Source organism: Streptomyces sp. NPDC097129, from assembly GCF_055668065.1.
This window is the reverse complement of the sequence record NZ_JBVOQE010000011.1, coordinates 1-230081: the sequence shown is the minus strand read 5'-3', so window position 1 is coordinate 230081 and position 230081 is coordinate 1. Positions and strand designations below refer to the sequence as shown.

189 protein-coding genes, 4 tRNA genes, 3 pseudogenes and 1 riboswitch (1 of these 197 running past the window's edge) are annotated in these 230081 nt (G+C 72.3%); of the genes and pseudogenes, 97 read left to right on the top strand and 99 right to left on the bottom strand.

Annotated features, from left to right (window positions below; all coding sequences use genetic code 11):
- The 7 genes from AC0B9F_RS29130 to rpmH form a co-directional block, all read right to left on the bottom strand.
- On the bottom strand, positions 1-180 hold the 5' portion of the coding sequence (locus tag AC0B9F_RS29130) for a ParA family protein (protein ID WP_472007744.1). It extends 894 nt beyond the left edge of the window; 180 of the gene's 1074 nt are visible here — the first part of the coding sequence; the start codon lies at positions 178-180; its stop codon lies off the left edge, out of view.
- Positions 181-478: 298 nt separating this feature from the next.
- Positions 479-1195 carry a 16S rRNA (guanine(527)-N(7))-methyltransferase RsmG gene (rsmG, locus tag AC0B9F_RS29125; RefSeq protein ID WP_472007575.1) on the bottom strand — a complete coding sequence of 239 codons (717 nt, stop codon included), beginning with the start codon at positions 1193-1195 and terminating at the stop codon, positions 479-481.
- A 118-nt stretch (positions 1196-1313) separates the two neighbouring features.
- Positions 1314-1826, bottom strand: coding sequence for a Jag family protein (locus AC0B9F_RS29120; RefSeq protein ID WP_472007573.1), 513 nt, complete (start codon positions 1824-1826; stop codon positions 1314-1316).
- 15 nt (positions 1827-1841) lie between these two features.
- Complete coding sequence (gene yidC / locus AC0B9F_RS29115) at positions 1842-3122, bottom strand: membrane protein insertase YidC (RefSeq protein WP_472007571.1); 1281 nt, start codon at positions 3120-3122, stop codon at positions 1842-1844.
- 3 nt (positions 3123-3125) lie between these two features.
- Positions 3126-3479 (bottom strand): membrane protein insertion efficiency factor YidD, encoded by a 354-nt coding sequence (gene yidD, locus AC0B9F_RS29110; protein WP_469815215.1) that lies wholly within the window; start codon positions 3477-3479, stop codon positions 3126-3128.
- A complete protein-coding gene (rnpA, locus tag AC0B9F_RS29105; RefSeq protein ID WP_472007570.1) occupies positions 3476-3847 on the bottom strand; it encodes a ribonuclease P protein component in 372 nt (123 codons plus the stop codon). The genes yidD and rnpA overlap by 4 nt, the downstream gene beginning before the upstream one ends.
- 21 nt (positions 3848-3868) lie before the next feature.
- Positions 3869-4006 carry a 50S ribosomal protein L34 gene (gene rpmH / locus AC0B9F_RS29100; RefSeq protein ID WP_005482975.1) on the bottom strand — a complete coding sequence of 46 codons (138 nt, stop codon included), beginning with the start codon at positions 4004-4006 and terminating at the stop codon, positions 3869-3871.
- A 378-nt stretch (positions 4007-4384) separates the two neighbouring features.
- Here rpmH and dnaA point away from each other — a divergent pair, with 378 nt between their 5' ends.
- The 10 genes from dnaA (at position 4385) to AC0B9F_RS29050 (ending at position 17877) form a co-directional block, all read left to right on the top strand.
- Positions 4385-6439 carry a chromosomal replication initiator protein DnaA gene (gene dnaA / locus AC0B9F_RS29095; RefSeq protein ID WP_472007568.1) on the top strand — a complete coding sequence of 685 codons (2055 nt, stop codon included), beginning with the start codon at positions 4385-4387 and terminating at the stop codon, positions 6437-6439.
- A gap of 1001 nt (positions 6440-7440) precedes the next feature.
- Positions 7441-8571 (top strand): DNA polymerase III subunit beta, encoded by a 1131-nt coding sequence (gene dnaN, locus AC0B9F_RS29090; protein WP_361630206.1) that lies wholly within the window; start codon positions 7441-7443, stop codon positions 8569-8571.
- A 293-nt stretch (positions 8572-8864) separates the two neighbouring features.
- Positions 8865-9740 carry a phosphogluconate dehydrogenase (NAD(+)-dependent, decarboxylating) gene (gene gnd / locus AC0B9F_RS29085; protein ID WP_472007566.1) on the top strand — a complete coding sequence of 292 codons (876 nt, stop codon included), beginning with the start codon at positions 8865-8867 and terminating at the stop codon, positions 9738-9740.
- A gap of 101 nt (positions 9741-9841) precedes the next feature.
- Positions 9842-10963, top strand: a complete 1122-nt coding sequence (gene recF, locus AC0B9F_RS29080) for a DNA replication/repair protein RecF (protein ID WP_472007565.1) — start codon at positions 9842-9844, stop codon at positions 10961-10963.
- Positions 10960-11502 (top strand): DciA family protein, encoded by a 543-nt coding sequence (locus AC0B9F_RS29075; RefSeq protein ID WP_472007563.1) that lies wholly within the window; start codon positions 10960-10962, stop codon positions 11500-11502. The genes recF and AC0B9F_RS29075 overlap by 4 nt, the downstream gene beginning before the upstream one ends.
- Before the next feature lie 500 nt (positions 11503-12002).
- Complete coding sequence (gene gyrB, locus AC0B9F_RS29070) at positions 12003-14063, top strand: DNA topoisomerase (ATP-hydrolyzing) subunit B (RefSeq protein WP_472007561.1); 2061 nt, start codon at positions 12003-12005, stop codon at positions 14061-14063.
- 42 nt (positions 14064-14105) lie between these two features.
- Positions 14106-16700: a DNA gyrase subunit A gene (gyrA, locus tag AC0B9F_RS29065; RefSeq protein WP_472007559.1), complete on the top strand. Its 2595-nt coding sequence runs from the start codon at positions 14106-14108 to the stop codon at positions 16698-16700.
- A 17-nt stretch (positions 16701-16717) separates the two neighbouring features.
- Complete coding sequence (locus AC0B9F_RS29060) at positions 16718-17413, top strand: DUF3566 domain-containing protein (RefSeq protein WP_472007558.1); 696 nt, start codon at positions 16718-16720, stop codon at positions 17411-17413.
- Between the two features lie 90 nt (positions 17414-17503).
- A tRNA-Ile gene (locus AC0B9F_RS29055) sits at positions 17504-17580 on the top strand.
- A gap of 105 nt (positions 17581-17685) precedes the next feature.
- Entirely contained in the window at positions 17686-17877 is a 192-nt protein-coding gene (locus AC0B9F_RS29050) for a hypothetical protein (RefSeq protein ID WP_472007557.1), read from the top strand.
- A 220-nt stretch (positions 17878-18097) separates the two neighbouring features.
- Here the strand turns inward: AC0B9F_RS29050 and AC0B9F_RS29045 are convergent, their stop codons facing one another.
- A complete protein-coding gene (locus tag AC0B9F_RS29045) occupies positions 18098-18481 on the bottom strand; it encodes a DUF6344 domain-containing protein (protein WP_472007555.1) in 384 nt (127 codons plus the stop codon).
- Between the two features lie 390 nt (positions 18482-18871).
- On the opposite strand from AC0B9F_RS29045, the gene AC0B9F_RS29040 reads away from it, so the two are divergent.
- A complete protein-coding gene (locus AC0B9F_RS29040; RefSeq protein ID WP_003999697.1) occupies positions 18872-19000 on the top strand; it encodes a DLW-39 family protein in 129 nt (42 codons plus the stop codon).
- A gap of 156 nt (positions 19001-19156) precedes the next feature.
- The gene (locus AC0B9F_RS29035; protein WP_472007554.1) at positions 19157-20455 is read left to right on the top strand and encodes a hypothetical protein; all 1299 of its coding nucleotides are present in this window, start codon (positions 19157-19159) and stop codon (positions 20453-20455) included.
- Here AC0B9F_RS29035 and AC0B9F_RS29030 read toward each other — a convergent pair.
- Together AC0B9F_RS29030 and AC0B9F_RS29025 are read right to left on the bottom strand one after the other, a co-directional pair.
- Entirely contained in the window at positions 20419-21651 is a 1233-nt protein-coding gene (locus AC0B9F_RS29030) for a serine/threonine-protein kinase (protein WP_472007553.1), read from the bottom strand. The two genes, AC0B9F_RS29035 and AC0B9F_RS29030, sit on opposite strands and share 37 nt — an antisense overlap.
- A 91-nt stretch (positions 21652-21742) precedes the next feature.
- The gene (locus tag AC0B9F_RS29025; protein ID WP_472007551.1) at positions 21743-22291 is read right to left on the bottom strand and encodes a helix-turn-helix domain-containing protein; all 549 of its coding nucleotides are present in this window, start codon (positions 22289-22291) and stop codon (positions 21743-21745) included.
- A 181-nt stretch (positions 22292-22472) separates the two neighbouring features.
- Between AC0B9F_RS29025 and AC0B9F_RS29020 the strand changes: the two genes are divergently transcribed.
- Positions 22473-22545 (top strand) — tRNA-Ala (locus AC0B9F_RS29020).
- Between the two features lie 66 nt (positions 22546-22611).
- On the opposite strand, the gene AC0B9F_RS29015 is transcribed toward AC0B9F_RS29020, so the two are convergent.
- On the bottom strand, positions 22612-23325 hold the full coding sequence (locus AC0B9F_RS29015) for a DUF5324 family protein (RefSeq protein WP_472007549.1): 714 nt from the start codon (positions 23323-23325) through the stop codon (positions 22612-22614).
- 326 nt (positions 23326-23651) lie between these two features.
- Between AC0B9F_RS29015 and AC0B9F_RS29010 the strand changes: the two genes are divergently transcribed.
- Positions 23652-24185 carry a peptidylprolyl isomerase gene (locus tag AC0B9F_RS29010; RefSeq protein ID WP_472007547.1) on the top strand — a complete coding sequence of 178 codons (534 nt, stop codon included), beginning with the start codon at positions 23652-23654 and terminating at the stop codon, positions 24183-24185.
- Between the two features lie 153 nt (positions 24186-24338).
- Entirely contained in the window at positions 24339-25238 is a 900-nt protein-coding gene (locus AC0B9F_RS29005; protein WP_472007546.1) for a rhomboid family intramembrane serine protease, read from the top strand.
- 269 nt (positions 25239-25507) lie between these two features.
- Here AC0B9F_RS29005 and crgA read toward each other — a convergent pair whose 3' ends face one another.
- Positions 25508-25762 (bottom strand): cell division protein CrgA, encoded by a 255-nt coding sequence (gene crgA / locus AC0B9F_RS29000; protein ID WP_472007544.1) that lies wholly within the window; start codon positions 25760-25762, stop codon positions 25508-25510.
- A 140-nt stretch (positions 25763-25902) separates the two neighbouring features.
- On the opposite strand from crgA, the gene AC0B9F_RS28995 reads away from it, so the two are divergent.
- From AC0B9F_RS28995 to AC0B9F_RS28975, 5 genes are all read left to right on the top strand, one after another.
- Positions 25903-26685 carry a DUF881 domain-containing protein gene (locus AC0B9F_RS28995; RefSeq protein WP_472007542.1) on the top strand — a complete coding sequence of 261 codons (783 nt, stop codon included), beginning with the start codon at positions 25903-25905 and terminating at the stop codon, positions 26683-26685.
- 155 nt (positions 26686-26840) lie between these two features.
- Positions 26841-27002, top strand: a complete 162-nt coding sequence (locus AC0B9F_RS28990; protein WP_361630155.1) for a hypothetical protein — start codon at positions 26841-26843, stop codon at positions 27000-27002.
- Positions 26999-27637 (top strand): aminodeoxychorismate/anthranilate synthase component II, encoded by a 639-nt coding sequence (locus AC0B9F_RS28985; protein ID WP_472007540.1) that lies wholly within the window; start codon positions 26999-27001, stop codon positions 27635-27637. The genes AC0B9F_RS28990 and AC0B9F_RS28985 overlap by 4 nt, the downstream gene beginning before the upstream one ends.
- A complete protein-coding gene (locus tag AC0B9F_RS28980; RefSeq protein WP_472007538.1) occupies positions 27634-28791 on the top strand; it encodes a class E sortase in 1158 nt (385 codons plus the stop codon). The genes AC0B9F_RS28985 and AC0B9F_RS28980 overlap by 4 nt, the downstream gene beginning before the upstream one ends.
- Before the next feature lie 11 nt (positions 28792-28802).
- A complete protein-coding gene (locus AC0B9F_RS28975; protein WP_472007536.1) occupies positions 28803-29543 on the top strand; it encodes a class E sortase in 741 nt (246 codons plus the stop codon).
- An 83-nt stretch (positions 29544-29626) separates the two neighbouring features.
- Here AC0B9F_RS28975 and pknB read toward each other — a convergent pair whose 3' ends face one another.
- The 6 genes from pknB to AC0B9F_RS28945 all read right to left on the bottom strand — a co-directional run bounded on the left by pknB (position 29627) and on the right by AC0B9F_RS28945 (position 37828).
- Positions 29627-31627 (bottom strand): Stk1 family PASTA domain-containing Ser/Thr kinase, encoded by a 2001-nt coding sequence (gene pknB, locus AC0B9F_RS28970; protein WP_472007534.1) that lies wholly within the window; start codon positions 31625-31627, stop codon positions 29627-29629.
- 169 nt (positions 31628-31796) lie between these two features.
- Positions 31797-33281 (bottom strand): peptidoglycan D,D-transpeptidase FtsI family protein, encoded by a 1485-nt coding sequence (locus tag AC0B9F_RS28965; RefSeq protein ID WP_472007532.1) that lies wholly within the window; start codon positions 33279-33281, stop codon positions 31797-31799.
- Positions 33278-34714, bottom strand: coding sequence for an FtsW/RodA/SpoVE family cell cycle protein (locus tag AC0B9F_RS28960; RefSeq protein WP_472007530.1), 1437 nt, complete (start codon positions 34712-34714; stop codon positions 33278-33280). The genes AC0B9F_RS28965 and AC0B9F_RS28960 overlap by 4 nt, the downstream gene beginning before the upstream one ends.
- Before the next feature lie 27 nt (positions 34715-34741).
- Complete coding sequence (locus AC0B9F_RS28955) at positions 34742-36286, bottom strand: Stp1/IreP family PP2C-type Ser/Thr phosphatase (RefSeq protein ID WP_472007528.1); 1545 nt, start codon at positions 36284-36286, stop codon at positions 34742-34744.
- Positions 36287-36426: 140 nt separating this feature from the next.
- Complete coding sequence (locus AC0B9F_RS28950) at positions 36427-36936, bottom strand: FHA domain-containing protein FhaB/FipA (RefSeq protein ID WP_472007527.1); 510 nt, start codon at positions 36934-36936, stop codon at positions 36427-36429.
- Between the two features lie 10 nt (positions 36937-36946).
- Positions 36947-37828 (bottom strand): FhaA domain-containing protein, encoded by an 882-nt coding sequence (locus AC0B9F_RS28945; RefSeq protein WP_472007526.1) that lies wholly within the window; start codon positions 37826-37828, stop codon positions 36947-36949.
- Positions 37829-38337: 509 nt separating this feature from the next.
- Between AC0B9F_RS28945 and AC0B9F_RS28940 the strand changes: the two genes are divergently transcribed.
- Positions 38338-38421, top strand: a tRNA-Leu gene (locus tag AC0B9F_RS28940).
- Between the two features lie 163 nt (positions 38422-38584).
- Here AC0B9F_RS28940 and AC0B9F_RS28935 read toward each other — a convergent pair.
- On the bottom strand, positions 38585-39484 hold the full coding sequence (locus AC0B9F_RS28935) for an aminoglycoside phosphotransferase family protein (protein WP_472007525.1): 900 nt from the start codon (positions 39482-39484) through the stop codon (positions 38585-38587).
- Between the two features lie 259 nt (positions 39485-39743).
- On the opposite strand from AC0B9F_RS28935, the gene AC0B9F_RS28930 reads away from it, so the two are divergent.
- On the top strand, positions 39744-40529 hold the full coding sequence (locus tag AC0B9F_RS28930) for a 2OG-Fe dioxygenase family protein (protein ID WP_472007524.1): 786 nt from the start codon (positions 39744-39746) through the stop codon (positions 40527-40529).
- Positions 40530-40630: 101 nt separating this feature from the next.
- The gene (locus AC0B9F_RS28925) at positions 40631-41248 is read left to right on the top strand and encodes a LysE family translocator (protein WP_472007523.1); all 618 of its coding nucleotides are present in this window, start codon (positions 40631-40633) and stop codon (positions 41246-41248) included.
- A gap of 85 nt (positions 41249-41333) precedes the next feature.
- Here AC0B9F_RS28925 and AC0B9F_RS28920 read toward each other — a convergent pair whose 3' ends face one another.
- Positions 41334-41822, bottom strand: coding sequence for a YbaK/EbsC family protein (locus AC0B9F_RS28920; RefSeq protein WP_472007522.1), 489 nt, complete (start codon positions 41820-41822; stop codon positions 41334-41336).
- Positions 41823-42178: 356 nt separating this feature from the next.
- Between AC0B9F_RS28920 and AC0B9F_RS28915 the strand changes: the two genes are divergently transcribed.
- The 3 genes from AC0B9F_RS28915 to AC0B9F_RS28905 all read left to right on the top strand — a co-directional run bounded on the left by AC0B9F_RS28915 (position 42179) and on the right by AC0B9F_RS28905 (position 44990).
- On the top strand, positions 42179-43621 hold the full coding sequence (locus AC0B9F_RS28915; protein WP_472007521.1) for a DUF2252 domain-containing protein: 1443 nt from the start codon (positions 42179-42181) through the stop codon (positions 43619-43621).
- A gap of 165 nt (positions 43622-43786) precedes the next feature.
- Entirely contained in the window at positions 43787-44593 is an 807-nt protein-coding gene (locus AC0B9F_RS28910; RefSeq protein WP_472007520.1) for a hypothetical protein, read from the top strand.
- A gap of 49 nt (positions 44594-44642) precedes the next feature.
- A complete protein-coding gene (locus AC0B9F_RS28905; protein ID WP_472007518.1) occupies positions 44643-44990 on the top strand; it encodes a rhodanese-like domain-containing protein in 348 nt (115 codons plus the stop codon).
- A 15-nt stretch (positions 44991-45005) separates the two neighbouring features.
- On the opposite strand, the gene AC0B9F_RS28900 is transcribed toward AC0B9F_RS28905, so the two are convergent.
- Genes AC0B9F_RS28900 through paaA form a run of 5 tightly spaced genes read right to left on the bottom strand, consistent with a single transcriptional unit; the run spans position 45006 to position 48634 of the window.
- Positions 45006-46067, bottom strand: a complete 1062-nt coding sequence (locus tag AC0B9F_RS28900) for a 2Fe-2S iron-sulfur cluster-binding protein (RefSeq protein WP_472007516.1) — start codon at positions 46065-46067, stop codon at positions 45006-45008.
- A complete protein-coding gene (gene paaD / locus AC0B9F_RS28895) occupies positions 46067-46600 on the bottom strand; it encodes a 1,2-phenylacetyl-CoA epoxidase subunit PaaD (RefSeq protein ID WP_472007515.1) in 534 nt (177 codons plus the stop codon). Before paaD ends, AC0B9F_RS28900 begins: the two co-directional genes overlap by 1 nt.
- A complete protein-coding gene (paaC, locus tag AC0B9F_RS28890) occupies positions 46594-47316 on the bottom strand; it encodes a 1,2-phenylacetyl-CoA epoxidase subunit PaaC (RefSeq protein ID WP_472007514.1) in 723 nt (240 codons plus the stop codon). The genes paaD and paaC overlap by 7 nt, the downstream gene beginning before the upstream one ends.
- Entirely contained in the window at positions 47313-47600 is a 288-nt protein-coding gene (gene paaB, locus AC0B9F_RS28885) for a 1,2-phenylacetyl-CoA epoxidase subunit PaaB (RefSeq protein ID WP_472007513.1), read from the bottom strand. Before paaB ends, paaC begins: the two co-directional genes overlap by 4 nt.
- Positions 47597-48634, bottom strand: coding sequence for a 1,2-phenylacetyl-CoA epoxidase subunit PaaA (gene paaA, locus AC0B9F_RS28880; RefSeq protein WP_472007512.1), 1038 nt, complete (start codon positions 48632-48634; stop codon positions 47597-47599). The genes paaB and paaA overlap by 4 nt, the downstream gene beginning before the upstream one ends.
- 391 nt (positions 48635-49025) lie before the next feature.
- On the opposite strand from paaA, the gene AC0B9F_RS28875 reads away from it, so the two are divergent.
- Genes AC0B9F_RS28875 through AC0B9F_RS28865 form a run of 3 tightly spaced genes read left to right on the top strand, consistent with a single transcriptional unit; the run spans position 49026 to position 51813 of the window.
- On the top strand, positions 49026-49856 hold the full coding sequence (locus AC0B9F_RS28875; protein ID WP_472007511.1) for a DUF5819 family protein: 831 nt from the start codon (positions 49026-49028) through the stop codon (positions 49854-49856).
- Positions 49853-51067 carry an HTTM domain-containing protein gene (locus AC0B9F_RS28870; RefSeq protein ID WP_472007510.1) on the top strand — a complete coding sequence of 405 codons (1215 nt, stop codon included), beginning with the start codon at positions 49853-49855 and terminating at the stop codon, positions 51065-51067. The genes AC0B9F_RS28875 and AC0B9F_RS28870 overlap by 4 nt, the downstream gene beginning before the upstream one ends.
- On the top strand, positions 51064-51813 hold the full coding sequence (locus AC0B9F_RS28865) for a TrmH family RNA methyltransferase (protein WP_472007509.1): 750 nt from the start codon (positions 51064-51066) through the stop codon (positions 51811-51813). The genes AC0B9F_RS28870 and AC0B9F_RS28865 overlap by 4 nt, the downstream gene beginning before the upstream one ends.
- A 227-nt stretch (positions 51814-52040) precedes the next feature.
- On the opposite strand, the gene paaN is transcribed toward AC0B9F_RS28865, so the two are convergent.
- Positions 52041-53735, bottom strand: a complete 1695-nt coding sequence (gene paaN, locus AC0B9F_RS28860) for a phenylacetic acid degradation protein PaaN (protein WP_472007508.1) — start codon at positions 53733-53735, stop codon at positions 52041-52043.
- A 159-nt stretch (positions 53736-53894) separates the two neighbouring features.
- Between paaN and AC0B9F_RS28855 the strand changes: the two genes are divergently transcribed.
- Positions 53895-55409, top strand: coding sequence for a 3-hydroxyacyl-CoA dehydrogenase (locus AC0B9F_RS28855; protein ID WP_472007507.1), 1515 nt, complete (start codon positions 53895-53897; stop codon positions 55407-55409).
- Complete coding sequence (locus AC0B9F_RS28850; protein ID WP_472007505.1) at positions 55406-55996, top strand: TetR/AcrR family transcriptional regulator; 591 nt, start codon at positions 55406-55408, stop codon at positions 55994-55996. Before AC0B9F_RS28855 ends, AC0B9F_RS28850 begins: the two co-directional genes overlap by 4 nt.
- 110 nt (positions 55997-56106) lie before the next feature.
- Here AC0B9F_RS28850 and AC0B9F_RS28845 read toward each other — a convergent pair whose 3' ends face one another.
- On the bottom strand, positions 56107-56643 hold the full coding sequence (locus tag AC0B9F_RS28845; RefSeq protein ID WP_472007504.1) for an Lrp/AsnC family transcriptional regulator: 537 nt from the start codon (positions 56641-56643) through the stop codon (positions 56107-56109).
- 170 nt (positions 56644-56813) lie between these two features.
- Between AC0B9F_RS28845 and pdhA (AC0B9F_RS28840) the strand changes: the two genes are divergently transcribed.
- The 5 genes from pdhA (AC0B9F_RS28840) (at position 56814) to AC0B9F_RS28820 (ending at position 62978) form a co-directional block, all read left to right on the top strand.
- Positions 56814-57962, top strand: coding sequence for a pyruvate dehydrogenase (acetyl-transferring) E1 component subunit alpha (gene pdhA, locus AC0B9F_RS28840; RefSeq protein WP_472007502.1), 1149 nt, complete (start codon positions 56814-56816; stop codon positions 57960-57962).
- Positions 57959-58963 (top strand): alpha-ketoacid dehydrogenase subunit beta, encoded by a 1005-nt coding sequence (locus AC0B9F_RS28835; protein ID WP_472007501.1) that lies wholly within the window; start codon positions 57959-57961, stop codon positions 58961-58963. Before pdhA (AC0B9F_RS28840) ends, AC0B9F_RS28835 begins: the two co-directional genes overlap by 4 nt.
- Positions 58963-60492, top strand: coding sequence for a dihydrolipoamide acetyltransferase family protein (locus AC0B9F_RS28830; protein ID WP_472007500.1), 1530 nt, complete (start codon positions 58963-58965; stop codon positions 60490-60492). Before AC0B9F_RS28835 ends, AC0B9F_RS28830 begins: the two co-directional genes overlap by 1 nt.
- A 132-nt stretch (positions 60493-60624) precedes the next feature.
- Positions 60625-61569, top strand: coding sequence for an NTP transferase domain-containing protein (locus AC0B9F_RS28825; RefSeq protein WP_472007499.1), 945 nt, complete (start codon positions 60625-60627; stop codon positions 61567-61569).
- Positions 61566-62978: a molybdopterin molybdotransferase MoeA gene (locus AC0B9F_RS28820; protein ID WP_472007498.1), complete on the top strand. Its 1413-nt coding sequence runs from the start codon at positions 61566-61568 to the stop codon at positions 62976-62978. Before AC0B9F_RS28825 ends, AC0B9F_RS28820 begins: the two co-directional genes overlap by 4 nt.
- A gap of 156 nt (positions 62979-63134) precedes the next feature.
- Here the strand turns inward: AC0B9F_RS28820 and AC0B9F_RS28815 are convergent, their stop codons facing one another.
- Positions 63135-64253, bottom strand: coding sequence for a potassium channel family protein (locus tag AC0B9F_RS28815; protein ID WP_472007497.1), 1119 nt, complete (start codon positions 64251-64253; stop codon positions 63135-63137).
- 121 nt (positions 64254-64374) lie between these two features.
- Here AC0B9F_RS28815 and AC0B9F_RS28810 point away from each other — a divergent pair.
- Both AC0B9F_RS28810 and AC0B9F_RS28805 read left to right on the top strand, forming a co-directional pair.
- Positions 64375-65049, top strand: a pseudogene (locus AC0B9F_RS28810) (potassium channel family protein); the annotation flags it as partial.
- 125 nt (positions 65050-65174) lie between these two features.
- Entirely contained in the window at positions 65175-66155 is a 981-nt protein-coding gene (locus AC0B9F_RS28805; protein ID WP_472007496.1) for an NAD(P)H-quinone oxidoreductase, read from the top strand.
- A gap of 8 nt (positions 66156-66163) precedes the next feature.
- Here the strand turns inward: AC0B9F_RS28805 and AC0B9F_RS28800 are convergent, their stop codons facing one another.
- Together AC0B9F_RS28800 and AC0B9F_RS28795 are read right to left on the bottom strand one after the other, a co-directional pair.
- Positions 66164-66721, bottom strand: a complete 558-nt coding sequence (locus tag AC0B9F_RS28800; protein WP_472007495.1) for a hypothetical protein — start codon at positions 66719-66721, stop codon at positions 66164-66166.
- Positions 66722-66809: 88 nt separating this feature from the next.
- Positions 66810-67670, bottom strand: coding sequence for a hypothetical protein (locus AC0B9F_RS28795; protein ID WP_472007493.1), 861 nt, complete (start codon positions 67668-67670; stop codon positions 66810-66812).
- 210 nt (positions 67671-67880) lie between these two features.
- Here AC0B9F_RS28795 and AC0B9F_RS28790 point away from each other — a divergent pair, with 210 nt between their 5' ends.
- A complete protein-coding gene (locus AC0B9F_RS28790) occupies positions 67881-68426 on the top strand; it encodes a bacterial proteasome activator family protein (protein ID WP_472007492.1) in 546 nt (181 codons plus the stop codon).
- 151 nt (positions 68427-68577) lie between these two features.
- Here AC0B9F_RS28790 and AC0B9F_RS28785 read toward each other — a convergent pair whose 3' ends face one another.
- Positions 68578-70233 carry a protein kinase domain-containing protein gene (locus AC0B9F_RS28785; protein ID WP_472007491.1) on the bottom strand — a complete coding sequence of 552 codons (1656 nt, stop codon included), beginning with the start codon at positions 70231-70233 and terminating at the stop codon, positions 68578-68580.
- 339 nt (positions 70234-70572) lie between these two features.
- Here AC0B9F_RS28785 and AC0B9F_RS28780 point away from each other — a divergent pair, with 339 nt between their 5' ends.
- Entirely contained in the window at positions 70573-72249 is a 1677-nt protein-coding gene (locus AC0B9F_RS28780; protein WP_472007490.1) for a protein kinase domain-containing protein, read from the top strand.
- 136 nt (positions 72250-72385) lie between these two features.
- Here AC0B9F_RS28780 and AC0B9F_RS28775 read toward each other — a convergent pair whose 3' ends face one another.
- The gene (locus AC0B9F_RS28775; RefSeq protein ID WP_472007489.1) at positions 72386-73429 is read right to left on the bottom strand and encodes a phosphotransferase; all 1044 of its coding nucleotides are present in this window, start codon (positions 73427-73429) and stop codon (positions 72386-72388) included.
- A 623-nt stretch (positions 73430-74052) separates the two neighbouring features.
- Between AC0B9F_RS28775 and pdhA (AC0B9F_RS28770) the strand changes: the two genes are divergently transcribed.
- The 3 genes from pdhA (AC0B9F_RS28770) to AC0B9F_RS28760 are packed head-to-tail and all read left to right on the top strand — an operon-like array spanning position 74053 to position 77726.
- A complete protein-coding gene (pdhA, locus tag AC0B9F_RS28770; RefSeq protein WP_472007488.1) occupies positions 74053-75291 on the top strand; it encodes a pyruvate dehydrogenase (acetyl-transferring) E1 component subunit alpha in 1239 nt (412 codons plus the stop codon).
- 1 nt (position 75292) lies between these two features.
- Positions 75293-76273, top strand: coding sequence for an alpha-ketoacid dehydrogenase subunit beta (locus AC0B9F_RS28765; RefSeq protein ID WP_472007486.1), 981 nt, complete (start codon positions 75293-75295; stop codon positions 76271-76273).
- Positions 76274-76283: 10 nt separating this feature from the next.
- On the top strand, positions 76284-77726 hold the full coding sequence (locus AC0B9F_RS28760; protein ID WP_472007484.1) for a dihydrolipoamide acetyltransferase family protein: 1443 nt from the start codon (positions 76284-76286) through the stop codon (positions 77724-77726).
- Positions 77727-77817: 91 nt separating this feature from the next.
- Here the strand turns inward: AC0B9F_RS28760 and AC0B9F_RS28755 are convergent, their stop codons facing one another.
- The 10 genes from AC0B9F_RS28755 to AC0B9F_RS28710 all read right to left on the bottom strand — a co-directional run bounded on the left by AC0B9F_RS28755 (position 77818) and on the right by AC0B9F_RS28710 (position 86074).
- Positions 77818-78468, bottom strand: coding sequence for a contact-dependent growth inhibition system immunity protein (locus AC0B9F_RS28755; protein ID WP_472007482.1), 651 nt, complete (start codon positions 78466-78468; stop codon positions 77818-77820).
- A gap of 22 nt (positions 78469-78490) precedes the next feature.
- On the bottom strand, positions 78491-78790 hold the full coding sequence (locus AC0B9F_RS28750; RefSeq protein ID WP_472007480.1) for an RNase A-like domain-containing protein: 300 nt from the start codon (positions 78788-78790) through the stop codon (positions 78491-78493).
- A 58-nt stretch (positions 78791-78848) separates the two neighbouring features.
- Positions 78849-79337, bottom strand: a complete 489-nt coding sequence (locus AC0B9F_RS28745) for a hypothetical protein (protein ID WP_472007478.1) — start codon at positions 79335-79337, stop codon at positions 78849-78851.
- 19 nt (positions 79338-79356) lie between these two features.
- Positions 79357-81054 (bottom strand): RNase A-like domain-containing protein, encoded by a 1698-nt coding sequence (locus AC0B9F_RS28740; protein WP_472007476.1) that lies wholly within the window; start codon positions 81052-81054, stop codon positions 79357-79359.
- Positions 81054-81371: a WXG100 family type VII secretion target gene (locus tag AC0B9F_RS28735; protein ID WP_472007473.1), complete on the bottom strand. Its 318-nt coding sequence runs from the start codon at positions 81369-81371 to the stop codon at positions 81054-81056. The genes AC0B9F_RS28740 and AC0B9F_RS28735 overlap by 1 nt, the downstream gene beginning before the upstream one ends.
- 44 nt (positions 81372-81415) lie before the next feature.
- On the bottom strand, positions 81416-81847 hold the full coding sequence (locus AC0B9F_RS28730) for a WXG100 family type VII secretion target (RefSeq protein WP_472007471.1): 432 nt from the start codon (positions 81845-81847) through the stop codon (positions 81416-81418).
- A 144-nt stretch (positions 81848-81991) separates the two neighbouring features.
- Positions 81992-82951, bottom strand: a complete 960-nt coding sequence (locus tag AC0B9F_RS28725) for a BRO-N domain-containing protein (RefSeq protein ID WP_472007469.1) — start codon at positions 82949-82951, stop codon at positions 81992-81994.
- A gap of 200 nt (positions 82952-83151) precedes the next feature.
- The gene (locus tag AC0B9F_RS28720) at positions 83152-85482 is read right to left on the bottom strand and encodes a hypothetical protein (protein ID WP_472007467.1); all 2331 of its coding nucleotides are present in this window, start codon (positions 85480-85482) and stop codon (positions 83152-83154) included.
- Positions 85483-85484: 2 nt separating this feature from the next.
- Positions 85485-85556, bottom strand: a tRNA-Arg gene (locus tag AC0B9F_RS28715).
- Positions 85557-85612: 56 nt separating this feature from the next.
- Complete coding sequence (locus tag AC0B9F_RS28710; RefSeq protein WP_472007465.1) at positions 85613-86074, bottom strand: ATP-binding protein; 462 nt, start codon at positions 86072-86074, stop codon at positions 85613-85615.
- A 190-nt stretch (positions 86075-86264) separates the two neighbouring features.
- On the opposite strand from AC0B9F_RS28710, the gene AC0B9F_RS28705 reads away from it, so the two are divergent.
- Positions 86265-87146 carry a helix-turn-helix domain-containing protein gene (locus tag AC0B9F_RS28705; protein WP_472007463.1) on the top strand — a complete coding sequence of 294 codons (882 nt, stop codon included), beginning with the start codon at positions 86265-86267 and terminating at the stop codon, positions 87144-87146.
- A gap of 3 nt (positions 87147-87149) precedes the next feature.
- A complete protein-coding gene (locus AC0B9F_RS28700; protein WP_472007461.1) occupies positions 87150-87368 on the top strand; it encodes a DUF397 domain-containing protein in 219 nt (72 codons plus the stop codon).
- Between the two features lie 9 nt (positions 87369-87377).
- On the opposite strand, the gene AC0B9F_RS28695 is transcribed toward AC0B9F_RS28700, so the two are convergent.
- The gene (locus AC0B9F_RS28695; RefSeq protein ID WP_472007458.1) at positions 87378-88286 is read right to left on the bottom strand and encodes a D-alanyl-D-alanine carboxypeptidase family protein; all 909 of its coding nucleotides are present in this window, start codon (positions 88284-88286) and stop codon (positions 87378-87380) included.
- Between the two features lie 217 nt (positions 88287-88503).
- On the opposite strand from AC0B9F_RS28695, the gene AC0B9F_RS28690 reads away from it, so the two are divergent.
- Together AC0B9F_RS28690 and AC0B9F_RS28685 are read left to right on the top strand one after the other, a co-directional pair.
- Entirely contained in the window at positions 88504-89166 is a 663-nt protein-coding gene (locus AC0B9F_RS28690) for a GntR family transcriptional regulator (RefSeq protein ID WP_472007456.1), read from the top strand.
- Positions 89163-90470, top strand: a complete 1308-nt coding sequence (locus tag AC0B9F_RS28685; protein ID WP_472007454.1) for an MFS transporter — start codon at positions 89163-89165, stop codon at positions 90468-90470. The genes AC0B9F_RS28690 and AC0B9F_RS28685 overlap by 4 nt, the downstream gene beginning before the upstream one ends.
- Positions 90471-90641: 171 nt before the next feature.
- Here the strand turns inward: AC0B9F_RS28685 and AC0B9F_RS28680 are convergent, their stop codons facing one another.
- Positions 90642-91466 carry a maleylpyruvate isomerase family mycothiol-dependent enzyme gene (locus AC0B9F_RS28680; protein WP_472007453.1) on the bottom strand — a complete coding sequence of 275 codons (825 nt, stop codon included), beginning with the start codon at positions 91464-91466 and terminating at the stop codon, positions 90642-90644.
- 194 nt (positions 91467-91660) lie between these two features.
- On the opposite strand from AC0B9F_RS28680, the gene AC0B9F_RS28675 reads away from it, so the two are divergent.
- Positions 91661-92458, top strand: coding sequence for a carbon-nitrogen family hydrolase (locus tag AC0B9F_RS28675; RefSeq protein ID WP_472007452.1), 798 nt, complete (start codon positions 91661-91663; stop codon positions 92456-92458).
- 13 nt (positions 92459-92471) lie between these two features.
- On the opposite strand, the gene AC0B9F_RS28670 is transcribed toward AC0B9F_RS28675, so the two are convergent.
- Together AC0B9F_RS28670 and AC0B9F_RS28665 are read right to left on the bottom strand one after the other, a co-directional pair.
- On the bottom strand, positions 92472-92966 hold the full coding sequence (locus AC0B9F_RS28670; RefSeq protein ID WP_471182121.1) for an LURP-one-related/scramblase family protein: 495 nt from the start codon (positions 92964-92966) through the stop codon (positions 92472-92474).
- Entirely contained in the window at positions 92963-93946 is a 984-nt protein-coding gene (locus AC0B9F_RS28665; protein WP_472007450.1) for a GlxA family transcriptional regulator, read from the bottom strand. The genes AC0B9F_RS28670 and AC0B9F_RS28665 overlap by 4 nt, the downstream gene beginning before the upstream one ends.
- Before the next feature lie 52 nt (positions 93947-93998).
- On the opposite strand from AC0B9F_RS28665, the gene AC0B9F_RS28660 reads away from it, so the two are divergent.
- Positions 93999-94409, top strand: coding sequence for a cupin domain-containing protein (locus AC0B9F_RS28660; protein ID WP_472007448.1), 411 nt, complete (start codon positions 93999-94001; stop codon positions 94407-94409).
- Between the two features lie 65 nt (positions 94410-94474).
- Here the strand turns inward: AC0B9F_RS28660 and AC0B9F_RS28655 are convergent, their stop codons facing one another.
- The 3 genes from AC0B9F_RS28655 to AC0B9F_RS28645 form a co-directional block, all read right to left on the bottom strand.
- On the bottom strand, positions 94475-94729 hold the full coding sequence (locus AC0B9F_RS28655; RefSeq protein ID WP_472007446.1) for a DUF6458 family protein: 255 nt from the start codon (positions 94727-94729) through the stop codon (positions 94475-94477).
- A gap of 100 nt (positions 94730-94829) precedes the next feature.
- On the bottom strand, positions 94830-96143 hold the full coding sequence (locus AC0B9F_RS28650; protein WP_472007444.1) for a M18 family aminopeptidase: 1314 nt from the start codon (positions 96141-96143) through the stop codon (positions 94830-94832).
- A 119-nt stretch (positions 96144-96262) separates the two neighbouring features.
- Entirely contained in the window at positions 96263-98089 is a 1827-nt protein-coding gene (locus AC0B9F_RS28645; RefSeq protein ID WP_472007742.1) for an acyl-CoA dehydrogenase, read from the bottom strand.
- 161 nt (positions 98090-98250) lie between these two features.
- On the opposite strand from AC0B9F_RS28645, the gene AC0B9F_RS28640 reads away from it, so the two are divergent.
- The 4 genes and pseudogenes from AC0B9F_RS28640 to AC0B9F_RS28625 all read left to right on the top strand — a co-directional run bounded on the left by AC0B9F_RS28640 (position 98251) and on the right by AC0B9F_RS28625 (position 102899).
- Entirely contained in the window at positions 98251-98712 is a 462-nt protein-coding gene (locus AC0B9F_RS28640) for an SseB family protein (RefSeq protein ID WP_363265242.1), read from the top strand.
- A gap of 332 nt (positions 98713-99044) precedes the next feature.
- Positions 99045-100022 carry a pirin family protein gene (locus AC0B9F_RS28635; RefSeq protein ID WP_472007442.1) on the top strand — a complete coding sequence of 326 codons (978 nt, stop codon included), beginning with the start codon at positions 99045-99047 and terminating at the stop codon, positions 100020-100022.
- Between the two features lie 96 nt (positions 100023-100118).
- Positions 100119-101162 (top strand): AI-2E family transporter, encoded by a 1044-nt coding sequence (locus AC0B9F_RS28630; RefSeq protein ID WP_472007440.1) that lies wholly within the window; start codon positions 100119-100121, stop codon positions 101160-101162.
- A 168-nt stretch (positions 101163-101330) separates the two neighbouring features.
- A pseudogene (locus AC0B9F_RS28625) lies at positions 101331-102899 on the top strand (MFS transporter).
- Positions 102900-102956: 57 nt separating this feature from the next.
- Here AC0B9F_RS28625 and AC0B9F_RS28620 read toward each other — a convergent pair.
- Entirely contained in the window at positions 102957-105167 is a 2211-nt protein-coding gene (locus AC0B9F_RS28620) for a SpoIIE family protein phosphatase (protein ID WP_472007439.1), read from the bottom strand.
- A gap of 186 nt (positions 105168-105353) precedes the next feature.
- On the opposite strand from AC0B9F_RS28620, the gene aspS reads away from it, so the two are divergent.
- Complete coding sequence (gene aspS, locus AC0B9F_RS28615; protein ID WP_472007438.1) at positions 105354-107117, top strand: aspartate--tRNA ligase; 1764 nt, start codon at positions 105354-105356, stop codon at positions 107115-107117.
- 58 nt (positions 107118-107175) lie between these two features.
- On the opposite strand, the gene AC0B9F_RS28610 is transcribed toward aspS, so the two are convergent.
- From AC0B9F_RS28610 to AC0B9F_RS28580, 7 genes and pseudogenes are all read right to left on the bottom strand, one after another.
- Positions 107176-107541: a PH domain-containing protein gene (locus tag AC0B9F_RS28610; RefSeq protein ID WP_472007436.1), complete on the bottom strand. Its 366-nt coding sequence runs from the start codon at positions 107539-107541 to the stop codon at positions 107176-107178.
- 48 nt (positions 107542-107589) lie between these two features.
- The gene (locus AC0B9F_RS28605; protein ID WP_472007435.1) at positions 107590-108369 is read right to left on the bottom strand and encodes a hypothetical protein; all 780 of its coding nucleotides are present in this window, start codon (positions 108367-108369) and stop codon (positions 107590-107592) included.
- Between the two features lie 115 nt (positions 108370-108484).
- Positions 108485-110101, bottom strand: a complete 1617-nt coding sequence (metG, locus tag AC0B9F_RS28600; protein ID WP_472007434.1) for a methionine--tRNA ligase — start codon at positions 110099-110101, stop codon at positions 108485-108487.
- An 86-nt stretch (positions 110102-110187) separates the two neighbouring features.
- Positions 110188-111933 (bottom strand): VWA domain-containing protein, encoded by a 1746-nt coding sequence (locus AC0B9F_RS28595; RefSeq protein ID WP_472007432.1) that lies wholly within the window; start codon positions 111931-111933, stop codon positions 110188-110190.
- Positions 111934-112467: 534 nt separating this feature from the next.
- Positions 112468-113403 (bottom strand): endonuclease/exonuclease/phosphatase family protein, encoded by a 936-nt coding sequence (locus AC0B9F_RS28590; RefSeq protein WP_472007430.1) that lies wholly within the window; start codon positions 113401-113403, stop codon positions 112468-112470.
- Positions 113404-113455: 52 nt separating this feature from the next.
- A pseudogene (locus AC0B9F_RS28585) lies at positions 113456-113743 on the bottom strand (hypothetical protein); the annotation flags it as partial.
- Positions 113703-114494: an alpha/beta fold hydrolase gene (locus AC0B9F_RS28580; protein ID WP_472007429.1), complete on the bottom strand. Its 792-nt coding sequence runs from the start codon at positions 114492-114494 to the stop codon at positions 113703-113705. The pseudogene AC0B9F_RS28585 and the gene AC0B9F_RS28580, both read right to left, overlap by 41 nt.
- A gap of 74 nt (positions 114495-114568) precedes the next feature.
- On the opposite strand from AC0B9F_RS28580, the gene AC0B9F_RS28575 reads away from it, so the two are divergent.
- Positions 114569-115921: an aminotransferase-like domain-containing protein gene (locus AC0B9F_RS28575; protein WP_472007427.1), complete on the top strand. Its 1353-nt coding sequence runs from the start codon at positions 114569-114571 to the stop codon at positions 115919-115921.
- A gap of 682 nt (positions 115922-116603) precedes the next feature.
- Here the strand turns inward: AC0B9F_RS28575 and AC0B9F_RS28570 are convergent.
- Together AC0B9F_RS28570 and AC0B9F_RS28565 are read right to left on the bottom strand one after the other, a co-directional pair.
- Positions 116604-117494 carry a hypothetical protein gene (locus AC0B9F_RS28570; protein WP_472007426.1) on the bottom strand — a complete coding sequence of 297 codons (891 nt, stop codon included), beginning with the start codon at positions 117492-117494 and terminating at the stop codon, positions 116604-116606.
- A 311-nt stretch (positions 117495-117805) separates the two neighbouring features.
- On the bottom strand, positions 117806-118294 hold the full coding sequence (locus tag AC0B9F_RS28565) for a hypothetical protein (RefSeq protein WP_472007424.1): 489 nt from the start codon (positions 118292-118294) through the stop codon (positions 117806-117808).
- 130 nt (positions 118295-118424) lie between these two features.
- Between AC0B9F_RS28565 and AC0B9F_RS28560 the strand changes: the two genes are divergently transcribed.
- The 5 genes from AC0B9F_RS28560 to AC0B9F_RS28540 all read left to right on the top strand — a co-directional run bounded on the left by AC0B9F_RS28560 (position 118425) and on the right by AC0B9F_RS28540 (position 125642).
- Positions 118425-119702 (top strand): PP2C family protein-serine/threonine phosphatase, encoded by a 1278-nt coding sequence (locus AC0B9F_RS28560; protein WP_472007423.1) that lies wholly within the window; start codon positions 118425-118427, stop codon positions 119700-119702.
- A 316-nt stretch (positions 119703-120018) separates the two neighbouring features.
- A complete protein-coding gene (locus AC0B9F_RS28555) occupies positions 120019-121098 on the top strand; it encodes a hypothetical protein (RefSeq protein ID WP_472007421.1) in 1080 nt (359 codons plus the stop codon).
- Between the two features lie 77 nt (positions 121099-121175).
- Complete coding sequence (locus AC0B9F_RS28550; protein WP_472007420.1) at positions 121176-121532, top strand: hypothetical protein; 357 nt, start codon at positions 121176-121178, stop codon at positions 121530-121532.
- Positions 121533-121536: 4 nt separating this feature from the next.
- Complete coding sequence (locus tag AC0B9F_RS28545) at positions 121537-124149, top strand: substrate-binding domain-containing protein (RefSeq protein WP_472007419.1); 2613 nt, start codon at positions 121537-121539, stop codon at positions 124147-124149.
- A gap of 68 nt (positions 124150-124217) precedes the next feature.
- Positions 124218-125642: an extracellular solute-binding protein gene (locus AC0B9F_RS28540; protein WP_472007418.1), complete on the top strand. Its 1425-nt coding sequence runs from the start codon at positions 124218-124220 to the stop codon at positions 125640-125642.
- A 62-nt stretch (positions 125643-125704) separates the two neighbouring features.
- Here AC0B9F_RS28540 and AC0B9F_RS28535 read toward each other — a convergent pair whose 3' ends face one another.
- Together AC0B9F_RS28535 and AC0B9F_RS28530 are read right to left on the bottom strand one after the other, a co-directional pair.
- Positions 125705-125914 carry a hypothetical protein gene (locus AC0B9F_RS28535; RefSeq protein ID WP_472007417.1) on the bottom strand — a complete coding sequence of 70 codons (210 nt, stop codon included), beginning with the start codon at positions 125912-125914 and terminating at the stop codon, positions 125705-125707.
- Between the two features lie 379 nt (positions 125915-126293).
- Positions 126294-127079, bottom strand: coding sequence for a hypothetical protein (locus AC0B9F_RS28530; RefSeq protein ID WP_472007415.1), 786 nt, complete (start codon positions 127077-127079; stop codon positions 126294-126296).
- Positions 127080-127348: 269 nt separating this feature from the next.
- Between AC0B9F_RS28530 and thrS the strand changes: the two genes are divergently transcribed.
- The gene (thrS, locus tag AC0B9F_RS28525) at positions 127349-128551 is read left to right on the top strand and encodes a threonine--tRNA ligase (RefSeq protein ID WP_472007414.1); all 1203 of its coding nucleotides are present in this window, start codon (positions 127349-127351) and stop codon (positions 128549-128551) included.
- Positions 128552-128596: 45 nt separating this feature from the next.
- Positions 128597-129562: a nucleoside hydrolase gene (locus AC0B9F_RS28520; protein WP_472007413.1), complete on the top strand. Its 966-nt coding sequence runs from the start codon at positions 128597-128599 to the stop codon at positions 129560-129562.
- On the opposite strand, the gene nicT is transcribed toward AC0B9F_RS28520, so the two are convergent.
- A complete protein-coding gene (nicT, locus tag AC0B9F_RS28515; protein ID WP_472007411.1) occupies positions 129559-130659 on the bottom strand; it encodes a Nickel transporter NicT in 1101 nt (366 codons plus the stop codon). The two genes, AC0B9F_RS28520 and nicT, sit on opposite strands and share 4 nt — an antisense overlap.
- A 28-nt stretch (positions 130660-130687) precedes the next feature.
- A riboswitch (cobalamin riboswitch) is annotated at positions 130688-130892 on the bottom strand.
- A gap of 78 nt (positions 130893-130970) precedes the next feature.
- Here nicT and AC0B9F_RS28510 point away from each other — a divergent pair.
- A complete protein-coding gene (locus tag AC0B9F_RS28510; RefSeq protein ID WP_472007410.1) occupies positions 130971-131330 on the top strand; it encodes an ArsR/SmtB family transcription factor in 360 nt (119 codons plus the stop codon).
- Between the two features lie 37 nt (positions 131331-131367).
- The gene (locus AC0B9F_RS28505) at positions 131368-133059 is read left to right on the top strand and encodes a glycoside hydrolase family 13 protein (protein ID WP_472007408.1); all 1692 of its coding nucleotides are present in this window, start codon (positions 131368-131370) and stop codon (positions 133057-133059) included.
- A gap of 15 nt (positions 133060-133074) precedes the next feature.
- Here AC0B9F_RS28505 and AC0B9F_RS28500 read toward each other — a convergent pair whose 3' ends face one another.
- Positions 133075-133785, bottom strand: coding sequence for a DUF4142 domain-containing protein (locus AC0B9F_RS28500; RefSeq protein WP_472007741.1), 711 nt, complete (start codon positions 133783-133785; stop codon positions 133075-133077).
- A gap of 204 nt (positions 133786-133989) precedes the next feature.
- Between AC0B9F_RS28500 and dnaK the strand changes: the two genes are divergently transcribed.
- The 6 genes from dnaK to AC0B9F_RS28470 all read left to right on the top strand — a co-directional run bounded on the left by dnaK (position 133990) and on the right by AC0B9F_RS28470 (position 142458).
- Positions 133990-135864: a molecular chaperone DnaK gene (gene dnaK / locus AC0B9F_RS28495; RefSeq protein ID WP_472007407.1), complete on the top strand. Its 1875-nt coding sequence runs from the start codon at positions 133990-133992 to the stop codon at positions 135862-135864.
- Between the two features lie 176 nt (positions 135865-136040).
- Positions 136041-136760, top strand: a complete 720-nt coding sequence (locus AC0B9F_RS28490) for an Ig-like domain-containing protein (RefSeq protein ID WP_472007406.1) — start codon at positions 136041-136043, stop codon at positions 136758-136760.
- A gap of 124 nt (positions 136761-136884) precedes the next feature.
- On the top strand, positions 136885-137547 hold the full coding sequence (locus tag AC0B9F_RS28485; protein WP_472007404.1) for a DUF6445 family protein: 663 nt from the start codon (positions 136885-136887) through the stop codon (positions 137545-137547).
- A gap of 181 nt (positions 137548-137728) precedes the next feature.
- Complete coding sequence (locus tag AC0B9F_RS28480) at positions 137729-140041, top strand: ATP-binding protein (RefSeq protein WP_472007402.1); 2313 nt, start codon at positions 137729-137731, stop codon at positions 140039-140041.
- A gap of 334 nt (positions 140042-140375) precedes the next feature.
- Complete coding sequence (locus AC0B9F_RS28475; RefSeq protein ID WP_472007401.1) at positions 140376-141563, top strand: NAD(P)/FAD-dependent oxidoreductase; 1188 nt, start codon at positions 140376-140378, stop codon at positions 141561-141563.
- Positions 141564-141576: 13 nt separating this feature from the next.
- Positions 141577-142458: an RNA polymerase sigma-70 factor gene (locus tag AC0B9F_RS28470; protein ID WP_472007399.1), complete on the top strand. Its 882-nt coding sequence runs from the start codon at positions 141577-141579 to the stop codon at positions 142456-142458.
- Positions 142459-142489: 31 nt separating this feature from the next.
- On the opposite strand, the gene AC0B9F_RS28465 is transcribed toward AC0B9F_RS28470, so the two are convergent.
- Entirely contained in the window at positions 142490-142906 is a 417-nt protein-coding gene (locus AC0B9F_RS28465; protein ID WP_472007398.1) for an ATP-binding protein, read from the bottom strand.
- Positions 142907-143018: 112 nt separating this feature from the next.
- Here AC0B9F_RS28465 and AC0B9F_RS28460 point away from each other — a divergent pair, with 112 nt between their 5' ends.
- Positions 143019-143852, top strand: a complete 834-nt coding sequence (locus AC0B9F_RS28460) for a helix-turn-helix domain-containing protein (protein ID WP_472007397.1) — start codon at positions 143019-143021, stop codon at positions 143850-143852.
- Complete coding sequence (locus AC0B9F_RS28455) at positions 143849-144091, top strand: DUF397 domain-containing protein (RefSeq protein WP_472007396.1); 243 nt, start codon at positions 143849-143851, stop codon at positions 144089-144091. The genes AC0B9F_RS28460 and AC0B9F_RS28455 overlap by 4 nt, the downstream gene beginning before the upstream one ends.
- Positions 144092-144149: 58 nt before the next feature.
- Here the strand turns inward: AC0B9F_RS28455 and AC0B9F_RS28450 are convergent, their stop codons facing one another.
- From AC0B9F_RS28450 to AC0B9F_RS28420, 7 genes are all read right to left on the bottom strand, one after another.
- On the bottom strand, positions 144150-144482 hold the full coding sequence (locus AC0B9F_RS28450) for a TcmI family type II polyketide cyclase (RefSeq protein WP_472007395.1): 333 nt from the start codon (positions 144480-144482) through the stop codon (positions 144150-144152).
- Between the two features lie 14 nt (positions 144483-144496).
- On the bottom strand, positions 144497-144982 hold the full coding sequence (locus tag AC0B9F_RS28445; RefSeq protein ID WP_472007393.1) for an SRPBCC family protein: 486 nt from the start codon (positions 144980-144982) through the stop codon (positions 144497-144499).
- A 1-nt stretch (position 144983) separates the two neighbouring features.
- Complete coding sequence (locus AC0B9F_RS28440) at positions 144984-145265, bottom strand: phosphopantetheine-binding protein (protein ID WP_472007390.1); 282 nt, start codon at positions 145263-145265, stop codon at positions 144984-144986.
- A 35-nt stretch (positions 145266-145300) separates the two neighbouring features.
- Complete coding sequence (locus tag AC0B9F_RS28435) at positions 145301-146533, bottom strand: beta-ketoacyl synthase N-terminal-like domain-containing protein (protein ID WP_472007388.1); 1233 nt, start codon at positions 146531-146533, stop codon at positions 145301-145303.
- Positions 146530-147798, bottom strand: coding sequence for a beta-ketoacyl-[acyl-carrier-protein] synthase family protein (locus AC0B9F_RS28430; RefSeq protein WP_472007386.1), 1269 nt, complete (start codon positions 147796-147798; stop codon positions 146530-146532). The genes AC0B9F_RS28435 and AC0B9F_RS28430 overlap by 4 nt, the downstream gene beginning before the upstream one ends.
- Positions 147795-148202: a cupin domain-containing protein gene (locus AC0B9F_RS28425; protein WP_361634879.1), complete on the bottom strand. Its 408-nt coding sequence runs from the start codon at positions 148200-148202 to the stop codon at positions 147795-147797. Before AC0B9F_RS28425 ends, AC0B9F_RS28430 begins: the two co-directional genes overlap by 4 nt.
- Positions 148203-148273: 71 nt before the next feature.
- Entirely contained in the window at positions 148274-149407 is a 1134-nt protein-coding gene (locus AC0B9F_RS28420; RefSeq protein ID WP_472007384.1) for a SchA/CurD-like domain-containing protein, read from the bottom strand.
- A gap of 217 nt (positions 149408-149624) precedes the next feature.
- On the opposite strand from AC0B9F_RS28420, the gene AC0B9F_RS28415 reads away from it, so the two are divergent.
- Positions 149625-151313 (top strand): FAD-dependent oxidoreductase, encoded by a 1689-nt coding sequence (locus AC0B9F_RS28415; protein WP_472007382.1) that lies wholly within the window; start codon positions 149625-149627, stop codon positions 151311-151313.
- A gap of 770 nt (positions 151314-152083) precedes the next feature.
- Here AC0B9F_RS28415 and AC0B9F_RS28410 read toward each other — a convergent pair.
- Genes AC0B9F_RS28410 through AC0B9F_RS28400 form a run of 3 tightly spaced genes read right to left on the bottom strand, consistent with a single transcriptional unit; the run spans position 152084 to position 153508 of the window.
- Positions 152084-152563, bottom strand: a complete 480-nt coding sequence (locus tag AC0B9F_RS28410; RefSeq protein WP_472007380.1) for an RNA polymerase sigma factor — start codon at positions 152561-152563, stop codon at positions 152084-152086.
- Positions 152553-153122: a class F sortase gene (locus tag AC0B9F_RS28405; protein ID WP_472007378.1), complete on the bottom strand. Its 570-nt coding sequence runs from the start codon at positions 153120-153122 to the stop codon at positions 152553-152555. The genes AC0B9F_RS28410 and AC0B9F_RS28405 overlap by 11 nt, the downstream gene beginning before the upstream one ends.
- Positions 153119-153508, bottom strand: a complete 390-nt coding sequence (locus tag AC0B9F_RS28400) for a sortase-dependent protein (RefSeq protein ID WP_472007377.1) — start codon at positions 153506-153508, stop codon at positions 153119-153121. The genes AC0B9F_RS28405 and AC0B9F_RS28400 overlap by 4 nt, the downstream gene beginning before the upstream one ends.
- 293 nt (positions 153509-153801) lie before the next feature.
- Here AC0B9F_RS28400 and AC0B9F_RS28395 point away from each other — a divergent pair, with 293 nt between their 5' ends.
- Complete coding sequence (locus AC0B9F_RS28395; RefSeq protein WP_472007739.1) at positions 153802-156117, top strand: peptidoglycan recognition protein family protein; 2316 nt, start codon at positions 153802-153804, stop codon at positions 156115-156117.
- A gap of 53 nt (positions 156118-156170) precedes the next feature.
- Here AC0B9F_RS28395 and AC0B9F_RS28390 read toward each other — a convergent pair whose 3' ends face one another.
- Entirely contained in the window at positions 156171-157262 is a 1092-nt protein-coding gene (locus AC0B9F_RS28390; RefSeq protein WP_472007376.1) for a serine/threonine-protein kinase, read from the bottom strand.
- Between the two features lie 257 nt (positions 157263-157519).
- Between AC0B9F_RS28390 and AC0B9F_RS28385 the strand changes: the two genes are divergently transcribed.
- Together AC0B9F_RS28385 and AC0B9F_RS28380 are read left to right on the top strand one after the other, a co-directional pair.
- Positions 157520-158479, top strand: coding sequence for an ATP-binding cassette domain-containing protein (locus AC0B9F_RS28385; protein WP_472007375.1), 960 nt, complete (start codon positions 157520-157522; stop codon positions 158477-158479).
- Positions 158476-159264: an ABC transporter permease gene (locus tag AC0B9F_RS28380; RefSeq protein ID WP_472007374.1), complete on the top strand. Its 789-nt coding sequence runs from the start codon at positions 158476-158478 to the stop codon at positions 159262-159264. Before AC0B9F_RS28385 ends, AC0B9F_RS28380 begins: the two co-directional genes overlap by 4 nt.
- 84 nt (positions 159265-159348) lie before the next feature.
- Here AC0B9F_RS28380 and AC0B9F_RS28375 read toward each other — a convergent pair whose 3' ends face one another.
- The gene (locus tag AC0B9F_RS28375; RefSeq protein ID WP_472007373.1) at positions 159349-162477 is read right to left on the bottom strand and encodes an ATP-binding protein; all 3129 of its coding nucleotides are present in this window, start codon (positions 162475-162477) and stop codon (positions 159349-159351) included.
- A 243-nt stretch (positions 162478-162720) separates the two neighbouring features.
- A complete protein-coding gene (locus AC0B9F_RS28370; RefSeq protein WP_472007371.1) occupies positions 162721-165654 on the bottom strand; it encodes a S53 family peptidase in 2934 nt (977 codons plus the stop codon).
- A gap of 547 nt (positions 165655-166201) precedes the next feature.
- Here AC0B9F_RS28370 and AC0B9F_RS28365 point away from each other — a divergent pair.
- Together AC0B9F_RS28365 and AC0B9F_RS28360 are read left to right on the top strand one after the other, a co-directional pair.
- Positions 166202-166615 carry a TIGR03618 family F420-dependent PPOX class oxidoreductase gene (locus AC0B9F_RS28365; RefSeq protein WP_472007738.1) on the top strand — a complete coding sequence of 138 codons (414 nt, stop codon included), beginning with the start codon at positions 166202-166204 and terminating at the stop codon, positions 166613-166615.
- A 699-nt stretch (positions 166616-167314) separates the two neighbouring features.
- Complete coding sequence (locus tag AC0B9F_RS28360) at positions 167315-167818, top strand: GNAT family N-acetyltransferase (RefSeq protein ID WP_472007370.1); 504 nt, start codon at positions 167315-167317, stop codon at positions 167816-167818.
- 37 nt (positions 167819-167855) lie between these two features.
- Here AC0B9F_RS28360 and AC0B9F_RS28355 read toward each other — a convergent pair whose 3' ends face one another.
- From AC0B9F_RS28355 to AC0B9F_RS28340, 4 genes are all read right to left on the bottom strand, one after another.
- Positions 167856-168191, bottom strand: coding sequence for an SCO5918 family protein (locus AC0B9F_RS28355; protein WP_472007368.1), 336 nt, complete (start codon positions 168189-168191; stop codon positions 167856-167858).
- Positions 168192-168245: 54 nt separating this feature from the next.
- Positions 168246-169754 (bottom strand): DEAD/DEAH box helicase, encoded by a 1509-nt coding sequence (locus AC0B9F_RS28350; RefSeq protein WP_472007366.1) that lies wholly within the window; start codon positions 169752-169754, stop codon positions 168246-168248.
- A gap of 203 nt (positions 169755-169957) precedes the next feature.
- Entirely contained in the window at positions 169958-170161 is a 204-nt protein-coding gene (locus AC0B9F_RS28345) for a cold-shock protein (RefSeq protein WP_093912074.1), read from the bottom strand.
- Between the two features lie 214 nt (positions 170162-170375).
- Complete coding sequence (locus AC0B9F_RS28340) at positions 170376-171593, bottom strand: NAD(P)/FAD-dependent oxidoreductase (RefSeq protein WP_472007364.1); 1218 nt, start codon at positions 171591-171593, stop codon at positions 170376-170378.
- A 197-nt stretch (positions 171594-171790) separates the two neighbouring features.
- Between AC0B9F_RS28340 and AC0B9F_RS28335 the strand changes: the two genes are divergently transcribed.
- From AC0B9F_RS28335 to AC0B9F_RS28325, 3 genes are all read left to right on the top strand, one after another.
- Positions 171791-173371 (top strand): acyl-CoA mutase large subunit family protein, encoded by a 1581-nt coding sequence (locus AC0B9F_RS28335; protein ID WP_472007363.1) that lies wholly within the window; start codon positions 171791-171793, stop codon positions 173369-173371.
- Between the two features lie 25 nt (positions 173372-173396).
- Positions 173397-173792: a cobalamin B12-binding domain-containing protein gene (locus tag AC0B9F_RS28330; protein WP_472007361.1), complete on the top strand. Its 396-nt coding sequence runs from the start codon at positions 173397-173399 to the stop codon at positions 173790-173792.
- Between the two features lie 138 nt (positions 173793-173930).
- Entirely contained in the window at positions 173931-174563 is a 633-nt protein-coding gene (locus AC0B9F_RS28325) for a ScbR family autoregulator-binding transcription factor (protein WP_472007360.1), read from the top strand.
- Positions 174564-174584: 21 nt separating this feature from the next.
- Here AC0B9F_RS28325 and AC0B9F_RS28320 read toward each other — a convergent pair whose 3' ends face one another.
- Positions 174585-175229 (bottom strand): ScbR family autoregulator-binding transcription factor, encoded by a 645-nt coding sequence (locus AC0B9F_RS28320; protein ID WP_472007359.1) that lies wholly within the window; start codon positions 175227-175229, stop codon positions 174585-174587.
- 202 nt (positions 175230-175431) lie between these two features.
- On the opposite strand from AC0B9F_RS28320, the gene AC0B9F_RS28315 reads away from it, so the two are divergent.
- The gene (locus tag AC0B9F_RS28315) at positions 175432-176373 is read left to right on the top strand and encodes a ScbA/BarX family gamma-butyrolactone biosynthesis protein (protein WP_472007357.1); all 942 of its coding nucleotides are present in this window, start codon (positions 175432-175434) and stop codon (positions 176371-176373) included.
- Entirely contained in the window at positions 176363-177343 is a 981-nt protein-coding gene (locus AC0B9F_RS28310) for an NAD-dependent epimerase/dehydratase family protein (protein ID WP_472007356.1), read from the top strand. The genes AC0B9F_RS28315 and AC0B9F_RS28310 overlap by 11 nt, the downstream gene beginning before the upstream one ends.
- 47 nt (positions 177344-177390) lie before the next feature.
- On the opposite strand, the gene AC0B9F_RS28305 is transcribed toward AC0B9F_RS28310, so the two are convergent.
- A complete protein-coding gene (locus tag AC0B9F_RS28305; RefSeq protein WP_472007351.1) occupies positions 177391-180144 on the bottom strand; it encodes a helix-turn-helix transcriptional regulator in 2754 nt (917 codons plus the stop codon).
- A gap of 353 nt (positions 180145-180497) precedes the next feature.
- Here AC0B9F_RS28305 and AC0B9F_RS28300 point away from each other — a divergent pair, with 353 nt between their 5' ends.
- A complete protein-coding gene (locus AC0B9F_RS28300; protein ID WP_472007350.1) occupies positions 180498-181382 on the top strand; it encodes an AfsR/SARP family transcriptional regulator in 885 nt (294 codons plus the stop codon).
- Between the two features lie 349 nt (positions 181383-181731).
- Here the strand turns inward: AC0B9F_RS28300 and AC0B9F_RS28295 are convergent, their stop codons facing one another.
- The 3 genes from AC0B9F_RS28295 to AC0B9F_RS28285 form a co-directional block, all read right to left on the bottom strand.
- The gene (locus tag AC0B9F_RS28295) at positions 181732-182658 is read right to left on the bottom strand and encodes an ROK family protein (protein ID WP_472007348.1); all 927 of its coding nucleotides are present in this window, start codon (positions 182656-182658) and stop codon (positions 181732-181734) included.
- Between the two features lie 55 nt (positions 182659-182713).
- Positions 182714-183478, bottom strand: coding sequence for a thioesterase II family protein (locus tag AC0B9F_RS28290; RefSeq protein ID WP_472007347.1), 765 nt, complete (start codon positions 183476-183478; stop codon positions 182714-182716).
- A 77-nt stretch (positions 183479-183555) separates the two neighbouring features.
- Complete coding sequence (locus tag AC0B9F_RS28285; protein WP_472007346.1) at positions 183556-184026, bottom strand: type II 3-dehydroquinate dehydratase; 471 nt, start codon at positions 184024-184026, stop codon at positions 183556-183558.
- Positions 184027-184314: 288 nt separating this feature from the next.
- On the opposite strand from AC0B9F_RS28285, the gene AC0B9F_RS28280 reads away from it, so the two are divergent.
- The 3 genes from AC0B9F_RS28280 to AC0B9F_RS28270 are packed head-to-tail and all read left to right on the top strand — an operon-like array spanning position 184315 to position 187368.
- Positions 184315-185481 (top strand): DegT/DnrJ/EryC1/StrS family aminotransferase, encoded by a 1167-nt coding sequence (locus AC0B9F_RS28280; protein ID WP_472007344.1) that lies wholly within the window; start codon positions 184315-184317, stop codon positions 185479-185481.
- On the top strand, positions 185478-186656 hold the full coding sequence (locus tag AC0B9F_RS28275) for a Gfo/Idh/MocA family protein (RefSeq protein ID WP_472007343.1): 1179 nt from the start codon (positions 185478-185480) through the stop codon (positions 186654-186656). Before AC0B9F_RS28280 ends, AC0B9F_RS28275 begins: the two co-directional genes overlap by 4 nt.
- Complete coding sequence (locus AC0B9F_RS28270; RefSeq protein WP_472007341.1) at positions 186649-187368, top strand: HAD-IA family hydrolase; 720 nt, start codon at positions 186649-186651, stop codon at positions 187366-187368. Before AC0B9F_RS28275 ends, AC0B9F_RS28270 begins: the two co-directional genes overlap by 8 nt.
- 60 nt (positions 187369-187428) lie before the next feature.
- Here AC0B9F_RS28270 and AC0B9F_RS28265 read toward each other — a convergent pair whose 3' ends face one another.
- Both AC0B9F_RS28265 and AC0B9F_RS28260 read right to left on the bottom strand, forming a co-directional pair.
- Positions 187429-188496 carry a 3-dehydroquinate synthase family protein gene (locus tag AC0B9F_RS28265; protein WP_472007339.1) on the bottom strand — a complete coding sequence of 356 codons (1068 nt, stop codon included), beginning with the start codon at positions 188494-188496 and terminating at the stop codon, positions 187429-187431.
- Between the two features lie 13 nt (positions 188497-188509).
- Positions 188510-189355, bottom strand: a complete 846-nt coding sequence (locus AC0B9F_RS28260) for a lantibiotic dehydratase C-terminal domain-containing protein (protein WP_472007338.1) — start codon at positions 189353-189355, stop codon at positions 188510-188512.
- 282 nt (positions 189356-189637) lie between these two features.
- Between AC0B9F_RS28260 and AC0B9F_RS28255 the strand changes: the two genes are divergently transcribed.
- From AC0B9F_RS28255 to AC0B9F_RS28225, 7 genes are all read left to right on the top strand, one after another.
- On the top strand, positions 189638-203308 hold the full coding sequence (locus tag AC0B9F_RS28255; RefSeq protein ID WP_472007336.1) for an SDR family NAD(P)-dependent oxidoreductase: 13671 nt from the start codon (positions 189638-189640) through the stop codon (positions 203306-203308).
- A gap of 164 nt (positions 203309-203472) precedes the next feature.
- Positions 203473-208704, top strand: a complete 5232-nt coding sequence (locus AC0B9F_RS28250) for a type I polyketide synthase (RefSeq protein ID WP_472007736.1) — start codon at positions 203473-203475, stop codon at positions 208702-208704.
- 33 nt (positions 208705-208737) lie between these two features.
- Positions 208738-211863 (top strand): type I polyketide synthase, encoded by a 3126-nt coding sequence (locus tag AC0B9F_RS28245; protein ID WP_472007333.1) that lies wholly within the window; start codon positions 208738-208740, stop codon positions 211861-211863.
- A gap of 48 nt (positions 211864-211911) precedes the next feature.
- Complete coding sequence (locus AC0B9F_RS28240; RefSeq protein WP_472007331.1) at positions 211912-212706, top strand: arylamine N-acetyltransferase family protein; 795 nt, start codon at positions 211912-211914, stop codon at positions 212704-212706.
- 16 nt (positions 212707-212722) lie between these two features.
- A complete protein-coding gene (gene mhpA / locus AC0B9F_RS28235) occupies positions 212723-214360 on the top strand; it encodes a bifunctional 3-(3-hydroxy-phenyl)propionate/3-hydroxycinnamic acid hydroxylase MhpA (protein WP_472007329.1) in 1638 nt (545 codons plus the stop codon).
- 164 nt (positions 214361-214524) lie between these two features.
- Entirely contained in the window at positions 214525-215988 is a 1464-nt protein-coding gene (locus tag AC0B9F_RS28230) for an MFS transporter (RefSeq protein WP_472007328.1), read from the top strand.
- Positions 215989-216100: 112 nt separating this feature from the next.
- Positions 216101-217201 (top strand): Gfo/Idh/MocA family protein, encoded by a 1101-nt coding sequence (locus tag AC0B9F_RS28225; protein WP_472007326.1) that lies wholly within the window; start codon positions 216101-216103, stop codon positions 217199-217201.
- Between the two features lie 295 nt (positions 217202-217496).
- On the opposite strand, the gene AC0B9F_RS28220 is transcribed toward AC0B9F_RS28225, so the two are convergent.
- The 4 genes from AC0B9F_RS28220 to AC0B9F_RS28205 are packed head-to-tail and all read right to left on the bottom strand — an operon-like array spanning position 217497 to position 221345.
- Positions 217497-218279, bottom strand: coding sequence for a DUF2306 domain-containing protein (locus AC0B9F_RS28220; RefSeq protein WP_472007324.1), 783 nt, complete (start codon positions 218277-218279; stop codon positions 217497-217499).
- A gap of 40 nt (positions 218280-218319) precedes the next feature.
- A complete protein-coding gene (locus AC0B9F_RS28215) occupies positions 218320-218541 on the bottom strand; it encodes a ferredoxin (RefSeq protein WP_472007322.1) in 222 nt (73 codons plus the stop codon).
- A gap of 5 nt (positions 218542-218546) precedes the next feature.
- Positions 218547-219809, bottom strand: a complete 1263-nt coding sequence (locus AC0B9F_RS28210) for a cytochrome P450 (protein WP_472007320.1) — start codon at positions 219807-219809, stop codon at positions 218547-218549.
- A gap of 42 nt (positions 219810-219851) precedes the next feature.
- The gene (locus AC0B9F_RS28205) at positions 219852-221345 is read right to left on the bottom strand and encodes an FAD-binding oxidoreductase (protein ID WP_472007318.1); all 1494 of its coding nucleotides are present in this window, start codon (positions 221343-221345) and stop codon (positions 219852-219854) included.
- A 202-nt stretch (positions 221346-221547) separates the two neighbouring features.
- Here AC0B9F_RS28205 and AC0B9F_RS28200 point away from each other — a divergent pair, with 202 nt between their 5' ends.
- On the top strand, positions 221548-222888 hold the full coding sequence (locus tag AC0B9F_RS28200; protein WP_472007316.1) for an acyltransferase family protein: 1341 nt from the start codon (positions 221548-221550) through the stop codon (positions 222886-222888).
- A 122-nt stretch (positions 222889-223010) separates the two neighbouring features.
- On the opposite strand, the gene AC0B9F_RS28195 is transcribed toward AC0B9F_RS28200, so the two are convergent.
- The 7 genes from AC0B9F_RS28195 to AC0B9F_RS28165 form a co-directional block, all read right to left on the bottom strand.
- Positions 223011-224399 carry a class II 3-deoxy-7-phosphoheptulonate synthase gene (locus tag AC0B9F_RS28195; protein WP_472007315.1) on the bottom strand — a complete coding sequence of 463 codons (1389 nt, stop codon included), beginning with the start codon at positions 224397-224399 and terminating at the stop codon, positions 223011-223013.
- A gap of 81 nt (positions 224400-224480) precedes the next feature.
- Positions 224481-225272: a shikimate dehydrogenase family protein gene (locus AC0B9F_RS28190; RefSeq protein WP_472007314.1), complete on the bottom strand. Its 792-nt coding sequence runs from the start codon at positions 225270-225272 to the stop codon at positions 224481-224483.
- Positions 225273-225395: 123 nt separating this feature from the next.
- Complete coding sequence (locus AC0B9F_RS28185; RefSeq protein WP_472007312.1) at positions 225396-225776, bottom strand: helix-turn-helix domain-containing protein; 381 nt, start codon at positions 225774-225776, stop codon at positions 225396-225398.
- 272 nt (positions 225777-226048) lie between these two features.
- Positions 226049-226300: an SCO5918 family protein gene (locus AC0B9F_RS28180; RefSeq protein ID WP_472007310.1), complete on the bottom strand. Its 252-nt coding sequence runs from the start codon at positions 226298-226300 to the stop codon at positions 226049-226051.
- A gap of 71 nt (positions 226301-226371) precedes the next feature.
- On the bottom strand, positions 226372-226722 hold the full coding sequence (locus tag AC0B9F_RS28175; protein ID WP_472007308.1) for a CBS domain-containing protein: 351 nt from the start codon (positions 226720-226722) through the stop codon (positions 226372-226374).
- A 206-nt stretch (positions 226723-226928) separates the two neighbouring features.
- Complete coding sequence (locus tag AC0B9F_RS28170; protein ID WP_472007307.1) at positions 226929-228419, bottom strand: DEAD/DEAH box helicase; 1491 nt, start codon at positions 228417-228419, stop codon at positions 226929-226931.
- A gap of 177 nt (positions 228420-228596) precedes the next feature.
- Positions 228597-228800, bottom strand: a complete 204-nt coding sequence (locus tag AC0B9F_RS28165) for a cold-shock protein (RefSeq protein ID WP_030362120.1) — start codon at positions 228798-228800, stop codon at positions 228597-228599.
- Between the two features lie 365 nt (positions 228801-229165).
- Here AC0B9F_RS28165 and AC0B9F_RS28160 point away from each other — a divergent pair, with 365 nt between their 5' ends.
- Both AC0B9F_RS28160 and AC0B9F_RS28155 read left to right on the top strand, forming a co-directional pair.
- Entirely contained in the window at positions 229166-229432 is a 267-nt protein-coding gene (locus AC0B9F_RS28160) for a ribbon-helix-helix domain-containing protein (RefSeq protein ID WP_472007304.1), read from the top strand.
- Positions 229429-229872, top strand: a complete 444-nt coding sequence (locus AC0B9F_RS28155; protein ID WP_472007303.1) for a PIN domain-containing protein — start codon at positions 229429-229431, stop codon at positions 229870-229872. The genes AC0B9F_RS28160 and AC0B9F_RS28155 overlap by 4 nt, the downstream gene beginning before the upstream one ends.
- Positions 229873-230081 lie beyond the last annotated feature (209 nt).

Genomic DNA, 230081 nt, shown 5'->3' with positions numbered 1-230081 from the left:
GGCAGCACGACCGATCGGAGTGTCGTCCATCGGGGGCGGTGTTTCACGTGAAACATCGTCCCCCATCGACTCAGTACGGGGACCGGGGACCGGATCGGTCATCGGTCCCGCGATGTTGGCGTCGGACCGCAAGGATTCACTCTCCTCGACTTCAGGCTCGCAATGAACAGAGCCTCGCACGTCTTCGGGGTCGTGAACCAGCGAGGTCTGGTCTTCTGTGGAGAAATCCACCTCTGTGGACAACTCCATGCCTCTCAAGGGGGGCCCGGAAGGCTCGATCGGTGCCTCATCGAGTGATCCGAGGGGCTTACGGTCGCGGGGTTCGGCCGCGGCGCGGCCCCGACTGATGATGCCGTGCAGCAGTGAGCGACGTTTCACGTGAAACACGATGCACAGCGCCGCAGGCCGAACTGCCGCGACACTCCGTCATACGTAGGTGGGGCAGCTTGTGTGGAGTACGTCTCCTCGTCGGAGGCGATCACCGCCGCCGGCGTGTACGTCCCGTCCGCGCCGCCTTCGCGCGCTTCGCCGCGAACCGCACGCCGCCGGGGCTCTCTCCGACCTCGACCCGCACCACGGTGGACAGCGGGTCCACGATGCCCTCGCCGACATGCAGGATCGACGTCTCCACCGCACCCAGCTTGCTCAGAGCCGTGGCCGCGCTCTTCAGCTCCTCCTCAGCGGTGTCGCCCTTGAGCGCGAGCATCTCGCCGTAGGGACGCAGCAGCGGGATGCCCCAGGTGGCCAGGCGGTCCAGCGGGGCGACGGCGCGGGCCGTGACGACGTGGACGGGAGGCAGCTTGCCCATGACCTCCTCGGCGCGGCCGCGCACCACGGTGACGTGATCGAGTCCGAGCAGCTCCACGACCTCCGTGAGGAAGTTGGTGCGCCGCAGCAGCGGCTCGAGCAGCGTGATCTTGATGTCCTCGCGCACGAGCGCCAGCGGGATACCGGGCAGGCCGGCACCGGAGCCGACGTCGCACACGGTCACACCCTCGGGGACGACCTCTGAGAGCACCGCACAGTTCAGCAGGTGCCGCTCCCACAGGCGCGGCACCTCCCGCGGCCCGATGAGCCCGCGCTGCACACCGGCCTCGGCCAGGAGCTCGGCGTATCGGACCGCATCCGTGAAGCGATCACCGAATACGTCGCGTGCCTGCTCGGGCGCAGGGGGGAGCTCCGCTGCCTCCGTCACGGGGACCGTCCTTCCGTACCGCATCAGCGCCATCGGCGCCGATCACCAGAACTACAGGCTGACAAAGTTCGGCCCCGCCTGCGCATCAGACGGGGCCGGAGTGACGTACGTATCGACGTCAGTTGGGCAGAACGACGACGAAGCGCTGCGGCTCCTCGCCCTCGGACTCGCTGCGCAGGCCCGCCGCCTTCACCGCGTCGTGGACGACCTTCCGCTCGAACGGGGTCATCGGCTTGAGCCGCTTGGCCTCACCGCTGCTCTTGACCTCGGCGGCGGCCTGGGCGCCCAGCTCGGACAGTTCGGAGCGCTTGGTGGCCCTGAAGCCGGCGACGTCCAGCATCAGCCGGCTGCGGTCCCCGGTCTCCCGGTGCACGGCCAGTCGCGTCAGCTCCTGGAGGGCCTCGAGCACCTCGCCGTCACGGCCGACCAGCTTCTGCAAGTCGCGGCTGCCCGTGTCGCTGACGATCGACACGGAGGCGCGGTCACCCTCGACGTCCATGTCGATGTCGCCGTCGAGATCGGCGATGTCCAGCAGACCCTCGAGGTAGTCCGCCGCGATCTCACCCTCCTGCTCCAGGCGGGTCAGGGTGTCTGCACCCTCGGCAGCGGCTGAGGTGGTGCCTTCCGTCACGGGATGGGCTCCTTCTTACTTCTTGGACGGGGACTTGGGCCGCTGCGGACCCTTGCGCTGGCCCGACTGGGCCTTGCTGCGGGTACCGGAGCCCTGCTTCGGGGCGGCCTTGCCGGAGGCACCGGCGGGCTTGGTGTCCTCGGGCTCGTCGGACTTGCTCAGCGACGGACCGGTGGACGACGGCTCATCGGCCTTCGCCACGCCCGACTGGCGCTGGGACTTCGACTGCCGCTTGGGCTGCTGCCGCTTGGGCTGGCCACCGGTGGTGGTGGGCGTGCCGTCCTCGGCCACGGCGACCGCCTGGCTCTCGCCGCGGATCACCGAGCCGTCGGTCTGGGCGGCCAGGCCGGCCTTGCTCAGGCCGTTGATGAACTTGCGCTCGAACTCGTTGCGGTCGCGGCCCTTGGTGACGATGGCCTTGACGATGACCTTGTCCCGGCGCCGGGTGACCTTGCCGTGGTGCGTGACGTGCTTGTGCAGGCGCTCCAGGTAGGCGGCCTGGGCCTTGGAACCCGGGGTGGGGTTGTTGTGGATGACGTACATCTGCTGGCCCATGGTCCACACGTTGGTGGTCAGCCAGTAGACGAGGACACCGACCGGGAAGTTGATGCCGAAGACGGCGAACATGACCGGGAAGACGTACATCAGCATCTTCTGCTGCTGCATGAACGGCGTCTTCACCGTGGTGTCGACGTTCTTCGTCATCAGCTGTCGCTGCGTGTAGAACTGCGAGAACGACATCAGGACGATCATGATCGCGGTCACGACCCGGACGTCGGTCAGCGTGGCGCCGAGCGCCTCGACCTTGCTCGAGCTGTCCATGAACTTCGCCGCGAGCGGGGCGCCGAAGATGTGCGCCTGACGCGCGCTGGCGAGCAGCGGGTCGTTGATGACGCCGATGGTCTTGCCCGTCGCGATGCCGTTGAGCACGTGGTACAGGGCGAAGAAGAACGGCGACTGGGCGAGGATGGGAAGGCACGAGGAGAGCGGGTTGGTACCCGTCTCCTTATACAGCTTCATCATCTCTTCGGACTGGCGCTGCTTGTCGTTCTTGTAGCGCTCCTGGATCTTCTTCATCTCCGGCTGGAGCGTCTGCATCGCGCGCGTGGCCTTGATCTGCTTCACGAAGAGCGGGATCAGGCAGATGCGGATCAGGATCACCAGGGACACGATGGACAGGCCCCAGGCCCACCCGGTGTCAGGCCCGAAGATCGCCCCGTACACCTTGTGGAACTGGACGATGACCCAGGAGACGGGCCAGGTGATGAAACTGAAGAGGCTGGCAATCGTGTCCACTAATCATGCTCCTTGGGCATGGGGCGGGGTCTCTGCGGCCGGGCTCGAAGGGATCTCCCCGTCGGTGGCCGGTTCGGCGGCGGAGGGCCCGCCCCTGCGTGCACGCCAGGCGTCACGCAGCATTTCGTGCCACCGCGGGCGCTTGCGCGGCGGAACATGGTCCACACCGCCCGGCGACCACGGATTGCACCGCAGAATGCGCCAGGCTGTGAGTGCTGTTCCCTTGATCGCACCGTGCCGGTCGATCGCCGTGTAGCCGTAGTGGGAACACGACGGGTAGTACCTGCACACTGGCCCGAGCAGCGGACTGATCGTCCACTGGTAGAGCTTGATCAGGGCCAGCAGTGGGTACTTCATCGCGCGCCCCCTCCCAGCAGCCGCTGGAGGGCGGCGTCCAGGTCTTGGGCCAGCTGTGCATGGTCGGCGTCGCCCGCACCGGGCAGCGCTCGTACGACTACCAGGCTACCGGGGGGCAGCTCGGTGACTCGGTCGCGCATCAGATGGCGAAGCCTGCGCTTCACCGAGTTGCGCACGACCGCTCCGCCGACTGCCTTGCTCACGACGAAACCCGCACGCGGCGGGGGAGCGCTCTCCCCTGGCGCGTGCGGGTCCGTGGCACCGCTGCGAAGATGGACGACGAGGAGCGGGCGTCCTGCCCGACGCCCTCGCCGTACCGCGGTCGCGAAGTCCTCGCGCCGCCTCAGCCGGTTCTCGGTGGGCAGCACGACGTCATGACCTGATCGGAATCAGGCGGACAGGCTGGCGCGACCCTTGCTGCGGCGGTTCGCGAGAATCGCGCGGCCGGCACGGGTGCGCATCCGCAGGCGGAAGCCGTGGGTCTTCGCGCGACGACGGTTGTTCGGCTGGAAGGTGCGCTTGCTCACTCGGGGGCTCCAGAAAGAATCGGGGTTGGCGGGGTGCCGTCCTGGCTGTCACCGTGCGCCCACGAGTAGCTCGCGTCACGCCCGAGTGCACCGCTGTCCGATCACCGTGTTCGCGATCTGTGCCCATCGGAGGCAGGCGGCAGCAGCCATCGACAACTCGACCTGGTTACGGTACGCGGGACTACGCCATCCGGTCAAACCGACGACCTCGGGGAGACACTTGTCCACAGCCTGGGGACAACAACTTGAACCGTACCCGCCGCGCTGACTACCGTGGCTGGACTCCGATTCGTTCCCTTGTCTCCTCAACCACCCGATTCACATCCCGACCCGTCCCCGAACCACACGTTCGAGGGACTCTCTGAGAGAGCGTGCCCTGTGGCTGACGTACCTGCCGATCTTGCCGCAGTGTGGCCACGAGTGCTGGAACAGCTCCTCGGTGAGGGACGCGGCCAAGGGGTGGAGGGGAAGGACGAGCACTGGATCCGGCGCACCCAGCCGCTGGCGCTGGTCGCCGACACGGCCCTGCTCGCCGTGCCGAACGAGTTCGCGAAGAACGTCCTCGAGGGGCGTCTCGCGCCGATCGTCAGCGAGACCCTGAGCCGCGAGTGCGGCCGGCCGATCCGGATCGCGATCACCGTCGACGACTCGGCGGGCGAGCCCGCGCCCCCCTCCGCGCCGCCCGCGCAGCAGCAGCAGCAACCGCAGCAGCAGCCGCGGTACGACGAATCGCGCTACGAGGAGTCGCGGTACCAGGAACCTCGCTACGAGGAGTCCCGCTACGACGAGCCCGAGCCGCCCGCCAAGCCGCAGTACGAGGGGTACGGCCGGCATCGCGGCGAGTCCGGCGACCCGCTCCCCACGGCCCGGCCCGCCTACCCGTCCGAGTACCAGCGCCCCGAGCCGGGCGCCTGGCCGCGTCCCTCCCAGGACGACTACGGCTGGCAGCAGCAGCGGCTCGGTTTCCCCGAGCGCGACCTGTACGGCTCCGGCGGGCACGGCGCCAAGGACCCGTACGGCTCGGCCCCCGGCGGCAAGGACCCGTACGGCTCGGGGCCGGGCGGGAGTGACCCGTACGCGTCCGGCGGTCCGGCGAAGGATCCGTACGCCTCGCCGTCGTCGGCGGACTACCGCCCGCCCGGGAACGAGCGGCCGTCCTACGACCAGGCCCGCGGCGACTACGACCGCCGCGACGCCCACGACACCCGCGACCCGCGTGCGGCGCGGGACTACGACCGCGACTACGACCAGCGCGACGGCGGCCGCCGTGAGCTGCCCGAGCCGCCGGCCGGTTCCGGGCACGTGCACCGCGGCGGTCCCGTGGGCCCGAACCTGCCGACCACCGGGGCGCCCGGACCGCTGGCCGCGCAGCCCGCGCCGGCCTCCGGCCCCGGTGAGCCGACCGCGCGGCTGAACCCCAAGTACCTGTTCGACACCTTCGTCATCGGCGCCTCCAACCGGTTCGCGCACGCGGCCGCGGTGGCCGTCGCCGAGGCGCCCGCGAAGGCGTACAACCCGCTGTTCATCTACGGCGAGTCCGGCCTCGGCAAGACGCACCTGCTGCACGCCATCGGGCACTACGCGCGCAGCCTGTACCCGGGCACGCGCGTGCGGTACGTGAGCTCGGAGGAGTTCACCAACGAGTTCATCAACTCCATCCGCGACGGCAAGGGCGACAGCTTCCGCAAGCGGTACCGGGAGATGGACATCCTGCTCGTCGACGACATCCAGTTCCTGGCGGACAAGGAGTCGACGCAGGAGGAGTTCTTCCACACCTTCAACACGCTGCACAACGCCAACAAGCAGATCGTGCTGTCCTCCGACCGGCCGCCGAAGCAGCTGGTCACGCTGGAGGACCGGCTGCGCAACCGCTTCGAGTGGGGGCTGATCACCGACGTCCAGCCGCCCGAGCTGGAGACGCGGATCGCGATCCTGCGCAAGAAGGCGGTCCAGGAGCAGCTGAACGCGCCGCCGGAGGTGCTGGAGTTCATCGCCTCCCGGATCTCGCGGAACATCCGTGAGCTGGAGGGCGCTCTGATCCGGGTGACGGCGTTCGCGTCGCTCAACCGGCAGCCGGTGGACCTGGGCCTGACGGAGATCGTTCTGAAGGACCTGATCCCGGGCGGGGAGGACTCGGCCCCGGAGATCACCTCCACGGCGATCATGAGCGCGACGGCGGACTACTTCGGGCTTACGGTCGAGGACCTGTGCGGCACGTCGCGCGGCCGCGCGCTGGTGACCGCCCGGCAGATCGCCATGTACCTGTGCCGCGAACTGACGGACCTGTCGCTGCCGAAGATCGGTGCGCTGTTCGGCGGCCGCGACCATACGACGGTGATGCACGCGGACCGCAAGATCCGCAACCTGATGGCCGAGCGCCGCTCCATCTACAACCAGGTCACCGAGCTGACCAACCGCATCAAGAACGGCTGACGCCACCACGGCGAATCGTCAGAGGGCGTCTCCGGATCTCCGGAGGCGCCCTCAACCGTACGCCAGGGGTGCGCCCTCAGCACGCCAGGGGTGCGCCCTCAGCCGTACGCCAGGAGTGCGGCGACGCCCCCTCGACGACCACGACGGCCTCCGGCGGGGCCCCACGGCCTCCGACCGCCTCCCACGGGCTCCGATCGCCGTCGTCCATCCGTCATCTCTTGTTCGATTACCTGCCGGGTTACGGCCTCTCTCCACAGATTCGGCGACTTTTTCGCGTCCACATCCTGGGGACTGCGGAGTTTTCCAGATCGCGTCCACAGGGGAGCCTGGGGGAACGGCATCGGCCCAGCTCAGGTGCCTGTGGATTCGTGGACGAAGAAGATCCACAGGGTGTGGACAACGTGGCGGTCCACACCCTGTGCATGAAGTTGTCCACGGGTAACTCACAGGCTGAGGCCTGTTGTCCCCAGAGATCGCCCGCTTCTCCACATGTCTGTCCACTGTTCGGCAAGCCGACGCGCCCTCTCACCACGTCGAGTGAAAGCCGTCACACGAAGCTGCCGAAGTGGGCTGTGGGAAACGTGGGTAAACCTGGGGACGCATCTGGGGAGAACTCGCCCCGGCCTGTTGATGGTGTGTGCAGAACTTTCTGTTCTCCACAGAAGGCCCCGGTTGTCCACCGCCTCCGCCCACAGGCCCGGTGGACAAAATTTGGGCTCTGACCTGCGGAAACGAGGTTATCCACGGTATCCACAGGCCCTACTACTACCAACGACTAGAGAGAGCGAGGAAACCGTTTCGAAGCGGGGCCTGTGCACAACTCGCTGTCGGTTGACCGACTGCCCCTCGTCGCGACTTGACCCCGACCGGCACCTACTGTCAGTGCGGTGCGTCAGACTGGTCCCCGGTGTCCTTCCCCTCCCCAGGGCCCGTGACACCGCGACAGACGACGAAGGCGAAGCAGGGCGACAAACGCCGGCAACAGCAGGAGGCGGCTTACCGTGAAGATCCGGGTGGAACGCGACGTACTCGCGGAGGCAGTGGCCTGGGCGGCACGCAGCCTCCCGGCCCGTCCGCCGGCGCCGGTCCTCGCCGGCCTGCTGCTGAAGGCGGAGGACGGCCAGCTGAGCCTGTCCAGCTTCGACTACGAGGTCTCCGCTCGGGTGAGCGTCGAGGCCGAGGTCGAGGAGGAGGGCACGGTCCTGGTGTCCGGCCGCCTGCTCGCCGACATCTCCCGCGCGCTCCCCAACCGTCCCGTGGAGATTTCCACAGACGGTGTACGGGCGACGGTGGTCTGCGGGTCGTCCCGGTTCACCCTGCACACCCTGCCCGTGGAGGAATACCCGGCGCTGCCGCAGATGCCGAACGCGACGGGCACGGTCCCCGGCGAGGTCTTCGCCGCCGCCGTCTCCCAGGTGGCCATCGCCGCCGGCCGCGACGACACGCTGCCCGTGCTCACCGGTGTGCGCATCGAGATCGAGGGCGACACGGTCACCCTGGCCTCCACCGACCGCTACCGCTTCGCGGTCCGCGAGTTCCTGTGGAAGCCGGAGAACCCGGACGTCTCCGCGGTCGCCCTGGTGCCCGCCAAGACCCTCCAGGACACGGCCAAGGCGCTCACCAGCGGCGACAGCGTGATCCTCGCCCTGTCCGGCTCGGGCGCCGGAGAGGGCCTGATCGGTTTCGAGGGCGCCGGCCGCCGCACCACGACCCGTCTGCTCGAAGGCGACCTGCCGAAGTACCGCACGCTGTTCCCGACGGAGTTCAACTCCGTCGCCGTGATCGAGACCGCCCCCTTCGTGGAGGCCGTCAAGCGTGTGGCCCTGGTCGCCGAACGCAACACCCCGGTGCGGCTCAGCTTCGAGCAGGGCGTGCTCATCCTGGAGGCCGGCTCCAGCGACGACGCACAGGCTGTGGAAAGGGTCGACGCCCAGCTGGAGGGCGACGACATCTCCATCGCCTTCAACCCGACGTTCCTGCTGGACGGCCTGAGCGCGATCGACTCGCCGGTGGCGCAGCTGTCGTTCACGACGTCCACCAAGCCCGCGCTGCTGAGCGGCAAGCCGGCCGTGGACGCCGAGGCGGACGACGCGTACAAGTACCTGATCATGCCGGTGCGGCTGAGCGGCTGAGCGGCTGAGCGGCTGAGCGGCTGAGCGGCTGAGCGGCTGAGCGGCTGAGCGGCTGAGCGGGGCGGACCCCGCGCCCGGCGCCGGAGCTTCGGTGACCGGCGAGGACGTCGCCGGTGGTCCACAGCCTGTGGACCACCGGCCGCCGAAATCCCCAGGTGAGGGCCTACGTTTGAGCGCGTATGCCCACAGCTGTGCGGGAGCGTCCGGGATTAGGCTCGGACAGGGGTACGAGGGTGCCCCAGGGGTGCGACGGCGCCCCGCACGCCACACAGCGACCTTAAGGAACACCACTGATGGAGCTCGGTCTCGTCGGCCTCGGCAAGATGGGCGGCAACATGCGCGAGCGGATCCGCCGCGCGGGCCACACCGTCATCGGATACGACCGCAACCCCGACGTCGCGGATGTCCACAGCCTGCAAGAGCTTGTGGGCAAGCTGTCCGGGCCGCGCGTGGTCTGGGTGATGGTCCCGGCCGGCGAGGCCACTCAGTCGACCATCGACCAGCTCGCCGAGCTGCTGGAGCCCGGTGACGTGGTCGTGGACGGCGGCAACTCCCGCTGGACCGACGACGAGAAGCACGCGCGGGAGCTGGCCGCCAAGGGCATCGGCTTCGTCGACTGCGGTGTCTCCGGCGGCGTCTGGGGCCTGGAGAACGGCTACGCGCTGATGTACGGCGGCGACGCCGGGAACGTCGCCAAGGTGCAGCCGGTCTTCGACGCGCTCAAGCCGGAGGGCGACTTCGGCGCGGTGCACGCCGGCAAGGTCGGCGCGGGCCACTTCGCGAAGATGGTCCACAACGGCATCGAGTACGCGATGATGCAGGCCTACGCCGAGGGCTGGGAGCTGCTGGAGAAGGTCGACTCCGTGGAGAACGTCCGCGAGGTCTTCCGCTCCTGGCAGGAGGGCACAGTCATCCGCTCCTGGCTGCTGGACCTCGCGGTCAACGCCCTCGACGAGGACGAGCACCTCGACGGTCTGCGCGGTTACGCACAGGACTCCGGTGAGGGACGCTGGACTGTGGAGGCCGCCATCGACAACGCGGTGCCGCTGCCGGCGATCACCGCGTCGCTGTTCGCGCGGTTCGCCTCCCGGCAGGAGGACTCGCCGCAGATGAAGATGATCGCCGCGCTGCGCAACCAGTTCGGCGGCCACGCGGTCGAGAAGAAGTGACGCGCCGGACCACGTGACGCGTCACCACAGGAAGTAGCGCGCGCCCGGAAGACGCGGCGCGCCAGGCACTACCCGAAGGCTGGGGAGGTCGGCGAACGACCATGCACGTCACGCATCTGTCGCTGGCCGACTTCCGCTCCTACGCCCGGACCGAGGTCCCGCTGGAGGCGGGCGTCACCGCGTTCGTCGGCCCCAACGGGCAGGGCAAGACCAACCTCGTGGAAGCGGTCGGCTACCTCGCCACCCTCGGCAGCCACCGTGTCGCCTCCGACGCCCCGCTCGTGCGCATGGGCGCCGAGCGGGCCGTCGTACGCGCCCAGGTCCGGCAGGGCGAGCGGCAGCAGCTGATCGAGCTGGAGCTGAACCCCGGCAGGGCCAACCGCGCCCGCATCAACCGCTCCTCGCAGGTCAGACCGCGGGACATCCTCGGCATCGTGCGGACCGTGCTGTTCGCGCCCGAGGACCTCGCCCTGGTCAAGGGCGACCCGGGGGAGCGGCGCCGGTTCCTGGACGAGCTGATCACCGCGCGCTCCCCGCGCATGGCGGGCGTGCGCTCCGACTACGAGCGCGTGCTGAAGCAGCGCAACACCCTGCTCAAGTCGGCCGCGCTGGCCCGCCGGCACGGCGGCCGCTCCATGGACCTGTCCACGCTCGACGTGTGGGACCAGCACCTCGCGCACGCCGGCGCCGAACTCCTCGCCCAGCGCCTGGACCTGATCGCCGCGCTCCAGCCGCTGGCCGACAAGGCGTACGAGCAGCTGGCGCCAGGCGGCGGGCCGATCGGCCTGGAGTACAAGCCGTCCGCCCCCGGCGAGGCACACACGCGTGAGGATCTCCACGCGCAGCTCATGGGGGCGCTCGCGGACGCCCGCAAGCAGGAGATCGAGCGCGGCGTCACCCTCGTCGGCCCGCACCGCGACGACCTGGGGCTCAAACTCGGCCAGCTGCCCGCCAAGGGCTACGCCTCCCACGGCGAGTCCTGGTCCTACGCCCTGGCCCTGCGACTGGCCTCCTACGACCTGCTGCGCGCCGAGGGCAACGAGCCGGTGCTGATCCTCGACGACGTCTTCGCCGAGCTGGACGCCCGCCGCAGGGAGCGGCTGGCGGAGCTGGTGGCCCCCGGCGAGCAGGTCCTGGTGACCGCCGCCGTCGACGACGACGTGCCGCACGTGCTCAGCGGGGCGCGGTACACGGTCTCGGACGGCGAGGTGGCACGCGTATGACCGGACAGCAGCCGCAGGACGAGGCGCCGAAGAAGGCCCCCGAGCCCTCCGGCGTCGACCTCGCGCGCGTGGCGCTGCGGGCCGCGAAGGACGCCGCACGCGCGCGTGGCGACGCGGCGCAGCAGAAGAAGCAGGCCCGCCGCGGTGGTCTGCGCTCCGGCGCGCGCGCCGACGGACGTGATCCGATGGCGCTCGGCTCGGCGATCAACCGGCTGATCACCGAGCGGGGCTGGGAGACGCCGGCCGCGGTGGGCGGCGTGATGGGCCGCTGGCCGCAGATCGTCGGCGAGGACGTGGCCAAGCACTGCGTGCCGGAGAAGTACGACGAGGACGAGCGCGTGCTGGTGGTGCGCTGCGACTCCACGGCCTGGGCGACCAACCTCCGGCTGCTCGCGCCGACGCTGGTCGCGCGGCTCAACGAGGACCTGGGCCATGGCGCGGTCCGCGTGATCAAGGTGCTGGGCCCGGGCGGCCCCGTGCGCCGCTACGGCCCCCTGCGCGCCCCCGGCAGCACCGGCCCGGGCGACACCTACGGCTGACACCGCCGTAGACCGTGCGCCGCGTCCCGGAGTGAGGGACGTCACACCGATTTCACACCTCTCCGCGCGTGCGTCCCGAGGCGCGCGCGGAGCCGCGCGCGCCTGCGTACGGAGTGCACGCACGCGTGCACGGCAAGACACACAAAATCACCGCATAAGAGTACGAAACGCCACCTGACTCCCGAGTAGCAAAGGCTTGACAGCCCGAGGCGCTGAGCGCCGCTGTGAGCCTCTTGGAGCCCCCTTCCGTATATCGGGAGTCGGAAGAGGCTGGTTCAGGGCGCCACATCGGGACTCAGGTACCGGCAAACCCCCATCGATGTCAGTGCTACCGGTAGACTGGAAGCCAATCCCGCCCCAAACGTGGGGACCGTCCGGGAAACGCTGAGCAACGCTGATCAAGGCTTACCAACGCACCATGCCGCAGCCGCTCCGGCAACCCTCCCCCACCGGGGGAACCCCCAGGAGCCTGGCTTGTGCTGTGCCAGAAAGGGCGCTTCGTGGCCGATTCCGGCAACCCCAACGAGAACATCCCGTCCACCGACGCCGGCGCGGCCAACGCGGCGAGCACCTCGAACGGTGAGGTCACGGCCTCGTACGACGCCAGCGCCATCACCGTCCTCGAGGGTCTGGACGCGGTCCGCAAGCGACCCGGCATGTACATCGGCTCGACCGGCGAGCGCGGACTGCACCACCTCGTGTACGAGGTCGTCGACAACTCCGTCGACGAGGCTCTGGCCGGCCACGCGGACACGATCGACGTGACGATCCTCCCCGACGGCGGGGTGCGGGTCGTCGACAACGGCCGTGGCATCCCCGTGGGCATCGTGCCCTCCGAGGGCAAGCCGGCCCTCGAGGTCGTGCTGACGGTCCTGCACGCGGGCGGCAAGTTCGGCGGCGGCGGTTACGCGGTCTCCGGCGGTCTGCACGGCGTGGGCGTGTCCGTGGTGAACGCCCTGTCGAGCAAGGTCTCGGTCGAGGTGAAGACCGACGGGCACCGCTGGACGCAGGACTACAAGATGGGCGTCCCGACGGCGCCGCTGGTACAGCACGAGGCCACGCAGGAGACCGGCACCTCGGTCACCTTCTGGGCCGACGCGGACATCTTCGAGACCACGGAGTACTCCTTCGAGACGCTGTCGCGGCGTTTCCAGGAGATGGCGTTCCTCAACAAGGGCCTGACGATCAAGCTCACCGACGAGCGCGAGTCGGCGAAGGCCACGGCCGGGGCGGACGAGGCGGGCGCCGACGAGAAGGACGAGGCGAAGACCGTCACGTACCACTACGAGGGCGGCATCGTCGACTTCGTGAAGTACCTCAACTCCCGCAAGGGCGAGGTGGTCCACCCCACGGTCATCGACCTGGAGGCCGAGGACAAGGACAAGAGCCTGTCCCTCGAGGTCGCGATGCAGTGGAACAGCGGCTACAGCGAGGGTGTGTACTCCTTCGCGAACATCATCCACACCCACGAGGGCGGCACCCACGAAGAGGGCTTCCGCGCCGCGCTGACGTCCCTGATCAACAAGTACGCGCGCGACAAGAAGCTGCTGCGGGAGAAGGACGACAACCTCACGGGCGACGACATCCGCGAGGGTCTGACCGCGATCATCTCGGTCAAGCTGAGCGAGCCGCAGTTCGAGGGCCAGACCAAGACCAAGCTGGGCAACACGGAGGCCAAGACCTTCGTGCAGAGGGCGGTCTACGAGCACCTCACCGACTGGCTGGACCGCAACCCGAACGAGGCCGCGGACATCATCCGCAAGGGCATCCAGGCCGCCACCGCGCGGGTGGCCGCGCGCAAGGCCCGTGACCTGACCCGCCGCAAGGGCCTGCTGGAGACGGCGTCCCTGCCGGGCAAGCTGTCCGACTGCCAGTCGAACGACCCCACCAAGTGCGAGATCTTCATCGTCGAGGGTGACTCCGCCGGCGGCTCGGCCAAGTCCGGCCGCAACCCGGAGTACCAGGCGATCCTCCCGATCCGCGGCAAGATCCTCAACGTCGAGAAGGCACGGATCGACAAGATCCTGCAGAACCAGGAGATCCAGGCGCTGATCTCCGCCTTCGGCACGGGCGTGCACGAGGACTTCGACATCGAGAAGCTCCGCTATCACAAGATCATCCTGATGGCGGACGCCGACGTCGACGGCCAGCACATCAACACGCTGCTGCTGACCTTCCTGTTCCGCTTCATGCGGCCGCTGGTCGAGGCCAGGCACGTGTTCCTGTCCCGCCCCCCGCTGTACAAGATCAAGTGGGGCAAGGACGACATCGAGTACGCCTACTCCGACCGCGAGCGCGACGCCCTGCTGGAGCTGGGCCGCCAGCGCGGCAAGCGGGTGCGCGAGGACTCCATCCAGCGCTTCAAGGGTCTCGGCGAGATGAACGCCGAGGAGCTGCGCGTGACCACCATGGACCAGGAGCACCGCGTCCTCGGCCAGGTCACCATCGACGACGCCGCCCAGGCCGACGAGCTGTTCTCGGTCCTGATGGGCGAGGACGTCGAGGCCCGCCGCGCGTTCATCCAGCGCAACGCCAAGGACGTCCGTTTCCTCGACATCTGAGTCGGTCTCAGCTGACCGCACCAGGAAGGATCTTCACCAGCAATGGCCGACGAGAACACCCCAGTCACGCCTGAAGGCGACGGCGTCATCGCCCAGCGTCTCGAGCCCGTCGGGCTCGAGACGGAGATGCAGCGCTCCTACCTCGACTACGCGATGTCCGTCATCGTCTCGCGTGCGCTGCCCGACGTCCGGGACGGTCTCAAGCCCGTCCACCGCCGCGTGCTGTACGCGATGTACGACGGCGGCTACCGCCCCGAGCGCGGCTTCTACAAGTGCGCCCGTGTCGTCGGCGACGTCATGGGCAACTACCACCCGCACGGCGACTCCTCGATCTACGACGCCCTGGTCCGCCTGGCGCAGCCGTGGTCGATGCGGATGCCGCTGGTGGACTCCAACGGCAACTTCGGCTCCCCGGGCAACGACCCGGCCGCGGCGATGCGCTACACCGAGTGCAAGATGGCGCCGCTGTCGATGGAGATGGTCCGCGACATCGACGAGGACACCGTCGACTTCACGGACAACTACGACGGCCGCTCCCAGGAGCCGACCGTTCTGCCGTCCCGCTTCCCGAACCTGCTGATCAACGGCTCGGCCGGCATCGCGGTCGGCATGGCGACCAACATCCCGCCGCACAACCTGCGCGAGGTCGCCGCCGGCGCCCAGTGGTACCTGGAGAACCCCGAGGCCTCGCACGAGGAGCTCCTCGACGCGCTCATCGAGCGCATCAAGGGCCCGGACTTCCCGACCGGCGCGCTCGTCGTGGGCCGCAGGGGCATCGAGGAGGCCTACCGGACCGGCCGCGGCTCGATCACCATGCGCGCGGTGGTCGAGGTCGAGGAGATCCAGAACCGCCAGTGCCTGGTGGTCACCGAGCTGCCGTACCAGGTGAACCCCGACAACCTGGCGCAGAAGATCGCCGACCTGGTGAAGGACGGCAAGATCGGCGGCATCGCCGACGTCCGCGACGAGACGTCGTCGCGCACCGGCCAGCGCCTGGTCATCGTGCTGAAGCGGGACGCGGTCGCCAAGGTCGTGCTGAACAACCTGTACAAGCACACCGACCTGCAGACGAACTTCGGCGCGAACATGCTCGCGCTGGTCGACGGCGTGCCGCGCACGCTGTCGCTGGACGCGTTCATCCGCCACTGGGTGACGCACCAGATCGAGGTCATCGTCCGCCGGACGAAGTTCCGGCTGCGCAAGGCGGAGGAGCGCGCGCACATCCTGCGCGGTCTGCTCAAGGCGCTGGACGCCATCGACGAGGTCATCGCGCTGATCCGGCGCAGCGACACCGTCGACATCGCCCGGCACGGCCTGATGGACCTCCTGGAGATCGACGAGATCCAGGCCAACGCCATCCTCGAGATGCAGCTGCGGCGACTGGCGGCCCTGGAGCGGCAGAAGATCGTCCAGGAGCACGACGAGCTCCAGGCGAAGATCCGCGAGTACAACGAGATCCTCGCCTCGCCGGTCCGCCAGCGCGGCATCGTCAGCGAGGAGCTGGCCGCGATCGTCGAGAAGTACGGCGACGACCGCAAGACGAAGCTGATCCCCTACGAGGGCGACATGTCCATCGAGGACCTGATCGCCGAAGAGGACATCGTCGTCACCGTCACCCGCGGCGGCTACATCAAGCGGACCAAGACCGACGACTACCGGGCGCAGAAGCGCGGCGGCAAGGGCGTGCGGGGCACGAAGCTGAAGGAAGACGACATCGTCGACCACTTCTTCGTCTCCACCACGCACCACTGGCTGCTGTTCTTCACGAACAAGGGCCGCGTCTACCGCATCAAGGGCTACGAGCTGCCCGAGGCCGGCCGCGACGCGCGCGGCCAGCACGTGGCGAACCTGCTGGCCTTCCAGCCGGACGAGGCGATCGCCGAGATCCTCGCCATCCGCGACTACGAGGCGGTGCCGTACCTGGTGCTGGCCACCAAGTCCGGACTGGTGAAGAAGACGCCGCTGAAGGACTACGACTCCCCGCGTTCGGGCGGTGTCATCGCCATCAACCTCCGTGAGCGCGAGGAGGGCGGCGACGACGAGCTGATCGGCGCGGAGCTGGTCTCGGCCGACGACGACCTGCTGCTGATCAGCAAGAAGGCGCAGTCGATCAGGTTCACCGCCTCGGACGACACGCTGCGTCCGATGGGCCGTGCCACCTCGGGCGTCAAGGGCATGAGTTTCCGCGAGGGCGACGAACTGCTCTCGATGAATGTCGTGCGACCCGGTACGTTCGTGTTCACTGCCACAGACGGTGGGTACGCGAAGCGGACCCGCGTCGACGAGTACCGCGTCCAGGGCCGCGGCGGCCTCGGCATCAAGGCCGCCAGGATCGTGGAGGACCGCGGTTCGCTGGTCGGCGCGCTGGTGGTCGAGGAGACCGACGAGATCCTCGCCATCACCCTGTCGGGTGGTGTGATTCGTACGCGAGTCAACGAGATCAGGGAGACGGGCCGTGACACCATGGGCGTCCAACTGATCAACCTGGGCAAGCGCGATGCCGTGGTCGGCATCGCCCGTAACGCCGAGGCGGGGCGCGAGGCGGAGGAAGTCGACGGCGACGTGGCCGTGGACGAGACCGCCGAGGATGCCGCGACCACCGGCACGGACGAGGGTGAGTCGCCCTCGGCCGAGTAGCACGAGGAGTGAGCATCGTGAGCGGAGCCACGGGCGCCGGACCGACCGGTACCAGTTCGGGAACGGACGGCGGCGGCCGTGGCTCCGCCGCGCAGGCCTCACCTGCGAACGACCCGCAGACCACCAACCTCCAGGCGATCAAGACGCCCGCCAAGGGCGCGCCCTCTTCCGACACCCAGGGATCCCAGGGGGGAACCGTGACGGACACCCGAGGTCAGCAGCAGGCCTCGCCGCTGCCCGACGAGCGTCAGGGGCAGCAGCCCGGCGGCCCCTACCACCCGCCGCAGGCCTACCAGTCGGACGCCGTGCGCCGCCCGCGCACCGGGGTCCGTACGACGCCCCGGGTGCGCAAGGCGCGGCTGCGGGTGGCCAAGGCCGACCCGTGGTCGGTGATGAAGGTCAGCTTCCTGCTGTCCATCGCGCTCGGCATCTGCACGGTCGTGGCCGCCGCGGTGCTGTGGATGGTGATGGACGCGATGGGCGTCTTCTCCACGGTCGGCGGCACGATCTCGGAGGCCACCGGCTCCAACGAGTCGAACGGCTTCGACCTGCAGTCCTTCCTGTCGCTCCCCCACGTGCTGATGTTCGCGGCGATCATCGCGGTCATCGACGTGGTCCTCGCGACGGCGCTCGCGACCCTCGGCGCGTTCATCTACAACCTCTCCGCGGGTTTCGTCGGCGGCATCGAGCTGACGCTCGCCGAGGACGAGTGAGCAGGTCGCGGCCGGCGGATTTTGGGACTGTGCCCCTCGTGCGCTAATCTTCAGGAGTCAGCGCGCGGGACATACACCGCAGAGCGCGGCGGGGCTATAGCTCAGTTGGTTAGAGCGCATCCCTGATAAGGATGAGGCCACAGGTTCAAATCCTGTTAGCCCCACCAGACACGAGGACCCCCGATCCGGGTAGGATCGGGGGTCTTCTGCATGGCAGGTCACATGGTGTGTCACCTGGGGGGCGTGTGGTCGCGATAGGTGTTCTCTTCGGCTTGCTCACCGCTGTCGTCGGCGCCCTGGTCGCCGTGTTGCTGCGGCGGCGCAACGGCGGTACGGACAACGCCGACGGGTTGCGCATCGAGCAGGACCGCCGGCTCCAGGCCCGCAACGACCGGGTCTCCTTCAACGCCCTCACCCTGCACGGCCAGGCGCCGAACATGACCGACCAGTACCGGCAACACTGACAGCCCCTGGTCCGGGAGCCGGGTGCCGGGTGCCGGGTGCCGGTAAGGCCCGCACACAGACGGGCCCGCGGCACACGCGGCGAGGCCCGCAGCACAAACGGCGAGGCCCGGCAGCTCTTGCGAGCGGCCGGGCCGGTCGTTGCGCGTGCGGTGGTACGCGAATCGCCGTCACGTCAAAGGTGCTGGTGAGGACACGGCGGGGACGCCGTGCGCGGCGCTGTCAGCGCTGCAGGGGGATCATGGGGCGCTGCTGGGCGGGGATGGCGGCCCGTTCGGCGGCGTCGGCGCTGTCGCACTGTTCGTCGGTCGCCGTCTCGTCGAGCTGGCGGTGGCGGCAGCTCGGGGACTTGCCGTGGGCCTCGGCGCGGATGCGCTGCTTCATCGTGGGCGGAAGGGACCGGGCGTGGAGCCAGGACCAGGTGGACAGTGGCGGTGCCGCCGCCTCGGGGGCGGTCGTCGCGTCGTCGCTGCTGCTGTTGCGCGGCGCCTCGCTCTGCGTTACCGCCGCGGCGGCGGTCGTGGTGACGAGTCCGAGCGCCGTGAACAGCGCGAGGAAGGCGGTCACGATGACCGTCCACAGCTGCTTGACCTGGTTCTGGGCCATGATCCCCTCACTTTCGGGTTGGGCGATTTGCGTACTTTCCTCATGATGTGTATGGGGACCGCGAAGTGGTGGACCGACGCCCGTGGCGCGTCGATGTTCCGATGAACACCACTCGGATGGACGTATGGACCGCGCCAGGGCCGTTGAGGGGCTTCAGGGAGCGCCGCGGAGGATCACGTGGTAGTGCGGGGGGCGGAGCGTCGGGGAGGGCGCGGAGAGGACGGAGGGACGGCGGGATCGACGGGCGGTGTCGGAGGAGCCGGATCCGCTTCCATCGCGCCGTTTCGTATGGCCAGTTGGTGCCCCGACGCAGGTCACCGATCGGTATCGGCCGGTGTGTATAGTCGGGCGCCAGAGGTCCCTTACGTCAACGAAAGACGAGGTTGCGCGGTGAAGAAGCTGCTCCTGGTCGCACTGGCCGCCATCGGCGGGCTCCTCGTGTACCGCCAGATCCAGGCGGATCGCGCTGAGCAGGACCTGTGGACGGAGGCGACCGACTCCGTGCCCACGGGTTCCTGATTACCCGACACCGAATTCAGCAGACCCCGGCCGCCCGAGCGGTCGGGGTTTTGTGCTGTCGGGGGCCCGGCGGGAATTGCGCGGTACGCCGGATGCCCACGGGGCCGCCGGGGCAGGATGGGCACGGTCCGGTTGCGGAACGGTGAGGGGGCGCGTATGGGACCGCGTACGGGGGCTGCGCTGCTGGTCCTGGGCATGGGGCTGGTGTCGGCGCCACCCGCGCAGGCCGCGACCGGAGCCCCGGGTCCCGGCGCCTACGCCTACGACCCCGGTGCCCGCACCGTCACCGCCGCGCAGGGCACCGGTGAAGCCGCCGGCCTCGTCCCGGGGCACAGCTACCGCTCCACACTGACCGGCAAGGGCCCGGTCTACTTCCGGCTCGACCTGGACGGCACGTCGAACGCCTACGTCTCCGCCACGGCCGTCCCGCCGGCGAACGCCGAGGTCTCCGCCTCCGACGGCCTGAAGGTGTCCGTCCAGGACGCCGACGGCCGCTCCTGCTCCTACGACACCGAACTGTTCGGCGCGTCCCGCAGCCCGCGCCCCGTGACGGCCTGGGGCGCGCGGGAGACCGGCACCTCCGGCCGGACGGCGTGCCGCGGCGCCGGGGCCTACTACGTCGTGGTGGAGCGCGCCGGCCGGTCCACCGCCACGTCCTCACCGCGGCCGCAGCCCTGGGCGCTGGAACTGACCGCCGCCACCGAGCCGCCCCTCGCACGTCCCGGCCCCACCCGCGCCCCCGAGGCCTGGAACTCGGCGTCCGCCGCGCCCCTGGCGGGCACCCCGTCCAGCCGCCCGGCCGGCGCCGGTTTCGCCACGGCGCCGCTCGTCGGCGAGGGCGTGTGGCAGACCGCCGCACGTCCCGGGCAGACCCTCTACTACAAGGTTCCCGTGGGCTGGGGACAGCGGCTGTCCGCCAGCGCGGAGCTGGGCAGCGCCGCCGAGCGGGGCGGTTACACCGTCGGCGCGCTGGAGCTGGCGCTGTTCAACCCGGTGCGCGGGCACGTCACCGACGTCGGCGTGGGCTACGACGGCACGCAGAAGTCGGCGGTCCTGCCGCCCGTGCCCCCGGTCGCCTACCGCAACCGGTACGCCGTGCGGGACACGGTTGGCGCGATGCGGTTCGCCGGGGCGTACTACCTGGTGGTGCACCTGGCCGCGCGCGTCGCCGACCGGATCGGCCCGGGAGCGCTGCCGCTGACCCTGCGGGTGCGCGTCGACGGGGAACCTCAGGCCGCCCCGGACTACGCCGGCCGCTCCTCACCCGGAGACGTCTTCCAGGTCACGGCCGGGACCGGCAGCGCCGGCACGTCCGATGAAACCCTGCTGAAGACGGTCGCCGTGGGCGGCATCGGCACCGGGACCCTGCTGCTGGCGGTACTCGGCGGCTGGACGGTGCTGGCGCGCCGCCGGGCCGGTCAGATGCGGGCCAGCGCCCAGAACCCGACGGCGTAGCAGACGAGGGCGAGCAGCAGCAGCGGCACGGCGACCCGGGCGGGCGGCCCGGGGCGACGGCGCGGCGTGGGGCGCGCGGTGTCCACGGCCTTGTGGGTGGTCCGCGGCTCGTGCGCGGTGTACGACGCGGTGACGGCGTCGGCGCGATACCGGACGACGGGCAGGGCGTGGGTGGGGGTGTCGACGGGCTGCGTGCCGACGGGCTGCTCCCGCGACCGGGTCTGTTCCCGGGACCGGGTCTGTTCCCGGGACACCGCCTGCGCGGGACTCGGCGGTACGGCCGTGCCGTCCCGTGGATCGCCGGGCGGGCGGCCGTCGAGCGGGCCCAGCGGGCCGAAGCCCGGCGGCAGGGGACCGACTTGGTCGAAGATCTCGATCAGCTCGTCGTCGGGGCCCGGCTCCGGCAGGAGTTCGACGGCCGCCGCCAGCGCCTTGCGTGCCCCCGTCGCCGTGCGGAAACGTGCCTGCGGGTCCGGCTGCAGCAGGGCGGCCACGACCTGCCAGAGCGGCTCCGGGACGCCCTTGGGCGCCCCGGGAGTGCCGTGATCGGCGAAATACTCGACGAGTGCCTTGGCGTCCGGCTTGGCCCCCTCCAGCAGATACAGGGCCACCAGGCCGACGGCGAACAGATCGGCCGGGAAGTCCGGCTCGGCGCCCAGCAATTGCTCGGGCGCCAGGTAACCGGGCGTGCCCACCACGAGGTTCGTCTCCGTCAGCCGCGGTTCGCCCAGCCGCATCGCGATGCCGAAGTCCGACAGGCGCAGCCGGGGCCGGCCGGTGCCGGTGGCCTCCAGCAGGATGTTGGCGGGCTTGACGTCCCGGTGGACGACCCCCTCGGCGTGCACCGCGGCCAGACCCGACAGCAACTGGTCGAGCAGCGTGCAGACGAAGGACGGGGGGAGGGGGCCGTAGTCGCCGACGAGATGGACCAGTGAACCGCCCGCGACCAGGTCCATCGTGAACAGGACCTGGTCGTCGTCGGCGGCCCAGCTGGTGGGCGCCAGCACATGCGGGTGATCGATCCGCAGCGCCTGCTCCCGGACGAACCGCAGCAGCGCGTGCGCGTCGCGCTGCTGGAGCACCTTGGCGGCCGCGTAACGGCGACGACGGTGGTCCCACACCCGCCATACGGCGCCGACGCCGCCGCGTCCGATCGGGTCGACCAGTTCGTACCGCCCGGCGAAGACCTCACCCATCGCTGCGCGCCGCTCCTCCCCCTCGGGTCACCCCCGTTGCATCCCCCGCGACCGGCCGCCGAACCCCTCCGTGGCGACCCGGCCGTGCGGGTCAGTTCTGGTGCGACTGGTAGTGCGCGACCGCGTCGGAGGTGCGGCCGGCGCCGTACACCCGGAGGAACTCGGCCAGCTCCGGGTGGGTCGTGGCCAGCGAGTCCGCGGCGTCGATGATGTCCCCGGCGGCGGCCACGGAACGCAGCAGCGACTGGATCTCGCGGACCACCCGCTTCACCGTCGGCGCGCCCGAAGTGCTCGTCGTCTGCGTGGTGTTGTTGAGCACCGATCCCCCCTGCGACTTCTTGATCTCCTCCATGCGCTCGGTCGCCTCGGCGGCGCTGACGCTGCCGTCCGCCGCCTGCGCCGCCAGCTCCTGCAGCAGCTGCACCCGCTGGACGACCGCCGGGTTGCCGATCTTCGCCCGCTGACCGCTCATCAGCTGGGAGAGCATCGGCGCGGACAGTCCCAGCACCCCCGCGAGCCGGGCCTGGTTCAGACCCAGGTCGTCTATGAGCCTGCGGAAGAGCGCCCCCAGCGGCTCCCCGTACCAGTTCCGCTGCAGTTCCCGCGCTCTGGCGGTTGCTTCCTGCTGTGCGGCGTCCATTGCGTCTCCCCATCGCTTCCCCAAAACGGCGGTTCGCTGCCGCGAACCACGCCGAGCATCTTACGGAGCGTGGTCGACTACGGGGACCCCCAATCTTTTTGCGAGATCCCCCGGTGGACCCGGTACTCTGGTCTGCGGCGCCCACCGGATCGCTTTTCTTCCGGCCGGACGCTTCTCTTGCGGGGCCTTAGCTCAGTTGGTAGAGCGCCGTCTTTGCATGGCGGATGTCAGGGGTTCGACTCCCCTAGGCTCCACGTGAAAACGCCCCCCGGCCTGCGGAAACGCAGGCCGGGGGGCGTTTTTCGTTGCCGTGCGGTGTCTCAGCCCTCGTCGTCGCGGCGGACCGCTTCCTCCTCGGCCTCCTTGGCCTGGACCTCCGGGTCGAGCGAGGCGTCGCCGCTGCCGTCGACCGAGGTCAGACGGCCCGACTCGGGGACCTCGGTGGCGGCGGGCGGCTCGACCAGCCAGTCCGGGTTGGCCTGCTTGTCCCACCACTTCCAGGCCGCGAACGCCCCGCCCGCCACGACGCCGGCCACGGCCAGCACCTTCGCGATGCGTCCGGCCCTGGCCCGGCGCCGGTGCTTGCGTGCCAGCTTCTGGATCTCCTTGGGCGAGACCTGGCCGCGCAGTGCGGCCAGCGCGGCGGCGCCCCGGGCGGCGGCCTCGTCACGGACGGGGCCGGCCGCGGCCACCGCCTGCTCGATCATCGGCCGGGAGTAGTCGGCGGCCTGCCGGGCGGCCTTGCGGGTGCGTACGGCGGCCTCCTGGGCTGCCTGGTCCACTCGCGGCGGCACATGCGTCATGGCCTGCACGCGCGCCTGCTCGATACGGGGCGCCACATGGACGCCGTACTGGGCGCGGGCCTGCTCGGCGGCCAGTGTCACCTTGGGCGCGAGCCGTACGCGGGCCTCGTGCGCGTAGTGCGCGGCCCTGTCCTTGGCCGTGTCGGCGTAGGGCGCCACCACTTCCGCGGCGTGCAGCACGCTGTCCTTCGCCGAACCGGTCGCGGCGCGCACGCTGTCGATGCGGGTCACGGGTTCCTCCTCCTCGGTGGCGTACGGTAAATCGACTTTCCACCCTTTTGCGGATCATGCCTCTCCGTGGGCTCTCCGGCATGCGGGGACGCGCATCCGGGTGCCGAAGAACGCGATCGCGGGTGAATAGCGGACGAACAGGGGTCAACGGAGCTTGTCGTCGACAATGCCACGGTTCGGCCCGGCGCGCTCCCGTCCCGCACGACTCGGTCCTTCCCGGAACACACATCCGGTACCCGAAATCCGTGCTTCCGCTCAGGTGGGCGACGCCGGGGGCGGGCCGTGCGAGGATCAGGGAGTCACAGAAAGACAACGGAAGGCACATCGTGGCTGAGCAGCTCTACGCCACCCTGAAGACCAACCACGGCGACATCCAGATCCGGCTTTTCAAGGACCAGGCGCCGACCACGGTCAGGAACTTCGTCGAGCTCGCCAAGGGTGAGCGGGAGTGGGTCCACCCGGAGACCGGCCAGAAGAGCACGGCCAGGCTCTACGACGGGACGGTCTTCCACCGGGTGATCAGCGGCTTCATGATCCAGGGCGGCGACCCGCTCGGCAACGGCACCGGTGGCCCCGGCTACCAGTTCGACGACGAGTTCCACCCCGACCTGCGCTTCGACCGGCCCTACCTGCTGGCCATGGCCAACGCCGGCCCGCGCACCAACGGCTCGCAGTTCTTCATCACCGTCTCCCCGACGGCGTGGCTGACCCGCAAGCACACCATCTTCGGTGAGGTCACGGACCAGGCCAGCCAGAAGGTGGTCGACTCGATCGCCGCCACGCAGACCAACCCGCGCACCGACCGTCCGCTCCAGGACGTCGTCATCGAGTCGGTCGTCATCGAGTCCCGCGAGGGCTGAGCGAACGCGGTCCCAGGCCCGAGCCGGGACGCGCCGGGCGTCCGGCAGGTCCCGAAGGGAACCAATCGCCCTGCTCGTCCGTAAGGATGAGCAGGGCGATTCCTTTTGTACCCGAGTTGTACCGGACGCGTACCCGACGACCGAGGGGATCTCATGGACCAGGCGCCGAGCAGCCCGCAGGACGCGCGCAGCAGCCTGCCCACCTGCTACCGCCACCCCGACCGGGAGACCGGCATCCACTGCACCCGTTGCGAGCGGCCGATCTGCCCGGACTGCATGGTCGACGCCTCGGTCGGCTTCCAGTGCCCCGACTGCGTCCGCGGCACCTCCGGGCGCGAGGGCCGGGCGGCCACGGCGGCGGCCCGCCCGCGCACGCTCGCCGGCGGCACGGTCACCGCGGACCCCCGCCTGGTCACCAAGATCCTGATCGGCCTCTGCCTCGCTGCCTTCCTCGTGCAGCAGGCCGTCGGCGCCGCCTTCGAGGACCGCTTCTTCCTCCTCGGACGGGCCTACGTCCCGCAGCTCCACGCGCTGGAGGGCGTCGCCGAGGGGCAGTGGTACCGGCTGCTGACCGCGATGTTCCTGCACGGCAGCTTCATCCACATCCTGTTCAACATGCTCAGCCTGTGGTGGATCGGCGGTCCGCTGGAGGCCGCCCTCGGCCGGGCCCGCTATCTGGCGCTGTACTTCGTCTCGGGGCTGGCCGGCGGTGCGCTCAGCTATCTGCTCGCCGCGCCCAACCAGCCCTCCCTCGGCGCCTCCGGAGCGATCTTCGGGCTGTTCGGCGCGATGGCGGTGCTGATGCGCCGCCTCCAGTACGACATGCGGCCGGTGCTCGCGCTGCTGGCGATCAACCTGGTGATCACGTTCAACCCTGGGTTCAACATCGCCTGGCAGGCCCACATCGGTGGCCTGGTCGCCGGTGTCCTCGTCGGTTACGCCATGGTGCACGCGCCCCGGGAGCGGCGGGCGCTGGTGCAGTACGGGAGCTGTGCGGTGGTGCTCGCCGCCGTCGTGGTGATGACCCTGTTGAGAACGTCCCAGCTCACCTGAGCGACCGGTTGTCCACAACTAGTGCCCGATCTTGTGCACAGCGTGCCAGAACAACTGTGCCCCCTGTCACCGACCTGGGTTTGCGCAGGTCAAGCAGGGGGCGAACAGGTGTGCGGCAAGCGGTGTGTCAGTCGTACCAGCGTCAAGCCGCGAGGGGTTATCCACAGATCGTCGTTTCTTTTCCCCAGGCCGGGTGTGGATAAATGCACGACCTGTGGATAACTCAGCGGATAGCCGTGGGCAGAGCTGAGTTCACCGGCTCGTGGCCGCTACTTCCACTGGGTGGAGACACCGAATCCGGCGGCGATGAAGCCGAAACCGACCACGATGTTCCAGTTGTCCAGACTGTCGATCGGCAGGGTGCCGTCGGTCACGTAGAAGACGACGATCCAGGCCAGACCGATCAGGAACATGGCCAGCATGACCGGTGCGACCCAGCCCCTGGTGCCCAGCTTGATGGTCGCCGCCTGCTTCGCCGGAGGCGGCGTGAAGTCGGCCTTCTTGCGGATACGTGACTTCGGCACGAGGGTCTCTCCTGTCGATGCGCTGCGTGGCCGCGCAGGGAACTGGTCGGGCTCGGGGCAGCGTAACTGGGGACACTGAGTGCTCCCCCGGGCGTCCGTTAGCGTAGTGCTTCCGCGGCGCCGAAGGAGATAAGGGTACGTTGAGCAATTCTGCCGACTCTCCCCAGACGGGTTCCAGCCCTGCCCGCGGGCCCCGTTTCCGGCCCGTGCGGTTGCTGACGATCGCCGTCTTCGCCCTCGCCGGACTGCTCTTCATCACCAGTTTCAACACGGCCAAGGGCACCAATATCCGGACGGACACCTCCTTGCTGAAGCTGTCCGACCTGATCCAGGAGCGCAGCCGCAAGAACAAGGAGCTGGACGACGCCAACGCGACGCTGCGCGGTGACGTGGAAGCGCTGGCCGAGCGTGACGACGGCAGCACCAAGGCGCAGGACGACAAGCTCGCCGGGCTGGAGAAGAGCGCGGGCACCCAGAAGGTCACCGGCAAGGCGATCACCGTCACGCTGAACGACGCCCCGCCGAACGCCACCGCGAAGCTGCCCGGCTATCCCGAGCCGCAGCCGGACTACCTGGTCATCCACCAGCAGGATCTGCAGGCGGTGGTGAACGCCCTGTGGCAGGGCGGCGCCAAGGGCATCAAGGTGATGGACCAGCGGCTGATCTCCACCAGCGCCGTGCGCTGCGTCGGCAACACCCTGATCCTTCAGGGCCGCGTCTACTCGCCGCCGTACAAGATCACCGCGGTCGGGGAGCCCGAGAAGCTGCAGAAGGCGCTCGCCGAGTCGCCGGCGATCCAGAACTACATGGTCTACGTGAACGTCTACGGCCTCGGCTGGAATGTCGCCGAGGACGGGACGGTGACGCTTCCGGGCTACTCGGGCACGGTGGACCTGCACTACGCCAAGCCCGTGGCCCCCTGAGGGACGTCCCGCCTCGGTTTCACGTGAAACCGAGACACCTCCGGCACGCCTCACGCGGGTACCTTGCGGACGCACGGGATCCGGGGCCGCCGCGCCGTTAGTCTGGTTCCGGTACGGCGTGAGTGACGGTGCCGTGGGGAAACGGAAGGGACGGCATGTACGGCTGGATCTGGCGGCATCTGCCGGGCAACGCGTGGGTGCGGGCGCTGATCTCGATCGTGCTCGTCGTGGCCGTGGTCTATCTCCTGTTCCAGTACGTCTTCCCCTGGGCCGAACCGCTGCTTCCCTTCAACGATGTGACGGTGGACAACCAGTGAGCGCGCGCATTCTCGTCGTCGACAACTACGACAGCTTCGTCTTCAACCTGGTGCAGTACCTCTACCAGCTGGGTGCCGAGTGCGAGGTGCTGCGCAACGACGAGGTGGCGACCTCGCACGCCCAGGACGGCTTCGACGGCGTGCTGCTGTCGCCCGGCCCGGGCAAGCCCGAGGAGGCCGGCGTCTGCATCGAGATGGTCCGGCACTGCGCCACGACCGGCGTCCCCGTCTTCGGCGTCTGCCTGGGCATGCAGTCGATGCAGGTGGCCTACGGCGGAGTCGTGGACCGGGCGCCCGAGGTGCTGCACGGCAAGACCTCGCTGGTCGAGCACGAGGGCAGGGGCGTCTTCGCCGGGCTGCCCTCCCCGTTCACCGCGACCCGCTACCACTCGCTGGCGGCCGAGCCGCCCACGGTGCCGGCCGAGCTGGAGGTCACGGCCCGCACCCAGGACGGGATCATCATGGGCCTGCGCCACCGCGAACTGCCCGTCGAGGGCGTGCAGTTCCACCCGGAGTCGGTGCTGACCGAGCACGGGCACCGGATGCTGGCCAACTGGCTGGTGCAGTGCGGCGACGAGGGCGCGGTGGCGAGGTCGGCGGGGCTCGCCCCGGTGGTGGGCAGGGCCACGGCGTGACCGCGCTGCGCCCCGAGCGCAAGGACTCGTACGGCTCACCGCCGCACGAGCCCTACGGCACGTCGCCGTACGGGGCGCAGGACGGGGCGTACGGGGGCGGGCCGTACGAAAGCGACGAGCCCGGATCCGACGCGTACGCCTCCGGCACGCACCCCTCCGAGTCATACGAGTCCGGCACGTACCCCTCCGAGGCGGGCGCGCCCTACGCACCGCCCGCCGACGACGAGACGGTGGCGCTGCGGGTGGCGCAGCTGCCCGGCCGGGGCCGCGAGCGGGGCTCCATAGTCGCCTCTGACGGCCCGTCGGCCTCTGGAGCCACCGGAGTCACACCCGGCGGGCGAGCGGCCCGCAGAAAGGCCGCCAAGCGGCGCCCCGGGGGCCGGCACGGCGCCGCCGGGACCGGGCAGGACGCCCCGCAGGACGAGCAGAGTCCCGTTCCCCGCTCCCGCGTCGAGGCCCGCCGGCTCGCCCGGGCCCGCAAGCCCGGCCCGGCCGTCGTCGCGAGCCGGGTGATCGGGGAGCTGTTCATCACGACCGGCGTGCTGATGCTGCTGTTCGTCACCTACCAGCTGTGGTGGACGAACGTGCGCGCCCACGCGCAGGCCGGCCAGGAGGCGAACAGCCTCCAGCAGGACTGGGCGGACGGCAAACGCAGCCCGGGCATCTTCGAACCGGGGCAGGGCTTCGCCATCCTGCACATCCCCAAGCTGGACGTGGTCGTGCCGATCGCGGAGGGCGTCAGCACCAAGCGGGTGCTCGACAAGGGCATGGTCGGCCACTACGGCGAGGAACCGCTGAAGACGGCGATGCCGGGCGACAAGACCGGCAACTTCGGCCTCGCCGGCCACCGCAACACGCACGGCGAGCCGTTCCGCTACATCAACCGGCTCCAGCCCGGCGACGAGGTCGTCGTCGAGACGCAGGACACCTACTACGTGTACAAGATGACGTCGTCGCTGCCGGTGACGTCGCCCAGCAACACCAGGGTGCTCGACCCCGTACCGCCGGGCTCGGGCTTCACCGCGCCGGGCCGCTACATCACCCTCACGACCTGCACGCCGGAGTTCACGAGCAAGTACCGGCTGATCGTCTGGGGCAAGATGGTCGAGGAACGGCCGCGCAGCAAGGGCAAACCGGATGCGCTCGTCAGTTAGGGCTAGGAACAGTGGCAGCGACCGCAGAGGACACCGGGACGTCGTCCCCTCGACCGGCGGGGCGTCGCCGGGGCACCGGCCGGATCGCCATGGCGGTGAGCGTCTTCGGTGAACTCCTCATCACGGCGGGCCTGGTGCTCGGCCTGTTCGTCGTCTACTCGCTGTGGTGGACCAACGTCGTCGCCGACCGGGCGGCCGGCCGGCAGGCCGACAAGGTCCGCGAGCACTGGGCGCAGAAGGACACCGGGCCCGGGGCGCTCGACACCAAGGACGGCATCGGCTTCCTGCACGTGCCCGCGATGAGGAACGGCGAGGTGCTGGTCGAGAAGGGCACCGCCACGGACGTCCTCAACGACGGCGTCGCCGGCTACTACACCGACCCGGTCAAGGCGACCCTGCCGACGACCGGCAAGGAGGGCAACTTCACCCTCGCCGCGCACCGCGACGGGCACGGCGCGAAGTTCCACAACATCGACAAGCTGAAGAAGGGCGACCCGATCGTCTTCGAGACGAAGGACAAGTGGTTCGTCTACAAGGTGTACGCCGTCCTCCCCGAGACGTCGAAGTACAACGTGGACGTCCTCGCCCAGGTCCCGAAGGAGTCCGGCAAGGCCAAGGCGGGCCACTACATCACCCTGACGACCTGCACCCCCGTCTACACCTCCCGCTACCGCTACGTCGTCTGGGGCGAACTGGTCCGCGTGGACAAGGTCGACAGCGCCCGCACCCCGCCGAAGGAACTGGCCGGCTGATCGCACGCACGAAGCCCCGGCACCCTCTCCGCGAGGGGGCCGGGGCTTTCGTCGTGCCGGTGGACGATCGGCGCCTGTGCGTACTAGCCCGTCACGCCGCCGAAGAACTGCGTACCACCGCCGTTGTTGCCGCCGTTGTTCCCGCCGCCACCGCCGCCGAAGGTGGTCAGGTTGACCGGAGTGTCCCGGTTGACCGTGCTGCCCGGGGGCGGGTCGGAGTTGATGACCACGGCGTTGTCGTCGGAGGAGCCCTGGATGTTGCCGACCTGGAGACCGGCGTCCTTCAGGGCCTTCTTGACGTCCTTCAGACGCTGGCCCTGGATCGGCGGGACCTGCGTCTGCTGGTTCTGCGGGGCCTTGCCGACGACGATCTGGACCGAGGAGCCCTTGTCGACCTGGGAGCCGGCCTGCGGTGTGGTCGAGATGACCTTGCCGACCTGGTTCGGGTCCTGGGTCTCCTGCTCGGTGCAGTTGCCGGTCAGGTTGTTGGCCTGCATCTGGGCCTTGGCGCCGTCGCAGGACTGGCCGGTGACGTCCGGGACGGTCGCCTTGTCCTCGGGCTTGGCCACGGTGAGGGTGATCGTGGTGCCCTTCTGGACCTCGTCGCCCAGACCGGGGTTCTGATCGAGGACCTTGCCCGCTTCCTCGGCGGAGACCTCGGTCTTCTTCTCGACCTTGAACTGGTACTGGTCGCCCTCCAGCAGGGCCTTCGCGTCGTCGAAGGACTTGCCGAGCACGCTGGGCACCGCCACCTTCGGCGCACCCGTCGACACCACGATGTTCACGGTGGTGTTCTTGTCCACCTGCGTCCTGGCCGTCGGGTCCTGTGAGCAGATGTTGCCCTTGGCCTGGTCCTCGCAGGGCTTCTCGGTGGAGGCCAGCTTGAGGTCGGAGTTCTCGGCGAGCTTCTGCGCCTGCGCCTGCGACATGCCGATGAACTGCGGCACCGGCACCTGGTCGTTGCCGACGTTCTTGCCGGAGAAGATGTACTTGCCGATGAGGATCGCGCCGACGAGGACCAGGATCGCCGCGACGATCAGCAGGATCGTGGACGTGTTGGACTTCTTCTGGCGGCGCCGGTCCCGGCGGTCGTCGTAGCCGTAGCCGCCGTCGTCCGGGTTCATGGGCGGCAGCATGGACGTCGCCCCGCCGGGGCCGCCGTCCGAGCGCAGGGCGGTCGTCGCCTGCTCGTCGGGGTAGCCGCCGTAGGCCACCGAGCCCATGGCCGCGGTGGCGGCGACCGGCTGGCCGTCGAGGCAGGCCTCGATGTCGGCGCGCATCTCGTCGGCCGACTGGTAGCGGTAGTTCGGGTCCTTGACCAGGGCCTTCAGGACGATCGCGTCCATCTCCGGCGTGATCTCGGGGTCGAACACCGACGGGGCCTGCGGCTCTTCCCGCACATGCTGGTAGGCCACGGCCACGGGGGAGTCGCCGACGAACGGCGGCCGTACCGTGAGCAGCTCGTACAGCAGGCAGCCCGTCGAGTACAGGTCGGAGCGCGCGTCGACCTGCTCGCCCTTGGCCTGCTCCGGCGACAGGTACTGCGCCGTGCCGATGACCGCCGCGGTCTGCGTCATCGTCATGCCGGAGTCGCCCATGGCCCGGGCGATGCCGAAGTCCATCACCTTGACCTGACCGGTGCGCGTCAGCATGACGTTCGCGGGCTTGATGTCGCGGTGGACGATGCCGGCGCGGTGGGAGTACTCCAGGGCCTGGAGGATGCCGATGGTCATCTCCAGCGTCCGCTCCGGCAGCAGCTTGCGGCCGGAGTGGAGCAGCTCACGGAGCGTGGAACCGTCCACGTACTCCATGACGATGTACGGGATCGAGACCCCGTCGATGTAGTCCTCGCCCGTGTCGTAGACCGCGACGATCGCGGGATGGTTGAGCGAGGCGGCAGACTGGGCCTCCCGGCGGAAGCGGGCCTGGAAGGACGGGTCGCGCGCGAGGTCCGCGCGCAGCGTCTTCACCGCAACCGTGCGGCCGAGGCGGGTGTCCTGCGCGAGGTAGACCTCCGCCATGCCACCACGGCCGAGCACCTGGCCCAGCTCGTACCGGCCGCCGAGGCGACGCGGCTCTTCCATAGCTACCTACCAGCCCTCTCCATCGGTCCCGACCGGCACGCACGTGCGGCCGGAGGCTGTCGTCCGGGCCTACCGTACCCGGATCGGTTTGTGTGACCTGGCCAAGCCCGTCACCCGATACAGGACCGGTATCGCAACGTGCGGCAATGTGCAGACGACGTGATCGGGGTCACTTCTTACTGTTGATGACCGCCTCCATCACGCTCTTCGCGATGGGGGCGGCGAGACCGCCGCCGGAGATGTCGTCCCGGTTGGCGGCCTCGTCCTCGACGACCACCGCGACCGCGACCGGCGAGCTGCCGTCGGGAAGCTTGGCGTAGGAGAGGAACCAGGCGTAGGGGTTCGCGCTGTTCTCCACGCCGTGCTGGGCGGTACCGGTCTTGCCGCCGACCGTGACGCCGTCGATCTGGGCGTTCTTACCGGTGCCGTCCTTGACGACGGTCTCCATCATCGACTGCAGGATCTGGGCGTTCTTCGGCGACAGCGGCCGGCTCAGCTCCTGCGGGTCGGTCTGCTCGATCGGGTCGACGTTGGACGTCTGCAGCTGGTCGACCATGTACGGCTTCATCAGCTTGCCGTCGTTGGCGACCGCGGAGGCGACCATGGCCATCTGCAGCGGGGTGGCCGCGGTGTTGTACTGGCCGATGGAGGACAGCGCCGTCTGCGACTTGTTCATGCCGTCGGAGAAGACCGAGGCGCTGGAGCGCACCGGCGTGAACTGCTCCGCGTCGAAGCCGAACTTCTTCGCCTCCGCCAGCATCTTGTCGTTGCCGAGGTCGGCGCCGATCTTGCCGAAGACGCTGTTGCAGGAGACCCGCAGGGCCTCACGCATGGTCGCGTTCTCGCAGGGGATGTTCCCCTCGTTCTTCAGCGGCGTGGTGGTGCCCGGCATGATCCACGGCAGCGGCGACCTGGTCTTGGTGTCCGCGTCCGGGTAGAGCCCGTTCTCCAGCGCGGCCGCGGCCGTGACCACCTTGAACGTGGAGCCCGGCGGGTAGGTCTCGCGCAGCGCCCGGTTCAGCATCGGGTCGGCGGCGTTGTTCTTCTTCTGGAGCTTGTCCCACGCCTTGGCGTCGTCGTTGGAGTTCCCGGCGAAGGCCGACGGGTCGTACGACGGGTACGAGGCGAGCGCGAGGATCTTGCCGGTGGCCGGGTCCAGCGCCACGACGGCGCCCTTGCCGCCCTGCTTCTTCAGGCCGTTGAACGCGGCCTTCTGCGCGCCGGCGTTGAGCGTGGTGACGACGTTGCCGCCCTGCTTCTCCTTGCCGGTGACCATGTCCAGGGTGTTGCGGAAGAACAGCCGGTCGTCGGTGCCGGTGAGGATTCCGTCCTCGATGGACTCCAGCTGGTTGGCGCCGAAGGCCTGCGAGGCGTACCCGGTGACCGGCGCCCACATGGGGCCGTCCTTGTAGGTGCGCTTGTACTCCAGGTCGTTCAGCCCGGTCGTGCTCGTCTTCGCCGAGCCGGTGACGGGACTGCCGCCGACGATGATGTCGCCGCGCGGGGTGGAGTAGCGGGCGATGGTGACGCGGCGGTTCTTGTCGTCGGTGGCCAGCGAGTCGGCCTTCACGTACTGCAGCCAGTTGTCCCGGATGAGCAGGGTGAGGACCAGCAGACCGCAGAAGATCGCGATGCGGCGCAGGGGCTTGTTCACGGACGGACCACCTGGGTCATCTCGGCGTCGGGGTTGGCGGCGGGCGCGGGGGCCGGGCGGCGGGCGGTGTCGCTGATCCGGATCAGGATCCCGATCAGGGCCCAGTTGGCGATGACGGAGGAACCGCCGTACGCCAGGAAGGGCATCGTCATACCGGTCAGCGGGATCAGGCCCATCACACCGCCGGCCACGACGAACACCTGCAGCGCGAACGCGCCGGACAGGCCGATGGCGAGCAGCTTGCCGAACGGGTCGCGGGCGGCGAGAGCGGTGCGCACGCCGCGCTCCACGATCAGGCCGTAGATCAGCAGCAGCGCCATGAGGCCGGCCAGGCCCAGCTCCTCGCCGAAGGTGGCGAGGATGAAGTCGGAGTTGGCCGCGAACCGGATCAGGTCGCTGTGGCCCTGTCCGAGGCCGGAGCCGAGGGTGCCGCCCGAGCCGAACGCCCACAGCGCCTGCATCGCCTGCTCGGAGTGGCCGCCGACGCCCTGCCGGGAGAGCGTGTACTCCTTCATCGGGTCGAGCCAGGCCTGCACACGCTGCTGGACGTGCGGCTCGAAGCTCGCCACACCGACCGCGCCGGCACCGGACATCAGCAGACCGAAGACGATCCAGCTGGTCCGCTCGGTCGCGACGTACAGCATGATCACGAACATGCCGAAGAACAGCAGGGAGGTACCGAGGTCGGTCTCGAAGACCAGGATGAGGATCGAGATGAACCAGACCACCAGGATCGGGCCGAGGTCACGGCCGCGCGGCAGGTACAGGCCCATGAAGCGGCGGCTGGCGAGCGCGAGCGCGTCCCTCTTCACCATCAGATAGCCGGCGAAGAACACCGCCAGCACGATCTTGGCGAACTCCCCGGGCTGGATGGAGAAGCCGGCCACGGAGATCCAGATCTTCGCGCCGTAGATGTTCTGCCCGAGGCCCGGCACCAGCGGCAGCAGCAGCAGGAACAGCGCGCCGACCATGGAGATGTAGGTGTAGCGCTGCAGGACGCGGTGGTCCTTGAGGAAGATCAGCACGACGATGAACAGCGCGATGCCCAAGGCCGTGTACAACAGCTGCCGTGGCGCCGCGGTGCCGGCCTGCTTGATGGACTGCAGCAGCTTCGACTGGTCCAGCCGCCAGATGACGACCAGGCCGAGCCCGTTGAGCAGCGTGGCCAGCGGCAGCAGCAGCGGATCCGCGTACGGCGCGAACTTGCGGACGACCAGATGGGCGGCGCCGGCCAGCAGGCCGAGGCCCAGGCCGTAGCTCAGCAGGCCGGCGGGCACCTTGTCGTTGATCGCGAGCCCGACGTTGGCGTAGGCGAACACCGGGATGGCGACGGCGAAGACCAGCAGCGCGAGCTCGGTGTTGCGCCGGCTCGGTGCGCCGATGGCGCCGATCGTGGACGTGTGGTGCGACGACGTGTTGGTAGTACTGCTCATCGTGTGACAGGGCCTCTCACGGCTTGCCTACTGCTTACCGCACAGCGAGACGACCTTCTGCTCTTCCTCCGAGAGGCTGGGGCCGGGGCTGGGATTGGCGGTGGGGGTCGGTGAGGTGGACGGGGTCTTCGTGCCCGGTTTTCCTGTGGCCGAAGGGCTGGGTGTGACTTTGGACGTGAAGGAGGCGGGAGTGGTTCCCCCTGTGGTCCCTCCGGCCTCGCCCTGGCCCGTCTTCGCGTTGTGCTCGTTCTCGGCCGCGTTGCGCTCGGCCTGCTTCCTGCAGGCGGAGGCCTGCAGGGCGAGTTCGTCGACCTTCTTCCGGGCGCCGGCGAGGTCGCCCTCCGCGATCGTGTTCTTGACCTGCTTCTGCTGGTAGGGCGGCAGGTACTTGAGTTCGATCTCGGGGTGGTCCGTCTCCACCTTCGACAGCGACACCCAGGCCAGATCCTGGCTGATGCCGCGGTACAGCGCGACGTGCTCGTCCTTGGCGCCGACGTAGTACTGCGTCTGCGTCCAGCGCCAGCCGCCGTACAGGCCGCCGCCGATGACGGCCAGCGCCAGCACCGAGTACAGCGATCGCTTGATCCACTTGCCGCGCCTGCCCGGCTTGGCGAAGTCGTCGTCGTCCCAGTCGCCGAAGCTGCCGGCCGGGACGTAGCCGGTGGTGTCGCCGGAGCCCGGCGGGCCGAACTCGCCGCCGCCACCGGGGGCCGCGTGCCGGCCCAGGCCGGAGGCGCGGCCGGCGGGCGTCTGCATGATGCCGTTGTCGTGCTGGTGGTGCTGGTTCTCGGCGACCGCGCCGACCACGACCGGGGTGTCGGAGAGCTGCCCGGCGAGCGTGTCACCGGTGTCCAGGTCCAGGACGTCCGCGACGATCACGGTGATGTTGTCGGGGCCGCCGCCGCGCAGCGCCAGCTCGATCAGCTGCTGCACGGTCTCCTGCGGGCCCTGGTAGCTGGCGAGGGTGTCCTCCATCGTCTGGTGGGAGACGACTCCGGACAGCCCGTCGGAGCAGATCAGATACCGGTCGCCGGCCCGCACCTCGCGGATCGACAGGTCCGGCTCGACGTGGTCGCCGCTGCCGAGGGCGCGCATCAGCAGGGAGCGCTGCGGGTGGGTGGTGGCCTCTTCCTCGGTGATCCGGCCCTCGTCGACCAGGCGCTGCACCCAGGTGTGGTCCTGCGTGATCTGCGTGAGCACGCCGTCGCGCAGCAGATAGGCGCGGGAGTCGCCGACGTGCACCAGGCCCAGGCGCTGGCCCGTCCACAGCAGGGCGGTGAGCGTGGTGCCCATGCCCTCCAGCGACGGGTCCTCCTCGACCATCTGACGCAGCTGGTCGTTGGCGCGCTGCACGGCCGTACCGAGCGCGGTGAGCAGGTCGGAGCCGGGGATGTCGTCGTCGAGGGCGACGATGGTGGAGATCACCTCGGAGGAGGCGACCTCACCGGCCGCCTGACCGCCCATGCCGTCGGCGATCGCGAGCAGCCGCGGACCCGCGTACCCGGAGTCCTCGTTGCCCTCGCGGATCATGCCCTTGTGCGATCCGGCGGCGAAGCGCAGTGACAGACTCATGCCCACCTCGCCCGTCGGCTCCGCATGCAGCCGGTCGTGTCGAGCCACACTGCCCACCCTCCGGTCGGGAGCGCGCCGGGGTCCGGGGTGTGAACCGCCGCTGCGTGCTCGCTCCGCTCGCGCTCATTCATGACGTAGCACTACTTCCGCAGCTCGATGACGGTCTTGCCGATGCGGATCGGCGCCCCCAGCGGGATCGGCGTCGGAGTCGTCAGCCGCGTCCGGTCGAGGTACGTGCCGTTGGTGGAGCCCAGGTCCTCGACGATCCACTGCCCGCCCTGGTCCGGGTAGATCCTGGCATGGCGGCTGGAGGCGTAGTCGTCGTCCAGCACGATCGTCGAGTCGTGCGCCCGGCCCAGGCTGATCGTCTGGCCCTGGAGCGCGACGGTGGTGCCGGTGAGGGTGCCCTCGGTCACGACGAGTTTGGTGGGGGCGTTACGGCGCTGGCGGCCGCCGCCCTGCTGCTGGCGCTGCTGCGGCGGCGCCTGGCGCTGGGCCTGCTGCGGTCGCCCGGCGTCCCGCCGGGCGGCGCGCTGGGTGACCCGCGTCCCGAACAGGTCGCTGCGGATGACCTGCACGGCCACGATCACGAACAGCCACAGGACGGCCAGGAAACCCAGCCGCATGACCGTGAGGGTCAGCTCTGACATTGCCCCCGCTTCACCCTTCGGCTTGCCTATAGATAACGGTGGTGCTGCCCACGACGATCCGCGAGCCGTCGCGGAGCGTAGCGCGGGTGGTGTGCTGCCCGTCCACCACGATGCCGTTGGTGGATCCGAGATCCTGGATCGTCGAGGGCGTTCCGGTCCGGATCTCGCAGTGCCTGCGGCTCACGCCGGGGTCGTCGATCCGCACGTCGGCGTCGGTGCTGCGGCCCAGCACCAGCGTCGCGCGGGAGATCTGATGGCGGGTGCCGTTGATCTCGATCCAGTAGCGGGTGCGTCCGCCGGACGCCGGCGCGGCGGCCGGCGGCCGCTGCGGGCTCGCCGGCTGCGGGTAGCCGTACCCGCCGGGGCGGGCGCCGGGCGGCGGGGCGGCCGGCATGGGGGGCGCTCCGGCGGGCGTGCCGGGCGCTTGGTGCGCGGCCGGCCGGCCGGGCTGCGGGTATCCGTAGCCGCTCTCCTGCTGCCCGCCGGCCGCGGGCGCGCCGGGCGCCTGCTGGCTGCTGGACGAGGCGAGCGTGCGGCTGCGCACCCGGTACAGACCGGTGTCGAGATCGTCGGCCTTCTCCAGGTGGACCTTGATCGGGCCCATGAAGGTGTAGCGCTGCTGCTTGGCGTAGTCGCGCACCATCCCGGCGAGTTCGTCGCCGAGCTGCCCGGAGTAGGGGCTCAGCCGCTCGTAGTCAGGCGTGCTGAGCTCGACGATGAAGTCATTGGGGACCACCGTGCGGTCGCGGTTCCAGATGGTCGCGTTGTTGTCGCACTCGCGCTGGAGCGCGCCGGCGATCTCCACGGGCTGGACCTCGGACTTGAAGACCTTGGCGAAGGTGCCGTTGACCAGACCTTCGAGACGCTGCTCGAACTTCTTCAGGACTCCCATGGGGCACCTCCTTCGTCGATCCTGCCGTCCTGCTGCCCGCGCTGCGGGTACTGCCCTACCTGGTACTGCTTACTGATCGTATCCACGCGCCGGTCGATCGGCTGGTTCCCCCTGTCGGCCCGGTCGACAGGTGTCGACGCCTCGGTGCGTACCTGATGCCTCGTACCCCTTGCGGGGTACTTCTGCCCAGGATCGTAGAGGCGGCCGCAAACCAGTGTCCCGCACCCGGCTGTGCGCTCCTCCGTCTGAAGGGGGGACGGCCGGGACCGGTACGAGGTTGATACGTGCCGGGGGTGATGTCGAGACGTGCGGGGCGCGGGGGGCGGTTTCGGGGGGCGCGGGGCGGCGGGGGCGCTGTTCAGGCGGTGCGGGCACCGGCCGTGCCGCTCACCGGGGGTGGGGTGGCAGGGGGCGGGAAGGGATGTGAATCCACCCCGGACGACGTGCTAATGTTCTGGGTGTCGGAAGGCGCCGGGCCGAAAGGAACGGGGCCTGAGGACACACCCAATGCGCGGGTGGCGGAATAGGCAGACGCGCTGGATTCAGGTTCCAGTGCCCGAAAGGGCGTGGGGGTTCAACTCCCCCCTCGCGCACAACAGGCAAGAGGCCGGTCGAAATCGACCGGCCTCTTGTCGTATGTGCGGGCGTCGGCCTCCCGCCTTGTGGGGATGGTTGCGGGCCTGCCGTATGGACGGTGTGTGGACGGTCTCGGGCCTCTGGCCGTATGGACGGTCGTGGGCCTCTGTGAGGAAGGTCTCAGCGGCTGTCCAGGATCTGACGCAGTGCGTAACGGGCGTTGGCGGAGATCACCGGGTTGGTGTGCCGGTAGTACGGCAGTTGTGTCACCGCCATGGACAGCGCCCAGCCGCGGCCGCGCGCCCAGGTGGCGTCGTCGGTGTCCACACCGGCGCGGAAGACGCGGCGGGTGGCGGGCGTGAGCAGGTTCCACGCCGGGATGAGATCGACGGCCGGGTCGCCCACGCCGGCCGTGCCGAAGTCGAGGACGCCGGTCAGCCGGCCGCCGGCGCCCAGCAGATTGCTCGGCATGAGGTCGGAGTGGGTCCAGCAGGGTTCTGCCGTCCAGTCCGGCGCCCGAAGTGCGCTGTCCCAGGCGGCGAGAAGCGCGTCTGCGTCGAAGGGCTCGTCCGTGCGGCGCAGTTCGTCGATCGCCGCGCGCGTCTCGGCGTCGGCCGTGCGCAGCGGGGCGCCGCGGTAGGCGGGGGGACCGCCGTCGAGGCCGACGTGGCGCAGGGTGGTGACGAAGAGTGCGAGGTCGCGGGCCAGGTCGTCGGACGCCTCGCCCTCGCCGAGCACTTCGCCGTCCAGCCAGCGGTGGACCGCCCAGCGGTGCGGGTAGCCCTCGGCGGGCTCGCCCAGCGCGACGACCTCGGGGACCGGGACGGGCAGCAGCGGGGCCAGTCGCGGCAGCCAGCGCGCCTCGTCGTCGAGGCACTCGTCACCGCCCTGAAGGAGCGGCAGCCGGACGGTCAGCTCGCCGCCCAGGCGGTAGATCGCGTTGACCGTCCCCCCGGAGGCGAGGCGGGTGACCGGCAGATGCGCCCACCGCGGGAACTGGCCGCGCAGGAGGCGGCGGACCAGGGCGGGGCCGGTGGAGGCCTCGCCGTCATGCATCTTCGTCTTCTCCGGGGTCGTCATCGCTCCCATCTCTACATCGCCGGGGCGTGTCCGGTCACTGGATTTTCGCGGGGTGGGACGGTCGGTGGGAAAAGGTGCGGTGGGCGGCCGGAGTGAAGGCCGGAGGGGGGCTGGAGTGAAGGCCGGAGTGAAGGCCGGAAAAGGGAGCCGGATATTCCGGCAACCCTCAGAACTCGGCCAATGGCCGAAAAGCGCTGACGACACTAAGGGAGCGTAAACAGTTCCCTGATTTCGTTGACATACCCGCGCGGTGCCCCTGATGATCGACCGCGGCATCGACCACGAAGGCCCAGGGGGAAAAATGTCTTCGCAGTATCAGGCCGAAATCGAAGAACTCTGTGATTCGCTCTCCGCGAAAAGCTACGACCTTCTTTCCGGGGGTAAGGTCGCGGATCTTCTGCGCCGGCGTTCCGAAAACGCGCTGGACGATCTGGAGGACTTCCGCGAGAGCTGGAACCGGATGCCGCTCGACGGCTACATGGCCGACGGCGGCCGTTACCGGCGTCGCCGGCACGCCACGCTGAGCGCCCCGAAGGGCGGCGCCGACTACCGGGTCGAGGAGCACCAGCCGCACTACCAGACGGTGGACTTCAACAACCTCAACGGTGGCGTCGCCCGTCACTACGAGCCGTTCGAGGACGCCGCCCTGAAGGGCCCGACCATGGACAGCCTGGTCACCCTGGGCTGCGACATCTTCGGCCGGCTCGCGCCGTACTCCGCGTGGCACATCGAGGCGCACCAGTTCCGCATCGAGGTCGACGGGGAGCAGATCGGCAAGCCCACGCCGGAGGGGGTCCACCGCGACGGGGTCACCTTCGTGCTGATGGCCATGATCGGCCGGTCCAACGCGGGCGGCGGCGAGAGCACCATCTTCAACCTGGAGCAGGAGCCGCTGGAGAAGTTCACCCTCACCGACCCGCTGGACCTCGCGCTGGTCAACGACGAGCGCGTCTTCCACGGGGTGTCGCCGATCCAGCAGCTCGATGCCGGCCGGCCCGCCTCCCGTGACGTGCTGGTGATCACCTACCGTCATAAGGCCGCCTGACCGCAGCGGCCCCGCCGGCTGCGCCACGCCGGTGCTCCGGGGGCGCCCGCGGTTCGCTGCGGGCGCCCTCCTCAGTGCCGGTCGAGTGAGAAAACGAGAACATGGGTCAGATCATCGCCGTCGCCGTCATCACCGTGCTGGCTGTCATCAGCCCCGGCGCGGACTTCGCGATGACCGTCCGCAACAGTTATCTGTACGGCCGCCGTGCGGGAATCCTCGCCGCGGTCGGCATTTCACTCGGCGTACTCGTCCACGTCACCTACACCATGGTCGGCGTGGGACTGCTCGTCTCCCGGACGCCGCTGCTTTTCACGGTGATGAAACTGGTCGGTGCGGCCTATTTGGTGTTCATCGGGTACAAGACGTTTGTCGCCAAGGCCCAGATGCACATCGATCTCTCCGCCGACGGCACGTTGTCCCCGGCCGGTGCGCTGCGGACCGGATTTCTGACGAACGCGCTGAACCCGAAGACCATGCTGTTCGTGCTCAGCACCTACACGCAGGTCGTCAGCGCCGACACCCCGGTCGCCCAGCAGCTCGGATACGGCTTGTTCATGTCGGTGGCGCACCTGGTGTGGTTCGCCTTGGTCGCGCTGCTCTTCTCGCGGCAGGACCTGCGGGCCCGGCTGTTGCGGCGGCAGGCCGTGATGAACAAGGTGATCGGGAGCGTGCTGGTCGGGCTCGGGGTGGTGCTGGCGCTGACGCCGTCGGTGTCGTGACGTGCTGCGGCCCTCGTGACGGGTGATGCCGTCGGTGGCGTCAGGGTGCCGTTGCTTTGGGCGGCTGCCGCCGGCGGGCGTGGCGTCAGGCCTGGGAGATCGGCTCGAGGCGGGGCTCGGCGATCGCGCGGTAGTCCGTGGTCGACAGGGCCAGGGAGCGGTCGAGGCGGGCGGCGTTGAAGAAGAACTCCGGGTGCGCGAGCAGCGCCGGGTCGACGATCAGCTCCAGCCGCTCGTCGAATGAGAACGGCAGGATGGTCCCGCTCTGCGACCCGGCCAGGTCCTCGGCGACCTCCGGTGAGGCGAAGGAGGCGTACGTGCCGCCGTACAGCGCCTTGATCGCGGCCAGGTCCACGCGCCGGTCGCCGGGGACGACGGCCAGGGCGAAGCGCTTCTCCTTCTTGCCGATCTTCACCATCACGATGATGCACTTGGCGGCCCGGTCGAGGTCGTGCCCGCGCAGCCGGCTGACCGCCTCGGTGGCGCCCTCGCTCTCGTGCTCGATCACCCGGTAGTCGGCTCCGTGCTCGTCGAGCAGGGCGATCAGCTTGTCGTAGGTGTCGTGCGAGGCCATGGGTTCCCCTCGGGCAAACGGCGGCTGCGTCGGGCGAGTTGACCATAACGTCCGCGGGGTGGCCGGGTTGTCCACAACCGCCGAGTCGTCCACAGGGTCTGACGTGATTCGGCCACCGGCTGTACGGTCGGCACGCGTTGATGTCCGTGCGTTGGTGCTGACCAGCGGGTGAGTTCGGGGGAGGCGGTCCCATGACCGAGAGCGGTGCGGTGGTGTCCGAGGCGTTGGATGCGTCGGGTGCGTCGGGTGTGTCGAGTGCGTCCGGCGTGCTTGGTGCGTCGGGTGCGTCATGTGCGTCGGGCGCGTCCGGTGTGGCTGGTGTCTCTGGTTCGTCGGGTGTGGCTGGTTTGACTGGTGTGCTTGGTGCCTCTGGTGCGTCCGAGGTTCCGGCGCAGGGGGAGGCGCCGGTCGTGGTCCGGCGGCTGCCCCGGGTGCGGGGCTTCGCCGAGTGGCCCGCGGCGGGCTCGCCGAAGGAGGAGGGCAAGGCGCTGCGCCGCCGGGTGCCTCGCCGGGCGCACGCCGAGCTGGATCTCGACGCCGGCCGGCCGGACGCGGTGAGCGCGGTGGAGGAGTCCAACCAGGGGCGGCTGTCCGAACTCACGCCGATCCGGGTCGGCCGGATGGCGGCCACGCCGTTCGCGTTCCTGCGCGGTTCGGCCGGGCTGATGGCGTACGACCTCGCGCGGACGCCGCTGACCCGGATCACCGCTCAGATCTGCGGGGACGCGCACGCGGCGAACTTCGGGCTGTACGGCGACGCGCGCGGCGGGCTGGTCATCGACCTGAACGACTTCGACGAGACCGTGCCGGGTCCGTGGGAGTGGGACCTGAAGCGGCTCGCCGCCTCGCTGGTGCTCGCGGGGCGGGAGGCGGGCGCCGACGAGGACACCTGCCGCCAGGCCGCGTTCGACGCGGTGGGCGCCTACCGGCGCACCATGCGGCTGCTGGCCAAGCTGCCGGTGCTGGACGCGTGGAACGCCATCGCCGACGAGGAACTGGTCTCGCACGCCGACGCCCACGATCTGCTCGGCACGCTGGAGCGGGTCTCGGAGAAGGCGCGGGCCAACACCAGCGGCCGTTTCGCGGCGAAGTCGACGGAGCGGGCCGAGGACGGCGGGCGCCGGTTCGTGCCCGCGCCGCCCGTCCTGCGGCGGATACCGGACGCCGAGGCGGGGGCGGTGGCCGCGTCGCTGGAGTCCTACCTCTCCACCCTCTCCGAGGACCGCCTGCCGCTGCTGGCCCGATACGCGGTGCACGACGTCGCCTTCCGCGTCGTCGGCACGGGCAGCGTGGGGACGCGCTCGTATGTCGTGCTGCTCCTGGACCACCGGGGCGAGCCGCTCGTGCTGCAGGTGAAGGAGGCCCGGCCGTCCGCGCTGGTGCCGCACCTGGCCGCCGCCGGTTTCGAGGTGCCGGACGTGGTCCACGAGGGACGCCGGGTGGTGCTGGGGCAGAAGCGGATGCAGGTCGTCAGCGACATCCTGCTGGGCTGGACGACGGTGGAGGGCCGCCCCTTCCAGGTCCGGCAGTTCCGCAACCGCAAGGGCAGCGTCGACCCGGCCGCCCTCGCCGCCGATCAGGTCGACGACTACGGCCGGATGACCGGCGCGCTGCTGGCCCGCGCCCACTCCCACAGCGCCGACCCGCGGCTGATCGCCGGCTACTGCGGCAAGAACGAGGAACTGGACGAGGCGATCGCCACGTTCGCGCTCGCCTACGCCGACCGCACCGAGGCGGACCACGCGGAACTGATGGCGTCGATCAGGGCGGGCAGGGTCGCGGCGGAGATGGGGGTGTGAGGCGGCGGCCGGTGGAGCGGATGGGGGTGTGAGGCGGCGGCCGGTGACGAGGGTGCGGCCGGTGGTGGTTGTGTGAGCGTGACCACACTGTGGAGAAGCCGGTCATAAGCGGCACCAAAACCCTCCTCATCGGCGCGGGCCCGGCGCAGCGCATACGCTGGCCGGGTGACGACCCCGGAAGCTGAGCAGCCGCGGCCCGAGGAGCGGCTGGAGCGGGCCGTGCGGGCCGCCGAACAGGCGTTGATCGAGTACGAGATCGCGGTGGAGACGTTCCGCGTGGAGGTCGAGAACTTCTCCCGCCTCCACCACCAGCGGCTCGGCCCGATGTACGCCCGCATCGAGGAGCTGGACGCCCGGATCGCCGAGGCCCGCGCGGCCCGCACCGGCGACCCCGAGGACCTGCGCCGGGCGCGCGAGCTGCGGGCCCGGCTGGAGCCGATCCCCGGGGTCGAGGACCTGATGCACGGCTGGATGGACGACTCCGGGCTGTTCCCGGAGGCGGTGGCGATGCTCACCGAGCAGCAGGTCCGGCCGCCGCAGCGGGTGCGGCCCAGCGAGGAGGCCCGCCGGCTCTACCGGGACCTGGCCCGCAAGGCCCACCCCGACCTCGCCCAGGAGGAGGACGAGCGGGTGCGGCGCGAGGAGTTCATCACCCGGGTCAACGCCGCCTACGCCCGTGGCGACGAGGCCGAGCTGCGGGAACTGGCGGCGGAGTGGGAGGCCGGCCCGGTGCCGCCGGAGCGCCGGCCGAGCCCCAGCGAGGAGCTGTACGCCCGCCTGGAGTGGCTCTCCCAGCGCAAGGAGCTGCTCGCGGTGCTCCAGCGGGAGCTGGAGGAGGGCGCCATCGGGTCCATGCTGCGCCTCGCCCCGGACGACCCGGACCAGCTGCTCGCGGAGATCGCCGGGCAGCTGCAGAGCGACATCACCGCCCGCGAGACGGAACTGGCGACGCTGGCCGGGCAGCAGCCGTAGGACCGTGGGTCGCGTCCGGTAGCGTCGGGTGTCCGGTAGCGTCGGGTGCATGAGTTTTGGAGCCGGTGTTCCCACGGTCGAGGTCAAGGACGTCAAGGACGGCGATTTCCTGCTGGACGTCCGTGAACACGACGAATGGCAGGCGGGCCACGCCGAGGGCGCTCTGCACATCCCGATCAGCGAGTTCGTGGCCCGCTACGGCGAGCTGACCGAGGCCGCGCCGCAGGACGGCCGCATCCACGTGATCTGCCGCTCGGGCGGCCGGTCCGCCCAGGTGACGATGTACCTGGCCCAGCAGGGCATCGACGCGGTGAACGTCGACGGCGGCATGCAGACGTGGGAGGCCGCCGGCCGCCCCGTGATCACCGACGAGGGCAAGCCGGGCCACGTCCTGTAGCGGGCCGTCGCCGCCTCAGCGGTCGAAGTCCAGCTCCACCCGTTCCGTCACCGGGTGCGACTGGCACGCCAGGACGTACCCGGCGTCCGTCTCCTCCGGCTCCAGCGCGAAGTTGCGGTCCATGCGCACCTCACCGGAGACCAGGAAGGCACGGCACGTCCCGCACACGCCGCCCTTGCAGGCGTAGGGCGCGTCGGGCCGGTTGCGCAGCACCGTCTCCAGCAGGGTCTCGCCCTCGCGCACCGGCCAGGTGCCGCCCCGTCCGTCGAGGCGGACGGTGACCGCGCTGTCCGCCGGTGCGGTGGCGGCCGGCCCGGGAGGGGCCGCGTCCACGTGGAAGATCTCCTCGTGGATCCGGGACCGGGCCACGCCCAGCTCGCGCAGCGCCCGCTCCGCCTGCTGCACCAGCCCGAACGGCCCGCACAGGAACCACCCCGCGACCTCACCGACCGGCAGCAGCGCCGGCAGCAGCCCGGTCAGCCGCTCCTGGTCGAGCCGTCCGGACGGCAGCCCCGCCTGCTGCTCCTCCCGGGACAGCACGGTCACCAGCTGCAGCCGGTCCGGGTAGCGGTCCTTCAGGTCGGCGACCTCCTCGAGGAACATCGTGGAGGCGGACGTCCGGTCGCTGCGGACCAGGCAGAAGCGGGCCCGCGGCTCGCGCGCCAGCAGGGTGGCCGCGATGGACAGCACTGGGGTGATGCCGCTGCCGCCGACGACCGCCGCGTACAGGCCGGGAGCCGGGTCGAGGGTGAAGCGCCCCGCCGGGGTCATCACCTCCACCTCGTCCCCGGCGTTGAGCTCCTTCAGCGCGTACGTGGAGAAGGACCCTCCCTCCACCAGCCGCACCCCGACCCGCAGCGTGCGCGGTCCGGGACCGTCCGGCGCGGGCGCCGGGGAGCAGATGGAGTACGTCCGGCGTATCTCGGCGCCGTCGGCCACCCGGCGCAGGGCGAGATGCTGCCCCGCCGCGTGCCGGAACTCCTCGCGCAGCTCCTCGGGGACGGCGAAGGTCAGCGCGACGGAGTCGTCGGTGATCCGGTCGACCTCGGCCACCGGGAGCCGGTGGAAGCGGGCCATCACAGCTCCTTGAAGTGGTCGAAGGGTTCACGGCAGGCGAGGCAGCGGCGCAGCGCCTTGCACGCGGTGGAGGAGAAGCGGCTCAGCAACTCGGTGTCGGCGGAACCGCAGTGGGGGCAGCACACCGGTTCCGTCTCCTCGCCGCCGTGGGTACGTGTGCGGCCCAGCGTGACGGTGACCGGTCCTGTCGTCTCCCGCTGGACACGCGGCGGTGCGATACCGAACTCCCGCAGCTTGCGCCGCCCTTCGGCGCTGATGTCGTCCGTGGACCAGGCGGGCGAGAGCACCGTGCGGACCGTGACCTCGCGCACGCCGTGCGCGTGCAGTGCCCGCTCTATGTCGGTGCTCATCGCCTCCAGCGCCGGACAGCCCGTGTACGTCGGGGTCAGTTCGACCTCGACCGCGTCCGCGCCGTGCACCCGCACCGCCCGCACGACGCCCAGCTCCTCCAGGGTGAGCACGGGCAGCTCGGGGTCGGGCACCGCACCGGCGATCTTCAGTAGTTCCGCCTCCAGCGGGGTGGTCGTCACCATGACGCCCCCGGGTGGCTGCGGTGCAGATGCTGCATCTCGGCGAGCATCCGCCCGAACGGCTCGGTGTGCAGCCCCTGCCGGCCCGCTCCGGCCGTCCACGCCCCGGACTGCGGGCCCTCGGGCCGGGTCAGCGTGGCGCGGGCGAGCACGTCCCCGACCGAGGCGAGCCAGGTCTCGCGCAGCCCGTCCCGGTCGACGCCGTCCAGGCCGTCCACCGGCTGGAACATCTCGTCGGTGAACCGCCACAGCGTCTCGCAGGCGCGCTGCATGCGGGTGTGGCTCTCCTCGGTGCCGTCGCCGAGGCGCAGCGTCCACTGCTCGGCGTGGTCGCGGTGGTAGGCGGTTTCCTTGACGGCCTTCGCGGCGAGCGGGGCGAACGGGCCGGTGCCGGTGGCCAGTTCGCCATACAGCAGGTGCTGATAGGTGGAGAAGTACAGCTGCCGGGCGATGGTGTGCGCGAAGTCGCCATTGGGCTGCTCCACCAGCTGGAGGTTGGTGAAGGCGCGCTCCTCGCGCAGATAGGCCAGTTCGTCCTCGTCGCCGGCCATCGACAGCAGCACCCGGGCCTGGCCGAGCAGGTCCAGGGCGATGTTGGCGAGGGCGACCTCCTCCTCCAGGACGGGCGCGTGCCCCATCCACTCGCCGAGGCGGTGGGAGAGCACCAGTGCGTCGTCGCCCAGCGCGAGAGCCGCCGTGGCGGGAACCGTGGCGGTCACAGGTGCTTCACCCCCTCCGGGATCTCGTAGAACGTCGGATGCCGGTACGGCTTGTCGGCGGACGGGTCGAAGAACGGGTCCTTCTCGTCGGGCGAGGACGCGGTGATCGCCGCCGAGGGCACCACCCAGATGGACACGCCCTCGCCGCGCCGGGTGTACAGATCGCGGGCGTTGCGCAGGGCCAGCTCCGCGTCGGGCGCGTGCAGACTGCCGGCGTGGGTGTGGGCGAGGCCGCGGCGCGAGCGCACGAAGACCTCCCACAGTGGCCAGTCGGTGTTGGTCATGCCTGCTCCACTCCCCTGGTACCGGCGTGCGTGCCGGTGCTGGTCCCGGTGTGCTTCGCCGCGTGGGCCGCGGCCGCCTCGCGCACCCACGCGCCCTCCTCGTGGGCGCGTCGGCGCTGGGTGATGCGCTGTTCGTTGCACGGGCCGTTGCCCTTGAGGACGTTCCGGAACTCCGACCAGTCGATCGGCCCGAAGTCGTAGTGGCCCCGCTCCTCGTTCCACGTCAGCTCCGGGTCGGGGAGCGTCAGGCCGAGGCTCTCGGCCTGCGGGACGCAGATGTCGACGAAGCGCTGGCGCAGCTCGTCGTTGGAGTGCCGCTTGATCTTCCAGGCCATCGACTGGGCGGAGTGCGCGGACTCGTCGTCGGGCGGGCCGAACATCATCAGGGACGGCCACCACCAGCGGTCCACCGCGTCCTGCGCCATCGCGTGCTGCTCCGGCGTGCCCTTACTGAGGGTGAGCAGCAGCTCGTAGCCCTGGCGCTGGTGGAAGGACTCCTCCTTGCAGATGCGGACCATCGCGCGTGCGTACGGTCCGTAGGAGCAGCGGCACAGCGGGACCTGGTTGGTGATCGCGGCGCCGTCCACCAGCCAGCCGATCGCGCCGACGTCCGCCCAGGTCAGCGTGGGGTAGTTGAAGATCGAGGAGTACTTCTGGCGGCCGGAGTGCAGCTTGTCGAGCAGCTCCTCACGGCCGGTGCCGAGCGTCTCGGCCGCGCTGTACAGATACAGCCCGTGGCCTGCCTCGTCCTGGACCTTGGCCATCAGGATCGCCTTGCGGCGCAGCGAGGGCGCGCGCGTGATCCAGTTGGCCTCCGGCTGCATGCCGATGATCTCGGAGTGCGCGTGCTGTGCGATCTGGCGGACCAGTGTCGCGCGGTAGGCGTCCGGCATCCAGTCGCGGGGTTCGATGCGCTCCTCGGCGGCCACGGCGGCGTCGAAGACACGCTCGTAGGCGTCGTAGTCGGCCTCCGTGCCGTCCTGGCCGCCGGACGCCTGGGCGCGGCTTGTGTCGTGCGCGGCTGCTGTCGCCATGCGGTCCCCCTTGGGTGCTGACCCGGCCTCTCCCGACCGATCGTTCGGTCCGTGCGATTCCATGGTGGGACGGACGTCGTAAGGTGTCAACCGCTGTGGAAAACCTCCGGCTCGCCCTGTGGAAAACGCCGTGCAGGGGCGCAACCGGCGCGGGGGGCGTGCTGACCACCGCTGGGGTCCTGCGTCTGTGTTGTGGAGGTCGGGCCGCCGTGCGGGGTGGGACTGTGCCCGGCCGGCGGGGGCCGGGTGCGGGGTGGGACTGTGCGGGGCCGGTGGGGCTGAGTACCGTTCCGTGCGGGCGTCGCGCGGCCGTCGTGCCGCTCGCGCCGGGTCACCGGCCGGAGGCGGGCACGGCACGGCCGGACATCAGGACATCGAAAGACGGGGCGGAATGGACACGTACGGCGGTAACGACGCGTACGGCGGTGGCGCGAGCGCCCCGCCGGGATCGGACGGCCGCCCGGCGGACCGGGAGGGGCCGCCCGTGCCGGAGGCGCCCCTGCCGCAGGCGCCGCAGGCCGGCGACGCACGGGCGTCCGACGCCCAGCCGTCGGACGCACCCCCCGAACCCCCGCGCAGCGGCGTCGCCGCGCTCTCCCCCCGCTACCAGGTCGGTGCCGCACTCGCGCTCGCCGTCGTCGCGGTGGCCGTGTGTGTGCACATAGCCATGGTGTTCCTGCACGTCGCGCCCGCCAACACGGTCAGCCGCAAGCACGGCACGGCGGTCGACGAATGGATCTACCCGGAGTTCGAGCAGAACTGGAAACTGTTCGCGCCGAACCCGCTGCAGCAGAACATCGCCGTCGAGGTCCGCGCCGAGATCCGCACCCGGGGCGGCGAGCTGCGCACCACCGGCTGGTACGGGCTGTCCGCGCAGGACGGCCGGGCCATCGAGCACAACCCGCTGCCCAGCCACACCCAGCAGAACGAGCTGCGCCGCGCCTGGGACTTCTTCACCGCCAGCCACACCACCGACAACCGCCCGGTGGGGCTGCGCGGCACGCTTGCCGAGACGTATCTGCGCCGCATCGCCGTGCTGCGGCTGGACCGGTCGGGCGTGGCCGGTGCGGGCGGCACCGTCGAGCGCGTGCAGTTCCGCTCCCGCACCACCGCCGTGCCGCCGCCCCGGTGGAGCAGCGAGCAGGTCTCCCAGAAGCCGATGTTCCGGGTGCTGCCCTGGTGGACCGTGGCCCAGGACGACACCCGTGGAGGTGCCCGGTGAACCGTCTCGCCCTGTCGGTGTCCGGCGGCATCGCCCGCGTCACCGAAGCCGCCCTCGGCCCGTACCAGACCGCTCTCGTCCGGATCGGTTTCGCCGCCACCTGGCTGCTGTTCCTGCTGCGGGAGTTCCCCCACCGCGCCGAGCTGTACGGCCCCGACGGCCCGTGGAGCTGGGACCTGGCCCAGCAGCTGATCGGCACCAACGGCGCGTTCACCGTGCTGATGTGGTCCGACAGCCGGATGTGGTTCGAGATCGTCTACGCCCTCGCCGTGGTCGCCTCCGCGCTGCTGCTCCTCGGCTGGCGCACCCGGACCATGTCCCTGCTGTTCATGGTCGGCGTGCTGTCCCTGCAGAACCGCAGCGTCTTCATGGGCGACGGCGGCGACAACGTGCTGCACCTGATGTCGATCTACCTCGTGTTCACGCGCTGCGGCCAGGTGTGGTCCCTGGACGCGCGGCGGGCGCGGCGGGCCGAGCGGGCACACGCGCGTGGCGAGCGGGTCAGGGACCGGGTGGGGCCCGCGCTGTGGGCGGTGCTCGGCGTGGTGCTGGTGACGGCGACCGCGGGCGGCCGGTTCGGCTCCCAGGAGTGGGAGATTCCGGCGCTGCTGTGGGCGGCGTGGCTGGCGCACGGCCTGTCGTGGCTCGTCGGGAGCCGCTCCCGCGGCGGTGAACCGCGCGTCCTGCTCGACGTGATCGCCAACCTGCTGCACAACGGCGCCCTCGTGGTGATCATGGCCGAGGCGTGCCTGATCTACTCCACGGCGGGCTGGTACAAGATCCAGGGCTCGCGCTGGCAGGACGGCACCGCCGTCTACTACCCGCTGCACCTGGACTACTTCACGCCCTGGCCGTGGCTCGCCGATCTGATGTCCTCCAGCGGCACGATGATGCTGATCGTGACCTACGGGACCGTGATCGTGCAGGTCGCGTTCCCGTTCACCCTGTTCAACCGGCGGGTGAAGAACGTGCTGCTGGCCGTGATGATGACCGAGCACGCCGTGATCGCCGTCGTCCTCGGGCTGCCGTTCTTCTCGCTGGCGATGATCGTCGCGGACTCGGTGTTCCTGCCCACGTCGTTCCTGCGCCGCCTGGGGAAGGCGGCGGCACGCGCGCGTGGCCGTGCGTTCGCCCGGGGTGCGGCCGCCGAGTTGCCCGGGCCACGCGCCCCCGAGGCCGCGGAGCAGACGCACGTAGGCTCTACGGCATGACCGACCCTCTGGCCGGCTGGCGGCGCCTGGCCGACTCGGCGGTGTTGCTCGACGGCTTCCACGCCCTCAAGCACGCCGTGCGCTTCGGCGCCGAGGTGCCGGTGGCGGTCACCACCGATCGCGGCGCGGCGCTCGCCCTCGCCGACGAACTGGCCCCGGACGTGCGCCAAGCGCTTCAGGAGCTGCTGACCGAGGTGACGGAGGCGGCGTACGCCTCCCTGGTGCCGCGCCCGCACCCCACCGCCGTCGCGGCGCTGGCGGTACGGCCCGCGCGGGAGGCGCAACTGCGGACGCTGGCCCGCCTGCCGCGCCGGGCGCCGGTCGTCGTGCTGGACAACCCGCGCAACCTGGGCAACGCCGGGGCCGTGATCCGGCTGGCCGCCGGTTTCGGGGCGACCGGGGTGGTCACCACCGGCACCCTGGACCCCTGGCATCCCACGGTGGTGCGCGGCGGCGCGGGCCTGCACTTCGCGACCGCCGTGGAGCGGCTGGACGTCGAGGAACTGCCGCCGGGCCCGGTGTTCGCGCTGGATCCCGAGGGCGAGGACATCCGGGGTGCGAAACTCCCCGACGACGCCGTCCTCGCCTTCGGCTCCGAGCGCAGCGGGCTGTCCGCCGCCCTGCGCGCGCGTGCGGACCATCTGCTGGCGCTGCCGATGCGCCCCCAGGTCTCCAGCTACAACCTGGCCACTAGCGTGGCCATGACGCTGTACCACTGGAGCGCCACGGGGGGCGCACCCCGCTAGGTCTGCGCCGGCGGGGGGCGCCGCCCCCCCCGGCTGGGCTTGTGCCGCCGGGAGGGGCGTCCCGCTGGGCTTGTGGCCGCCGGAGGTGCATCCTGCTGGGCTTGCGCCCGCCGGAGGCGCCCCCTGCTGGGCTTGTGGCCACCGGGGGCGCGCCCCGTTGCGCCTGTGGCCGGGGAGCGCCGCCCCCCGGTGGGCCGGTGCCCGCCGTGGGGGGCACCCCGACGGTCCTACGCCTCCCGGCGCACCTCGACCACGCGGAAGCGGTTGGCCACGAAGGCTCCGTCGGTCAGCGCGGCGTTGGCCGCCGGGTTGCCGCCCGAGCCGTGGAAGTCGGAGAAGGCCGCCGTCTGGTTCACGTACACCCCGCCGGTGAGGTTGAACGACAGCTGGGCGGCCTCCTCCAGGCAGACCTCCTCGATCTGCCGCGCGGCCTCGCTGTCGGTGGTGTACGCCCCTACGGTCATCGCGCCCTTCTCGCGGACCGTGCGCCGCAGCAGCTCCACGGCGTCGGTGAGCGAGTCGACGGCGACGGCGAAGGACACCGGCCCGAAGCACTCGCTCATGTAGGCGGCCTCGTCGTCCGGCTTGGCGCCGTCCAGCTTGACGATCACCGGGGTGCGCACGACCGCGTCGGGGAACTCCGGGTTGGCGACCTCACGGGAGGCGAGGGCGACCTCGCCGAGGCCGGCCGCTGCCTCCAGACGGGCCTTGACGTCGGGGTTGACGATCGCGCCGAGCAGGGCGTTCGCGCGGGCGTCGTCGCCGAGCAGGCCGTCCACGGCCTGCGCGAGGTCGGCGACCACCTCGTCGTAGGACCGGGGGCCCGCGTCGGTGTGGATGCCCTCGCGCGGGATGAGCAGGTTCTGCGGCGTGGTGCACATCTGGCCGCTGTACAGGGACAGCGAGAACGCCAGGTTGGCGAGCATGCCCTGGTAGTTGTCGGTGGACTGGACGATCACCGTGTTGACGCCGGCCTTCTCGGTGTAGACCTGCGCCTGGCGGGCGTGGGCCTCCAGCCAGTCGCCGAAGGACGTCGAGCCGGTGTAGTCGATGATCCGGATCTCCGGGCGCGTGGCGAGGGCCTTGGCGATGCCCTCGCCGGGCCGCTCGGCGGCCAGCGCCACCAGGTTGGCGTCGAAGCCGGCCTCGGTGAGCACCTGGCGCGCGATCTGCACGGTGAGCGCCAGCGGCAGCACCGCGCGCGGGTGCGGCTTGACCAGCACGGCGTTGCCGGTGGCCAGGGAGGCGAACAGGCCCGGGTAGCCGTTCCAGGTCGGGAAGGTGTTGCAGCCGATGACCAGGCCGATGCCACGCGGAACCGGCGTGAACTCCTTGGTGAGCGTCAGCGGGTCCCGCTTGCCCTGCGGCTTGGACCACTCGGCGGCCTCGGGCGTGCGCGTCTGCTCCGCGTACGCGTACGCCACCGCCTCCAGGCCGCGGTCCTGCGCGTGCGGGCCGCCCGCCTGGAACGCCATCATGAACGCCTGGCCTGAGGTGTGCATGACCGCGTGCGCGAACTCGTGGGTCCGGTCGCTGATCCGCTTGAGGATCTCCACACAGACCGCCGCCCGCAGCTGCGGGCCCGCGTCCCGCCAGGCGCGCTGCCCGGCCTTCATCGCGGGCAGCAGCACGTCGAGGTCCGCGTGCGGGTAGGTCACGCCCAGCTCGATGCCGTACGGCGAGACCTCGCCGCCGACCCAGTCGTCGGTGCCGGGCTGGTCCAGGTCGAGGCGGCCGCCCAGCAGGGCGTCGAAGGCGGCCTTGCCCGCGGCGGCGTCCAGGCTGCCGTGCTCTTCGCCGTAGGCCTTGGGGTGCTCGGGGTGCGGGGACCAGTACGCGCGCGTGCGGATGGCCTCGAGCGCCTGGTCGAGGGTGGGCCGGTGCCTGGCGATCAGGTCGTGCGCGGTCAGTTCGGCGGCCATGCGGGACCAACTCCTGTCTCGAGAACTCCTCGTCGAGTTCACGGCCTGGGCGAAACCATGGGCGGGAACAGCAGGACAGAGTTAGAGTAACCGAACGATCGGTCGGGACAAGGGGGCCTGCCGCATCTGTGGAAAACCCCGTGCGGGAGGATCGCGCACATGACAGCACTCGACCTCAGCAGCCCCGTGGCCGTCGTCGGCACCGGCACCATGGGCCAGGGCATCGCCCAGGTAGCGCTGGTCGCGGGCCACCCCGTGCGGCTGTACGACGCCGTGCCGGAACGCGCCCGTCAAGCGGCCGAAGCGATCGGCGCCCGCCTCGACCGGCTCGTCGAGAAGGAGCGGCTCAGCGCCGCCGCCCGCGACGCGGCCCGCGCCCGGCTCACGCCCGCCGACACCCTGGCCGGCCTCGCCGACTGCGCGCTCGTCGTCGAGGCGGTCCTGGAGCGGCTGGACGTCAAGCAGCAGCTCTTCAGGGACCTGGAGGACGTCGTCGGCGAGGACTGCCTGCTCGCCACCAACACCTCCTCCCTGTCCGTCACCGCGATCGGCGGCGCCCTGCGCCAGCCCGGCCGCCTCGTCGGTCTGCACTTCTTCAACCCCGCGCCGCTGCTGCCGCTGGTCGAGGTCGTCTCCGGGTACGCCACCGACGTCACCTCCGCCACGCGCGCGTACGAGACCGCCCGCGCCTGGGGCAAGACACCGGTCGCCTGCGCCGACACCCCCGGCTTCATCGTCAACCGCATCGCGCGGCCCTTCTACGCGGAGGCGTTCGCCGTCCTGGAGTCGCAGGGCGCCGATCCGGCCACCATCGACGCCGTGCTGCGCGAGTCGGGCGGCTTCAAGATGGGCGCCTTCGAACTGACCGACCTGATCGGGCAGGACGTGAACGAGTCGGTCACGCAGTCGGTCTGGCAGGCCTTCTTCCAGGACGTGCGCTTCACCCCCTCCCTCGCCCAGCGGCGCCTGGTGGAGTCCGGCCGGCTCGGCCGCAAGAGCGGCCAGGGCTGGTACGACTACCGGGAAGGCGCCGAGCGGCCCGAACCGCACACCGCCGAGCCGCGCAAGGCGCCCGCCTACGTCGTCGCCGAGGGTGACCTCGGCCCGGCCTCCGAGCTGCTCGCGCTGATCCGCGAGGCGGGCATCCAGGTCCGCGAGGAGGACGAGGACAACGGCACCCGCCTGGTGCTGCCCAGCGGCGGCCAGCTCACCCTCGCCGACGGCCAGACGTCCGTGGAGTTCCGCGACGTCGTCTACTTCGACCTCGCCCTGGACTACCGCAGGGCCGGCCGCATCGCCCTGTCCGCCTCGCAGGACACCTCCGCGCAGACCGTCGCCGAGGCGACCGGGCTCTTCCAGGCGCTCGGCAAGAAGGTCAGCCTCATCGGCGACGTCCCCGGCATGATCGTCGCCCGCACGGTCGCCCGGATCGTCGACCTCGCGCACGACGCGGTCGCCAAGGGCGTGGCCACCGAGGAGGACATCGACACCGCGATGCGCCTCGGCGTCAACTACCCCCTCGGTCCCTTCGAATGGAGCCGCCGGGTGGGCGCCACCTGGGTGCACGACCTGCTGGAGGAGCTGAGTCTGCGCGAGCCGTCAAGCCGTTACGCGCCCTCCCTCGCGCTGTACCGCCACGCGCACGCCGCCGACTCGCGGGAGGGCACCCCATGACCACCGCCAAGCGCGACACGTACACCCCGGAGACGCTGCTGTCCGTGGCCGTGCGCGTCTTCAACGAACGTGGCTACGACGGCACTTCCATGGAGCACCTGTCCAAAGCGGCCGGTATCTCCAAGTCGTCGATCTACCACCACGTCACCGGCAAGGAGGAGCTGCTGCAGCGCGCGGTGAGCCGCGCGCTGGACGGGCTGTTCGCGATCCTCGACGAGGAGCACGCGTGCGTGGGGCGCGCCGCGGACCGGCTGGAGTACGTCGTCCGGCGCATGGTCGAGGTGCTCATCGGCGAACTGCCGTATGTGACGCTGCTGCTGCGGGTGCGCGGCAACACCACCACCGAGCGGTGGGCACTGGAGCGGCGCCGCGAGTTCGACCACCGGGTCGCCGAACTGCTGAAGGCGGCGGCCGCGGACGGGGACGTGCGCGGCGATGTGGAGGTGCGCCTCGCGACCCGGCTGGTCTTCGGCATGATCAACTCCATCGTGGAGTGGTACCGGCCCGACGGCCGCGGCATGAGTGAACGGGAGGTCGGCGACGCGGTCGCGCTCCTGGTCTTCGGGGGGCTGCGCCGGGCGGACTGACCGACGGGAGCCGTGGGCGAGTACGCGCGCGTGCTGCTCCCGATGACGTTCGCACCGATGCTGGGCGCGGCCATGGCCGGCATCTGACGGCTCGAAGAAGAACCTCGCGCTCAGCCCTGCGGTTCCAGGTCCTCCTCCTCGAACACCAGCAGCGTGCGCGTGCTGAGCACCTCCGGGATCGCCTGGAGCCGGGTGAGCACCACCTCGCGCAGCGCCCGGTTGTCCGGGGTGTGCACGAGCAGCAGGACGTCGAAGTCGCCGCCCACCAGGGCGATGTGGGACGCGCCGGGCAACTGCCGCAACTGCTCGCGCACCGTCCGCCAGGAGTTCTGCACGATGTTCAGCGTGATGTACGCGGAGGTGCCCTGCCCCGCCCGTTCGTGGTCGACGCGGGCGCCGAACCCGCGGATGACGCCGTCCTCGACGAGACGGTTGATGCGCGCGTAGGCGTTGGCGCGCGAGACGTGGACCCGCTCGGCGACCGACCGTATCGAGGCGCGGCCGTCGGCCTGGAGCATCCTGAGGATGTCGTGGTCGATGGCGTCCAGCGGCCGCGCGGGCTGCGGGGCGGTGCCGCCGGCCGGGCTCGCGGGGGCCGGCGGGGTCGCCGCGGCGCCCGGGGGGTCGGCCATTTGTTCAGATCCCATGTCCCCCCACCTTCCCGTCATGGACGTACTGCGTTCATCCCAAGCTGTGGAGAACCGTTTGTCCACAGCCTGAGGCCACCCGTAGCCAAAATGTGCCGACGACCGAACAATCGGTAGGTGAGGCGCATCACAGAGGCTGCGCCTACAGCCGCCCACGAGGAGGTGCCGTCATGACGGTCATGGAGCAGCGAGGCGCGTACAAGCCCTCGCCGCCGCCCGCCTGGCAGCCCCGCACGGACCCCGCGCCGTTGCTGCCCGACACCGAGCCCTACCGCGTCCTCGGCACCGAGGCCGCCGCCAAGGCCGACCCCGACCTGCTGCGCCGTCTGTACGCGCACCTGGTGCGCGGCCGCCGCTACAACGCCCAGGCCACCGCCCTCACCAAGCAGGGCCGGCTCGCCGTCTACCCCTCCAGCACCGGCCAGGAGGCCTGCGAGGTCGCCGCCGCTCTCGCGCTGCGGGAGCAGGACTGGCTCTTCCCCAGCTACCGCGACACGCTCGCCGCCATCGCCCGCGGCGTGGACCCGGTCGAGGCGCTCACCCTGCTGCGCGGCGACTGGCACACCGGCTACGACCCCTACGAGCACCGCGTCGCCCCCCTGTCCACCCCGCTGGCCACCCAGCTCCCGCACGCCGTCGGTCTCGCGCACGCCGCCCGCCTCAAGGGCGACGACGTGGTCGCCCTGGCCCTGGTCGGCGACGGCGGCACCAGTGAGGGCGACTTCCACGAGGCGCTGAACTTCGCCGCCGTCTGGCAGGCCCCGGTCGTCTTCCTGGTCCAGAACAACGGCTTCGCCATCTCCGTCCCGCTCGCCAAGCAGACCGCCGCGCCCACCCTGGCCCACAAGGCCGTCGGCTATGGCATGCCCGGCCGCCTCGTCGACGGCAACGACGCCGCGGCCGTGCACGAGGTCCTCTCCGACGCCGTGCGGCACGCGCGTGCGGGCGGCGGGCCCACCCTCGTCGAGGCGGTCACCTACCGCGTCGAGGCCCACACCAACGCCGACGACGCCACCCGCTACCGCGGCGACGGCGAGGTCGACGCCTGGCGCGCGCACGACCCGATCCAGCTGCTGGAGCACGAGCTGACCGAGCGCGGACTTCTCGACGAGGCCGGCATCGAGGCCGCCCGTCAGGACGCCGAGGCCCTCGCCGCCGACCTGCGTGAGCGCATGAACCGCGACCCGCGGCTCGACCCCGCCGACCTGTTCGACCACGTCTTCGCCGAGCCCACACCCCAGCTGCGCGAGCAGCGGGCACTGCTGGAGGCCGAGCTGGCGGCCGAGCAGGACGCCGGTCAGGAAGGGAACCACCGATGACGACCGTCGCCGTCAAGCCCGCCACCATGGCGCAGGCCCTCACGCGCGCGTTGCGCGACGCGCTGGCGGCCGACCCCGCCGTGCACGTCATGGGCGAGGACGTCGGCACCCTCGGTGGTGTCTTCCGCGTCACCGACGGCCTGGCCAAGGAGTTCGGCGACGACCGCTGCACCGACACCCCGCTCGCCGAGGCCGGCATCCTCGGCACGGCCGTCGGCATGGCCATGTACGGCCTGCGCCCGGTCGTCGAGATGCAGTTCGACGCGTTCGCCTACCCCGCGTTCGAACAGCTCGTCAGCCATGTCGCCCGCATGCGCAACCGCACCCGCGGCAAGATGCCCCTGCCGATCACGATCCGCGTCCCCTACGGCGGTGGCATCGGCGGCGTCGAGCACCACAGCGACTCCTCCGAGGCGTACTACATGGCGACTCCGGGGCTCCATGTCGTCACGCCCGCCACCGTCGCCGACGCCTACGGGCTGCTGCGCGCGGCCATCGCCTCCGACGACCCGGTCGTCTTCCTCGAACCCAAGCGGCTGTACTGGTCGAAGGACTCCTGGAACCCCGACGAGCCCACGCGCGTGGAGCCGATAGGGCGTGCGGTGGTGCGCCGCCCCGGCAGCAGCGCCACTCTGATCACCTACGGCCCGTCGGTGCCCGTGTGCCTGGAGGCTGCCGAGGCCGCCCGCACCGAGGGCTGGGACCTCGAGGTCGTCGACCTGCGCTCCCTGGTGCCGTTCGACGACGAGACCGTGTCCGCGTCGGTACGGCGCACCGGACGCGCGGTCGTCGTCCACGAGTCGGGCGGCTTCGGCGGCCCCGGCGGGGAGATCGCGGCCCGGGTCACCGAGCGCTGCTTCCACCACCTCGAGGCGCCGGTGCTGCGCGTGGCCGGTTTCGACATCCCCTACCCGCCGCCCATGCTGGAGCGGCACCACCTTCCCGGCGTCGACCGGATCCTGGACGCCGTGGCGCGTCTGCAGTGGGAGGCCGAGGGCTGATGGCACAGGTGCTGGAGTTCAAGCTCCCCGACCTCGGGGAGGGGCTCACCGAGGCGGAGATCGTGCGCTGGCTGGTCCAGGTCGGTGACGTCGTCGCCATCGACCAGCCCGTCGTCGAGGTCGAGACCGCCAAGGCGATGGTCGAGGTGCCCTGCCCCTACGGCGGCGTGGTCACCGCCCGCTTCGGCGAGGAGGGCGAGGAACTGCCCGTCGGTTCGCCCCTGCTGACGGTGGCCGTGGGTGCCCCCGCCTGCGGCGACGACAGCGGTGACGCGCACGCCGGGGCCGGCCGGTCCGCCACCGCCGAGGGCTCCCGGACGGCCGCCGCCGCGGCCGAGGGCTCGGGCAACGTCCTCGTCGGCTACGGCACCGGCGCACCCCCCGCCCGCCGCCGCCGGGTACGGCCGGCCGGGCTCACCGGGCCGGGCACGCCGGGCGGCGCGTCCGCGCCGGCACGGGGCACACCGGCGCCCGACCGGGCGTCCGGGGCGGCCCGCCCGGAGCCGGGCATGGCCGGCTTCCGGGAGCCGGGGATCGTCCAGCCCGACACCTCCCACGCCGGGAGCGCGGCCGACGGGCCGCACCACGAGGGCCCGGTGCCCGTCATCTCCCCGCTGGTGCGACGGCTCGCCCGGGACAACGGCCTGGACCTGCGGGAACTGCACGGCTCCGGACCCGACGGGCTGATCCTGCGCGCGGACGTCGAGTACGCGCTGCGGGCCGCGGCGGCGCAACCGAGCCGTCCGGCCGCCGAACCGTCCACGCGGGGGACGACCGCGACCGCCGGTGCTCCAGCGCCGACCGCGGCGCCCGCCTCCCGGGTCTCGTCCGCGCCCGTCGGCGGCATCCGCACGCCGCTCAAGGGCGTCCGCGGGGCGGTCGCCGACAAGCTGTCCCGCAGCCGCCGGGAGATCCCCGACGCGACCTGCTGGGTGGACGCCGACGCGACCGAGCTGATGCGGGCCCGCGCCGCGATGAACGCCTCCGGCGGGCCGAAGATCTCCCTGATCGCCCTGCTCGCCCGCGTCTGCACCGCCGCTCTCGCCCGGTTCCCCGAGCTGAACTCCACCGTCGACGCCGAGGCCCGGGAGGTCGTCCAGCTCGACCAGGTGCACCTCGGCTTCGCCGCGCAGACCGACCGCGGGCTGGTCGTGCCCGTCGTCCGTGACGCGCACGCCCGTGACGCCGAGTCGCTCACCGCGGAGTTCGCCCGGCTGACCGAGTCCGCCCGGACCGGGACGCTCACGCCCGCCGAACTGACCGGCGGCACCTTCACGCTGAACAACTACGGCGTGTTCGGCGTCGACGGCTCCACGCCGATCATCAACCACCCCGAGGCGGCCATGCTCGGCGTCGGCCGCATCGTGCCCAAACCGTGGGTCCACGAGGGCGAACTGGCGGTCCGCCAGGTCGTCCAGCTCTCGCTCACCTTCGACCACCGGGTGTGCGACGGCGGCACGGCGGGCGGCTTCCTGCGCTACGTCGCCGACTGCGTGGAACAACCGGCGGTGCTGCTGCGCACCCTGTGAGGCCAAGGCGGTCGGGGCGCCGAAGCGGCCGGGGCCACGCACCCCGGCCGGCGGCGGAAGCTACGCCGTCCGCCCGGACCGCGGTGGCGCTCCCGCGTTTCCTGTGATCGAGGCGACGCGCATACTCGGGGGGTGACCGCCTACGAGCCCCCCGGCCCCGGCCCCGGCCCCGGCCCCGACGACGGCCCCGCCCCGGCCAGCTACGACGCCGTCGTCCTGGCCGGCGGCGGCGCCCGGCGGCTCGGCGGCGCCGACAAACCAGGGGTGCGCGTGGGTGGCCGGGCGTTGCTCGACCGCGTTCTCACGGCCTGCGCCGACGCCCGCACCACCGTCGTCGTCGCCGACCCCCGGCCCACCGCCCGCCCGGTCACCTGGGCGCGCGAGGACCCCCCCGGCGGCGGACCGCTCGCCGCCCTCGGCGCCGGGCTGCGGCACACCACCGCCGACCGGGTGCTGCTGCTCTCCGCCGATCTGCCCTTCCTCGACCGCCACACGGTCGCCCGGCTGCTCGCCACCCTGCGCGAGACCTCCGTCGACGGCGTGCTGCTCAGCGACCCCGACGGCCGGGACCAGCCGCTCGTCGCCGCCTACCGCGCCGCCGTCCTGCGCCGTGCCCTCACCCTTCTCGGCACCGAGCACGGCGGCCTCACCGGTCTGCCCCTGCGGCGGCTGACCGCCCACCTCGACCTCACCCGCATCACCGACCCGGTCGCGTCTTTCGACTGCGACACCTGGGACGACATCGCCACCGCCAGAGCACGCATCAGGGAGCATGGGCACGTGTTGGATGAATGGATCTCCACGGTCAAGGACGAGCTGGGCATCGACCTCGACGTCGACACCGGCGTCCTGCTCGACCTCGCCCGCGACGCGGCCCACGGCGTGGCCCGGCCCGCGGCCCCGCTGACCACCTTCCTCGTCGGCTACGCGGCCGCCCGCGCCGGAGGCGGCCCACAGGCCGTCGCCGACGCCGCCCACAAGGCCGCGGCCCTCGCCCAGCGCTGGGCCGGCGAAGGCGACGACAAGCCCGACGTGGCCCCGGACGCCACGCCCGACACCCGCCCGGACGCCGGATGACCGCCCGCGGTGTCCGGGACGAGCGGGACGCCGACGACCTCGACGTCGAGGAGGCGCTCGCCCTGGTCAAGGACCAGTCCCTGCCCGAACGGCCCCACCCGGACCGGGCCGGACACAGCACCGGCGCCGGCGACCACGTTCCCGCACCCGCCTCCGGGCCGCAGACACCCGACCGGCACGGCAACGCCGACCCGCGCGCCCGTCACAAGGCCACCCCCTGGCACGATGCCCGGGCGATCGCCGCCCGCGCCGGACGGCGGCGCGACCTGCGCGACGCGACGGTTTCCGTGCCCCTGGCCGACGCCCTCGGCCTCAGCCTGGCCGCCCCGCTGACCGCCCTCACCGACCTTCCCTCCTTCGACACCTCGGCGATGGACGGCTGGGCGGTCGCCGGGCCGGGCCCCTGGGACGTCCGCGAGACCGGCGTGCTCGCCGGACACGGCGAACCCGCACCGCTCGTCGACGGGGAAGCCGTTCGCATCGCCACGGGCGCTCGCGTCCCCGCGGACACCAGCGCCGTGCTGCGCAGCGAACACGGCCGCACCGACGACAAGGACCGGCTGCACTCCACCCGGGAGATCGTCACCGGCCAGGACATCCGCCCACGAGGCCAGGAATGCCGCAGCGGCGACCAGTTGCTGCCCGCCGGCGCCCTCGTCACCCCGGCCGTCCTCGGTCTGGCCGCCGCCGCCGGATACGACACCCTCACCGTGGTACGCCGACCGCGCGTCGACGTGCTCGTCCTCGGGGACGAGCTGCTCACCGAAGGGCTGCCGCACGACGGGCTGATCCGCGACGCCCTCGGACCGCTGCTGCCGCCGTGGCTGCGGGCGCTCGGCGCCGAGGTCACCGCCGTCCGACGGCTCGGGGACGAGGCCGAGGCCCTGCACACCGCCGTCACCACGTCGGACGCCGACCTGATCGTCACCACCGGCGGCACCGCCGCGGGCCCCGTGGACCACGTCCACCCCACACTGCGCCGCATCGACGCCGAGCTGCTGGTCGACGGGGTCAAGGTGCGCCCCGGGCACCCGATGCTGCTGGCCCGTCTCCAGGACGGGCGGCATCTCGTCGGGCTGCCCGGCAACCCCCTCGCCGCGGTGTCCGGCCTGCTCACGCTCGCCGAGCCGCTGCTGCGCGCGCTCGCGGCCCATCCGGTGCCCGAGGGGTACACGCTGCCGCTGCGGGACGCGGTGCACGGGCACCCGTACGACACGCGGCTGGTGCCCGTCGTCCTGCGTGGCGACCAGGCCGTGCCGCTGCACTACAACGGCCCGGCCATGCTGCGCGGCATCGCCGCGGCGGACGCCCTCGCCGTCGTCCCGCCGGGCGGCGCCGGACAGGGACGGGAGACCGAAATGCTCGACCTGCCGTGGGCGACCGGGGGGATCGGGGTCTGTTTCACGTGAAACACCAGGGCCCGGGCAGTTTCACGTGAAACGTCACCGCTCACCCATCCGGCCGGTTTCACGTGAAACGACACGCGCGGTGGCCGGCCCGCACGCGCCTCAGCCGGCCGGCACTCGTAGCCGGTCCGTACGCGCCTCAGCCGGCCCGCACTCGTCTCAGCTCTGTTCCGCGACCGGCGCCGCCCGGCTGACCGTGATCACCCGGTCGCCGGCGCGCAGTTCGGCGAGCCGGGGATCGGTGTAGTCCAGCAACTGCTTGCCGCGGACGACCGCCACCACCACGTCGGCGCAGGCCCGCGGCCTCTTCCCGACCTCCTCCGCCGTGACCGCCCGCTCGGCCAGGTCCAGCCCGCTGCCCAGGGTCATCAGGTCCTCCAGGGTCCTGGCCACGGACGGGCTCACCATGGACACCCCGAGCAGGCGCCCCGCCGAACTGGACGTGGTGATGACCGTGTCCGCGCCCGACTGTTTGAGCAGCGGCGCGTTCTCGTCCTCCCGTACCGCGGCGACGATGGTGGCGCGCCGGTTGAGCTGGCGTGCGGTGAGCGTGACGAGGGTGGCGGTGTCGTCGCGCTGGGGGGCGACGATGACCCGGCCGGCCCGCTGCACCTCCGCCTTGAGCAGGGTCTCGGAGCGGGTGGCGTCACCGATGACGGAGACCAGGCCGTCGTCGGAGGCCGCGTTCGCCGCCTTCCGCTCGGCGTCCACGACGACGATCCGGTCCTTGGGGACGCCCTGTCCGACGAGCGTCTGCACGGCGTGGCGGCCCTTCGTGCCGTATCCGATGACCACTACGTGGTCCTGCGTGCGGGCGCGCCAGCGGTGGATGCGGACCTGGTGGCGGGTGCGCTCGGTGAGGACCTCCAGGGTGGTGCCGACCAGGATGATCAGGAACAGCACGCGCAGGGGCGTGATGACGAGGATGTTCACCAGCCGGGCGGCGTCGCCGACCGGGGTGATGTCGCCGTAGCCGGTCGTGGAGAGGGTGACGGTGGCGTAGTAGGCCGAGTCCAGCAGGCCCACGGAGTTGTCCGCGCTGTCGCGGTAACCCTCGTGGTCGGCGTAGACGATCAGTGTGGTGACGACCAGGACCAGCAGGCCCATGGCGAGACGCCGCAGGACCTGCTGGAGTGGGGGTGTCACGGTCTGGGTCGGCATGGTGATGGTCCGGCCGGCCTCGGCGTCGTCGCGGGCCTCGGTGCGTTTGCGGTACCAGACGGACCGCAGCAGCGACGACGTCCGCGTGCCACGCGTCGGTCGGTGCCCGGCCCTCATCGTGTGCCCTCTGACATTCCCGTGCCCCCTGACATTCCCGTGCCCCTGCCTCGTTGATCCGTTCGGACGGCACCATGGTTGCGGACGGGACCGTGCCCGTCGGGATCCAACACGAACCGGGAGGGCCCTCGTGCGCGAGCACACCGTTGTCGTCGGGTTCGGCACCAAGGGGCGGTCGGCGATCCGGACCGTGTGCGCGACGGGGCTGAAGAAGGAACGGGTCGTCGTGATCGACCCGTCGGCGAAGGTGGTCGACGCCGCGACCTCCGAGGGCTACACGGGCGTGGTCGGCGACGGCACCCGCAGTGACGTGCTGCGCCGGGCGGAGGTGCAGCGGGCGGCGCGGATCATCATCGCGACCCAGCGCGACGACACGGCCGTCCTGGTGGCGCTGACGGCCCGGCAGCTCAACCCGCGGGCGACGATCGTGGCCGCGGTGCGCGAGGAGGAGAACGCGCCGCTGCTGAAGCAGTCGGGCGCCGACGAGGTCATCACCAGCGCGGGTGCCGCGGGCCGGCTGCTGGGGCTGTCCGTCCTCAGTCCGGCGGCGGGACTGGTCATGGAGGACCTCATCCAGCAGGGCAGCGGGCTCGACCTGGTGGAGCGGCCGGTCACCAAGGCGGAGGCGGGCCGCAGTCCGCGCGAGACGGCCGACCTGGTGGTGAGCGTCGTCCGCGGGCACCGGGTGCTCGGCTACGACGATCCGGCCGTCGGTGTACTCCAGTCGACGGACCGGGTCATCACGATCGTGCGCGCCCCGGAGGCCCAGGAGAGCCCCGGTCCGACGTGGGTCTGAGCCCGGCCCGCACGGGCCGCACCCGATACGTTCCCCAGGGGGTGGCGTCCCCGGCGTGTGGGAGGACGGCGCAGGAGTGATGGCGTCACCCGCGTGCGGGAGGGCGCAGGAGTAGCGTCGCCCCCATGCATGCGATCACGATTCCCGAACCTGGTGGTCCCGAGGCACTGGTGTGGGACGAGGTCCCCGACCCGGTGCCCGGCGAGGGCGAGGTCCTGGTCGAGGTGGTGGCCAGCGCCGTCAACCGCGCCGACATCCTGCAACGGCAGGGCTTCTACGAACCGCCGCCGGGCGCGTCGCCGTACCCCGGCCTGGAGTGCTCCGGCCGGATCGCCGCCGTGGGCCCGGGCGTGTCCGGCTGGAGCGTCGGTGACGAGGTGTGCGCGCTGCTGTCGGGCGGTGGCTACGCCGAGAAGGTCGCCGTGCCGGCCGGGCAGCTGCTGCCGGTGCCGCGGGGCGTGGACCTGAGGCAGGCCGCCGCGCTGCCCGAGGTCGTCAGCACGGTCTGGTCGAACGTCTTCATGGTCGCCCGGCTGAGCCCCGGCGAGACGCTGCTGGTGCACGGTGGGTCCAGTGGCATCGGCACGATGGCGATCCAGCTCGCCAAGGCGGTCGGCGCGAAGGTCGCGGTGACGGCGGGCACGAAGGAGAAGCTGGAGTACTGCGCCGAGCTGGGCGCGGACATCCTGGTCAACTACCGCGAGCAGGACTTCGTCGAGGAGGTCCGGGGGGCCACCGACGGGGCCGGCGCGGACGTCATCCTCGACAACATGGGCGCCAAGTACCTCGACCGCAATGTCCGCGCGCTCGCCGTCAACGGCCGGCTCGCGATCATCGGTATGCAGGGCGGCGTCAAGGGCGAACTGAACATCGGCGCCCTGCTGAGCAAGCGCGGCGCGATCAGCGCGACGTCGCTGCGGGCCCGGCCGCTGGGCGAGAAGGCGACCATCGTCGCGGCCGTACGCGAGCACGTGTGGCCGTTGCTGGCCGCCGGGCAGGTGCGTCCCGTCGTCGACCGTGAGCTGCCGATGAGCGACGCGGCCGCCGCGCACCGGGTCGTGGAGGAGAGCGGACACATCGGCAAGGTGCTGCTGATCGCTCCCTGAGAGGGAACCTAGCCCTCACTCCCGTCGCCGGGTCCGTCCGCGGGCTCGGCGTCGGGGCCCTGGGCGCGGACGCGCTGCACGTGTTCCAGGGAGTCCCGCAGCTCGGTCAGCCAGTCGTCGCTGTGCCGCCGCACCAGCCGTACGCACCAGGCGAGCGCGTCGCTGCGGCTGCGGGCCACGCCACCGGCGACCAGGGTGTCGAGCACCTGCCGCTCGGGCTGGCGCAGCCGGGTCATCACCGGGGCGGCGACCTGCGTGAACATCACCCGCTCACCGCCGCACTCGACGCCCCACGAGACCTTCCTGCGGAACTGGTGCTCGGCGTCGCGCGCCACACCGATCCGCTCCTCACGGGTCCGCTCCCGGAACTCCTGCACCCGGCCCCGTACGGCAGCTTCCCGCTCGACGGCCGAGGCGGCGTCGGGCAGCCGGGGCTGCGGTATCTCCCCGATGACGGTGATCTCCTCGCGGTCCACCGTCACCTCCACCAGCCTGACGAAGAGATCGTCCGGCAGCCGGCCGGCGAACCAGCCACGCAACCGCTCATGCTGATCCGTTGTAATCATGTAATCGACGTTACTCGCCCACGCCGCCATGACAAGAGCTGGAGCGAAAGGAACGTAAGGAACCCAAGGAACGTAAGGGGGTGAGGATCTAGCGGCCTCCGGTCCAGGGGCCCGGCAGCCGGGGGCCGCGGCGCAGCCGCAGGGCGAGCAGGCCGAGCGCCAGCCCCAGCCCGACGAGGACCAGGCCGCTGCCGAGCGGCAGGATGCGCAGTACCGGGTCGACGGCACCCGCCGCCCGGACCGCCGACTGCCGTGCGGGCAGCTGGGCGGACGCCGACGGCATGAGCCCGGCGTCCTGCGACGTCTCCTGCGGTACGGCCATGTCGTCGCCGGTGCCGACGCCCTGCCCGGAGTCCTCGTCCTCCCCCGCCCCTTCGTCCCGCGTGTTGTCCCGCAGGGGTTCCGGGGCGCGCCCGGGCCGCTCCCGGCCCTCGCCGGCCTTGCTTCCGGCCCGCCGGGTCTCGTCGGCGGAGGCCGAGGGTTCCGTGGACGCGGAGGGGCCGGGCCGTGCGGACAAGGGGGCGGCGGACGCATGCGCGGGCCGTTCGGCGGAGGGGGAGGAATCGGGGCGGGCGGGGGAGTGGGAGTGGTGGGAGGGGCGGGGCCGGGAGGAGTGCGCGGAGCCGGAGCCGGAGCCGTGCGCGTCGTCGCCGGTCGATCCGGAGGACGAGGTGGCGGTGGAGCCGTCCGCGCCGTCGGTCTCGCCGGCACCCCCGGAGTCGACCGAGCCCGCGGAGTCCCCGGAGTCCGCGGAGTCCCCTGAGTTCTCGGGCGCCCGGGAAGGGTCCGCCTCGCGTGAGGGTGCGTACGCGGACCGGCCGACGTACGCGACCGGGGCCGCGAAGGACAGCCTGATCACAGGGAGCACGCGCGCGGACTCCGGTACGGCCGCGGAGGCCGGTGTGGCCGCCCCGCCCCCCAGAGCGCTCGCCGCGACCCCCGCGAGCACGCCGCACACCCTTGTCGCGCGTGTCGCGCGCCGCCATGGAGTCACGTCGGTGACCCCCTCCCGGGAACAGGCCGCCAAGATCGATGGAATAAGCCTGACATGCCCTGACACACCCGGCATTCCGGACTGCCCCGTCGGGCGGAAAGGGTGGATCAACCTGCGTCGGGGGCACCACCGTGATGAGGTACAGGGGTGCGAGAGAATGACGGTATGGAGATGCCGAGGAACGATAGGTCGCCGGAGAACGCCCAGAAGATCCTGGTCGTGGGCCAGGACGGCATGGCGCTCGGTGGTGCCGACTCAGACGACGAGCCGCGCGAGACTCCGGTGACGGAGCAGGTCGAGCAGCCGGCGAAGGTCATGCGCATCGGCAGCATGATCAAGCAGCTGCTCGAGGAGGTGCGCGTGGCTCCGCTGGACGAGGCGAGCCGGGCCCGACTGAAGGAGATCCACGCCAGCTCGGTGAAGGAGCTGGAGGACGGGCTGGCCCCGGAGCTCGTGGAGGAACTGGAGCGGCTCTCCTTGCCGTTCACGGATGACGTGACCCCTTCCGACGCGGAACTGCGCATCGCGCAGGCCCAGTTGGTCGGCTGGCTGGAGGGTCTCTTCCACGGCATCCAGACGACGCTGTTCGCCCAGCAGATGGCGGCGCGGGCCCAGCTGGAGCAGATGCGCCGAGCCCTCCCGCCGGGCGCGACGCACGAGGGCCAGGACGACCTGCGCGCGGCCGGCCGCACGGGCGGCCCATACCTGTGAACGCGCACCCACCTGTGAACGCGCACCGACCGCTGAACGCGCAACGACGCATGTGACGCGGACCGACGCGGCCGATGCCCGTCGACAGCGCGAAGGGGGCCCGGCGGTTCGACCGCCGGGCCCCCTTCGTACGTCCGCGAGCTCGGCGCCGTTACGACGGCGGGTTGCCCGTGGAGACGTTCAGCTGGATCTCGACGTCCTTGGGGTCGATGTCCGTGCCGGGCGCCGGGAACTGCAGCGTCACCGCGCCGTCGCCGTAGGTGTTCTCGTCGACCTTCTTGATGTCGAGCTTCCAGCCGGCGGCCTGCGCGCAGGCCCGCACCGAGTCGATGTTCTTGTACCGGAAGTCGGGAAGCTGGATCTTGGTCTCGTCGTTCCACGACTTCTGCGGCTCGGTGCACTCGTCCTTCTCGACGGTGCGCGTGAGGTCCGGGCCCCGGTAGCCGGCCGCCTTGGAGGCCGATGCCGTGGGGGTGGTGGTCCCGCCGCCCTTGCCCTGGTTGTCGTTGCTGCCGTTGTGGGCCAGGAGGGCGACGACGAGGCCGCCGACGGCGAGCAGGGCGACCACGACCGAGCCGATGATCACCGGCTTGTTGCTCTTGCCGCCCCCGCCGGCCGGGGCCGACGGCTGTGGCGAGATGGTGTACGGCGGCGGGGTCGAGGGAGTCTGCTGCTGCGCGGCGTACGGCGTCGGGTAGCCGCCCTGCTGCGGGTAGCCGTACGCCGGGGACGGCGTGGCGGGCGGCGGGGTGGCGCCGTAGGGATTCGGGACCGGCGTCGCATTCGGGGCCGGCGTCGGCTGGTACGGCGTCTGGACGCTGCCGTGCGGGGCCGGCGCGCTCTGGTCGAGCGGCGGGAACACCGCGGAGCCGACGCCCGCGCCGCTCTGCGACTGGGTGCCGGGAACGATGCTCGGCGGGGCCGGCTGGAACGACGCCGCCACCCGCAGGCATTCGTCGCGCATGGACTCGGCCGTCGGGAACCGCTCGTTCGGGTTCTTCTTCAGCGCGCGGGTGATCAGCGCGTCCACGGCCGGCGGCAGGGCGCGGTTGATCGAGGAGGGGACCGGGGGCTCCTCCTGCACGTGCGCGTACGCGATCGCGAGCGGTGAGTCCGCGTCGAACGGCAGCCGCCCGGTGACCAGCTGGAACAGCATGATGCCGACCGAGTACAGGTCGCTGCGCGCGTCGACGCCGCGGCCGAGGGCCTGTTCGGGCGACAGGTACTGCGGGGTGCCGACGACCATGCCGGTCTGGGTCATCGAGGTGACACCCGACTGCATCGCGCGCGCGATGCCGAAGTCCATCACCTTGACCACGCCGCGCTTGGTCATCATCACGTTGCCGGGCTTGATGTCGCGGTGGACCAGCCCCATCTCGTGGCTGATCTCCAGCGCCGCGAGCACATCCGCGGTGATCTTCAGCGCCTTGTCGGCGGGCATCGCGCCGTGCTGCCGGATGTCGTCGCCGAGCACCGAGCCGAGCGGGCGGCCCTCGACGTACTCCATGACGATGTACGGCATCGTCGCGCCGCCGAGGTCGTCCTCGCCGGTGTCGAAGACGGAGACGATGTTGGTGTGCGTGAGCTTCGCCACGGCCTGGGCCTCACGGCGGAAGCGCTCACGGAAGGCCTGTTCGCGGCCCAGCTCGGTGTGCAGTGTCTTGATCGCGACCTGGCGGTCGAGCACCGCGTCGTAGGCCAGGTGCACCGAGGCCATGCCGCCCTCGCCGAGCAGATCGCGCAGCTGGTACCGGCCGTTCGCGAGCGCCTGCCCCGCATAGCGGCCTTGTGCGCCGTCCTGGCTCATCTCGCGTCCCCCACAGCCCTTCCGGCGCCGACGATCTTGGATTTTCGTTGATCCACTGTGCTATTCCCGGCCAAGTCTGCCGCAGGGCACTGACACGTCAAGCTCGGTGCCCGATCCGTGACCGTACGCGAAAGAAGCGTCGCGGAAGCGTTACAGGCGCCGTACGGCCGGTACACAGAATTTGCACGAGCGGACGGATGCGGGGTTTGATGGCCGGTCCGTCCCGTACCGGTCAGCACGTCCATCCGGGACCGGCGTCTTGCGCCGAGGCTGTAGCGTGGCCGACGGAGACCGTAACAACACCGCGCGGACCGCGGGCAGAAACGACGGCGAGGACTGATGGCACAGCAGCAGCGCGCTCAGGGCCCGTCCGACCCCGAGGCGACTGGCGGCGGTATGTCAGACGCGCCGGAGAACTGGGGCAACGGCGGGCTTGTCGGCGACGGCCGGTACCGGCTGACCCACCGGCTCGGCCGGGGCGGCATGGCCGAGGTGTTCGCGGCCGAGGACGTACGGCTCGGGCGCACCGTCGCGGTCAAGCTGCTGCGCGCCGACCTGGCCGAGGACCCGGTGTCCAAGGCCCGCTTCACGCGTGAGGCGCAGTCGGTGGCCGGTCTCAACCACCACGCCATCGTCGCCGTGTACGACTCCGGCGAGGACGTCGTCGGCGGCCAGAGCGTGCCGTACATCGTCATGGAGCTGGTCGAGGGCCGTACGATCCGCGACCTGCTGCTCAACGCCGAGGCGCCGGGCCCCGAGCAGGCGCTCATCATCGTCTCCGGGGTGCTGGAGGCGCTGGCCTACTCGCACCAGCACGGCATCGTGCACCGCGACATCAAGCCGGCCAACGTCATCATCACCGACAACGGCGCCGTGAAGGTGATGGACTTCGGCATCGCCCGCGCCCTGCACGGCGCGTCGACGACGATGACGCAGACCGGCATGGTGATGGGCACCCCGCAGTACCTGTCGCCGGAGCAGGCGCTCGGCAAGGCCGTCGACCACCGCTCCGACCTGTACGCGGTGGGCTGCCTGCTGTACGAACTGCTGTCGCTGCGGCCCCCGTTCACCGGCGAGACCCCGCTGTCGGTGGTCTACCAGCACGTGCAGGACATCCCGACGCCGCCGTCCGAGGCGTCCGACGGCTGCCCGCCGGAGCTGGACGGCCTGGTGATGCGGTCGCTGGCCAAGGAGCCCGACGACCGCTTCCAGACGGCCGAGGAGATGCGCGGGCTGGTCCAGTACGCGCTGCAGATGCTGTACGACCAGGGCGGCCACACCGGCACCTGGAACACCGGCCCGGTGGCCGTGCACGACGGCCGGCACACTCCGGCGGGCGGCTTCGCGCACACGGCCGTCATGGCGCACCCCGGCGGCCCCGGCCCCGGCACCGCGCAGATCCCGCAGCCCATCCTGCCCACCGGGTACGGCAACGGCGACGACGGCGGTTTTGAGGGCAGCGGCAACAAGGGCAGCGGCCGCGGCAAGCTGTGGGTCCTCGCCGTGCTCGCGGTGATCGCGATCGCGGCGGGTGTGGCGCTGGCCGTCAAGGGCACCGACACCAAGGGCGGCAAGCCGGAGACCAGCCCGACGCCGAGCATCTCCCAGTCCCGGACGCAGGAGAGCCCCAGCCCGTCGCCGAGCGACGAGACGACCGACGACGGCTCGGGCGGGACGTCGGACGACAACACCGGGTCGGGCTCCGGCTCGTGGAACCGGCCGTCGTACACCCCCTCGTACACGCCGTCACAGCAGAACTCCAACCCGCCCTCGAACGAGCCGACGGACACCAGCACGCAGTCCTCGAACCCGACGGACGGCGGCACGACCAACGGCGGTACCACCGACGGCGGCACCACCGACGGCGGGACGACGGACGGCGGCACCACGACGGACGGCGGTTCGGCGAACAACGGCGGCACGTCGGACGGCGGCACCACGAACAACGGCGGCACGACGACCGGCAGCGGCACGACGACCGGTGTCACCGTCGGGGGCAGCGGCGCCACGCCCTGACACCCCGGCCGGTCCGCTTCCCACGCGCGCGTGACGCCCCCTCAGGGCGCCACGCGCGCGTGCTGTTTCCCCGGGCGCCACGCGCGCGTGCTGTTTCCGCCCCGGCACGCGCGTGTGCGTTTCCGCGGGCGGCGGCTCACTGCGTGAACGCGTCGCACACCGCCTCGTAGCGCCGCGTCCACCACACCACGAGCGCGGACGCCGCCGGGAACTGCGGGTCCGCGCGCCGGTCGTCGCGCTCGTAGTGCCAGCGCAGCATCCAGAAGTCGTTCAGCCGCTCCCACCACACGCGGTGCACGGCCGCCGCCAGCTCCGCGGGCGTGGCCCCGGCGGTGCGTCGGTACGCGCGCGCGTAGGCGCGCACCTTCGGCAGGTCGAGAGTCCCCCCGGGCTGGACGAAGAAGATCACGGCGGCGCGTACGGCCTCCTCGGCACGCGGCTGTACGCCCAGGCGGTCCCAGTCGACGATCGCGGCGGGCGCCTGGTCGCGGTAGAGCAGGTTGAACGGGTGGAAGTCACCGTGCACCCAGCCCACCGGCCCGCCGCGCGGAGGGCGCCGGTCGGCGTGCCGTTCCAGCAGGCCGCGGCGCTCCAGCAGGCGGTGGCGGGCCAGCTCGTCGAAGGAGTCGGCGGGGCGGTGGCGGCGCACGCGGGCGAGGAGCTCGTCGATGAGCGTGAAGGTGGCCGCCGGATCGGCGCTCTCCACGGGGTGGGGGCTCGCGGAGGGGCGGGTGCGGCCCTTGGGCGGCATCACGCGTTCCAGGCAGGCGTGCACGGCGCCCAGGAGGGCGCCCAGGCGTGCGGACTCGCCCCGGGTGAGCTGGCCGCCGTGGCGGTGACGGCCGTCGATCCACGGGTGCAGGGCGTAGACGTGGCCGCCGATCACGGCGACCGTACGGCCGTCACGGCCGGGCAGCGGCGGGACCACCGGGACCCCGAGGCCGGCGAGGCGCTGGGTGGCGCGGTGCCGGCGCTCGATGGCGGCGGGGTCGGCGGTGTCGGGGTCGGAGTGGTGCTTGAGGAAGTAGCGCCCGCGCGTGGTGCACAGGTGGTAGCCGCGGTTCAGCAGGCCCTGGGTGACCGGCTCGCAGGCGAGCACGGAACCGGCGGCGTAGCGGCTCAACAGGGCGCGTAACGGGGGCGCCTGAGGCGCGGGGGGTGGTACACACGGGCGCGGCACGCGCCCGATGCTAGGGCAGGAACCCGGCCCGTGAGCTGGGCGTTGTCACAGACAGTCATTTCCGGTCGCAGGGTGTACCGGAAATGGTCCGGCCGAGTGAGGAGGGTGGGGCGGAAAGGTGGCACCGCGGCGAAAAGGGCGTAAGGCTGTCGGTGGTCCGGAATAAGGTGCCTATAAATCACCCTGGCGGACGAGGTGCGGGCTTCCGTCAGGGCGAATGCGGCGATTCACCGGCCTCCGCGCGCCGAGGGTGCCGTCACCCGCAGGCTCTTCCCGAGCCCGGGGTGGCCGGGATAACGTGCCCCCTGTTCCGGCCCCCTGCACGGCCGTGACCAGCGGCAACCCCGAAAGCCCGGCGAAGTACTCGGATCTCCTATCAAAAGTACTTGGAAATCCGAGTAAAAACGCAGGTCAGGAGGGGTTTCACAGAAATGTGGAGCACTGGGTAACGTGATTGTTGCAGGGCGCTCGCCGGGGCACCTGTCACGCCTGTTCCCGGCCGAGTGGCACCCACCCCGTGCCCGGTGGTCGGACCAGGTGAGCCTCCCCCAGGCTCTCTACGAGCAGGGGGGATCCCCAGGCCAACCGGCAACCCCGGGGGCCGGACCGACGGAGGAGCACACGTGACCGTGGAGAGCACTGCCCCGCGCAAGCCGCGACGCAGCGCCGCAAGCAAGGCCGGGACCGACGGCAGCACGACGGCCGCGACCAGCGGCGGCAAGACGGCCGGAACCACCGGTACCAAGCGCGCCACCCGCACCACCCGCGCCGCGAAGAGCGCCGAGCCGGAGCTCGTCCAGCTGCTGACGCCCGAGGGCGAGCGGGTCAAGAACGCCGAGTACGACGCCTACGTCGCCGGCATCACCCCCGACGAGCTGCGCGGCCTCTACCGCGACATGGTGCTCACCCGACGCTTCGACGCCGAGGCCACCTCCCTGCAGCGCCAGGGCGAGCTGGGCCTGTGGGCCTCGCTGCTCGGCCAGGAGGCCGCCCAGATCGGTTCCGGTCGCGCCACCCGCGAGGACGACTACGTCTTCCCGACCTACCGCGAGCACGGCGTCGCCTGGTGCCGGGGTGTCGACCCGGCCAACCTGCTCGGCATGTTCCGCGGCGTGAACAACGGCGGCTGGGACCCCAACGGCAACAACTTCCACCTCTACACGATCGTCATCGGCTCCCAGGCGCTGCACGCCACGGGCTACGCCATGGGCATCGCCAAGGACGGCGCCGACAGCGCGGTCATCGCCTACTTCGGCGACGGCGCCTCCAGCCAGGGCGACGTGAACGAGGCGTTCAACTTCGCCGCCGTCTACAACGCGCCGGTCGTGTTCTTCTGCCAGAACAACCAGTGGGCGATCTCCGAGTCCAACGAGAAGCAGACCCGCGTGCCCCTCTACCAGCGCGCCCAGGGCTTCGGTTTCCCGGGTGTGCGCGTCGACGGCAACGACGTTCTCGCCTCCCTCGCCGTCACCCGGTGGGCGCTGGAGCGCGCCCGGCGCGGCGAGGGCCCGGCGCTGATCGAGGCGTGGACCTACCGCATGGGCGCCCACACCACCTCCGACGACCCCACCCGCTACCGCGGTGACGAGGAGCGCCTCGCCTGGGAGGCCAAGGACCCGATCCTGCGCCTTCGCCGCTACCTGGAGGCCTCAAACCACGCGGACGAGGGATTCTTCGCGGAACTCGAGGCCGAGAGCGAGACGTTGGGCAAACGAGTGCGCGAAGCGGTCCGCGCCATGCAGGACCCGGACCACTTCGCCATCTTCGAGAACGTGTACGCGGACGGGCACGCGCTCGTCGACGAGGAACGCGCCCAGTTCGCCGCCTACCAGGCGTCGTTCACGGATGCTGAGGGGGTCTGACATGGCAGCGGAGAAGATGGCCCTGGCCAAGGCGATCAACGAGTCGCTGCGCCACGCCCTGGAGGCGGACCCCAAGGTCCTCATCATGGGTGAGGACGTCGGCAAGCTCGGCGGTGTCTTCCGGGTGACGGACGGCCTGCAGAAGGACTTCGGTGACGACCGCGTCATCGACACCCCGCTCGCCGAGTCCGGCATCGTCGGCACGGCGATCGGGCTGGCCCTGCGCGGCTACCGCCCGGTCGTGGAGATCCAGTTCGACGGCTTCGTCTTCCCGGCGTACGACCAGATCGTCACCCAGCTGGCGAAGATGCACGCCCGCTCGCTGGGCAAGGTCAAGATGCCGGTCGTCATCCGCATCCCCTACGGCGGTGGCATCGGCGCGGTCGAACACCACTCCGAGTCCCCCGAGGCGCTCTTCGCGCACGTGGCGGGCCTGAAGGTGGTCTCCCCGTCCAACGCCTCCGACGCGTACTGGATGATGCAGCAGGCCATCCAGAGCGACGACCCGGTGATCTTCTTCGAGCCCAAGCGGCGCTACTGGGACAAGGGCGAGGTCAACCCGGAGGCGATCCCCGGCCCGCTGCACAAGGCCGAGGTGGTCCGTGCGGGCACCGACCTCACCCTCGCCGCGTACGGCCCGATGGTGAAGCTCTGCCAGGAGGTCGCCGACGCGGCCGCCGAGGAGGGCCGCAGCCTGGAGGTCCTGGACCTGCGCTCGGTCTCCCCGCTGGACTTCGACTCCATCCAGACGTCGGTGGAGAAGACGCGCCGCCTGGTCGTCGTCCACGAGGCGCCGGTGTTCTTCGGCTCCGGCGCGGAGATCGCCGCCCGGATCACGGAGCGCTGCTTCTACCACCTGGAGGCGCCTGTGCTGCGCGTGGGCGGCTACCACGCCCCGTATCCGCCGGCCCGCCTGGAGGAGGAGTACCTGCCGGACCTGGACCGGGTACTCGACGCCGTCGACCGTGCCCTGGCGTACTGAGGAGAGGGTCGTGACGACGATGACTGAAGGGTCCGTACGCGAGTTCAAGATGCCCGACGTGGGCGAGGGACTCACCGAGGCCGAGATCCTCAAGTGGTACGTCCAGCCGGGCGACACGGTCACCGACGGCCAGGTGGTGTGCGAGGTCGAGACCGCCAAGGCGGCCGTCGAACTGCCCATCCCCTACGACGGCGTGGTCCGCGAGCTGCGCTTCCCCGAGGGCACCACGGTCGACGTGGGCACGGCGATCATCGCCGTCGCCGTGGCCGGCGGCGCGCCCGTCGAGCAGGCGGAGCAGCCGCAGGCCCCGGCGGCCGAGGCACCGCAGGCCGCGCAGGAGCAGACCGCGGGGTCCGTCGGCTCGGGCCGCCAGCCGGTGCTGGTCGGATACGGCGTGGCGACCTCCTCCACGAAGCGCCGCCCGCGCAAGGCGCCGGCCGCCGCGCAGGAGCCGGCCGCGGCGGCGATCCAGGCGGAGCTGAACGGCCACGGCGCCGCGGAGGCCGGTCACGGCGCCGCGGAGGTCGTGGACCGGCCGCGGCCGCTGGCGAAGCCGCCGGTGCGCAAGCTGGCCAAGGACCTCGGCGTCGACCTCGCGACGATCACGCCGACCGGCCCGGACGGCGTCATCACCCGCGAGGACGTTCACGCGGCGGCGGCCCCGCAGCAGGTCACGGAACCGGCCACGGAGCCGGCGCCCGAGCCCAGGGCGGCCGCCCCGGCGGCCCCGGCCCCGGTGTCGTACGACACCGGCCGCGAGACCCGCATCCCCATCAAGGGCGTCCGCAAGGCGACGGCCGCGGCGATGGTCGGCTCGGCGTTCACGGCGCCGCACGTCACGGAGTTCGTGACGATCGACGTGACCCGCACGATGAAGCTGGTCGAGGAGCTCAAGCAGGACAAGGAGTTCGCGGGCCGCCGGGTGAACCCCCTGCTGCTGATCGCCAAGGCGCTGCTGATCGCCATCCGCCGCAACCCGGACATCAACGCGTCCTGGGACGAGGCGGCCCAGGAGATCGTGGTCAAGCACTACGTCAACCTGGGCATCGCCGCGGCCACCCCGCGCGGCCTGATCGTCCCCAACATCAAGGACGCCCACGCCAAGACGCTCCCGGAGCTGTCCGACGCGCTGTCCGACCTGGTGTCGACGGCCCGCGACGGCAAGACGTCCCCGGCGGCCATGCAGGGCGGCACGGTGACGATCACCAACGTCGGCGTCTTCGGCGTCGACACCGGCACGCCGATCCTCAACCCTGGCGAGTCCGCGATCCTCGCGGTCGGCGCGATCAAGCTCCAGCCGTGGGTCCACAAGGGCAAGGTCAAGCCGCGCCAGGTCACCACGCTGGCGCTCAGCTTCGACCACCGCTTGGTGGACGGCGAGTTGGGCTCCAAGGTCCTGGCCGACGTGGCAGCGATCCTGGAACAGCCGAAGCGGTTGATCAGCTGGGCGTGAGAGCCGTCTCCGACAAGTAGGCCGGGTCATGAGGAAGGGCGGTCGCAAGTTCGTCTTGCGACCGCCCTTCCCTTCCTCAGCTCCGCTCCGCCTACCCGAGCCGGTCGGCGACGAGCCCCAGCCAGGACCTGGGGGGCAAAGGGGCCGGCGGGTCGACCTCCATGCCCAACTCGGCGAAACCCACGGCGTAGTCGGACTCATCGAGGTCCAGAGCGAGCAGCGCGTGCAGTTCACCCACGAGGCCGGCGACCAGCTGAGGGTCGGTGGTGGCCCGGTAGTCGTCGACGGCGGCGTCGTGGTCGTCGAACTCGTCCGGCATGTCCTGGGAGAACCAACCGCCGAGGAACTGCGCGAGTTCGGGGAACCGGGCGTGCCACTCCCAGTGGGTGGCCGGGGCGCACGGGGGCGGTACCTGGCCCTGTTCGATGCTGTGCCGGATGTGGTCGGCCAGGCAGTACAGCCACTGCTGGATCTGGTCCTCGGGCAGACCGACGTCCGGGATCGGGTAGAACTCGCCGAGGCGCAGGCGGAGGCGCCCGGGCGGGTTGTCTGCGTAGTCGCGCAGTTGGCGTTCGGCGATCGCGAGGGCCCAGGGGCGGGTGTGCCAGGTGTGGCGCAGGTAGGCGGTGAGGGCCCGGCTGGCACGGTCGGGGCGGTCGTCGGCGGGCTGCCCGGCGTAGGCGCGCATCACCTGGTCGAGCTCGCCGTAGCGGCGGTCGTGTTCGAGGGGGCTCAGGGGCACGGTGCGTTCAGCCTCTACGGGTCTACAGGTAGATCGGGAAGGTGGCGTCGACGGCGAAGCCGTGCGGCCGGGACGGGTCCCGCCTGAGGATCACCCGGGCGGCGCGTACGTCGATGGGCTCCCGGCCGGCCAGCATCATCGCCTGCAGCAGCACACGCCCGACCGGCTCGGGACGGGACGGCCAGGACGCCTCGATGGTCAGACGGAGACGGGTGGACTGGGCGAGCCAGCGGTGGATGAGCTGCTCGTTGGCGGTGACGACCTGCTGGGTGGCCCACTGGGCGGTCTCGCGGTCCGGATAGGTAGCGGATCGGGTGCGCACCTTCGGCTCCCCTTCTGAATGCTGCTGTGTGCGGCGGTCGGTGAGTGGTCGGAAACGGCTAGTCGTCCTCGAATCGCCACAGCACCAGAACATGCTCGTCCGATACCCCGATGAGGCAGATGTCGATGGTGGTGTCGGCGAGGTTGCTGGCGTAAAAGGACGAGGCCAGAAAGTCCGCTTCTTCGCCGTCCTCCGCGTGCCCATGATTGGTGTAGAAATGTGCGCCGTTCCCTGCCGCCTTCACGATGTCACGCACACAGGCTTCACGTTCCACGTCTCGTTTGAGGAGAGATTCCCGGGGCCCGTACAGAAGAGAACCGACCGAAATCAGCCCGACCAAATCAACGGCTTTCTCCGGCGAGATCTCCAGGACGCTGTCTCGCAAGGCGCTACGGTCGACGTGTCGGAGCACAGGGTGAGCCTGGATTGCTGTCATGACAGTGTCCTCCCAGGCCGCGCCCCTCCGCGGCAGCAGGGCGGCGAAGGACTGGCGATCATCGAAATGGCCTCTCGCGCAGTCGGGCAGCGTCGTCGTCTTATCCGGCACAGGGTCTCCTACGGGGTGGTCATGGCAGCGACGGCATCGAGGTGTAGACAACGTACGGAGGGTGCAGCCCGTTCTTGTACTTGAGTACGACCTTTACCGAATGGGTGTCCTTTGCGGCGCCGGCTCGAGGGTCACGTGCCTCGACTGTGCGCCCGGTCGCAGCATTGAACTCCACCGGATCAAGACTCAGAATCGAACTGTCCGAACGTGGTTTGGAGAGCCATTTCTCGATCTTCTCACGGTTGTTCAACCCGGCGTTCTGCTGGCTAGAGCCGGCAGGCGGCCCCACGTAGTCCATCGCAGTTTGCGTAAGTCTTTGGGCGGATGCAAGGTCAGTGAAGCTGGAGGCCGCATCGATCGTCGGCTGATCTCTGAGCCGCTGCGCGAGTTGCTGATCAGTCTTGCCGACATGTTTGTCGATGACGTGACTCCCGTGAACCCCCTCCTGATTTGCCAGATCAATTGGGTAGGTGTGATTGGCTTCGCTGTCTCCCGGTACCGTGTATAGGGGACTTCCCTTGAAGTCCGTCAGCGCCCGGGCGCCGAAAGCCTGGGCCCTGGCCGCCTCGGCCTTGAACGTTGGTGCACTCGTTTCTGCCTCGTCCAGCGCCGGAAGTAGCGCCCTTACTTCATGGGCCTGGCGGCGGACCCGGTTGTTGTAGGCCGACACGGCGTCGTTCATAGCGCCTTCGTCGATTTTCAGCACGATGCCCAACGACAGGTCCGTGACCAAGCCCTTTCCTACATGCCAAAGACCCTTGAGCAGACTCTTCGCTTCCTTGATGTCGGCACCGTCACTAAGATCCAGCTGTTTGAGACTATCGAGAACGGCCTGGCGGTAGATCCGGTGCAGATCGTCACGTACGTCTTCGGCTGCTTGGGTCACTGCCGACAGGGATTCGGCCATTGTGCTGCACGTGTCGAACAGGACAGCGAAGACGGGATGGCTGGACCCCTGCTTGTTGGCGTTGTCGTTCGACCAGTCATAGCCCACGCGGCGTTGACCCCAGGCCGAGGTCCCCCACAGGGTGCTGCAGAACGTCCGCATCGCGTGGTACCAGTCCGAGTCGGCTTGATCGGTGATACTGCCGATGAGGCCTGTCAGCGTGCCTTCAACCGTGCCGAGGGTGGTTTGCGGCATGAGCCACGTCTCAGAGATCGATGACAAGTGCAGATGGTTGGGCAACGGCAGGATGCTCGCTGCCTTGCCCCAACGGCACTCGTACTCGAGCAGGGGACGGATGACTGCCAGAACCGCGGCTTCCAGACCTTCCAAGGCCTCCTGCACGATGCTCTGACTACCGTCCAGATCGCCCCACTTGAAGTCGGTGACCGGACCGTACCTGGGCGGATTTTCGATCACATGAGGGTGGGGCTGATGCGTCGGATGCCCCGATGGGGAGGGATGTGTAGCGGCGTCGGCCGCTGCATAGTTGTTCGCCGTGCTGGTAAAACCGACAGCGGCTCCGCCGATGCTCACCACCGCCTGGGCCCACACGGCAAGAAACTTCTCGGAGACCTGTCCGTAGGCGGTAGTGAACTCCTGCATGGCTGGGCCGTTGCCGCCGGCATCGGGGTAACGGCCCAGTTCGTCGAGAAACGACTTGATACCCCGGTCGAAAGCCCCCTGCTGGTCTGCCACAGAATTGGAGACGCCGTAGAGAACGGACGGAGTCACGTCGATCGTTCCGCCTGGTGCGGGCGGTGGGACGCTCATCAGGCGGCTCCCCATCCCCGCAGCACGGCCTGGTGCGCCGCCGTGTAATTGGCGTGTCCGGTGGTGACGTACCCGTGCAGCCACTTCTGGGCCGCCTGGAGGTCCTGGGCCGAGTGGTCCCACTCGTCGAGTTTCTGGACGAAGACCTCGCGGGCCTCGCCCTGCCAGGAGAGGACGACAGGTTCGACGCGGTCGTACAAGGAGTCGAGCTTCTCGTTGAGCTTCTTGAGGATGTCCTCGAGCTCGGTGGCAAGTTCGTGCAGTGTTGTGAACTGGACGGTTATGCGGTCGTCGCCGGCGTCGTTCTGGCTGGACATGCTCCCCCTCGTTGTCGCCGATCACCGTCGAGCGACAGTCCCGGTCAGTACGTGTCGAGGTTGCTGCGAGGCGGTGACGACTCCTGGGGTGATGCTGTGGTGTTCGGCGTGGAGAGCCTGTCCACCTCGCTTCCGATGTCCACGTGCACCTGTCGCATCCGGGCGAGCACCTCAAGGTCGTCTCGGGAGAAGCCGTCCCGGCTCAGGCGTACCGCCTCCTCGAGCTGTTTCATGATCTCGCGGATGCGCACGGCGTCCTCGGCCGCCGCCCGGTGGAAGCCTCGGTACGCGGTTGCCGCCGGGCCCTGCCAGCCGGCCTCGATCCGGTCCACCAACGCATCCATGCGCCGGACCTGCTTGTCCAGGTATCCCTGCATGTCGTCAAGGTCGTCGGCCAGTCCGGTCAGGCCCTGGTGTGAGACCTGCAGATCCGCGCCGTCTGCTTGAGCAGAACCCATTCGCCCGGGCAGGGTCATGCCATACGCCTTTCCCCCGTCACGCCTGCGTATCAACAGCGCATTTTCCCAGTCATCGTACGAGAGTGGTGTGACAGCTCGACGAGGAGGAGGGCGGGTTCTCCGGAGGCTGTGCGGGGCACCCGCCGGGAGTCGTTGCCGATCTCAACCCTCGGTGAGCACGTACACCGGCGCTCCGCCCGCCGTGCCGCCGCCGGAGCGGATGCAGGCGTGCTGACGCAGCAGACGCAGACACTCGTTGACCCGCCTGACGGACAGCCCCGTGCGCGCCGCGATCGATTCGAGGGGCTCGCGCAGTTCCCCCTTCGCGACGAGGACCGGGGCGATCACCACGGCCACCGACCAGACGTCCTCCGTGACGGACAGGCGCCGACGCCAGTCGGCGAGCAGGGAGGCTGTGGTGGTCCCCGTCTCGGGGGCATCGCTCGGGGGCGCGGGGCGGCCGAGAGCCAGGATGTCGAACCGGTCGGCGATGCGCTCCATGGCCCGGGCCATGGCTTGCTGTACCGCCAGGGCCGCCTGTCCCGTGGCCAGGATCTCCTGCTGCACGGCCAGCGATTCACGCTGTGCGGACGCAAGCTGCTCGTCCACCTGAAGGTTGTGCGCCTCCAGCCGGACGATGGCCTCGGCGAACTGTTCCGGCATGGCGTAGGCGATGGGCGCGCCGGGCTCGGCGGGCTGCACCTCGGCCTCGTCCAGGGTGTAGGAACCCTCCCGCTGCACTGTCTCGATCACCTCGGCGACCCATTGCTTGAAGGGGGCGCAGGCGGGCTTGGTGCAGGCGTTGACGAGGAGGATGAGACCCTGCAGAGAGATGACATTCAGGTCTCGACGCCACTCCCTACCTGCGGGAATGCTGAGACCGTGACTTCCAGTCAGTGTCTCGAGATTTTCTCGATGCTCTTCCGGTACGTGGTCGAGGAGAGCTTTCCTCGGGGTCGTGTAACCGAGTTCGGTGCACACATCCACCGCCGGAAACCAATGACCCCCGTCCGGCATGGTGAGCCGCCGTACGCGGGCCCCCGTCGCCGCGTACACGAAGTCGCTGATGTCGATGGCCTCCTGGGGGCCCGTGCGGTCTGAGCGCTTGCTGGGTTCGTTCATGTGAACCACCTCCGCCGGGGAACGTAGGGCGGAGGAAATCGAATATGCCAACCGCACGGGCGAACCTTCACGATTGCGAGAGAAGATCAGCGAAAGACGTGGCGCGGGCCGCTCAGCCCGTGGTCTGAGCGTGTCTCGGTGCTGCGCTCACCTGTGGAAATGTTGAGACCGTAAGCTCCAGTTACGGTCTCAGTCATTTCTCAGCGCGGTACTCCAGGGCCCGTCGGCAGCGGCTCGGCGCGGAGCCAGTGGTTGCTGGTGGTCCAGCCCAGGAGGCGGCGGCCTTTGTCTTCGTCCGGCGGGGTGCCCTCCAGCGCTTGGCGCAGGCCGGTGAGGGCGGGGGTGAGGCGGGCGGCGGTGTGCCAGGGCTGCCGGGCGAGTTCCTCCGTCAGGCGGTCCACGGTCCGCCGCTGCTCGTCGGGCGCGCACAGTGTCAGGAAGAACACCAGCTGCCGCCAGGCGTAGGCGACGTCCTTGATGGTGCCGAGCGGACGCGGGTTGTGGTGGACGCGCCCGGTCAGCCGGCACACCGCCGTGAAGCAGGACAGGGCCGTCTCCGCCCAGCCGTCTCCGGGGTCGATGCCGACCCGGTCGACGAGCGTCGCCAGATTGTGCGTGGTGAGGATCTGCGCCTGCTCGATCACCGTGCCGTTCGCCGCGACCGAGGAGCCGGACGCCGCGTTGCCCGGGGCGAACTCGGCGGCCCGCTGCCGGCACAGCGTGGCGAACCCGGGTGACGTACGCGCCCCGCCGGAGCGGCGCGCCGCCTCGGCCGCCTCGACGATCGCGAGATTGCGCACCGCGCGGTAGTCGATGGCGTAGTACCGCTCGTACAGGGAGCCGCCGCCGAGGAGTTCGGCCGCCACGCGCGCGGCGGTCAGGAACTTCGGGCTGAACGTGCCCATGAAGATGTCCGCGGCGAGTTCCTCCACGAAGGGCGCGCCGAGCTCTGCCTGGCGGGCGAGCACGGACAGCTCGCGGACCAGCGGGTTCGGCAGGATCGTGCCGGGGAACGCCCGCACCGCGAGGCCGCCCAGCTGCCGCAGCGTGGCGGCCGCCACCTCCTCCGCCCCGTCGCCGACGCGGTGCGCGGCGACGGCCCGCACCCACGGCAGCTCCTCCACCCGTACCTGCCGCTCAAGGTTGAGCAGCAGCAGGGAGCGGCGGTTGCGGAACGCGCGGTAGTTGGCGGCGGCGAGCGACCGCAGCGCGGGATCAGGGTGTGCCGCCGCGGTGGTGGCGGCGACGAGCTGGGGGACCAGTTCGGCCAGCACCTCCGCCGAAGGCACGACACCGCGCTCCACGAGCGTGCCGACTGGCGCGCTGAGCGCCGCCTCGACCGGCCGGCGCACGGCGGCCGGGACGACCGTACCCGCGGGCACCCCGGCCTCGTCGGCCTCCTCGGCGCTCACCGGCGCGACGAGCGGCTCCAGCTCGCTCGCCCCACGGTCCTGCGGCAGGCCGGACAGCCGCCCCAGTACGACGCGGGCCAGCGCGTGGTGCGAGGGCAGTGCGGCCTGGGCTGCCTGCTCGCGGCGGAGCGCCGTGTGCTCGGCGGAGCCGGGGAGCCCGCGCCGGCGCACCATGGAGGTGACGGCGTGCCGCAGCAACCCCAGCCGTCGAGGCGGGAATTCCCGCCCGGCCACGGTCTCCTCCAGCGCACCGCGCAGGATGCCCAGGTTCTCCCCGGGCTTGAGGTGCTTGGTGCAGTGCGTGTGGCGCCGGGCCAGGTCGCGGTAGCGGCGCAGCAGCCCGGCGGAGCGGAGGAGCCAGGGGTCACCGGCTCCGGGCAGGTGTATGTGTCCCTCCTCGTTCGTCACCTCCAGCCAGTGCAGGAGCAGTTCGTCGCCGAAGGGCTGCCAGACGGCCAGGGCTTCGCGCTGCGTCTCGACGGCCGTGCTGGGGCGCCGGCGCGCGAGGGTGTGGGCGGCGTCGCCGACGGTGGAGCGGTGCACGGCGTCGGGCCCGGGCGCGGGCCGTTCCGACGGTCGCGGGCTGAACCGCAGCCGGTCCGCGAACGGCGCCAGTTCCTCGACCAGGTCCAGTGCGGCGTCCAGCTCCCCGGCCCGGACCAGCCACGCCACGGTGAGCAGTGCGGCCTCCTCGGGCACGGTCACCTCGTAACGACCGCTGTCGAGCAGGCCGTACAGGTGAGCGAGCCCGTCATCGCTCAGGAAGGAGCGGAACAGCTCCCGCCGCTCTTCGGGCACACCGGCACGGCGCGCCGCGGCGATCTCGAAGTCGAGCAGCGGACCACCCGCACTCGGCGTGCCCGTCGCGAAGCCACCCCGGACGACCTCGGGTGTGACCCACGCGGGCAGTCCGGCGACGGGCGTACGGGAACCGATCGTCAGCAGGCCGCTCGCCATCCCGTCCAGCACGGCACGCCACTTGCGTCCGCGCTCGTCACCGCGCCGGCGGGTCTGCGAGTCGGGGTGGGTGGCGGCCGTACGGAATGCGGCGGCCAGTTGGCCGGCCGCGTATCCGGGGTTCGCCTGCGCGAGGTGCTGCTGCTCAGCGTCGTCGTTCATAGCCGACGTGGCGGGTTCCGCCCCCGCGCCCTCCGGGTCCGGAGCCCGGTGCTCTGCTGCTGAGCTACACGTCGATGTGCCGACGGTAGACAGCGCGCGACCGGTCCCACAAACGGATTTCCATGCCGGATCACCCTCTGGTGACGGTCAGTTCCGCCCACACCGTCTTGCCCACCGTGAGCTGGTCCACGGCCCACCGGTCCGCCAGCGCGGCCACGATCAGCAGCCCCCGTCCGAACTGCTCGTCGTCCCGCACGGGGCGCGTCTCCGGCAGGCGTTCCCCTCGCGGGTCCGTCACCGCGACCCGCAGCGTGGCGTCCCTGAGCGACGTCTCCACCCGGAACAGGCGGTCCGACAGGCTCCCGTGCAGTAAGGCGTTCGTGCACAACTCACTGGCGACCAACGCCGCGTCGGCCGCGGCGCCGGGGTGCCCCCAGAGCAACGCGAGATGCCCGACGCGGTGCCGGACACGGGCGACGTTCCTGGGATACGGCGGGTACGAGACGGCGTCGTAGCGGTCGTACGGCTTGGGGAAGGGGACGGGGCAGGCGTCGGACATGACGTGGACCTCCGGTGCGCGGGGTGGGGTCATTTGCGGTGGCTTCGCCGCGCGGGCAGCACGGTGCACTTCCGCCAACTGATCTCGCAGGGTGGCGTCTTGAGTACCGAAAGTAGCGGCGGCTCCACCCTGTGTGCAACTGGTCCCGGGGAAATCCGTCCCCCAGTGTTGCGGCGTTGATCGGTGGATTGCAGACTGGCCGTCGACCTGGGAGGGAACCGGCGTGACCGCAGACGAGTTCAAGCGCGGGAACCGCGTATCCACCGTGCTGGCTCGCAAGTTGGGCGGTGAGCTGCTGCGTCTGCGCGACGAGGCGGGCCTGACCCAGCCCCAGGCAGCGGAGGCGCTCTCGGCGACAGGGACCAAGGTCGCCAAGATGGAGCGTGGCTGGGTCCCGTTTCGCGACCCGGACATCCGCATCCTGTGCGACCTGTACGGCGTGACGGACCCCAAGGTCGTGGAGCGCCTGCTCAGCCTTGCCCGGACGGACCGAGAGCGGCGCAAGGCCAAGGGCTGGTGGAATCACTATCCCGTGCTGCGATCGCTCGTCGAATACGTGGCGCTTGAGGACATCGCTACGGGCATCCGTACGTGGCAGGGCGCTTTCGTGCCGGGTCTGTTGCAGACGCCGGACTACGCGCGGGCGCTGGCGGTCGGAAACGCCGACTGGGACGACCCCGATGAGATCGAACGTTTCGTCGAAGCCAAGATCGCGCGGCAGGGCCGGCTCACGGATGCCGAACCGCTCAGCTTGTGGGCCGTGGTCGGAGAGGGGGCGCTGCGGCAGCTGGTGGGCGGTCGTGACGTCATGCGTGCACAGCTCGGGCACCTGGTGGAAGCCGCACGGCTCCCCAACGTCAAGCTTCAGGTGGTGCCGTTCATCGCTGGCTCCCACCCTGGGATGACCAGTGCCTTCAGCGTGGTGTCCTTCACCGAACCCGGCGCCATGGACGTGGTCTACATGGACACCGCCTCGTCTACGCTGTGGCTGGAGAGTGAGAAGGACGCCGATCGTCACAACGCCATGTTCGAGCGGATCGCTCGCTGCGGACTCGCTCTCCGGGACTCGATCGCCCTGATCGAACGCATCCGCAAGGAGCTGTGAGCCGTGCCGCACTTCGAGTTCGTCAAGTCCAGCTACAGCAGTGGCAACGGGGAGTGCGTAGAAGTCGCCCGCAACATCCCCGGCACTGTCGCCGTCCGGGACTCCAAGGACGCCGGCGGCCCGCTGCTCCGCTTCGGTCCCTCCGCCTGGAGCGCCTTCACGGGCACAGGGCGACGGGCCCGCCGCTGGAGTGCGGCGGGCCCGTCACAGAACACTGGGTGAGCGCGGGCGTCAGGCCTTCGAGAAGCCGTAGTTCAGGAGCTTCGTCGCGTCCGACGCGCGGACCGAGGCGTTCGTCGAGGACAGGACCGTGCCGATGACGGTCTTGCCGCCGCGCGTCGCGGCGAAGACCAGGCAGTAGCCGGCCTCCTTGCCGGAGCCGGTCTTGACGCCGATGGTGCCGCTGTAGGTGCTCAGCAGCGTGTTGGTGTTCGTCCACGCGCCCATCGTGCGGATGCTGCCCGTCTTGGTGACGGTCTTGGCGGTGTACGACTTCGTCTTCACGATCGCGCGGAAGTTGGCGTTCTTCATCGCGCTGCTGGCGATCTTCGTCAGGTCGCGCGGCGTCGAGTAGTTGCCGCCGTTGCCGATGCCGTCGAAGGAATCGAAGTGGGTGTTCTTCAGGCCGAGGCTCTGGGCGTTGGCGTTCATCTTGCCGATGAAGGACTTCACGCGCGCGTCGCGGGTGGTGCCGCTGCCGAACTTGTCGGCCAGCGCGTAGGCGGCGTCGCAGCCGGAGGGCAGCATCAGCCCGTAGAGCAGCTGACGGACGGTGACCTTGTCGCCGACGATCAGGTGGGCCTGCGAGGCGTTCTTCGAGACGACGTAGTCGCTGTACGCCTTCTGGATGGTGACCTTGGCGTCCAGGTTGAGGTTCGGCTGCGCCAGCACGACCTTCGCGGTCATGATCTTCGTCGTCGAACCGGTGGAACGCCGGGTGTCCGCGGCCTTGTTGTAGAGGTCCTTGCCGGTGCCGTTGTTCATCACGTAGCCGCCCTTGGCCACGATGGACGGCGTCGTGACGGCCTGCGCGGGGGCCGCGGTGAGGGCGCCGGTGGTGAGCAGGGCGCCCGCGGTGACGGTGACCGCGGCGGCGCGGCGCAGCCGGCCGCCCTTGATGCCGGAAATGGCGGTAATCAACTGAGATACCCCAATTATGAGTGAATGCCCCTTAGGGGCGGCCTAGTTGAGGGGAAAGCAGGTAAGGCCGCACAGGTATGACGCGTACCTGGCGCTCATGGTTGTACGCGTTGCGGGGGAGTTTGGTTCGTCACCACGGAAGGGCGACGGGAGCTGCCGCTGTCCGGATGCTGAAACGGGGCCCTGCTTGGGTACGTGATGTATCTATCCTGTGGGCATGCCATCCGCCCCGTCCGCACCCGTGAAGCAACCACCCGCCGCCGACCGCGTCTACACCCACGTCAAGAAGGGCGTCCTGGACCGCCGCTACCAGGGCGGCACCCTCCTGACCGAGGGCGAACTCGCCGAGGCCGTCGGGGTCTCCCGGACCCCGGTGCGCGAGGCGCTGCTGCGGCTGGAGGTGGAGGGGCTGATCAAGCTCTACCCGAAGAAGGGCGCCCTCGTCCTGCCGGTCTCCGCCCAGGAGATCGCCGACGTCGTCGAGACGCGGCTGCTGGTCGAGGAGCACGCGGCCCGCAAGGCCGTGCCCGCCCCGCCGGGACTCATCGAGCGGCTCGAGGAACTGCTGGCCAAGCAGAAGGCGCAGGCCGCCGCCGGCGACCTGGCCGCGGCCGCCGTCACCGACCGCTGCTTCCACGCCGAGATCGTGCGCAGCGGCGGCAACGAGATCCTCTCGCGCCTGTACGACCAGCTGCGCGACCGGCAACTGCGGATGGGCGTCGCCGTCATGCACTCCCACCCCGACCGGATCGCCAAGACCCTCGCCGAGCACGAGGAGATCCTCGCCGCGCTGCGCTCCGGCGACGCGCAAGAGGCCGTGGAGATCGTCCACCGGCACGTGGGCTGGTTCTCCCACCTGGCCCGCGGGGAGGTCCGATGAGTTCCCCGTCCTCCTCCACGGCGCTGCCGGGCGATCCGCCGGGCGGACGGCGTGCGATCGCCGTCTGGTCCATCGGCGTCGCCGTCTACTTCGTCGCCGTCATCTTCCGTACGTCGCTGGGGGTGGCCGGCCTCGACGCCGTCGAGCGCTTCCACGTGGGCGCCTCCGCGCTGTCCACCTTCTCCATCCTCCAACTGCTCGTCTATGCCGGCATGCAGATACCCGTCGGCCTGCTGGTCGACCGGCTCGGCACCAAGAAGGTGCTCGGCATCGGCGTCGTGCTGTTCACGATCGGGCAGCTCGGGTTCGCCTTCCTGCCGTCGTACGGCATGGCGCTCGCCTCACGGGCGCTGCTGGGCTGCGGCGACGCCATGACGTTCATCAGCGTGCTGCGGCTTGGCGGGCGCTGGTTCCCCGCGCGGCGCGGGCCGCTGGTGGCGCAGCTCGCCGGGCTGGTGGGCATGGCCGGCAACCTCGTCTCCACGCTGGTGCTGGCGCGGCTGCTGCACGGCATCGGCTGGAGCGCCGCGTTCGGCGGCAGCGCGATCGCCGGCGTCGTCGTGTTCGTCCTGCTGCTGCTCTTCCTGAAGGACCATCCGGACGGGTTCGCGCCGGAGCCGCTGACGCACCGGGGCGCCGCCTATGTGCGCCGGCAGATCGCCGAGTCCTGGCGGGAGCCCGGGACCCGGCTGGGGCTGTGGGTGCACTTCACGACGCAGTTCCCGGCGATGGTGTTCCTGCTGCTGTGGGGGCTGCCGTTCCTCGTCGAGGACCAGGGGCTCAGCCGCGCCACGGCCGGCGAACTGCTCACTCTCGTCGTGCTGTCCAACATGGTCATCGGCCTGGTCTACGGCCAGATCGTCGCCCGGCACCACGAGGCGCGGCTACCGCTGGCGCTCGGCACGGTCGGGACGACGGCGCTGCTGTGGGCGGCCACGCTCGTCTGCCCCGGCGCGCACGCGCCGATGTGGCTGCTGATCGTGCTGTGCGCGGTGCTCGGCGCGTGCGGGCCTGCGTCGATGATCGGCTTCGACTTCGCGCGGCCGGCGAACCCGCCGGAGCGGCAGGGCACGGCGTCCGGGATCACGAACATGGGCGGCTTCGTGGCCTCCATGACGACGCTGTTCGCGGTGGGCGTGCTGCTGGACGCCACCGGGGACGACTACACCGTGGCGTTCTCGTCCGTGTTCGTGCTCCAGGCGCTGGGTGTCTCGCAGATCCTGCGGCTGCGCGGGCGCGCGGCGCGCAGGGAGCGGGAGCGGCTGGTGGCGAGCCGGGTGGAGACGGTGCACGTACCGGCGTGACGGGGGCGTGCGGCCCGCGTCGTCGTCCTGAGCCGAAGCCCCGCGTCTACGCCCCGCGTCGAAGCCTCGCGTCGAGGGGCCCCGGCGCCGAGGGGACCGCCGTCGGGGCGCGGCCCGGTGCCGGCGGGCCGCCCCGGGCGTGCTCCACGCGCTACGGCGTCACCGGGAGCGCTACGGCGTCACCGGGAAGTGGCGCAGGATGGCCGCCGCCAGGTCCAGGTCGCCCTCCGTCTTGATGCGGTCCGCCGCCGCCTCCGGTGTCACCCGGCCGCAGGCCAGGCGGACGTAGGTCTCCCAGTCGAGGGTGAGGGTCGCGGCGGGGCCGAGGGCGGGGGTGCTCTCCAGGCTGCCGCGGCCCTGGATGTCGACGCGGATCGTGCGCAGGAACTCCACCGGGCCGTGCACGTCGAAGACGACCGCCGAGCTGCGCGGGGCCCCGGCACGCTCGGCGACGACCTGCGGCAGGGCGTCCAGCAGCACATCGCGGGCGACGTACGCGCCCGGCGAGTCCAGGCTGCCGGGACGGCCGAGGGCCGTGCGCAGGTCCTGCTCGTGCACCCACACGTCGAAGGCGTGGCGCCGCATCGAGTCCTTCAGCGTGACCTCCGCGCCGAGGGGGCCGCGCACCTTGGTGCCGGGGTCGCGGGAGTCGTTGCGCAGCTGCCGGTTGCGGCGGATGACCGTGTACTCCAGCTCGGCCGTCATCTCCGGCGCCGTGTGGTGGCGGCGGACGTCGACCTGCATCTCCATGTAGCGCTGGTGGTCGTTGGTGACGTGGAACAGGTCCCGCGGCAGCGTGTGGATGGGGCGGGGGTCGCCGAGCATCTCGCAGTCCAGGCCGATGACGTGCGACACGATGTCGCGCACCGACCAGCCCGGGCAGGGGGTACGACGGTTCCAGTCGGCGTCCGCCAGCGGCTGCACCAGCTCGGATATCGCCTCGATGGAGTGGGTCCAGGCATCGGCGTAGGGCTGGAGAGTGGGATGCAGACTCACGGAAACGGGACCCCTCGGCGGTCGTGTACACGGGCAGGTAGTGGCGTGGGTGCCAGTGGGAGGCGGCTGCACTCGGCGGTGTCTGGAATGGCTAAGTTACGCTGCTCCGAGGCACCCCGGCAGTGCTTTCTCGTGACGATCGTAGGCCGTGTGGCCGCCCGCGTGGGCAGCCCGTTTGGCAGGACGGTGGTAGTGTGCGCGCCTCTTTGATCCAGATCGCCGTGAACGAGGGCGAATCGGTGGCGGACCGGCGGCTTCGGGCCGCCTCCCTGGTACGGGAACAGGCGGGCTCGGCCGACCTCGTGGTCCTGCCCGAACTGTGGACGTGCGGCGCCTTCGCCTACGAGCGGTTCGCCGCCGAGGCCGAGCCGCTGCACGGGCCGACCTTCGAGGCGATGGCCAAGGCCGCGAGCGACGCGGGCGTGTGGCTGCACGCCGGCTCCGTCCCCGAGCGGGACCCGGACGGTCCCCTCTACAACACCTCCCTCGTCTTCTCCCCTGCCGGTGATCCGGCCGCCGCCTACCGCAAGATCCACCGCTTCGGTTTCGACAAGGGCGAGGCGGTGCTCATGGGGGCGGGGCGTGAGCTGGTGACGGTGCGTCTGCCGGACACCACGCTCGGCCTGGCGACCTGTTACGACCTCCGTTTCCCCGAACTCTTCCGCGGCCTCGTCGACGCCGGCGCCGAGACCCTGGTGGTCCCGGCGGGCTGGCCGGAGCGCCGCCGGGCGCACTGGACGCTGCTGGCTCAGGCCCGGGCGGTGGAGAACCAGGCGTTCGTGCTCGCCTGTGGAACGGCCGGGACGCATGCGGGAGTTCCGCAGGCGGGTCACTCGATCGTGGTCGACCCGTGGGGTGAGGTCCTCGCCGAGGCGGGCGCCGGGGAGGAGGTCCTCACGGTGGAGTTCGACCCGGCGAAGGTGGCCACCACCCGTGAGCAGTTCCCGGCGCTGAAGGACCGGGTGCTGGGTCTCGACGCGCCCCGGCGCTGATCGCCGCCCCGGGTCAGTCGTCCTCCCGTTCCTTCTCCGCCAGGTGGATCACGCACACCGCCACCGCGATGAGCAGCGCCGGGTCCGCGTCGTCGCGGATGACGTCGATGCCGTAGGTGTCGCGGACGGTGAGCCAGCGGCGGGAGATCACGGCCAGCAGTTCGCCGTCGTACTCGACGGCGAACTCCCGGTCCAGGATCTTGCCGCTGACGTCCAGCTCCGTGCCGTCGGCCAGTGTCACCCGGTAGTGGTTGCGCAGCAGGGACAGCCGCCGGCGCTTGATCGTCGCCAGGGGCTCGCCGGCCCGCTCGATCACCATCGTGTCGCGCAGGGCGAACATCTTCTGGTGGATGTCGATCAGGACCCGTCCCTGGGTGTCCTTCAGCTCCCAGGTGTCCCGCAGGCGCATGGCCTTGCCGTCGACGAGGAAGACCTTGCTGCCGCGGTCGTCCTCGATCCAGTAGTCGTCGCCGATGCCGAGGAGCCGGTCGTACACGAGGAATCTCATACAGTGAGCGGTTCCCCGGCGGCCCCCGAGAAACGCCGGCGGTAGGCCGACGGGCTGAGTCCGGTCTCGCGCCGCAGCCGCGCCCGCAGGTTGGCGGCGGTGCCCAGGCCGCTGCGGGCGGCGACGACGTCCAGCCGTTCCTCACCCCGTTCGATGAGCCGCCGCGCGAGGGTCACCCGTTGTGCCGTGAGCCACGCCAGTGGTGTGGTGCCGAGCTGGGCCCGGAAGCGCCGGTGCAGCGTGGCCGGGCTGACACGCGCGCGTGCCGCGAGGCCGGCGACCGTGAGCGGCTGGTCGAGCCGTTCCTGAGCCCAGGCCAGGACCGGGCCGAGGGACTCGTCCGGGACGGCCGCCATCGGACGTTCGACGAACTGGCGCTGCCCGCCGTCGCGGTGGGCGGCGAAGACCAGGCGCCGGGCGACGCGGTTGGCGATCTCCGCGCCGTGGTCGCGGCGGACGACGTGCAGGCCGAGATCGAGGGCCGACGCGCTGCCGGACGCGGTGAGGATGTCGCCGTCGTCCACGAACAGCACGTCCGGTTCGAGGCGCACGTCGGGGAACCGTGTGCGAAACGACTGCGCCCACATCCAGTGGCAGGCCGCGCGGCGGCCGTCGAGCAGTCCGGCCTCCGCGAGGGTGAACGCGCCGGAGCAGAAGCCGATGAGCCGGGCGCCCCGGGCGTGCGCCCGGCGCACCGCGTCCAGCACGCGCGGGGCGCGCGGGGTGTCGGTGTCCGGGCGGTTCGGCACGATCAGGGTGTCCGCCTCCTCGGCGGCCTCCAGCCCGGCGACCCCGGTGAGGGTGAAGAACCCGTCCCGCATCCGGGTCACCGGACCGGCCGCGCACAGCCGGAAGTCGTACAGCTCACGGTCCAGTTCCGGGCGGCGCAGGCCGAAGACCTCGATGGCGCAGCTCATCTCGAAGGGGTTGGAGTTCTCGTCGACGACCAGGACGACACGGTGCGAGGATCCTTGCGGCATGTGCGATTCCTAGCACTCGCGCGCACCGCCGGGCCAGACGCAGGATGACGTCATGAGCAGCGAACACGCCCTGAGCGGCGAACCGATTCCCCTGGCCGCCGCCCTCGCCTCCTTCACCGAGCAGTGGAGCCCGCGCATCGTCACCACCGTCAACGACTACGACGTCCGGGTCGCGAAGGTGGAGGGCGAGCACGTCTGGCACGTGCACGACCACACCGACGAGTTCTTCCTGGTCCTCTCCGGCGAGCTGCACATCGCCCTGCGCGAACCGTCCGGTGAACGCACGGTGGTCCTCCCGCAGGGCTCGCTCTTCACGGTGGAGCGCGGCACGGAACACAAGCCGTACGCTCCCGCGCCGACGGAGATCCTCCTGCTCGAACCCACCGGCACGCTCACGGTCGGCGACCGCCACGACGAGGTCCCGGCCCATGTGGACGCGACGACGGGCCACGCGCTGGGCTGACCGTCGCAGACGGGGCGCGGCGCGTGGACGCCGTAGCGTGCGAACCGCAGGCCCGGCCGTGCGGGTCAGACGCCGAAGCCGTCGCTGTAGCCGTCGCGGGTGTGGTGGTGCCGTTCCTCCTCGACGACCGTGGTCGTCGGCGGCGGGACCATGACACGCCGACGACGGGCGATGCTGCTGAAGGTCGAGACGCCGATCAGTCCGACGATCATCAGGATGATGCCGACCAGGTCGAGGTTGACCCCCTGCATGTGCCAGTCGGTCGCGAACGTGAGAATGGCTCCCACGGCGATGAGGATGATGCATCCGCCGAGGCCCATGAGTGTCGCCTCCCTGTCCGGTCCGGTCTTTCCGGCCCGGACAGTCGTGTACCCCGGTTGTCAACCCCCATGCGGGTGGCGGCCGTTCCGGACTCGCGGGCTAGCCCTCCAGGAACGCCACCAGCGCGTTGGCCAGCAGGTACGGGTCGTCGGCGCCGCACAACTCCCGTGCGCTGTGCATGGAGAGGATCGCCACGCCGATGTCGACGGTGCGGATGCCGTGCCGGGCGGCGGTGATGGGGCCGATGGTGGTGCCGCACGGCATGGAGTTGTTGGACACGAACGACTGGAAGGGCACGCCGGCCTTCTCGCAGGCGGCGGCGAACACCGCGCGGCCCGAACCGTCCGTGGCGTAACGGTTGTTGACGTTGACCTTGAGAAGGGGGCCGCCGTTGACACGCGGGTGGTGCGTGGGGTCGTGGCGCTCGGCGTAGTTGGGGTGCACCGCGTGGCCCGTGTCGGAGGAGAGGCAGACGGTGCCGGCGAAGGCGCGCGCCCGGTCCTCGTACGACCCGCCGCGCGCGAACACCGAGCGCTCCAGCACCGATCCGAGCAGCGGGCCGTCGGCGCCGGTGTCGGACTGCGAGCCGTTCTCCTCGTGGTCGAAGGCGGCCAGGACGGGGATGTAGGGCAGCTCGCGTGCACAGACGGCGGTGAGGGCCGCGACCGCGGCGTGCACCGACAGCAGGTTGTCCATGCGCGGGCCGGCCACCAGCTCCCGGTCGCGGCCCAGGTAGGCGGGCGGTTCCACGGAGTGGGTCATCAGGTCCCAGCCGGTGACCGAGCCGCCCTCCAGGCCGGCCTCCTGCTCCAGGAAGGAGATCAGGTCGCCCTCGCGGACGTCGTCGCCCAGGCCCCAGATCGGCTGTGAGTGCCGCTGCTTGTCGAGCTTGAGGCCCTCGGTGCCCACCGAGCGGTCGAGGTGGATCGCGAGCTGCGGGACGCGCAGCAGCGGCCGGTCGACGTTCACCAGGCGGGTGGTGCCGTCACGCAGGGTGAGCCGGCCGGCCAGGCCCAGGTCGCGGTCGAGCCAGGAGTTCAGCAGGGGGCCGCCGTAGATCTCCACCGCGACCTGCCGCCAGCCGTGCGCGCCGGCGTCGGGCAGCGGCTTCACCCGGAGGTTGGGGGAGTCGGTGTGCGCGCCGACGATGCGGAACGGCGTGTGGGGTGCGGCGCCCTCGGGGACGTACCAGGCGACGATGGCGCCGCCGCGCGTCACGTACTTGCCGCCGCTCGTCCCGTCCCAGGCGTCCGTCTCGTCGACCTGCCGGAAACCGGCCTTCTCCAGCCGTGCGGCGGTGCCCGCCACGGCGTGGTACGGCGACGGGCTCGCCGCGAGGAAGGTCATCAGGTCGTCGGTGTGGCCGCGGTCGAAGGGTGTGTCGGCGGCGGCCGGGCGTGAGGGTTCGCTCATGGGTTCACCTTAACGACGGACGAGGGCCCGCTCCCGGCCGAGCGGGAGGGGGCCCTCGTGAGGACTGTGTGGAGGAGGAGGCCGCCGCGAGGGAGGCCTCCGCCGGGTCCGGGCCGCTCCTAGAAGGCGGTCTCGTCCAGCTCCATCAGGTCCAGGTCGACGCCCTCGGCGACCTTGCGGGCGCAGGTGACGCCGGGCAGGACGCTGGCGGCGAAGAACTTCGCCGCGGCGATCTTGCCGGTGTAGAAGGCCTTGTCCTTGGCGGAGGCCGTGGCCAGCTTCTCGGCGGCGATCGCGGCGCCCTTGAGCAGCAGGTAGCCGACGACGACGTCACCGGAGGCCATGAGCAGGCGGGTGGTGTTCAGGCCCACCTTGTAGATGTTCTTGGTGTCCTGCTCGGTGGCGGCGAGGTCGGTCAGCATCAGGCCGACGATCGCCTCCAGCTCCACGGCCGCCTTGGCCAGGTGCTCGCGGGCGCCGGCCAGCTCCTCGCCGCCGGTGCCGAGCGCCAGGAACTTCTTGATGTCCTCGGCGAGGGAGTTCAGCGCGGCGCCCTGGTTGCGGACGATCTTCCGGAAGAAGAAGTCCTGGCCCTGGATCGCGGTGGTGCCCTCGTACAGGGTGTCGATCTTGGAGTCCCGGATGTACTGCTCGATCGGGTACTCCTGCAGGAAGCCGGAGCCGCCGAAGGTCTGCAGCGACTGGGCGAGCTGCTCGTAGCCCTTCTCGGAGCCGTAGCCCTTGACGATCGGCAGGAGCAGGTCGTTCAGCGCGATCTCCGCGGAGGCGTCCTCGCCGTTCGTCTCCTTGATCTGGATCGTGTCCTGGATCGAGGCGGTGTAGAGGACGAGGGCGCGCATGCCCTCCGCGTACGCCTTCTGCGTGATCAGCGAGCGGCGCACGTCGGGGTGGTGGGTGATGGTGACCTTGGGCGCGGTCTTGTCCATGAAGTTCGCCAGGTCCGGGCCCTGCACGCGCTCCTTGGCGTACTCCAGCGCGTTGAGGTAGCCGGTGGACAGGGTGGAGATCGCCTTCGTGCCGACCATCATGCGGGCGAACTCGATGATGCGGAACATCTGGCGGATGCCGTCGTGCTTGTCGCCGATCAGCCAGCCCTTGGCGGGGTGCTGGTCGCCGAAGGTCATCTCGCAGGTGTTGGAGGCCTTGAGGCCCATCTTGTGCTCGACGTTGGTGGCGTAGACGCCGTTGCGCTCGCCCAGCTCGCCGGTCTCGAAGTCGAAGAGGTACTTCGGGACGAGGAAGAGGGACAGGCCCTTGGTGCCGGGGCCGGCGCCCTCGGGACGGGCGAGCACGTAGTGGAGGATGTTCTCCGACATGTCGTGCTCACCGGAGGTGATGAAGCGCTTCACGCCCTCGATGTGCCAGGAGCCGTCCTCCTGCTGCACGGCCTTGGTGCGGCCGGCGCCCACGTCCGAGCCGGCGTCCGGCTCGGTGAGGACCATGGTGGAGCCCCACTGCTTCTCGACCGCGATCTTGGCGATGTGCTTCTGGACCTCGTTGCCCTCCTCGAAGAGGATGCCGGCGAACGCGGGGCCCGAGGAGTACATCCACACGGCCGGGTTGGCGCCCAGGATCAGCTCGGCGTACGCCCAGATCAGGGAGCGCGGCGAGGTGGTGCCGCCGATCTCCTCGGGCAGGCCGAGGCGCCAGTACTCGGAGTCCATGAACGCCTGGTAGCTGTTCTTGAAGGACGCCGGGACGGGCGCGGTGTTGGTCTCCGGGTCGAAGACCGGCGGGTTGCGGTCGGCGTCGGCGAAGGACGCGGCCAGCTCGTTCTCGGAGAGGCGGGTCAGCTCCTCCAGGACGCTCTTGGCGGTGTCGAGGTCCATCTCCTCGAACGGGCCGGTGCCGTACACCTTGTCGCGCCCCAGTACTTCGAAGAGGTTGAACTCGATGTCTCGGAGATTCGACTTGTAGTGCCCCATGGCGACGGCTCCGTTGAGGATTCGGCGAGGCACTGGACTCCTCGCGCCTTTACACGTACCAGCAAGTAGCTACGATGATGCTACCCGTCGGTAATATCGCGCAACCCCGATCCGGGTATCTGTGACCCACCCCTCGCCATGGTGTCAGTACGCTTACGGTCATGTACGGCTACGACCAGAACGGCGCCCAGCAGCAGTACGCCCCGCCGCAGCAGCCGATGGCGGGCGGATACGGGCAGCAGCCGCCGCTGTACCCCGAGCCGTCGCCGCCGTCCCTCGCCGACGCCGTGCGCGCCTTCACCACCGGGCAGATGTCGCCGGAGGACTTCCAGCAGATCTTCGCCACGTCGAAGGTGTACTGCCCGCGCGGCGACACCCCGGGCTTCCTGGCGCTGCACAACACCCAGCAGCCGGTGATCCCGATGTTCACCTCCCTCAAGGAGCTGCGCCGGTACGCGGGCAAGGAGTCCAAGTACTTCGTGATCACCGGCGCCGAGGTGATCGACCTGCTGCCGACCGGCTACGGCTTCGTCCTGGACATGGAGGGCGAGCACCGCATGGTCTTCGACGCGAAGGCGGTCGAACAGATGGTCGACTTCGCGATGCGGCGGATGTACGGCTAGTCGCCCTCGCTTTGCGGGCGGCCGAGTCGCGTTTTCTTTCTCGCGCCGAGGTGCCGCGCCGCCGTGTATCGCTGACGGTGGTCGACCGGGCCGGGACCGGGCGGGATCGGGCGGGATCGGTGCTGCCCGTCGCGCGGCTGCGGGCGCGTCGTGGCTGGTCGCGCAGTTCCCCGTGCCCCTGAGGTGCTGCGGCGGGCCGGGCGGGCGGTGTGGCCGGTGAGCCGGGTCGGTGGTGGGTGCGTAGTCCGGGAATGAGTCCCGGACTTTTTTGGTTCCGGGTGGCAGAAAGTTCAACGCTCAACTAAAGTGGGCGTACCAAGGAGGTACCGACCATGCCTGCAGTGACCGTCGAGAACCCGCTGATGCTCCCCCGCGTGACCGCTCCCGCCGACGCCGTCGCGCGGCCCGTGCTCGCGGTCACCACCGCGCCGGGCGGATTCGAGGGCGAGGGCTTCCCGGTGCGCCGGGCGTTCGCCGGGATCAACTACCGCCATCTCGACCCGTTCATCATGATGGACCAGATGGGCGAGGTGGAGTACGCGCCGGGCGAGCCGAAGGGCACCCCCTGGCACCCCCACCGCGGCTTCGAGACCGTCACCTACATCATCGACGGGATCTTCGACCACCAGGACTCCAACGGTGGCGGCGGCACCATCACCAACGGCGACACGCAGTGGATGACGGCGGGCGCGGGCCTGCTGCACATCGAGGCGCCGCCGGAGCACCTCGTCATGTCGGGCGGTCTCTTCCACGGGCTCCAGCTGTGGGTGAACCTGCCGGCCAGGGACAAGATGATGCCGCCGCGCTACCAGGACATCCGCGCGGGCTCGGTCCAGCTGCTCACCTCGCCCGACGGCGGCGCGCTGCTGCGGGTCATCGCCGGTGAGCTGGACGGCCACGCCGGTCCCGGCATCACGCACACGCCGATCACCATGGTCCATGCCACACTCGCGCCCGGCGCCGAGATCACCCTGCCCTGGCGGGAGGACTTCAACGGCCTGGCGTACGTGCTGGCCGGGCGCGGCAGCGTGGGCGCCGAGCGGCGGCCGGTCCACATGGGGCAGACCGCCGTGTTCGGCACCGGCTCGTCGCTGACCGTCCGCGCGGACGACAAGCAGGACGGGCACACGCCGGACCTGGAGGTCGTGCTGCTCGGCGGGCAGCCGATCCGCGAACCCATGGCCCACTACGGCCCGTTCGTGATGAACACCAAGGACGAACTCATGCAGGCCTTCGAGGACTTCCAGAAGGGCCGCCTGGGCACCGTCCCGGCCGTGCACGGCATGACGGAGGAAGGCCCGCAGGCCTGACGCCCCGTAAGCCGGCGCCCTGAGGCTCTGACGCCCTGTCACCCGGGCGGGCCGTCCCGACGGGACAGCCCGCCCGGCGCGTGGTGCGCTGGGGGCGTGCATCTGCTCCCCGACTCCGCCCGCCGTCTCGCCGCGTGGTGCGCGCTCGCCCTGCTCGTCGCGGGCGTCGGCTGGGTCGGGGTACGGCTGTGCTCCGAGCTGCGGACGGCGGTGACGCCGGTGCTGCTGGCGCTGCTCGGCACCGCGCTGCTGCGGCCTCTGCACCGGCGGCTCGTGCAGGCGCACGTCAACCAATCGCTGGCCGCCGGTCTGACCTGCGTCGCCGTCGTCGCCGTGGTGGGCGGCGCGGTGTACATCGTGGTGGCCGCGCTGATCGACACCGGCGACCAGATCGTCTCCTCCCTCAAGGAAGCCGCCCGGGGGGTCGCCGCCCACTTCGGGGCGGCCGGCACCTCGCTGGACGACCTCGCCTCCCACGGCCGTCAGCTGCTCGGCAAGTTCGGCGGGACCGCCGCGCACAACGTGATCAGCGGGGTCAGCGTGGTCGGCGAGAGCATCGCCATGGCCGTGCTCGCCCTGCTGCTCGTCTTCTTCTTCCTGCGCGACTCCGACAAGGCCGCCGGCGCCCTGCGGTCGCTCGCCCCGCACGGGAGCGGCGACGCCCTGGAGGCGGTGGCCCGCCGCGCCTACCGCGCCGTCGAGGGCTTCATGCGCGGCACCACGTTCATCGCCCTGATCGACGCCCTGTGCATCACCGTCGGTCTGCTGATCCTGCGCGTGCCCGGCGCCGTCGGCCTGGGCGCGCTGGTGTTCGTCGGGGCGTACATCCCCTACCTGGGCGCATTCATCTCCGGCGCGGTCGCGGTGCTCGTGGCGCTCGCCGACCGCGGGTTCGTCATCGCGCTGTGGGCGCTCGGGGTGGTGCTCGCCGTGCAGGTGCTGGAGGGGCATGTGCTGCAACCGGTGATCCAGAGCCGGACCGTGCAGATGCACCCGGCCGTCGTCATGCTCGCGATCACCGCGGGCGCCTCGGTGGCCGGCATCCTCGGCATGCTGCTCGCCGTACCGCTGACCGCGGCCGCGTTCGGCGTCGTACAGGAACTGCGCGAACGCGGCGGCGAGGTGTCTCAGGCGCCGTGAGGCGATCCGCGAGCCGAGGTGGTGGTGCGGCCGGTGGGGCGCCCATGTGCGGATGCGGCCACCGGGGCGCGGACGCAGACTGATCGGGTGAGCGGAACGCACACGAGACGACGTGAGGGCACGGTCGGCGCGGCACGGGCCACCTCTCAGCCGCTGGCGCTCGCGGCCATGATGTGCGCCGTGGCGATGACCTTCATCGACCAGACGATCGTGTCGATCGCCGCACCCGAGATCGTCTCCGAACTCCATCTGACCAGCTCCGGCGTGCAGTGGGTGGTCAACGCCTATCTGCTGTCCCTCGCGGCGTTCTTCGCCCTCGGCGGCCGCCTCGCCGACCTGTTCGGGCCGCGCCGCGTCGTCGTCGCCGGCTCGCTCGTCTTCGTCGTCTCCTCCGTGCTGTGCGGCTGCGTGCCCACCGGCGGCTCCCCGCTGACCTAGCTCGTCGTCTTCCGGGCCACCCAGGGGTTCGGCGCCGCGCTGCTGTTCCCGGCCGCGCTCGCGGTGGTCGTGGCGGTGTTCCCCGTGGAGCGAAGGGGGCGTGCCCTCGCCCTGTTCTTCGGCCTCACCGGCGCCCTGACCGCACTCGGCCCGCTGCTGGGCGGCTGGCTGACCGCCTGGACCTGGCGGGCGATCTTCTGGGTCAACGTGCCCGTCGCGATCGTGGCGCTCGTCCTCACCTGGCTCGCCCGCATCCCCGCCCGCCGCCGCGACGAACCGCTCGACGTGCCCGGCGCGGTGCTGATCGCCGTCGGCATGGGCCTGAGCGTGCTCGGCTTCCAGCAGGCGGCGACCTGGGGCTGGGACTCCGCGGCGACCTGGGGCTGCATCGCCGGCGGCCTCGCCGTGCTCGGTGTCTTCTGCCGCTACGAGCTGGGCGTGCGGCACCCGCTGGTCAATCTGGCGGTGTTCCGCGACCGCGCCTTCTCCGTCGACGTGCTGGTGCTGTTCTTCGCGATGCTGGCGTTCGTCCCGCTGTTCTTCTTCGCCTCGGTCTACGCCCAGATCTCGCTCAGCGCCTCCCCGGACCAGGCCGCGCTGTACCTGCTGTACTTCTTCGCCGGGTTCGCCCTCGCCTCCCAGTGGGGCGGGCGGATCCTGGACAAGCAGGGGGCGCGTCCCGCGATGAAGGCGGGCTGCGTGATCGGTGCGGTCGGGTTCGCACTGTGGGCCGGGAAGCTGACCGACCTGTCCATGCACGACCAGTGGCCCTACGCGGCGCTCGCGGGCGCCGGCATCGGCCTCATCCTCGCGCCGGCCTCGACGGACGCCGTCAACCGCGCGATCGGCGCCTCGTACGGCGAGGTCACCGGGGTCACGCAGACCGTGCGCAACTTCGCCGCGAGCATCGGCCTGGCCCTCTACGGCACCCTGCTGACCCACACGATGACCGATCACGTCACCGACACCCTGCGCGGGCGCGGCATGCCGCCGGACGCGGCGCGCTCGGCCGCCGGGGACGTGGCGGAAGCGGTGACCGGCAACCCCGACGCCACCACCCCCACCGGCGACGGACCGCTCGCCACGACCATGCGCACCGCGATGTCCGCGATCCGCGGGGACTTCGCCGAGGCCAACCAGTGGGTGTTCTACGGCATGGCGATCGCCCTCGGCATCGGCTACCTGTGTGCCCTGCGCCACCCGGGCGGCCGCGCCGGCCGCGCGACGGACCCGGAGCAGCCGCAGCCGCAGAGCGAGGCGGGCACCGAGCAGCGGCCGTCCGGGCAGCGCGCCCAGTAGGCACGCCCGGCAGGTGCGTCCAGCAGGCAGGACCACAGGCACGTCCAGCAGGTACGTCTAGATCTCCAGGTCGTCCAGGTCGTCGAGGTGGCCTTCGAGGTCCGCCACGAGGTCCGCCGCGCCCGCGTCGCTCTCCCTGTCGCTCTTCCCGCCGCTCTTCTCCCCCAGCTCGAACCAGATGCTCTTGCCCTCCCCGCGCGGTGCGACGCCCCAGTTGTCGGCCAGCAGCTCCATCAGGACCAGGCCTCGCCCGGAGGACGCCAGCTCGCCGGGGCGGCGCCGGTGGGGCAGGTCGTCGCTGGTGTCGGTGACCTCCACCCGGATGCAGCGGTCGCCCGGCGCGCCGCCGACCTCGGCGACGAGCAGGGCGTCGGCGTCGGTGTGCACGAGGACGTTGGTGAGCATCTCGGAGACCAGCAGGACCGCGGAGTCGACCTGGTCCGCGCAGGGCCAGTCGTGCAGCAGCTCGCGCAGCTGCTGGCGGGCCGTGGCGATCCGCTCGGGTTCGGCCTGCGCGACCGTCAGCACCGAGTGCCGCACCGGCACCCGTGCGGCGGCGCCGGCCTCGCCCGCCGGGTGCCGGCCGAGCAGGACCAGGGCGATGTCGTCCTCGCGGCGGTCGGTGAGCGGGCCGGTGGTGTGGTGCGAGGAAGGGCCGTGCACGGCCTGGACCAGGGCGTCGGCGAGGGCGTCGAGGGTGCCCTCGTGGGACTCCATGATCGTGCGGACCCGGCCCCAGCCGGAGTCCAGGTCGTGGCCGCCGGTCTCGATCAGGCCGTCGGTGCACAGCAGCAGCGTCTCGCCGGGCATCAGGGTGAGCCGGGTGGTCGGGTAGTCGCTGTCCGGGTCGATGCCGAGGGGGAGGCCGCCCGCCGTGGGCCGGTGCAGCACCGTTCCGTCCGGCATGCGGACCGCCGGGTCCAGATGCCCCGCCCGCGCGGTCAGCACGACTCCGGACGCCGGGTCGACCTCGACGTACAGACAGGTCGCGAAGCGCAGCTCGCCGGGGTCGTCGGTGTGGGTGATGCCGTGGAAGAAGCGGGAGGCGCGCGAGAGGACCGCGTCGGGCCGGTGGCCCTCGGCGGCGTAGGCGCGCAGGGCCGTGCGCAGCTGGCCCATCAGCCCCGCCGCCCGTACGTCGTGGCCCTGGACGTCGCCGATGACCAGGGCGAACCGGCCTCCTCCGGACGGGGTGGCGCCGGGCAGCGGGATCATGTCGTACCAGTCGCCGCCGACCTGGAGGCCGCCGCCGGTCGGGACGTACCGGGCGGCGATGCTCATGCCGGGGATCTTCGGGCCCAGCACCGGCAGCATCGAGCGCTGGAGCCCGTCGGTCAGCTCCCGCTCGGTCTCGGCGGCGCCTGCCCGGGACAGGGCCTGGGCGAGCATCCGCGCCACGGTCGTCAGCACGGACCGTTCGTCGGGTGTGAAGGCGACCGGGTAGGTGAACGCGGCCATCCAGGCGCCCATCGTGCGTCCGCCGGCCGTCAGCGGCAGGAACGCCCACGACTGCCGGTTGAAGCGCTGGGCGAGCGGCCAGGTCAGCGGGTAGCGCGCCTTGTACTCCTGGGGGGAGGACAGGTACACCGCGCGGCCGGTGCGCACCACCTCGGCGGCCGGGTAGTCCGTCCCGAGCGCCATCTGGGCGAAGGGTCCCTCGTCGCCGGGCTGCTGCCCGTGGTGGCCGATGATGGTCAGCCGGTCGCCCTCCGCGCCGAACACCGCGAGCCCGTCCGGGGAGAACCCGGGCATCGACAGCCCCGCCGCCACCCGCAGCACCTCCGCCGTGGAGCGGGCCTCGGCCAGCGCGCGGCCCGCGTCCAGCAGGAACGCCTCCCGCGAGCGCCGCCAGTCGCCGGTCACCGCGCTGCGGCCCGCCGGGGTGCCCGGCGCCGGCTCGGTGACCTCCTGGAGGGTGCCGATCAGCTCGTAGGCCTTCTTCTCCCGGTCGAAGGCCGGCTTGGAGCGGGAGCGCACCACGCGCAGGACGCGGCCGGTGTCGTCCATGATCCGGATGCGCACCTCGGCGAGGGTGCCCTCGGCGACCGCGAGCTGGATGACGCCGGTGATCTCGTTCCAGTCGACCGGGTGCAGGCGGGCGCGCACCTGGGCCTCGGTGAGCACGGCCGGCTCGGGGGGCAGCCCGAGCAGCCGCGCCGCCTCCGCGTCCACGGTGACCTGCCCGGCTGCGGTGTCCCAGTGCCACAGCCCGGTCGCGAGGGCGGCGAGGACCTCCTCCACGGCGGGCAGGGGCTCACCAGTACGCATTGCCCCACTTTAAGAAGGTCTGTTCGGATGCTGCCACCGAAGGGCGGGCAGGCGGGGCCCCCGGGTACCTCCGCGGCGGCCCGCGCGGTCATGGTGGGGAGGCGATCCCGGGGCGGCCGGTACCCTTGAAAAGTCCGGGCACCGGGCCCCGGAGATACCCGATCCGCGAAGACTGGATGAACGACGATGCATCGGTACAGGTCCCACACCTGCGGCGAGCTCCGCGCCACTGACGTCGGCACCGACGTCCGGCTGAGCGGCTGGCTGCACAATCGGCGCGACCTGGGCGGCATCCTCTTCATCGATCTGCGCGACCACTACGGCATCACGCAGCTGGTCGCCCGCCCCGGCACCCCCGCCTACGAGGCGCTGGACTCCATCTCCAAGGAGTCCACGGTCCGCGTCGACGGCCGCGTTGTTTCACGTGGAACCGAGAACGTGAACCCCGACCTGCCCACCGGCGAGATCGAGGTCGAGGTCGCCGAGGTCGAGCTGCTCGGCGCGGCCCAGCCCCTGCCCTTCACCATCAACGCCGAGGACGGGGTCAACGAGGAGCGGCGCCTGGAGTACCGCTTCCTCGACCTGCGCCGCGAGCGCATGCACCGCAACATCATGCTGCGCACGGCGGTGATCTCCGCGATCCGTCACAAGATGGCGGCGATGGGCTTCAACGAGATGGCCACCCCGATCCTCACGGCCACCTCCCCCGAGGGCGCCCGTGACTTCGTGGTCCCCTCGCGTCTGCACCCGGGCAAGTTCTACGCCCTGCCGCAGGCCCCGCAGCAGTTCAAGCAGCTGCTGATGATCTCCGGCTTCGACCGCTACTTCCAGATCGCGCCCTGCTTCCGCGACGAGGACGCCCGCGCCGACCGCTCGCCGGGCGAGTTCTACCAGCTCGACGTCGAGATGAGCTTCGTCGAGCAGGAGGACGTCTTCCAGCCGATCGAGAAGCTGATGACGGACCTCTTCGAGGAGTTCGGCGGCGGCCGCCACGTCACCTCGCCGTTCCCGCGGATCCCGTTCCGCGAGGCGATGCTGAAGTACGGCTCCGACAAGCCCGACCTGCGCGCCAAGCTGGAGCTGGTCGACCTCACCGACGTCTTCGAGAACAGCGAGTTCAAGGCGTTCGCCGGCCAGCACGTGCGCGCGCTGCCGGTGCCGGCGGTCCAGGACCAGCCGCGCAAGTTCTTCGACCAGCTCGGCGACTACGCGGTGTCCCAGGGCGCCAAGGGCCTGGCCTGGGTCCGCGTCGGCGAGGACGGCCAGCTGTCCGGCCCGATCGCGAAGTTCCTCACCGAGGAGAACGTCAAGGTCCTCACCGAGCGCCTCGGCCTGGAGGCCGGTCACGCCGTCTTCTTCGGCGCGGGCGAGTTCGACGAGGTCTCCAAGATCATGGGCGCGGTCCGCGTCGAGGCCGCCAAGCGCGCCGGCCACTTCGAGGAGAACGTCTTCCGCTTCTGCTGGATCGTCGACTTCCCGATGTTCGAGAAGGACGAGGAGACCGGCAAGATCGACTTCTCGCACAACCCGTTCTCGATGCCGCAGGGCGGTATGGACGCCCTGGAGAACCAGGACCCGCTCGACATCCTCGCCTGGCAGTACGACATCGTCTGCAACGGCGTCGAGCTGTCCTCCGGCGCGATCCGCAACCACGAGCCGGAGATCATGCTCAAGGCGTTCGAGATCGCCGGTTACGACCGTGAGGTGACCGAGCGCGAGTTCGCGGGCATGCTCCGCGCGTTCCGCTTCGGCGCCCCGCCGCACGGCGGCATCGCCCCCGGCGTCGACCGCATCGTCATGCTGCTCGCGGACGAGCCGAACATCCGCGAGACCATCGCCTTCCCGCTCAACGGCAACGCCCAGGACCTGATGATGGGCGCCCCGACCGAGCTGGAGGCGGCGCGGCTGAAGGAGCTGCACCTGACGGTGAACAAGCCGCAGCCGAAGTAAGCGGCAGACAGGCGCACGAAGGCGCCCGGGACCTCGTCGGTCCCGGGCGCCTTCGCCGTCACTTGGCGACGAACTGCGTGAGGATCGCCTGCACCTCGTAGATGTCGACGCCCTTGGTGAACGTCTTCTCGATCGGGGCGGCCGTGCCGGAGACCCAGATCTTCAGCTCGGCGTCCAGGTCCAGGTGGCCGGCGGTCTCCACCGAGAAGTGCGTGATGCTGCGGTAGGGGACGGAGTGGTACTCCACCTTCTTGCCGGTGATGCCCTGCTTGTCGACCAGGATCAGCCGCCGGTCGGTGAACAGGATGGTGTCGCGGATCAGCAGGTACGCGGCGTGCACCTGCTCGCCGTGGCCCAGCAGCCGGGCGTACTCCTGCTGCGCCTCGCCCGCGTTGATCGTGTGCGCGTTGCCGAACAGTGCCATGCGGTTCCCCCCACGTGATGGTGATCTCCGTCGGTGATCTCCGGCAATCTATCCGGCCGCGTCGTCGGCGTCACCGGATGAGGCGTCGTCGGGGGAGGCGCCGTCGAGTGAGGGGTCGTCCATCGAGGGGTCGTCCATCGAGGGGTCGTCGGGTGAGGGGGCGTCGGGTGAGGCGCCGTTCTCCAGGAGGCGTTCGGCGATGTCGTCGGACCAGTGCTGGGCCCAGGCGCGCAGCGCGGCGATCTCCTCGACCGGCAGGCCGTACGCCGTGAAGGCGCCGTCCGGGTACCAGTCGGTGCCGGTCAGGCGGGACTGGAGGGTGGGCAGGTCGAAGGGGTCGTGGGCGTGGCGGCGGCCCAGTTCCTCCAGGTCGGGGAAGCCGAAGCGGGCGGCGGCGGCCCGCGCGTCGATCAGGTCGACGGCGGCGCCCCGGTCGTACAGCGCCCGGATCTTGGTGCCGACCGCGTCCTCCAGGGACAGCGCGGGACCGGCGTCGGTCAGCACGGGCGGATGCCGGAACGCCTCTTTGTGCAGGGCCAGCGCGTACTCCTCGCCCGTCGCCGGGTCGGTGACGGTGAGCTGCGCCGACAGCGGCGTCACGGACACGGCGCGCACCTGGCGGCCGCGCGCCTGAAGGGCCGTACGGACGTCGCCCGCGATCCGGTCCATCGGGTCGGGGCTGTCCGTCGCGAGGTCGACGTTGGCGTGCGGGCGGGTCAGCAGGCCGTGGGCCTGGAGGGCGTAACCGCCGGCCAGGACCAGCCCGTGCGGGATGCCGGTGGTGACGGCGTCCGCGAGGAGGCGGTGGTGGGGTGCGGGGAGGTTCACGACGGTCTCATGCTGTCAGACGCCGGGGCCGGGGCGGTGGCGGCCGCGCCGGGCGGACGCGGGACCGCCCCCGGGAGCGGGGCTCCTCGGGGGCGGTCCTGCGTGTCCTACGCCGTCACGCGGTGGGCTTCTCCTCCAGGCGCGGGAAGAGGACCGCGCCCTTCGTCACCGTGGCGCCCGCGGGCAGGCGGCCCCAGTCGGCGGCCTCCTGGACCCGCTGCCCGGCCAGGGCGCCCAGGACGGGCTCCGCGCCCAGGGAGTCCCACAGCTTCTGCGAGGTGTCCGGCATGACCGGGTTCAGCAGGACGGCGACCGCGCGCAGCGCCTCGGCGGCCGTGTAGAGGATCGTCGCCAGGCGGGCCTTGCCCTCCGGCGAGTCGTCCTTGGCGACCTTCCACGGCTCCTGCTCGGTGATGTAGCCGTTGACCTGCTTGACGAAGTCGAAGACCGCGAGGATGCCGCCCTGGAAGTCCAGCTCCTCGCCGATCTTGCGGTCCGCCTCGGCCACCGCCTTGGCCAGCCCGTCGTGGATCGCCTTCTCGGCGTCTCCGTCGGCCGTGGACTGCGGCAGCGCGCCGCCGAAGTACTTGCCGACCATGGCCGCCACCCGGGAGGCGAGGTTGCCGTAGTCGTTGGCCAGCTCGGAGGTGTACCGGGCGGAGAAGTCCTCCCAGGAGAACGAGCCGTCCTGGCCGAAGGCGATCGCGCGCAGGAAGTACCAGCGGTAGGCGTCCACGCCGAAGTGCGAGGTGAGGTCCTGCGGCTTGATGCCGGTCAGGTTCGACTTCGACATCTTCTCGCCGCCGACCATCAGCCAGCCGTTCGCGGCGATCTTCTTCGGCAGCGGCAGGCCCTGCGCCATCAGCATGGCCGGCCAGATCACCGCGTGGAAGCGGAGGATGTCCTTGCCGACGAGGTGCACGTCGGCCGGGAACGTCGCCTCGAACTTCTCCGGGTTCTCGTTGTAGCCGACAGCCGTCGCGTAGTTCAGCAGCGCGTCGACCCAGACGTAGATGACGTGCTTGGCGTCCCACGGGATCGGGATGCCCCAGTCGAAGGTCGAGCGGGAGATCGACAGGTCCTGCAGGCCCTGGCGGACGAAGTTCAGCACCTCGTTGCGCGCGGACTCCGGCTGGATGAAGTCGGGGTTCGCCTCGTAGTGGGCGAGGAGCTTGTCGGTGTACTCGCTCAGCTTGAAGAAGTAGTTCTCCTCGCTGAGGATCTCCACCGGCTTCTTGTGGATCGGGCAGAGCTTCTGGCCGGCGTACTCGCCCTCGCCGTCGAGCAGCTCACCGGGGAGCTTGTACTCCTCGCAGCCGACGCAGTACGGGCCCTCGTAGCCGCCCTTGTAGATCTCGCCCTTGTCGTACAGGTCCTGCACGAACTCCTGGACGCGGTCGGTGTGCCGCTGCTGCGTGGTGCGGATGAAGTCGTCGTTCGCGATCTCCAGGTGCTCCCAGAGAGGCTTCCAGGCCTCGGTGACGAGCTTGTCCGCCCACTGCTGGGGCGTCACCCCGTTCGCCTCGGCCGTGCGCATGATCTTCTGACCGTGCTCGTCCGTGCCGGTGAGGTACCACACCTTCTCGCCGCGCTGACGGTGCCAGCGCGTGAGCACGTCCCCTGCAACGGTCGTGTAGGCGTGGCCCAGGTGAGGAGCGTCGTTGACGTAGTAGATGGGCGTGGAGACGTAGTACGCCTTCCCCGCCTGCTTCTCGGATCCAGTGGCCGCCATGGTCGAAATCCTACTGGGCCCGTGAAGATCGACTCACACGCGTTTCGGGGGGTGGACGCGGTGCGGCCACCCCCCGGGGCGTGCGGTTACGGGCGCCAGGCCGCCAGTACGCCCTCGTAGAGCTCCTTGTCGGTGAGCTCGCGGGGGGCGGGGCCCGCGTGGAAGAAGGACGTGGTGTCCGTCTTCAGCTTGCGGAGGTAGTCGAAGGCCTTGTTGTCGTGCTCACCGAAGGCGACGAAGGAGAAGAACAGGGCGGGGTGGTTCGTCGCCGCGTCCGTGAGGGACTGGGTGGCGGGGGTCTTCGCGTCCGGGGCGCCGTCGGTCTGGAAGACGACCAGGGCGGGGGCGGTGGGGTCCTGCGTCTTGGCGTGCAGGTCGATCACCTGCTGGACCGCGGCGTGGTAGCTGGTCCGGCCCATGCGGCCGAGGGCGGCGTGCAGCTCGTCGATCTTGTTCTCGTGGTCGGTGAGGGTGAGCTCGCCGGTGCCGTCCACCTCCGTGGAGAAGAAGACGACCGGGACCGTGGCCTCGGGGTCGAGGTGGGCTGCGAGGGCGAGGGTCTGCTCGGCGAGGGCCTGCGCGGAGCCGTCCTTGTAGTACGGGCGCATGCTCGCGGAGCGGTCGAGGACGAGGTAGACCTTGGCGCGGGCGCCGGTGAGGTCCTGCTGCTTGAGGGCGGCGCCGGCGGCCTTGTAGGCGGTCGCCAGGGCGGGGGCGGTTGCCTTGAGGCGGGGGAGGGGGGTTGCGGGGGCGTGCGGCTCGGCTTCGCCTTCGGCCGTCTCGTTCCCACCCGCACCGCCCGTGCGGGTTTCGTCGTCGGGTGCGGGGGGCCCCTGCGGGGTGTCCTCGCGGTCGGCGGCCGCGGGTTCGGGGGTGGTGGGGGCGGCCTCGGCTTCGCCTTCGGCCGTGTCGTTCCCACCCGCACCGCCCGTGCGGGTTTCGTCGTCGGGTGCGGGTGGCCCCTGCGGGGTGTCCTCGCCGTCGGCGGCCTCGGGCTCGGGGGTGGCAGCCGGCTCCGCCGCCTCCGTGGCGGTCGCCGCCGGCTCCGGCTCCGTCGCCTCTTCCGTGAGCGGGGCAGGGTCGTCCGCGGGCTGTGCGGGCTCCTGCTTGGCCGGGGTGGCCTCGTCCGCGGGCTGTGCGGGCTCCTCCTCGGACGGGGCGACCTCCTCCACGGTCTCCGTGGGGGCTTCCGTGGCCGGGGCAGGGTCGTCCGCGGCCTGTGCGGGCTCCTGCTTGGCCGGGGCGGCCTCTTCCGTGGCCGGCGTGGGCTCGTCCGTCAGCGGTGCGGCAGCCTCGTCCGCGCTCGGCGGGGGCTCCTCCGCCACCGGTGCGGCAGGCTCCTCCGCGACCGGTGTGGGTTCCTCCGTCGTCGGCTCAGCGGCCTCCTGCGTGGTCGGCGCTGACTTTTCCGCGACCTGCGGCCGCTCCTGCGGTGCTGCCGGGGTCTTCTGCCGGGGGTCCTCCGACGTCGGCTTGTCCGTTGGGCTGGACGGCTTGGGGACGGTGACGTTGTCGAAGGCGGCTGCCACCAGGTCGTGGATACCGCGGGGTTCCGGGATGCGGGGGGTGTCCGGGGTCGCCGTGATCGCCTGGGGAGGCGTCGGGGCCGGGTGGCTGGAAATCGGCTCCGGTGCGGGGTCCGCAGGAGTCGGCGGCTGCGCGGGGACCGTCGCTGCCGGGGTGTGCTCGGCCGTCGTCGGCTCCGTGGGTTCCGTCTGCTTGTGCTCCGTCGGCGCCTCGTGCTCCGCCGTCGGTTCCGCACTCTCTGCCTCGGCCGTGCGCCCCTTGCGTGATCGGCCGAACGCGTTCCGCAGGAGAGTGAGAATGCCCATGTGCGCAACCCTTCGCGTGAGTTGATGCCCGTAGATCCCTGGCCAGGACGGACACGTAAGGTTAGCGGCCCCTGGGGGTGATCTTGGGCAGGGGTGAGCGGGGCGGGAGCCCAGGTGTCAACACCCCGAAGGCCCCGGCGGGTTCACCCCCGTTCACCCGGTGGCAGTGCTTCCGCGTGCGCAGGACCCTACCGTCACGATCACCCCAAGGGCACGCAAGGGGAGAGTAAAGTGCGCAAGCCGCTGTCGCTGCCCGGCACCGGGCGTCAGCGCGTACGTCGGTGAGGAGATCGGCGTCTGATCCGTCCGCCGCGACGGCCCGGCGTCCGGCGCCCCCGTCGCGCCTGGGAGAACGCGAGCGCCGCGGCGGTGTTTTCCAGCCACTCCCGGTACGCCGGGGACTGGAGCGCCGCCTCCCAGTACGCCTCCCGCACGCTCTCGAACAGCGTGCCGCCCAGCCCCTGTTCGACGCGGCGCAGCTGAGCGCTCAATGGCCCCCGGAGAGTCAAGCGGAAACCAGGGTTTCACCGGGGTTCAACTACCGGCGTGCAGGGTGATGTCGGTGACGAGGGCGCGGTGGTCGCTGCCGGCCAGTTTCAGGAACTGGGCCCGGGTGACGGAGAAGTCGCCGGACAGCAGCACATGGTCGATCTGCACACCGAAGACGGGTGCGGTGCGGGACGGCCAGCTCGGGGCGCGGTCGTGTCCGGCGAGCCGGGCGGCGTCGTACAGGCCGGTGTCGAGGATGCGGCGGAAGGCGGCGTGGTCCTGGGAGGCGTTGAAGTCCCCGGCGATGACCGTCGGCGTGCCCCGGCCGGTCGCGGCGAAGTCGCGCAGCCGCCCCAGCTCGCGGCGCCACGGCCCGAGGCCGCCGGGCACCGGCGGCATGGGGTGCGCGAGCTGGAGCCGTACGGCGTGCCCGTGGACGTCGGCGACCGCGCCGGGCATGCCCATGGCGGCGGGCACGCCGGCGGTGGCGGTGAGCGGGAAGCGGCTGAAGATGACGGAGCCCTGGGAGCCGGTGCCGTCCACGGACTGCCGGTACGGGTAGGCGGTGGCGAGCTCCCGGCGCAGCGCGGTGTCACACCGTACGGAGTCGCACTCCTGTACGAACACCACGTCCGGCCGGTGCTGCCGGACGGCCGCGAGCAGGGCGTCGGTGGCCCGGCCGAACTGCGTGTTCGACGTCAGGACGCGGAACGAGGCGACGGCCGGCCCGGCGGGCTCGCTGTCCTTGCCGTACGGCTCGATGAACCAGGCGAGCAGCGCCAGCAGGATCACACCCCACACCACACCGCTCCACCACCGGCCCAGCAGCGCCAGCAGCAGCCCGGCGCCGGTCGGCGCCAGCAGCCACGGCAGGAAGGCCAGCAGCTGCGGCACGGGCGTGACGGCGTCGGTGTCGGCGACCCGGCACCCGACCAGGACACTCACCCCGGCCAGCAGCAGTCCCGCGAACCAGGCGCTCATCCGCGACCCCGAACCGCCGGCGCGGCAATGCCCGGCGGCCCAGGTGTCCACGTCACGGGAAGACGCGCACGACCTCGATGCGCCCCACGATGTGCGCGTTGAACTCGTCCAGTTCCTCGGCAGGCACCCACAGCTCCAGGATCGTCTCTCCACCGGCCTGCCGCACGGGGTAGCGCTCCAGGAACGCGCTGTCCACCGCGAACCGGGTCACATAGCCGGAACCGGACGCCGGCACGTTCCAGTCCCGGGCGATCCGGACGGAGGGGGCCGCCCGGATGCCTGCCAGCGGTTTCCCGCCCTCAGACGGCGGCCGCGGCGTCCACCTTGGCCAGGAACGCGCCCAGCGCCGCGTTGAACTCCTCCGGGCGCTCCAGGTTGGGCAGGTGGGCCGCGCGGTCGATCACCACCAGGGTGGAGTCGGGGAGGGCGGCGTGCATCGCCTCGGCGTCGGCGACCGGCGTGTACGTGTCGTCGGCGCCGACCACGACCAGCGCGGGCACGGTCACCCGGGTCAGCAGGGCGCGGTAGTCGGGGCGTTCGGCACGGCCGCGCAGGGCCGCGGCGGCGCCCTCGGGCGGCGCGGACGTCATCATGCGGTGCACATGCGCCTTGACGGCCTCCGCCGCGTACGGCGCGACCATCTTCTCCAGCACCTCGTCGGCATAACCGCGCATGCCGTCGCGCAGCAGACGGTCGGCCATCGCGTTGCGCGCCGCCTTGCCCTCCGCGCTCTCCGCCGCCGGGAACGTGTCGGCGAGGACCAGGCCGCGCACCCGGTCGCCGAAGCGGTCGTAGCACTCCATGGCGATCTGGCCGCCCATGGACAGCCCCGCCAGGACGAAGCCGTCCACGCCCAGCTCGTTCAGCAGCGCCTCGATGTCGCGGGCGAAGACGGACAGCGGGGTGCTGCCGGGCACGACCGGGGAGGCGCCGTAACCGCGCAGGTCGGGGACGATCACCCGGCGGCCGGACGCGAAGGCGGCGGCCTGCGGGGCCCACATCGTGCGGTCGAAGGGATGACCGTGGACGAGGACCAGGGGCAGCCGCGAGGAGTGCGCGCCGTGGTCCTCGTAGGCGAGGAAGGGAGGCATGGCAGCGACCCTAGGAGCGGCCGGCTTCTCGGGGCAATAAAATCTTTGCCCTCGGTGCAATGAGAGGAGCGGGCGTGCAGGACTACCGGCGGATCGCCGACCGCGTGGCCGCCGACATCACCGCGGGTCGGCTGAGCCCGGGCCGGCGACTGCCGCCGCAACGCGCGTTCGCCCGCCGCCACGGGATCGCCGCGTCCACCGCGGAACGCGTGTACGGCGAACTGGTCCGGCGCGGGCTGGTGGTGGGCGAGGTCGGCCGGGGCACGTTCGTCCGGGCCGCCCCGGCGCCGCCCGGCGGCCGCGCGCTCGCCGAGGAGGCCACCGCCGCGCCGGTCAACCTGGAGCTCAACTACCCGGTCACCGACGGCCAGGCGGAACTCCTCGCCCCCGCCCTCGCCGCGCTCCTGCCCCCCGGCGCGCTCACCGAGGCGCTGCGCCCGGCCGCCGCCGACGGCACCCCCGAGGCCCGCGCGGCCGCGGCCGACCTGCTCGCCGTGCCCGGCTGGCGGCCCGACCCCCGGCAGGTGCTGTTCACCGGCAACGCCCGCCAGGCCATCGCCGCCGCGCTGGTCTCGCTGGTCCCGCCGGGCGGCCGCGTGGGCGTCGAGGAACTGACCTACCCGCTGGTCAAGGACATCGCGGCCGGCCTCGGCCGCCGGCTCGTCCCGTTGCTCACCGACGCGCTGGGCGTGCGCCCGGACGCGATCGCGGCGGCGCACCGCTCCGCTCCCCTGGCCGCGCTCTACCTCCAGCCGACGCTGCACAACCCGACGTCCGCCAGCATGAGCGGCGAACGCCGCGAGCAGGTGGCCGCCGTCATCACCGACCTGCGCCTTCCGGTGATCGAGGACCGCATCTGGTCCTTCCTGCGCCCCGCCCTGCCGCTGGCCGCGCACGCGCCCGGCCTGGTGCATGTCGTCGACGGGCTGTCCAAGCGGGTCGCCCCCGGCCTGACCGCCGGTTTCCTCGTCGTCCCGCCCGGCCGGGCCGCCGCCGTGGCCGACGCGGTGCGCGCGGGCGGCTGGAGCGCGGGGCGCTTCGCGCTTCAGGCGGCGGTGCGGTGGGCCGGGGACGGGACGGTGACCCGGCTCGTCGCGGCGAAGCGGGCGGACGCGGCGCGGCGGCAGCGGCTGGTGCGGCGGGAGTTGGCGGGGTTCACGGTGCGGGCGGATCCGCGGGCGTGTTACGCCTGGTGGGAGCTGCCGGCGCCGTGGCGCGCGGACACCTTCACGGCGGCGGCCGCGGCGCACGGCATCGCCGTCACCCCGGGCACGGCCTTCACGGTGGCGTCCCGCGCGACCCCGAACACGGTCCGCCTGGGCCTGGCCTCGGCCCCGGAACCGGACCTGAGCAGGGCCCTACGCATCCTCGCCGAGCTCGCGCGGACGCGTCCACCGGGGGTTTGCTTGCCCGACGGCGCTGACTGACACCCGGCGTCGTGGCGAGCGGGCACGCGACCGGCGTTGGACAAGTGCCCGGTGCTGCGGCTGGCCGGGGGTGGGTGCGCTCACCGGCGCTGGCGGGGTGCCCGGGGCTGCGGCTGGCCGGGGGTGGGTGCGCAGCCCGGCGCGACGGGGCGCCTCCCCCAAGCTCTTCGAGCAGGGGGTACCCCCAGCCCACCCGTGCCGCCCCAGGCGGCACGCATGCCCGCGGCTTGGCTGGACCGGACTGCCCCCCGCAGCTGAGCGGGACGAGGCATCCGCCACGGCGTTGGTGCACCCGCCCGCGGCGGGAAGGGGACGGGGTGGGGGGTGTCCGCCCGCAGCGGCCGGCACCGGGCAACGGCGCCGTCGTCGGGGACGGGCGGCCGGACCGAGGACGGACACCCCCCACCCCGGCCCCGACTCAGCAACCGGCCGTAGGCGCGACAGCAACCACCCACCGGACCGCAACGGGCCGCCGCAGGCACAAAAGGGGCGCGGGGAACTGCGCGACCAGCCACAACGCAACCCGCAGACGAAACACGACCCAGCGCCGCAGGCACCCGCGGCCAGCCACAACGCAACCCGCAGACGAAACACGACCCAGCGCCGCAGGCATCCGCGACCAGCCACCACGCACCCGCAGACGAAACACCACCCCGCGCCGCAGGCACCCGCGATCAGCCCCTCACACCCGCGGCGCCGCCGGCTCCGGCTCAGGTACCGGTGCCACAGGCGCCCGCCTTCGCCCCGCCCGCGTCATCAGCCACGTCACCCCCGCCACCCCCAGCCCCAACGCCAGCAGCATCCACGACGCCGTACGCAACGTCTCCGTCAGCGCGTCGTACACCGCCCCCGCCGCCTGCGCGGAGACCTCCGTCGGCAGTCCCCGCAGCGTCACGCGCCGCACGACCGCGACCGCCGCGCCGAGCAGCGCACCGCCCATCGCCGTGCCGAGGGCCGTCGCGGTCAGCGCCCGCCGCCGGCACGCGGCCAGCCCGATCCCGGCGGCGGCGAGAGCGACGGCCGCGATAGGCAGCCAGAACCCGGCGACTTCCAGCACGTCGTAACCCTTCCGCAGCCGCGACAGATCCTCCGCCGGCAACAGGGCGACCTCCGTGTGCCGCACGGGGATCCGCGCGGCCAGCGGCACATGGTCCTCGGCGAGCTGCCGTTTGACCTGCGCGGTGACCGGCGCGAGGTCGACGGTCACCGGCCGGTCGTCGTCCTCCCGCAACGCCCGCAGCACGGCGTCGTGGGCGGACCGGTTGGCCGTGTCCCAAGCGGTGCGGAACGCCTCGGTCTGCGTGAACGACCGCACCGCGTCGTGCACGAACGGCCCCATCGCACCCTGCGCCCCCCCGGTGTCGACCTGCCGCAGGATGCCCGCGCCGACGGTGTCGGCGATCTGCCCCTGCACGGCGGGGTCACCGGCCAGCGGCGCCATCGTCGCGACGTACCGCCCGGTGTCGGTCAGGCCGTACGCCGCCCACGCCGCCAGCGCGCCGAGCGGCACCAGCAGGCAGGACAGGACGATGAGGACGGCCGACAGAGCGGTCCGCAGGCGTCGGTACGACACGCGTCCAGCCAACGCGCCGCGCGCCGCCGCCGCCAGCGGACGTGCGCCGTACGGGTGTCCCGGGGCAGCCCGCGGGAGCCGGACTTCGCGCTCTCCGGTGGAAGGCTCACCCGAACGGGTGTTTCCTGGTGGTGACGGGTGCTTCCTGTTTCTGGGGAGAGGGAAGCGGCCCGTGCGGTTCGTCCGAGTCCTCTCCGGGCGCCTGGAACCCGGTTCATGCCGGTTCCGGCGCTCCGGTGAGTGGAGGGATGAGGGAAACGTGGGCCCCGGTGCAACACACCGGGGCCCACGTGCGCGCCTGTCGCGGCGCCTCACCGGATGCGGTTGCCCTCCGCGTCCTCACGCGTGTAGTAGCGGTAGAAGAACACCAGGTAGATGGCCGCCCCGGTGATCAGCCCCAGCGCCATGGACCGCATGATGCTGTCGCCGGTCTGGCTGTACAGGAAGCCGATGGCGGCGCCGGCGAAGGCCGATTTGACGCCCGAGTGCAGTTCGCGCGCCAGCCGGGGGGCGAAGAGGGCGACGCCGACGCACAGCACGATGAACACGAGCGCGGTGACGAAGCCGAACAGCAGGTTCCAGCCCGTGATGGGCCCGCCGCCGCGCCGGTTGGCCGCGGCCCAGTAGCCGTAGACGAGCCCGAGGACGACGGGGATGCCGTACCTCGCCAGGGTGTGCGTCCGTTCGCTGAAGACGTCGGGCAGTCCGTTGGGCGCCCGGCGGGCGCCGAGGGCGCCGAGGCGGGTGCTGATCGAGCCACGGGTACGGCCGCTCCCGGGCGCGGGTGCCGCATGAGCCATGAGAGCGCTCCTCTCTCTCCTCGTCCCCGCCTTCCAGGGCACACCCGGCGGGGACCACCGGCAAGTCGACGTGTGCCCCTGTCGGGGGACGCTGATGCGAGCCGCGCGGGCCCGTGTTTCGCTGGGGTCCGTGAGCGGCGGCACGAGCAGCGACGACCCGGACGGCGCCGCCGGGCGGACGCCCGGCGCCGGAGGCCGACGGCCACCCGCCCCCTCCCGCCACTCCCCCCGCTCCGGGCGCCGCCGGGACAGTACCCGGCTCGTGCACCGCCGGGACGGTACCCGGCTGCACCGCCGGGACGTCGTGCACCGCCACCAGCTGCTGCAGCTCCGCGGCCGCAGTGTGGCCTGGGTGCCACCCCTGCTGCTGCTCGCCGCGATCGCCGTCGTCGACATCAGCACGCCCGGCGACTTCCGCGTCGTGTCCTGGATCGTGCTGGTGCCCGGCATCGCCGCGGCGCTCTGCGGGGTGCGGGGCACGGCCGCCTTCGCGGTGCTCGCGGTGATCACGTACGTCGCCGTGGACGGCGCCTGGCCGAACCGGTACCAGGCCGGTCTGGCGGACTTCGTCCTCGTCGCCGTCGGCGGGGTGCTCGCCACGCTGGCCTGCGCGGTCCGGGTGCGCGACGAGCGGCGGATGCTGCACATGATGAGAATCGCCGACACCACCCGCCGTACCGTGCTGCGTCCGCTGCCTCCGGGCTGGGGCGGCCTCGACCACGCCGCCGTCTATCTGGCCGCGGACACCGACGCCCGGATGGGCGGCGACTTCTACGACATCCAGCCCGGCCCGCACGGCACCCGCGTCCTGCTCGGTGACGTGCAGGGCAAGGGGCTCGGCGCGGTGGAGGCGGCGGCCGCGCTGCTGGGCACGTTCCGGGAGGCCGGGTACCACGAGCCGGACCTGCTGACGGTCGCCCGGCGGCTGGAGACCCGCATGGTGCGTCACCGCGGGCACGCCGCCGCCATCGGCAGACGGGAGGGCGACCGCTTCGCCACGGCCGTCCTGCTGGACTTCCCGCCCGACGCGCCCGACGCCGTCGACCTGGTCCTGTTCGGCCACGAGCCGCCGCTCGCGGTGGGTCCCGCGGGGGTACGGCCGCTGCCGGAGGGCGACGGGCTCCCGCTCGGCCTCGGCGACCTGACCGGCGCCCCGCCCCGGGCGCGCCGGGTGCCGCTGGCGCCCGACGAGACGCTGCTGCTGGTCACCGACGGGGTGACCGAGGCCCGGGACGCCACCGGCTGTTTCTACCCGCTGGCCGAGGACCTCGCCCGCGCCGTCCGGGCCGACCCCCGCACCGCCGACCCGGACCGCCTGGTCGCCCACGTCCGCGACGCGACCCTGCACCACTGCGAGGGCCGCCTCGCCGACGACACGACGGTCTTCGCCGTCCACCGCCGACGCTGACGGGCACCCGGACGGGTACGGACGGTTACAGGACGGTTTGCGCGCCGTGCACCGGGGCATTGACCGGCACCCGGACGGTCTTCGCCGCCCACCGGGGCATTGACCGGCACCCGGTCGGGTGCCGAACCCGCGTTGCGGAAACCGCGTGCTGAATCCGGGCATCCACCCCGTATCGGCCGACGGGGCGCCCCGCCGCCGCGCCCGTTCGCCAGCGCCGGGCCGGCTGCGGCTGCCGTCCCGCGGTCCCCCTTTGCACCCGCAGCCGTTACGGTGCTGCCGTACGTGATCCAGGACAGTCGTCAGGGGGGAGTGGCCCATGGCCGGAACCGTGCTGCTGCTCGCGGCCTCGCCGGTGGGGCGGGGATGTCTGGTGGACGCGGCCTCCGTGCTCCCCGTCCTGGCCGCCGTGCCGCCGGCCGTGCTCGCCGGGACGGACACCGCGAACGTCGTCGAACTCGCCGACCCGCTCCAGCCGCAGGCCGTGCTGACCCGGCTGCGGGCCGCCGCCGCCGCGCCGGGGCCGCTGACCGTGTTCGTCGCCGGGCAGCTCCAGCTGGACCGGCGGCAGCGGCTGCCCCATCTGGCGCTGGCCCGCACCACCGCCGCCAGCGTGCGCTACACCGCCTTCCCCTGGCACTGGTTCCGGGAGGAACTGCGGCTTCGGGCCGGGGGCAGCACCACCCTCGTGGTCGACCTGCACGCCGACGCCGAGTGCTGGCAATGGCTGCGCACCTCGGCGCTCGACTCCGGCCGCGGCACCGCCGTTTACGGTCGCATCGCACCGCCGCCGGGCCGGCGCAGCGTGGCGGCACCGGCGTACATGAAGGCCGTCGCGACGATCCTGCGCAGCGGGCGGCGGCCACCGCTGCCGCAGTTGCACGAGCAGGCGCTGGCCCGCGTCGCCGCGGGCCGCCCGCTGCCCGACCTGCTGCTGAGCGCGCCCGGACCGGCCCCCACCGACCCGCACGTGGCGCTCAGCACCGCCGTGCGCGAGGGCCGGCACGCCGACGCCGACACGCTCGCCGCGCAGTGGGAACAGGCCGCCCGGCGCGCCCACGGCCCCGGCTCGGACGAGGCGTTGCACTGGACGGAGGTCCGCGCCGACCTCGCGATGTTCGCCGGGGACCCGGTGCGCAGCTGCCGCACCTGGCTCGCGGTCGCCTCGGCGCGGCTGGCCGCCGGGCAGGCGCCCGACGCGCCCGCGGTGGAGGCCGCGGTGGACCGGGCGCACCACCAGTGGACGTCGATCCGGGACGCGGACCGGGTGCGCGACCTGGGTGCCGCGCTCGCCGAGGTGCGCGGCCGGGTGCCGGGACGGCGGGAGGGCGCCCTGGATCATGTGCTGGGCCAGCTGCGGCAGTTGGACGGCCGGCCGCAGTCGCCGACCCGGGTGTGAGCGGTCGCGTACGCCGGGTGCGCGAGGTCCGTCCGGGGTCTCCCTTCACCACCTGACCCGGTGTCATGATGAGGGACATGGCTGAGGGGGACGCAGTGGCCGGGGCGGGCGTGCGGGTCAGTTTGGACGCCGGCGCGAGCAGAACGGACGTGGGAGCGCTCCAGGCGTGGCTGGAACAGGAACAGCCGATCCAGGACCTGGTGCGCAGGGGAACGCTGCGGATCGAGGTGCGGCCCGGCACGGACGCGTCCGAGGAGCACATGGGCTCCGTGTGGGAGATCGCGCTCCGCATCGCCGGGGACGTCACCACGGTCGCGACGCTGGCCGAGTACACCGCACGCGCGGTGAGGGCCTGGCAGGCCAACCGCCGGCGCGTCGAGAACGGCGAACCGCCGAGGGCACGGGTCGAGCCACTGGACTCCGACGAGGACTAGGCCGGTGAGCTTCGACCCGCGGGGGAAGGCCAACCGGGCGCTCGTCGTCGGCGTGTCCGAGTACGACCACACCCGGGCCGACGCCCCGGACGGCGTGCCCGGACAGCTGCCCGCCGTCCGCTACAACCGCACCGCCCTCACCGAGGCCCTCTACCGCGGCGGGCTGTTCCGTGAGGGCGAGGTCGTGCCGTGCGTGTCGCCGGCGCACGACGAGTTCGCGGCCGCCCTGCACCGGGTCGCGCGGGACGCGCGGGGGCTGCTGCTGCTCTACTTCGCCGGGCACGGCATCGTCACCGCCGCCGGCGACGAGCTGTTCCTGCAGATGCGCAACGCGCGCGTGGCGCGGGGCCGGCACGACGTGTTCCCCGGCGCCGTCCCGCTGACCGAGGTGCTCGCCGTGCTGGCGTCCAGCAGCGCCGAGCGGATCGTGGTGATCCTCGACTGCTGCTACGCCGGCAACGCCGCCGGTGTCTGGCACCGCTTCGAGCCGCATGACCGGCAGAAGATCCTGCTGCTGATGAGCGTGCAGGCCAACCGGCTCATCCACCCCGGCGGCGGCAACCGGGCCACCCCCTTCACCCGGCACCTGGTCCACACCCTCGAGAAGAGCGGGACCGGGAACGCCGCCGGCGGCGGGCTGTGGCTGTCCGAGCTGTACGCCGCGCTGAAGGAGCGGATGGGCAAGGCGCGGGTCCCCACCGGGGCCGGCGACCACCAGGACCCGCAGGCGGCGTGGGAGCCCGGTCAGGACGTCCTGCTGCGGGCGGCCGGACGCGAGCAGGCCGGCCGGCCCGAGCCGGAACCCGGGACCGGGCCCCCCGCCGGGCCGCCGCCCGCGCACCCGCCCGAGCCCCCTGCCCGGCCCGGGCGGCGGCGCGGCGCGTTACGGGCGGTCGCGGTCCTCGGGCGCGCGACGGTGGTCCGGCTGCGGCGCCGGCTGCGTCTCTGCCTGATCCTGCTGCTCGCCCTCGCCGCCACGGCCGCCGGGGGCTACGCCGTCGCCGTACTGACCGGCGACGGCGCTCCCTGCGCGCCGCCGCTGGAGCTGCGGGTGCTGACCGATCCCGACCTGGAGCCGGCGGTGTCCGCGGCCGCGGACGCCTACCTCGCGTCCGGCGCCGAAGGCGGCTGCCGCCGCACCGGCATCACCGTCGACAGCGCGGGCGCCGCCGACGCCGTCGCCGCGCTGCGGGACCGCACGGACGCCTGGCAGCAGCCGCGCGACGACGACGATCCGCAGCGGGACGTCGGCCCGCAGCCGGACGTGTGGATCCCGGCCTCCCCCGCCGACGTCACCCGGGTGACCGCGGGGCAGGAGGGGCGGGTCTTCGCCCATGTGGAGCGGCTCGGGGAGCCGTTGGCGTACTCACCGGTGGTGCTTGCGGTGCCGGGCGGCTCCGCGGAGGAGAAGGCATCAGGGGCCGGTGGCGGGCTGGCCGAGCTGGTCGCCCGGTTCGAGGCGGGTGGCGGCCGGGCTCAAGTGCTGCGCCCCGACCCGGAGTTCACCGACACCGCGCTCTTCGCCACGATGGGCCTGTACGCCCGCAACGGCGACACCCGGGCCGTCGAACGGACCGTACGGCAGAGCGGGCCTCCCGCGCGGACCGCCGGCGAGCTGCTGTGCTCGCTGCCCTACGACCCGGCCCAGGACCGGCGCAGCGCCGTACTCGCCCCGGAGTTCCTGCTCAAGAGCGGCGTCGGCTGCGCCTCGGAGGTGGTGCGCGCCCAGCGCGTCGCGCAGTACCCCGACGACGTGCCCGCGCTGCAGCCGACGTTCGCGCGGGTGCGCTGGGAGGACGGCGACCGGGACGCGAAGGCCCGTGACGAGGCCGTGCAGCGCTTCGACGCCTGGCTCGGCGGCGACGGCGGCCGCAAGATCCTCGGCGACTACGGCTTCCGCTCCGCCACCGCCCCGCACCGCCTGCTCGGCCCGGGCAAGGCCGCGCCCGGCATGCGGACCGACCCCGGCGCCCCGCGCGAGGCCGCCGAGCCGACCGCGATGAACGCGGCGCTGGAGCGCTACCGCAGCGCGGGCGGCCCCGGACAGGTGCTGTTCCTGCTCGACAGCTCCGGCTCCATGGCCGGGCTGTGGGAGGGGCCCAGCGGCGGGCCCGGCCTGCTCAAGCAGTCCCTGGGCGGCCTCGGTGACCGGGACGAGTACGGGGTGTGGGCGGTGTCCGGTCTCTCGGCCCCCACCCACACCGAGCTGCTGCCCTTCGGCACCCACCGGCGCGCCGACGGGGTGCGCGCGCTCGACCCGCGCGGTGGCGCGCGGGTGCGCGACGCCGAGGCCGACCCGCACGCGGCGCTGCTGGACGCCCTCGCGTTCATGCGGGGACGCGGCACCGACGACCAGCGGCCGCAGCTGATCGTCTACCTCACCGACGACGAGGACGACAACCGGCTGACCGGACGCAACCTCGACGCCGTCCTCCAGCGGGCGCGTACGGCGCGCGTACCGGTCGTCATGGTGTCGCTGGCCAACGGCGGCTGCGACGGCGGCCGGCCCGACGCGCGGATCTCCGCGGCGAGTTCGGGGCGCTGCCTGGATCCCGGGGACGACCTGGGGGCGGCGCTGCACGACGAGGTCGCGCGGACCGGGACGGGGGAGGAATGAGGCTCCGGGACGGGGTAGGAATGTGGCTCCGGGACGGGGTAGGAATGTGGCTCCGGGGCGGGCGAGGAATGAGGCTCCGGGGCGGGGGAGGAATCAGGCTCCGACGGATCGCCGCCGCCCTGACGCTGCTCGCCGTCGCGGCATGCACCGGCACCGGCGGCGACGGTGACGACGCGACGCCCGGCGCCTCGTCGTCGTCCCGCTGGATCGTCGTCGCCAGCGGGCGCGACGTCACCGGCAAGGGCGGCATCCGGCAGCAGCTGATCGACGCGTGGAACCGCACCCAGCCCGCCGACGGCTACCGGGCCCGGCTGGTGGAACTGCCCGGCTCCGCCGACGCACAGCGCAGCCAGCTGCTCGGCGCTCTGCAGTCGGGCAGCGCGTCGTACGACGTCGTCAACCTGGACGTGACCTGGGTCCCGGAGTTCGCCGCCGCCCGGCTGATCCAGCCGCTGCCGGACAGCGCGGTGGAGCACACGCCGGACCTCGTGCCGTCCGTGGACGCCACCTCCCGCTGGGACGGAGAGCGCTACGCCGTGCCGTTCAACAGCGACGTCGGGCTGCTGTACTACCGGCGCGACCATCTGGCGGCGGTCAGCGGGCGCAGCGACCTGGGCACCAGCGTCAGCTGGGACGAACTGCGGGAGCTGATCGAGGCGCTCAACCGCACCCGGCCGGCGGGGTACGAGGCCGGGTGGACCACGCAGCTCGACGGCTACGAGGGGCGGACCGTCAACGCGGTCGAGGCGTTCGCGTCGGCGTGGGGCGACGGCGCCCGGCTCACCGACGGGTCGGGGCGCTACCGCGGCGACGAGGAGCAACTCGCGGCCGGCATCGGCGAACTGCGCCGGCGCACCGGGACCGCGTACACGCTGCGGGACGCCTACGAGTCCGACGAGGCGCGCTCGCTCGACGACTTCGCGCGGGGGCGCACGACGTTCCTGCGGCACTGGCCGTACGTGTATCCGACGCTGTACGGCACCTTCAAGGACAACCTGGGGGTGACGCGGCTGCCGGGCAAGGCGGTGCTGGGCGGGCAGGACCTCGCCGTCACGTCGACGACGACGGGCGAGCGGGCGGCCCGCGCGTACGACCTGATCCGCTTCCTCACCGGGCCCGACAGCGAGCGCTGCCTGCTGCGGGCCGGGTTCGCGGCGACGCGGACGTCCGCGTACGAGGACGCCGCCCGGTGCACGCACGCGCCCGTGTACGCGGAGACGCCGTCGGTCTCCCCGACCGGCGAGAGCCCCGGCCGCACGCCACCGGACCGGCTCGGCGGCCTCAGCTACCACCGGCAGATCCTGCTGCCGGCCCTGCGGGAGGCCGTGCAGCGGCCGCGCACTCCCCTGTACGGGGCGGTGTCCCGGACGCTGATCACCACGCTGGGTCCGCTGTACGACGTGGGGCCCCGGGGTGTCGGCGCGCAGGCGCCGAGCGATCAGGAGCTGGCGGAGGCGTTGGACCGGGCGTTGAGGAGGGAGCTGCCTCATTGAGTCCGGCGGGCGCGGGGGTTTCTTCGCCGGGGTTTTCCGTGCGGGGTTTGTGCGCCGGGTTCCTATGGGTGGCCCGGCCACCGGGGCTGGACCGCGGTGGTGGGGTGGGGTGCCGCCTTCGCCGGGCAGGCGTTGGCCGCCGTGATCAGGGCGGCGACGGCGACGACGGCCGCGGCGACGCCCCGGGCGACGGGGGTCCTGCCGGGCGGGCGCGGGCGGGTGTGGGGGAGCGGGGCGGGGTGGTCGTGGCGTGCGGAGGGGCGGGCTTGCACGCCGTTCAAGGTAGGGGGTGGCGGAAGGAGGGGGCAAGTGCGGGTGCCTGCGGCGCTGGGTCGTCGTTTGTCTGCGGGTTCGTTGTGGCTGGTCGCGCTCACGCGGCGGAGCCGCATATCGACACAGCCCCGCGCCCCTTTGATGCCTGCGGCGGCCCGTTGCTGTCCGGTGGGTGGCTGGTGTCGCGCCTGCGGTGCGTTGTGGGTCGGGGCCGGGGTGGGGGGTGTCCGTCCTCGGTCCGGCCGCCCGTTTCCGACGACGGCGCCCTCCGCCGGTGCCGGACGCTGCGGGCGGACACCCCCCACCCCGGCCCCTTCCCGCCGCGCGCGGGTGCCGGTCGTCATCCGGCTTGGCCGCAGTCGTCGGTCCGTGGCCCGGCTAGACCTGGGCTCGGCCCTGTTTGCGGATGTCTGCGAGGCGTAGCGCGCCTAGTTGGACCGCTACCTGGGTCGCTTCCGAGGGGGTGTCGGAGAGGCCGCCGTTGGTGAGGGTGAAGGCGTCCGGGCCCTGGCGGACCGCCGCCACGTCGAGGGTGAGGACCGTCGGTTCCTCCGCGCCGTCGGCCGGTGGGGCCGTCACCGTGACGTGCAGGCCCTGCCTCGCGTCGCCGACCGGGGGCAGCGCGGTCGCGGAGATCTGGACGTCCTGGGCCACGCCCCGCCCTGTCGTCGCGGTGAAGTGTGCGCACGTCTGCGGCACCTTCGCGAGCCAGGCCAGGGTCCGGTCCACGGCGGCGGGGGGCTGGGCCGAGACCTGGTAGCGCAGTTGGGCGCCGGTGTCGGTGTTGTCGAGGCCGACGACCGCGCGGGGCGGGGAGCCGAGGAGCGTGTCGGAGTACAGGGCGTCGAGGAAGCGGGCGCAGTCGCCCGGTGCGCCCGTTGTCTTGAGCATGCTGTCCCGCCAGGTCGCGGCGCCTCGCGTGGGGGTCCACTCCGGGCCGAGGTCGGTGTCGGTGACCAGGACCGACTGGGCCTGCGCGGCGGTGAGCGCGGGTGTGGCGGTGGGGGAGGCGGGTGCCGTGCGGGCGGGGTGGGACGTGGTGGTGGGGGTGCCGGTGGGAGCCTCCTCCATGTCGAGGTAGCGGCCCGAGCAGGCGGTGGCGGTCAGGAGGGTGCCGGCGGCGAGCGTCAGGACGAGGGCGGTGGGGGCCGGGGGTCGGGGCATCGGGGCTCCTGGGCGGGGCGGGGTGCGTGGGTCCAGGTCAGCACCGTGATCGCCGGGCGACCAGCGCACAGGACCGTCCGGGCGACAAATGCGCTCGCGGGGGCGGGTGCGCGTCGGTACGGTCGTCGTATGCAGCGCGTACGGGTCCTGTCCACGACGACGCCGGAGAGTGTCCCGGCGCGCTGACAGCTGACCGAATGTCGCGAAAGCCCCGGGGCGGGTGCCCCGGGGCTTTCGGCGTGCTCGTCCCCTCACAGGAGGAGCCTGTCATGCGTGATCACCGCCGTCTCGGCCGCGAACTGGAGCTGTTCGGCACCGACCCGCTGATCGGGGCGGGTCTGCCGTACTGGCTGCCCGACGGGGCCGTCGTGCGGCACGCCCTGGAGAGTTACGTCCGGGACATGGAGCGCGCCGCCGGCTACCGGCACGTGTACTCGCCCGTGCTCGGCAAACGGGAGCTGTACGAGATCTCCGGGCACTGGGAGCTGTACCGGGACGACATGTTCCCGCCGATGCGGCTGGGGGCGGAGGAGGTCGTGCTGCGGCCCAGTCTGTGTCCGCATCATGCGCTCATCTTCCGGTCGCGGTCCCGGAGCTATCGGGAACTTCCGTACCGGGTGGCGGAGTTGGGCGGCATGTACCGGTCGGAGCTGTCCGGGGTGCTGGGGGGTCTCACCCGGGTGCGGGCCATTCAGCTGAACGACGCGCACGTCTTCTGCACCCTCGGTCAGGCCGTCGGCGAGGCCCGCGCCGCCCTGGAGCTGATCGCCCGCGCCCACGCCGACCTCGGCATCCGGGCCGCCCGGTACCGGCTGTCGCTGCCGGGGGAGGGCGGCAAGTACGTCGCCGACCCGGAGTTGTGGCGGCGGGCGACCGGCATGCTGCGGGAGGCGCTGGAGGGCGTCGTGTACGAGGAGGCCGCCGGGGAGGCCGCGTTCTACGGGCCGAAGATCGATGTGCAGGTGGCCGACGCGGCGGGGCGGGAGTCGACCCTGTCGACCGTGCAGATCGACCTCCATCAGCCGGAGCGGTTCGGCCTGTCGTACGTCGGCGCGGATGGGGGCCGGCACCGGCCGGTGATGGTGCACCGCAGTGTCATCGGCAGTGTCGAGCGGGTGGTCGCGCACCTGCTCGAACAGCACGGCGGCGCCTTTCCCGCCTGGCTGGCGCCCGTGCAGCTGGTCGTGCTGCCGGTGTCGGCGGAGCAGGAGGAGCGGGCCTGGGAGGTGGTGGAGCGGGCGCGGGCTGCCGGGGTGCGGGCCGAGGTCGAGGCGCAGGGGACTCTGGGGGCGCGGATCCGGCAGGCGCGGCTGGTGCCGTACCAGGCGGTGATCGGTGCCCGGGAGGACGCGGCCGGGGAGGTGTCGCTGCGGCTGCGGGACGGGCGGCGGGCGGGGCAGGTGCCCGTTGCGGAGCTGGTGCGGCGGGTGGCCGGGGTGGTCGCGGCGCGCGCTAAGGATCTGTGGGGCTGAGCGGCCGGGGCGCTTATCGTCGGGGGACGACGGAAGGAGCTCCTGGTGGCCAGTCATCCCATTCCCGTGATCATCGACTGCGATACCGGTGTCGACGACGCCCTCGCCCTGCTGTTCGCCGTACGCCATCCCGGTCTGGACCTGCGCGCGGTGACGTGTGTCGCCGGGAACACGGACGTGGACGGGGTCGTGCGCAACACGCTGACCGTGCTGGAGCAGGCGGGGGCGCCGCAGATCCCGGTGGGGCGGGGCGCCGAGCGGCCGTTGATCGAGCCGGTGCGGTCGGCCCGGCATGTGCACGGCCACGACGGCATGGGCGACCTGGGGCTGCCCGCGCCCGGCCGCCGGCCCGCCGACGTCGACGCGGTGACGCTGCTGCGCCGGGAGATCCTCGCCAGTGAGCGGCCGGTGACCCTGATCCCGACGGCGCCGCTGACGAACATCGCGCTGCTGCTGCGCACCCATCCGGAGGTCACCCGCAACATCGAGCGGATCGTCTTCATGGGCGGCGCGGTCGCCACCGGCAACGCCACGCCGGTCGCGGAGTTCAACGTCTGGCACGACCCGGAGGCCGCGGCGATCCTGCTGACCGCGGGGGTGCCGATCACCATGTACGGCCTGGACGTGTTCATGCGGGTCGTGGTGCCGGGCGGCGATGTGCACCGGATGCGGGCGAGCAGTGACCCCGGGACCCGGCTGGCCGGTGAGCTGCTGGCCCACCGGCCGACCACGCAGGGCGGCGAGCCCGAGGGCGAGGAGGCGGGCGGTCTCGGGGACGCGGGCGCGGTGTGCGCGGTCGCCGACCCGGCCGGGATCACGACGCGGCTGCTGCCGGTGGAGGTGTCGCTGGCCCCGGGCCCGGGCCGCGGTCAGACGGTCGTCGACCGGCGTCCGCGGCCCGGCGAGTCCGAGATCCACGAGGGCGCCCGCGAACATCCCTTGGTGGACGTGGCGTTGGAGGTCGACGTCGACCGCTACGTCAAGCTGTACCTGGAGACCGTCGCACGCTAGTCCGCCGCGGTGGGCGACCAGCGTTCCTCCACTTTGGCCAGCCTCCAGTACGTGAGCGCCGCCGCCCACACCAGGACGAACAGACCGACGATGAGGTAGCCGACGCTGTCGAGGTCGATCCCGGCGATCCAGCCGGTGACGCCGTCGTGCAGGCCGAACTTGTCGTGCAGCACGCCGACCAGCTCGATGGTGCCGATCACGAAGGCGACGGCGATGGACAGGCCGGTGATGGCGAGGTTGTAGAACACCTTGCGGACCGGGTTGGAGAACGCCCACTGGTAGGCGAAGTTCATGAACGTGCCGTCGAGGGTGTCGAACAGGCTCATCCCGGCGGCGAACAGCAGGGGCAGGCACAGCACCGCGTACCAGGGCAGCCCGGCGGCCGCGCCGGAGCCCGCCATCACCATCAGCGTGACCTCGGTGGCCGTGTCGAAGCCGAGGCCGAAGAGGAAGCCGAGCGGGTACATCTGGCCGGGGCGGGAGACCGACTTGGTGAGGCGGCCCAGGATGCGGTTCATGAACCCCCGCGCGTCCAGGTGCGCCTCGAGTTCCTGTTCGTCGTACGTCCCCGCGCGCATCTCCCGGAACACCTTCAGGATGCCCACGAGGGCGACCAGGTTGAGCGCGGCGATGAGGTACAGGAACGTGCCGGAGATCGTCGTGCCGAGGAAGCCGAGCACCTGGTGGGTGGCCGAGCCCTCGTTCATCACCTTCCCGGCGAGGGAGGTGCCGCCCGCGATCAGCAGGGCGAGCAGGACGACCACGCTGGAGTGGCCGAGCGCGAACCAGAAGCCCACGGACACCGGGCGTTTGCCGTCGGCCATCAGCTTGCGGGTGGTGTTGTCGATGGCGGCGATGTGGTCGGCGTCGAAGGCGTGCCGTACGCCCAGGGTGTAGGCGGTGACGCCGAGGCCGATGCCGAAGGCCTTCGTACCGACCTCGTAGTGGCCGGGTACGACGAGGAGGAAGAGGATTCCGAAGGCGACGACGTGCAGGGCGGCGATGACGGCCATCAGCCCGGCGGTCTTGACGGTGTCCTCCCGCCGCCACTTGAAGCCGGTCTTCGCGGTCGTCGGGGCAGGGTCGGGCAAGGTCATCCGGTCACGCTCCAGCACCTCGTGGATCACTTCGTGAGCTGCCGTGGCCGGTCTCCTGGCTTGGGGGTACCTCCCTTGGGGGAGGGGTGGTGCGTCCGCCGTCCCTGCCTTCCCGGTCGTAGGACCAGTGGCCCGGCGTGAGCCGGACGGGACGAGAACTCCCCGCATCACAGTGGCGAGGGCCGCGCCGGTTTCCCACCGGCTTCCCGAACACCACGGCCCGCCCACGGTAGGGGGGCCGAGGGTCTTCTGCATAGCTGCACAGGTGAGCAGGTATCGAAGATCACAACGGCGCGGGTCACAATGCACGCATGCACCTCGTGCCCCCCGACCGCGCCGATCGCCGCACCATCGACGGCCACCGCGTCTGTGACGCCATCGCCGCCATCGGCGACGCCGCCCACGTGCGTGCCTGGGCCGACCGCTTCTCCCTGCTCGCCGACCCCAACCGGCTCGCCCTTCTGCTCGCCCTGCACCGCACCGGCCCGCTCGCGGTGTCCGACCTGGCGATCGCGACCGGCATGAACGACCCGGCCGTGTCGCAGGCCCTGCGGCTGCTGCGGGCGGCCGGCACGGTGGCGGGCGAGAAGCAGGGCCGGGTGGTCCGCTACCGGGTGGTCGACGCGGACGTACAGACCCTGCTCGCGCAGTGCACCGCCGACGGGCCCTGACCCGCGCGCGCACGGGCACGTTCCCTTTCCGGGGGAAGTGGACAGTCATCTCACTGTCGTGCCCGCACCGGCGAAAGGAGACCGCGTGCCCGATCTCTCCTCCCGCGACCCCGACTGGTGGCGGCAGGCCGTCGTCTACCAGGTCTACCCCCGCAGCTTCGCCGACGCCGACGGCGACGGGCTCGGCGACCTGCGCGGGATCACCGGCCGTCTGACCCACCTCGCCGCGCTCGGCGCCGACGCGCTGTGGCTGAGCCCGTTCTACCCCTCCGAGCTCGCCGACGGCGGCTACGACGTCGCCGACCACCGCGCCGTCGACCCGCGCCTGGGCACCCTGGACGACTTCGGCGCGCTCGTCGCCGAGGCGCACCGGCTCGGCCTGAAGGTCGTCGTCGACATCGTCCCCAACCACACCTCGCACCGGCACGCCTGGTTCCAGGAGGCCCTGCGCGCCGGGCCCGGCTCGCGCGCCCGCGAGCGGTACGTCTTCCGCGACGGCCGCGGCGTCCACGGCGAACTGCCGCCCTCCGACTGGCAGTCGGTGTTCGGCGGCAGCGCCTGGGAGCGGGTGCCGGACGGGCAGTGGTACCTGCACCTGTTCGCCCGCGAGCAGCCCGACCTGAACTGGGCCGACGACGAGGTCCGAGCCGACCTGCGCACCACCCTGCGCTTCTGGGCCGACCGCGGCGTCGACGGCTTCCGCGTGGACGTCGCGCACGCCCTGGCCAAGGACCTCAGCGAGCCGCTGCGCGACCTCGGCGCGCCCGAACTGAGCGACGAGGCGGCCCTGGCGGTGCTGCCCGCGGGCAGTCATCCCTTCTACGACCGCGACGAGGTGCACGAGATCTACCGGGACTGGCGCCGCCTGCTCGACGCCTACTCCCCGCCCCGCGCGGCCATCGCCGAGGCGTGGGTGCCGGGAGAGCGCCGCGCGCTGTACGCCCGGCCGGACGAGCTGGGGCAGGCGTTCAACTTCGAGTACCTCCAGGCCCCGTGGGACGCGGACGCGCTGCGCGAGGTCATCACCACCTCGCTGGCGGGCGCGCGCGCCGTCGGCGCTTCGGCGACCTGGGTGCTGTCCAACCACGACGTCGTGCGGCACGCGTCCCGGCTGATGCTGCCGCCGGGCGCCGACGACAACGCCTGGCTGCTGTCCGGCGGCCGCGCGCCCCGGATCGACCCGGCGGCCGGTCTGCGCCGGGCCCGCGCGGCGACGCTGCTGATGCTGGCGCTGCCCGGCTCGGCGTACCTCTACCAGGGCGAGGAGCTGGGGCTGCCCGAGGTCGCCGAGCTGCCGGCCGAGGTGCTCCAGGACCCGATCTGGGAGCAGACGGGCCATGCCCGCAAGGGCCGCGACGGCTGCCGGGTGCCGCTGCCGTGGACGGTGAGCGGTCCGTCGTACGGCTTCGGGGCGGGTGGCGCCTGGCTGCCGCAGCCGCCGTCCTTCGCGTCGTACGCCGTGCAGGCGCAGGACGGCGTGGACGGCTCGACGCTGGAGCTGTACCGGGCCGCGCTGAAGCTGCGCCGCAAGCTGGCGCAGGACGAGGAGCTGCGGTGGGCCGAGGACGTCCCGGCCGGGGTGCTCGCCTTCGCCCGGTCGGAGGGCTGGCGGTGCGTCGCCAACTTGTCGGAGCGTGCGGTGCCGCTGCCGCACGGCGAGGTCCTGCTCGCCAGCACGCCGCTGGAGGACGGCCGGATCGGTCCGGACACCACGGTCTGGCTGGGTTAGGGCCGAACGACAGGTCTAGCGGACCGTCGGGGACGGGTCGCCGGGCAGGGGGACCGGGACGGACGTCGCGTTCGGCGGCGGGGTGAGGACCACCTGGGGCTGGCCGGCGGGCGGGGGCGGCGGGGTGACGTCGCTGGAGGGCAGCTTCGGCGGGGAGGTCTGCTGGAAGAGGGCCTGGTCGAAGTTGACCAGGCCGGTCTTCTCCATGACCGTCATGTGGTCGAGCACGGTGTCGTTGGCCTGGTCGGCCAGCGCGCGCACCAGGGTGTTCTTCGTCGTGGAGCGGATCTTCGCGATCGTGTTGAAGATCGAGCCGTGCGTGATGCGCAGGATGTTGGCGAAGTCGGAGTCGAACTGCCTGCCGCTGTCCGCGTTGAGGGTGGCGACGAAGCCCTGCTGCTGGGGGCTGGGCAGGTTGGGCAGCGTGATGTTCAGCATCGGCGCGACCCTGCGGCAGGTGGTGTCCAGGGCCGCGTGCCCGTCGATCAGGTGCCGCCCGGCGGTGAGGACCGCTTTGTCGGTGCTCTTCTTCAGGGCCATCTGGCCCACGGGGTACTCCCACAGGCCGGCCGCGCGCACCTTCACCACGAAGTCGCGGTCCGCCTCGGTGAGCGGTCCCCACTGGGTGTTGGCGATCACCCGTGAGGTGTCGCCGGCCACCGTGTTCATGCCGAGCATGGCGGGATAGGCGAGCGCAACGAGGGTCAGGCCGAGGGCTCCGCCCACGAAGAGGGTTCCCGTCGCGGTCCGCGAGAGTCGCACCATGCCTCCTGTCGTCGTCCGGTCGGACGCACAGGAGTACGCGGGGAAGCGCGGTTGTGTTCGGCGGGGCGCCGAAAATCTTCCTTGACGGCGGTCGGCCGGAGATTTATGCAGGAAGAGAGGTACGACCGCAGCCCCGGCATACGGCACCCGAGAAGGGAGAGCCCGATGGCGCGTTCGGTCGGAATCGATCTCGGCACGACGAACTCGGTGGTCGCGGTCCTGGAGGGCGGCGAGCCCACCGTCATCACCAACACGGAGGGCGCCCGCACCACCCCGTCCGTCGTCGCCTTCGCCAAGAACGGCGAGGTGCTCGTCGGGGAGGTCGCGAAACGGCAGGCCGTGACGAACGTGGAGCGCACGGTCCGGTCCGTGAAACGGCATGTGGGCGACCACACCTGGCGCTTCCCGGAGAGCGGCGGCATCGACGGCAAGCGGTACACCGCGCAGGAGGTCTCCGCGCGGGTGCTGCAGAAACTCAAGCGGGACGCGGAGGCGTACCTGGGGGAGGACGTCACCGACGCCGTGATCACCGTGCCGGCGTACTTCGACGACGCCCAGCGGCAGGCCACGAAGGAGGCCGGGGAGATCGCCGGGCTGAACGTCCTGCGGATCGTCAACGAGCCGACGGCGGCGGCGCTGGCGTACGGGCTGGACAAGGGCAACGACCAGACGGTGCTCGTCTTCGACCTCGGCGGCGGCACGTTCGACGTGTCGCTGCTGGAGATGGGGGACGGTGTCATCGAGGTCAAGGCGACCAACGGCGACACGCGTCTCGGGGGCGACGACTGGGACCAGCGGGTCGTCGACCACCTCGTCACCGGCTTCAAGAACCACTACGGCGTCGACCTGTCGAAGGACAAGATGGCCGTGCAGCGGCTGCGGGAGGCCGCGGAGAAGGCGAAGATCGAGCTGTCCTCGTCGACGGAGACGACGGTCAACCTGCCCTACGTCACCGCCTCCGCGCAGGGGCCGCTGCACCTGGAGGAGAAGCTGACGCGGGCGCAGTTCGAGCAGCTGACGGCGGATCTGCTGCAGCGCTGCAAGGGGCCGTTCCAGAACGCGGTGCGGGACGCGGGGATCTCCGTCGAGGGCATCGACCATGTGGTGCTGGTCGGCGGGTCCACGCGGATGCCGGCCGTGACGGAGCTGGTGAAGGAGCTGACGGGCAAGGACCCGCACAAGGGCGTCAACCCCGACGAGGTCGTGGCGGTGGGGGCGTCGCTGCAGGCCGGGGTGCTCAAGGGGGAGGTCAAGGACGTCCTGCTGCTCGACGTCACCCCGTTGTCGCTCGGCATCGAGACCAAGGGCGGCATCATGACCCGGCTCATCGAGCGCAACACGACGATCCCCACGCGGCGGGCGGAGATCTTCACGACCGCGGAGGACAACCAGCCGTCGGTGACGATCCAGGTCTACCAGGGGGAGCGGGAGATCGCGGCGTACAACAAGAAGCTCGGCATGTTCGAGCTGACCGGTCTGCCGCCCGCGCCGCGGGGCATCCCGCAGATCGAGGTGGCGTTCGACATCGACGCCAACGGGATCATGCACGTCTTCGCGAAGGACCTCGGGACGGGCCGGGAGCAGAAGATGACCGTCACCGGGGGCTCCGCGCTGCCGAGGGACGACATCGACCGCATGGTGCGGGAGGCCGAACAGCACGCGGAGGAGGACCGGAGCCGGCGGGAGGCGGCGGAGACCCGCAACCAGGGGGAGCAGCTCGTCTACCGGACGGAGCAGCTGATCCGGGACAACCCGGAGAGCATCCCGGCGGACGTCCGGCGGGAGACGGAGGAGGCGCTGGCCGAGCTGAAGGAGACGCTGAAGGGGGAGGACACGGGCGCGATCCGCTCCGCGGTGGAGAAGGCGGCTCAGGCGGCGCAGAAGATCGGTACGGCGATGTACGAACGGGGGCGGGGCGCCTCCGGCGGGCAGGGGGCGTCCGGCGGGCAGGGTGAGGGTGCGGGTGCCTCCGGCGGGAAAGCCGACGACGACGTGGTGGATGCGGAGATCGTGGACGACGACAAGCGGGATGCGGGTTGAGGGGGTCGGTCGTCTGCGGGTTTCGTAGTGGCTGGTCGCGCAGTTCCCCGCGCCCCTGAAGGCCGGCTGCCGTTGCTGTCACTCCCATGGGTGCACCGGCGCGGCATGTTGTCCTCTGCGACCCGACAATCGGCGTGGGGGGTCGACACCCGTTCGTTCAGGGAGATCGCGCCACCATGAGACGCCCCCTCGCTTCGCTGGGCTGCTGCGCAGCTCTCGTTCTGACCGTCCTCGTCCAGTCGCCCGCCGGGGCCCGGGAGCGCGAGCTGTGGGGCTCGGTGACCATCGTTCCCGGCCGGCAGGGGCTGCTGGAGGTCGCCGGATACGGCGGTCCGGCCCTCGGCGCCGGGTCCCGGCTGACGCTGACCGTGGCGGAGCCGGCCGTGGTGACCGGTACGCCGCTGGCCGACGGCGGGTACCGGGGGGCCGTCGCCGCCGACGGCGGCACCGGCAGTTACACGTTCACCGGCACCGCCGGGGGCGGCCCGTGGACCGGCCGGACGTTCCCGTTCGTGCTGTCCGTGCCCGCGGGCGCCGTGCCGGGGACCCGGCTGAGCGCCTGCGCGATGGTCGTCACCGACGCCGGCGGCGCCCGCCGGGACGAGGGGTCCTGCACCGTCACCGTGGGGCTGCCCGAGCCGACGCTGTCGCAGCCGCTGGCCGGTGTCCCGCTCGACGCGCGGCCGCGGACCGCCGGGACCGCCTATCCGGGCGCCCAGGTCAGCGTCCGGGACGAGAACGAGGACGAGGTGTGCTCCACGACCGCCGCCGCCGACGGCACCTGGTCGTGCGTGCCCGGAACCGACCTGCCGGCCGGCGCCGGGCGGCTGCAGGCCACGGCCACCTTCAACGGGGTCAGCGCGGCCAGCGAGCAGATCCGCATCACCGTGACGTAAGGGCCGGTAAGGGGCCGTAACGGCCTTGCGGGACAACCGTGTTGGCGAAAGATTGACCTTTCATCGGGAGAGTTGACTCTTCCCCGGGCGAGTCCATAGCGGGGCCGCACCTAGATTCGGCCGCATGTCCGTGCCGCTCCCCGTCCTGCCGTATCGCAAGCCCACCAAGGGCCGCGACTACTGGGTCTTCGACGACGTCCTGCCCGATCCCGACGCCGTGCGGGAGCGCGTGCTGCGCACGGACGACTGGGTCAAGGGGTATCCGTACACCTCCGAGAGCTGGCCCGGGCTGCGCACCATGCCCGGTCTGGAACCCGGGGAGCTGGCCGTGGTCGAGAACCTCGTGCGGCGGGCGACCGGGGCGAAGGAGCTGTGGGTGCAGCGGGCGCCGGGCGGCGGCACCCTCAACCACAACTGTGTGCAGGTCGTGGGGGAGGGCGAGAGCGAGCCGAGGCCGCACACCGACTCCCGGGCGCTGTGCCGGTACGCCGCCGTGCTCTACCTCAATCCGGCGGTGCCGAAGGGCTGCGGTACCGCCTTCTACCGGCAGTCCCTGCCCGGCGGGCGGCTCGGCGGGAACGTCGTGCAGGCGCCGCACACCAATCTCGTCCAGGCCCTCGGGACGCGGTTCGTCGCACCGGACGCCTTCGAGGAGGACGTGACGGTTCCGCACCGGTACAACCGGCTGCTGCTCTACCACGCCAACCTCGTGCACAGCGCGACCGGCTACCACGGCCTCTCGCTGGAGGAGAAGCGCATGACGGCGGTGTTCTTCTGGATGGCCTGACGTCCACCTCGGACGCCTCCTCACCCCTCGGACGGCTGTACGGGCGGCATTACCGCTGCGGGTGATACCTAGGGCCGGCGCGTCCTCCGACCGGGCGGTGTACGGACGTGCGCCATTCACGCTGCGCATCCGTGTCCCTACGCTGTGACGAGTTCCGGCAGCAGGTCCGCACGGGGGTCGTATGGGATTCGGATTCGGTCAGCGGCGCGGTGGTCAACTCCCCGCCGAGGTCACCGGCTTCGTCGGCCGCGCGCGGGAACTCATCGCGCTGCGCGAGGCGTTGTCCCAGGAGCGGCTCGTCACGCTGGTCGGGCCCGGCGGCGTCGGCAAGAGCCGTACGGCGCTGCGGGCGGCCGGGGAGGCGGCCGCGCGGTACGCGGACGGGGTGCGGCTCGTGGAGCTGTCGGCGCTGCACGACGCCGAGCTGGTCCCGGCGACGCTCGCCGGGGTGCTGGAGCTGCCCGAGCAGTCCGGCATGAGCGCGCTGGACGCGGTCGTGGAGCATCTGCGCGGCCGGCGGATGCTGGTCGTCCTGGACACCTGCGAGCATCTGCTCGACGCGTGCGCCACGCTCTGCGACATCCTGCTGCGCGAGGCGCCCGGGCTGAGCGTGCTCGCCACCAGCCGTCAGCCGCTGGACGTGCCCGGCGAGCACTGCGTGACCCTGGCGCCGCTGCCCCGCGAGGACGCGGTGGAGCTGTTCCTGCAGCGGGCCGCCGCCGTCACCGCCGGGCAGGGCGTCACCGGCGCGGACCGGGAGCGCACGCTCGCCCTGGTCGACCGGCTGGACGGCATTCCGCTCGCCCTGGAGCTGGCGGCGGTCAGGCTGCGCGCCCTGCCGCTGGCCGAACTGGTCGCCCGGCTGGACCGCCGTTTCGAGGTGCTCACCGGGGGCCGGCGCACCGCGCTGACCCGGCACCAGACCCTGCGCACCGCCATCGACTGGTCCCACGACCTGTGCACCCCGTCCGAACGGCTGCTGTGGGCCCGGCTCTCCGTCTTCGCCGGGCCCTTCGACCTGGCGGCGGCCGAGCAGGTCTGCGCCGGCGGCGCCCTGCCCGCCGAGCGGGTCGTCGAGGCCCTGATCGGGCTGGTGGACAAGTCCGTCGTGCAGCGCGTCGACGAGGACGGCGCCGCGGGACGCTACCGGCTGCTCGACACCATCCGGGAGTACGGGCGCGGACGGCTGTCCCTCACCGACGGCCACGAGGCGGTCCTGGAGCGGCACTTCGGGCGCTACGAGCGGCTCGCGGGGCGCTTCTGGGACGAGTTCGTCGGGCCCTCCCAGGCCGCCCTGCACCGCACGGTGCGGCGGGAGGCCGCCGATGTGCGGGCCGCGCTGGAGTACGGCTGCGCCTGCCCCGCGCGGGCGCCGCGGGCGCTGTGGCTGGCGTCCCGGCTCGGGCCGTACTGGCGGGCCGCGGGCACCCTGTCGGAGGGGCGGTACTGGATCGACAAGGCGCTGGAGCTGACCCCGCGGGACTGCCCCGAACGGGCCTGGGGGCTGTTCATGACCGGCGTGTTCGGGGTGTGGACGGCCGACCTGGACACCGCCCTCGCGCGCTTCCCCGAGGCCCACGCGGTGGCGCGGCGGGCCGGGGAGCGGCGGGTGGAGCTGTTCGCCGAGGCGTATCTGGGCGCGATGACCGCGCTCGGCGGCAAGGTCGAGGAGGGGCTCGCGGAGCTGGAGCGGGCCCGGCAGCGGATCGTCGCCGCCGGTGACGCGCTCGGCATCGGGGTCGTGCACTACGAGGGCGCGCTGCTGCGGGCCGTGCTCGGCGACACGCTGGGGGCGCTGGAGCTGTGCGCGACGGGGCTGGCGTATCTGGAGGGCACCGGTGAGCGGCAGATCTACGCCTCCACGCTGGCGGTGCAGGGGCTGATCCTGTCGCTCGCCGGGGACCACGACGACAGCGCGGGGTGCTTCGAGCGGTCCCTGGAGGCGGCCGCGGAGATGGGCGAGGTGCTGGTGGCGGCCCTGGCCTGCCTGGGCCTCGCCTGGTACGAGGCGCGGCGCGGGCGCCACGCGCGCGCGTGCTGGCTGCTCGGGTACGCCGAGCACGCCCGCCGCCTGGGCGGTGACCCGGTGGCGATGCTGCCGCGGCTGCTGCAGGAGCAGGAGGCGGTGCAGCACGCGGTGCGGGCGGCGCTGGGGGCGGAGGACTTCGGCCGGCTGCGGGACGCGGGGGCGCGGATGTCGGGGCGGCAGGTGCTCGAGGCGGTGCGCGGGGACGCCGACGAGCCGGGGCCCGGGGACGGCGTGCGGCGGCCGCCGCGGCCCCGGGAACCGGTGGAGGGGCATGCGGCGGACACCCTCACGCGACGCGAGCGGGAGGTCGCCGCGCTGGTCGCGCGGGGGCTGTCCAACCGGGAGATCGCCGAGCGGCTGGTCATCTCCAAGCGCACGGTCGACGCCCACGTCGAGCACATCCTGGCCAAGCTGCGCATCACCTCGCGCACGCAGATCACGGCGGCGACCGGGTCGGCCACCTAGGTAGGGGCCGGGCCCGTTCGGGTGGGGCGGGGCGGGAGTAGGTATACGGATCTTCCCCGGTCGTGGTGCGCGGCGCCCGTCCGGCACGGCAGCCTGGGGACAGCCGCCGAGGGGACGGAGCGCCCGGGTGCCGACAGTGGTCGGATCCCCCACGGCTGTCATGGCAGGCATCCGGCGCGGTACCTCCCCCCGGCGGCTGCGGCGGGGCTGCCCCTGGTCGGCGGGGCAGCCCCGCCGTGTGTGAGGTGCGTCACTTTCGGTACCTGTCACGTCTGTTCCCCGTCCCTTGTCCCCTGGGCGTCACCGCTTGGGTGGCCCGGACCCGGGAGGGACCATGACGCACCACGATCCGTACGCAGAGCACCGCATCGTCGTCCTCGGCGCCGGCTACACCGGCATGCTGGCGGCCCTCCGTCTGGCCCGCCGCACCCGCCGCGGCGGCGCCCGCATCACCCTCGTCAACCCCTCGGACCGCTTCACCGAACGCCTGCGCCTGCATCAGCTGGCCGCCGGTCAGGAGCTGGCCGACCACCGCATCCCCGACCTGCTCGCCGGCACACCCGTCACCTTCGTGCGGGGCACGGTCTCCGCCCTGGACGCCGGGGCCCGCACGGTGACCGTGGACGGGGGTGCGGCCGTGCTGCCGTACGACACGCTCGTGTACGCCCTCGGCAGCGGTCCCGACACCGGGCGGGTGCCCGGCGCGGACGCCCACGCGAACACGCTGAACGGCCGCGACGCGGCACTCGCCCTCGCCGGCCGGCTGCGCGCGCTCGCCGCGGCCGGGAGCGGCACGGTGGCCGTGTGCGGCGCCGGGCTGACCGGCGTGGAGGCGGCGACGGAGATCGCGGAGACCTACCCCGCGCTGACGGTGGCCCTGATCAGCACCGGGGAGCCGGGTGCCCTGATGGGCGAGCGGGCGCGCGCCCATCTGCGCCGCGCGCTGGACCGGCTCGGGGTGAGCGCGCGCACCGGCGCCGCGGTCACCAAGGTGCTCCCCGACGGCGTGGAGCTGGCGACCGGTGAGGTCGTGGCGGCCGACGTCTGCCTGTGGACGACCGGCGTGCGCGCGCCGCGCCTGGCCGCCGACGCCGGGATCGAGGTGGACGGCGACGGCCGTGTCGTCACCGACCGCACCCTGCGCTCCGTCTCCCACCCCGACGTGTACGCCGTCGGCGACGCGGCCGCCGTACGCATGCCGTGGGGATCGCTGCACGGCACGTGCCAGAGCGGGATGCCCACCGCCCAGTACGCGGCGGACACGATCGCCCGACGGCTGCGCGGCAAGCCGGTCAAGCCGTTCCGGTTCGGCTATGTCCACCAGCCGGTGAGCCTCGGCCGGCGCGACGCCGTCATCCAGTTCACCCGCCCCGACGACACGCCCCGCCGGGCGTATCTGAGGGGCCGGGCCGCCGTGCTGTACAAGGAGACGGTCAGCGGCAGCCCGCTGCCGGCGTACCGGCTCGTCAAGCGGGCCGATGTGAACGTGGCCCTGTTCAGGGGCGGCCGGGCGACGCGGTGAGGAAGCGCAAGCCATGACGGAACCGACGACCGGGCAGGACCGGCAGGACCCCTACCTCGACCACCGCCGGCTGCTGTTCGCCACCGCCTACCGGATGCTCGGCAGCGTCGCGGACGCCGAGGACGTGCTCCAGGACGCCTGGCTGACCTGGCACCGGGCGGACCGCTCCGACGTGCGCGACCCGCGGGCGTACCTGGTCCGCACGGTCACCAACCTCGCCCTGAACCGGCTCACCTCGGCCCGGGCGCAGCGCGAGAGGTATGTGGGCCCGTGGCTGCCGGAGCCGCTGCTGACCGCCCCCGACGCCGCCGAGGAGACGGAGAGGGCGGACAGCGTGTCGACGGCGATGCTGGTGGTCCTTCAGACCCTGGCGCCGGTCGAGCGGGCGGTGTTCGTGCTGCGCGAGGTCTTCGGCTACCGCCACGCCGAGATCGCCGAGGCCCTCGGCCGCCCCGAGCCGGCGGTCCGGCAGATCGCCCACCGCGCCCGGGCGCACGTCCGGGCCCGCCGTCCCCGTTACGACACCGACGCCGCCCGCCGCGCGGAGGTCACCGGCCGCTTCATCGAGGCGTGCGCGGGCGGTGATCTGACCGCGGTGATGGAACTCCTCGCCCCGGACGTCACCTGCTGGTCCGACGGCGGCGGCAGGATCACCGCGGCCCGGCGTCCGCTGTACGGCCCCGACCACGTGGCCCGCTGGATCCTGGGCGTGCTGGCCAAGCCGCAGTCGCGGGGCGTGGTCATGGAGCGTGCCGAGATCAACGGCGAACTGGGCCTGCTCATGGTGCTGGGCGGCACGCCGGTCGGTGCGCTGACGTACGACGTGCTGGACGGCCGTATCCGGAACCTGCGCTTGCAGGTGAACCCGGACAAACTCGCCGGGGTGCGGGGCTGACACCGGCGCGGGCGAGCGCGGCGCCCCGGCGTCACGGTGTGAACTCGCACCACACGGTCTTGCCGGGATCGCGCTCCCCGACGCCCCACTTGTCGGCCAGCGCCGCCACCAGCAGCAGACCCCGGCCGCCCTCGTCGACCCACCGCCCGCGCCCCTGCGGCAGCGCCGGAACACCGCCCCCGCTGTCGTGCACCTCCACGCGCACCCCGCCGCCGTACGGAATCGGCAGCGGCAGCAGACGCAGGAGAAACCCCCGGCCGGGCGGGACGCCGTGCAGCAGGGCGTTGGTGGTCAGTTCGCTGACGCACAGCAGGATGTCGTCGCCGCGGGGACCGATGTCCCAGTCCGCCAGTGCCTCGCGGGCGAACGCGCGGGCGGCCGGCACGGACTGGCGCTCTCTTCGGTAGAAGCGCTCACGGGGAGAAGGGAGGTGAGTTTCGGCGTTCACGTGAGAAGAGTCACGCTCTGTGGTCATCATGGGACAGAGCGTTCGCCCGTACAACGTGTTTGTACGGGCTCGCGACAGTGAACGTACGCGTGGCGCTGGGGAGTTCGACGGTATGACTACGACTGTGCGGCGGTCGCGGGCCCGGCGCAACGCCTCGTCGATGAAGATGGTCGGCGCGCTGCTGGCCGTCTTCCGCGAGGCGGCCGGCCTCACGCAACGGGAACTGGGCGAGCGGTTCTGCGTCAGCGAGCAGACCATCGCGTCGATCGAACAGGGCCGACGTCCACTGAAGCCGGACCTGGCGGAGCACCTGGACGAACTCCTGGACACCAAGGGCGCGTTGAGCGCCGCGATTCGGCACATGCCGGAGGTGGACCTGGTTCCCCTGTGGGCGGAGGAGTTCCTGGAGAGGGAGCAGGAGGCCATCGCGATCTCGTCGTACGAGAACCAGGTGGTGCCGGGTCTTTTACAGACGGAGGCGTATGCGCGGGCGGTGTTCCGCAGCCGTGTGCCGGTCTACGACGAGGACGAGATCGCCCAGCGTGTGGCCAAGCGGCTCGAACGGCACGACATCCTGCACCGCAAGGAGCCGCCCATCACGTCCTTTGTGGTGTGGGAGCCGGTGGTCCGTGCGCCTATCGGGGGCCGGGAGGTGTGGATCGAGCAGCTGAGCCATCTGCGCACGTGCGCAGAGCTACCGGGGTTCATGCTCCAGGTGCTGCCGCTGGGCCGAACCAATCACGCGGGGCTCGACGGTCCCTTCGTCCTGCTGGAGACGCCTGAACATCAGCGGCTCGCCTACGCGGAGAACCAGCGAGGCAGCCAACTCATCGCAGACCAGGACGAGGTGGCGATCCTCACCCAGAAATATGCGATGCTGCGATCACAGGCCCTCACTCCCGAGGACACGAGGGATCTGCTGGACCGTCTGCTAGGAGAGCAATGAGCGGCACCGCACTTCGGTGGGTCAAGTCGAGCTACAGCGGTAGCGAGGGCGGAAACTGCGTCGAAGTCGCCCACGACTGGCGCAAGTCGAGCTACAGCGGCGACGAGGGCGGGAACTGCGTCGAAGTCGCCCCCCACCCCACCGCCATCCACATCCGCGACTCCAAGACGCCCGAAGCCCCCCACCTCACCGTCGCGCCCACCACCTGGGCCGCCTTCCTCGGTCTCACCCGGCGCTGACGCGCCGAGCGCACCGCACCGCAGGGCCCGGCCGGGGGCGGCCGGGCCCGGGCGGGGGTCAGCGGACCGTTGCCGCGTCCCAGTGGTAGAAGCGGTGGGCCATCGCGTCCTTGGGGCTGCGCCAGGTCGCCGGGTCGTACGCGGAGACGTACGGCGTCAGACGGTCGCTGACGTCACGGAACTCCGGGTGGTCGACCAGGCGCGCGATCGCGGGGCCCGGGTCCTGCTCCGCCTCGATGAGGTGGAGGTAGATGTCGTTGAACTGGAACAGGCTGCGCCGGCTGACGCCCACCAGGTGCGGCAGCTCGCCCCGGTCGGAGTCGGCGAAGACCTGCGCGATGTCGCCCTCCGAGCCGGGCTTCATCCGGGCGACGATCAGGGTGTGGTGCATCGCGGTGCGCCCCCTCAGTCCGTGGCCAGCGCGGGCTCACGGCGCTCGTCGCCGGCCGCCTGCTCGATGCGGTCGCGGATCAGCGCCATCTGCGTCTTGGAGTTCCGGTTGATCATCGTGGTCATGCCAGCGTCGTCGACCGGCGCCTCGGGCTTCATCGCGAAGTCCTGGATCCAGCGCATCCGCACACCCTCGGGCGTCTCGCGGTACTCCCAGCGGATGTTCATGTACTGGAAGGGCCCGGTCTCCACGCGGTGCGCGCGCACGGTACGGCTCGCACGGTCGGCGGTGCGCTCCGACACCCAGCTCCACACCTTGCCCTGCTCGTCGGGGTGCATGGTGAGCCGGAACGTCACCGTGTCGCCCTTGCGGTCGAGGACGTCGACCGAGGCGTACTCGCTGAACAGGTCCGGCCAGTTGTCCAGGTCGTTGGTCATCTCCCAGACCAGGTCGAACGGGGCGGCGATGGTGATCTCGTTCTCGGTGTGGCCGTCGGTCATGTCAGGCTCCACTCGTCAGGGCGTCGTTGACCAGCGCGAGGAACTCGGCCGGCGTCTTGCACTTCTCCGCGTTCTCCGGCAGCGCGGCGCTGTGCCGCTTCTCCAGCTCGGCGACGATGCCGAGCAGGCCCAGCGAGTCCAGTCCGAAGGTGTCGAAACCGGACGCGGACTTCCGCTCCAGCTCCTGCGGCTCGACACTGACGCCGGCCGTGCGCTTCATCAGGTCCGCCAGGTCGGCGTAGGTGACGCCGGCGGTCAGCCGGTGGTCCAGTTGGTCGGTCATGTGCTGTTCCCTCTCTTGTGGCTGCTGTGGACGGGTCACGGCGCGCGCAGGACGAGCGCCGCGTTGTTGCCCATCAGGCCCCGGCTGACGACCAGGGCCGTACGGACCTCGGCACTCCGGCCGCGGCCGGTCACCAGGTCCAGCTCGTGACAGGGGTCGAAGACGTTCGGCGTGGGCGGGATCAGGCCGTGCTCCATCGCGAGCACCGCCGTCGCCACGTCCAGCGCCGCCGCCGCGCAGTGCGCCCGGCCCCCGCCGGTCTTCGGCGCGGTCACCGGCACCGCCCGGGCGTGCGGCCCGAGCGCGTCGGCGAGGGCGAGGACCTCCGCCTCGTCGGCCTCGGGCACCCCCAGCGCGTCGGCGAAGACGACGTCCACATCCTGTGGACGGCACCCCGCCTGCTCCAGCGCCCCGGTGATCGCGCGGGCCAGTCCCTCGCGGGAACCGGCCCAGCCGGAGGCCCCGGTGAAGGTCGCCGCGTGCCCGGCCACCGTCGCCCGCGCCTGCGCGCCCCGCTCGCGCGCCGCCCGTTCGTCCTCCAGGACGAACATCGCGCCGCCCTCACCGGGCACGAAACCGCAGGCACCCGAGGTGAAGGGCCGGTACGCGCGCTCCGGGTCGTCGCTCGTGCTCAGCTCCGGATAGCCGAGCTGGCACACCATCGAGTACGGCGCGAGCGGCGCCTCCGTGGCGCCGACCACCACCGCGTCCGTACCCCGGCCGATCGCCCGCGCCGCGTGCGCCAGCGCGTCCAGGCCGCCCGGCTCGTCCGCGCACACCACCCCGCACGGGCCCTTGAACCCGCCGCGGATGGAGGTCTGGCCGGTGCTGGCGGCGTAGAACCAGGCGATCGACTGGTACGGCCCGACGTGCTTGGGACCGTCGCCCCACAGCTTCTGCAGCTCCCGCTGGCCGAACTCGCCGCCGCCGGAGCCCGCGGCCGTCACCACACCCACCCCGTACGGCGAGCCGATGTCGGCCGGCGCCAGCCGGGCGTCGTCCAGGGCCAGCTGGGCCGCGGCCATGGCGTGGTGCGTGAACCGGTCCGTCTGGACCAGGTACGTCGCCTCGATCAACGCCGCCGGGTCGAACCCTTGCACCTCGCCGCCCACCTTCAGCGGCAGGTGCGTACAGCCCTCCCGGGTGATCGGGCCGAGGAAGCTGCGGCCGTCGGCCACCGCCTTCCAGTACGTCTCCGCGCCGACGCCCTGCGGCGCCACCACTCCCAGCCCGGTGACGACGGCCCGCCGGGTATCCGGTCCGCTCATCGCAGCCTCCTCTCCGGTCCTGTCAGCACGACCGCCGACTGGAACCCGCCGAACCCGCTGCCCACCGACAGCACCGTGGAGAGCTGCCGCTCCCGCGCGGTGCGCGGCACATAGTCCAGGTCGCACTCGGGGTCCGGCACCTCGTAGTTCGCGGTCGGCGGCACCACCTGGTGCGCCAGCGCCAGCACGCACGCCACCAGCTCTATGGAGCCGATCGCGCCGAGCGAATGGCCCACCATCGACTTGATCGAGCTCATCGGGGTGTCGAAGGCGTGCGCGCCCAGAGAGCGTTTGACCGCGGCGGTCTCGTGACGGTCGTTCTGCTGGGTGCCCGACCCGTGCGCGTTGACATAGCCGACGGCCGTCGCGTCCAGCCGGGCCTGGTCCAGGGCGTCGTCGATGGCCCGCGCCATCTCCAGGCCGTCCTTGGTCAGACCGGTCATGTGGTACGCGTTGCCGTACGTGGCGTAGCCGGCCAGCTCGCAGTAGATCTCCGCGCCGCGCGCCCGGGCGTGCTCCAGGTCCTCCAGCACCAGGACCGCGCCGCCCTCGCCCATCACGAACCCGTTGCGGCGGGCGTCGAAGGGGCGGGAGGCGTGCTCGGGATCGTCGTTGCTGGGCGACGTCGCCTTGATCGCGTCGAAGCACGCCATGGTGATCGGGGATATCGGCGAGTCCGACGCGCCCGCGAGCACCACGTCGGCGCGGCCCTCGGCGACGGCCTGCGCGGCGTAGCCGACCGCGTCCAGGCCCGAGGTGCAGCCGGTGGAGACGGTCTGCACCACGCCGCACGCCCCGAACTCCTCGGCGACCGTGGCCGCGAGGGTGCTCGGCGAGTACGCGCGGTGCAGCTCCGGCCCCGCCTTGGTGTGGTCCACGTCCCAGCGGGCGCCGTGCTCGCTGACCAGCACGTAGTCGTGCTCCAGCCGGGTGGTGCCGCCGACCGCGGTGCCGAGGAAGGCGCCCATGCGCCACGGGTCCTCGCGGGCCGTGTCCAGGCCCGCGTCCCGCACCGCCTCGGCGGCCGCGACCAGGGCGAACTGTATGTACCGGTCGCAGCGCTGGGTGGTCGCGAGGTCCAGCCCGTGCGCCGCGGGGTCGAAGTCGCACTCGGCGGCCATCTGCGAGCGCAGTCCCTCCGGGTCGAACAGGGAGATCCTGCGGGTGGCCGTACGGCCGCCGGAGAGCAGGTCCCAGAACGCGGGGACGCCGATGCCGCCGGGTGCGACGACGCCTATGCCGGTGACCGCGACGCGCCTGTTCATGACATCACCTCGGCGGGTTCGCCCTCCTCGGTGTCGACGTGCCCCATGTCCGGGCGCGGCGCCAGCGGGCCGAGGTGGAAGACGATCCGCGCCTCGGTGTCACCGACGTTGCGGAACCGGTGCCGCACGTGCGGCGGGATCAGCAGCCCCTGCTCGGTGCGCAGATGCTGCGGCTCGCCGTCCAGGTCGACCTCGAACACGCCCTGCGTGACGAAGACGAACTCCTCGGAGTACGGGTGGTAGTGCTCGGCGATGCGCTCCCCGGGCTGCACGATGGCCACGCCCATGAAGCCGCTGGTCGAGCCCGCGGTCGTCGGCGTCAGAAGCGCGCGGACGTCACCGCCGCGCCGGCGGTTGGGGGCGATCGAACCGAGGTCGACGATGCGTGCCTGCTGTTGCGTCATGACGTTTCACTCCGGGAGGGGAAGAGGGTTCGGGGTGAGTCGGGGAAGGGCGGCGGCCCGGGCGATGCGGGTCAGGAGGCCGCCGCCGTGCGGTCCGTGAGCGGTCGCATCCGCGCCCGGGTCAGGAGGCGGGGCAGCGCCCGCTCGTCCGTCAGCGGGACGTCGAGGCCGAGGGCGTCGCCGTCCAGCAGCGGCGCGGCCGCGGCGCGCGCCTCCGGGTCGGCCAGGGCGAGGACGTGTCCGGGGGCGTCCTGCGGGTCGCCCGCGACATCGACCAGGCGCACCACGAGGTCGTCGCGGTGGAAGACGGTGCAGGACGTCACCGGGGTCTCCGCGTCGCCGCCGGCCGCCGCGTCCTGCCGGGCCAGCAGCCGGGCCAGCGCCGGACCGGCGCCCGGGCGGGCGGGATACAGCAGGGCCACCCGCTCCAGGCCGGCGCCCGGGGTGACGGCGTCCACATGGTGTACGGCGGGCAGCGCGGCCCGGGTGAAGAAGGCCCGCGCGGACTTGGGGTCGTTCAGGTCGCGGTCCTGCTCCAGATACGGGTTGATCGCCTCCTCCACGGCCCGCACCTCCGGCTGGCGCGACACGTGCCGCAGCGCCGCCTGCAGGTCGCCGCGCACCTCGACCGCGCGCACCACCCGGTTGCCGTGCAGGAACAGGGACGTGCGCAGCAGCCGGGTGGTGTCGTCCACCCGGGGCTGCGGCGAGGCGTAGTGGGACAGCAGCTCGGCGACGACCGCCTCGCTGCCCGGGGTGACCGTGAAGGTCAGGGCGTGCCGGACGACGTTGCCGCCGGTGCGCGGGGCCGGCTGCAGACCGCCCGGGGACAGCGCGCCGGCGCTGCCGGACGTCTCGCGCAGCACGGTGTAGCGCAGCGAGCGGGTGTCGCGGACGCAGCCGCTCATCGGCTCGACCATGTCCAGGTGCTGGTCGCTGTTGACCCAGGCGAGGAAGGGCTCGGCGCTCTCCCACTCGCTGGTGATGAGCCACTGGGTGGGGTTCTCCAGGGACTGGCACAGCTGGTCGCTGATGTGTCCCGGCACGGCGGCCACCTGCGCGCACATGCGCTCGTAGGCGGTCAGGAACTCCTGTTGGGTTCCGTCGTGGATGTCCACCATGAGCACGACCCGCACCCGGGACCCGTCGAACGCGTCCGTGGCGACGCGGTCCGGGACCGTCGACACGGCGGGAGAGACCGTCATCCTGCACACCTCTTCTTCGGGTGGGGAGTTCTGTTTTCCGCGGTGGGTGGTGGGTGGGGGTCGCTCGGGGCGGCCTCCGCGGCCACGTAGGGACGATCCTGAGCCGAGCCGCACGAGTGCGCGATCCGGGCGGGGTGAGCGGGTGAAGCGTGAGCCGCCGGCGGCGGCGCGGGGCATGGATGAGAACCCGTGGGATCGACGCGCTGGAGGCGAAGCGATGAAGCAACTGGCCGGTCAGGAGGCCGTGCACCGGGTTCCTGTCCTGATCGTCGGAGGGTCCCTGGTGGGACTGTCGACATCCGTGTTCCTGGGCCGTCTGGGGGTACGGCACACCCTCCTGGAGCGGCATTCCGGTACGTCCATTCACCCGCGTGGGCGAGGCAACAACGTCCGGACGATGGAACTGTTCCGTGCCGCGGGCGTCGAGGAGGACATCCACCGGGCCGCGGCCACGCTGGCCGGCAACCACGGCATCCTGCAGACGCCGACGCTCGTCGGGGATGCCGGGGAGTGGCTGTTCCGGGAGATCGACCCGGGCGGCGGCCTGGCCCGCTTCAGCCCGACCTCCTGGTGCCTGTGCAGTCAGAACGACCTGGAGCCGGTGCTGCTGGACCACGCCGTGGCGCTGGGCGGTGACCTGCGCTTCTCCACCGAGCTGATGTCCTTCGAGGTGGACGGCGACGGGGTGAGCGCCGTCGCCAAGAGCCGTGAGACCGGCGAGCACCTGCGGGTGCGGGCCGACTATCTCGTCGCCGCGGACGGGCCGCGCAGTCCCGTGCGCGAGCAGCTCGGCATCGGGCAGAGCGGGCCGGGCGACCTGTTCCACAACATCAGCGTGACGTTCCGCTCGCGCGGGCTGGCGGAGGTGGTCGGGGACCGGCGGTTCATCGTGTGCTACCTGACCTCCGCCGACGCCGACGGGGCGCTGCTGCCCGTGGACAACCGGGAGAACTGGGTGTTCCACGCGCCCTGGCACCCCGAACAGGGGGAAACCGTCGAGGAGTTCACCGACGAGCGGTGCATCGCGCACATCCGGCGCGCGGTCGGCGTCGACGACCTCGACGTGGAGATCACCGGGCGCGCGCCCTGGCACGCCGCCCAGCGCGTCGCCACGGCGTACCGGTCCGGGCGGGTGTTCCTCGCCGGGGACTCAGCGCACGAGATGTCTCCGACAGGGGCGTTCGGGTCCAACACCGGGATCCAGGACGCGCACAACCTGGCGTGGAAACTCGCGGCCGTGCTCGGGGGGTGGGCCGGGGACGGGCTGCTGGACAGCTACGACGCGGAACGGCGGCCAGTGGCGGAGGCGACCAGCGCGCGGGCGGCTGTGCGGTCGGTGGAGCATGCCCATCCTGGGTTTGCGCCGACTGCCGGGGCCGGCGGGGTCGGCGGGGCCGGCGGGGGTGGCGGGCGGCGGCCCGGGGGGATCCTCGATGTGGCGCTGGGGTACCGGTACCCGGGCGGTGCCGTCGTCGGGGCCGATGGTGGAGGGCCTGTGGTGCCCGACCGGCTCGAGCTGTCCGGGGCGCCGGGCAGCCGGGCGCCGCATCTGTGGGTGCGGCGGGGGGATGGTGATGGCGATGCGCGGGTGTCGACGCTGGATCTCTACGAGACGTCGCTGGTGCTGCTGTGCGACGCGGCGGAGGGGCGGGCCTGGTACGACGCGGCGCTGCGGCTGGCCGACGAGCTGAGGCTGCCGTTGCGGCCGCATCGGGTGGGGGCCGGTGGGGATCTCGTGCCCGAGGACGCGTCCGTGTCGTGGTCCTCGCTGCACGGGGTGGCCGCGGGGGGTGCGGTTCTCGTGCGGCCCGACGGGTTCGTGGCGTGGCGCACGGCGCATGCGGTGCAGGATGCGGAGCGGGAGTTGAGGGGGGTGCTGGGGAGGGTGCTGTCTTTGCGGACGTGACGGGTGCCTGCGGCGCTGGGTCGTGTGTCGTCTGCGGGTGCGTTGTGGTTGCTCGCGCCGTTCCCCGCGCCCCTTTTGTGCCTGCGGCGGCCCGTGCGGGTGCGTGGTGGGCTGGTGTCGCGCCTTCGGTTCGTCGTGGGTCGGGGCCGGGGTGGGGGGTGTCCGTCCTCGGTCCGGCCGCCCGTCCCCGACGAGGGCACCGTTGCCCGGTGCCGGCCGCTGCGGGCGGACACCCCCCACCCCGTCCCCTCCCCGCCGCGCGCGGGTGCACCAACGCCGTGGCGGGTGCCTCGTCCCGCTCAGCTGCGGGGGGCAGTCCGGTCCAGCCAAGCCGCGGGCATGCGTGCCGCCTGGGGCGGCACGGGTGGGCGCGGGAGGCGCCCCGCCAGCGCCGGTGAGCGCACCCACCCCCGGTCAGCCACAACGCCGGGTGCTGTAAGCGGCGTTACCGCGTCGGGGCTGTTGTCGGTGTTGTTGTGGGGGGTGTTGATGGGGACGGGGCCGGTGAGGGGGGTGCGGTGGTGGGGGTGGGGGACTGCGTGGGGGTTGTTATCGGGGGTGGTGCCGCCGGGGGGGTGGGGGACGCCGGGGTGGACCGGTGCAGGGGGAGTGTGAGGAGGGCTGCCGCTGCGCAGCACACCGCTGTCGTGGCCGCCGTGCGCAGCGCCCGGCGGGTGGTCGCGGCGCGGCGGAGTCTGCGGTAGTGGCCGGGGGGTGGGGGGAGGTGCCCGGCGGGGGGACGCAGGAGTACCGCGAGGGGGTCGTCGTCGTCAGAGTGAGTGGTCAAGGCTTCTCCTCAGGTGGACGCGGAGCAGTTCGCGGGCCGCGTGCAGGTCGGCCTTGACGGTTCCTTCCTTGCGTCCGGTCAGCACCGACACCTCCCGGATCGGCATGTCAGCGTAGTAGTGGAGGAGGATCGGCACGCGCAGCCGCTGCGGGAGGGACTGCACCAGGAGGCGTATGGAGGGGTCGGCCTGCTCGGTGTGCGCGGGCGCCTCCGCCCCTGCCCGGCGTACGGCCCTGCGTTCGCGTTCCTGTTTGCGCCAGTGGTCGCGGACCAGGTTGGCCGCCGTGACGTAGAGGAACCCGCGGGGCTCGTCCACCTTCGTCCAGCGGGCCCACAGCCGGGTGAACGCCTCCGACGCGATCTCGTGGGCCGTCCCGTCGTCGTCGACGAGACGGCGGCACCAGCCGGCGAGGCGGGGGTAGAGGGCGGCGAACAGTTCGGACGCCGCCTGGTCACGACCCACCGTGCTCCGCGAAGACGATGACGTTGTCGGGGTAGCCGTCGTCCGTGCGCCGGCCCCCGCAGGTGATCAGGCGCAGCACGGGGCGGTCCACGTCGCCGTACACGTCGGCCGTGGGGAAGCGCGACTTGGCGACGGTCCACACCGCGGTCACCGTGAACTCCGGCCGGGTGCCGTCGCTCAGGCGCGTGGTGACGCGGTCGCCCCGGCGCAGCCGGTCCAGGTGGCGGAAGACGCCGTCGCCGTAGCGGCCGACGGTGACATGGCCGAGGAGGACGCAGGGGCCGGTCCGTCCCGGTGCGGGGGAGTGCCGGTACCAGCCCGCCCGGTCGTGCGCGGTGACCGGCGGCACCTCCACCGTGCCGTCCGCCGCCAGGCCCAGCTGGATGACCGGGGTGTCCACGTCGATGGCCGGGACCCGCAGGCGGACGGGTGTGGGCGTGCCGGGTGGCAGCGGGGTGTCGTCCTTGCGTGCCTGCGGGCGGGGCTTCGGGGCGGCGCAGGCGGTGAGGAGCGTCGCCGCCGCCGCGCCGGTGAACGTCCGCCGGGTCAGCGGGCTCACGCTCCGGTCGCCCGTCGACGCCGTACGGCGAAACCGGCGCCGCCCGCCAGGAGCAGCGCGGCGGCTCCTGAGCCGATCAGGCCGGAGTGGGACTCGGTGGGGGCCGCGACGCCGGTGTTCGGGGCGCCGCTCGGGACGACGGAGACCTGCCCCGGTGCGGGAGCGGCCGACGGGGCCGCCGTGGGCGCGGCGCCGGGGACGGTCGGGGCCGCCGAGGGCGCGGCGTCCGGGAAGGTCGGGGACGGGGCGGGTGCGGTGGCCGGTGCGGCGGAGGGCGCCGTGGAGGGGATCGGGCTGGGGGCCGCGGTGGCGGTGGCGGACGCGGGGGCCGTGGCCGCCAGGACCGCCGCGCAGGCGAGCAGGGTGGTGAGGCCGCTTCGGCGCATGGTGTGTCTCCCTCGGACGGGCGGGTGGTGCTCGGTCGTGCGGAGAGACGACCGGGCCGCCGGGCGGGTTGTAAAGAGAAGGCAAAGGACGCGGGGGTGATCTGCGTCACCTGGGCGCCGTCTCCAGTGATGCCGGCGGAGTCCTCCGCGCTGTAGTGAACGGTGCACGCGAGTGACCGCTGTGCCTTCTGTGACTTCGCTTCCTCTGCCGCCGTTCCGCGGCCTTCTTCCGGGTGGGATACGTCGTGAGTCGTCGTACGACGCGTGCATCGCACGCGTACAAACCGCTGAGCCTGAAACGACGGGCGTGGCTGACGCTCGGCGCCGTGGTGCTGGGAGGCGGGGGCGTCGTGACGTACGCCGTCGCCAGCCCCTCGCACGGCGCCGGGCCCGGTGTGCGGGCGAAGCGGCCGGTGCGGGTCTACGACCTGGCGCTCGGCGGTGCCGCGAGCGACAAGCGGGCGCTGCCGCGCACGGACACGCACCCGTTCTCGCTGGTCGGCGTCTCCTGGAGCGGTCCGGCCGTGCGGCTGCGCGGCACCGCCCAGGTGCGCACCCACAGCAGCGTCACCGGTGAGTGGAGCGACTGGCAGGACCTCGACGTGGACGCCGACCCGCTGGAGCATCCCGGCCAGGGGGAGCGCGGCGCGTCCGAGCCGCGGTGGGTCGGTCCCTCCGACGGCGTCGAGGCCCGGGTGCTGCGCAAGAACGGCACCACCCGCGCGCTGCCCAAGGGGCTCCAGGTCAATCTCGTCGACCCGGGCGTCGTCACCGACGCCGAGACCCGGGTGAGCGGCTCCGAGCCCGCCGCCTTCGTGGCCGCCGGGGAGACGCCGGGTACCGCCACGCCGGGCGATGCGGTCTCTCCGTCCGCTTCGGTGACGGATTCGCCGTCCGCTTCGGTGACGGATTCGCCGTCCGCTTCGGTGACGGACTCGCCGTCGCCCACGGATTCCGTGTCGCCGACGGATTCCCCGTCGCCGACGGATTCGCCGTCGCCCGCGGATTCCGGGTCCCCTTCGGCCAGTGACTCCGCCTCCCCGTCGCCGACCGTCACCACCCCGCCGCCGCCCACCGCGCCGCCGTCCACCGTGCCGCGGCCGCCGATCACCTCGCGGGCCGCGTGGGGCGCCGACGAGTCGCTGAGCCCCGATCCGTCGGAGTACAACGCGGACGTCAAGGCCGTCTTCGTGCACCACACCGACGGGGACAACACCTACGCGTGCACCGACTCGGCGTCGATCGTGCGCGGCATCTACGCGTACCACACGCAGGTCAACGGCTGGAACGACATCGGCTACAACTTCCTCGTCGACAAGTGCGGCACCGTCTTCGAGGGCCGCAAGGGCGGCGTCGACCTGCCGGTGCTCGGGGCGCACACCTACGGCTGGAACCGGGAGTCCGCGGGCATCGCGGTGCTCGGCGAGTACACCACCACCGCCGCGAGCAACGCCGCGCTGGAGGCCGTCGCCCGGGTCGCGGCCTGGAAGCTCGGCCAGTACGGCGCCGACCCGGCCGGCACGGTGCAGCTCACCTCGGGCGCCACGCAGACCAACTACTTCGGCACCGCCTACACGGCCGGGACGAAGTACACCTTCCAGCGCATATCCGGTCACCGGGACGGCTACAACACCCAGTGCCCGGGCAGCTCGCTGTACGCGCAGCTGCCGACCGTCCGGGCCTGGGCGGCCGGGCCCGTGCAGGGGCTGAAGGTCACCTCGGTGGGCGGCGGGGCGAGCCTGTCCGGGTCGACGTACTACACCAAGGGCGCCGTCACCGTGAACTGGGCGGCCACCACGCCCCGTTCGCTCGTCAAGGGCTTCGATCTGCTCGTCGACGGCAAGGTGGTGACGACGGTCGCCGGCAGCGCCTCCTCCGCGAGCGCCACGCTCGCCCTCGGCAGCCACACCGTCGCCGTGCGGGCCGTGCACCAGTCCGGCAGGACCGCCACGACCGCGTCGGTGAACGTCGTCGCCGAGACGACCGCCCCCGCCTTCACCGCCAACCCGGCGCTGTCCCTGGGCACCGGCACCGTCAACACCACGGCCGTCCCGGTGACGCTCGGCTGGAAGGCCACCGACAACGCCGCCCTGCGCTCGGTGAGCCTGCTCTCGCCCGGTACGGCCACCTACGGCCCGACCACCTACAGCGCCGCCCGCACCGCCGCGTCCGGCACCGCCGCCACCTGGTCGATGCGGGCCGCCGACTGGGCCGGCAACACCCGTACCGCGTCGGCCGCCTTCACGCCGGTGATCCTTCAGGAGAGCGCGGCCGTGAAGTCCGGAAGCTGGTCCGGACGGTCCAGCAGCAGCTACCTCGGTGGTTCGTCGTACTCCAGCGGCTCCACGGGAGCGAGCCTGACCTGGACCTTCACCGGGCGGTCCGCCGCCTGGGTGGTCTCGCGGGCCTCCACCTCGGGGCAGGCGTACGTGTACGTGGACGGCGTCAGGGCCGCGACCGTGGATCTGAAGTCCGCGACGACGCTGTACCGGCAGGCCGTCTGGACGAAGAGCTGGTCCGCGAGCGCCAAGCACACCGTGAAGATCGTGGTCGTGGGCACGAGCGGCCGCCCGACCATCACGACAGACGGGCTCGTCTACGTGAAGTGACGCCGCGACGAGGAGGTGACGAGGGCCCCGGCCGGGGCCCTCGTTTTTTTGCGTCAGCCGTGGCCCGGGGTGGGCGTGCCGGTCACCGGGGTCTGCGGGGTCTCCGCGGAACTGCGGTCGGGGGCGAACCAGGTCATGCCGGCCAGCAGCGCGCCGACGAAGAGCAGCACACCGGCGAGCATGGCGGCCACCTTCTTCCCGGTGCCGCTGAGCCCGCGCTGCCGGGACGGACGGCGGCGGCGCGTCTCACGCACCGGCAGGCGGTACGTCGTCACGGCGGCGGGCGCCGGGGGCAGCGGGGCCGGGACGGCGGGCTCCTGGCTGGGCGGCAGCGGCTCGGCCCGCCCGTGCCAGGCGCCGCCCGCGAACCAGTCGGCGATCGCCTGGGCGCTGGGACGGTCCTCGGGTTCCTTGGCGAGCAGGTCGAGCAGGAAGTCCTCGAAGGCGGGCGGCAGGCGCACACCGAGGTCACGGGGCGGGACCGGGGCGGCGTCCAGGTGCTGGTGCAGGACGCCGAGGGCGGTGTCGGCCTCGAACGGGGGGCGGCCGGTGAGGAGTTGGTACAGCACGCAGCCCAGCGCGTACACGTCGGAGGGGGGTCCGGCGGGCCGGCCGAGGGCGCGTTCCGGCGCGAGGTAGAGGCCGGTGCCGACGATCTGCCCGGTCGCGGTGAGGGCCGCGCCGGGGTCGTCGAGGAAGCGGGCGATGCCGAAGTCGCCGATCTTGAGGGTGCCGTGGGTGTCGAGGAGCAGGTTCGCGGGCTTGATGTCCCGGTGCACGATGCCCTGCTGGTGGGCGGCGGCGAGACCCGCGGCGGCCTGCGCGGCGATCCGGGCGACACGTTCGGCGGGCTGCCGCGTGAGCCGGGCGAGGCTGTGGCCCTCGACCAGTTCCATGACGAGGAACAGGCGCTCCTCGTGCTGCCCGAAGTCCAGCACGCCGACCACGTGCGGATGGTTCAGCGCTCCCGCGGTCTGGGCCTCCAGCCGGAACCGGGCGGCGGCCGTGGTGTCCGAACTCGCCTGCTCCAGCAGAAGCTTGACCGCGACGGGTCTGCCCAGCGTCTCGTCCTGCCCACGCCAGACCTCCCCCATCGCGCCCCGCCCGATGGGTTCGAGCAGCCGGTACCGGCCCGCTATCAGCACCTGTGACTCAACCTCGCCTCGCACGACCGACGTGACCGCCGCAGACCGTGCGTACCGCCGAAGCCGGCGGTGACGGTGGGGGGAGGGCCGCAGCGACCACAGCGTACTGGCGCAGGGCCCACGCGGTCCCAACTGCCCCGTCCGGTTGCGGCGGTGACTCGGCGGCACCCACCGGTTTCAGTCCCCTCGTCCGCTTCCCCGGAGGCTGAAACCGCGCTGAAGCCGTGCTGAAAGCGACGGCCCGCACGCTACGGGGCATGACGACGACCGAGTACGAACTCGCCATCGCGGCCGGTGGGCTGCGGAAGGCCTACGGGGACAAGACCGTCCTCGACGGCGTGGACATCGAGGTGCCCGCGGGCACCGTCTTCTCCCTGCTCGGCCCGAACGGCGCCGGGAAGACCACGGTGGTCAGCATCCTGTCCACCCTCATCTCCGCCGACGCCGGCCAGGCCCGCGTCGGCGGCCACGACATCGCCGCCGAGGCCCAGGCGGTACGGGCCGCCATCGGGGTCACGGGTCAGTTCTCCGCCGTGGACGGGCTGATCACCGGCGAGGAGAACATGCTCCTGATGGCCGACCTCCACCACCTGCCCCGCAAGGAGGGCCGGCGGGTCGCCGCCGAACTGCTGGAGCGCTTCGACCTGACCGAGGCCGCCAGGAAGCCCGCCTCCACCTACTCCGGCGGCATGAAGCGCCGCCTCGACATCGCCATGACCCTGGTCGGCAGCCCGCGCATCATCTTCCTCGACGAACCGACCACCGGCCTCGACCCCCGCTCCCGCCACACCATGTGGCAGATCGTGCGCGAACTGGTCTCCGACGGCACGACCGTCTTCCTCACCACCCAGTACCTCCAGGAGGCCGACCAGCTCGCCGACCGCATCGCGGTCCTCGACGGCGGACGCATCGTCGCCGAGGGCAGCGCCGAGCAGCTCAAGCGGCTGGTGCCCGGCGGCCACGTACGCCTGCGCTTCGCCGACCCGCAGGCCTACGAAGGTGCCGCCGCCGCCCTGCGCGAGGCGCAGCGCGACGACGACGCGCTCACCCTGCAGATCCCCAGCGACGGCAGCCAGCGCGAGCTGCGCGCCATCCTCGACTGGCTGGACGGCGCCGGCGTCCAGGCCGGCGAACTGTCCGTGCACACCCCCGACCTGGACGACGTGTTCTTCGCCCTGACCGCCCCCGCATCGTCCGAGAAGGAGACCGTCCGATGACGAGCACCGCCGTCCGCGACAACGTCACCATGCTGCGCCGCAGCCTCCTGCACGCCCGCCGCTACCCCTCCCTCACCCTGAACCTCCTGCTCACCCCGGTCATGCTGCTGTTGCTGTTCGTGTACGTCTTCGGCAACGTGATGAGCGCGGGCATCGGCGGCGGCCACGCCGACCGCGCCGACTACGTCGCCTACCTCGTCCCCGGCATCCTGCTCATGACCGTGGGCATGACCTCGCTCGGCACCGCGGTGTCCGTGGCCACCGACATGACCGAGGGCATCATCGCCCGGTTCCGCACCATGGCCATCTCCCGCGCGTCCGTGCTGACCGGCCACGTGGTCGGCAGCGTCATCCAGACGATGCTGGCGCTGGTCGTGATCCTGGGCATCGGCGTGGCCATCGGCTTCCGGCCCGACGCGTCCTTGCCCCAGTGGCTCGCGGCGGCCGGGCTGCTGGCCCTGGTCAGCCTCGCGCTGTCGTGGATCGCCGTCGGCATCGGCCTGGTGAGCCCCAACGCCGAGGGCGCCAGCAACCTCGGGATGCCGCTGACGATGCTGCCGCTGCTGTCCAGCGCGTTCGTTCCGGTGGACGCCATGCCGGCCGGGTTCCGCTGGTTCGCCGAGTACCAGCCCTTCTCCCCGACCATCGAGACCCTGCGCGGCCTGCTGCTCGGCACCGGCATCGGCACGAGGGACGCGGTGCTGGCCGTCGGGTGGTGCGTGGCCCTCACCGTGCTCGGCTACCTGTGGTCCAAGGCGTCGTTCAACCGGGAGCCGCGGCGGTGAGCGGGAGCGTCCACAGGCCACGCGCCGGTGGGGGCCGGCCGCGCAGGCCCCCACGCCCCTCGGGGGGTCGCGGCACCGCCCGCCTCAGGTCGCCGCCAGCTCCCGCAGCGCCTGGGCCCGCAGCTCCTCCCGCCCCAGGGCGGCGTACCTCGACCTCGCGTCGGCGTACGCCGCCCCGTCGGCGTTCTCGGCCGCCGCGCGGGAGCGGGCCGAGGACAGCGTCGGCAGGTCCCGGATCAGCGGCATCCGTTCCGCCAGCGCCACCAGCCGGACCGCCGCCGAATCGCCCACCGCGATCCCGGCGTGACCGAGCGCCAGCAACACCGTGCCGTACACCGGGAGTTCGACCGGGCCCGCGGCCCCCGCCGGGTCGGTCAGCATCTCCAGCAGCCGCTCCCGCAGCCGCCCGGCGAGCCCGGCCACCGGCTCCAGCCGCCCCTGCTGCGCGTGCGCGGCCAGCGCCGCCGACTGCACCTGGAGGGCCCACGGGCCCACGAACGGATCGCCGGCGTACCGCAGGCCGTTCTCCCGCACCTGCTCCACGGCCCGGCGCCACAGCCCGAGCCCGACCTCCGTCAGGCCCCGGGCCAGCGCGATCTCCGCGCGGGCGGCCAGATCGGGGGCGAAGACGCGGGCGGTCTCGGACTGCCGGTCCAGGGAGGTCAGGCCCAGCCAGTACTCCGCCTCGTCGAGGTCCCCGCGCTGCAGACAGGCGAGCACCAGCCCCCAGTACACGCCGATCGAGTCCGACCAGTCGCCGAACTCCTCGAGCGCGCCGAGCGCGGCCCGCAGATGCTCGTACGCCTCGGCGCCCCGCTCGGACTGCAGGCACAGCTCGCTGACCCGCCCGTGGCCGAGCAGCCGCATGGCCGGGTTGCCGAGCGGCCCGAGCGCGTCCACGAGGTGACGGGCGTGCGTCAGCGCCCGCCCGGCGTCGTGCTCGGCCTCCCACACATAGCTGGCGATGCACGCCGCGACCCCGGCCAGCAGCGGCTCCTCGGCCTCGCACAGCTCCTCCAGCCGCGTGTAGTGCGGCGGCCGCATCTCCGGTACGGCGCACAGGACCACGGCCAGCGCCCGCAGCAGCGTGTCCGGCGGCGCGGGCGGCAGCCGGCGCAGGGTGACCAGCTGGCGCAGGGCGTGCGCGCCGTGGCCCATGAACAGGGCGCCCGTGATGACGGCGGCCGCGCTGCGGACCGTCTCCACGTCCTGCGGGCCGGGCCGGAAGTGCGACAGCACGCCCGCGGTGTCGGCGGCGAGCGCGGTGAGCCGGGTGTAGTGGGTGTCGGTGGCCCACAGGGAGGCCAGTACGGCGGTGAGGGCGGCGGTGGTCGGGCCGTCGCCGCGGGCCAGCGCGTGGCGCAGCGCCAGCACCAGGTTGTCCTGCTCGGCGCGGACCCGGATCAGGGCGGCGACCGGTCGGCCGCTGAACAGCACGTCGTGCCGCTCGCGGCCGAACTCCCGCGCCCAGCCGAGGAAACGGTCCGTCACCTGTTCCTGCTCACCGGCCTCGGCCCGCCGGGCGGCGCCGAACTCCCGCAGCGTCTCCAGCATGTGGAAACGCACCCCGGCCGGGCTGTCCCCGACCTTCAGCAGCGACTGGCCGGCCAGCTGCTCCAGCACGGTCAGCGCGTCGACGTGGTCGCCGAGCACCTGCTGGGCGGCGTCCTCGGTGAACCCGCCGGGGAACACCGACAGGGCGCGCAGCGCGGCCCGGCCGTCCTCCTCCAGCAGCTGCCAGCTCCACTCGACGACGGCCTGGAGCGTGCGGTGGCGTGCGGGTGCGTCGCGGGCGCCGCCGCGCAGCAGCTGGAAGCGGTCGCGCAGCCGGCGGTCGATGTCGGCCACGGACAGCACCCGCACCCGGGCCGCGGCCAGTTCCACGGCGAGCGGCAGCCCGTCGAGGTGCCGGCAGATCTCGGCCACCTGGTCGGCGGGCAGCTCCGCGCCGGGCCGCACGGCGCGCGCCCGCTGCGTGAACAGCTCGACGGAGGTCGCCAGGGCCAGCTCCGGCAGGGCGTACACGGACTCCGAGGTCAGTCCGAGCGGGGCCCGGCTGGTGGCGAGCACGCGCAGCCGCTTCGAGCCGGATATCAGCGCCTGCACCAGCTGGGCCGCGCCGCCGAGCACCTGCTCGCAGTTGTCCAGCACCAGCAGCGCCGGGCCGGCGCCCAGGGCGCCGAGGATGGCGCCGGCCTCGCCGGCGCCGCCGGCGAACGCGCGGCCGTCACCGGCCCCGACGGCCGCGGCCACCTCGGCGGCGACGTCGTCGTCGGCGGTGACACCGGCGAGCGGGACGAAGTGCACGACGGCCTGTTCGGCGGCCCGGCTCACCGCGTGGGACAGCCGGGTCTTGCCCAGCCCGCCGGGGCCGACGACGGTGACGACGCGGGCCTCGCGCAGCAACCGGGCCACGGCGGCGACGTCGGCGTCCCGGCCGAGCAACGGGTTCGGCTCGTGCGGCACGCCGTGGCGGACCGGTGCGGCGCCCGAGGCCAGCAGTTCCTGGTACACGGACGTCAGGCCGCGGCCCGGGTCGGCGCCCAGCTCCTCGCGCAGCGCCCGGCGGTAGGCGTCGTACCGGGTGAGCGCCGCGGCCCGGCCGGCGGTGGCGGCCTCGCAGCGCAGCAGCTCGGCCAGCACCTCCTCGTCGCGGGGCAGCTCGCGGGCGAGTCCGACGAGGGGCGCCACGGCCTCCTGGCGGCGGTCCAGGCGGGCCAGGGCGAGCGCGCGGGAGCGGACCAGCGAGCGGTACGCGGTCAGGCGGCCTGCGCGCAGGGCCGCCACCGGGTCGTGCAGGTCCTCACCGGCGCCGGCGTCCACGGTGCCGTCCCACAGCGCCAGACCCGCCTCGGCCTGCGCCAGGGCGGCCGTGTGGTCCCCGGCGCGGGCGCGTTCGGTGCTCGCCTCGGCGTGCCGGGGCAGCGCGCAGGCGTCCACCCGGTCCTCCGCCAGCGCCAGCCGGTAACCGGTCGGTGTGCTCACCACCAGGTCGGCGCCCAGTTGCGCGCGCAGCCGCGACACCAGGACCTGGACGGCCTTGCCGGGCCGCTCGGGCAGCTCCTCGGGCCACAGCCCCTCCACCAGCCGGCCCGTGCTGCATCCGGCGCGCAGATCACCGGCGAGCAGGGCCAGCAGTCCGCGCAGCCGGGGCGCGGTGATCTCCCGTCCGCGGAAGGCGACGGTGGACAGGAGCGTCAACTCGGTGGTCACGCCTGCAGAGTAGTCACCCGGGGGAAACCCTGAGGGGGTGCCGGGGGCGGATCCGGGTGCGGGCGGGGGTGGTGCCCGATGTCCCGGCCACCGCAGGTGCGCGGACCCAGGGACACGGTCGTCGTGTCCCGGCCGACCCCGACACGCCGTACATGTACCACGGGCACGGGAAAGGGCCCTGCCCCCACCGCTCACGAGGCGGCGGGGGCAGGGCCCGTGTCCCTAAGGCGCGGTGTGCGCGCCTTACATGTAGTAGCCGAACAGGTCGGCGATCACGTGCACGCTGCCGGCGTTCGGACGGAAGTCGATCTTTCCGTTGACGACGGGCACGGTCACCAGGTTGGCCACGGTCTGGCCCTTGACCCAGTTGAGGCTGGAGGCGTTGGGCAGGGTGGACCCGTCGGGCCAGACGGTCAGGAAGCCGTTGGACGTCGGGGCGGTGACGGTGACGTTGAGGACCACGGCCTTGGCGTTCGCCAGGGTGTGGCCGTCGTTGACGTTCAGCACCAGGGTGGCGCCGCCGGGCACCGGGGTGTTGCGGGCGGTGCCGAGGGCGTAGCGGGTGTCGAGCAGCCGGCTCGGGCCCGCGGTGTGGAAGGACGAGCCGGTCGTGTCGGCCGTGAAGTAGCCGGCGACGTCCGCGATGAAGTGCACGGTGCCGGTGCCGGCGTTGTACAGGTTCACCTTGCCGTCGGTGCCGATGGGCAGGACGACCATGTTCGGACGGGTCTGGCCGGTGAGCCAGTTGATGTTCGACGACTCGGTGCGGGTCGCGCCGTTCGGGTAGGCGATGAGGTGACCGGTCGAGGTCGGCGCGGTGGCGGTGACGTTCATGACCACGGCGGTGGCGCCCGTGGCGGGCACGCCGCCGGCGCCCGCGACCTTCAGGGACACGGTGCCCTTGCCGGCGACCGGCGTCCGGGTGGTCACGCCGATGGCGTTACGGGTGTCCAGGACACGGGACGGGCCGATGGGCAGGTAGGTGCTGCCGCCGGCCTCGGTGGTGTAGTAGCCGGCGACGTCCGCGACGAAGTGGACGGTGCCGCTGGAGGCGTTGAACAGGTTCACCGAGCCGTCCTGGCCGACCGGGACGGTCACCAGGTTCGGGATGATCTCGCCCTTGAGCCAGTTGCTGTTGGACGACTCCGGGCGGGTGGTGCCGCTCGGGTAGGCGATGAGGTGACCGGTCGCGGTGGGCGAGACGGCGGTGACGTTGAGGACGACCGCGGTGACGCCGGTGGCCGGGACGCCGCCGGCGCCGGTGACCTTCAGCGTGACCGTGCCGTTCGCGGCGACCGGGGCGGTGCCGGCGCGGCCGGTGCCGTAGCGGGTGTCGAGGACGCGGGCCGGGGCCAGCGCGTCGAACGTGCCGGCCGGGGAGCGCGGAACGGAGGCGCAGAGATCCTTGACGATCTCGCGGCCGTTCGGCGTGCCGAGACCGGTGGCGAGGTCGTAACCGGCGCCGGCCTGGTACTTGCCGCTGACGTTGCCGGAGTCCATGACGTTGTTGTTGCCGGTGGTGACGTCACGGAACGCGGCGGCCGGCAGGCGGTACAGCGCGTTGTGCGCGTAGCCGACGGTGCCGTTGGCCTGGCAGGCGAGGTCCTGGTCGGCCTGCCCGATGAGCGCGGCCCACACCGGGGCGGCGCCGCTGGTGCCGCCGATGATGTTCCAGTACTGGCCGCCGTCGGGGGTGTGACCGAAGGCGACCGGGTAGCCGGTGGCCGGGTCGCCGACCGCGGAGACGTCCGGCACCTGGCGGCAGACCTTGCCGGTGGCGGCGGCGCAGGCGTCGTTGTAGCCGGCGCCGGTGCGGTTCTGGAAACCGGCCGCGTCGACGCTGAAGCGCTGCGAGACACCGCCGCCGGAGCCGGTCCAGGCGGTCTGGGAGGTGACGGCGGAGCGCATGCTGGTGCCGCCGACGCCGAGGACGTACGGCGAACCCGCCGGGAAGTCGGTGACGAGCTGGTCCTGGCCGGGGTTGTTCTCGCCGGGCTGGTAGCAGCCGGTGGAGCCGCTGTCGCCAGAGGCGGCGACGACGGTCTGGCCCTGCGCGGCGGCCTGCTGGAACAGCAGGTTCTCCGCGTCCATCACCTCGGCCGGGGTGTACGTCTCACAGCTGCCCCAGCTGATGGAGACGACCTTGGCGCGGTTGTCGGTGACGATCCGGCGCAGCGTGGCCGTGCCGTCGTCCCAGGTGTTGTTGCCCTGGTAGACGAGGACCTTGGACTGCGGGGCGAGACCGACGATGGTCTCGATGTCGAGCGCGGTCTCCAGACCGACGCCGGTGTCGCCGCTCGCCGGGTCGGTGGGACCGCCGTTGACGCGCACGGAGCTGACCGAGGCCTTGGTGCCGTGGCAGGCCTGGTAGCTGTTGATGTCGCGCAGGTCGTAGTTCTCCAGCGAGTAGACCGCGATGGTGGTGCCGGTCTGCACGTTGGGCTGGTCCGCCATGTTGTACGCGGCCGCGAGCGACCGGGCGCTCCAGTAGTCCGTCTTGTCATAGGCGGCCGGATAGCCGTCGCCGGGCGTCGCGTACAGGTTCTTGACGTCCGTGCACATGGTGCCGGTGGTGCCGGTCAGCCGGGACTGACGGGCGCCGTCCGTGGCCTGCTGCACGCGGGCCGGGCCCTTGGCGCCGGTGTTGCGCGGGGCGCGGGCGGCGAGGGTGTTCAGGCCGACCACCGCGCGGACGTCGCCGGCGACCGCGCCGTCGAGCTGCGGGGCGCGAGTGTTGGTGAACCCGGTGCTGCCGTCCTTCAGCTTGTAGCCGTCGAAGTCGGTGGCGAAGGCCTTGGCGGCCTTGCCGACCGTCGCGTGCACGGGCAGCGTGAGCCCGTCGGACTCCAGGTCGCCGGCCACGAGGCCCTTCGCGGCGAGCTGCGCGCGGACCCGCTCGACGGTCTGCGGGAGGGCGCCGAAGCGGCCCGCGAACTCGCCCGAGCCGAGGTACTTGCGGTAGTTCGGGGACGCCGGGTCGGAGACCTCGGCGACGAAACGATTCAGCGCCGCGGGGTCGCGGGGCTCCAGGACGACGCTCAGGTCGAGCGCCTCCCCGGCCGCCGGGTCCGCCGTGCGCACGGCCCCCGCCGGCACCTTCGGCGCGCCGCCGACCCGCTGCGGGGCCGGCTCGCCGGACGTGGCCGCGTACGACACCGGGGTAACGGTGGCGGTCACGGCCAGGGCGGCTATGGTCGCCGCCCCCCATCGATACGCCTTTTCACGGGCGGTTCGGCCCATGCACACTCCCTCTTCGTCATCTGCGTCGCCGGCTTGCGAGCGGGCAGGTGAAACCGCGGAAGGGTGCGCCGGTGCGGGCACGCGGGCATACGGCATGCGGCGTGCGGGCACGGCGAGAGCGCGAAGAGTTACGTTCGTAGGGCCGGCAGCCGCCGGATCCCGTGGAGCCCCCCCGGCGGTGTCACCGCTCCCACGCGGTGGACGACGGCCAGAAATGAATCTCTATCAGCAGCGGGACCCGCCCGCCAAGGCGGGGCCGGGCACTTTGCGAGACCGTGATCATGACAAGCCGGGGTGTTACCGGACATAGCCGCCCCCGGCTCCGCCGCGGTGGTCCTGAACGTGACGGCGACCGGTCCGGCGGCGTCCACGTGCATCGCTGCACGGGGGTTGGGCCGACCGGCTCGCAAAGTTGAGCCATGACAGGGTGGTTCCTCCAACCGATCAAGGAGGAGACACCGTGGCGGCAGAGTTGAACGCGGAGATGCGCAAGCGGCTGGAGGAGCCGAACTTCTGGTTCGTGGCCACGGTGACGCCGGGCGGCGCGCCGCACGTCACCCCGATGTGGGTGGACCTGGAGGACGGCCTGATCGTCTTCAACACGTCCGTCGGCCGCATCAAGGAGGAGAACCTCCGCCACGACGCCCGCATCCACCTCTCGCACGCGGCGGCCGACAACCCCTACGACCGGGTGCAGATCGCCGGCCGCGCCGTGCGTCTGGTGGAGGGCGAGGAAGCGGAACGCGGCATGGACCGCCTGGCCCGCAAGTACCTGGGCCTGGACAGCTACCCCTGGCTGATCGAAGGCGAGCAGCGCGTGCACGTCCTGATCGAACCGACCCGGGCCCGCCACATCGTCGGAGTGGAACCGTTCCGCCCAGGAGTCCTCCCCGCATGAACGCCACCGACGGCGCGGGAAACCGGTAGGCGCCAGGTGACGCCCGGTGGGAGCCTCCGGCCATGCCGATCGACCCCGTGCCGGTGAGCGCCCGTGCGCTGCGGGAGGCCCTGGCAGCCGCGCCCGGGCCGTTCCCGGCAGGGGCGGCGCCCACGTGGTCACCTCACCCACCTCGGGCCGGTGTCCAGCCGGCTGGGTCGGTGAAGGCCGCGGGGCGGGCCGACGCGGCGGAGGCCGCTTTCGGCGACATCACCTCGCCGGGCTTCGCGGTCCGCGCAGAGGGACGGGGTGATGGCCGCCGCCGGATGCCGGTCCTGGCCGGGCAGGGCCGCCCACCTCAGCGGGCTGACCGACCCGGCCCGGCGCGGACGAGGTCCCGCCCGGCAGGCGGCATCGGCAGCCGTGGCGCACGCACGCGTCGCCGGGCCGCTGCCGCAGTGGCGCGCTCGCCCCACCGCGTCCCGCCGGGTCGCGGCCGCGCTGGGCTTCGAGGGATCGAGGAACTCGGCTCGCGGCTCGGCATCCAGGTGCGCAGCGGCCTCAGCCGGGCACGTCGTGCTGTCCAGCCGCACCTGAGAGGATCCGGGCCATGACCCCTTCCGCCCCCACCCGCCCCGGCGAGCGCTCCCTCGACCGGGCGCTCCACGGCCCCGCCGGACAGGAAGTCGCCGGCGACGGGATCACCCCGGCGGGCGGGTCGTGAGCACGGCCGACGGGTTCCGCGTCACCGCCCTGCGCGCCGAACACGCCGACCAGGTGCTGGAGATCTACCGCCTCGGCATCGACGAGGGCGACGCCACCTTCGAGACCGCCGCGCCCACCTGGGACGAGTTCGACGCCGCCAAGCTGCCGCAGCACCGCTACGTCGCCCTCGGCACGTCCGGGCGGGTGCTGGGCTGGGTCGCCGCGACGCCGGTCTCCGACCGCTGCGCGTATGCCGGCGTCGTCGAGCACTCGGTGTACGTCCACCCCGCGGCACGCGGCCGCGGCGTCGGCGCGGCACTGCTGCGCCGGCTGATCGCGTCCACCGAGGCCGCCGGTATCTGGACGATCCAGTCCGGCGTCTTCCCCGAGAACACGGCGAGCCTCGCCCTGCACCGCGGGGCCGGCTTCCGTGTCGTGGGAACGCGCGAACGCCTCGGCCGGCTCCACGGCGTGTGGCGCGACGTCGTCCTCGTCGAACGACGCAGCCCCGCCGTCTGAGCCGGCCGAGGCGTTCACGCCGGGCCGGGCACGGTGCTCATGCCTCCCGGGGGACCACCGGGCCCGGGTCGTCGAGCAGGTTCTGCGGGATGTGCAGCGCGGACGAGGGCCCGCCGAACGCCGGTTCGGGCACGGCGTCCGGGTGCGGGTGGCAGGTGAAGCCCAGGCGGGTCATGGCCAGGGTGACCTCCCGGCCGGTGAAGTCCCGGCGGTCCTGCCGGGTGACGACTTCACCCACCTGCTTCACGGGGTAGCGGCGGCGCCCGATCGTCACGGACTCACCCGTGACGGGCTCGGGCGCGACCCCCTCCATGGAGGCCAGCACACTGGCCTTGGTCAGCTCGAACGGGTAGCGGGCGATGACACAGCGCATGAGGCCTCACAGAAGAGCGGGGACGGGCTGTCGAGCGGGGGTGGTCCGGTCGCGCTACGCCGCCCGGTCCATGGCGGACCCGCGCCGCGCGCTGCGGCGGGCCGCCTCGCCGGCGGTCCGGCCGCGACCGGAACGGCCCCGGCCGGAGCGGGACGACGAGGAGGCGCCCGCCGTGGCGCGGCGCGCGGGCTGCGCGGCGGGCACGGCGACGACCACCGGGACACCGGACGGGGTCCGGGCGCCGGTGATGCGGCTCAGTTCCTCCTCCCCCGGACGGACGGCCGTGATGCGTGCCGTGACACCGGCCGACGCCATCAGCCGCTTGAATTCACCGCGCTGGTCGGGGGTCACCAGGGTGACGACGGTGCCGGACTCGCCGGCGCGGGCGGTACGGCCGCCGCGGTGCAGGTAGTCCTTCGGGTCGGTGGGCGGGTCCACGTTGACGACGAGGTCGAGGTCGTCGACGTGGATGCCGCGGGCGGCGACGTTGGTCGCCACCAGCACGCTCACCTGGCCGTCCTTGAACTGGGCGAGGGTGCGGGTGCGCTGCGGCTGCGAGCGGCCGCCGTGCAGGGCCGCGGCGCGGACGCCGCTGTTCAGCAGGTGCTTGGTCAGCCGGTCCACCGCACGCTTGGTGTCCAGGAACATGATGACCCGGCCGTCGCGGGCCGCGATCTCGGTGGTCGCCTGCCGCTTCTCCGCGTCGTCCACGTGCAGTACGTGGTGCTCCATCGTGGTGACCGCTCCGGCCGAGGGGTCGACGGAGTGGACCACCGGGTCGGTCAGGTAGCGGCGGACCAGGAGGTCGACGTTGCGGTCCAGGGTGGCGGAGAACAGCATGCGCTGGCCGTCGGGGCGTACCTGGTCGAGCAGTGCGGTGACCTGGGGCATGAAGCCCATGTCGGTCATCTGGTCGGCCTCGTCGAGGACGGTGATGTCGACGTCGTCGAGGCGGCAGTCGCCGCGGTCGATGAGGTCCTTGAGCCGGCCGGGCGTCGCGACGACGACCTCGGCGCCGGCGCGCAGCGCACCGGCCTGCCGGCCGATGGACATACCGCCGACCACGGTGGCCAGGCGCAGGCTCACGGCGCGGGCGTACGGGGTCAGGGCGTCGGTGACCTGCTGGGCCAGCTCACGGGTGGGGACGAGGACCAGCGCGAGGGGCTGGCGCGGTTCGGCGCGGCGGCCGGCGGTGCGGGCCAGCAGCGCGAGGCCGAAGGCGAGGGTCTTGCCGGAGCCGGTGCGGCCGCGGCCGAGCACGTCACGCCCGGCCAGGGAGTTCGGCAGGGTCGCCGCCTGGATCGGGAAGGGCACGGTCACGCCCTCCTGCCGGAGCGCGGCCGGCAGGGCCGGCGGCAGGCCCAGCTCGTCGAACGACTCCACGGGCGGCAACGCCGGCGTGATCGTCTTCGGCGGGGCGAATTCACCCGAGGGACGCGATGCGCCCTGCGCCGAGGACGGCCGGCGCCCACGACGCTGGGAACCACCGGCGGAACCGGAACCACCGGCGGAACCCGAACCACCGGATCGGTTGTATGTACGAGCGGAACGAGCACGGCTCATGCGAAATCTTCACGCTTTCCTGGACGCGGCACGTATCCGTCAAGGAAATCGCGCGGCGGAAAAACAGCCGCGCGGAGAACCGCAGAACGAGCCGGAATTGAGGGGGCGGACCGGACCGGTCTACGACGCCCCGAACGACACGCGAGCTGGGGCCCGCACCCCAAGGTGCGGGCCCCAGCTGCTGCTGAACGCGTTGGTGCAGGTCAGGCGGGAACGATGTTCTCAGCCGTCGGGCCCTTCTGGCCCTGGCCGATGTCGAACGACACCTTCTGGCCCTCCTGCAGCTCGCGGAAGCCCTGGGTGGCGATGTTCGAGTAGTGGGCGAAGACGTCAGCGCCGCCGCCGTCCTGCTCGATGAAGCCGAAACCCTTTTCCGCGTTGAACCACTTCACAGTACCGGTCGCCATTTTTTTCTCCTTCGGGACGGTGTTCGAAGCCGCCCTGCGCGGCTCCGGTCGCCGTGATGATCACCCCGGCAGAAAAAAATTCCCGGCAACCACAACTGCAACTGCGGTCGACACTACCATGCCGCTATCGGCCCCGCACGGAAAAAATAAATGTCCCTCCGGTTGCCGATCCGGGAATATTCCGCGTCTGCTAAGGCTGCGGCAGGAGGCCCCTTTACCGTGACGCCCGGGCGCACTCGCGCACCGCCGCCTTCAGCGCCACACCGGCGTCCCGGACGAGCCCGGGTTCGACCGCCGTCCCCGCGGTGATCAGCCGCCTGCCCTGCGCGAGGTCACGGGGCCGGTCCACGGCGAGCACGGCCGTCAGGCGTTCTCCACGCAGCCAGCAGACGCTCCAGCCGTCCCCGTCACCCGGCCTCCCGCGCCGCACCACCGTGTCCCCGGCGCCGGCATGACCGGCGTACTGCACCATCCGCCCGAACTGCTCGGACCAGAAGTACGGCACCGGGTCGTACGGCGCCGCCCCGGGTCCGTCCGTGATGTGGGCGGCGACCGTCCTGGCGCCTTGCAGCGCGTTGTCCCAGTGGTGGACGAGCAGCCGCTGCCCGTAGCGTGCCGACGGGAAGGACGCGCAGTCGCCGACCGCGTACACGTCCGGCGCGGACGCCCGCAGGAAGGCGTCGGCCGCCACCTCGCCGCGGTCGCCGAGCGCTATCCCGGAACCGGCGAGCCATCCCGTCGCGGGCCGTGCGCCGACCCCGACCACCACCGCGTCCGCCCGCAGCAGGCTCCCGTCTGCCAGGCGCACCCCGTCCGTGCCGGCCTCGGCGACCCGCGTGCCGGTGCGCAACTCGGCCCCGGCCTCCGCGTACCACGCGGCCATCGGCGCGGTCACCTCCGCGGGCAGCACCCCGCCGAGCGGCGCGCCGGCCGCCTCGACCACGGTGACCCGGCATCCCGCCTCCCGGGCGGCTGTGGTGAACTCGGCGCCGATCCACCCGGCCCCGATGACCACTACGTCGCCGCCCGTGTCCAGTACCCCGCGCAGCCGCCGGGCGTCGTCGAGGGTGCGCAGGACGTGCGCGTCGGCGCCGGGCAGCCGTACCGGGTCGGCGCCGGTCGCGATGACCAGCGTCTCGTACGCCAGCTCGCCTCGGGACGTGTCGAGGCGCCGTTCGGCGGGGAGCACCGCGCGTGCCGAGCGGCTGGGTTGCACGTCGATGCCCAGCTCCTCGAAGCCGACGTCGAAGACCACGTCGCCGGGGCGGCCCCGTCCGCGCAGCACGGCCTTGGACAGCGGCGGCCGGTCGTAGGGCCGGTGGTGTTCGCTCCCGATGAGCATCACGCGGCCGGTGTATCCCCGCTCCCGCAGCGCGACCGCGGTCTGCACCCCGGCCGCCCCCGCACCCACGATGACGACTCCCACGGACATCGACCTCCCTGTCTCGGCTGTGCGTTCCCCGTCATCGTGGGGGACCGGCCGGGGGGCGGTCGCGTCCGCGGACCGGAGTCAAGGGGGCGGTAGGGGATGGTCCGGCGTGCCGCCGTCCCTAGCATCCGAGGTGTCCGGCGGCGGTGGCGAACCGTGTGACGGGCGAGACACCCGACACAGAGGGGCGGGATGAACCCATGGCACGTGAATCCGAGTCCGGGCTGCCCATCGAACCGGTCTACGGGCCCGGTGCGCTGGAGTCCTGGGATCCGGTGGAGAAGCTGGGGGAGCCGGGCGCGTATCCGTTCACGCGGGGTGTGTATCCGTCGATGTACACGGGCCGGCCGTGGACGATGCGCCAGTACGCGGGTTTCGGTACGGCGGTGGAGTCCAACGCCCGTTACAAGCAGCTGATCGCGAACGGGACGATGGGTCTGTCGGTCGCCTTCGACCTGCCGACGCAGATGGGCCACGACTCGGACGCGCCGATCGCGCACGGTGAGGTCGGCAAGGTGGGGGTGGCGATCGACTCGATCGACGACATGCGGGTGCTGTTCGGTGGGATTCCGCTGGACAAGGTGTCGACGTCGATGACGATCAACGCGCCCGCCGCGGTGCTGTTGCTGCTGTACCAGCTGGTGGCGGAGGAGCAGGGCGTCGGCGCGGACCAGCTGACGGGCACGATCCAGAACGATGTGCTGAAGGAGTACATCGCGCGCGGGACGTACATCTTCCCGCCGAAGCCGTCGCTGCGGCTGATCGCGGACATCTTCAAGTACTGCCGGGCCGAGATCCCGAAGTGGAACACGATCTCGATCTCCGGGTATCACATGGCCGAGGCGGGTGCGTCTCCGGCGCAGGAGATCGCGTTCACGCTCGCCGACGGCATCGAGTACGTGCGCACGGCCGTCGCGGCCGGAATGGACGTCGACGACTTCGCGCCCCGCCTGTCGTTCTTCTTCGTCGCCCGCACGACGATCCTGGAGGAGGTAGCAAAGTTCCGTGCCGCTCGCCGTATTTGGGCGCGGGTGATGCGGGAGGAGTTCGGGGCGAGGAACCCGAAGTCGATGATGCTGCGGTTCCACACGCAGACGGCGGGTGTGCAGCTGACGGCGCAGCAGCCGGAGGTGAACCTGGTGCGGGTGGCGGTGCAGGGCCTCGGGGCGGTTCTGGGCGGTACGCAGTCGCTGCACACGAACTCCTTCGACGAGGCGATCGCGCTGCCCACGGACAAGAGCGCGCGGCTGGCGCTGCGTACGCAGCAGGTGCTGGCCTACGAGACGGATGTGACCGCGACCGTCGACCCCTTCGCGGGCTCGTATGTCATCGAGAGGATGACGGACGAGGTGGAGGCGGCGGCGCTGGAGCTGATGGGCAAGGTCGAGGATCTCGGCGGGGCGGTCACGGCGATCGAGCACGGTTTCCAGAAGGGCGAGATCGAGCGCAACGCGTACCGCATCGCCCAGGAGACCGACAGCGGTGAGCGGGTCGTGGTCGGCGTCAACCGCTTCCAGCTCGACGAGGAAGAGCCCTACGAGCCGCTGCGCGTCGACCCGGCCATCGAGCGGCAGCAGGCCGAGCGGCTGTGCAAACTGCGCGCCTGGCGTGAGCAGTCGCAGGTCGACGAGGCCCTGCGACAGCTGAAGAAGGCGGCGGAGGGCGAGGACAACGTCCTGTACCCGATGAAGGACGCCCTGCGCGCCCGCGCGACGGTCGGCGAGGTCTGCGACGCGCTGCGCGAGGTGTGGGGGACGTACGTGCCGTCCGACAGCCTGTGAGGCAGCCCGTGAGGAGAGGAAGAACGTGAAACGCATCCGTGTCGTCGTGGCCAAGCCCGGTCTCGACGGTCATGACCGGGGGGCGAAGGTCGTCGCCCGCGCGCTGCGCGACACCGGCGTCGAGGTGATCTACACGGGGCTGCACCAGGCGCCCCGTCAGATCGTGGACACCGCACTGCAGGAGGACGCCGACGGCATCGGGCTGTCGGTGCTGTCGGGCGCCCATATGACGCTGTTCGCCGACGTCCTGCGGCTGCTGCGGGAGCGCGGCGCGGAGGACATCGTGGTGTTCGGCGGCGGGATCATCCCCGACGCGGACATTCCCGAGCTGCTCGGCCTCGGCGTCGCCGCCGTCTTCACGCCCGGCACGCCGACGCGGGCGATCACCGACTGGGTCCACACGCGGCTGGACGCGGCCTGACCTCAGCGGCCCCGCGGCAGGTCAGGAGCAGCGCACTTACCGAACAGTGACCACCGGACTGTGAAAAACCAATCGCCCGGTTTTACAATGGAGAGAGGACCGACGCCGAAGCGGGGGCCGCGAGCGAGGGAGCTACGGATGGTGAAGCAGGAGCGCGCCCGGCGCACCCTGCAGCGGATCGTCGCGGCGGCCGCCGGCCGGTTCGAGGAGAACGGCTACAGCGGCACCACCCTTGACGACATCAGCCGGGAGGCGGGCGTGTCCAAGGGGGCGCTGTACTTCCACTTCGCGTCGAAGCAGGAGGTCGCCGACGCCGTCACCGAGCACTCCTACGGGCTGCTGGAGGATCTGCTCGACGCCGTCCACGGCCCCGGCGGCTCTGCCGTGCAGCAGCTCATCGACCTCACCCACGGGCTGAGCCGGCTCCTCTACCGCGAACCGACCCTGCGCGCCGCCCTGCGCTTCCACCGCGACCGGACCCCTCTGGGCACGGAGCTGGACCACTACGCGCTGTGGCAGCAGGGCGTGGAGGAGCGCCTCGCGCACGCGGCCGAGCGGGGTGAACTGCGCGCGGACCTGCCCGCCGAGGCCGGCCGGGTGCTGGCCATGGTCACGCTGTTCTCGGTCGAGTCGCTCGCCGTGCGCCGCGTGCCGGACCGGGAGGCGGCGCAGCAGATCACCGACCTGTGGAACGTCCTGCTCGGCGCGGTCGCCTCCGCCACGGCGGGTGCCTACCGCGCCGGGGCTCCGCAACCCTGCCCGGTGGGGTGACGCCGGCCGCCCGGGCCGGCGCTACTGCGCGGCGGCCAGGGCCCGTTCGGCCACCTGGGAGCTGCCTTCCGGGTGGAAGCGGGCCAGCCTGCGGGGCGGCACGATGCTGGGCAGCAGCATCCGCCACATCAGGGTCGTGCGCTCGGGCAGGTCCCGGCGCCCGGACAGCACCTGAGAGCTCATCTGCAGGCCGGTCCAGGAGCCGACGATCAGCCCGGCCAGGTCTTCGCAGTCGACGTCGGCCTTGACGTCCCCGCGCTGCTGGGCCTCGGCCAGACACTTCCGGAAGATCTCGATCCACTTCGAGTACGGCTCGCTGACGATGCCGGTCTTGGAGCTCTGGTCCGTCACGAGCCGGATGCCGGCCCGTACCCGGACGTTCTCCACCAGCTGCCTGGCCATGTGGTGCAGTGTGTCGATGACGGACTGCACGCCCATGTCGTCCAGGTTCGCGGCCGGGTTCAGGACGGAGAACTGCTCGTCGATCAGGGCCTGCGCCAGCTCCTCCTTGGACGTGAAATGGAAGTAGAGGGCGCCCTTGGTCACCCCGGACGCCTTGACGATGTCGCCCAGGGTCGTGCCGTGATACCCCTCCGCGTCGAAGGCGCGTGCCGCGCCCTCGAGGATGGCGGCCCGGGTGACCTCCGCGCGTTCCTGCCTGGCCATGCGTCCAACCCCTTCGTTCGTCACCGGAGCCGTCGTCGCGGCGTGTTCCCTCGCGCAGGTCGCGACCCGCTCTCGCCCTCAGTGTGCCTGTCCCCCCCACAAAAAACCAACTAACTGGTACTGTTTCCCGCGACGCTTCACCCGCCCCCAGTACGTCCACCTTGGCGTTTGCCCTGTTCAGGCACATTCTCAGGAGGCACTGATGCGCGTTTCCCCTCTCCTCGTCTCGCGAGAGGTCCCGTCCTTCGACGCTCCCGAACTCTTCCTGCAGTCCGTCCCCCGTGCCGTCGTGCACCGTGCCGCGGTCTCGGAGGTCCTCGTGACGGGACTGCGGCAGGTGGGCGACGACCACTTCCAGGTGGGGGTCCAGTGGCCGCGCAGCCACTCGTACTACGGCCGGGTCGCCGGTCGCTGGCACGACCCCATGCTGCTCGGCGAATCGGTTCGCCAGGCGCTGCTCGCCATCTCCCACCTGGCCTACGAGGTGCCCTTCGGGCACAAGTTCCTCTCCAGCAGCCTGTCCTACAGCATGCAGCCGGAGGGCGCCCGCCTCGCCGAGCGCCCCGCGGACATCCTGCTGGACGTCCGCTGCCGCAACGTCAGGCGGCGCGGACGGTTCATCGGCGCCGTGGACCTCGACGTGGACTGCGTCCGCGAGGGGATACGCGTCGGCTCCGGCTCGATAGCCGCGCAGTGCGTCCCCGAGGCCGCCTACCGCCGGCTGCGCGGTGAGCGCGCCGCGTGCGTGCCCGGGCTGCCCACCTCCGAGGCCGTCACGCCCGAAGAGGTCGGCCGCACCTCGGCGTTCGACGTGGTCCTCGGCGTCACCAACATGGACCGCGTGTGGACCCTGCACTACGACGGCGACCACCCGGTGCTCTTCGACCATCCCGTCGACCACGTGCCCGGCATGGTCCTGATGGAGGCCGCCCGGCAGGCCGCGCTCGCGGTGCTCGGCCGGCCCGACGGACTCATCGTCGCCTGCGACTCGACCTACCAGAAGTACGTGGAGTTCGACAGCACCTGCCTGGTGACGGCGACACCGCAGCCGGACCTGGGCGAGGGCACGCGCACCGTGGCGGTGAGCTTCAACCAGGGCGGCGCCACGGTCGCCGGGTGCGAGGTGCAGATCCTTGCCGTCTGAGTCCTTCGGCGGGCATACGGTCCTGGTCGTGGGCGGCACCGGATTCATCGGCAGCGCCGTGGTCCGGGAACTGCTGAGGCCCTCTGTCACCGGGCCGGCGGTGCCGGACGTGCGCGTGCTGTCGCGGCGGCCGCTGCCGGAGTGGATGACGTCGGCGGGTGCGCGGAGGATACCCGGCGACCTCATCGCTCCGGACAGCCTGCGCGGATGCGGCGACGGCGTGGACACGGTGCTCCACCTGGCCAGTTACGTCGGCCGGGACGCGGCACTCGCCGACGCGGTCAACGCCGCCGGCACCCGCGCCCTGGTGAGATCCGCCCGCACCGCCCGCTTCCTGTACGTGTCGACCGCCTCGGTCTACGGCCACGGACCGCACCGGGGCGTGCGCGAGGGCAGACTCACCCCGGCCCCGGCGTCCGCCGCCAGCGCGTCGCGTCTGCTGGCCGAGAACACGGTCCGCGCCCACGGAGGAGTCGTACTGCGCCCCAACCTGGTCTACGGGCCCGGTGACCGGTGGTACGTTCCCCTGTTCCTCCGGCTGCTGCGCACGGTGCCGGTGTGGCCGGAGGGCGGCCGGGCCCGCACCTCGGTCGTCGGCGTGCACGAACTGGCCTCCGTCGTGGCCGCGTTCGCCCGGTGCGCGTGGACCGACGCCGACCGCGGCTCCGCCTACCACGTCAACCACCCCCGTCCCGTGACCATGCGCAGTGCGGCGACCCGGCTGTGCCAAGGGCTCGGCGTTCCCCTGCCGGACACGGACCTGCCGCGGGCCGCGCACTGGGAGCTGGCGTCGCGCCTGCTGCCGCAGCTGTCGCCGCATCAGCACGCGCTGCTGACCGACGACCACTACTACGACAGCACCCGGGTGTGGCACCGGCTGGGCCTGGCGCCGGGGCCGGGTTTCGGAGCCGGCCTGGCGACGAGCCTGTCCTGGTACCGGGAGCACTTGGCGAGACCGCGCGCCGCCTGACGGCGCGGGCCCCGGGCGGGGCGGACCGACCGGTCCGCCCCGCCTCGTCACGCATCCTGCCCGACGACCGCTTCAGTGACGCTCGTGGCCAGCTCGACCGGCAGGTCCTTGCGGCAGCGCACACCGAGCTTCCGGTAGACACGGGTGAGGTGCTGCTCCACCGTGCTCGGGGTGATGAACAGCTTCGCCGCGATCTCCCGGTTGGTGTAGCCGCTGACGGCGAGCGCGGCGACCCGGCGTTCCGACCCGGTGAGCAGGACGCCGTCACCGAGGCCGGTGCCCGCCGGGGACGGCTGCTCCTCCGTGTCGTCCGGGAAGGACAGCAGTTCCTCGGAGAGCGAGGCCGCGCCGCACAGCCCGACCAGATGCCGGGCGCGCCGTACATGGGTGCGGGCGCGCCGGTTGTCGCCGAGTTCGTGGTACGCGGTGGCGAGGTCGCCGAGGATGCGGATCTGCTCGTACCGGTCACCGCACCGCTCGTACAGGTCCAGCGCCTCCGACAGCATCTGGGGCCGGCGCGCCACGGGGCCGCCCACGGCGAGCGTCCGCAGCGCCGCCGCCCGGGGGCGGGCGCCGTTGGTGCCGGGCCGGCCGAGCTGGTCGTAGGACAGCCGCGCGGCCTGCTCACGGTTGCCGAGCGCCAGCCAGGCCTCGGCGGCGCTCGTGCGCCACGGCACGACACCGGGCACGTCGATCCCCCAGGCGCGCATCCGGTCCCCGCAGGCGAGGAAGTCGGCTAGGGCGGCGTGCGGATGGCCGGTGAGCAGGTGGTACTGGCCGCGGGCGTGCAGGTAGTGCAGGCCGTAGCGGGTGTCGAACATGTGCTTGGGGACGGCGTGGGTCAGATAGGCGCCCGCCTCGTCGTAGTGACCCATGCGCGTCGTGGCCAGGACCAGGCTGCCCAGGGGGCCGCCCACGGCGACGCCCCAGGCGGCCGGATGGATGTGGTTCAGGGCCTGCTGCGCGTGGTCCACGGCGCCGGTGAGGTCGCCCAGGCGCAGGGCGGCCTCGGACCGCATCGCGGACAGCATCGCCATCCAGGTCGGCGAGTACGGCGTGTGGCCCTCGCGCAGCAGCCGGTCGCACCAGGCCGCCGCGTCCGGGGAGTCGGTGCACAGCAGCACGCCGAGCGCCAGCAGCGCGGGCTCCTCCGGCCAGCTGAGGTCGTAGGTGGGGCCGCGGTCCTTGAGCACCTGGTGGGCCTGGCCGACGGCCTCGTGGGCGCGGCCGTTGACCAGGGCGTCGGCGAGCTGCGCGGCGGGGCGTCCCTGCCCGGCCGGCCGGGGCGTGCGGCGGGCGAGGGTCGGGTGCGTCCAGGCCAGCCACTTCTCGGTGTCCTCCAGCAGGGCGGCGGCCTCGCTGTGCGCTTCCGGACGCGCCGTGCGCAGCCGGTCCAGCAGCTCGCCCGCCTCGGCCGTACGGCCCTGCCACAGCAGCTGGCGTACGAGATCGAGGGTGCGGGCCGGGGCCAGCTCGCCGGCGCGGGCGGCGGTCGTCAGGGCCGTCAGATGACGCTCCGCGGTCGCCGGATCGAACAGCCGCCGCACCTGGATCAGCCGCGACTCGATCGCGGCGCGCTCCGCGCCGGAGCCGACGGGGGCGCGCAGCGCTGCCTCCAGGGCGGCGACGGCGCGCTGCGGCCGGCCGGCGAGCAGCTCCTGCTCGGCCGCCTCCGACAGGACGTGCACGCTCCACGCGCCGCCCGGCCGGTCCGCCTCGACGAGCAGCGGGGCGATGTCGCGGGGCGGGCAGCCCTGTTCGTGCAGCAGCGCGGCGGCGGCGAGCCGCAGGCTGGTGCGGTCCTCGGGGGTCAGGTCGTCGAGGACGGCCTGCCGGGCGACGTCGTGGCGCAGGGTGAGACCGGCGACCAGGCCGACCGAGCCGAGGGTGCGCAGCGCGGCCTCGACGGCGCCGTCGTCGAGGCCGGCGAGGCGGGCGAGGCGGTCGGGTGCCTCGGCGCTGCCCAGGACCGCGAGTGCGCGGGCCACGGCCGTCACGTCGTCCTCCAGCCGGGCGAGCTGGCGCAGCACCGCGCGGCCGTAGCCGTCCTTGCGGACGCCGCCGCAGGCCAGGTGGTCCTCGAGCAGGGCGCGCAGCAGCAGCAGGTTGCCTCCGCTGACGGTGTGGAACTCGCCGGCGAGCCGTTCGGCCTCGTCCCGCTCCAGGTGCGGGGCCAGCAGTGCGGCGACCTGGTGCTCGGTCAGCGGCTCCAGCGGCAGGCGCCGGGTGTGCGGCTGGTCGAGCAGCTCGGTGCGGAAGTGGCTGCCGTGGGCGGCCGTGTCGTCGGTGAGGACGACCATGACGCGGGCGGATCCCGTCCGCCGTACCAGATACAGGAGGCAGGCCAGCGACTGCGCGTCGGCGTGCCGGATGGTGTCGACGCCGATGAACACCGGGGCGTCGGCGGTGAGTTCGAGCAGGGTCGCGGTCACCTCGTTGAGCAGCAGGGCCAGCTGGGGGCCGATGGCGGCGGTGCCGCGGACAGGGTCGTGGGGGGCGGCCTCGGCGTCCAGGCGCCTGCTCAGCGCCTGGAGCCGGGCGACCGGGCCCTCCGTGGCCGGGACGGAGGAGAAGAGCTGCCCCAGGACTCCGAACGGCAGCGCGCTCTCGGCCCGGGAGCAGCCGGCGTGCAGGACCAGCCCCGAGCCGCGCCGGGCGCGCTCGGCGGCCTGGTGCAGCAATTCGGTCTTTCCGCTGCCACCGGGGCCTTCGAGCAGTACGACGGCGCCTTTTCCGGCGCCGCATTCGCTCCATATTCGTTCGAGTTCCGATTCCTGCTCGGCGCGTTCGACCAGAATCACTGGTTCCCTCCGTACGAACGGGGTTTCGAGACTTCCGACGCGCCGAAGCTAGCAACCCCTCAGGGGGCCCCGGTTTCTCCGCGCACACCGGCCGCCCACCGGCCGCCCATCGGCCTCCGGCGGGGCTCACCGGGCCCGGAACGGCACGCTCCGCGCTTGGGAGGGCGACATGTGGGCGGGTGTCGCATCGCTGCGCGGGCCGCAGAAACCCACTCTGACCTGGGGTGTTGCTGCTGTTCCGGGGATGTGGCCGGTCACGCGTGCCGCTTGACAAACAGGTCAGGTGGTTTTTTACTGTAGGGGTACTTCGCGGATGCCGCTTCGGCTGCCGCGTCGAACCGGGGGTGGTTCTCATGCGATTCAACCTGCTCGGCCCTTTAGAAGCGGTATCCGATGACAGCCCGGTGGAGTTCGGTGGATTCAATCAGCGAGCCATCGCCGGATTTCTTCTTCTGCACGCCAACGAGGTCGTGCCGACGAGCAAACTGATCCACGCGCTGTGGGGATACGACACACCCGCGACGTCGCGGAAAATGGTGCAGAACGCCGTGTCCGGACTGCGCAGGCTCATCGAACGCCACGCGCGCCCCGACGGGTCCGTGCAGCTGACGACCGCACCGCCCGGTTACTGCCTCACCGTCGCCGACGGCCACGTGGACCTGTGGCACTTCCGCCGGCAGGTGGACCTCGGCCGGGCCGAACTCGCCCAGGGACAGCGCGAGTCGGGCACGGACAAGCTGCGCTCGGCGCTCGCGCTGTGGCGTGGTCCGGCCCTCGCGGACCTCGTCGAGAACGGCATCGCCTGGCCGGAGCTCAAGGCGGTCACCGGGCTGCGGATGAGCGTCTTCGAGGATTACGCGCAGGAGCTGCTCAAGAGCGGGCAGTACCAGGAGATCCTCGGCGAACTGGAGGAGATGGCTGCCGCCGAGCCCACCGGGGAACGGCTGTGCGGGCTGCTGATGGTCGCCCTCTACCGCGCGGGCCGGCAGCATGACGCGCTTGCCGCGTACCGGCGCACGCGTACCGCGCTGCTGGACAACTTCGGGCTCGACCCGGGCCGCGAACTGCGGGCCCTGGAACTGGCCGTGCTCAACCAGGACCCGTCACTGAACCCCGAGTCCAGGCCGTACTGGCAGCACACGGCCCGCCGCCCGGCGGGCGTGGGCCGCTGCGAGCACCGCGTCGCGGGCGCCACGGGCCGCACCCGCACGATGCTGCACAGCCGCCGGCACCCGTAGCCGTCAACGGAACCGGACCCGGCCGGAACGCCTGCTCCGGCCGGGTTCTTCGAACCGTACCGACCGGAACGGGCAGCGCGGCGTCCCGTCCCACCGGGGCGGTCGAGACGGCGGGGGGATTCCCTCGTGCGGGCTTGAGCCGACCGCCGGCTGCTGAATTCCGTGGCCGGGGGCAGGGAGGGCGACGATCCGTTACCATCCCTCCCGCCGGAGGGGCCGTTGGGGCGTTCGACCGGGGCGGCTCCGGTGGGGAGGTCGGCGACGCTGGGTGGTGGATCCTCGGCTTCGCCGACCGCGCGCCCCGCGACGGCCACCCGGCCCCCGGCGAGGGCGCTCCGGTGAGGGGGTGTCAGGCAGGGGGGTGGGGGGTTTCGAGGCCCAGGCCTCGGGACAGCAGGACCGCGCCGTCCAGGGAGGAGAGGCCGCCCAGGAGAGCCGGGCGTATCTCGGGAGCCGGGCCGGTGGGGCGTCGCAGGGCCGTGAACTCGTCCGCCACCTGTGCGACGTAACCGGGCAGGGCGGCCGCGAAGCCGCCGCCGATCGTGATGACCTCGGGATGGGTCAGTTCGGACAGGGACACCGCGGCGGCGGCGAGCGCGGACACACCCGGGGTCACCGTCCGCACCGCCCAGTCCTCCCGCTCCGTCCACGCCTGCCGCAGTTCGTCGAAGCCGACCGGCCGTCCGAGCACCCGCTCGGCGCGCCGCAGCGTCGACCGCCCCGACGCGAGGGCCTGGACGCAACCGTGTCTGCCGCAGTCGCACCGGGCGTCGCCGCCGTGGTCGACGATGACGTGCCCCACCTCGCACGAACCGCGGCCGGTTCCCGGACGCATCACCCCGTTAAGGACCATGCCGCCGCCGATCCCCGTGCCCACACCGAAGTGCACCAGGTCACGGCAGCCCGCCGCCCGCGCCTCGGCGAGCGCGGCCAGGTCACCGTCGTCGGCGATCCGCACCTGGGCGCCGGGCAGCAGGGCCGCCAGCCGGCGCCGGACGTCGAGGCCCTGCCAGCTCGGCCGGCTCGGCCAGCCGCGCACCCGTCCCTCGCAGTCGACGGCGGCGGGCAGCGCCACACCCACCGAGGTCACCGGGTCGCCGGCCGGGCGGCGCAGCGCGTCCAGCGCGGCGGCCAGCGCCTCCAGGTCGGCCGCCGCCCCGCCCGTGTCGGGCCAGGTGAACCGGGCCTGCTGCGCGGGCGCGCCCGCGGCGGCGCCGTTGCGTTCCAGCCGCAGCGCGACTTTCGTGCCGCCGATGTCGATTCCCAGATGACTCACGGTCGTGTTCTCCCGGCCTCTTTGCGCCTGAGGAAAAGAAACTCCGGACTGCTGATCAATTCACGTCGGCGAGGTGCGGTTCCAGCGTCGAACGCAACACGTCCATCACGGCCCCGGCGTGTTCCGCGAGATAGAAATGACCGCCGTCGAACACCCGGAGGGAGAATGCGGTGCTGGTGTGCCGCCGCCATTCCTCGACTTCCGCGACCGACACCCGCGGGTCGTCCGATCCGACCAGCGCCGTGATCGGCGTCGGCAGCGGCTCGGTGTGGGTGCAGCGATAGGCGGCGACCGCCCGGAAGTCGTTGCGCAGCACCGGCATGGTCAGCCGCAGCAGCTCCTCGTCGAGGGCGAGCGCGGCGTCGCTCCCGCCGAGCAGGAGGACCTCCCTCAGCAGGGCGTCGTCGTCCAGTTCGTGGAAGCCGTCGGCGCGCTCGACGGACGGCGCGCGGCGCGCGGAGACGATCAGCGCGGCGGCGGGCGAGCCGCCCTGCTGAAGGCGCCGGGCGACCTCGTAGGCGACGGTCGCGCCCATGCTGTGCCCGAACAGGGCGATGGGCCCGGCCCACGGCATCAGGGCCCGGGCGATGTGGTCGGCCAGCTCGGGCACGGACGGGATCAGGGCCTCGTGCCGCCGGTCCTGGCGACCCGGATACTGCACGGCGAGGACCTCGACGTCGTCGCCGAGCGCCGCCGACAGCGGATGGAAGTAGCTGGCCGACCCGCCGGCGTGGGGCAGGGCGACCAGGGTCATACGGCGTTCCGGCTTGGGGTGGTACCGGCGGATCCACTGCTGGGAACACGTGACGGTGGTGCTCATGCGGGGCTCCTCGACAGGCGGAACTGCGGGACTGCGGGACTGCGGGGCTGCGGGGCGCGGGGTCCGGGGGCCGTCGCCTAGGCGGTGGCGGCGAGTGCCGGCGCGGACGGCCGGGCGTCACCGGCGATGGTGAGCAGGGCGCGGGCACCGAGCCGGTAGCCCAGCGAGCCGAGGCCGACCACCACGCCCGAGGCGAGCGGCGCGATCACGGATTCGTGGCGCCACTGCTCGCGCGCCCAGACGTTGGACAGGTGGACCTCGACCCAGGGGCGCGGGTAGTTCGCCAGGGCGTCGCGCAGGCTCCAGCCGGCGACCATGAGAGCGCCGGGATTGACCAGGGCGCCGACCGTGCCGTAGTTGGCGTGCACGGCGCGTACCAGATCGCCCTCGGAGTCGCTCTGCACGGAGATCACGTCCCAGCCCCGGCCGGCGACCTCCTCGCCCACGGCCCGCTCGACGTCCGCCAGGGTGTCGGTGCCGTACACCTCGGGCTCGCGTTGGCCGAGGATGCCGAGGTTGGGACCGTTCAGCAGCAGTATCGCGCTCATGACTCACCTCACAACTGCGGTTGGAAAACCGGTTTCTCGTAGTCGACCCAGACGCACTCCATTCTTTATCGCCCGCCCCCGTTCGGCGCCGGTATCGGGGTGCCGAAATAGGTAACAGGGGGGTTGGCGGTGGGCTTTCAGGGGGGTGTTCGGGGACCCGGTAGGGGATGGGAGACGCTGCCGTGTGCGCGGTAGCGTGATATTCCCCGCCGCCGATTCTTGGCTTTCCGGGGTGAGTTGGCCCTTCCGCGGAGATATCCGCGTTCCCCAGAACAGGAATGGACCGTCATGAATGATCAGGCGAAGCTGCTCGCGGATCTCCCTGTGTGGCCGCAGTACGGCGAGGAGGAGCGGACCGGTCTGCTGCGCGCCCTGGAACAGGGCCAGTGGTGGCGCATGGGAGGCAGCGAAGTCGACTCGTTCGAGCGGGAGTTCGCCGAACGCCACGGCGCGCCGTATGCGCTGGCGGTGACGAACGGCACCCACGCCCTCGAACTCGCCCTCCAGGTGCTCGGTGTGCGCGAGGGCAGCGAGGTCATCGTCCCCGCCTTCACGTTCATCTCCTCCTCGCAGGCCGCGCAGCGCCTCGGCGCCGTCGCCATACCGGTGGACGTCGACCCGGACACCTACTGCCTCGATCCGCAGGCCGTGGCCGCCGCGGTCACCCCCCGCACCAGCGCCATCATGCCGGTGCACATGGCGGGTCACTTCGCCGACATGGACGCCCTCGGCAAGCTGTCGGCCGACACCGGGGTGCCGCTGATCCAGGACGCCGCGCACGCCCACGGGGCCGAGTGGGCCGGCCGCAAGGCGGGCGAGCTGGGCTCCGTCGCCGCGTTCAGCTTCCAGAACGGCAAGCTGATGACGGCCGGCGAGGGCGGTCTGGTCACCTTCCCCGACGAGGCCTCCTACCAGGAAGGCTTCCTGCGGCACAGCTGCGGCCGCCCGCGCACCGACCGCAAGTACCACCACCAGACCTCGGGCTCCAACTTCCGGATGAACGAGTTCTCCGCGGCGGTCCTGCGCTGCCAGCTGGGCCGGCTGGACCAGCAGATCGCCACCCGCGAGCAGCGCTCCCCGCTCCTCGCCTCCCTGCTCGGCGAGATCCCCGGCGTCGTCCCGCAGAGCCGCGACGAGCGGGTGACGGCCCACCCGCACTACATGCAGATGTTCCGGATCCCCGGCATCGGCGAGGACGCCCGCAACGCCCTGGTGGACCGGCTCGTCGAGCGGGGCGTGCCCGCGTTCATCGCGTTCCGGGCGATCTACCGCTCGGAGGGCTTCTGGGAGTACGCGCCGCCCGCCGCGACGGTCGCGGAACTCGCCGAGCGCTGCCCGGTGACCGAGGCCATCACCACCGACTGCGTGTGGCTGCACCACCGCACCCTGCTGGGCAGCGAGGAGCAGATGCACGCCGTGGCCGAGGTCGTGGCCGAAGAGGTCGCGCGCGCATGAACACCCGGCTGAGCGCACGAGGACCGGGCCGCACCCCGGTCCGCACGAGCGTGGTGGGTCTGGGGTGGGCGGCGAAGTCCATCTGGCTTCCGCGGCTGCGCCAGCACCCCTCCTTCGGCGTGTCCTTCCTGGTGGAGCCCCACCAGGCGGCCCGTGCCGACATCCCTCAGGACCGCACCGGGACCCGGCTGCTGTCCGACGTGTCGGAGCTGCGTCCCGACGAGGTCGACCTGGCGATCGTGGCGGTGCCGAACCATCTGCACTCGGCCGTCGCCTGCCGCGTCCTGCGCATGGGCATCCCGGTGTTCCTGGAGAAGCCCGTCTGCCTCAACTCGGTGGAGGCGGACCAGCTGGCGGCCGCCGAACGCGAGGGCGGCGCGATGCTGCTCGCGGGCAGCGCCGCCCGCTACCGGGCCGACGTGCTCGCCCTGCGCGAGGTCATCGAGCGGGACCTCGGCGAACTGCGGCACATCGAGCTGTCCTGGGTACGGGCCCGCGGCGTGCCGAGCGCCGGCGGCTGGTTCACCCAGCGGCAGTTCGCCGGCGGCGGGGCCCTGGTGGACCTGGGCTGGCACCTGCTCGACACCGTCGGGCCGATCCTCGGTCCGGTCGGCTTCGACCAGGCGGTCGGCACGGTGTCCGACGACTTCGTCAACGACCAGTCCTCGGAGGCCGCCTGGCGCGACGACGCCCCGCGCGAGCCCGACGCGGAGGGCGACGTGGAGGACACCGCGCGCGGCTTCCTGGTCACCGAGACCGGGGTGTCGGTGGCGATCCGGGCCAGCTGGGCCTCGCACGAGCCGTACGACACGACCCGGATCAGGGTCGACGGCAGCGCCGGCAGCGCCACCCTGGACTGCACCTTCGGGTTCAGCCCCAACCGCCGCAAGGGCTCCCGGCTGGTCCTGGTGCGCGACGGGGAACGCACCGAGATCCCCCTCGCGCAGGAGGAGATCGGCGCCGAGTACCTGCGGCAGCTGGACGAGCTGCCGCAGCTGCTGGCGGACCCGGCGGCGCGCGGGCGGACCGTGGAGGAGGTCCGCCGCACCATCGCGGTGATCGAGCGTATCTACGGCTCGGCCCGCCGGGCACGGATCGGGGCGCGCTCCACAAGAGCGGCCCGGGTGGTGCCCCGTTCGACGCTACTGAACTCGGAGAGGCTGCGGCATGCTTGACAGGCACAGCGGTGACGACGGGGCGGCGGAGCCCACGGCCCACAAGGCCCTTCCGCGCCCCGAGGGCGGTCTGCGGGCCGTCGTGTTCGACCTCGACGGCGTACTCGTCGACAGCTTCGAGGTGATGCGGGAGGCGTTCAGCATCGCCTACGCCGAGGTCGTCGGCGACGGCGAGGCGCCCTTCGCCGAGTACAACCGCCATCTGGGCCGGTACTTCCCCGACATCATGCGCATCATGGGGCTGCCGATGGAGATGGAGGAGCCCTTCGTGCGGGAGAGCCGCAGGCTGGCCTCCCGGGTGCAGGTGTTCCCCGGGATCGCGGAGCTGCTGGAGTCGCTGCACCGGCGCGAGGTGCCGATGGCCGTGGCGACGGGGAAGGCGGGCGACCGGGCCCGCGCCCTGCTCGCCGGGCTCGGGCTGCTGGACCTGTTCGAGGTGGTCATCGGGTCCGACGAGGTCCTGCGGCCCAAGCCGGCGCCCGACATGGTGCGCCTCGCGGTCTCCGTGCTCGGGGCGCCCGCCGGGCAGACGGTGATGGTCGGCGACGCCGTCACCGACCTGCACAGCGCCCACGGTGCGGGCGTGTACGCCGCGGCCGCGCTGTGGGCGGGCGTCGACGCCGAGCCGCTGCTGCGCGCACGGCCGGACGCGGTGCTGCGGCACCCCGCCGAACTGCTGGACCTCGTCGCCACCCCGGTCGCGGCCTCCTAGGAACGGCGCACGCCAGAGGGCCCGGACGATGAGGCGTCCGGGCCCTCTGGCGTGCGCGGGTCAGCGCGCCGCGACGGACGGCGGGTCCGCGACGGGGGCGCCGTCCCGGGGCATCGCGGCGAGCTCCGCCCGCACCAGCTCCTCGGGGACGCCGGCGACGAGGGCCGGGCCGCCGGGACCGTCCAGGACGAAGGTCAGGGCATGGCCCTCCGCCTTCTTGTCCCGGCGCATGTACGCGATGAGCAGGTCGTGGTCCACGCCGGCGGGCAGCGCGGTCGGCAGACCGTACGACGCCACCACATCCCGGTGTTCCCGCACCCGGGCCGGCGGGATACGGCCCAGGGCGCCGGCCAGCCGGCCGGCGAAGACGGTGCCGACGGCGACCGCCTCACCGTGCCGCAGCGCGTAGTCCGTCGCCCGCTCCAGGGCGTGCCCCAGCGTGTGACCGTAGTTGAGGATGTGACGCAGTCCCTGGTCGCGCTCGTCGCGCGCCACCACGGACGCCTTCAGGGCGACGCTCCGGGCGATCTGCTGCTCCAGCGGCAGCCCGGCCAGGCCGGGGGCGCCGATGAAGTGGCAGCGGGCCAGCTCGCCGTAGCCGTTGACACGTTCGCGGGGCGGCAGCGTGGCGAGGAAGTCCGTGTCGCACAGCACCGCGCGGGGCTGCCAGTAGGCGCCCACGAGGTTCTTGCCCTCGGGCAGGTTCACCCCCGTCTTGCCGCCGATGCTCGCGTCGACCTGGGCGAGCAGCGAGGTCGGCAGGTGGATGACGGGGGTGCCGCGGTGGTAGAGCGCGGCGGCGAGACCGACGGTGTCGGTCGTGGTGCCGCCGCCGCAGGAGACCACCACGTCGGAGCGGGTAAGGCCGAACTGGGCAAACTGCTCGCACAGTTGGGCCACCGCGGCGAGGTTCTTGTTGGCCTCGCCGTCGTGGGCGGCCAGCCACAGCGTCTCGACACCGAGCGCGGGCAGCAGGCCCTGCGGGCGCGCCGAGACGACGACGGCGCGCTCGGCGCCGGTCGCCGCGACCAGCCGCGGCAGCAGGGCACGCACACCGGGCCCGATGTGCACCGGGTAGGCGCGCTCGCCCAGTGCCACGTCCACCCGGAGGTCGGCGGGTTCACTCATCGTCGTTCCCCTCCTACGCCGTCTGCAGCACGGACCCGGGCACCGCGAGGGGCTGCCGGTCCGCGCCGGACGGCGTGAGCGCCGCACGCAGCATGCGGGCCGCCAGCGCCTCCACGGCGGGCGGTACCCGCAGCCGGCGCAGCGTGAGATGGGTGTGCTCGAACAGCAGGTAGTTGACGGGCGCGTCGCCGGCCTGCCAGGCCAGGGCGGTCCGGCGCAGCGCGCGCAGGTAGCCGTCCCAGCCGCGCTGGGTGTCCGGGCTCATGGCGGGCAGCCCGTCGGTGAGCACCGTGCAGGTCTCGGCGGAACGGGTGCACAGCGTGGTGCGCTGCGCCGGGGTCAGCGCGGCCGTGCGGTGCTGCCAGATACGGAACAGGAAGCCGCGCCGGGCGGATTCCTCCAGGAGCGCGACGACGTGCCGCAGCTGCCAGACGGCGAGGGCGAGCTGGGCGCGCTGATCGGCGGCGGGTTCCGCCAGGGCGGCCAGCGCGAGTTCGCTGGACGCCATCGCGACCTCGTCGGCGCATTCGATGCCGAGGGACTCGGGTGGTATTCCGGCGGGGGCCGGGAATTCGCCGCGCACAGGGGGGTTTCCGGGGGATTCCCCTGGGGTCGCGCCGAGTTCTTCGAAACGGGACGTGAATTCCTCCAGAACGCCGGCCGTGACGCCCGCCCACAGGTCGATGGCGGCCGGGAAGGATTCGTCGGACCAGTGGAAGAACCAGCGGCCGGCCGGGTCCGCGGCCCGCAGGTCGCTGACCAGGCCACGCAGCGCCGCGGGTGGCTCCGGGCGGGAAATTCCCTGTGCTCCGATGTGCTCGGGAGCGGATATGCGCACATGGTTCCAGTGCAGGGTCATGTGGATTGCCTCAGCTCTTCTGGGTACGACGGAATGGTTCGTACGGAACGGGCTGCGGCCCATGCTAAAGGCACTCGGGCGCCGTTCCCACGGGCCGCGGACGTGATATGCGACGGGCCCGGAATGAGGGCGGTGTTAGGGGTCCTGCTGGGGTTACCGAAATGACCTGGGCCAGCAGAATCGGCGGTACCGGCCACCCGCCGTCCGTGCGCCCGGTTTCCCGGACCCGCCGAGGCCCACCGCATTTCGTTGACGCCGTGTTTTTCCGAGAGGTGTAGGGACATGCTGCGAACCGAGCTGATCAGACCGCTGCCCGAGCTGCTCGCGGCGCACGCGGACCGTTTCGGGGACAAGGTCGCCTACCGCGACGCGCGTCGTGCGGTCAGCCACGGCGAACTCCACCGGCGGACCGCCCGCATAGCCGGCCACCTCGCGGCGCTGCGGCTCCAGCCCGGCGACCGGGCGGCGATCCTGCTCGGCAACTGCGTGGAGGCGGCGGAGAGTTACCTGGCGATCGTGCGGGCCGCGGCCATCGGCGTCCCCCTCAACCCACGCTCCACCGACGCGGAGCTCGGTCATCTGCTCGGCCACAGCGGCGCCCGGATCGTCGTCACCGACCGCGCCCACCTGGACCAGGTGCGCCGCGTGCTCGGCACCCTGCCGGTCGCCGGCGACCCGGTGCGCATCGTGGTGACCGGGACCGAACGCCCCGTGGGCACCGTGTCGTTCGAGAAGCTCGCCACCACCGAGCCGCCGCTGCCCGCCCGCGACGACCTGGGCCTGGACGACGTGGCGTGGATCCTCTACACGTCCGGCACCACGGGCCGCCCCAAGGGCGTGCGGTCCACCCAGCGCAACGCGCTGTGGTCGGTCGCCGCCGGCTATGTGCCGATCCCCGGGCTCGGCCCCGACGACCGCATGGTGTGGCCGCTGCCCCTCTTCCACAGCCTGTCCCACATCGTGTGCGTCGTCGCCGCCACCGCCGTCGGCGCGTCGGTGCGCATCGTCGACGGCTTCGACGCCGACGACGTGCTCGCCGCGGTGCGCGAGGAGGAGGCGACGTTCCTGGCCGGTGTGCCGACGATGTACCACCATCTGGTGCGCGCCGCCGCCCGGCAGGACTTCACCGCCCCCCGCCTGCGGGTGTGCCTGGTCGGCGGCTCGGTCACCACGGCCTCCCTGCACACCGCGTTCGAGCAGGCCTACGGCGCCGTGCTGCTGGACGCCTACGGCTCCACCGAGACCTGCGGCTCCATCACGATGACCTGGCCCTCGGGCGCCCGCGTCGACGGCTCGTGCGGTCTGCCGGTGCCGGGCGTCAACGTCCGGCTGGTGGACCCCGCCACCGGCTCCGACGTGCCGTCCGGCGAGGAGGGCGAGGTCTGGGTCAGCGGCCCGAACGTCATGGCCGGCTACCACAACGATCCCGAGGCGACCGAGGAGGCGCTGCGGGACGGCTGGTACCGCACCGGCGACCTGGCGGTCCGCGACGAGGCCGGCTACTTCACGATCACCGGACGCCTCAAGGAACTCATCATCCGCGGGGGCGAGAACATCCACCCCGGCGAGATCGAGGACGTCCTGCGGGACGTGCCCGGCGTCGCCGACGCCGCCGTCGTCGCCAAGCCGCACGAGGTGCTGGGCGAGGTGCCGGTGGCGTTCCTGGTGCCGGAGGGCGACGGCCTGGACCCCGAGGCGCTGTACGCGGCCTGCCGGGAACGGCTCGCCTACTACAAGGTGCCCGAGGAGCTGTACGAGACGGCGACCGTCCCGCGCACCCAGTCCGGGAAGATCATCCGCCATCAGCTGCTGCACCGCCCGATGAGGCTGCGCGCCGCGAACAGCACCCACTTCGAGTCGCTGCTGAGGGTCGACTGGGTGCCGGCGGCGCTGCCCGAGGGCCCCGCCGCCGACCCGTGGACGGTGCACGGCCCCGACGCCCCGTCCGTCGCGGCGCAGCTCGACGCCCGGCTGACCCGGGCCGCCGCGGACGGCGAGGACGTTCCCCCGGTCGTGGTGCTCGCCCTGGACGCGCCGAAGGCGACCGCCGCCGCGGACTTCGCCGCCGGCGCCCGCCGCACGGTTTACGAACTCACCGAGGAACTGACCCGCCTGCTCGCCGATCCGCGCCTGGACGGCGTCCGTATCGCCGTCGCCACCCGGGGCGCGGTCACCGCCGGCCTGCACGAGACCTTCCACAACATCGCCCACGCACCCGTGTGGGGCCTGCTGCGCGTCCTGCAGGCCCGGCATCCGCGGCGCCTCACCCTGGCCGACCTGGACGAGACACCCGCGTCACTGTCGGCGCTGCCCGCCGCCCTCGGCACCGGTGAGCCGCAGCTCGCGCTGCGCACCGGCGTCCTGCTGCTGCCGCGGCTGGCCCGGGTGTCCGTCGTCACCGACGGCCCCGCCCACCGGCCGCTCGACCCCGAGGGCACGGTCGTCGTCACCGGCGCCGACGGCGCCGAGGGCGCCGCCCTGGCCCGGCACCTGGTCGCCGGTCACCACGCCCGGCACCTGCTGCTGATCGGCTCGTACGACACCGAGGACGAAACGCTGGTCGCACTGCGCGGCGAACTGACCGCGCTCGGCGCGAGCGTGGCCACCACGGCCTGCGACCCGGCCGACCGGCGCGCCCTGGCCGCCGCACTGGCCGGCGCGGAGCGGCCGCTGACCGCGATCGTGCACACCGGCGGCTGGCGGACGGCGCTCGCCCACCGCCCGGACCGCGCCCTGGAGTCGGCCGTCGCCGCCCTGCTGCACCTGCACGAACTGTCCCGCGAACACGAGGAGCTGGCGGCGTTCGTGGTGTGCTCGTCCGCCGACGCCCTGCTCGGCGCGTCCACCGACGGCGACCGCGCGGCCTACGACGCGCTGCTGGACGCGCTCGCCCGGCACCGGGCCGACCGCGGCCTGCCCGCCCTGTCGCTGGGCTGGGGCCCGTGGGAGCCGGCATCCGGGGCGGGCCGCGGCGGCGAACCGGTCACCGGGGTGCGCGAGCTGAGCACCGCCGAGGGACTGGCCATGTTCGACGCGGCGCAGCTGGCCGGGCCCGTGCACTGCCTGCCGCTGGCCCTGGACACCGCCGCCCTGACGGCCGGCGCGGGACGCGTGCCCGGCCCGGCCCGGCCATCGGCGCTGCCGCCGCTGCTCAGCGGCCTCATCGACGTCGCTGCGGCCCTCACGCCCGCCGACAGCGCGGTCACCGAGGCGCTGCGGGAGCGGGTCGGCCGGCTGCCCGGCCCGGAACGGCAGCGGATGCTGCTGGACCTCGTGCGCACGGAGACCGCACGGGTACGGGACGTCGGCGGCCTGTCCAAGGTCGGACCCGGACGGCCGTTCAAGGACCTCGGGTTCACCTCCCTGGAGGCGGTCACCCTGCGCAACCGCCTCACCCAGTCCACGGGCCTGTCCCTGCCCGCCACGCTCGCCTTCGACCACCCCACTCCGCAGGCCGTGGCCGAACTGCTGGACTCCCTCATCACGGGCGTCGAGGCGCCCGTCGAGGAGGTCAGGCCGGAGAGCGCCGGTTCCGGCGAGCCGATCGCGATCGTCGGCATGGCGTGCCGGCTGCCCGGCGGGGTGAGCACCCCGGAGGAACTGTGGGAGCTGGTCGCCGAGGGCCGCGACGCCGTCTCCGGCTTCCCCGAGGACCGCGGCTGGAACGTGGAGGAGCTGTACGACCCGGAGGGCTCCCGCCCCGGCACCTCGTACTGCCGCGAGGGCGGCTTCCTCTACGACCTCGCGGACTTCGACGCCGAGTTCTTCGGCATCTCCCCGCGCGAGGCCACCGCCATGGACCCGCAGCAGCGGCTGCTGCTGGAGACCTCCTGGGAGGCCCTGGAGAGGTCCGCCATCGACCCGACGAAGCTGCGCGGCGAGCCGGTCGGCGTGTTCTCCGGCGTCATGTACCACGACTACGGCTCCCAGGTGGGCCGCATCCCCGAGGAGCTGGAGGGCTACCACGGCATCGGCACGGCCAGCAGCGTGGCCTCGGGCCGCGTGTCGTACACGCTCGGTCTCGAAGGTCCGGCGCTCACCGTCGACACGGCCTGCTCGTCGTCGCTGGTCGCGCTGCACCTGGCGGCGCAGTCGCTGCGCAACGGCGAGTGCACGCTGGCCCTCGCGGGCGGCGTGGCGCTGATGTCGCAGCCGACGTCGTTCGTGGAGTTCTCCCGCCAGCGGGCGCTCGCCGCGGACGGCCGCTGCAAGGCGTACGCCGAGGCCGCCGACGGCACCGGCTGGGCCGAGGGCGTGGGCGTCCTGGTCCTGGAGCGGTTGTCGGACGCGCGGCGGCTGGGGCATCCGGTGCTGGCGGTGGTGCGGGGGTCGGCGATCAATCAGGACGGTGCGTCCAACGGTCTGACGGCTCCGAGTGGTCCGGCGCAGCAGCGGGTGATCCGTCAGGCGCTGGCGAACGCGGGGTTGTCCGCGGACGGGGTGGACGTGGTCGAGGGCCACGGGACGGGCACCACTCTGGGCGACCCGATCGAGGCTCAGGCGCTGCTCGCGACGTACGGCAAGGACCGTGAAGTGCCTTTGTGGCTGGGGTCGTTGAAGTCGAACATCGGGCATGCGCAGTCGGCTGCGGGTGTCGCCGGGATCATCAAGATGGTGCAGGCGATGCGGTACGGCGTGCTGCCGAAGACGCTGCACGTGGATGAGCCGTCCACGAAGGTGGACTGGAGTGCCGGAGCGGTGGAGCTGCTGACGGAGGCGCGTGCATGGCCTGAGCTGGAGCGGCCGCGGCGGGCGGCGGTGTCGTCGTTCGGGGTGAGCGGGACCAACGCCCACGTCATCCTCGAACAGGCCCCGCAGCACTCCGAGACGCCGTCCCCGGCCGGCGCCGACGGGGCACGCACGGTGCCCTGGCTGCTGTCCGCCAGGTCCGAGGCCGCCCTGCGTGCCCAGGCCGAACGCTTCCTCGCCCGCGTCGTCGGCCTGGACCCGGTGGCCGTCGCACAGACACTGCTGCACAGCCGGGCGGCGCTGACGGAACGCGCGGTGGTGATCGGCGCCGATGCGGAGGAGCTGGAGCAGGGGCTGGGGGCGCTGGCTGACGGCGCTCCCTCGCCGTATGTGGTGACTGGGTCGGCGGACGTCGAAGGGAAGACGGTGTTCGTCTTCCCCGGGCAGGGGCATCAGTGGGCGGGCATGGGCGCCCGGCTCCTGGAGTCGGAGCCGGTGTTCGCGCAGGCCCTCGCGGAGTGTGCGAAGGCGCTGTCGGCGTATGTGGACTGGGATCTGCTGGAGGTGGTGCGGCAGGTTCAGGACGCGCCGGGCTTCGACCGGGTGGACGTGGTCCAGCCGGCGTCGTTCGCGGTGATGGTGGCTTTGGCCCGGCTGTGGCAGCACTACGGCGTGGAGCCGGATGCGGTGGTGGGCCATTCGCAGGGTGAGATCGCGGCCGCGCATATCGCGGGTGCGCTGAGCCTGGAGGATGCGGCTCGTGTGGTGGCGCTGCGCAGTCAGGCCATCGCCACTCGTCTTGCCGGGCGGGGCGGAATGATGTTCCTGCCTCTGTCGCGGGCGGAGGCTGAGGAGCGTATCGCTGCGTATGCGGGGCGTGTTGAGGTCGCTGCGGTCAATGGTCCGGCTTCGACGGTGGTCGCGGGTGACGCCGACGCGTTGAAGGAGCTTTACGAGGCGGCGACGCAGGCCGGGATCCGGGCCCGGATGGTTCCGGTGGACTACGCCTCGCACACCGCTCATGTCGAGGCCATCAAGGACGAACTGGCGCAGCTGCTGGCGGGGTTGGCGCCCCAGGCGCCGAGCGTCCCCATGTACTCGACGTACCGGGGCGCCTGGCTCGATGACACCACGGTTCCGCTGGATGCCGGCTACTGGTACGGCAACCTGCGTCACGAGGTTGGTTTCGCCGACGCGGTCGAGGCTCTGATCGGCTCCGGGTACCGGGCGTTCGTCGAGGTCAGCGCGCACCCGGTGCTGACGACGGCGGTGCAGGACCTGCTGGACGTCCACGCCGACACCCCGGCCGTGACGACCGGCACCTTGCGCCGCGACGACGACACCCCCGCCCGTTTCCACACCTCGCTGGCCACGCTCCACACCCGAGGGATCACCACCGACCCGCTCCCGGACGTCACCGGTCAGCCCCATGTCGACCTCCCCACCTATCCCTTCCAGCGCCGGCGGTACTGGCTGGAGGGCCCGAGCGGTTCCACCGACGCCGGCGCCCTGGGGCTCGCTGCCGACGAACACCCGCTGCTCGGCGCGGTCGCCGAACTCCCGGGCAGTGGCGGGGTGCTGGCCACCGGACGCCTGTCCCGCTCGACGCACGGATGGCTGCTCGGGGACGCGGACGGCGGACCGGCTGCTGTACCGGCGTCCGCGCTGGTCGAGATGGCCGTGCACGCCGGGGACCAGGTGGGCGCAGGTGTCCTGGACGAACTGGTCGTCGAGGCACCGCTTGTACTGCCCCCCTCCGGAGCGGTGTCCGTGCGGGTGCAGGTCGGTGAAGCACAGGCCGGCTCCTCCCTCCCCGGCGGCCGGCAGGTGAGCATTCACGCGTCCGCCGACGGCTCCGAGGAGTGGACCCGGCACGCGGTCGGTCACTTCTCGGCCCAGCCTCCTGCGTTCGTCGGTGACTTCACGGTGCGCCGCCCGCACGGTGCCGAGGCCGTGGCCCCCGCCCTGCTCCCCGACGGGGTGCGGGAGGCGTGGCGACACGGCGAGGAGGTGTACGCGGACGCGGTGCTCCCGGAAGAGGGCCCGGACGCGGCGGACTTCGCGCTGCACCCGCTGCTGCTCGACCTGGTGCTGCGGACGACCGGGCTGGGCCCGGCGGGCGCGCCCCGGCCGGACGGCCAGGTGCTGGTTCCGCACACCTGGCGCCGGTTCTCCCTGTACGCGTCCGGTGCCCGCCGGCTGAAGGTACGCATCACGCCGCGCGGCGAGAACACGGTGTCCGTCGCCGCGGCCGACCCCTCCGGGGCGCCCGTGCTGTGCGTGCGCGAGCTGACGTTCCGCGCGGTGGACGCCTCCGACCTCACCACGCAGGCCGACGAGGTCCGCAACGCCCTGTTCCGGGTGGACTGGCAGGAGGTGCCGACGCCGCAGGAGACGGCCGGCGCGGGATGGCCGGTGCTGGACCTGACCGGCCGTACGGGCGCGGACGTGCGGGGGCTGGCGGGGGAGGCGCTGAGCGCGGTGCAGGAGCACCTGGCGGGCGACAGTGTCTCGCGGCTGGTCGTCCTCACCCGTGATGCCGTCGACGATCCGGCGCAGGCCGCTGTGTGGGGTCTGGTGCGCACCGCGCAGAACGAGCACCCGGACCGGGTCGTACTGGTCGACACGGACGGGAGCGGCACGGATCTGCTGCCCGCCGCCCTGGCCACCGGTGAGCCGCAGCTCGCGCTGACCGGCGGCGCGATCCGGGTCCCGCGTCTGGTGCGGGCGGAGGCGGCGGAAGGCGAGAGCCCCCTCGACCCGAACGGCACCGCGCTGATCACCGGCGGTACGGGCACGCTCGGCGCGCTCGCCGCACGTCACCTGGTCACCGCCCACGGCATACGGCACCTGCTCCTGCTCAGCCGCCGAGGACCGGACGCCCCCGGAGCCGACGACCTCACCCGGGAGCTGTCCGCGCTCGGCGCCCAGGTCACGGTCGTAGCCGCCGATGTGGCGGACCGGGACCAGCTGGCCGCCGCTCTCGCGGGCGTCGACCCCGATCACCCGCTGACCGCCGTCATCCACACCGCCGGCGCGCTCGACGACGGTGTCTTCACCGCGCAGACCGCCGGGCGTCTGGACACCACCTTCCGGGCGAAGACGGACGCGGCCCGCCACCTGTACGAGCTGACCAAGGACCATCACCCGGCCGCGTTCGTGCTCTACTCCTCCGCCGCCGGCACCCTCGGCAACCCCGGGCAGGCCAACTACGCCGCCGCCAATGCCGCGCTCGACGCCTACGCCCGCACCCTGCGCGCCGGCGGCTTCCCCGCGGTCTCCCTCGCCTGGGGCTACTGGGCCGACGTCAGCGGTATGACGGCGCATCTCGACGAGACGGCGCTGCGGCGCCACCGGCGCGACGGCATGCTCGGCCTGTCCGCCGCCACCGGAACGGCACTGCTCGACGCCGGTGTCCGGGCGGGCGGCGCGGCGTACGTCGCGGCGCGGCTGGACCTGGCCGGCCTGCGGGCCCGGTCGGCGACGGAGCCCGTGCCGTGGCTGCTGCGCTCCCTCGTCCGCCCCCCGCGGCGCACGGCGGCGCAGGGCGGCCCGGAGCAGGCGGCCGTGGGCACGCTCGGGCAGCGGCTCGCCGGCCTGCCCGCCGACGAGCGGGAGCGCACGCTCCTGGACCTCGTGCGCGGTGAGGCGGCGGCCGTCCTCGGCCACGGTTCACCCGACGCCATCGGCGGCACGCGGGCCTTCAAGGACGCCGGGTTCGACTCGCTGACCGCGGTCGAGCTGCGCAACCGGATCGGCGAACGCACCGGACTCACCCTGCCGACGACGCTGGTCTTCGACTACCCGACGCCGGCCGACCTGGTCCGCAAACTGCTCGGTGACCTGGTCGGCGAGGCGTCCGGGCCGGCTGGGGACCGCGCCGGGGAACCCCGGCGGGCGGCGGCCGACGACGACGATCCTGTCGTCATCGTCGCCATGGGCTGCCGGTTCCCCGGCGGCGCCGACGGCCCCGACGAGCTGTGGCGGATCGTCGCCGACGGCACCGACGTGATCGGCGGCTTCCCCGAGGACCGGGGCTGGGACCTGGAGGGCATCTACGACCCGGACCCGGAGCACCTGGGCACCTCGTACGCGAACAGCGGCGCGTTCCTCGACACCGCGACCCGGTTCGACGCGGCCTTCTTCGGGATCTCGCCGCGCGAGGCCGTCGCCATGGACCCGCAGCAGCGGCTGCTGCTGGAGACCGCCTGGGAGACGTTCGAGCGTGCCGGCATCGACCCGACGGCGCTGCGCGGGCAGCACGTTGGCGTGTTCGTCGGCGTCAACGACCGTGACTACACGCTCCGGTTGCAGCACGCGTCCGGGGAACTGGAGGGCTACCGGCTGACCGGCACGTCCGGCAGTGTCGCCTCCGGCCGTATCTCCTACACCTTCGGCCTGGAGGGCCCCGCGCTGACCGTGGACACGGCCTGCTCCTCCTCGCTGGTGGCCCTGCACCTGGCCGCGCAGTCCGTGCGGGCCGGCGAGTCGTCGATGGCCCTGGCCGGCGGCGTGGCGGTGATGACGACGCCGGACGCGTTCGTGGAGTTCTCCCGCCAGCGCGGACTGTCCACCGACGGCCGCTGCAAGGCCTTCGCGGACGCGGCCGACGGCACCGGCTGGGCGGAGGGCGCGGCCCTGCTGCTGGTCGAGCGCCTGTCGGACGCGCGCCGTCACGGTCACCCCGTACTGGCGGTGGTCCGCGGCTCGGCCGTCAACCAGGACGGCGCGTCCAACGGCCTGACGGCACCCAACGGCCCCTCCCAGCAGCGGGTCATCCGGGCCGCGCTCGCCGACGCCGGTCTCCCGGCGTCCGAGGTCGATCTGGTGGAGGCGCACGGCACCGGCACCACCCTCGGTGACCCGATCGAGGCCCAGGCCCTTCTGGCGACCTACGGCAAGGACCGCGAGGAGCCTCTGCGGCTCGGCTCGCTGAAGTCGAACATCGGGCACACCCAGGGCGCGGCGGGCGCCGCCAGCGTGATCAAGGTCGTGCAGGCGATGCGGCATGGGGTGCTGCCGAAGACGCTGCATGTGGATGAGCCGTCCACGAAGGTGGACTGGAGTGCCGGTGCGGTGGAGCTGCTGACGGAGGCGCGTGCGTGGCCTGAGCTGGAGCGGCCTCGGCGGGCGGCGGTGTCTTCGTTCGGGGTGAGCGGGACCAACGCCCACGTCATCCTCGAACAGGCCCCGGAGGAGCCGTCCGTCGAACAGGGCCCGGAGGAGCCGTCCGCGGACGGCGAGCCGGCCACCGCCGCGCAGGCGCCCGCCGTGCTGCCGTACGTCCTGTCGGCGAAGACCCCCGAGGCGCTGGCCGGCCAGGCGGCGCGTCTGGCCGCCCGGCTCGGGGGCGGCGACGAGCGGCTCGTCGACGTCGCCCACTCCCTGCTCACCTCGCGTGCCGCGCTCGACCACCGCGCCGTCGTCCTGGCGGGCGACCGCGCCGAACTGCTCACCGCACTCGGCGCACTCGCCGAGGGCACGCCGGCCGCGTCCGTCGTGACCGGCTCCCCGGCAGCGGGCAGGACGGCGTTCCTGTTCACCGGGCAGGGCAGTCAGCGCGCCGGGATGGGCCGCGAGCTGTACGCGGCGTACCCCGTGTACGCCGAGGCGTTCGACGCCGCGTGCGCCGCACTGGACCGGGAGCTGGCGGGGCACGTCCCGCTGCCGCTGCGGGAGGTGGTGTTCGCCGAGGACGGCACCGAGGCGGCCGCGCTGCTGCACCGCACCGTGTACACGCAGGCCGCGCTGTTCGCCCTCCAGGTGGCGCTGTTCCGTCTGGTGGAGGCGTGGGGGGTGCGCCCGGACTTCGTGGCCGGGCACTCCATCGGCGAGCTGGCGGCCGCCCACGTGGCGGGCGTGTACTCGCTCGCCGACGGCGCCCGCCTGGTCGCCGCACGCGGACGGCTGATGCAGGCGCTGCCCGAGGGCGGCGCGATGGCCGCCGTGCAGGCGTCCGAGGAGGAGGTGCGTCCGCTGCTGCCGGCGGACGGCCGGGCCGGCATCGCCGCCGTGAACGGCCCTGAGGCCGTGGTGGTGTCCGGCGACGAGGACGCGGTCCTCGCCGTCGCCGAGGCGCTCGCCGACCGGGGGCGCAAGACGAAGCGGCTGCGGGTCAGCCACGCCTTCCACTCGGTGCGCATGGAGCCGATGCTGGCGGAGTTCCGGGCCGTCGCCGCCACCCTCGACTGCGCCGCCCCCCGCATCCCCGTCGTGTCGACGCTCACCGGGGCCCGGGTGGAACTCGACGACCTCGGCAGCCCCGACTACTGGACCCGGCACGTGCGCGAGGCGGTGCGGTTCGCCGACGCGGTGCGCTGGACGCGGGAGCAGGGCACCGGCCACTTCCTGGAGATCGGGCCGGACGCGGTCCTCACCGCGATGACCCGGGAGACCGTGGACGCGCTCGGCGACCCGGCCGGCGCCGCCTTCCTGCCGGGGCTGCGCCGCGAGCGGCCCGAACCGGCCACGCTGCTCGCAGCGGTCGGCGGGCTGTGGGCGCGCGGTGTGCCCGCCGCTCTGGCCGCCCTCCTCGAAGGCACCGGGGCCCGCCGGGTGGACCTGCCCACCTACGCCTTCCAGCGGGAGCGCTACTGGGCCGAGACCGGCCCCGGCGCCACCGACGTGACGTCCCTCGGCCTGGCCGACGCCGCGCACCCGCTGCTGGGCGCGGTGGCCGAACTCCCCGACGGGGCCGGGGTGCTGGCGACCGGGCGGCTGTCGCCGGCCGGTCAGGGCTGGCTCGCCGACCACGCCAAGTCCGGGGTGGTGCTGGTGCCGGGCACCGGTCTGGTGGAACTCGCCCTGCACGCGGGCGAGCGGGTCGGCGCCGCGACCCTTGACGAGCTGGTGCTGCAGGCGCCGATGGTGCTGCCGGAGCGCGGAAGCGTCGAGGTGCGCGTCCAGGTCGGCGCGGCCGAGGGCGAGGCCGGGCGGCGCCCGGTGAGCATCCACTCCCGTACCGGTGAGGACGCCGACTGGGTGCGGCACGCCGCCGGATACGTCGCCCCCGCGCCCGCCTCCGCCGGCGCACCGCTCACCGTCTGGCCGCCGCGGGACGCGCAGCCGGTCGACATCGACGGCTTCTACGAGCGCCAGGCCGCCGCCGGCCACGATTTCGGGCCCGCGTTCCAGGGCCTGCGCAAGGTGTGGCGGCACGGCGAGGAGACGTACGCGGAGGTCGCCCTGCCCGACGGGCCGGCCGCGGGTGCGGACGCCTACGGGCTGCACCCGGCGCTGCTCGACGCGGCCCTGCACGCCACGAGCTTCGGCGCGGTCGCCGAGACCGAGCCCGGGCAGGTGCTGCTGCCGTTCGCGTGGAACGGGGTCACCCTGCACGCGACGGGCGCCACGGCCCTGCGGGTGCGGATCACCCGGCTCGGCAACGACACGGTGGCCGTCACGGCGGCCGACGCGACCGGCGCACCGGTCGCGTCGGTGGGCTCGCTGGCCTTCCGGGCGGTGGACCCACGGCAGCTGGAGTCCGGGGACGACGGACTGCGCAACGCGCTGTTCCGGGTGGACTGGCAGGAGGTGCCCACGCCGCAGGAGACGGCCGGTGCGGGGTGGCCGGTGCTGGACCTGACGGGCCGTACGGGCGCGGAGGTGCGGGAGCTGTCCGGGGAGGTGCTGGCCGCTGTCCAGGAGCACCTGGCGGGCGACAGCGACTCCCGGCTGGTCGTCCTCACCCGTGACGCCGTCGACGATCCGGCGCAGGCCGCCGTGTGGGGCCTGATCCGTACGGCGCAGAACGAGCACCCGGACCGTCTGGTCCTGGTGGACGCCGAGGAGGGCGCGGAGGGCCTCCTGCCGGCGGCGCTGGCGACCGGTGAGCCGCAGCTCGCGCTGACCGGCGGCGTGATCCGTGTCCCGCGTCTGGTGCAGGCGGAGGCGGCGGAAGGCGAGAGCCCGCTCGACCCGAACGGCACGGCACTGATCACCGGCGGTACCGGAACCCTGGGCGCACTGGCGGCCCGCCATCTGGTCACCGCCCACGGCATACGGCACCTGCTCCTGCTCAGCCGTCGTGGACCGGAGGCGCCCGGAGCCGACGACCTCACCCGGGAGCTGTCCGCGCTCGGCGCCCAGGTCACGGTCGTAGCCGCCGATGTGGCGGACCGCGACCAGCTGGCCGCCGCTCTCGCGGGCGTCGACCCCGATCACCCGCTGACCGCCGTCGTCCACACCGCCGGCGCACTGAGGGACGGCGTGATCACCGCGCAGACGCCGGAGCACCTGGACGCGGTGTTCGCGCCGAAGACGGACGCGGCACGCCACCTGTTCGAGCTGACCAAGGGCCGGAACCTGGCCGCGTTCGTGCTGTACTCCTCCGCGGCCGGCACCCTCGGCAACCCTGGGCAGGCCAACTACGCGGCGGCGAACACCTCACTGGAGGCGCTGGCGCGGGGCTTCCGCACGGCGGGCACCCCCGCGGTGGCGCTGGCCTGGGGGCTGTGGGCCGAGGCGAGCGGCATGACCGGCGCTCTCGGCACCACCGACCTCGAACGCGGCCGCCGGACCGGCATCGCGGCGATGCCCACCGAACAGGCACTCGCCCTGCTCGACGCCGGGCTGCGGACGGACGAGCCGGCGCTGGTGACGGCACGGCTGGACCTGGCCGGGGTGCGCAGGCGGGCCGTCACGGCCGACGACGTCCCGCTCCTGCTCCGCGGGCTGGTGCGAGCCCCTCACAAGGCCGCCCGTGCCACCGCGGCGGCCGAGGAGTCGCTCACCGAGCGGCTGGCCGCGCTGTCGCCCGCGCAACGTCTCGACACGGTCGTGGAGTTGGTGCGCACCCAGGCCGCGGCCGTCCTGGGACACGCCACCGGCCGCGCGATCGGCTCCGACGCCGCCTTCAAGGACGCCGGATTCGACTCCCTCGCCTCCGTCGAACTGCGCAACCGGCTCGTCACCACGACCGGCGTCCGGCTGCCCGCCACGCTGATCTTCGACCACCCCACCCCGGTGGAGCTGGCGGGCCGCCTCCTGGAGGACCTGGGCCTCACCGACGACCCGGCGGCGGCCGACGCCGCCCTGACGGCCGGACTCGACGCCCTGGAGCAGACGCTCGGCACCCTGCCCGACCTGGAGCAGGCCGTCCGGGACCGGCTCGGCGCGCGACTGCTCGACCTCGCGGCCCGGCTCGGCGCGGTCCCGCTCACCACGGCGGCCTTCGACGACGGCACCGGGCAGTCCATCGACCTCGAAACGGCCACCGACGACGAGATCTTCCAGCTCATGGACGGCGAACTGGGTCTGTCCTGACGACATCGCCGCAGCCAGCCCACCCATCGACGAGCCCTGAAGGGACAGACCGGGCCATGCCCAACGAACCCACGCCCACAGCCGGTTCCCCGCGACAGTCAGCCACCCCGAGTTCACCCGGTGCTTCCGGCGAGCAGAAGCTCCGGGAGTACCTCAAGCGAGCCCTGGTCGACCTCCAGCAGGCCAACAAGCGCCTGCACGACATCGAGGCCGCCCGCCGCGAGCCGATCGCGATCGTCGGCATGGCGTGCCGGCTGCCCGGCGGGGTGAGCACCCCGGACGAGCTGTGGCAGCTGGTCGCCGAGGGCCGCGACGCCGTCTCCGGCTTCCCCGGCAACCGCGGCTGGGACCTGGAGCGGCTCTTCGACCCCGACCCCGAGCGCCCCGGCACCTCCTATGTCCGCGAGGGAGGGTTCCTGCACGACGCCGACCGCTTCGACGCCGCGTTCTTCGGCATCAACCAGCGCGAGGCGCTGTCGATGAACCCGCAGCAGCGTCTCCTCCTCGAGACCAGCTGGGAGACGTTCGAGCGCGCCGGCATCGACCCGACGAAGCTGCGCGGCCGGCGCGTCGGCGTCTACACCGGCGTGATGTACCACGACTACGGCACCGACATGGAGAACGCGCCGCCGGAGGTCGAGGGCTACCTCAGCACCGGCACCGCGGGCGCCGTCGCCTCCGGACGCATCGCCTACACGCTGGGCCTGGAGGGGCCCGCCGTCACCCTCGACACGGCCTGCTCCTCGTCACTGGTCGCGCTGCACCTGGCGATCCAGGCACTGCACGACGGCGAGATCGACATGGCGCTGACGGGCGGCGCGGCCGTCATGGCGAGCCCCGGCGTGTTCGTCGAGTTCTCCCGGCAGCGCGGACTGTCCCCGGACGGCCGCTGCAAGGCGTACGCCGACGCCGCCGACGGCACCGGCTGGGCGGAAGGCGTCGCCACCATCCTCGTCGAGCGGTTGTCGGACGCGCGGCGGCTGGGGCATCCGGTGCTGGCGGTGGTGCGGGGGTCGGCGATCAATCAGGACGGTGCGTCCAACGGTCTGACGGCTCCGAGTGGTCCGGCGCAGCAGCGGGTGATCCGTCAGGCGCTGGCGAACGCGGGGTTGTCCGCGGACGGGGTGGACGTGGTCGAGGGCCACGGCACGGGCACCACGCTGGGTGACCCGATCGAGGCGCAGGCGCTGCTCGCGACGTACGGCAAGGACCGTGAAGTGCCGTTGTGGCTGGGGTCGTTGAAGTCGAACATCGGGCACGCGCAGTCGGCGGCCGGTGTCGCCGGGATCATCAAGATGGTGCAGGCGATGCGGTACGGCGTGCTGCCGAAGACGCTGCACGTGGATGAGCCGTCCACGAAGGTGGACTGGAGCGCCGGCGCGGTGGAGCTGCTGACGGAGGCGCGTGCATGGCCTGAGCTGGAGCGGCCGCGGCGGGCGGCGGTGTCGTCGTTCGGGGTGAGCGGGACCAACGCCCACGTCATCCTCGAACAGGCCCCGGACCAGCCCGAACCGGAGACCGGCCCCCGGCCCCCCGCGATCCCGTGGCGCGTCTCCGCCCGGACCGAGGCCGCCCTGCGCGCCCAGGCCCGGCGACTGCTCACGGCGACGGACGAACTGGACCCCGTGGCCGTCGCACAGACCCTCTCCCGTGCCCGCACCGCGTTCGCTGAACGCGCGGTGGTGATCGGCGCCGATGCGGAGGAGCTGTCGCAGGGGCTGCGGGCCCTGGCCGACGGTTCTCCCTCGCCGTATGTGGTGACGGGGTCGGCGGACGTCGAGGGGAAGAGAGTGTTCGTCTTCCCCGGGCAGGGGCATCAGTGGGCGGGCATGGGCGCCCGGTTGCTGGAGTCGGAGCCGGTGTTCGCCAAGGCCCTGACCGACTGTGCGGAGGCGCTGTCGGCGTATGTGGACTGGGATCTGCTGGAGGTGGTGCGGCAGGCGGAGGGTGCGCCGGGCTTCGACCGGGTGGACGTGGTCCAGCCGGCGTCGTTCGCGGTCATGGTCGCGCTGGCGCGGCTGTGGCAGCACCACGGCGTGGAGCCGGATGCGGTGGTGGGTCACTCCCAGGGGGAGATCGCCGCCGCGCACATCGCCGGGGCTTTGAGCCTTGACGACGCCGCCCGGGTGGTGGCGCTGCGCAGTCAGGCCATCGCCACTCGGCTGGCGGGGCGGGGCGGGATGATGTTCCTGCCGGTTGCGCGGGCGGAGGCCGAGGAGCGTATCGCCGCGTATGCGGGGCGTGTTGAGGTCGCTGCGGTCAACGGGCCGGCTTCGACGGTGGTCGCGGGTGACGCCGACGCGTTGAAGGAGCTTTACGAGGCGGCGACGCAGGCCGGGGTCCGGGCGCGGATGGTGCCAGTCGATTACGCCTCCCACACCGCTCATGTCGAGGCCATAGAAGGCGAACTGGGCCAACTCCTCGACGGGTTGGCTCCGCAGGCGCCGAGCGTCCCCATGTACTCGACGTACCGGGGCGCCTGGCTCAACGACACCACGGTTCCGCTGGATGCCGCCTACTGGTACGGCAACCTGCGTCACGAGGTTGGTTTCGCCGACGCGGTCGAGGCTCTGATCGGCTCCGGCTACCGGGCGTTCGTCGAGGTCAGCGCGCACCCGGTGCTGACGACGGCGGTGCAGGACCTGCTGGACGTCCACGCCGACACCCCGGCCGTGACGACCGGCACCCTGCGCCGCGACGACGACACCCCTGCCCGTTTCCACACCTCGCTGGCCACGCTCCACACCCGAGGGATCACCACCGACCCCCTCCCGGACGTCACCGGTCACCGCCATGTCGACCTCCCCACCTACCCCTTCCAGCATCAGAGCTACTGGCTTCAGGCCCCCGAGTCCGCGGGCGACCTCGGCACGGCCGGCCTGGACGACGCCGGGCACCCGCTGCTCGGCGCGGCCGTGGAACTCCCCGAGGACGGCGGGGTGCTGCTGACCGGCCGGCTGTCCCTGGCGTCGCATCCGTGGCTCGCCGATCACGCGGTGTCCGGCACGGTCCTCGTACCGGGGACCGCCCTGGTGGAGATGGCCGTGCACGCGGGACACCGGGTGGGCGCGGGCGTCCTGGACGAACTGGTCGTCGAGGCACCCCTCGTGCTGCCCGCCTCCGGAGCGGTGCGGGTGCAGGTGACCGCCGGTGCGGTGGACGAGCTGGGCCGCCGCGCCGTCACCGTGCATGCGCGCGACGCGGACGGCGAGGCGTGGACGCGGCACGCCTCCGGTTTCCTCACGACCGGTGTCACCGACCCTGCCGTGGACGAGACCGGCCCCGACGCGGACGGCTTCGACTTCGCGAGCTGGCCGCCCGAGGGGGCCGAGGCGCTGTCCGTGGCCGACTTCTACGATCTGCGGTTCGTCGCCGGGTACGAGTACGGGCCGGTGTTCCAGGGCCTGCGGCGGGTGTGGCGGCGCGGCGAGGAACTGTTCGCGGACGTCGCCCTCGGCGAGGAGGCGGCCGGGGACGCCGGGTCGTTCGGCCTGCACCCGGCGCTGCTCGACGCGGCGCTGCACACGGCCGCGTTCGCGGACGGGCCGCAGGACGAGCGCACGCTGCTGCCGTTCGCGTGGAACGGGGTCGCCGTGCACACCACGGGCGCCACGGCACTGCGGGTGCGGATCGCGCCCCGGGGCGCGGACGCGGTGTCGGTACAGGCCGCCGACGGGGCGGGGAACCCCGTGGCGTCGGTGGGCTCGCTGGCCTTCCGGGCCGTTGACCCCCGCGGGCTCGACTCCGGCGGGGACGTGCTGCGGGACGCGCTCTTCCGGGTGGACTGGCAGGAGGTGCCGACGCCGCAGGAGACGGCCGGTGCGGGATGGCCGGTGCTGGACCTGACCGGCCGTACGGGCGCGGACGTGCGGGGGCTGGCGGGGGAGGCGCTGAGCGCGGTCCAGGAGCACCTGGCGGGCGACAGTGTCTCGCGGCTGGTCGTCCTCACCCGTGATGCCGTCGACGATCCGGCGCAGGCCGCCGTATGGGGTCTGGTGCGCACCGCGCAGAACGAGCACCCGGACCGGGTCGTACTGGTCGACACGGACGGGACCGGCACGGATCTGCTGCCCGCCGCGCTGGCCACCGGTGAGCCGCAGCTCGCGCTGACCGGCGGCGCGATCCGCGTCCCGCGACTGGTCCGGGCCAAAACCACAGAAGGCCCGAGCCCCCTCGACCCGAACGGCACCGCACTGATCACCGGCGGTACCGGAACCCTGGGCGCGCTCGCCGCACGTCACCTGGTCACCGCCCACGGCATACGGCACCTGCTCCTGCTCAGCCGCCGAGGCCCGGACGCGCCCGGAGCGGACGCCCTCACCCGGGAGCTGACCGGGCTCGGCGCGCACGTCACGGTCGTAGCCGCCGACGCGGCCGAGCGTGACCAGCTCGCTGCCGCGATCGCGGGCGTCGACCCCGGCCACCCGCTCACCGCCGTCGTCCACACGGCCGGTGCGCTGAGCGACGCCACGTTCACGGCGCAGACGCCGGAGCACCTGGACGCGGTGTTCGCGCCGAAGACGGACGCGGCCCGCCACCTGTACGAGCTGACCAAGGACCATGACCCGGCCGCGTTCGTGCTCTACTCCTCCGCGGCCGGCACGCTCGGCAACCCCGGGCAGGCCAACTACGCCGCCGCCAACGCCGCGCTCGACGCCTACGCCCGCACCCTGCGCGCCGGCGGCTTCCCCGCCGTCTCCCTCGCCTGGGGGCTGTGGGCGGACGCGAGCGGCATGACCGGGCATCTCGACGGGGGCGATCAGGACCGTATGAGCCGGCAGGGCGCACTCGCCCTGTCCGCCGAGGAGGGCATGGCCCTGTTCGACGCGGCGCTGCGGTCGCCGGAGGCGGTGCGGGTGGCGAGCAGGATGAACTTCCCCGCGCTGCGCGCCGCGGCGGCCGAGCGCCGGCTCCCCGTCGTCTTCCGCGCGCTGGTGAGCCCGCCGCGCAAGGCCGCCGGCGCCGCGCACGCCGACGGGGCGTCCCTCGCCGGGGAGCTGGCCGGCCTGCCCGAGGCGGACCGGCAGCGGCGGCTGCTGGAGCTGGTGCGCACCCACGCCTCGACGGTGCTGGGCGGGCAGCCGGTACGGCCCGAACAGCCCTTCAAGGAGGTCGGCTTCGACTCGCTCACCGCGGTCGAGCTGCGCAACCGGCTCGCCACCGCGACCGGTGTACGGCTGCCGGCCACGCTGATCTTCGACTACCCGGCCCCGGCCGCGCTGGCCCGCCACCTGCTGGCCGAGCTGCTGCCCGACACCGCGCAGGAGCAGCGGACGCCGGACGAGCCGGTCGCGGCCCCGGCCGCCGCGGTGGCGGTGGAGGCGGAGCTGCACCGCATCGCCGCCATGGACGCCGACGACCTCGTGGCCCGCGCCCTGGGCGCCCTCGGCGCCTGACCAGCCAACTGCCCACCACACACGGAGGACTCGATGGGTACGACGCCCAGCGACAAGGTCGTCGAGGCGCTGCGCGCCTCGCTGATGGAGAACGAGCGCCTGAAGCAGGAGAACCAGCGTATGGCCGCGGCGGCCCGCGAGCCGATCGCGATCGTCGGCATGGCGTGCCGGCTGCCCGGCGGGGTGAGCACCCCGGACGAGCTGTGGGAGCTGGTCGCCGAGGGCCGCGACGCGGTCTCCGGCTTCCCCGAGGACCGCGGCTGGGACCTGGAGCGGCTCTTCGACCCCGACCCGGAGCGCCCCGGCACCTCGTACGTGAGCCAGGGCGGGTTCCTGCACGACGCCGGCGAGTTCGACGCGGGCTTCTTCGGGATCTCGCCGCGTGAGGCGCTCGCCATGGACCCGCAGCAGCGGCTGCTGCTGGAGACGTCGTGGGAGGCACTGGAGCGGGCGGGACTCGACCCGACCGCGCTGGCGGGCGGCAGGGTCGGGGTCTATTCCGGCGTGATGTACCACGACTACGCGCCGGGTCTGGAGTTCTCCCCGAAGGGACTGGAAGGCTTCCTGGGCACGGGCAACTCCGGCAGCGTGGCCTCGGGCCGGGTCTCCTACACGCTCGGCCTGGAGGGCCCGGCGATCACCGTGGACACGGCCTGCTCGTCGTCGCTGGTCGCGGTGCACCTCGCCGCGCAGGCGCTGCGTAGCGGTGAGATCGACATGGCGCTGGCGGGCGGTGCCGCGGTGATGGGCACGCCGGGCGTGTTCGTGGAGTTCTCCACCCAGCGCGGGCTGGCGGAGGACGGCCGCTGCAAGGCGTTCGCGGAGGCGGCCGACGGCACCGGCTGGGCGGAGGGCGTCGGCGTCCTCGCGCTGGAGCGGCTGTCGGACGCGCAGCGGCTGGGCCACCCGGTGCTGGCGGTGGTCCGCGGCTCGGCCGTCAACCAGGACGGCACCTCCAACGGCCTGACCGCACCCAACGGGCCGTCCCAGCAGCGGGTCATCCGCGCGGCGCTCGCCAACGCCGGGCTCACCCCGGACGGGGTGGACGCGGTCGAGGGCCACGGCACGGGCACCACTCTGGGCGACCCGATCGAGGCGCAGGCGCTGCTCGCGACGTACGGCAGGAACCGCGGCTACCCGCTGTTCCTCGGGTCGCTGAAGTCGAACATCGGTCACGCCCAGTCGGCGGCCGGTGTCGCCGGGATCATCAAGATGGTGCAGGCGATGCGGCACGGCGTGCTGCCGAAGACGCTGCACGTGGACGAGCCGTCCACGAAGGTCGACTGGAGCGCCGGCGCGGTCGAGCTGCTCACCGAACGCCGTGAGTGGCCGAGGACCGGCCGCCCGCGCCGGGCCGCGGTGTCCTCGTTCGGGGTGAGCGGCACCAACGCCCACGTCATCCTCGAACAGGCCCCGGAGCGGCCCGAACCGCAGGACGTGCCCCGGCCCGTCACCGTCCCCTGGCTGGTGTCCGCCCGTACCGAGGCGGCCCTGCGCGCCCAGGCGGGCCGGCTGCTGGCGTCGACGCGACAGCTCGACGAGGCGGCCGTAGCGCGGGGGCTGGCGTTCCACCGTGCCCGCCTGAACCGGCGGGCGGTCGTGCTGGGCTCGACGCGCGCGGAACTGTCCGGCGGGCTGAAGGCCCTGGCAGCGGGTGAACAGGCGCCGAACGTGGTGGCAGGCACCGCGGACGTCGACGGCAGGACGGTGTTCGTCTTCCCCGGGCAGGGACACCAGTGGGCGGGCATGGGCGCGCAGTTGCTGGAGACCGAGTGGGTCTTCGCGCAGGCCCTCACCGGCTGCGCCAAGGCGCTGTCGGCGTACGTGGACTGGGATCTGCTCGATGTGGTGCGGCAGGTGGAGGGCGCGCCGGACTTCGACCGGGTGGACGTGGTCCAGCCGGCCTCCTTCGCCGTCATGGTCGCTCTGGCGCGGCTGTGGCAGCACTACGGTGTGCAGCCCGACGCGGTGGTGGGTCACTCCCAGGGTGAGATCGCCGCCGCGCACATCGCGGGCGCCCTGAGCCTGGACGACGCCGCCCGGGTGGTGGCGCTGCGCAGCAAGGCCATCGGCACCCGTCTCGCCGGGCGGGGCGGGATGATGTTCCTGCCCCTGCCGCGGGCGGAGGCCGAGGACCGCATCGCCGAGTACGCGGGGCGCATCGAGATCGCCGCGGTCAACGGGCCGGCCTCCACCATCGTCGCCGGTGACGCGGACGCCCTGCGGGACTTCCACGAGGCGGCGGCGGAGGCCGGGATCCGCGTCCGGACGATCCCGGTCGACTACGCCTCCCACACCAGCCACGTCGAGGCCATCGAGGACGAACTCGCCGCCACTCTCGCGGAGTTGCGACCGCAGGCGCCGAAGATCCCGATGTACTCCACCTACCGCGACGCCTGGCTCGACGGCACGACGCCGCTGGACGCCGCCTACTGGTACGGCAACCTGCGCCACGAAGTCCGCTTCGCCGCCGCCGTCGACGCCCTCTTCGCCGCCGGCCACCACGCGTTCGTCGAGGTCAGCGCCCACCCCGTGCTGAACATGGCCCTGCGCGAGAGCGTCGAGCGGCCCGGGACGCCCACCGTCGTCGTGGGGACGCTGCGGCGCGGCGAGGGCGGCCCCGAGCGGTTCGCCGGCTCGCTCGCCGAGCTGTACGTACGCGGCGGCAGCGTCGACTTCCGGGGGCTGCTCGGCCACGACGTCCCGCTGTCGCCCGAGGTGGTCACCGCGCTGCCCACGTACGCCTTCCAGCACCGCCCCTACTGGCTCAAGCAGGTCCAGCCCGCCGGCCCGGCCTCCGACGTCCCGACCCCCCTGCTCCAGGAGAGCGACATGCCCACCGACGCGAACGACCAGCAGTCCTTCCGCGACCGCTACGCCGCCCTGCCCGCCGGGGAACGCCCCGCAGCGCTCCTCGACCTGGTGCGCGCCGAGACCGCCGCCGTGCTCGGACACTCCGACGCCGACGCCGTCGACGCCGACGAGGGCTTCTTCGACATCGGCTTCAACTCACTGACCGCCGTCGAACTGCGCAACCGGCTCGCCGCCGAGATCGGCGCCGAACTGCCCGTGATGCTCCTGTTCGACCAGCCCACGCCGGGACTGCTCGCCGAATACCTCCTCGACCAGGTGGCCGCGCCGGCCGCCGAGTACGCCTGAGCGCCGACGACCGCGACCGCCACGCCCCGAAGAGAAACGGACCTCACCATGTTCGACCTCGACCACTATCTGGCCGTCCTCGGCCACACCGGCCCCGCACCGGCCCCCACGCTGGAGACGCTGCGCCTGCTGCACAAGCGCCACCTGATGACCGTGCCCTTCGACAACTTCCTCAACGGGGAGCGCGGGACGGCCATCTGGGACGGCGTCGACATCGACGTCGACGCCGTCTACCAGGAGGTCATCGCCGGGGGCCGCGGCGGCGTCTGCTACGAGCTCAACGGCCTCTTCCGCGCGCTGCTGACCCGGCTCGGCTACGAGGTCGTGGTGCTGTCCGCCGGGGTGCGCGGCCCGGACGGCTCCTACGGCCCCGACATGGAGCACCTGTTCAACGGCGTGCGCATCGACGGCGAGTGGTACCTGGCGGACGTCGGCTACTCCGGCCCCTCCCTGATCGAGCCGGTCCGCGTGTCGGCCGAGCCGCAGGAGCAGTACGGCACGAGCTTCCGGGTGAACGAGGGCGACGACGGCTTCCACTACCTGGAGCGCCGGCCGCGCGACGGCGAGTGGGGCGTCATCCACCGGTTCCGGCTGCGGCCGCGGGCGTTCTCCGAGTGGCTCGACGCGGACCACCCGGAACTCGACGCCTACGCCCGGATGCTCGCCGCGCACGTGACGTACATCCGCGGACGGGCCCTGGAGAACGGGCAGATGACGCTGACCGGCCGGCGCCTGCTGATCGTCGAGGACGGTCACGAGCGGGTGCGGGTCCTGATCAAGGCGGACGACTACGAGGCCGCGCTCGACGACATCCTGCTGCGGACCCGCTCCGCGGCGGCCTGAGGGAGGTGAGGCTCACATGACGGCAACGGCTGCCGGGCCGCGCTGGTGGCCCGACGAGACGGCCGACCTGCTGATCGTCGGGTACGGGCCGGTGGGCCAGGTGCTGGCCAACCTGATGGCGCGGCGCGGACGGCGGGTGATCGTCGTCGAACGGCACCCGCGTCCGTATCCCATGCCCCGCGCCGTGGCGTTCGACGGCGAGGCCGCGCGAATCCTGGCCGCGGCCGGGGTCGCCGACCATCTCACCGCGGTCGGCGAACCCTCCGGCGACTACCTCTGGCGCAACGGCGAGGGCCGCGACCTGCTGTACATCGACGCCGCCGAGGTGAAGGGGCGCAACGGCTGGCCGGAGTCGACCTCCATGTACCAGCCGGGCCTGGAGGAGGCGCTGATCGCGCACGGCAAGCGGCTGCCGAACCTGACGGTGCTGCGCGGCCACGAGGCCGTCCAGCTGACGCAGGACGAGGGCGGCGCCGAACTGCACGTCGTCGGCGGCGACGGGGTGCGGCGGGTGCTGCGCGGCCGGTGGGTGGTCGGCTGCGACGGCGCGAACAGCCTCGTCCGCCGCACGATCGGCACCGGCTTCGACGACCTGGGCTTCCACCACGAGTGGCTGATCTGCGACTTGGCACTGCACGACCGGCGCACCTTCGTCCCCAACAACCTGCAGATCTGCGATCCGGCCCGGCCGCGCACCCAGGTCTCGGCGGGCCCCGGGCACCGGCGCTGGGAGTTCATGCTGCTGCCCGGCGAGCGCAAGGAGGACATGGACGACCCGGCGACCGCGTGGCGGCTGCTCGCCGGGTGCGGCATCACCCCCGACGACGGGATCATGGAGCGGCACGCGGTCTACACGTTCCAGGCCGCGACCGCCCGGCAGTGGCGCCTCGGCCGCCTGCTGATCGCCGGCGACGCGGCCCACCTGATGCCGCCCTTCGCCGGCCAGGGCATGAGCTCCGGCTTCCGCGACGTCGCCAACCTCGCCTGGAAGCTGGACCTGGTGCTGGACGGGCGGGCCGGCGAGGCGCTGCTGGACTCCTACGCCGAGGAGCGGCGGGCCCATGTGCAGCACGCCATCCGGATGTCGGTGAACCTGGGCAAGGTCATCTGCCAGACCGATCCGAAGGCCGCCGCCGACCGCGACGAGGTGATGATCGCGGCGCGCGAACGGCAGCTGGCGCGCCCCCAGCAGTCGCCGTTCCAGCCGCTGACCCGGGGCCTGGTGTGGCGCGACGGCACCGGCCGCAGACGGCGCGGCGCGGGCGACCAGATGCCCCAGCCGAGGGTGGCCGCGGGCACGGCGCAGGACCTGTTCGACGAGGTGGTGGGCCGCGGCTTCGTCTTCGCCTCCCTCGACGACCCGCGGGAGCTGCTCGGCGCCGGGCGGACGGAGTTCCTGCGCTCGCTCGGCGCCCGCCTGGTGCGGCTGCTGCCGGCCGGCACCGACCCGGCGGCGGCCGCCCCCGGCAGCGTGGTGGACACCGAGGGCCGCCTCACCGCCCACCTGAACGAGGTGGGGGCCCGCTGTGTGCTCGTACGGCCCGACACCTACGCGTTCGGGGCGGCGGACGGCGCGCAGGGTGCCCGGGAGCTGGTCGACGCGCTGGAAGGCGCCCTTCTGCAGGCCGCGCAGCCCGTGCCGGCGGCCGGTTGAGGGACCCGGCGCACCGGCTGTGACCTGCGCGGTTACAGCTGGATTCCCGTTCGGTGGCTGCGCGCGTGGCGTACTGGCTCCACGCGCGGGCGCGAGCGGTCGCGTCGGCGGTGAGCCCTGACATCCCGAGCCCGAACACGATGTGACGACGAAAGAAGTGAGTGATGACCCCCCCGACAGCACAGGGCCGCTCGCGCGGCCTCGCGCTCAGCATTCTCTGTGCGATGCAGCTGATGATCATCCTTGACGGGACGATCGTCACTGTCGCCCTTCCCACCATCCAGAGCGGTCTCGGTTTCTCCCAGAGCGGCCTGTCCTGGGTGGTGAACTCCTACCTCATCGCCTTCGCCGGACTGCTGCTGCTGTCCGGCCGGCTCGGCGACCTGATCGGCACCAAGAAGGTGTTCCTCAGCGGCCTGACGACGTTCACCGTCGCCTCCCTGCTGTGCGGTCTCGCGAACACCTCGGAGCTGCTCATCGCGGGCCGGTTCCTCCAGGGCGTGGGCGCCGCGCTCGCCTCCGCGGTGGTCCTCGGCATGATCGTGGGCCTGTACCCGGAGCCGGGCGAGCAGGCCAAGGCCATGGGCATCTACAGCTTCGTCTCCGCCGGCGGCGCGTCGGTCGGACTCATCGCGGGCGGCGTCATCACCGAGGCGCTCGGCTGGCACTGGGTGTTCCTGATCAACCTGCCGGTCGGCGCGGTCGCCCTGGTCCTCGGCTTGCGCCAGCTGGCCGCCCAGCCGGGGCTCGGGCTGAGCGCGGGCGCCGACGCGATCGGCGCCGTCCTGGTGACGGTCGGCCTGTCGCTGGGCGTCTTCACCATCTCGCAGATCTCCGAGGACCGTTTCGGCGCCGGTGAGCTGGCGCTGTACGGGGCGGTGGCGGTGGCGCTGCTCGGGGCGTTCGTGTGGCGGCAGGCCACGGCACGGCGTCCGCTGCTGGCGCTGCGGATCTTCCGCAGCCGGGAGATCGTCGGCGCCAACCTCGCCGTCGTCCTGGTCTTCGCGGCCGGGTTCGGCTTCCAGTTCCTCAACGCGCTGTACCTGCAGCGGGTGCTGGGCTTCGACTCGATGCAGACCGGGCTGGCGTTCCTGCCGGCACCGCTGGTGATCGGCACCATGTCCCTGTTCTTCACGGCCAGGCTCACCGCGCGCTTCGGCACCCGGCGGGTCCTGCTGACCGGCCTGCTGTTCCTCGGGGGCGGTCTGCTGCTGCTCAGCAGGGCCCCCGTCGACGGCGACTACTGGGTGGACGTCGCGCCCACCCTCGTCATCCAGGGCTTCGGCATGGGCCTGACCGTGCCGTCGGTCATCATGCGGGCCATGTCGGGCGCGGCCCCCGAGGACGCGGGCCTGGCGTCCGGCCTGAACAACACGGCGCAGCAGGCGGGCGCGGCGGTCGGCCTCGCGGTCCTCGCCACGCTGGCGACCTCGCACAGCAACACCCTGCTCCACGAGGGTCACCCGCAGGTGCAGGCGCTGCGTGACGGCTACAGCCTGGCGTTCCTCTTCGCCGCCGGCTTCGTCTTCCTCGCCTGGTGCGTGACCTTCCTGGTGCTCCGGGACGCCAAGGCGCCCGCCGAGGCGCCGGCCGCGGCCGACGCGCCGGTCGTGAACGCCCACATCTGACACAGCGACCCCGGGTCGGAGCGTGACCGGACCACCGGTCACGCTCCGACGCGTATCCCGTGCGGCCCCCTCGCCGCCCGGGCCGACCCACCCAGACGAAAGAGGTTTCACCGTGGCGGACAGGATCCGAGTGGGAGTCGTCGGCGCGCACGCCGAACGGGGGTGGGCCCGCGCGATCCACCTCCCGGCGCTGTCGGCGCTGGACGACTTCGAGATCGTCGCCGTCGCCGGCACGAGCGGCGCGTCGGCGCGGGCGGCGGCCGAGGTCTGGGGCGCCGGCCGGGCCTACGACGACGCCCACGCCCTGATGGCCGACCCGGACGTCGACCTGGTCACCATCGCCGTCCAGCTTCCCCGGCGGGACGGCCTGGTGGAAGCGGCCGTCGACGCCGGCCGGCACGTCTACAGCGAGTGGCCGCTGGCCCTGGACGCGACTACCGCCGAGCGCTTCGAGTCGAAGGCGCGGGCCGCCGGCGTCCGCCACGCGGTGGGGCTGCAGAGCCGGCACCACCCGGCGGTGCGCCTGCTGCGGGACCTGCTGGCGCAAGGGCTGATCGGCGAGGTGCTGTCGGCGTCCCTGCTGTACTCGCTGAGCACCCCGGAGGTGTGGTCCACCCGGTACGCGGCCCTGTTCGACGAGACGAAGGGCGTGAACCACGTGGCGGTCGTCGGCGGCCACTCGCTGGACATGTTCCAGTACGCGGTGGGGGAGTTCGCGGAGGTCTCCGCGACGCTCACCACACGGATCGACCGGATCACGATGCAGGAGACGGGCGAGCGGATCGAGGTGACGTCGCCGGACCAGATCGTGGTGGGCGGCCTGCTGCGCTCGGGGGCGGCGGCGTCCGCGCACTTCATGACCGGCGGTCCGCGCGGTGACGGCTTCCGCATCGAGGTGCACGGCCGGGCCGGGCGCCTGGTGCTGGTCTCCTCCGACGACTCGCTGGTCGGCCCGCAGTTCACGCTGACGCACGCCGCGGCGAACGGCTCGCCCGCGGTGGAGGTGCCGGTGCCGGACGCCTACCGGCCGCTGCTGCCGGGGCCGGCGTCACCGGTGAGCAACGTCGCCCAGGTGTACGCGGACCTGGCGCGGGCGATCCGCACGGGCGACACGTCCGGGCCGGACTTCACCACCGGGGTGCGCACCCACCGCCTGCTCGACGCCATCAAGGCATCGGCCCGCCACGGCAGCCGCGAAACCCTCCCCGCCTGACCGCTCCGCCCGAACCCGCCGCCCGAACCGACCGACTGCTCCCCGCCCACCCCGTCCGGCGGACCACTGTCCTTCTGACCTGACCAGGAGGGCCGCCGCCCCTGATCGGTCCGCCGGACCGCCGCCTTCCGGGCGTTGCCGGGTGGGCCGTCATCGCCGGTTGGTTCGGTGGGGCGTTACCTCCGGCCGGTCCGGCGGGCCGCTGCCTTCCCGGCCTTGATCCGGTACGGCGTCGGGGCCGCCTCCTGTGGGAGGCGGCCCCGACTGCGTGGGGCGGTGTGGCACCGCCGGGGGCTCAGGGGCGGGAGGCGGTCGCCGCCTTGCGGCGGGCCTCGCGTGCCCGGTGCCGGGCCCCGGCACCCCGCTCGACCAGCCACCACTCCGCGAAGAGCAGCGGCAGGATCCACCCCGGCCACGACGCCAGACCGGCCCGCTGCTGACCCCACGCGATCAGCTCCGCCACGTTCTGGGTGACGGGCGGCGGCAGGATCGTGTGGTCGTACACCACCCCGAGGACGCGGCTGAGGACGATCGACATGGTGAGGGCGAAGCTGCGCACCATCCACCGGCGGTGCTCGGTGATGCGGCCCTGCCGGGCCATCCGCAGGCCCGCGACGGCCGTGCCGATCCACAGCACCGACGTCGTCATCGTGCTCATCTGCATCGACAGCCCCGAAGGACTCGCGTATGCCACGGCCAGACCCGCCGTGCCGCCCGACAGGACGGCCGCCACGTAGAACCGGCCGCTGAGGCGGTGCACCCGCGGATGGCGCTGCCGCAGGGCCGGCCACACCTGGAGGCAGCAGGTCACGATCGCGACCGTGCCGGCCAGGACGTGCACCACCAGCACCGGGTAGTGCCAGGGGTACTGCGGGTTCGGCGGGATCTTGGAGTCCGCCGGGTCGAAGGTGAGGTAGCGGGGGATGCCCATGGCCAGGAACACCGCCACCACCAGGGCGAGCGGACCCACCCAGGGGCGCCGCCACCAGCGCGGCGGCGCCTCCGCACCACCGGCTTCGCGGCGCGCTCCGGCCGCGCCGCCCGGGGACCGCCCGGGCTCCGTCGTCGTGATCGTCACGCCGTTCTCCTGTCCGCCCCTGGTCCGCCGCGGACCCGGGTCAGTCCGCGGCGACCAGGGCTTCGCCGGTCGCCTGGTCGGTGATGTGGATGGCCCGGTAGGGGCAGTAGTCCGCGGCGTCGAGCACGTCCTCGTCGGGCTCGATGCGGGACTCGACGGGCTGCGCCTTGCCGTCGACGAGCCGGAAGCGGTCCGGGAGCGAGCCGTTGCACAGCCCGGCACCCATGCAGGCGCGGCGGTCGACGTCGATGTGCCAGGTCACGGCCGTCACCACCGCACCGGCAGCGCGGCGACACCCCGAACGACGTGGTCGCGCTTCCACGGCACCTCGGCGGCGGGCACGGCCAGCTCCAGCGAGGGCATCCGGCGCAGCAGCGTGCTGAGCGCGACCTGCAGCTCCAGCCGGGCCAGCGGGGCGCCCAGGCAGTGGTGGATGCCGTGACCGAAGGCGATGTGCGGGTTGTGCTCGCGGGTCAGGTCGAGTTCCTCGGGACGCTCGAAGACCCGGGGGTCGCGGTTGGCGACGGCCGGGAACACCATGACGGCCTCGCCGGTCCGGACCAGCTGCCCGCCGACCTCGATGTCCTCCACGGCGATGCGGGTGTTCTCCGAGTAGGGGCTGAGCGGGGTGACCCGCAGCAGTTCCTCGATGGCGGTCGGCAGCAACTCCGGCCGCTCGACGAGCCGTTCCCACTCCTCGCGCCGGCTGAGCAGGATGTACAGGTGGTTGGCGAGCTGGTTGGCGGTGGTGTGGTGGCCGGTGGCGAGGAGCGCGATCGACATGGTGATCAGCTCCTCCTCGCTGAGCCGGTCCTCCTCGTCGCGGGCGGCGACGAGCGCGGACAGCAGGTCGTCGCCGGGCTCGGCGCGCCGCTGGGCGATCAGCGAGGACATGTACTCGGGCAGCTTCTCGAAGCGCGCCTCGTTCATCTCCTCGAGCGTGTGCTCGTTGCCGATGGTCAGCCAGGTGTCGATCCAGCCGCGGAACTTGTAGTGGTCCTCCAGCGGCACGGCGAGCATCTCGCAGATCACGGTGATCGGCAGCATCCACGCGTACTGCGCAGCCAGGTCACCGGTGCGGTCCCCGGAGGCCAGCAGGCGGTCGAGGAGGTCGTCGGCGATCTCCTGCGCCCGGGGCCGGATCTGCTCCACGCGGCGCACGGTGAACGCCTTGGCGACCAGCTTGCGCAGCCGCGCGTGCTCCGGGTCGTCCATCGAGACGATGTTGAGTTCCTCGTACGCCTTGCGGACGCGCGGTACGTCCTTGCCGACCGTGGCGGCCCGGCTGAACCGCGGGTCGGCGAGGACGGTCTTGATGTCGGCGTGCCGCGTGGCGAGCCACGCCTCGCCGCCGTACTGCATGGTGACCCGGGTCAGGGCCTGCTCGGCGCGCACCTCGGCGTACATCGGGTGCAGGTCGGTGGCCACGGGCTCGGCGAACGGGTAGTCGAGCACCCGGTGCATGGGGCACCCGGGCGGGGGCGCGGCGGCGTCGCCGGGCTGGAGGCTGGCGTGGTCGGTGACCGTCATCGGAAGGTCGCCCTCTCTCTGGCGCGGTAGGGGTGGTGGTCGTCAGTTGCCGATGGCGCGCGGGAAGTCGAACAGTCGGTGGGGGTCGTACGCCTGCTTCAGCGCCTTCAGACGGGCGTAGTTGGAGCCGTAGTAGGCGTTCTGCCAGCCGCTGAGGTACAGGTCGGGGAAGTTGATGTAGGACTGTCCGTCGGACAGCGGGTCGATGACGCCGAAGCCGTTCGTCGCCCAGTCCACGGCGGCGCCGGCCTCCTCCGTGCTCGGCGTCGCGGTGCCGAGGGCCACGCCGTAGCCGACGTGGAACAGGGCGTCGCGGTGGACGAACGCGGTGGCGTCCGGCGCGCGGTCGGCCACGGCGCCGCCGAGGCCCATGAAGCTCAGGTACCGGGTCTGCCCGGAGCGCGGCGCGGCCTCGAACGCGGCGAGCGCGGCGGCGGTCCCGGCCGCCCCGAGAGGCCTGCTGACCAGGCGGGCCCGCATGCGCTGCCACTCGGTGCGCGGGTGGGAGCCGCCGTCGGCGAGCCCGTACACGTACTGCATGCCCTCGTCGAAGGGCAGGTCGAGGACCCGGCTGGTGGCGGGCTGCGCCCCGGCCAGCGAGGCGAGTTCGGCGAGGCCCGCGTGCGCGTCCTCCTCGGTGGTGTAGTAGGCGCCCTGCTGGAGGATGACCGGCGGGTTCCCGGAGCCGGCGTCCGGCTGGATCACGATGACCTGGCCGGTGGAGCGGCGGGGCGTGCCGGTGTACCACTCCTGCCAGGCGGTGAGGAACCGCTCGGCGTGGGACCAGTCCCAGGTCTGCTCGTAGAACACCATGCGGGGGGCGGAGATCGGGCGCAGCTCGAAGTCGACGACGACTCCGAAGTTGCCGCCGCCGCTGCCGCGCAGCGCCCAGAACAGGTCCGGGTTGGACAGTTCGCTCGCGGTCACCAGGCGGCCGTCGGCCAGCACCACCTTGGCGGAGACCAGCCGGTCGGAGCCGATGCCGAACCCGCGGCTCTGGTACCCGACGCCGCCACCGGAGACGTAGCCGCCGACGGCGACGTCGTGGCAGGTGCCCGTCACCATCTGCTGGTTGAACGGCTTCAGCGCGTGCAGCGCCTCGATGCTGATGGTGCCGGGTCCGACGTGCACGGTCGGGGAGCCGCCGCCGGTGACGTGGTTGAGGCGGCGGACGTCGAGGATCATGCCCTCGCCGGAGGACCAGCCGAGGAAGTTGTGGCCGCCGCTGCGCACCCGCGGCTTGACGCCGTTGGCGGCCGCGAAACGGATCGCGGTCTGTACGTCCTTGGTGCTCTCGGCGTAGACGACGGCCTGCGGGGTGAGGCTGTCGAACTCGCCGATGGCCAGCTGCTTGGCGGTGGCGTAGGCCGCGTCGCCGGGAAGGACGACGTCACCGCCGACGGCTGCGCGCAGCCCCTCCCAGTCGGGCGTGCCGGCCGCGCGGACGGCGGCGGACGCCGACGTGGTGGCCGCGGCACCGGCCGCCGCCGACACGGCGAGGGCGCCCCCGGCGCGAAGCAGGTTCCTTCGGTCCATCATTGATTCCTCCGTGTGGCGTGAATACGCGAGAACGCTAGGGCGCCGGCGACTGCACTGAATTCCCCTAACACCCCCCTGGATTCTTTTGGGGAATTGGGCTGGGGGAATATACGGGTGCCCGTCCGCCGCCCCGCTCTTCTAGGCTCCTGGCATTCCAGATCCCAGTCGTTCACCGCTCGGGGAGAAACAGGAGACCATCGTGACCGCAACCATTCCTGAGGTGGACACCGGTGCGCCCGGACCACGGCGGAAATCCCTTCCGTCCCTGACGGGCATGCGGTTCTTCGCCGCGCTCCTGGTGTTCTTCATCCACTCCCTGCAACCGATCGGGCCGGTCGACCCGACGGGGCCGGTCAACCCGTTCGCCGACAGGTCCGTCGCCCAGGGGCTGCTGAAGTTCTTCGGGCCGGCCGGTTACCTCGGCGTCTCCTTCTTCTTCCTGCTGAGCGGGTTCGTCATCACCTGGTCGGTGCGGCCGGGAGAGCGGGTCACCGCCTACTGGCGGCGCCGGATCGTGAAGATCTTCCCCAATCACCTGGTGATGTGGGCGGCGGCCATGCTGCTGTTCGCGTCGGCGTACACGCCGGCGAGCACCTGGCTGCCGAATCTTTTCCTGGTGAACTCATGGATCAACGAATTCACCGTCCAGATGAGTGTGAACGCGCCGTCCTGGTCACTGTGCTCGGAATTGCTCTTCTATCTGTCGTTCCCGCTTCTGCTGCTCGCGGTGCGGCGCGTGAAGACGGAACACCTGTGGTGGTGGGCGGCCGGCACGGCGGCGGCCACGGCCGGGGTCGCGCTGGTGACGACGACGCTCCTGCCCGACACCCCCCGGCTGCCCGTGATCCCGCTCTCGCCCACCCAGAACTGGTTCAACTACACGTTCCCGCCCATGCGGATGTTCGAGTTCGTGCTCGGCATGCTGCTGGCCCGGCTGGTCATCGCCGGCCGCTGGCCCCGTATCCCGGCCGGCTGGGTGGTGGCCCTGCTGGTGGCCGGCTACGCCGCCGCGATGTACGTGCCCGCGCCGTTCAACTTCGTCTCGGCGACGGTCGTACCGTTCGGCGTCGCGATCGCCTCCGTGGCCCGCGCCGACGCGCACGGCGTGCGCACCCGTCTCGACGGCCGGGTCCTGGTGTGGCTCGGCAACGTCTCCTTCGGCTTCTACCTGTGTCAGGGAGTGGTCATCTTCTGGGGCCGTCAGGCGGTCCTCGGCAACGGGCAGTTCAGCACGCCCGTCGCCGTCCTCGTCATGATCGGCCTGTTCGCGGCCACCCTGCTCGGCGGCTGGCTGCTGTACGCCTGCGTGGAGATGCCGGCGATGCGGTACCTCAGCCGGTCCCGCGCCGACCGCGCCGGGGTCACGGAGCCCGCTCTCGCGGCCGAGGCCCCGGCGGCACCCGTGGCACCGGCGGCACCCGCGGCATCCGCCACCCCGGCCGCATCCGCCACCCCGGCCGCATCCGCCGCTCCGGCGGCACCCGCCGGACCGACCGCACCGACCGCGACCGCCGGCCGCGGTCCCGTCCGCTCCTCCTGAAGGCTCAGACTCCCTCCGTACCCGTCCATTCCCCCGTCCGGGTACGGAGGGCCCACCCCGTGGTGGGCACGGCACCCGCCGCGCCCACCACGGGGCGTTGCGCCCCGAGCACCGCGGGAAGCTCATCCCCGCATCAACTCGTTGACCAGCCAGGCCAGTTCCACGGACTGCTCGGCGTTCAGCCGCGGGTCGCACAGCGTCTCGTAACGTGCCGCGAGCGCCGCGTCGTCGAGGCCGCGGGCGCCGCCCAGACACTCGGTGACCTGATCGCCGGTCAGCTCGACGTGCAGCCCGCCCGGATGGGTGCCCAGCGCCCGGTGCACCTCGAAGAACCCGCGCACCTCGTCGATGATGTCGTCGAAGTGCCGGGACTTGTAACCGCTCTCCGTCTCCCGGGTGTTGCCGTGCATCGGGTCGCACTGCCACACGACCCGGTGGCCGAGCGCGGTGACCTTCTCCACGATCGGCGGCAGCACCTCGCGGATCCGGTCCCGGCCCATCCGGGAGATCAGCGTGAGCCGGCCGGGCTCCCGGTCCGGGTCGAGCCGCTGGACGTACTCGACGGCCTGCTCGGGCGACGTCCCCGGGCCGATCTTGAGCCCGATCGGGTTGGCGAGCTGTGCGGCGAGGGCGATGTGCGCGCCGTCCAGGTCGCGGGTGCGCTCGCCGATCCACAGGAAGTGCCCGGACAGGCCGTACAGCGTCGTACGGCCGCTGCCGTCCTCGTCGACGCCGCGCAGCAGGCCCCGCTCGTAGTCCAGGAGCAGCGCCTCGTGGGCCGCGTACACCTCGGTGGTGTGCAGGGCCCGGTGGTCCGCGCCGCAGGCCTTCATGAAGCGCAGTCCGCTGTCGATCTCGTCGGCGAGGGCGCGGAAGCCCTGGCCGGCCGGCGAGGCGCGGACGAAGTCGAGGTTCCAGCCCTGCACCTGGTCCAGGCCGGCCATCCCGGAATCGGTCATCGCGCGCACGTGGTTGAGGGCGGCGGCGGAGTGCGCGTACGCCTCGAGCATGCGGCCGGGGTCGGCGACGCGGGCGGCGGGGGCGGGCTCGGCGGAGTTGACGATGTCCCCGCGGTACACCGGCAGGTTCAGTTCGTCGGTGGGCTTGGAGCGGGGCTTGGCGTACTGTCCCGCGATCCGCGCGACCTTCACCACGGGCAGGCTCGCCCCGTACGTGAGAATCACGGCCATCTGCAGAAGGGTGCGGACGTTCGCGCGGACGTGCTCCCCGGTGTTGCCCTCGAAGGTCTCCGCGCAGTCCCCGCCGTGCAGCAGGAACGCGCGCCCGTGGGCCACGTCGGCGAGCCGCCGGCGCAGCCGGTCGACCTCGCCGGGCAGCACCAGCGAGGGGAGCCGCTCCAGGGTCGCGCGCACCCCGGTGACCTGGGCGGGGTCCGGGTACTCCGGCTGCTGGGCCGCGGGTTTGGCGAGGGCGTCGGCCACCCGTTCGGCCACCGCGGGAGGCAGCGCGGCGGCGGGCGCCGCGGCTGTGCTCTGTATGAGTGGAGGCATGCCCAGGACAGTAGGCAGCACGCGCCGCGCACCAGGCCACTGAGCGGTAACCCGGTGCCCATCTGCCGCGACCGGGTGACGTCAGCCCAGCCGGAAGAACTCCCGGTACAGGGCGAGCTGTTCGGCCAGCATCGGCTCGCCGTAGTGGACGGGCAGTCCCGCCTCCTGCGCCGCCCGCAGCAGCGGCGTGTGCCGCGGCGACATGATGATGTCGGCGACCCGCGTGCCGGGACGCAGGACCGCAGGGTCGAAGGGCAGCGGATCGCCGGGGCGCAGCCCCATCGGCGTGGCGTTGACGGCGAGGTCCGCGTCGGCGTGCCCGGGGGCGACGGCGAGACGCCCCGGGAAGTGCGGGGCGAGCCGGGCTCGCAGGGCGGCCGCGCGCTCCGGGTCCGCGTCCCAGACGGTGACGTGCGCGCCCGCCTGCAGCAGGGCCACCGCGATCGCCGAGCCGGCGCCGCCGGCGCCCGCCAGGCACACCGTCGCGCCCCGCGGGTCGTGTCCCGCCGTGCGCAGACCGCGCACGAAGCCTTCCCCGTCGAAGTTCGCGCCTTCCCAGCCGCCGTCCGGCAGGCGCCGCATCGCGTTGACCGAGCCGCTCAGCGCGGCGGCCTCGGTGACCCGGCCGGCGAGCGCCCGGCAGGCGGGCTTGTGCGGAACGGTCACCAGCAGGCCGTCCAGATTGCGTACGGCGGTGAGCCCCCGGACGGCGTCGGCCAGCCCGGCCGGTGCCACGTCCACCGGCACCAGCACGGCGTCCAGGCCGAGCCGCGCGAAGAGCGGGTTGAGCAGGGCGGGCGCCCGCACCTGCGTCACCGGGGCGCCGAGCACCGCGTACAGACGGGTCGTACCGGTGATGGTCACGGCGTCCATGTCCTGACCGCCTTCCACGTGGAACCCCCGAGCCGGGCGGACGGGACGACGATACGGCGGCACGGATCACGGACCATCCCCTGACGTCCCCCTGACATCCGGGACCGTCCAGTGGCCCCGTGGTCAGCCGGAGCCGGAGCCGGAGCCGGAGCCGGAACCGGGGCTGGAGCCGGTGCCGCCCGCCGATTCCTTGGCGGCGCGGCGGTACTCGGCGTTGATGCGCTGTGCTTCCTCGAGCTGGTCCTCGAGGATGACGATGCGGCACGCGGCCTCGATCGGGGTCCCCTTGTCGACGAGCTCCCGGGCGCGAGCGGCGATCCGCAGCTGGTAGCGGGAGTACCGGCGATGTCCTCCCTCCGAGCGGAGCGGAGTGATCAGACGGGCTTCCCCGATGGCCCGGAGGAACCCCGGCGTGGTGCCGAGCATCTCGGCTGCCCGTCCCATCGTGTACGCGGGGTAGTCGTCGTCGTCCAGACGATCATTCAGGGGGTTGTCCGATGTCATGTCACCTCGCTGTGCAACGCGTCGAGGGGCCCTGATGCCGTACGGCACCGGGGCCCCAAGGGGAATTCAACACCATCTGCGGGTCCTGCCGCTGTGCCGACCTCCCCTTTCCGCTCCCCGGCCGGGCGGGGCGGAGCATCGCTCTCACCACCGTTTCACGCCCCGGCGGGCTGTGTGCGAACGGACGGCGACACAGCGTTGGGGGCTCTGCCGACGCGCGTCGGCAGAGCCCCCAACGGGATCCGAGGGCGGTTGTCCCGCCCGTGCCCCTCTCACACGGCCACGGTCTCCGGCCGGTCGTGGCAGGTGAAGCCCAGGCGTGTCATGGCCCGCGTGACCTCGCCGGCGGTGAAGTCGCGGGGGTCCTGTCGCGTGAGGACCTGGCCCACCTGCTTGACGGGGTAGCGGCGGCGGCCGATGGTCACGGACTCACTCGTGACCAGTGCGGGCCGCACGCCCTTCATCGAGGCCAGCACCCCGGTCCTGGTCAGGTCGAACGGGTAGCGGGCGATGACGCAGCGCATGATGCCTCACAGGGGAGAAGTCACGGGATGGAGCCCCCGGGCGGCGAGCGGGCCGCCCCGGGCGAGGCGGATCAGCGCGAAAGGGTGAGGACGCCGGGAACCCGGCCGTACTCACCGGCGCCGCCGGGGCGGCCGCCGCCCGGCGCGGGCAGCGACCCGCCGAGGACGTCCCGCAGCCGCATCCGGTCCGTGTACGTGGAACTGTCCCGGAGGACGGCGAGCCGGTCCCGGGTGATCAGAGCCGTGCTCTGGTCGTCCTCGTCGCACACCGTCAGGTACGCGACCCGGGCGCCCGCCATGACGGCCAGCGCCACCTCGACGGTCATGTCGTCACACACCCGGGGCCCGTGCCCTTCGACGTCGTCGGCCACGGTCAGGGGGGCGGGATCCGGCAAGCGGTACTGCGTCCGCGCTGACGTCAAGAGTGTCTCCTTCGGTGACGGCTGGTCTGCTGGTCGACGGGATGACTCTCGCGGCCGCGCCGGACCGCTCCTACGGCTCCGGGGGGAGGCGCAGACCTGGGCAGCCTCCTCGGCTCCCAGGGGCGGCGCAGACCTGAGCAGGCTCATCGGCCCCCGGGGCGGCGCAGACCTGGACGGCCCCCTACCGCTCCCGGGGTGGCGCAGACCTAAGCGGCCGTGTCGGTTCCGGGTCGGCGCTGCGCCTCGCGGCGCATCCCCGCGCCGGCGGGACGCCCCTGGCCGCCGCGGCCCCGGCGGCTGCGGGACGCCGAAGACGTGCGGCGGGGACGCTCGACGACAGGAGCGGTGATGACCACCGGGACACCGGAGGGCGCCTGGGCGCCCGTGATGCGGCTGAGCTCCGCCTCGCCCGAGCGGACCGGGGTGATGCGCGGGGTGATGCCCGCCGACGCCATCAGCCGGGACATGCCGCGGCGCTGGCCGGGGGTCACCAGGGTGACGACGCTGCCCGACTCGCCGGCACGGGCGGTACGGCCGCCGCGGTGCAGGTAGTCCTTGTGATCGCTGGGCGGATCCACGTTGACGACGAGGTCGAGGTCGTCGACGTGGATGCCGCGGGCGGCGACGTTGGTGGCCACCAGGACGGTGACGTGACCGTCCTTGAACTGGGCGAGGGTGCGGGTGCGCTGCGGCTGGGAGCGGCCGCCGTGCAGGGCTGCCGCCCGGACACCGCTGTTCAGCAGGTGCTGGGTCAGCCGGTCCACCGCGTGCTTGGTGTCCAGGAACATGATGACCCGGCCGTCGCGGGCCGCGATCTCGGTGGTCGTGCGGTGCTTGTCCGCGTCGTGCACGTGGAGCACGTGGTGCTCCATCGTGGTGACGGCACCTGCCGACGGGTCGACGGAGTGGACCACCGGGTCGGTCAGGTAGCGGCGGACCAGCAGGTCGACGTTACGGTCCAGGGTGGCGGAGAACAGCAGCCGCTGGCCGTCGGGGCGCACCTGGTCGAGCAGTGCGGTGACCTGGGGCATGAAGCCCATGTCGGTCATCTGGTCGGCCTCGTCGAGGACGGTGATGTCGACGTCGTCGAGGCGGCAGTCGCCGCGGTCGATGAGGTCCTTGAGCCGGCCGGGCGTCGCGACGACGACCTCGGCGCCACCGCGCAGCGCACTGGCCTGCCGGCCGATGGACATGCCGCCGACGACCGTGGCGAGCCGCAGGCTCACGGAACGGGCGTACGGGGTGAGCGCGTCGGTGACCTGCTGGGCCAGCTCACGGGTGGGGACGAGGACCAGCGCGAGGGGCTGGCGCGGTTCGGCGCGGCGGCCGGCGGTGCGGGCCAGCAGCGCGAGGCCGAAGGCGAGGGTCTTGCCGGAGCCGGTGCGGCCGCGGCCGAGGACGTCACGTCCGGCCAGGGAGTTCGGCAGGGTCGCCGCCTGGATCGGGAAGGGCACGGTCACGCCTTCCCGGCCGAGCGTGCTCAGCAGCGGGGCCGGCATGGCGAGATCGGCGAACGACTCGACGGCGGGCAATGCGGGCGTGATCGTCTTCGGCAGGGCGAAATCGCCCCGCACGGGCTGGCGGCTGCCGTAACCGCTGGAGCGGCGCGGCCCGCCGGAGCGCCCGGCGGATCCACTTCCTGCGAAGCGGTCGTACGGGCGATCGGTGCGTGCGCGAGTGGTACGTGTGCGGTTCATACGGAACCTTCCTCGATGCGGGCGCGTATCAAGGAGTTTCCGCAGCAGAATGAAGCGCGCAGAGAATCGCGAGAACGGGCCGGAAAAGACGGGGTGGAATCACCCTGGAAAAAAGCGAGCTGGGGCCCGCACCCCAAGGTGCGGGCCCCAGCTGCGAAGCGCGTCAGCGCTGGTGCGTCAGGCGGGAACGATGTTCTCGGCCGTCGGGCCCTTCTGGCCCTGCGCGATGTCGAACGTCACCTTCTGGCCCTCCAGCAGCTCGCGGAAGCCCTGGGTGGCGATGTTCGAGTAGTGGGCGAAGACGTCCGGGCCGCCGCCGTCCTGCTCGATGAAGCCGAAGCCCTTTTCCGCGTTGAACCACTTCACGGTACCAGCAGCCATTGTATTTCTCCTTCGGAGACGGTGTCAGGAAATACGCCCTGTGCGCATTCCGTGTCGCCGTGATGATCAGCCGTCGGAAAAACCTTCTGGCAACCACACCTGCAACTGATGACGACAGTAGCACGCCGAAGTCGGCCCGGTGCGGCCGAAAAATCCGCGCCGCCGATGATTGCAGGAATACCTTTCATGCGGCGCGTCGATTTCTTATGTCGCCACCACAGATATTGGCTTCCACGGGTACAGGTTTGCTCCTGCCCGCATCTCCGCGCACCGCTGTGACCTCCCCCGATGGCCCCGACCGCACGTCACGGGCCGGCCCCCCGACGAGCACGCCGAAACCGGTCCGGGAGACGAAGGCCACACGCGTGTCGCGACCGCGCGCACGCGGAGCGCCGGGCGTGGCGGACCTGGCCATCATCAAGGAGGCCGCGAAGCGCCGAGGCATAAGCGAGGCCGAGATCATCCGTCAGGGCATCCACCTTGCGGCCATGGCCAACCGGGTCTGGGACGAGCCCCTGTTCTCCCGCACCTTCGAGGGGCCGGGGCGTACGCCGTCCACGTCGGAGGTCCGGGACGCGGTCGCCCAGGCCGTCCGACGTGACACCGGCTCGGGTCCGGGATCCGCCGCATGATCATTGTCATCGCCGGCACGTCCGGCCTTCTGGCAGCCCTGGACTCCGCTCATCCGGAACACCGGGCGGCGAACGAGGCGATCATGGCGGCGGGACTGCTGGTCATGTCGCCGCTCCTGCTGGCCGAACTGGATCACGTGGCGACACGTGAGCTCGGCAGGGAGGCCGCCCTCAGCGCGGTCGACGACCTGCGGCGCTGGATGAGCCGGGGCCGTGTCGTCATGCCGGAGATCACGGAGGGCCACCTGGGCGCCGCCCAGTCCGTCCGTGTCCGCCACCGCGCGCTGGACCTCGACCTCGCCGACGCGGTGAACGTGGCGCTCGCCGCCGACTACGACACGGACGCGATCCTCACCCTCGACCGGCGAGACTTCCGGGCCGTACGCCCGTTGGGCCGCCACAAGGCGTTCAGGGTACTGCCCGACGACCTCCCGCTCTGACGCAGTCCGCTCGGCGGCCAAGTGTGCCCCGCGCCAGGGGGCTTGTGTGCCGCGCACAGCCCGGAGCTCCTTCGCGATTCCAGAGGTCCGTCCGTTGCGACTGCAGATCCGCCACTAAGAGGTCATCTCATTTGGTGAGTCGGCGGTAGCAGATGAGGGTGCAGGCGATGCTGGTGAAGGCGAGGAAGTGCTCGGCTTTGCGATCGTAG

Bases quoted from the DNA above. Each gene is read 5' to 3' on its own strand.
- AC0B9F_RS28420 (WP_472007384.1), bottom strand. From the start codon at position 149,407: ATGACGGTCTCTCCCGCCGTGTCGACGGTCCCGGACCGCGTCGCCACG.
- AC0B9F_RS28710 (WP_472007465.1), bottom strand. From the start codon at position 86,074: ATGACCCCACCCCGCGCACCGGAGGTCCACGTCATGTCCGACGCCTGC.
- AC0B9F_RS28155 (WP_472007303.1), top strand. From the start codon at position 229,429: ATGATCATTGTCATCGCCGGCACGTCCGGCCTTCTGGCAGCCCTGGAC.
- AC0B9F_RS28930 (WP_472007524.1), top strand. From the start codon at position 39,744: ATGATCGACCGCGGCATCGACCACGAAGGCCCAGGGGGAAAAATGTCT.
- AC0B9F_RS28285 (WP_472007346.1), bottom strand. From the start codon at position 184,026: ATGAGCGCGATACTGCTGCTGAACGGTCCCAACCTCGGCATCCTCGGC.
- AC0B9F_RS28335 (WP_472007363.1), top strand. From the start codon at position 171,791: ATGGCACGTGAATCCGAGTCCGGGCTGCCCATCGAACCGGTCTACGGG.
- paaB (WP_472007513.1), bottom strand. From the start codon at position 47,600: ATGACCAACACCGACTGGCCACTGTGGGAGGTCTTCGTGCGCTCGCGC.
- AC0B9F_RS28595 (WP_472007432.1), bottom strand. From the start codon at position 111,933: ATGGGCATTCTCACTCTCCTGCGGAACGCGTTCGGCCGATCACGCAAG.
- thrS (WP_472007414.1), top strand. From the start codon at position 127,349: ATGCGTGATCACCGCCGTCTCGGCCGCGAACTGGAGCTGTTCGGCACC.
- AC0B9F_RS28365 (WP_472007738.1), top strand. From the start codon at position 166,202: ATGCGCAAGCGGCTGGAGGAGCCGAACTTCTGGTTCGTGGCCACGGTG.
- AC0B9F_RS28455 (WP_472007396.1), top strand. From the start codon at position 143,849: ATGAGCGGCACCGCACTTCGGTGGGTCAAGTCGAGCTACAGCGGTAGC.
- AC0B9F_RS28815 (WP_472007497.1), bottom strand. From the start codon at position 64,253: ATGAGGGCCGGGCACCGACCGACGCGTGGCACGCGGACGTCGTCGCTG.
- AC0B9F_RS28790 (WP_472007492.1), top strand. From the start codon at position 67,881: ATGGAGATGCCGAGGAACGATAGGTCGCCGGAGAACGCCCAGAAGATC.
- AC0B9F_RS28720 (WP_472007467.1), bottom strand. From the start codon at position 85,482: ATGAACGACGACGCTGAGCAGCAGCACCTCGCGCAGGCGAACCCCGGA.
- AC0B9F_RS28855 (WP_472007507.1), top strand. From the start codon at position 53,895: ATGACAGCACTCGACCTCAGCAGCCCCGTGGCCGTCGTCGGCACCGGC.
- AC0B9F_RS28315 (WP_472007357.1), top strand. From the start codon at position 175,432: ATGCGCGTTTCCCCTCTCCTCGTCTCGCGAGAGGTCCCGTCCTTCGAC.
- AC0B9F_RS28255 (WP_472007336.1), top strand. From the start codon at position 189,638: ATGCTGCGAACCGAGCTGATCAGACCGCTGCCCGAGCTGCTCGCGGCG.
- AC0B9F_RS28850 (WP_472007505.1), top strand. From the start codon at position 55,406: ATGACCACCGCCAAGCGCGACACGTACACCCCGGAGACGCTGCTGTCC.
- AC0B9F_RS28735 (WP_472007473.1), bottom strand. From the start codon at position 81,371: ATGTCCAGCCAGAACGACGCCGGCGACGACCGCATAACCGTCCAGTTC.
- AC0B9F_RS28550 (WP_472007420.1), top strand. From the start codon at position 121,176: ATGGCTGAGGGGGACGCAGTGGCCGGGGCGGGCGTGCGGGTCAGTTTG.
- AC0B9F_RS28590 (WP_472007430.1), bottom strand. From the start codon at position 113,403: ATGAGCGCCTGGTTCGCGGGACTGCTGCTGGCCGGGGTGAGTGTCCTG.
- paaD (WP_472007515.1), bottom strand. From the start codon at position 46,600: ATGGTGACGACCACCCCGCTGGAGGCGGAACTACTGAAGATCGCCGGT.
- gnd (WP_472007566.1), top strand. From the start codon at position 8,865: ATGGAGCTCGGTCTCGTCGGCCTCGGCAAGATGGGCGGCAACATGCGC.
- AC0B9F_RS28580 (WP_472007429.1), bottom strand. From the start codon at position 114,494: ATGCCTCCCTTCCTCGCCTACGAGGACCACGGCGCGCACTCCTCGCGG.
- AC0B9F_RS28955 (WP_472007528.1), bottom strand. From the start codon at position 36,286: ATGAGTCTGTCACTGCGCTTCGCCGCCGGATCGCACAAGGGCATGATC.
- AC0B9F_RS28210 (WP_472007320.1), bottom strand. From the start codon at position 219,809: ATGACGGTCACCGACCACGCCAGCCTCCAGCCCGGCGACGCCGCCGCG.
- pdhA (WP_472007502.1), top strand. From the start codon at position 56,814: ATGACGGTCATGGAGCAGCGAGGCGCGTACAAGCCCTCGCCGCCGCCC.
- AC0B9F_RS28475 (WP_472007401.1), top strand. From the start codon at position 140,376: ATGACGCACCACGATCCGTACGCAGAGCACCGCATCGTCGTCCTCGGC.
- AC0B9F_RS28685 (WP_472007454.1), top strand. From the start codon at position 89,163: ATGAGTTCCCCGTCCTCCTCCACGGCGCTGCCGGGCGATCCGCCGGGC.
- AC0B9F_RS28415 (WP_472007382.1), top strand. From the start codon at position 149,625: ATGAAGCAACTGGCCGGTCAGGAGGCCGTGCACCGGGTTCCTGTCCTG.
- nicT (WP_472007411.1), bottom strand. From the start codon at position 130,659: ATGACCTTGCCCGACCCTGCCCCGACGACCGCGAAGACCGGCTTCAAG.
- AC0B9F_RS28800 (WP_472007495.1), bottom strand. From the start codon at position 66,721: ATGATTACAACGGATCAGCATGAGCGGTTGCGTGGCTGGTTCGCCGGC.
- AC0B9F_RS28400 (WP_472007377.1), bottom strand. From the start codon at position 153,508: ATGCGCCGAAGCGGCCTCACCACCCTGCTCGCCTGCGCGGCGGTCCTG.
- AC0B9F_RS28165 (WP_030362120.1), bottom strand. From the start codon at position 228,800: ATGGCTGCTGGTACCGTGAAGTGGTTCAACGCGGAAAAGGGCTTCGGC.
- AC0B9F_RS28290 (WP_472007347.1), bottom strand. From the start codon at position 183,478: ATGAGCACCACCGTCACGTGTTCCCAGCAGTGGATCCGCCGGTACCAC.
- AC0B9F_RS28640 (WP_363265242.1), top strand. From the start codon at position 98,251: ATGTACGGCTACGACCAGAACGGCGCCCAGCAGCAGTACGCCCCGCCG.
- AC0B9F_RS28920 (WP_472007522.1), bottom strand. From the start codon at position 41,822: ATGGCCTCGCACGACACCTACGACAAGCTGATCGCCCTGCTCGACGAG.
- AC0B9F_RS28925 (WP_472007523.1), top strand. From the start codon at position 40,631: ATGGGTCAGATCATCGCCGTCGCCGTCATCACCGTGCTGGCTGTCATC.
- AC0B9F_RS28245 (WP_472007333.1), top strand. From the start codon at position 208,738: ATGGGTACGACGCCCAGCGACAAGGTCGTCGAGGCGCTGCGCGCCTCG.
- AC0B9F_RS28240 (WP_472007331.1), top strand. From the start codon at position 211,912: ATGTTCGACCTCGACCACTATCTGGCCGTCCTCGGCCACACCGGCCCC.
- dnaK (WP_472007407.1), top strand. From the start codon at position 133,990: ATGGCGCGTTCGGTCGGAATCGATCTCGGCACGACGAACTCGGTGGTC.
- AC0B9F_RS28905 (WP_472007518.1), top strand. From the start codon at position 44,643: ATGAGTTTTGGAGCCGGTGTTCCCACGGTCGAGGTCAAGGACGTCAAG.
- yidD (WP_469815215.1), bottom strand. From the start codon at position 3,479: ATGAAGTACCCACTGCTGGCCCTGATCAAGCTCTACCAGTGGACGATC.
- AC0B9F_RS28230 (WP_472007328.1), top strand. From the start codon at position 214,525: ATGACCCCCCCGACAGCACAGGGCCGCTCGCGCGGCCTCGCGCTCAGC.
- AC0B9F_RS28650 (WP_472007444.1), bottom strand. From the start codon at position 96,143: ATGAGCGAACCCTCACGCCCGGCCGCCGCCGACACACCCTTCGACCGC.
- AC0B9F_RS28280 (WP_472007344.1), top strand. From the start codon at position 184,315: ATGAATGATCAGGCGAAGCTGCTCGCGGATCTCCCTGTGTGGCCGCAG.
- AC0B9F_RS28765 (WP_472007486.1), top strand. From the start codon at position 75,293: ATGGCAGCGGAGAAGATGGCCCTGGCCAAGGCGATCAACGAGTCGCTG.
- AC0B9F_RS29005 (WP_472007546.1), top strand. From the start codon at position 24,339: ATGGACCAGGCGCCGAGCAGCCCGCAGGACGCGCGCAGCAGCCTGCCC.
- recF (WP_472007565.1), top strand. From the start codon at position 9,842: ATGCACGTCACGCATCTGTCGCTGGCCGACTTCCGCTCCTACGCCCGG.
- AC0B9F_RS28385 (WP_472007375.1), top strand. From the start codon at position 157,520: ATGACGACGACCGAGTACGAACTCGCCATCGCGGCCGGTGGGCTGCGG.
- AC0B9F_RS28490 (WP_472007406.1), top strand. From the start codon at position 136,041: ATGAGACGCCCCCTCGCTTCGCTGGGCTGCTGCGCAGCTCTCGTTCTG.
- AC0B9F_RS28540 (WP_472007418.1), top strand. From the start codon at position 124,218: ATGAGGCTCCGGGGCGGGGGAGGAATCAGGCTCCGACGGATCGCCGCC.
- AC0B9F_RS29035 (WP_472007554.1), top strand. From the start codon at position 19,157: ATGGGACCGCGTACGGGGGCTGCGCTGCTGGTCCTGGGCATGGGGCTG.
- AC0B9F_RS28445 (WP_472007393.1), bottom strand. From the start codon at position 144,982: ATGACCGACGGCCACACCGAGAACGAGATCACCATCGCCGCCCCGTTC.
- AC0B9F_RS29045 (WP_472007555.1), bottom strand. From the start codon at position 18,481: ATGGCCCAGAACCAGGTCAAGCAGCTGTGGACGGTCATCGTGACCGCC.
- AC0B9F_RS28950 (WP_472007527.1), bottom strand. From the start codon at position 36,936: ATGTCAGAGCTGACCCTCACGGTCATGCGGCTGGGTTTCCTGGCCGTC.
- AC0B9F_RS28300 (WP_472007350.1), top strand. From the start codon at position 180,498: ATGCGATTCAACCTGCTCGGCCCTTTAGAAGCGGTATCCGATGACAGC.
- AC0B9F_RS28265 (WP_472007339.1), bottom strand. From the start codon at position 188,496: ATGAGTGAACCCGCCGACCTCCGGGTGGACGTGGCACTGGGCGAGCGC.
- metG (WP_472007434.1), bottom strand. From the start codon at position 110,101: ATGGCGGCCACTGGATCCGAGAAGCAGGCGGGGAAGGCGTACTACGTC.
- AC0B9F_RS28170 (WP_472007307.1), bottom strand. From the start codon at position 228,419: ATGAACCGCACACGTACCACTCGCGCACGCACCGATCGCCCGTACGAC.
- paaN (WP_472007508.1), bottom strand. From the start codon at position 53,735: ATGGCCGCCGAACTGACCGCGCACGACCTGATCGCCAGGCACCGGCCC.
- AC0B9F_RS28820 (WP_472007498.1), top strand. From the start codon at position 61,566: ATGACCGCCCGCGGTGTCCGGGACGAGCGGGACGCCGACGACCTCGAC.
- AC0B9F_RS28275 (WP_472007343.1), top strand. From the start codon at position 185,478: ATGAACACCCGGCTGAGCGCACGAGGACCGGGCCGCACCCCGGTCCGC.
- AC0B9F_RS28830 (WP_472007500.1), top strand. From the start codon at position 58,963: ATGGCACAGGTGCTGGAGTTCAAGCTCCCCGACCTCGGGGAGGGGCTC.
- AC0B9F_RS28340 (WP_472007364.1), bottom strand. From the start codon at position 171,593: ATGTCCGTGGGAGTCGTCATCGTGGGTGCGGGGGCGGCCGGGGTGCAG.
- AC0B9F_RS29030 (WP_472007553.1), bottom strand. From the start codon at position 21,651: ATGGGTGAGGTCTTCGCCGGGCGGTACGAACTGGTCGACCCGATCGGA.
- AC0B9F_RS28785 (WP_472007491.1), bottom strand. From the start codon at position 70,233: ATGAGCCAGGACGGCGCACAAGGCCGCTATGCGGGGCAGGCGCTCGCG.
- AC0B9F_RS28645 (WP_472007742.1), bottom strand. From the start codon at position 98,089: ATGGGGCACTACAAGTCGAATCTCCGAGACATCGAGTTCAACCTCTTC.
- AC0B9F_RS28845 (WP_472007504.1), bottom strand. From the start codon at position 56,643: ATGGGATCTGAACAAATGGCCGACCCCCCGGGCGCCGCGGCGACCCCG.
- AC0B9F_RS28725 (WP_472007469.1), bottom strand. From the start codon at position 82,951: ATGAACGAACCCAGCAAGCGCTCAGACCGCACGGGCCCCCAGGAGGCC.
- AC0B9F_RS28325 (WP_472007360.1), top strand. From the start codon at position 173,931: ATGGTGAAGCAGGAGCGCGCCCGGCGCACCCTGCAGCGGATCGTCGCG.
- AC0B9F_RS28480 (WP_472007402.1), top strand. From the start codon at position 137,729: ATGGGATTCGGATTCGGTCAGCGGCGCGGTGGTCAACTCCCCGCCGAG.
- AC0B9F_RS29075 (WP_472007563.1), top strand. From the start codon at position 10,960: ATGACCGGACAGCAGCCGCAGGACGAGGCGCCGAAGAAGGCCCCCGAG.
- AC0B9F_RS28190 (WP_472007314.1), bottom strand. From the start codon at position 225,272: ATGGACGCCGTGACCATCACCGGTACGACCCGTCTGTACGCGGTGCTC.
- AC0B9F_RS28900 (WP_472007516.1), bottom strand. From the start codon at position 46,067: ATGGCCCGCTTCCACCGGCTCCCGGTGGCCGAGGTCGACCGGATCACC.
- AC0B9F_RS29025 (WP_472007551.1), bottom strand. From the start codon at position 22,291: ATGGACGCCGCACAGCAGGAAGCAACCGCCAGAGCGCGGGAACTGCAG.
- AC0B9F_RS28425 (WP_361634879.1), bottom strand. From the start codon at position 148,202: ATGACGCAACAGCAGGCACGCATCGTCGACCTCGGTTCGATCGCCCCC.
- AC0B9F_RS28565 (WP_472007424.1), bottom strand. From the start codon at position 118,294: ATGGCTCATGCGGCACCCGCGCCCGGGAGCGGCCGTACCCGTGGCTCG.
- mhpA (WP_472007329.1), top strand. From the start codon at position 212,723: ATGACGGCAACGGCTGCCGGGCCGCGCTGGTGGCCCGACGAGACGGCC.
- AC0B9F_RS28350 (WP_472007366.1), bottom strand. From the start codon at position 169,754: ATGAGCCGTGCTCGTTCCGCTCGTACATACAACCGATCCGGTGGTTCG.
- AC0B9F_RS28740 (WP_472007476.1), bottom strand. From the start codon at position 81,054: ATGAGCGTCCCACCGCCCGCACCAGGCGGAACGATCGACGTGACTCCG.
- AC0B9F_RS28660 (WP_472007448.1), top strand. From the start codon at position 93,999: ATGAGCAGCGAACACGCCCTGAGCGGCGAACCGATTCCCCTGGCCGCC.
- paaA (WP_472007512.1), bottom strand. From the start codon at position 48,634: ATGGCGACAGCAGCCGCGCACGACACAAGCCGCGCCCAGGCGTCCGGC.
- AC0B9F_RS28530 (WP_472007415.1), bottom strand. From the start codon at position 127,079: ATGCCCCGACCCCCGGCCCCCACCGCCCTCGTCCTGACGCTCGCCGCC.
- AC0B9F_RS28205 (WP_472007318.1), bottom strand. From the start codon at position 221,345: ATGGACCGAAGGAACCTGCTTCGCGCCGGGGGCGCCCTCGCCGTGTCG.
- AC0B9F_RS28865 (WP_472007509.1), top strand. From the start codon at position 51,064: ATGACCGACCCTCTGGCCGGCTGGCGGCGCCTGGCCGACTCGGCGGTG.
- AC0B9F_RS28835 (WP_472007501.1), top strand. From the start codon at position 57,959: ATGACGACCGTCGCCGTCAAGCCCGCCACCATGGCGCAGGCCCTCACG.
- AC0B9F_RS28260 (WP_472007338.1), bottom strand. From the start codon at position 189,355: ATGACCCTGCACTGGAACCATGTGCGCATATCCGCTCCCGAGCACATC.
- AC0B9F_RS28780 (WP_472007490.1), top strand. From the start codon at position 70,573: ATGGCACAGCAGCAGCGCGCTCAGGGCCCGTCCGACCCCGAGGCGACT.
- AC0B9F_RS28690 (WP_472007456.1), top strand. From the start codon at position 88,504: ATGCCATCCGCCCCGTCCGCACCCGTGAAGCAACCACCCGCCGCCGAC.
- AC0B9F_RS28665 (WP_472007450.1), bottom strand. From the start codon at position 93,946: ATGCCGCAAGGATCCTCGCACCGTGTCGTCCTGGTCGTCGACGAGAAC.
- AC0B9F_RS28805 (WP_472007496.1), top strand. From the start codon at position 65,175: ATGCATGCGATCACGATTCCCGAACCTGGTGGTCCCGAGGCACTGGTG.
- AC0B9F_RS28655 (WP_472007446.1), bottom strand. From the start codon at position 94,729: ATGGGCCTCGGCGGATGCATCATCCTCATCGCCGTGGGAGCCATTCTC.
- gyrA (WP_472007559.1), top strand. From the start codon at position 14,106: ATGGCCGACGAGAACACCCCAGTCACGCCTGAAGGCGACGGCGTCATC.
- AC0B9F_RS28435 (WP_472007388.1), bottom strand. From the start codon at position 146,533: ATGAGCGGACCGGATACCCGGCGGGCCGTCGTCACCGGGCTGGGAGTG.
- AC0B9F_RS28440 (WP_472007390.1), bottom strand. From the start codon at position 145,265: ATGACCGACCAACTGGACCACCGGCTGACCGCCGGCGTCACCTACGCC.
- AC0B9F_RS28460 (WP_472007397.1), top strand. From the start codon at position 143,019: ATGACTACGACTGTGCGGCGGTCGCGGGCCCGGCGCAACGCCTCGTCG.
- AC0B9F_RS28180 (WP_472007310.1), bottom strand. From the start codon at position 226,300: ATGCGCTGCGTCATCGCCCGCTACCCGTTCGACCTGACCAGGACCGGG.
- AC0B9F_RS28990 (WP_361630155.1), top strand. From the start codon at position 26,841: ATGTACGGCTGGATCTGGCGGCATCTGCCGGGCAACGCGTGGGTGCGG.
- AC0B9F_RS28450 (WP_472007395.1), bottom strand. From the start codon at position 144,482: ATGCACCACACCCTGATCGTCGCCCGGATGAAGCCCGGCTCGGAGGGC.
- AC0B9F_RS28620 (WP_472007439.1), bottom strand. From the start codon at position 105,167: ATGCGTACTGGTGAGCCCCTGCCCGCCGTGGAGGAGGTCCTCGCCGCC.
- AC0B9F_RS28380 (WP_472007374.1), top strand. From the start codon at position 158,476: ATGACGAGCACCGCCGTCCGCGACAACGTCACCATGCTGCGCCGCAGC.
- AC0B9F_RS28875 (WP_472007511.1), top strand. From the start codon at position 49,026: ATGGACACGTACGGCGGTAACGACGCGTACGGCGGTGGCGCGAGCGCC.
- AC0B9F_RS28935 (WP_472007525.1), bottom strand. From the start codon at position 39,484: ATGACGACCCCGGAGAAGACGAAGATGCATGACGGCGAGGCCTCCACC.
- AC0B9F_RS28320 (WP_472007359.1), bottom strand. From the start codon at position 175,229: ATGGCCAGGCAGGAACGCGCGGAGGTCACCCGGGCCGCCATCCTCGAG.
- AC0B9F_RS28510 (WP_472007410.1), top strand. From the start codon at position 130,971: ATGCACCTCGTGCCCCCCGACCGCGCCGATCGCCGCACCATCGACGGC.
- AC0B9F_RS28610 (WP_472007436.1), bottom strand. From the start codon at position 107,541: ATGGCACTGTTCGGCAACGCGCACACGATCAACGCGGGCGAGGCGCAG.
- AC0B9F_RS28945 (WP_472007526.1), bottom strand. From the start codon at position 37,828: ATGGGAGTCCTGAAGAAGTTCGAGCAGCGTCTCGAAGGTCTGGTCAAC.
- AC0B9F_RS28960 (WP_472007530.1), bottom strand. From the start codon at position 34,714: ATGAGCAGTACTACCAACACGTCGTCGCACCACACGTCCACGATCGGC.
- AC0B9F_RS28195 (WP_472007315.1), bottom strand. From the start codon at position 224,399: ATGCCTCCACTCATACAGAGCACAGCCGCGGCGCCCGCCGCCGCGCTG.
- aspS (WP_472007438.1), top strand. From the start codon at position 105,354: ATGCATCGGTACAGGTCCCACACCTGCGGCGAGCTCCGCGCCACTGAC.
- AC0B9F_RS28345 (WP_093912074.1), bottom strand. From the start codon at position 170,161: ATGGCGACCGGTACTGTGAAGTGGTTCAACGCGGAAAAGGGTTTCGGC.
- AC0B9F_RS28670 (WP_471182121.1), bottom strand. From the start codon at position 92,966: ATGAGATTCCTCGTGTACGACCGGCTCCTCGGCATCGGCGACGACTAC.
- AC0B9F_RS28555 (WP_472007421.1), top strand. From the start codon at position 120,019: ATGGCCGGAACCGTGCTGCTGCTCGCGGCCTCGCCGGTGGGGCGGGGA.
- AC0B9F_RS28185 (WP_472007312.1), bottom strand. From the start codon at position 225,776: ATGACATCGGACAACCCCCTGAATGATCGTCTGGACGACGACGACTAC.
- pknB (WP_472007534.1), bottom strand. From the start codon at position 31,627: ATGGAAGAGCCGCGTCGCCTCGGCGGCCGGTACGAGCTGGGCCAGGTG.
- AC0B9F_RS28635 (WP_472007442.1), top strand. From the start codon at position 99,045: ATGCCTGCAGTGACCGTCGAGAACCCGCTGATGCTCCCCCGCGTGACC.
- AC0B9F_RS28730 (WP_472007471.1), bottom strand. From the start codon at position 81,847: ATGACCCTGCCCGGGCGAATGGGTTCTGCTCAAGCAGACGGCGCGGAT.
- AC0B9F_RS28485 (WP_472007404.1), top strand. From the start codon at position 136,885: ATGTCCGTGCCGCTCCCCGTCCTGCCGTATCGCAAGCCCACCAAGGGC.
- AC0B9F_RS28270 (WP_472007341.1), top strand. From the start codon at position 186,649: ATGCTTGACAGGCACAGCGGTGACGACGGGGCGGCGGAGCCCACGGCC.
- AC0B9F_RS28355 (WP_472007368.1), bottom strand. From the start codon at position 168,191: ATGCGCTGTGTCATCGCCCGCTACCCGTTCGAGCTGACCAAGGCCAGT.
- AC0B9F_RS28470 (WP_472007399.1), top strand. From the start codon at position 141,577: ATGACGGAACCGACGACCGGGCAGGACCGGCAGGACCCCTACCTCGAC.
- AC0B9F_RS28430 (WP_472007386.1), bottom strand. From the start codon at position 147,798: ATGAACAGGCGCGTCGCGGTCACCGGCATAGGCGTCGTCGCACCCGGC.